Here is a 230,686-nt window from a genome sequence, read left to right as displayed (position 1 = left end):
CCAGCGCGCCGTCAGCAGGGTGTGGGCGCTCTTGCCGTTCGCGGCACTCCACAGGAAGAGGGTGATCAGGCCCAGGGCGCGGACGCCCGCGTACCCGAGAAGGGCTGGTGCGGCGCGGCGCAGCGCGCCCGTACGGGGCGGTGTCGCGGCGGGCGTCTCAAGATCGGTCACGGGCTCGATTATCGACGGCCCGCGGAACCGGCCGGCCTCCCGGGGTAGGGGCGGACAGGCCGGGCGTGGTGTACGCCACATGCCCGGCCGGCGGAACGTGAGAGGTCCGCCACGTGGAGGGAAGGGGAACTCGCGTACGCTGGCCGCTCACTCGCCTTGGTCGTGTGCGCCCGGGAAACCGTTCCTCCCGCCGCAGCCGCAGGGAGTCCCCACCCAGCGGATCGCCGAACGCGAGGGAACATCTGGGAGGTACGTACATGTCCGGGACGACCACGGCCGACACCTGTCGCCGTCGGGAGACCGGGGCCGGTGCCAACCGCTGGGTCGTCCTTGTGGTGCTGTGCGTCAGCCTGCTCCTCGTGGCCCTCGACGCCACCGTGCTGCACGTCGCGGTCCCCGCCGTCACCGAGGACCTCAAGCCCGGCGCGATAGAGCTGCTCTGGATCGTCGACGTCTACCCGCTCGTCTGTGCCTCGCTCCTCATTCTCTTCGGCACGCTGGGCGACCGGATCGGCCGCAGACGTGTCCTCCTGCTGGGATACGCGCTGTTCGGCGTCGCCTCGGGCGTCGCCGCCCTCGCCGACAGCGCGCAGCTCCTCATCGGGGCCCGTGCCCTGCTCGGCGTGGGCGGCGCGATGATCATGCCTGCCACCCTGTCGATCCTGCGCCAGGTCTTCCCCGACCGGCGCGAGCGGGCGCTCGCGATCGGCATCTGGAGCGCGGTCGCCGCGGTCGGCGCCGCCGTAGGGCCGCTGCTGGGCGGCTTCCTGCTCGAACACTTCTGGTGGGGATCCGTATTCCTCATCAACATCCCGCTGATGCTGGTCAGCCTGCCGGTCGGACGGCTGCTGCTGCCCGAGTCGCGCGGCGAACGCAACGGACCCTGGGACGTGACCGGCGCGCTGATGGCGGCCGCCGGACTTTTCGGGCTGGTCCTCGGGGTGAAACAGCTCGGGGGGGGCGAGGCGCCCTTCGGCCCGTTCACGCTGGCGCCACTGCTCCTCGGTGCCGCGCTGATGTTCGGATTCGTACGGCGACAGCGGCGGCGCGCGTATCCGCTGGTCGATCTGCGGATGTTCTCGCGGCCCGCGTTCAGCACCTCGGTGGGATGCATCGTGCTCGCCATGCTCGCGCTGGTCGGCCTGGAGCTGATCGCCGCCCAGTACCTGCAACTGGTGCTCGGGCTCTCCCCGCTGGAGACCGGGCTGCGACTGCTGCCGCTCACCTTCGCGGCGATGGCCGCGGGGCTCGTCGGGGCCCGGATGCTGCGTCGGTTCGGGCCGCGCGTGATGGTCTGCTCCGGGTTCTGCGCCACCGCGGCCGCGGTGGTCACGCTCACCGCGATGGGCGGGAACGACAACGCGGGGCTGCTGCTCGTCGGGTTCGTGCTGCTCGGGTTCGGGCTGGAGACGACGCTCTTCGGGGCGTACGAGTCGATGCTGAGCGAGGCGCCGCCCGCGCAGGCCGGCGGGGCCGCGGCGATAGGGGAGACCTCGTACCAGTTGGGTGCCGGGATCGGCATAGCCCTCCTGGGGAGTGTGATGAACGCGGCGTACGCCCCCGGGCTGTCGTCCGTGCGGGGGGTCCCGGCGGCCGACTCGGCCGCGGCGGGGCACTCGCTGGGCGAGGCGTACGACGTGGCCGCGCGGCTGGGCGGGGCCCGCGGGGCCGCCCTGCGGCACGCGGCCCGCGACTCCTTCGTGCACGGGCTGCATGTGACCCTGCTGGTCAGCGCGGGATTGCTGGTGCTGGGAGCGGTGATGGCGCTGCGGCTGCCCCGGGTGATGGACTGCGAGGTGCCCGCGGTGACGGGCGCGGCCGAGATTCCCGCGCCCCGGGAAGCGACCGGGGCCCGGGTCTCCGCGTAGTTTCACCAGTTTTCACCGGGTCTCGCCAGGTTCCCCCGCTCGCGTGCCGGTGGGCCCTGGACGTACGGGACACCGCGTCGTAGCGTCGGCCCCGAAGCTGTTGTGACTATCACTGCTAGTTTTAGTGTGCCGGAGGTTCTGCCATGTCCGCGTCCTCGAAGCTGCCGCCCTTCGACCCCGCCGATCCGCTGGGCGTCGACGACCTGCTGGACGCGGAGGACCTCGCGATCCGCGACACGGTCCGGACCTGGGCCGCGGACCGCGTGCTGCCGTACGTCGCCGAGTGGTACGAGAAGGGGGAGCTCCCCGGAATCCGCGAGCTGGCACGGGAGCTGGGCGGGATCGGGGCGCTCGGGATGTCGCTGGAGGGCTACGGGTGCGCCGGGGCGAGCGCGGTGCAGTACGGGCTCGCCTGTCTGGAGCTGGAAGCCGCCGACTCGGGGATCCGCTCCCTCGTCTCGGTACAGGGATCGCTCGCCATGTACGCCGTCCACCGCTTCGGTTCCGAGGAGCAGAAGCAGCGCTGGCTGCCCTCGATGGCCTCCGGCGACGTCATCGGGTGCTTCGGGCTCACCGAGCCCGACCACGGCTCGGACCCCGGTGCCATGCGGACCTTCGCCAAGCGCGACGCGGGCGGCGACTGGATTCTCAACGGGCGGAAGATGTGGATCACGAACGGGTCGGTCGCCGGGGTCGCCGTCGTCTGGGCGCAGACCGACGACGGGATCAGGGGATTCGTGGTCCCCACCGACGCACCCGGGTTCTCCGCACCCGAGATCAAGCACAAGTGGTCCTTGCGGGCCAGCGTCACCAGTGAGCTGATCCTCGACGACGTGCGGCTGCCCGCCGACGCCGTACTGCCCGGGGTGCGCGGGCTCAAGGGGCCGCTCAGCTGCCTCTCACACGCGCGCTACGGGATCGTATGGGGTGCGATGGGCGCCGCGCGGGCCAGTTTCGAGGCCGCCGTCTCCTACGCGAAGACCCGGGAGCAGTTCGGCCGGCCCATCGGCGGCTTCCAGCTCACCCAGGCCAAGCTCGCCGACATGGCCGTCGAACTGCACAAGGGAATTCTGCTCGCCCACCATCTCGGCCGGCGCATGGACGCGGGACGGCTCCGTCCCGAGCAGGTCAGTTTCGGCAAGCTCAACAACGTGCGCGAGGCGATCGAGATCTGCCGGACCGCCCGGACCATTCTCGGCGCCAACGGGATCTCGCTCGAATATCCCGTGATGCGGCACGCCACGAACCTCGAATCGGTGCTCACCTACGAGGGCACCGTGGAGATGCATCAGCTGGTACTGGGCAAGGCGCTCACCGGACTCGACGCCTTCCGGTGAACCGGGCACCGCAGGGCGGGGCCGGTGAGCGGCCCTGCCTCAGCTCTGGTTGAAGAAGCCGTCCGCGGGGCGGCCGGCGGCCTCGCCGCTGACGATCTCCGTGTGGGCGGGGGTCAGCAGGAAGACCCGGGTGGCGACCCGCTCGATGGTGCCGCGCAGGCCGAAGGTCAGACCGGCCGCGAAGTCCACCACGCGCTTGGCGTCGGAGGGCTCCATGGCCGTGAGGTTGATGATGACCGGGACACCGTCCCGGAAGAGTTCACCGATGCCGCGTGCGTCCCGGAAGCTGTCCGGGGTGACCGTGCCGATCCGGCGGCCCTTCTCCTCCGCCGTCTCGGACGCGACCTTCACGCGCGGGTCGGTGACCCAGGCATCGCCGGGCTCCTGCCCCTCGGCGTAGTTGTCGTCGTCGTAGTAACGCTCGTCATCGTTGTCGTCGACGAGGCCAAGCCAGGCACTCGCCTTGCGCACCGATCCCATGGACGCCTCCTCTCACAGCGGTCTTTCTTGCTTCCGCATCCCCATGGTCGTCCATGATGCGGATGTCGCGCCAAGTGGATAGACGCCGCGCGGGGGTTTCGTGACGGTACTGGTGCACAGCGAATTCGTCGAGAGCCCGCGCCTCCCAAGGGCCGTGCCGTATACGGCTGCTGACTAAGAGTGAAATATGATTCTCGACGGCGATCGGGTGACGCGTGGGGCGTACGGGTGAACGAGGTGGTCGATACGATGCCGCAGCTCAACGTCGGACGAGTCACGGGGGAGTGTCGTGTTCGGAATCGTGAGGCCCTGCAGCCACCGGCTCGGTGAAGGGCTCAAGGCGCAGTGGATGGCGCATCTGTGCGGGCTCTGCCTCGCGTTGCGCGGGGACCACGGGCAGTTCGCTCGGATCGTCACTAATTATGACGGTCTGCTGATATCGGTTTTGACGGAGGCTCAGGTCGAGCGCGCCGACGGAGGCCGGCGTACGGCGGGCCCCTGCCCCCTGCGCGGCATGCGGACCGCGTCCGTCGCGCAGGGCGACGGCGCCCGGCTCGCCGCCGCCGTCTCGCTGGTGCTGGCCTCCGCCAAGGTGCGCGACCACGTGGCCGACGGGGACGGGCTGTTGGCCCGCAGGCCGGTGGCGCTCGCCGCTCGCCGGGTCGCCGCGAGCTGGGGGCGCGCCGGGGCCCGCACCGGGTCCGAGGTCGGCTTCGACACCGCCGTCCTGGTCGACGCCGTGGACCGGCAGATCGGCATCGAGACGCTCGCCGGGCCCGGAACGCCGCTGCTGACCGTCACCGAGCCGACCGAGTCCGCGACCGCGGCCGCCTTCGCGCACACCGCCGCCCTCGCCGGCCGGCCGGGCAACGCCGCACCGCTCGCCGAGGCCGGCCGGCTCTTCGGACGGCTCGCGCATCTGCTGGACGCCGTGGAGGACAGGGAAACTGACGCCGCGTCGGGAGCCTGGAACCCGCTGACGGCCACCGGGACGCCGCTCGCCGAGGCACGACGGCTCGCCGACGACGCGCTGCACGGGATACGGCTGGCGCTGCGCGAGGTCGCGTTCACGGACGGCAGGCTGGCGCACGTCCTGCTCGCCCACGAGCTGGCGCGTTCCGTGGACCGGGCCTTCGGGACGTCGGGGTGCGGGCACGGGGAGCACGGTGGTCCGGACGCGGCCGCAGCCTTCGGGCCACCGCGGCAGGGCGGCCCGTACGACCCGCGGCAGCCGCCGCATCCGTACGACGGGCCCAATCCCTACGCCGGTGGGGGTGCCCCCTTCGGCGGCGGGCCCTCCTTCCAGCCGTCCGGGCCCGGCAGGCGCGGCTTCTGGGCCGGGTGCGCCGCCGCGATCGGACTGTGCTGCACCTGCAAGGTGTGCTGCGCCGACGAGTTCGAGGGGCCGTGGTCCCGGCAGCGGCGCGAGGGCTGGTGCGGCAACTGCGACTGCTCCTGCTGCGACTGCTGCGAGGCCTGCGAGTGCTGTGAATGCTGCAGTTGCTGCGACTGCGGGATCTAGTGGGTGTCGTTCGGACCGGGTCGGCCGCGGCGCCGCGTGTTCCGGTTCTTCTGTTCCGGTGGTGAGCGGCGGAGTCGCGGAGGTGAGCGGGGCGACGGGCGTAGAACGCCCGTCGCGGTACGCGCGAACGTACGCATGGCGGGAGGTCTCCTGAAAGCGGGAGCGAAGGGGTACGGCGAGGGGAGGGGTGCGTGTGTGTGAAGGCCTGAGGGGGAGCGGGGAAACGCGGAGGGCGCCCGTTTCGGGCGGTCGCGCAGGAGGTCAGCTCAACAGGAAGAGGACCACACTCGACCGAAGTCGATGTGGGAGCGCGTGACCAGCCACTGCTGCGAATGCATGGTCCAAGTGGAACAGGCATCCGTTTCCGCGTCAACTGACCTGAGACGTACGGCTCACAGTGTGGACAACCTTGACAGTGAGGGGAAACGTCGCCGTACCCTCGGTGCACGGCCCTGCTGAGGGGCTCGGCCGTGCGCGCCTCGCGGCGCCCAGTGTCACCCGCGTTGACCTGTGTGAAGGCACCCGTGCTCGACTCGATGCGTCACGGAGCCTCAGCATGTCCTCGGACACCCTCACCAAGATCACCGAAGCCGTACCGGACGACACGGCGTCCCCGCGCGTCGTCCCGCGGCGCCGTCCCGGCCGGTTCCACGTCGAGAGGCACTACGCGCGCGGTGCGGAGCGCACCCGATGAGCACGCGTCCGGCGACGACGCGTCCGGCGACCGCGCAGCCGTCCGCCACGCCCCCGTCCGCCGCGCACCCCGCGACCCCGCACCCCGCGACCGTGGACTCGGCCGGCGCGCGTCCGGCCGGCACGCACCCGGGGAACACGCACGCGGGCAACGCCGTGCGTCCCGCGCTGGTGATCGTGGGCGCGGGTCCCCGCGGGACCGGGCTGCTGGAACGGATAGCCGCCAACGCGCCCGAGCTGTACGCCGGTTCGGGCCTCGACATCCACCTCGTCGACCCGTATCCGCCGGGCGGCGGCCGCATCTGGCGCGAGGAGCAGTCACCGCTGCTGTGGATGAACTCCGAGGCCCAGGACGTCACGATGTTCACCGACGAGACGGTGGACATGGCGGGGCCGGTCCTGGCAGGCCCCACGCTGCACGAGTGGGCCGCCCTCGACGGACACCTCTTCGCCGACCGGCAGCGCCAGGGCGCGTACCTGCGCTGGGTGTACGAGCGGACGGTGGCCGCCCTGCCGCCGGGCATCACGGTCCACCACCATCCGTGCCGGGCCCTGCGGATCGACGGAGGACGCGACGGGCGTCAACTGGTGTGGCTGGAGGGCCACGCGCACCCGCTCGGCGCCGACCTCGTCGTCCTCACCCTCGGCCACCTCGACGCCGAACTCGACGCCGAACAGCGGGAACTGGCCGCGTACGCCCGCGCGCACGGCCTGGTCCACCTGCCGCCGGACTTCACCGCCGACAGCGACCTGGCGGCACTGAGACCGGGCGAACCGGTTCTCGTCCGCGGTTTCGGGCTCGCCTTCGTCGACCTGATGGTGCTGCTCACCGAGGGGCGCGGCGGACGGTACGAAGGGGAGACCTACCTGCCCTCCGGACGCGAGCCCGTGCTGTACGTCGGCTCCCGGCGCGGCGTCCCCTACCACTCCAAGATCGGCTACGCCTGGACGGGTGAACGGCCGCCGCTGCCACGGTTCTTCGGGCCGGACCAGGTCGGTGAACTGCTCGCCCGGCCCGGTGGGTTCGACTTCCGGCGGGATGTGTGGCCGCTGGTCGAGAAGGAGCTGGGGTTCGCGCACTACCACCGGCTGTTCACCGCCCACCCCGAGCGCACGCGGATCGCCTGGACCGACTTCGAGGAGAAGTACGGGACCGGGGACGGCCCCGAGATCCAGGCACTGGTGGCCTCCGCCGTACCCGACCCCGCCGACCGGCTCGACCTCGCCGCGCTGGACCGCCCGCTGGACGGGGTGCGTCACACCTCGTACGAGGAACTCCAGACCGGACTGCGCGCCTACATCGAGGACGACCTGACCAGGCGTCACGACGCGTCCCACAGCGCCGACTCGGCGGTCTTCCTCGGACTGCTCTCGGTCTACGGTCAGTTGGTCAGGCTCGGTGACATCGGTTCCTGGTGGCACGGCTTCTTCAGCTTTCTCGCGTCGGGGCCGCCCGGACCGCGGCTGCGCCAGATGCGGGCCCTCTCACGGGGCGGGATCCTGCGGTTCCTGGGCGCGGACATGACCGTCACCGCCGCCGAGGGGGTTTTCCGGGCGGGCAGTGCCACCGTGCCCGGCGCGACGGTCGAGGCCCGGACTCTCGTCGAGGCGCGACTGCCGCACCCCACGGTCGAGCGGACCCGCGACACCCTGCTGCGCGAGCTGTACGCCGGAGGGGCCGCCGCCACCCCGGAGGGACTGCTCGCCGTCGACCCCGCCGACGGCAGGGTTCTGGACCGCTCCGGCGTCCCGCACCCCCGGCGCTTCGCGCTCGGCCCGCACACCGACGCCCGGGGTTCGGGCGCGTTCACCCGGCCGCGTACCGGCGGGCCGGCCTTCCGGCAGAACGACGCGACGGCGCGGGCCGCGCTGGTGTTCCTGCGCGACCTCGCCTGTCGCGCCGTCTTCTGAACCCGCCCCGCCGCAAGGCCCCTCGATGTCTTTGAGGCCCTACGTCTGTCTTCAGGCCTCCTTGTCTCTTCATGGCTGTTCGTGGATTTCGGACAGGGGAAGGTGTCATTCATATGACCGCACCGCATGGCCGGGGGCTGCTGCACCTGGCCGCCGCCGTCGATCAGCGGGGGTCCTTCGAAGCCGCCGCGTACGTCGAGCCGGCGCAACTCGCGGAGCGTGGCGCGCTCGACTTCGTGACGCTCGGCGGCCCCTTCGCGAGCCCCGGCCCCGACGCGCTCGGAGTGCTCGCCCGGCTGGCGCCCGTCACCCGCCGGATCGGTCTGGTGCCGTCCGTGTCCGGCATCCGCACCGAGGCCTGCCGCGTCCAGGAGGCGGTGGCGACCCTCGACTGGATCAGCCGCGGCCGGGCCGGCTGGCAGTCCGATGGGCCGACGGCCGGGGGCGAGAAGGAGGACGAGGATGAGGACGAGGCCCGCTTCCGGGCCGACGGGGAAGGCGACACCGGCACGGGTGACGGGGTGACCGGCGGTTTCGCCGGCCGGGACGGGCCGCACCGCGTCGACTACCGGGGCAGCACGTTCTCCGTGACGGGTCCCTCGATCGAGCCGCGGCCCCCGCAGGGCCACCCGGTCCGGGTCGTGGACGCCACCGGGAGCTCCGCCCGCAGGACCGCGGCCCGGTACGCCGACGTGGCACTCCTGCGGGTCACCGGTCCGGCGCAGGCCCGCGCCCTCAGGGCCGAACTCCGCGATGCCGCGGCCGAGTCCGGCCGCGCTCCCGACACGCTGAGAGTCCTCGGCGCGCTCACCGTCGACCTCGGTGACGGCGAACGCGCGGCCGAGCCCGGCCACGGCGGCGGCGGTCCCCGGCACACCCCGCAGGGCCTCCTGTACCGGGGCGGTCCCGTCGGCCTCGCCCGACTCATCGCCGTCTGGCACGAGTCCGAGGCCGTCGACGGCTTCCACCTGACCCCGCTCGAGCCACGCCGTGACCTGGAACGGCTCGTGAACGGAACGGTGGCGCTGCTCCAGCACCGCGGTCTGTTCCGCACCTTCTATCCGGGAAGCACGCTCAGGGAGCACCTGCGACTGGCCCGGCCCGCGAGCCGGTACGCCGTGACCGGGGGAGCGTCATGACCGTACGGACGCGCGGGGGGATCCACCTGGCGGCGCATCTGCCGGGCGGCGGAGGCCTCATCGCGCGGACCGGCTCGTACGAGGGCCCGCGGACCGGCTCCTACGAGGGCCCGCGGACCCGCTCGTACGAGGGCCCGCCGAACGATCCGTACGAGGGTCCGCGGACCGACTTCGCCTCCTTCGAACACCTCGCGCGCACCGCCGAGCGTGGCCTGTTCGACTTCCTTCTCCTCACCGAGAGCCCGCGACCGCGCGAGCACCGGGGAACGACCCATGATCCGGGCGTCGTCGGGCACCCGGAGCCGCTGACCGTTCTCCACGGGCTCGCCGCCGTCACCGGGCGGCTCGGGCTCGCCGCGGCGGTCGGCGCGGGCTCCGACGAGTCGTACGGACTCGCCCGCAGACTGGCCACGCTGGATCACCTCAGCGGCGGCCGGGCCGCCTGGGCCACGGTCACCTCCCGCGACACAGTGCCCGGCGAGGACCTCCGGCGCGACGGCGCCCCGGACCCGGCCGACCGTCGCCGAGGAGGCTCCCGTCCCACTCGGACAACGGAGGCCGCTCTCGCACGTTCCGCCGAATTCATCGAGAGGGCACGGGAGTTGTGGGAATCCTGTCCCCCGGAGGGTGTCCCGCGCGCCTCGGCCCGCCGGGGCCGGCGTGTCGACGTCGCGGGCGAGTTCGGCGTGCCGCGCTCGCCACAGGGACACCCCGTGATCATCCACGCCGACGGCTCGGGCGGGGGACGGGAGTTCGCCGCGTCCACCGCGGAGGTCGTCATCACGCGGCACCGGACACCGCAGGCGGGCCGGGAGTTCCGCGCGGACATGGAGAGGCGGCTCGCGACGTACGGGCGCGCGCCCGGCGACCTGAAGATCATGCCCGCGGTGACCGTGGTGCTCGGCGACACCACCGCCGAGGCGAGGGAACGGGCCGCCGACATCCGCCGTCAAGGGATTTCAGAGGGAGACCTGACCGTCGCGCCGCAGGAGATCCGGGGCGCCGGCCTCTCCTCGTACGACCCCGACGGCCCTCTTCCCGAGGCGTACGGACCGCCCTCGTACGTCGGCACCCCGGAGGCGGTCGCCGCCGAGCTGGACGCGTTCGTGACCGCCGGCGCCGCCGACGGCTTCGTCCTCGTCCCCCGTCCGGCCCCCGGTGGACTCGACGAGTTCGTCGACCGGGTGGTCCCGCTGCTCCAGGAGCGGGGCGCCTTCCGCACGGAATACACGGGTACGACGCTGCGCTCACACCTCGGGTCGGCGCGGCCGCTGTGGAAAGGTTGATCACATGACGACGGACGCATCCGAGGACTGGAAGCAGTGGCACGAGCACCGCATCGAGACGGTGTCCGCGCCCTACGGCCCGCTCGCGCTCACCGGCACGTACTGGCTGGAGGATGATCCGGACGGGCGACTTCCGGACATCCCCGGGCGGTGGACCGCCGAGGAGGAGGGCGTCGTGCTGACGGCCGCGCCCGAGGACGGTCTCAGCGTGGACGGCGCGCCCTTCACCGGCGAGGTCCGGCTGGTGGCGGACGTGGGCCCGGCGGCCGGGGCCCGCGTCGGGACCGGTGAGCGCCGCCTCGCCGTCCTGGTGCGCGAAGAAGTCTGGGGCGTACGCGACTTCGACCCCGCCGCTTCGACGCGGACGGCGTTCAAGGGCATCGAGGCGACGCCGTACGATCCACGCTGGTCGGTGCCGGGGCACTTCACGCCGTACGGCGAGAGGCGCACCGTACGGGTGGAGAACGCGGACGGGCAGACCCGCGGACTCGAACTCGGCGGCATCCTCGCCTTCACCCTGGACGGCGCGGATCTCACGCTCCAGGTGTCGGTCGAGAGCGACGGCTCGCTGTGGGCCGTGTTCGCCGACGCCACCAGCGGGGACAGTAGTCATCGCTTCCGGTTCCTGCGCCCGGCGGCGCCCGACGCCGAGGGGCGCACGACCGTGGATTTCAACCGCGCCGTGCTTCCGCCGTGCGCATTCGCCGACCACTTCGTCTGCCCCTTCCCCCCTCCCGGGAATACGCTGGGCGCGGCCGTCGCGGCGGGGGAGCGCACGCTGAGCTGAGCGGGGGAGCGGGGGATGGGGGAGCGGGTGCGCGAGAGCGGGCAGCGCCCCGGTCCGCACGGATTCCGCACCGTCGTGCCGGGGAGATCAACACCCCCTGGTCGTACGCAAGTTGAACGCTGCACGGCCGAAAGGCGCCCTTGCGCCGGTCGGCCGTGCGGCCGAATACTCCCCCACAGCGCTTGTCAGGGGCACGGCTTGTCCGGAATCCGGACGAGCGACTCCCGGCTGCGCCTCACGGGCCCCGACCCCACGCGGGCCCCCTACTTCCCTCGGGAGGAACGAAAAGTGAGGATCAAGCGCACCACCCCCACTCCTCGCAGCGGCATAGCGAGACGCGTCAAACTGATCGCCGTGACCACCGGACTCGTGGCCGCGGCGGCGTTCGCCGCCCCCACCGCGAACGCGGCCGATGTCCACACGTTCAGCGCCACCCAGCTGAGCACGGTGAACAAGTCGGTTCTCAACTCCGATGTCGCGGGCACCGCCTGGGCGGTCGACGCCAAGACGAACCGTGTCGTCGTCACCGTCGACAGCACGGTCTCCCAGACCGAGATCGCGAAGATCAAGAAGGACGCGGGCGGCGACTCCGCCGCCCTCACGATCAAGCACACCCCGGGCAAGTTCAAGAAGCTGATCACCGGCGGCGACGCCATCTACGGCGGTTCCTACCGCTGTTCGCTCGGTTTCAACGTGCACAGCGGGAGCACCTACTACTTCCTGACCGCGGGCCACTGCGGTGAGGTCGCCTCCACCTGGTACTCCAACTCCGGTCACACCACCACGCTGGGCACGAACGTCGGCTACAGCTTCCCGACCAACGACTTCGCACTGGTCCGCTACACCAACTCCTCGGTCGCCCACCCGAGCGCGGTCGGCAGCCAGACCATCACCAGCGCGGCCACGCCCAGCGTGGGCACGACCGTCTACCGCCGTGGCTCGACCACCGGCACGCACAGCGGCCGCGTCACCGCGCTGAACGCGACGGTCAACTACGGCGGCGGCGACGTGGTGTACCAGATGATCCAGACCACCGTCTGCGCCGAGGGCGGCGACAGCGGCGGTCCGCTCTACGGGGGTTCCGTCGCCTACGGTCTGACCTCCGGCGGCAGTGGCAACTGCTCCTCCGGCGGTACGACCTTCTTCCAGCCGGTCACCGAGGCGCTGAGCTACTACGGCGTGAGCGTCGGCTGACCGACTGATTCCCCCCACAGCACCACTCCCCCCACGGCACATCCCCCACAGTGCCCCGCACGGCCAGACCTGCAGCCAGCAGAAGGCGAGCCCCCGTACGCAACCGGCGTGCGGGGGCTCGCCCTTGTTCAGGTGCCGGGGTTACCGTCGAAGTGAACCCGTGAGGCAGGCCCGACAAGGGTCTGGCACACGCCTGATGCGCCACGTCGGACCCTGGGGGGCCGTGATGGTCGAGGAACTGGTGGTGGCGGGAGTCTCCGTCGCGGCGGTGGGCCTGGTCTATGTGATGGCCGGGGCCCGCGTGGTCAAACAGTACGAACGCGGAGTGGTGTTGCGCCTGGGCCGGCTGCGCTCGGAGGCGCGTGGACCCGGGTTCACGATGGTCGTGCCCTTCGTGGACAAGCTGCGCAAGGTCAACATGCAGATCGTCACGATGCCGGTGCCCGCGCAGGACGGCATCACCCGGGACAACGTCACGGTGCGTGTGGACGCGGTCATCTACTTCAAGGTGGTGGACGCGGCCGACGCGGTCATCCAGGTCGAGGACTACCGCTTCGCGGTCTCGCAGATGGCGCAGACGTCACTGCGCTCGATCATCGGCAAGAGCGACCTCGACGATCTGCTGTCCAACCGCGAGAAGCTCAACCAGGGCCTGGAGCTGATGATCGACAGCCCGGCCATGGGCTGGGGCGTGCAGATCGACCGGGTGGAGATCAAGGACGTCTCGCTGCCGGAGACCATGAAGCGGTCGATGGCCCGGCAGGCGGAGGCGGACCGTGAGCGGCGGGCCCGGGTCATCAACGCGGACGCGGAACTGCAGGCGTCGAAGAAGCTGGCGGAGGCCGCCGGGGTGATGTCCGAGCAGCCGGCCGCGTTGCAGCTGAGGCTGCTGCAGACGGTGGTGGCGGTGGCGGCGGAGAAGAACTCCACGCTCGTCCTGCCCTTCCCCGTCGAACTGCTGCGGTTCCTGGAGCGGGCCCAGCAGCCGGCCGCGCCGGCGGCACCGGCATCGGTACCGGTCGTGCCGGCACCCGAACCGGCGGCCCCGGCACCCGAACCGGCGGCCCCGGCACCGGAACCCGCCCCGGTTCCGGTCGCACCGGCATCGGCGTCGCGACCGGAACCGATCGCGGGAGAGCCGGTCGCACCGGAGCCGAGCGCAGGCAAGCCGATCGCACCGGAACCGATCCCAGGCAAGCCGATCGCGCCGGAACCGGCACCTCCAGCCACCCCGCAATCGGTGCGGGAGCAACCGTCGCTTCCCGAAACCCCCTTGGGGCAGAGTCCCGATGGGGCGAAATCAAGACAGGACTAGACCTCACAGGCCGCATGTCGACCACTCGCACACAGTATTTGCAGTGGGAACTCGCGTGCTATGACCACGTACGGTCAAGGTGCGCGGGGCGCAGGCCCGTTGCCGTACGCGCGTCCTGAAGTCGACCTTGTGTGCTCCCTGTGCGTCTCGGAATAGTGGGCGGCGAACAACGGGCATGGACACGGCATTTTGCTGTGAGCCGGGTGTGTGTCCGTACGCCTTCCGGTCCCGGAGGTCCCCACAACCTCCCTGACCGACCCCCCACAGGAGGACGTGAGTTGAAGCACCGACGCATACCCGCGAGGCGTGCTGTCATGGCGGGTGCGGGCATCGCCGCACTCGTCGCCGCCGGAGCCACTTTCCAGACTGCGAACGCGAGCGAGACGCCGAAGGCCCCCACGCCGCACACGCTGTCGATCGCGGCGGCCGGAAAGCTCGCCTCGACCCTCGGCGAGGACCTCGGCGCCGACGCGGCGGGAACGTATTACGACGCGAAGTCCCGGCACCTCGTCGTCAACGTGCTGGACGAGACCGCGGCCAAGGCCGTGGCGTCGGCCGGCGCCAGGGCCAGAGTCGTCCAGAACTCCCTCGCCGAGCTGAGGAGCGCCCGTACGACGCTCAAGAGCGACGCGACCATCCCGGGCACGTCCTGGGCGACCGACCCGCAGACCAACAAGGTCGTCGTCACCGCGGACCGGACGGTCTCCAAGACCCAATGGGCCAAGCTGGCCAAGGTCGTCGACTCACTCGGCTCCAAGGCCGAACTCCAGCGGACGAAGGGGGAGTTCAAGCCCTTCATCGCGGGCGGTGACGCCATCAGCGGCTCCGGCGGCCGCTGCTCGCTCGGCTTCAACGTGGTGAAGGGCGGCCAGCCGTACTTCATCACCGCCGGACACTGCACCGAGGCGATCTCCACCTGGTCGGACTCCAGCGGCAACCAGATCGGCACGAACGAGCAGTCCAGCTTCCCGGACAACGACTTCGGACTGGTCAAGTACACCGGGAGCACCGAGCACCCGAGCGCGGTGGACCTCTACAACGGTTCCTCACAGCCCATCACCAAGGCGGCCGAGGCGACCGTCGGCGAGAAGGTCACGCGCAGCGGCTCGACGACCCAGGTGCACAGCGGCACGGTCACCGGCCTGGACGCCACCGTGAACTACGGCAACGGGGACGTCGTCAACGGGCTCATCCAGACCGATGTCTGCGCCGAGCCCGGTGACAGCGGCGGTTCGCTCTTCGACGGCGACAGCGCCATCGGCCTCACCTCCGGCGGCAGCGGCGACTGCACCTCGGGCGGTGAGACCTTCTTCCAGCCGGTCACCGAGGCACTCTCGGCGTTCGGCGCCCAGATCGGCTGACCGCTCGCCCGCTTCTCCGGCAGAGGTCCCGTCCCCGCACCCGCGGGGACGGGACCTCTGCCGTTTGTGCCCCCACGACGAGCAGGGCTGTCTCGTCGAGCCCGGGGGCGACCTCGGTATCGGCACCGCCCGCTTCCTCGAGCCGCGCCCCGCCCGCGCGGGACCGCCGCCGACGGGGACCGCGACCATCGCGGCCGCCGCGCTCACCGTGACCGGCCTGACCCGGCATGTCACGGAGAGTGACCTCCGTGCTGCGCGCCGTCGCCGTCCGCCGGTCTCGGGCCACTGGGTGGCGGCGGTGCGGAGTGTGCCGCGGGGTGTTTTTCCCCAACTGCGCTTCCCCGCTGGGGAGGTGGCGGGATGGCACCTGCTCCGGTCGCTGCTCCACTCGCCAAAGAATCGCTGATGTGTTCGAATCTAATCGCTGACCGGGGCTGATGGGGTTAGAGTAATCGAACGAGCGTGCGATGAACGTATCGGGCGTATGGCTGAAAAGGGGGTAGGAGTGAGGGAGGTGCGGCATGGCGGGCTTCGCCCATCTGCACGTCGCGTCCGGTTACTCCATCCGCTACGGCGCCGCCCATCCCGAGCAGCTCGTCCGGCGGGCGGCCGAGCGAGGCATGACGACGCTCGCGCTCACCGACCGGGACACGGTCACCGGGGCCGTCCGGTTCGCTCGGGCGTGCGCCGAAGTGGGGGTGCGGCCGGTCTTCGGTGTCGACCTCGCGGTGGAGGCCCTGGGGCCCCCGCCGCCGGCCCAGCGCCGTCGCACGCCGGCGCGCGGCGGCGTGCACGTCGTCGAGCCGCCCCTGCGGTTCACGCTGCTCGCGCGGAACCGGGCGGGATGGGCGCGGCTGTGCCGCATCACGTCGGCCGCCCATGCCGGTGCCGTGTCCGGTACGCCGCCGGTGGTGCCGTGGGAGGCGCTGCGCGAGTACGGCGGCCCCGGGCTGACGGTGTTGCTCGGGCCGCTCTCGGAGCCGGTCCGGGCGCTGTCGGTGGGCCGGGAGGACGTCGCGATGAAGCTGCTGGCGCCCTGGACGGAGATCTTCGGGAGGGAGGTCCGGTTGGAAGTCGTTGCGCAGAAACGTTTCGGCACAGGCCCGGGATCCCTGCGGCTGGCCGCCCGCACCCTCACCCTGGCCGACCGCACCCGCACCACCGCCGTGCTCTCCAACGCCGTCCGCTACGCCGACCCCGACCAGCACCGCCTCGCCGACGTCCTGGACGCGGCCCGGCTGTTGCGGCCGATCGACCGGCGCCGCCTGGACAGCGGGCAACGCTGGCTGAAGGACGAGCAGGCGATGGCGGTCGTCGCGCGCATGGTCGCCGAATGCGCCGGAGCGGACGTCAGGCGGGCCCGTCGGCTGATGGCGGACACCGCCGACACGGCGGCCGCGTGCACCGTCGATCCCCGAGCGGACCTCGGGCTGGGCGTCGCGCACTTCCCGGAACCCTCGGTCTTCGGCGCCGAGCCCGTCGCACGAGGAGCCGCGGAACTGCTGCGCAGGCAGTGCGAGGCCGGCTTGGCCCGGCGGGGCCTCGACCACGACCGTGCGGTGCTCGGCCGGCTGGACGAGGAGCTCGACGTGATCTCCGAGCTGAACTACGACTCGTACTTCCTCGCCGTCGGCCAGGTCGTGGCCGACATCCGGGCCAAGGGCATCCGGGTCGCGGCCCGCGGCTCGGGCGCCGGGTCGATGGTCTGTCACGCGCTGGATATCGCGACGGCCAATCCGCTCGACCACCGCCTGCTGTTCGAACGTTTCCTCAGCGTGCGCCGCGCCTCGCTGCCCGACATCGACATCGACGTGGAGTCCGCCCGTCGGCTGGAGTGCTACGACGTGATCTTCGACCGGTTCGGCAAGGAACGGGTGGCGGTCACCGCCATGCCCGAGACCTACCGGGCACGCCGTGCCCTGCGGGACACCGGCCTCGCCCTCGGCATCGCGCCCGCGGACGTCGACCGGATCGCCAAGAGCTTCCCGCACCTGCGGGCCGCGGACATCACCGGCGCGCTCGCCGAACTGCCCGAACTGCGTCGGCTGGCGGCCGAGGCGCACCGCTACGGGCCGCTGTGGGAGCTCGCGGAAGGCCTCGACTCCCTGGTCCACGGCATGGCCATGCACCCCTGCGGCGTGGTCATCAGCGACGCGACGCTCCTGGACCGCCTGCCCGTACAGCCCACCCCTCAGGGCGACTACCCGATGGCGATGGCGGCGAAGGAGGAGATCGAAGCGCTGGGCAACATCAAACTCGACGTCCTGGGCGTACGGATGCAGTCCGCGATGGCCCACGCCGTCACCGAGATCAAACGGGTGACCGGCAACCACATCGACCTGGACGACCCCGAGCAGGTGCCGCTCGACGACGTCTTCGCGTTCAAGCTCATCCAGGAGAGCCAGACGCTGGGGCTGTTCCAGCTCGAGTCACCCGGCCAGCAGGACCTTCTGTCCCGGCTGCAGCCCCGCGATCCGCAGGACGTCATCGCCGACATCAGTCTCTTCCGTCCCGGACCGGTCGCCGGCGGTATGCCCGAGCGGTACATCGCCGCCCGCCACGGCGGCTCGCCGGCCTACGCCCACCCGGACCTGGAGCCGGTGCTCGCCGACACCTACGGCGTGACCATCTGGCACGAGCAGATCATCGAGACGGTGCATGTGATGACCGGCTGCGATCGCGCGATGGCCGAGATCGCCCGGCGTGCGCTCGGCGACAAGGAGCGGCTGCCGAAGATCAAGGACTGGTTCCACGGTCTGGCACGCGCACGTGGGTACAGTGCGGCGGTCCGGGACGAGGTCTGGAAGACCGTCGAGGCCTTCGGCGCGTACGGCTTCTGCCGCGCCCACGCGGTCGCCTTCGCCGTACCGGCCCTGCAGAGTGCCTGGCTCAAGGCGCACTATCCGGCGTTCCTGCTGGCCGGCCTGCTCGAACACGACCCCGGCATGTGGCCCAAGCGTGTCCTGGTCTCCGACGCCCGCCGCCGCGGCGTGCCGCTGCTGCCCGTCGACGTCAACCGCTCCCAGGTGAAGCACACCGTGGAGAAGATCGACGGAGAGCAGTGGGGCGTGCGGCTCGCGCTGTCCGCGGTGCACGGCATCAGCGAGGACGAGTGCGCGCGGATCGAGGGGGGCCGGCCGTACGGATCCCTGTCGGACTTCTGGCAGCGGGGCCGTCCCGGCAGACCCGTCGCCGAACGCCTCGCCGAGATCGGCGCCCTGAACTCCCTGCACGACGGCCGCCTCACGCGCCGCGACCTGCTGCTGCAGATCGCCGAGTTGCACCGGCAGTCCCGCAACCGGACCGCGGCCTCGGGCCAACTGCCTCTCGACACGGGCGCGGTCGGGGGAGCCGAGCCGAGTGGTCTGCCGGAGATGACCGGCCGAGAGGCTCTGAGCGCCGAGTTGAGCACGCTCGGCATCGACGTGTCCAAGCACCTGATGGAGCATCATCACCGGCTGCTGCGGGAGATCGGCGCGACCGACGCGGCGCACCTGGCCGGACTGCGCGCCGGTCAGCAGGTGCTGGTCGCCGGTGTGCGGGCCTCGACCCAGACCCCGCCGATCGCCAGCGGCAAGCGCGTCATCTTCGTCACCCTGGAGGACGGCTCCGGCCTGGTCGACCTGGCGTTCTTCGAGGACTCCCACCCGGCCTGCGCGTACACCGTCTTCCACAGCGGGCTGCTGCTGGTGCGCGGCACGGTCCAGGTGCGCGGCACCCGCCGTACCGTCGTCGGCACCATGGCCTGGGACCTGGACGAGATCGCCGCCGCCCGCCGCGACAACGGCCCCGAGGCCGCCCTCGCCCTCCTCGGCGCCGACCACCCGCACCCGACCCCGGCCCAGCCGGCCGCGGGACGGTCGCACCCCGCGCCCGCCCAGCCGCGGCGCACCCTGGCCAACGGCACCACGGGCGCTCGGCTGCACCCGTACGCCGACCTGCAGCCCGCCGGCACCCGCTCGGCCGACCTGAAGAAGTTCGGCCACCGAAGCCCGGGGAGCGCGGGATGACCATCCGTCAGCGGCACATCGCCCACCTCCACCTGCACGCGGCACTGACCGAGGCTCAGTACGGCGACGTAATCGAACTGATGTCCGGTATCACGCCGCACGTCCAGGCCGTGCCGCCCGACGCCGTCCAGCTCGACCTGACATCGGCGCTGCGGTACTTCGATCTGTCTCCGTACGACATGGTCCAGACGGCGAAGATCAGACTGAAGGCCCTCTACGACATCGACAGCAGTGCCGGGCTCGCGAACAACCGCATGCTGGCGGCCATGGCGGCCGACGCGTCCGCGCCGGGCGAGACCACCTGGGTTCCCCTCGCTGACGTGGCCGACTGGCTGTATCCCCGGCCGGTCACCGCTCTTCCCGGAATCGGCCGCACCACCGCGGAGACGCTCCGCAGGTACGGGCTGCACACCATCGGCCAGATCGTCGACCTGCCGGCGGGGACCCTGCAGCGACTTCTCGGCGCGGGCCCCGCCCGGCTGCTGGCGGAGCGCGCCCGCGGCCGCGACCCCCGGCCGGTCACCCCCTCGGAACCGGCAGCGCATCTGCTGGCCGACCTCGTGCTGGAGCGGGACTCCCTCGATCCTGCCCAGCATCACCGCGCGGTGCTGGGGCTCGCCGACCGGATCGGCCAACGCCTGCGCGGTGAGAGTCAGGTCGCCGACCGGCTCACTCTCACGGTGCGGTACGCCGACCGCAGTGCCACCACGCGCACGCGTGCGCTGCCGGAACCCACCAACCATTCACCCGCCCTCGCCGCAACAGCCCTGGGGCTGTTGACCTCCCTCGGGCTGCAGCGCGCAAGGGTCCGCGCCTTCGCGATCCGTGCCGACGGGCTGCGGCCGTCCGACGGCGCCTGCCGGCAGCTCTCCCTGGACCCCGGCGATGCCCGCGCCCGCGCAGCCGAAGCCGCCGCGGACCGCGCCCGTCGACGCTTCGGGCCAGAGGCTGTACGGCCGGCGGCTCTGGCGAACTGACCGCTTGCGCCAAGAACCCGATGAACTCGGCGGTATGTCACTGAGCGTTTTTCAACTTCGGCCCGAGTGCCCAGGAGCGCTGGTCCTGAAAGGGTGGCCGTGGCTGGTTCGCCGGGCGTGGGAGCGCTGGGCAGCCCCCGTCCCGCTCCTTCCTCCCGGCCGCAGTCCTATATTGGTCCGGGTAACGTCGGTGCCTGCCGGGGGGATTGAGCACTCTTGCGACGATCGGGTGGAACGCGTCGAGCGGCCGTGTTGCTCTGCGCCGTTGCCGTGCTGTTCCTCGGCGCGTGCGGGACACAGGTGGCCGGTCAGGGGGACGGGAGGTCACCCTCGTCGACGGTGACCGGGCCGATCCCATGGACCACGATGCAGCCTTCCACGGTCACCGGGGTCCACCTCGGCGGGGACCGGCGCACGCTGTTCCTCGACACGCAGGTGCCCAGTGGCGCCCGTGCGTGCGTGCGCAAGCTCGAGGCAGTGCTCACCGACCCGATGACGGACCTCGTGCGGGTGCAGGTCACCTTCACCTCGCCGTCCGGGGACAGGGCTTCCGGATGCACCGAAGAGAGCACGGCCACGGCGGAGGTCACGCTGCCCGAGCCGCTGGGCGACCGGGACGTGATCGTCGACCACTACACCCGCTTCACCGCCGAGGGTGCCAAGCCGCCCGCGCTGCGGTTGTGCGGAAAGCTGGGCTGCACACCGCCGGCCACCGGCTGCACCGCCGCCTCCTACGATCAGGCGTTGATGGCGGTCGGCGCGCCCGAGCACACGTACCGGGACTCGGAGAAGTGCGACGGGAAGTGGCTGGTGCTGGACTTCTCCTGGCGCACGGGACCGGCCTGCGGCGACTCGACGGACCCCGCCTGCTCGTCCCGGCTGGGTGACCGCTGGTTCTTCCGGGCGAAGAAATCGGGCTGGGAGCCGATCATCCGGACCTCGGCCGGAGGCTGCCGGGACGTGCGGCGCGAGGAGCCCGCCTTCCCGTCCTCGCTGTGCGAGTCGCTGGCTCCGCTGTCCCCTTCGCTGCACCCGAATTATCGTCCGCCGTCCGCCTCTCCAACGACCGGCGTGGGTTCCACCGCGACGGCCAACCCATGACCACGGACCGCTGCGGCCTGTTCTGACCGTCTCATGGGCTGCGCGTTGATTTCGAGGGTCTCGCCCGCGCGGCCTTCTCCTCGGCCGAGAACCTGGAGACGCTCCGACGTCGTTCACCACGCGTGGCGAGGACCTGAACGGCTTCGGTCCCGCGTTCCGAGCGCTCGTCGGTCCACGCCCGCATCCTGTCCTCGCAGGATTCCTCCCACGGTTTCGACGACGGAACGGACACACTGCCATGAGTGAACTCGTGCTGGGTATCGACACGGGCACCGCCGGCACCAAGGGCGTACTCACCACCCTGGACGGATCCGTGGTCGCGACATCCGTCCGCCATCACACCATGTCGTTGCCCAGACCGTCCTGGGCCGAAGTGGACGCCGCCGCGGTCTGGTGGGGCGACTTCACCGCGGTGGCCCGTGAGCTGATGGACCGGATCGGCTCCCACACCCTCGCCGGACTCTGCGTCAGCGGTGTCGGCCCCTGCCTGCTGGTCTGCGACAGCGACGTGGAGCCCGTGCGGCCGGCCATCCTCTACGGCATCGACGGCCGGGCCGAGCGGGAGATCCGCGACCTCACCGAGCGGCTCGGCGCCGACACCGTCCTCGAACGCTGCGGCAAGGCGCTCAGCACCCAGGCCGTGGGCCCGAAGATGCTGTGGATGCAGCGCAACGAGCCACGGGAATGGGCTCGCGGAACGAGGTGGTACAACTCCCACTCCTATCTCTCCGCCAAGCTCACCGGTGCCTACGTACTCGACCATCACACGGCCAGCCAATGCGACCCGCTGTACGACATCCATGCCGGATCCTGGGCGCAGGACTGGCTCCCGGACATCGTGGGCCACCTGGAGATGCCGCGACTCGTCCACCCTCACGAGGTCGTGGGAACGGTGACCGCCGAGGCGTCGCAGGCCACGAAGATCCCGGTCGGCACCCCTGTCTCCGCCGGGACGATCGATGCCTGGGCCGAGGCCCATTCCGTCGGCGTACGGCATCCCGGCGACCTCATGCTCATGTACGGCTCCACGCTGTTCTTCGTCCAGGTCCTGGGTACGTACCGGGCACACCCCAAACTGTGGACGACGGCAGGGGTGGAGCCGGGCCGACGAACCATCGCCGCGGGGATGTCCACCTCGGGGTCCCTGACGCGGTGGCTCCAGGACGTCACCGGAGGAGAGTCCTTCGACACCCTGGTCACCGAGGCCGAAGCGGTGCCGGCCGGTTCGGACGGCCTGCTGATGCTCCCGTACTTCGCCGGTGAGCGGACCCCGATCTTCGACCCGCACGCCAGAGGCGTGGTGGCGGGCCTCACGCTGCGCCACACACGTGGGCACCTGTTCCGGGCCGCCTACGAGGGCATCGCGTTCGGCGCCCGCCAGATCCTCGACTTCCTGGAAGACCCCGACGACCCGGTCCGGCGCATCGTGGCGGTCGGGGGCGGCACCAAGGGCGGACTGTGGACCCAGATCGTCAGCGACGTCACCGGCCGGGAACAGCAGGTACCGGCACAGACCATCGGGGCCTGCTACGGCGACGCCCTGCTCTCCGCGGTCGGGCTCGGACTCGTACCGCGCGACACGGACTGGGCAGTGGTCGAGAAGACGGTGCGGCCCCAGGCCCACACGCGTGAGATCTACGACCGCCTGTACGCGTCGTACACGGCGCTCTACCCGGCCACGCTCCACATCGTGCACGATCTCGCCGACATGCAGTGAGGACCATCGCGGTACTCACCACGGTCGTCCGAAGTCCCGGCGTCCGGGGTCGCGGCGAGCGTGTTCGCGGTCGGCCGATGAACGACACGCCGAAGGCGTCCCCTGTCACAGGGTGCGCCCTCAGCGCCGTGCGAGCCCCCAGGGGGACGGCAGTTGTCACCGTCACCGTCCCAAGGCCGAGCGCGGACCGTCAGCGCAGTGCGGCCTCGCCCGTGTGGACGGCGCGCAGGGCGCGCTCGACGGTCTCCTCGTTCTCGCCGACCGGAGCCACGTAGTCGAGGACACCGCGCGCGGCGTCCTCCCCGAGGGTGCGGGTGATCACCCACGTGGCCAGGTACTGGGACGCCAGGCAGCCACCCGCCGTGGCGATGTTGCCCTCGGCGTGGAACGGGACGTCCAGCACGGTGACGTCGCACGCCTCGACGAAGGGCCGGCTCTTCATGTCCGTGCACACCGGCATGCCACCCACCAACCCGAGCCGGGCCAGCACCAGCGCGCCGGAGCACTGTGACCCGATCAGCTGTCGCGACGGGTCGAGCCGGAGTCTGGAGATCAGCTGGTCGTCGGCGACCACGTCTCGCGCCTTCACCCCGCTGCCGATCAGTACGACATCGGCCTCGGTCACGAACTCCATCGGGCGCTGCCCGGTCACCTCGACGCCGTTCATCGACGTGACCACCGGCGTCGGTGTCGTGATGAAGGCTTCCAAGCCGTCCTTGCGGCACCGGTTGATCAGCGCGGAAGCGATGAAGCTGTCGAGCTCGTTGAACCCGTCGAAAGTGACCACGGCTACCTGCATCACGACTCCTCCAAGGACGTCATCCGAGCGTCAGTGTCCCCGGCGCCGCGTTCCGGATGGAGGGCCAATCGGCGGCAGGTGGCCTGCCTGCCGTGGCCCCTTGGCCCCGGGGGCGACAGGATCCGCCGGGTCGAGGAGGCCGTGAACCGGGCGCGGCCCCGGGCGAGGGCGAGGGCGAGGGCGAGGAGGAGGGCGAGGAGGAGGGCGAGGAGGAGGGCGAGGAGGAGGGCGAGGTGCGGGCCGTATACGACCGTGCCGGGGACGCCCGCCGCGCGGATCCTCGCCCGTCCCGCGACCCGAACCGAACTTCCCGCAGGGTCAGTTGGCCCAGGGCGGAGTGATGACCGAGCCGTCGGCCAGCTCCGCGCGGAGGCCGATGGACGTGGTGACCCAGGAGGTCGCGGTCCGCCGGGTCGGGTTCTCGACGCCGAAGGCCGTGCCGGGGTTGATGATCACCGTGTCGCCCGCGGTGATGCGGTCGGCGCGGCCGTCGAGGGTGATCAGCAGTTCCCCGGTGAGGAGATGGAAGATCTCCTCACGGTTGACCGTGTGCACAGGGGCCTTCGTCCCGGCGGGGATCTCACCCCGCCAGGCACACAACTCCTTGCTGCCGCTGAGGGGAGTGGCGTACGAGACGAAACGGGCGCCGTGGATCTCGTGGACGACGGCGTCGGACGGGCGGACGACGGGCATGGCTGGCCTCCGTGGCGCATGGGCGAAAGTGGTCAAGTGGCTTGACCGCGTGAATATAGTCAAGCTGCTTGACTGAATAGTCAAGCCGCTTGACCGATGAGTGAGGGGTGTTTCAATGCTCCCGTGCAGAACTCCGAGGCCATGGCCCTGTCCGCCGCCCTGCTCGCCGTCGCCGGTGACCTGACGCAGCGCATCCATGAGGGGGTCGTCGCGCGCGGGTTCGAGGGGCTGCGGCCCGCGCACGGCTTCGCGTTCACGCGGCTCGCTCCGGACGGCGCGACGGTCACCGAACTCGCGGCGCACCTCGGGGTCACCAAGCAGGCCGCCAGCCAGCTCGTCGAGGAACTGGTGCGCAAGGGATACGTGGAACGGCACCCGCATCCAGGTGACGCGCGCGCCCGCCTGGTCGTGCTGACCGAGCGCGGCTGGGCCTGCACGCGCGCCGCGGAGGAGTCGGCGGCGGAGGCCGTCCGGCCATGGGTCGAGCTGCTCGGAGAGGGTGAGGTGGGCGTGTTGCGTGAGCGATTGCTGCGGATCGCGCCCTACGGTCCGATCAGGCCCGCCTGGTGACGGCGCGGCGGCGCTTATCACTACCACCGACTATCACTGGAAGTTTTTACTGACGCGTAACTTCACAGTTGGGCTACTCACTCGTAACTTGACGAGTGAACAGCATCCTCGTGATCCGGATCACAGGGCGTACGCCGCCGTCACTCCCTTGAGCCGCAAGGAGATCACCCGATGCTGCCCTGGAAGCGCCTGCTCAGACCCCTCGTCGCACTGCTGCTGGCCGCCGCCGTCGCGGTCGTCCCCGCCGCCACCGCCCACGCCGCCGCGCCGAGCAGCGGCTGGAACGACTACTCCTGCCGCCCCTCCGCCAGCCATCCCCGCCCCGTCGTCCTCGTCCACGGCACCTTCGCGAACTCCGTCGACAACTGGCTGTCCTTCGCCCCGTACCTGGTGGCCCGCGGGTACTGCGTCTACTCGCTCGACTACGGGCAACTGCCCGGCGTCCCGATCTTCAACGCCCTCGGCCCCATCGACAAGTCGGCCGGACAGCTCCAGGTCTTCGTCGACAAGGTGCTCGCCGCGACCGGCGCCGCCAAGGCCGACCTCGTCGGCCACTCCCAGGGCGGCATGATGCCCCGCTACTACCTCAAGTTCCTCGGCGGAGCCGCCAAGGTGAACACGTTCGTCGGCATCGCGCCCGACAACCACGGCACCACCCTCGACGGCCTCACCAAGCTGCTGCCGTACTTCCCCGGTGCCGAGGACCTGCTGTCCGCGGCCACGCCCGCGCTCGCGGACCAGATCGCCGGGTCCGCGTTCCTGACCAAACTCAACGCCGGCGGCGACACCGTCCCGGGCGTCCACTACACGGTGATCGCCACCAGGTACGACGAGGTGGTCACTCCCTACCGCTCGCAGTTCCTCACCGGATCCGACGTCCACAACGTGCTGCTTCAGGACCTGTGCCCGGTCGACATCTCCGAGCACGCGGCGATCGGCCTCCTCGACCGGATCGCCTTCCACGAGGCGGCGAACGCCCTCGATCCCGCGCACGCCACCACCACCAACTGCGCCTCGGTGTTCAGCTGATCCGTGGCCCGGTGCCGGGTCCTGTCCGGCCTGAGCCGCCGGACAGGACCCGGAATCCTTCCCGCCCGGCGGGAAGAGGCGGGCACTAGCGACCGTGCCGGCCACCGTTCACCGCGCGGCGGCGCACCGAGGCGAACAGCGCCGCCGCGCCCAGTGCCAGCGCGCTCGCGCCCCCGATCGCGAGGTAGGGGGTGTCGGAGTCGCCGCCGGTCTCGGCGAGGTTCTCCGGGGCACCGGCCGCCTCGGGCCGATCGGCCGAAGCGGTGGAGGCGCCGGACGCGTCCGAGTCGCCGGGCGTGCCGGAGGCGGGGGAACCCGCGGCCGGAGTGTCCGCGGCGTCGTGATGGCCGTGCCGCACCGTCGACTTGTCGGCACCGTCGGCGATCTGCTCCTCGGAGGGAGCGGAGGCGGCCGGCGCGGGCGCGCTCGACGCGGGGGAGGCGCCGCCTCCTGTGCCGCCGCTCCCCGAACCACCACCGGCGGAACCGCTGCTGCCGGAGCCACTGCCGCCTGAACCGCCGTTGCCCGAACCGCTGTTGCCCGAACCACCGCTTCCGCCGAAGGTGACGTCGGAGCAGGAGTAGAACGCCTCCGGGCTGTCCGAGCGCTGCCAGACCGCGTAGAGGAGCTGCTTGCCGGAGCGCTTCGGCAGGGTGCCGGAGAAGGTGTAGTAGCCGTTCGTCGCGACGGGGTCGGTCTTGGTCGCCACCGGGTGCGCCAGATCCAGATCCCCCCAGGCCAGCGGCTTCGACGGGTCGTAACCGTCCTTGCTGAGGTAGACGTTGAAGGTGCCCTTGTGCGGGGCGGTCACCCGGTACCTGAAGGTGTACGCGCCCGCGCTCACGGCCGTCGTCGGCCAGTCGGCGCGGGCCAGGTCCAGGCCCTTGAACTCGGCGTTGCCCGCGCTGCACAGCTTCCCGTCGGGAACGCGCTGCTGGTGCCGGCCGTTCGCGTCGCCGATCCGGATGCCGTTCCAGTCGTACAGCGCCTGGGTGCCGCCCGCCGCGACGGCCGCCTTGCAGGCGGCGGACCGGGGACTCTCGGGGCCCTCCGCGTAGCACTGGAAGACCCGGCTGACGGGGTCTCCCATCGAACCGTGCGCCGAGGCGGGCGCGGCGGCGAGCGCGGTCAGGGCGAGTGGCGCGACACCGACGGCGGCGAGGCTGGCGGCCCTGCGGCGACCGGACATGGGGGAGCTCCTCGATCGAAACGGTCCTGAGCGGGCGCGATCGGCCCGGACTGCGTGCGGTGATCAGCAAACTAGCCTCAAGAATCCGCGGAATCGCCTGCTGGAGACGGGTGCGGGAGATCCTTATGGCCGCGTTAAGGCGGGGCTAACGGGGGGCTCAGGATGGGGGGGTTGGGGAGGGCCCTCCCACCTGCGCCGGAGCCGCTGAACCGTCCGTGGTCGTCCATGACCGTCAGTCGTGAGACGCCTGGGCCGGCTCCCGGATTGGCTCCCGGGCAGGGTGCTCGACGGATCCTGGCCAAGCCGCGAGACCAGAGACTCGGTGAGCCTCAGGAGGACCAGGAGGACCAGGAGGACCAGGAGGACCAGGCGACCCCGGCGGCCTGTGGCACAGCTGACGCATCCGCCTCGGACTGGTGGGGCGCCCAAGTACGCGGGCGTGTTCGCCCCGGCACCTTCGACGCGTCTGGACGCGGGTAGCGTTCGGGTCGTGACAGACGGTTCGAACGAACAAGGGGTCCGTCGCGCCGTCGCTTCGGACGTGGGCGCGGTGAAGGCCGTGACCGACGCGGCGTACCACCCCTACATCGCGCGCATCGGCGTGGTGCCGCAGCCCATGGAGGCGGACCACGCGGCGAACGTGGCCGCGGGGCGGGTGTTCGTCACCGGTGGCCCAGGGGAGTCCGTGACCGGGCTCGTGGTGGTCGAGGCGTACGAGGACCATCTGTACCTCGACAGCATCGCCGTCCACCCCGACGCCCGGGGAAAGGGCGTCGGGCGACGGCTGCTGGCGTTCGTGGAGGCCCACGCGCGGGAGCTCGGGCTGCCCGAGGTCAGGCTCTTCACGAACGCGATGATGTGGGAGAACCGGAAGATCTATCCGAAGTACGGCTACGAGGTCGTCGAGCGTCGCGTGGACGGCCCGTACGACCGTGTCCACTACCGCAAGCGGCTCGTCTGACGGCCCGCGTTCCGGGGCGCGGTGCCGGGGCGGCTCATTCGTCCGGCCACCACGTGCGGTGGATGTCCTTCCGCACTTCGGGGCGCTCGGCCGGACGTTCGTCCGCCCTGTCCCGCGCACGGCGGGAGTCCGACCTGCTCAGGGGCTTCTGCACGGTCACACGGCGCATGGCTGCCTCCTTGCGTCTACCCGATTCCGTCGTTGTACGGAGGTAGACCCTTCCGGGGAGAGTTCCTCATCGGTCGCGATCTGTCTGTGGCGGGTGTCACGATTGACTGTCAGTGGCCGGTGTCACCCTGGGCCGCACCGCGGGTTACGGCGACATGAATCCAGGTCCGAGCGGTGTCGATCGCTGTTGAAAAGGGAACCACGCGCGGCGTGGGGTAATTCCCGTGGCGAACTCGCCGGACGTGACGTGTCGTGCTCCCGTGGTGACGTGGAGACACCATCCGTGCGGCGTCGGTGGTCGGGCATGGTCAGCCGAGCAGGGTCTCGAAGTCGTCCCGGCGGGCCAGGAGCTCGAGGGTGTCGAGGGCGGCGAGCGCGGCGGCCGCGGCCGCCGGATCGCTGGTCGCGAGGCCGCTCGCCGCGAACTCGTCCTCGTCCAGGCGCCGTACGTCCGCGCCGTCCGCGGAGCGCCACAGGTCCAGGTCGAGGTCCTCGACGATCAGCTCGCCGCCACGGACGGTGGCCGGACGGGTGATGTCGCAGTACCAGCCCTTGCGCACCCCCCGTGCGTCCCGGACCTCCTTCACCGCGTACCAGCGGTCCCGCCAGTAGTGCTCGGTGAGGACGTCACCCGGCTCGAACCGTACGAAGCCGAAGTCACGGACGCCGTCGGCCGCCCACGGCGCGCGGACGGTGACCCGGGTGCCGTCGTCGTGGAGCAGCTCGGCCGGATAACGGATCTTCGTACGGCCGGACTTGACGAGGACGACGTCCAGACGGCGGGGACCGTCAGCCGAGTTCGCGGACATGACGCACCTCCGTGCCGCAGATCTCGTACCCGAACCACTTGTTGATCGCGATCATCGGCCCGTTGCCGCTGTCGTTGCCGGTGAACGCCTCGGTGCAGCCGGCTGCGCGGGCGCGGTGCAGGGAGTCGTTCTTGGCGAGCTTGGCGAGGCCGCGACCGCGGAAGGCGGCGGCGGTGCCCGTCATCACGGTGCCGTAGCGGGTTCCGCCGTCCGTGCGGGCCGCGCTGAAGGCCGCCGGGCGGCCGTCGACGAGCGCGACCGTGGTCAGTTCCGCGCTGAACAGGGGGTGGTGCCAGGTCTCCCGCAGCCAGGCCTGGTAGTCCGTGAACTCATGCGGGATGTCTCCGGGTTCGTCGGCCGACGTCTCCGCGTCCAGGGCGAACAGCGGGCGCGGGTCGGCAGCGAAGTCCGATGCAGTGCGCAGTTCCACGCCCGGCGGCGGGTCCTGACGCGGCGGCAGGGCGGCGCCCGCCAGGTCCAGCCGGAGGAAGTGGGCGGAGCGGCCGGCGCGGTAGCCGTGCCGCTCGGCGAACGCCCGGTTGCCCGGCTCGTCCAGGACCCAGGCGAAGAGCCGGGTCGCACCCTGGGCCGCGAGGTGCCGCTCGGCGGCGCGCACCAGGAGCGAGCCCGCGCCCCGGCGCGTACGGTCCGGGTCGACATACACGTTGAGATAGCCCTGACCGGGCTCCGGGCTGTCGTACGCGATGCCGACCTGGGCCGTGCCGACCACCTCGCCGTCCAGTTCGGCGACCAGCGGACGGTAGTGGGCTTCGGGGTGTGCGTGGGAGACGTCGTACGCGAGGGAGCCGGGGGTGTACAGCATGTGGGGGAGCGCCCGGTTGCGGACCCGGGCGAAGCCCTCGGTCCGCCGCCGGTCGTCGGGGCGGAGGTCGTCGACGATCACGGTCATGGACTCGCACGCTACGCGCGGGGCGGGTGCGGTCACCTCTCATTTTTTCCGCTGCCTCTGCTCCGGTACCTCACATCACCCCGCGGGTACGGGACAATCGCCGCGTGACGCTGAAGATCCACATCGATGAGGGGACCGCGCCCTACGAGCAGGTGCGCGCCCAGATCTCCGGGCAGGTCCGTTCCGGGGTGCTCCCGGTCGGCTACAAGCTGCCCACGGTACGGGGGCTGGCCGAGGAGCTCGGCCTCGCCGCGAACACGGTCGCCAAGGCGTACCGGGCACTGGAGTCGGACGGGGTGATCGAGACGCGGGGCCGCAACGGTACGTTCGTGGCCGCCGCCGGTTCGGCGGCCGAGCGCGAGGCCGCGACGGCCGCTCAGGCCTACGCCGAGCGCGTGCGCCGCCTCGCGCTGACCGAGTCCGCCGCGCTCGACGCCGTACGGGATGCCCTGCGGGCGGCCTACGGAGGCGGGGTCTAGGGGGCGGCACGGCACCTCGCGGCGTTGCCGGACCGTCCGGGTAGGTCCGTATGTGGGGAACCCTCCGCCGTGCCGGACCTCGCAGGGCAGTGCGGGCAGGGCAGCCACAGCCAGGGGCTACGCCCCCGAGAGCCCCAGGTGCCGCGGGCGTCTCGACCTCGCGAGAGCCCTGGCGCTCAGGGCGCCCGGGGTCTTCCCGCGCCCTGAGCGTCCCGAAGCCCGAGGCCCGGGGTGCTGTCGACGCCCCGAGTCAGGGTGCCCGGGATGCGCCGAGTGCCCCCGGCGCCCCCACCACCCGGACGCGCGACGTCTGAAGGCCTACAGATACAACCCCGCGTCCGCGCCGTCCCGTGGGTCGGGGACCGATGTGGGGGTGGTGCCCCGGCGGAGCGCGTACAGCTCCGCCAGTGTGGCGCCCTCGCGTGAGACGCCCTCCTCCGTGCCGAGCCAGCCGACGGCCTCGGAGCGGGTCAGCGGGCCGACCTCGATCCGGGCGAGGCAGCGGCCGGGGCGGACCACGGCGGGGTGGAGGCGCTCCAGGTCCTCGTTCGTGGTCACCCCCACCAGGACGTTGCGGCCCTGGCCGAGGAGGCCGTCCGTGAGGTTGAGCAGGCGCGAGAGGGCCTGGCCCGCGGTGTGCTTCGCCTCGCCGCGGATCAGTTCGTCGCAGTCCTCCAGCAGGAGCAGCCGCCAGCGGCCCTTGCCCGTGCCGTCCTCCTCGCCGATCGCGATGTCCATCAGATAGCCGACGTCGGAGAAGAGCCGCTCGGGGTCCAGGACGCAGTCCACCTGGCACCAGTCCCGCCAGGAGCGGGCCAGGGTCCGCAGCGCGGACGTCTTGCCGGTGCCGGGCGGGCCGTGCAGCAGCAGGAGCCGGCCCGCGATGTCCTCGGGGGTCGTCTTCATCAGGCCGTCCATCGCGTCGGCGACCGGGCCGGTGTAGTTCGGCCGGACCTCCTCCCACGTGCCCGCGGAGATCTGCCGCGTGGTGCGGTGCGGGCCGCGGCGCGGGGACACGTACCAGAAGCCCATCGTCACGTTCTCGGGCTGGGGTTCGGGTTCGTCCGCCGCGCCGTCCGTGGCCTGGTCGAGGACCTTCTCGGCCAGTTCGGCGCTGGTCGCGGTGACCGTGATGTCCGCGCCCCGGTTCCAGCGCGACACCAGGAGGGTCCAGCCGTCCCCCTCCGCCAGCGTCGCGCTGCGGTCGTCGTCGCGGGCCGAGCGCAGCACACGGGCACCCGGTGGCAGCAGGGTCGCCCCGGACCGTACCCGGTCGATGTTCGCCGCGTGCGAGTGAGGTTGCTCGCCCGTCGCGAAGCGGCCGAGGAACAGCGCGTCGACGACATCCGACGGAGAGTCGCTGTCATCGACGTTGAGCCGGATCGGCAGTGCGTCGTGTGGGTTGCCAGACATGCCGCCATGATCCGTCACCAAGGGGACCCGCGCACGGGATTTCCGCAGCCTGTTGCCGGTGTTCCCCTGGACGCGCCCCAGTTCAGCCGCCTTCCGGCCGCACGGCCGGGTGCCCGCCGCGGGGCCACGGGAGCCGCCGCCCCCGGAAAATGTGGCAATCCTATGCTTACACAAGCTCTGTCCGGCGGCCGATCCGCGCCGTTACTGTTGCCCATGATGGGACGTCATGGGTGGAATTCGGGGGCACAGCGGTGGCGGCTGACCGCGCTGCTCGGCGTGGGAGTGGCCGCTCTGGCCTTGGTGGTGACCCTGCTCAACACCTTGCCCGGGGGCGGCGCGAGCACCGCGGGCACGACCCGTGACGGGGACAGGGTGCACGGCACACCGGTCACCCCGCCCGGGACGCCGCAGCCGGCGGTGGGCTGGGGCTTCACCCACACCCAGTTCAGCGCCGACGAGGGCAGCGACGCGGCGACCGAGCGCGCCGAGGGACTGCTGGAGAAGCGGTCGCTGCCGCAGAACCAGCACATCATGGGCTGGGGCGCCGGCAATCCCGAACCCTCCAAGGGCCGCTACGACTTCACCGAGATGGACCGCCGCATCGACTTCGTCCGCAAGTCCGGCGGCACCCCGGTCGTCACCCTGTGCTGCTCGCCGGACTGGATGAAGGGCGGCAGGCCCGGCGCGAACCACACGAACTGGAGCCAGGCGTCCCTGGAGACCGCGCCGGACCGCGCCCACTACGAGGACTTCGCCGAGCTCGCCGCGACCGTCGCCAAGCGCTACCCGGACGTACGTCACTTCATCGTCTGGAACGAGTTCAAGGGCTTCTGGAACAACGCCGAGGCCCGCTGGGACTACGAGGGCTACACGCAGCTCTACAACCTGGTGTACAAGGCGCTGAAGAAGGTCGACAAGGACATCATGGTCGGCGGGCCCTATCTCGTCATGGACAGCTTCGACCCGCGCCAGAAGGAGAACGCGTCCACGACCGTGAAGGGCGCCTGGGGCGCCATGGACCAGCGTGTCCTCGACGCGTTCGACTACTGGAACAAGCACAAGGCGGGCGCCGACTTCGTCGTCGTCGACGGCTCCAGTTACACCAAGGACGACGACCTGCTGCCCGACGAGTTCGGGGCCACCGACAAGCTCACGGCCGTCAGCGAGTGGGTGCGGGCGCGGACGCACGGCCTGCCGCTGTGGTGGGCCGAGTACTACGTCGAGCCGGCCGACGGCAACGACGACCGCAAGGGCTGGTCCGAGACCCACCGTGTCGCCGTGCAGGCCGCCGGGATGATCGCGATGGCCCGAGGCGGTGCCACCTCGGGTTTCTACTGGAACCCGGAGGAGGAGAAGGGCTCCGGCTGCGCGGGCTGCCTGTGGACGCCGACCGACGGCGCCGAGGGGGGCGCGGCCCTGCCCATGTTCGACCTGGTATCCCGCTTCAGCGCGGCGTTCGGACCGGGGGCCAGGTACGAGACGGTGTCCGTCGCCGCCGACGACGTGCCCAACGTGCGCGTCCTCGCCACGGACAAGGCCGTACTCGTGGTGAACACCCAGAACCGGCCGATCAGCGCACAGGTCGACGGCCGGAGGTTCGCCCTGGGGGCGTACGGGGTGAAGTGGCTCACCCGGTGAGCCGCTCCACCCCCCACGGCCCGGCTATTTCATGGTCAGGAACCGCTGCACCAGCGAGGCCAGCAGCACCGCCAGCAGCGGCAGCGAGAACCAGAAGCTGCTCTGCAGCCACCGCAGCTGTCGCACGCTCGGCCGCACCGCCACCCGGATGATCTCCCGCGCGGTCAGCATCACGACGAGCGCCACGGCCGCCAGGGCGCCGACGACCGACCACGGCGTCCAGGTGATCTGCGGGCCGATCGGCCCGGGTTCGGCCTTCGGGACGTCCCCCGCGGGCTGCTCGCGCAGCGCGTACACCGTCGCGTCGCCGTTGACGAGGACCTTCCTGAGGTCCTGCCGGTCGTCGAGGCTGTGGACGAGCCGTGCGGGCCAGGTCGCCGAGTAGCCGACGTCCATCTGGAGGTAGACCACCTGACTGCGGTTGATCATGAGGTACGAGTTCGGGCCCGCGTCCTTGAGTGACTTGACCAGACCCGACACCAGGACCGGGTCGGTCGGCGCCAGGGTGGGCACGTACTGCACCTTCTCCATGTCCTTCGTGCCCCACGGCATCGCGGGCGTCACGTTGTTCACGGTGTCATTGCTCAGCCACAGCAGCCGGACGGTCGGGTCGTCGTGCGCGTACACGTACTTCATGGCCGCGACCTCGCCCGGCCGGATCCGCTCGAACGACTCGTTGCCCCAGCGGGCGACCAGGAAGCCGCCCATCAGGAGCAGGCCCGTCATGAGGGCGGCGAGCGGGGCGAGGCTCGCCCGGTCCTTCTCCCGCTCCTTCGCGGTGACGCCGGTGCGCGGGAACAGGGCGAGCCCGGCGAGCAGCGCCGCGCCCGGAAGGGCGAACATGAAGACGCGCAGCGCCATTTCGCCGCCGTACGACTGCATGCCGAAGCCGAGGAACGGCACGAAGGTGAGGACGAGCAGTGACCGCTCGCGGTACTTGTGGTCGCGCCTCCGCCACCAGCCCCAGCAGGCGAAGGCCATCACGCCGCCGGCCAGCAGCACGCGCGCGTAGAGGACGAGTTTGTGGGTCGAACTGCCGCCCTGGATACGGCCGGAGACGGACGTCGACACGTTGCTGCCGACCCCGCCGACCCCGCCGAACAGTTCGTTGAAGTGCCCCGACCAGTACGGCTCGGCCATGAAGCCGATCCAGACGGAGACCAGCACCGCGAACAGGATGGGCAGGCCGCGCAGTTCGGAGCGGCCGACGAGGACGAGGACCGCGAGGACACCCAGCATCACGAACGGGGTGAGCTGGTGGGCCGGGACGCTCGCCGCGAACAGGCCGATCAGCACCATGAGCAGCACGGCCCGCTGACGCCGGTCGGTCGGCTCGACCTCCGCCTCGCCCGGCCGTGCCTTCGTCCACAGCACGCGCGGTGCCCGGAACCACACCAGGAGGATCGCCACGAAGGCGAGGTAGAGCAGATAGGTGAAGCCCTGGGGGGAGAAGTAGTCCTGGCCGACCCAGCCGCTCAGGACGAAGACCCAGATGCCGGTCCACTTGGCGCGCCAGCTCGCCCGCAGCGAGCGCACGAGCAGGAACATCGGTGCCAGGTACAGGACCTGCATGGTCAGCGGCCACCAGCGGATCACCTCGGTGAGGTCGCCGACACCGCAGGCCCTGGCGACGAACGCGGCCGCCGCGAAGAAGCCCGGCCAGCTCCAGCGCGCGTCGAGGTCCGGCACGGCCGACCCGGTCCGGCCGATGTAGTCGAGGAACCCGAGGTGCTGCCAGGCCGTCGCGAACCGCGGTTCGGTCTCGATCACCGCGGGCAGCGCGTGCAGCGAGACCACGGTGGCGAGCAGGGTGACGAGCAGGAGTCCCTTGTGCTCGCTGTTCATCCAGAGCAGCGAGGCGAAGACCGCGATCAGCAGGGCGGCGCCCACGAGGGTGGGCAGCGGCAGGACGGAGACGAGGCCGAGGCCGCCCATCGTGTCGAGGGAGGCGTCGTCGAGGCTCAGTGCCGGGACCCAGTAGAGGAGCAGTGCGGAGATCAGGAGGAGGCCGAGGAGCACGCCGGGTTTGGAGGGGTGCCGTAGGCGGTCGCGGAGGGGTGGTGCGGTGTCGTCCGGCGGCCGCGGGTCGTCCGGGGCCGTGCGCGCGGTTCCCCGCGGCCCCGAGATGGCGCTGTCCGTGCCGTCCGTTTCGAAGGAGGAGGCCGGCTCGCGGGCGGGCGTCTCGAAGGGAGCGTCCACCTCCGGGGCCTCCGCCGGGCCCAGGGACGCCTCCGAGCCCGGCTCGCGCGACTCGACCGGCAGTCCCAGGGCCGGCGTCGGCAGGTGCTGTGGACGCAGCGCCCAGGTCGGACGGTGGTCCGGGCGCGCGGTGGGTGTCCCGCTGGGCGGAGTGCCCGGCCCCGGCCGTACGTCCGGGCGGCGCTCCTGATGGTCGAAGTCGACGTGGATGCCGAGGGCGAGGGTGTCGGAGTCGAGGGCCCAGGCGGGCCGCTTCGGCTCGCTCGGCTCGGCCGCGGGCACGTCGCGCGCGCCGAGGTCGGCGAGGTCTCCGTCCGGCGCCGCGCCCTGCGGCAGTTCGGCGGGCGGCGCGTGCCGCACGATCTTGAAGAGCCGGGGCGCCGCGATCGACACGATGACCGCGAGGCTGGAGATCTCCGCGACGCCCGCCCCCGTCAGCCCCATCCGGGGCAGCAGGATCACGGTCAGGCCGAGCACGAGGACGCACAGCAGGCCCTGCAGATAGGCGAGTCCGGAGGTGCGGCTCTGTGCGCGCAGTACCGCGAAGTAGGTCTCCATGACGACCCGCAGCAGCGCGCCGACCGCGAACCAGCGCAGCAGCGGCGTCGCCGCGTGCGCGTAGCCCTCACCGAAGACGTGCAGGATGAACGGCGCGCCGAGGAACAGCAGTCCGCACACCGGCAGCATGATCCTGGCCATCCGCCTGACGGCGGCCCGGGTGTTCGCTGCGAGCCGCGCCGGGTCGTGCGAACCCTCGACGGTCAGCGAGGCACCCATGTTGATGGCGAGCAGGTTGACCGTGCCGCCTATCGTCGTGGTGATGTAGAAGTACGCGTTGTCGGCGGAGCTGACCTGCGAGGCGACGATCACCGGGACGAGGTAGACCACGGCGAGCGAGAACAGCGAGCCGGTGTAGTCGCCCGCGAGGAAGCGGCCGATCTCCCTGAGGGAGGGCGGCTTGGCACGGGCCTCGGTCGCCTTGATGTGCCGGGGCACCAGGCGCCGGAAGACCAGCAGTCCGAGCGGCACGACCGACAGGGCGATCGCGGCGACCCAGGAGACGAAGACACCGCTGGTGGGGATCGCGGCGGCGAGGCCGATGAGCAGGATCAGCTTGACCGCGGAGAACACGGTGTTGCCCACCGGCACCCACAGCGCGCTGCGCAGCCCGGTCAGTACCCCGTCCTGCAGCGTCAGGAGCGACCAGGCGACGACCGCGAGGATGAACCCGAGGCCGTTGAGCGGTCCGTGCAGGAAGCGGTACGAGGGACCCCACAGGTTCAGGGTGAGCAGGAAGACGACGGCGGCCACCGCCACGACCACCGAACTGCCCGCGTAGGTCCGGAAGATGAGGCGTCCGGTGGCGCGCCCGGCGACGGGGATGAAGCGGGCCAGGGCGCCCGTCAGCGTCACCGCGGTCACCCCCGCGAGGAGCTTCATCGCGGCGATGGCGGCGGATCCCTGGCCCACCGCCGAGTCGGAGTAGTAGTGGGCGGCGATCAGCCAGTAGCCGAGCCCGAGCACCGCGGAGATACCGGTGTTGAGCATCAGGGCGTAGGCGTTGCGGAACAGCTGGTTGCCTCCGCCGTCGCTCTTGCGGCCCCGGCCGGGCAGGCGGAACCGGCGCCCCGGCCGCTGTTCGGACGTTTCGGTCGTGGGCGAGGAAGCCTGTGCTGTGGTCGTCGTGTCAGACACGGGAACGGATGGCCTTCCGGCGGACCTGTCGTGCTCTTCGGACCATGGCGTACCCCTTGGTCAGGGCGCGGTCCCGGGCGAAATTGCGAGCGATCGCACGACCCTCGACGAGCCGCTCGAACTCCTCGACACCGGTGCTGCGGCGCACGGTGACGCGTTCCAGGGCGTACGGGCCCTGCCGTCGGCGCGCCAGGGCGTTGCCGACGGCGAGGGACTGGGCGAAGCCCGCCTCCCGAACCGCGCGGCGCACCCGGCGGCTCGAGTAGCCGTAGGGGTACGCGAACGAGCCGGGCCGGGTGCCCAGTTCGTCGGCGACGATCTCCCGGCAGCGCCGCACCTCGAACCGGAGCGCGTCGTCGTCGATCTGGTCCAGCTGCGGGTGCGTGTGGCTGTGCCCGCCGATCTCGACCTGCTCGGCGGCGAGTTCGCGCACCTGGTCCCAGCTGAGCATCGTGTCGAGGCCGCCCCCGGTGTCGTGCGCCCCGCGCAGCCAGCCCGTCGAGACGAACAGTGTGGAGGCGAAGCCGTGCTTGGCGAGCACGGGCAGGGCGTGCCGGTGCACGCCCTCGTATCCGTCGTCGAAGGTGATCAGGACGGGCCGGGCGGGCAGGGCGGAGCCGAAGCGCCACCCCGCCGCCAGCTCCGCCGTGCCGACCGGGGTGAATCCCCGGTCCCCGAGCAGCGCCATCTGCTCGGCGAACGCCTCGGGCGCGACGGAAAGGGCGCGCGTCGCGTCGTTGGGCGCGGCGGCGATCGAGTGGTACATGAGGATGGGTACGGGGGAGTCGCTCACGGGGCGCCGCCTTCCGCGCGGGCGCGCGCGTGCCTCGTCCCGCCGTGGCACCCCGTGCCGGACACGGGTCCTGTTCTCATGCCGCCGCCCCCTCACGCCCCGGACCGTCGCCGATCTCCACCACCGAGAACACCGCCCCGCCCCTGCGGGCCCGGAGACTGCCGAGTACGTACCCGCCGGCCGCGGTGAGCACCCCGGCGACGATGGCGCCCGCGCGGCCCGCGCCGCCCGGTCGGGCCAGTACCGCGTCGCGCACGCCGCGCACCACTCCGGCGGGCAGGACGCGGGTGGTGTACCGGCGCTCGGACTCCAGTCCCTTCGCGGCGCCGACGCTGCGGGCCACCAGGGCCTTCGACAGGCCCTCCGCGTAGGTGCGGGTGCGGAAGTACGCGAAGTGCTCACGCGCCCGTGGCACCCGGTGGTGGATCACCGCGCGGTCGTCGATGAGCAGGATCGCGTCCGGCCTGGCGCGGGTGAGACGGATGCACAGCTCCGTCTCCTCGCAGCCCAGCGGACGTTTGTCGCCGTCGCGTCCGATGCCGGTCGCGAAGCCGCCCGCCGCGTCGAACGCGGTACGGCGGAAGGAAGCGTTTCCGCCGAGGACGTTGCGGACCCGGACCCTGCCCTGCGGCAGGCCCTTGTACGTGCAGCCCACCACCCAGTCGAACTCCTCGGGGAACCAGGCCGGACGGCGGCCCGACGCCCAGATCGGCATCGTGCGGCCGCCGACGGCCATGACCCGCGGGTCCGCGTACCCCGCGGCGAAGTGCCGCAGCCAGTCCCGCTCGGCCACGGCGTCGTCGTCGAGGAACGCGATGATCCCGCCGCGCGCGGCGGCGATGCCGGTGTTGCGGCCCGCGGACAGACCGCGCGGGCCCGCGTTGGCGAGCACCCGCACCGCGTCGGTCTCCTTGTACTCCCTGCCGAGCCGCTCCAGCAGCGTGGGGTTGTGGTCCACGACGAGGAGCGTCTCCAGGGCGGGCAGTGACTGCGCCCGCACCGAGGAGACCGCCGCGAGGATGTCCTCCCAGCGGTCCTCGGTGTAGACGCAGACCACCACGGAGATGTCGGGACTGCTCAAGACACCTCTCCCTGACCCGAGTCGAGCTGGGACGCGTGCGGCCGGCGCCGCAGCGCACGCCGGTTGGAGCGCTCCTTGAGGATGACCTTGAGGACCCGCAACCCGTCCCGCACCGCGCGCAGGTTGCTCGCGCCGTGGATACGGAGGTACTCGTGGCTGGGGATCTCCTGCACCTTGAGACCCGCCTTGACCACCCGGATGTTCATCAGCGTCTCGACCTCGAAGCCGGTGCAGTCGAGGTCGATCTCGTCCAGGCAGTGCCGCCAGAACGCGTTGTAGCCGTAGCAGAGATCGGTGTAGCGGGCGCCGAACTTGGCGTTGACGACCGCGCACAGCACCCTGTTGCCGAGCTTGCGGACGGGCGTCATGTCGGACGTGCCGCCGCCGTTGGCGAACCGCGAGCCCTTGGCGAAGTCCGCCCCGGACACCAGCGCGGACACATAGGACACGATCTCGTGTCCGTCGGCCGAGCCGTCCGCGTCGACCATCACGATGATGTCGCCGGTGCACGCCTCGAACCCGGTGATCAGCGCGTCGCCCTTGCCCTTGCCGCGCTGCTCGACGACCTTGACGTCGGGCCACAGTTCGCGGGCCACCCGGACGGTGTCGTCGGTGGAATTGCCGTCCACAAGAACCACTTCGTGAATCCAGCCGGGAAGTGTCTTGAAGACGTAGGGGAGATTCTCCGCCTCATTCATGGCGGGAATCACCACACTCACCGGTGGCGCAATGGCCAGGTGAGAGGAGATCGGCCGGTATTTGCCGACCGCTAACGGATCATCGCCCGAAATGGCTGGGCGCAGGACTGAGCTCATGAGTCTGGTCCCTCTCGTCCGGTGGACCGCCCGCCCCTGGGCGGTCCGGCTCTTTTTCCGGTTCGAAAGGGGGGTTCTCACTTACGGCATGCCGAAATGGATCTCCGTGCGTGCCGGGTGAGCTGGCAAAGCTGGCCGGCTCTCGGGAAATCGGAAGCCGACCGCGCGGCACGGCTCGGTACAAGTGTGGTCACCGAGCACGGCACCCCCCTACCGCGCCCCGCGTCCGACCCTCTTCGCGATCTTGAGCCCTCCCCTAGATCGCATACGCATGACGGTCCGATGCGGGTGAGATGTATGACGATATTGACGATTGTGTCTCTATGGCAAGGCCTGGAACGTGCTCCCACGTTTTTGTTGGTTTGGCCGTTACCTAACGACTCGAACGGATTTTCCCCATCCGCTTGAGAATCCTGTCGGCGGGCTCGAAGAGCTCCGGCCGCGACAGCACCATGTTGCGCAGCGCCCGGACCGGAGCGCGCCGCGCCCTGTGTCCGACCGCGACCGGATGACGCCGGGTCACCCACCCCTCGGACACGGAGAGTTCCCGCGTCTTCAGGGAGTCCTTGTATTCCTTCTGGCCCCGCCCTAGATCCAGATAGGCAATTCCGTCGGCCGCCGCCGCCTCGGCCATCCGCAAATGCATGATCAGCCCCGGCGAATACTTCGCGAACGCCGGATCGTAGGCCGGGAACCAGCAGGCGAGGACCCGCTCGGTACGCAGGCCGAAGTGCGCGGCGACCGGTTTCCCGTCGGCGTACAGCACGGACAGGATGCCCGCGAACGACTCGGAGCGGGTGTGGAAGAGCTGCAGCACCAGATGGTTGATCCAGGCGTGCGCGAAGCGGTCGCTGCGCCCGGTCCTGCGGTACTGCGCGGACTTCCAGTCCATCAGGGTGCGCAGGGCCGCGGGGTCGCGCTCGTCGTGGACGTAGCGCACCTCGCCGGCGTCCCGGCCGAGCCTGCGCTCCTTGGCGAGTGTGGTGCGGGTGAACTTCGGCGACTGGGCGCGCAGTTGGCGCAGATACGTTTCATAGCCCTGGTCGACGTCCATGACCGGTGACGGGAAGGTGCCGGAGGCGCCCGCCTCGAACGGCGGCTGGCCCTCCACCAGATGGTCGAACTCCCATACGGCGAGCCCGCACTCCCGCAGCAGGTCCTGGGCGTCCCAGGCGAACCCCGGGCGGTGCACCAGTCCCTGGCAGTCGGAGACGCCGAGGCCGACGGCCCGTCCCACACCGGTGGTGGATCTCTGGAACGGGAAGAACGCCGTGGGCTCGCCGTCCTCGCGGACCACCGCGATCCGCACGCCTCGTCGGCAGCGTCCCACCGCGAGAGTGAACTCGGGGGACAGGAACGGATTCGCCAGCTCCGGCGAGCCGTTCAGATGGGCCTTCGACTGCAAAGCCGTCCAGGCCGCCCGGTCGGCGGTGCTCAGCTCGCCGGGGCGGTACACGCGTATGTCCACTTCAGGAGGTCCGTCTTCTCGTGGTACGGCCGCGCAGCCGCCGTACCAGTACCAGCAGGAGAACGAGCGAGCTGATCGCGGTCACGGCCACGATCCCGCCGGGGACCGACCAGCGGTGCACCGCCAGCATGCCCTGGGCGACGAGGAGATCGACGGCGATCGCTCCCGCGACGGACACCACCGTGCGGGCGAAGGGATCCAGCCCGCGCAGCGCGGCCGAGACGGCGGCTCCTGGCGCGGCGAGCAGGAAGAACAGCGTGAACGGGCCGCGCAGCGAGGAGTCCACGTCGGCGAGCGCGAGCACCGCGCCGACTCCCGCGACGGCCACCGCCACGCCCGCGAGCAAGGGGACCAGGTCCTTTCCCGGATCCTGTCCCGACCGCTCGTCACTGTCTGGTGAAGGTGACTTGATGCCTATGGTCTGCATTGGCGACTTTGCCCCCCGAAGCGCCGGATGCCGGGCTTCAATGTCGCGCAGGCGGCTGGCGGCCGTCAAGATGCGGTGGGCACTGACACGGGCTTCTTGGGCGACTTCAAACCTGCGACGGCCTTGTTCCGCGGGCGATTCGCGAAGCCGCCGCCCGGTCCGGACGGACTGCGCCCGGTGGCCCCCGAGTTGGTTGCGGACATGAACATGCAACCACGATGCCGCCGGTGAGCGCGGTGCGACGGTTCCGACTGTTGCGGAATTCTTTGGCATGGACACTTCCTGTCAACACGCGTAGCTGCTACCAAAGTTGTGGCAGAGATCCTGCTAAAGGGAGGTTCCATGAGACGTTCCCGAATTACGGCATACGTGGCCTCACTCCTCCTCGCCGTCGGCGGTGCCCTTACCGGGGCAGCGGCGGCGCAGGCGTCCCCCACCGCGGCCGCCACCGGTTATGTGGCCCTCGGTGACTCCTACTCCTCGGGGGTCGGCGCCGACAGCTACATCAGCTCCAGCGGCGACTGTCTGCGCAGCACGAAGTCGTACCCCTACCTCTGGGCCGCCGCTCATTCACCTTCGTCGTTCGCCTTCACGGCCTGTTCGGGCGCTCGTACGGGTGATGTCCTCGCAGGCCAGCTCGGCCCGCTCAACTCCTCCACCGGCCTCGTCTCGATCAGTATCGGCGGCAACGACGCCGGCTTCGCCGACGTCATGACCACCTGCGTACTCAATTCCGACAGCGGCTGTCTGTCCCGGATCGCCACCGCCAAGGCGTACGTCGACTCGACGCTCCCCGGTCAACTCGACTCCGTCTACTCCGCGATCAGCGCCAGAGCACCCGCCGCCCACGTGGTGGTGCTCGGGTACCCCCGGTTCTACAAGCTGGGCGCGACCTGCCTCGGCCTCTCCGACACCAAGCGCGCCGCGATCAACGGCGCCGCCGACTACCTGGACAGTGCCATCGCCAAGCGCGCCGCCGACCACGGCTTCACCTTCGGCGACGTCCGGACCACCTTCACCGGCCACGAGCTCTGCTCCGGCAGTGCCTGGCTGCACAGTCTCAACCTGCTGAACATCACCGAGTCGTACCACCCGACCGCGGCCGGCCACTCCGGCGGCTATCTGCCGGTCTTCACCGGCGTGGCCTGACGGTCCCTACGGCGAGGCGGAAGCGGAGGCCCCGTCCGACGGGGTCTCCGTCACGCACGTGACCGAGAACGGCACCGAGTCGGACGTGGTGTGCACCGGGCTGCGGACCTCCACCCCGATCGCGTTCCGGTACGTCCCGCTCGTGTCGTACGCCGTGACGACGACCGACCTCCGCGCGGTCCTGTCGTCACCCGCCGAGAACGACAGGGTCTTCCAGCCCGGGTCGGAAACCTGGCCGCTCTCCGTCACCCAGCGGTACTCGACCCGCGCCGGCACCCGGCCCACCGTGAACGTCGCGGTGAAGACGGGTGCCTGGGCCTGCGGCGGCGGACAGGCACCGGAGTAGTCGGTGTGCGCGCCCACCACCGTCACCCGCACCGACTGCGCGGGCGGCGTACTCGTCCGGTCCCCGCGGGGCGAGGTGGTGGCCGGGGAGGCGCCACCGGACGCCGGGTCACCGCTCGCGCTGCTTCCCGATGGTGAACTGCCGCCGCCCGCCCCCTTGTCGGTGCTGCCACCGGTGCCCTTGCCGCTGGAGCTGGTGGTGCCGTCCCCGCCGCCGTCGTGGTTCATCAGGGCGTACGTCAGTCCGCCCAGGGCGAGGGCGAGTGCGGCCACCCCCGCGATCACGGCGGCGGCCGCCCGGCGGTTGCGGACGGGCTCCGTCGAGGCCGGGGTGTCGCTCGCGGGCGGGAACGACGGATAGCCCTGTGTCGGACCCTGCGGATACGGCGTGTCGTGGTCCGAGCGCGGCGGACCCTGCGCGGGCTGCGGGAAGGCGGAGACCGTCGGCGTCCGCAGGCTCGCGGACGAGGGTCCCGCGGCCGGGGAGCCGCCCGCGCCGATGATCCGCAGATCGCTCTCCGCCCGCGCGGCGCTCGTCCGTTCGGCCGGGTCCTTCCTCAGCAGCCCCTCGATCACAGGGGTCAGCGGTCCCGCCCGGCGGGGCGGTGGCAGCGGCTCGTCGACGATGGCGCGCAGCGTGTTCAGGGGGGTGTTGTACCGGAAGGGCGAGTTGCCCTCGACCGCCGCGTACAGCAGCACCCCGAGCGACCACAGGTCCGACTCCGGCCCCGGCGTACGGCCGAGCGCCCGCTCCGGGGCGAGGAACTCGGGCGAGCCGATGACCTCGCCCGTCATGGTCAGCGCCGAACTGCCCTCGACCGTCGCGATACCGAAGTCCGTGAGGACCACCCGGTCGTCGTTCGACAACAGGACGTTCGCCGGCTTCACGTCGCGGTGCAGAACCCCCGCCTCGTGCGCGGCCCGCAGCGCGGAGAGCACTTCGGCCCCGATGTGCGCGGCGCGCTGCGGGGAGAGCGGCCCCTCGGCGTCCAGGAGGTCGGAGAGGGAGATCCCGCGGACGAGTTCCATGACGATCCAGGGGCGACCGTCCTGCGTCGCCACGTCGTACACCGTGACCACGTTGCGGTTCGGCACCCGGGCCGCGGCCCAGGCCTCACGCTCCAGGCGCGCGTACATCCGCTCGACCTCGGGGCCCATGAGCCCGGCGGGCGCGCGGACCTCCTTGACCGCGACCTCGCGGTGCAGCACCTCGTCCCGGGCGCGCCACACGGTCCCCATACCGCCCTGGCCCAGAGGAGAGAGGAGGCGATAGCGGTTCGCGATCAGACGTTCACCGACCGGCTCTTCGGACACGGGTGTCCCCCCATTCGTATCCGTCGCGCATCCGCGTGATTTCTCCACAAAAGTAGCTCAACCGAGTGCGGATGCCGCCCCCTTGAACAGCAATCCGGCTCCCAGGGCCACGACGACGAACGCCGAACCCAGCGGCGCGGTCCTGCGGATCAGAGCCGCGGCCGGTCCCGCGGCCCACCGCGGGCGCCTCGCCAGCGCCCGGTTGACGCCACTGCCGAGCTTGACGACGGCGAACCCGGCCGCGGTCAGTGTCAGGGCCAGCCCTACGCCGTACGCGAGCACGAGGAGCAGGCCGAACCACGCCTGCCCCAGGGCCGCGGCGCCGACCAGGACGACGACGGCGGACGGACTGGGCACGAGCCCGCCGGCGAAGCCGAGCAGGATCGTGCCCCGGATCGTCGGGGCCACGGCGTGGGTGTGGGTGAAGCCGCCGTGGGTGTGTTCGAGGGCCGGGGGGACGGCGCGGCCGTGCGGGTGGTCGTGACCGTGGTCGTGACTGTCGTGACCCTCGTGACTGTCGTGATGGTGCTGATCGGGGTGGTGCGGGTGCTCGCGCGGCGCACTGTGGGGGTGGTGCGCGCCGTCCTGGACCGTCGCGACGGCGGACGCGTGGGCGTGCGCGAGGACCAGCGGGCGCTCGTGCCGCTCGGCGTGCTCGTGGGGGTGGTCGGCGTGATCGTGCGTGGGGCTGTGGGGATGCTCGTGGGCGTGGCCGTGCTCGTGGGCGAGGCCGTGATCGTGCTCATGGCCGTGGTCGTGGTGGTGGTCGCCGCCATGGTCGTGGCCGTGTGCGCGGCCTCGGCGGAGCCCCGGCGGGAGGCCGTGTCCAGGTGCCCTGTTGCGCCATGCGCGCCGTACGAGCGTGACACCGGCACACGTCACCAGGACGCCGCTCGCGATACCCAGCCACGCGATCACGGAGGGCGCGGCGGCGGAGCCGGCCGTCACCAGGAGGCCGAGGGCGACGACACCCAGGGTGTGGGTGACCGTGACCGAGGCGGCCAGCGGCAGCACGTCGCGCAGGCCCGCCCGGCCGCCCCGGGCCGCGGCCGTCGCGGCCATCAAGGTCTTGCCGTGGCCCGGCGCGAGCGCGTGCATCGCGCCCAGACCGACCGAGACGAGCAGCGCCAGCGAGGCGAAGCCGAGGGTGAGGTCGTGCCGGGCGACCAGGTTGTCCAGGGCCCGGGTCCAGCGGTCGGCGCCGCGCGGGAGGACGGAGGCACCGGGCGCGGCCGGTCCCTCCTCGGCCAGAGCGGGGCCGCCGGGGCGGATCCGCAGGGAGGCGGTCGAGGTGTCGGCGGGGGAGGAGAGCAGCGCCTTGGGGTAGCTGGTCAGCTCCCGGGACACCGACTTCCTCGGTACGTCCGACGCGGTGAGCGTCATCCGGTCGCCGCGCGCGGTGATCTCGCGCCAGCCCGGTCCCCGGTCGGTCCCGGCGCCGCGGAAACCCAGCGACACCGTGGCCGCCTCGGGGAGCGCGGCCGTCAGCCGGCACTCGACACGCAGGGTGTCGAGTCCGGCCTGGCCCGGCCGCGGCCTCGCCCGGCTCGCGGCGACGGTGAGCGGGACCGTCCGCCCGTCGACACTGGCCCTGCTGCCGTGCGCCGCCGTCTCGCAGCGCTGCCGGGCCCAGTCCGCCATACCGAGCTTCTCGATGTCGGGCTTCGCCTGGGTGGCCGGGATCTCGGCGAGGTCCTCGACGTGGTCGACGCGCAGCTGCCCGGGGGCGGCGACGAGTCCGTCGTAGCGGTTCACGGTGAAGTTGCCCAGCGGATGCGCGCTCGCGGCCCCGCCGGGCACCAGAACGAGGGCGCAGGCGGCGGTGAGCACGGCCGCGCACGAGGCGAACAGTCGACGCGGCGTCACTTGTCGTCCTCCAGTGCCTTGCGGGCCGCGCGGGCGCCCAGGGGGGAGAAGCCCGCGTTCAGGCCGAGGGCCGCCTTCAGCGAGGCGCGGGCCTCCTTCCCATGACCGGTCGCGCGCTCGATCATGCCGCGGTGGTAGAGGAAGGACGCGTTGCGGTAGCCGGTGGCCGTGGCCCTGCGGGCGTACGGAAGGGCCTCCGCGTCACGGCCGTTGACATGCAGGGCCCAGGCGAGCGCGTCCGCCGTGTGCACGGTGTGGCGGCGGGCCCATTCGTCACGGGCCGCCTTCAGCGCCGCCCCGCGGTCGCCGTGGTCGGCGGCGGCGAGGGCGGTGTCGAGGTCGGCGTCGACGCCGTAGGAGTGGGCGAGCGCGATCCACGCGTCCACCAGCGCGTACTGGTCGTGGGCCTTCCTCACGTCGCCCGGATTGCCCCGTGCCTCGTACAACTCACCGAGTTCCACCAGGGGCTGGGGCAGCGGATAGCGCTCCACCACCTGTTCCATGCCCTTGATCGCCGCCGCTTCGTCGCCCCGGGCGGCCTGGGCGCGGGCGCGGCCCTCCAGCGCCGGGAGGTAGGTGTCGTCGGCGGCCAGTGCCCGCGCGTAGTACGTGAGGGCGTCCGTGTACTCGCCCTGGTTCCAGGCGAGTTGGCCGAGCGCACTGGCCACGTACGAGATGTCGCCCCGGCTGGTCGCTGTGCCGAGTGCCTGTTCGAGGACTCGGCGGGCGGTCCTCACGTCGCCGCGCAGCTCGTGCACATAGGCGTACCGCGTGAAGACGGGGACCCCCGGGCGGCGCGCGTCGGCCAGGTCGGCGGCCTTCGACGCCTCCGTGTAGCGGCCGAGCTCGACGAGCGCGTCGATACGGGAGGAGAGGGCGCGCTCGCTGTACGGGTTCTCCTTGAGCACCGTGTCCGCGTAGGTCAGGGCGCCGGTGAAGTCGTGGCGTGCCGCGGCGAGGGCGGCCCGTCCCGCGAGCGCCGGCTCATTGCCGGGGCGCAGCTTCAGGGAGCGGTCCAGCGCCTGCTGCGCCTGGGGGTAGCGGGAGGGGTCGCCCTTGGTGCGGGCCTGCTCCACGTACGCCAGTCCCAGCGTCGCCCAGCCGCCGAAGTCCTTGGGCTGGGCCCGGAGATGGGCCTGCAGCGCGGTGATGCTCGTGTCCAGGTCGCCACTGGCGAGGAGCTGCGGGGAGACGCCGCTCGGCGCGGCGGCGACCGTGGCGCCCGAGCCGCTCCTGACGGCCCCGACCACCACGGCCCCCGCGGTGAGCGCGACGGCCAACGACGCCGCGCAGGCGACGAGTTGCACGGTCCGCCAGCGGCGCGCCGAGGCGGACACCCGCCGGACGGCGTCGACGCGTTCATCGCCCGCGCCGCCCCGTTCGTCACCCACGACCGCCGGTTCGTCACTCACGCCGGTTTGTCCGCCACCAGCGTCCGCCCGTTCGTGACCCGCGCCGGCCTCGCCGCTCACCGTGCCCGGCCCGCCGCCGTCCGCGGCGTCCGTGCGCTCGTCGCCGGCTGCGTCCTTGTCGTTCTCCGTGCTGTTCTTCTCGTTCTCCCGGTCGACCACCGTCCCCTCGGCGGCGGCGACGGTCGTGTCCTCGGACGTGGAGGGAGCGTGCGCGGATGTCGTCCGGCCGGCGGCCGCGACCCGCGCCCGCGCCGCGGACCGACCGGGCGAGTCCGTCGCCGCGCGGATCGGCGGAGCCGGATCGGGCTCCGGCGTGGCGACCGACCGCTCGCCGTGGTCGCCGTCCGGCGCGCTCTCGTTCGTACGCGGGGACATGCCCACTCCTCAAAGTCCTGGGGGAACGATCGTTTTGTAGGTGGGGGGAGGGAGCGGCCCGCGCCGTGGGGGGGGTGGGGGTACGGGCCGCGCCAGTCGGTGGACCGGGCCGGTCAGTAGGCCCGGTACATGCGCCGGCGCCACCACATCACGCCGGCGCCGATCAGCAGGACGCCGGCCACGCCCGCCGCCGCGGAACCCGCGATCAGCATGGTGTCCGTGCCGCCCGAACCCGACTGGAGCGCGTCCCCCAGCTGGTTGCGGACGTTGTTGCCGGTGCCCTTCGCCAGCGCACCGCGCGAACCCGAGGTCGGCTCGGCCAGGTACGGGAAGGACTTCTCGAACTTCTTGTCATTCTTGTCGACCGCGTCGGTCAGGCCGGTCTTCTGGCCGAGGAGTTCGCCCTCGACGACCCGCAGCGACGCGTCGATCACGTCGTCGGAGAGCCGACGCCCGTTCGGGAAGCCCGCGTTGTCACCGTCGAGCACCCCGAGCCGCTTGGGATGCATGCTCGGCTTGATGGAGGTGTTGAGGCGCAGCTCCTCCGAAGGACGCACGTGAGGGGGCTGGTTGAGGCCCTTCACGCCCTTCAGGAACACGTCGACCAGGTCGTTGCGCGGCTCGGCCGGTGCCTTGATCTTGTAGATCCCCTCGATGAGCTTGGGCAGCTCGGGGTTGGTCACGTTCTTCAGGAACTGGGCGTCGCCCCACGGCGCGGACGCGTTGAACTTGTCCTTGTCCTTCTGGGGGTTGACGACCTCGTTGACCAGCGGGCTGCCCAGCCGCGAGACCTGCGTCCAGTCGCCGCGGGCGTCCGCGCGCTGGACCGTGGACCAGATGCCCACGATGGGCTGCCCGGCGGACTCCCGGATCATGTCGTTGGGCACCTGCAGGGCTATCGAGTTGACGTTGTAGCCCTTGAGGGTGTCCCGCCCGACCTCGGACAGGTTGCCGCCGTACAGCAGGTCGAAGACCCGCAGATCCAGGAAGAACGGGTCGTCCGCCTGGCCGGCGAACGTGGTCGAGTCGCCGGCGAGCTTGTACACCGCCTGGTTGCGCAGTTTGGTGTAGTCGGGCATCGACGCCTTGCCGACGTTCGACGGCGCGACCGGGATGTCGTCCGCGACCTTGGTCTTGGAGACCAGCTTCTGGTTGTGCAGCCGCAGCAGATCGATGTCGTACGTCTGCGTGATGTTCAGGTCGGGGTCGTCCAGGCTGCTGACCGGACCCGTGTTGTAGAGGAAGGTGTCGCCGTTCTTCCGGTGCGTCTTGAAGGTGTACCGGTAGATCAACTCGCCCTGTGCGTCACCGTTGTTGTCGATGTGGATGTCGTACTGGGCGTCGTCGGCGAACGTGTAGAAGTTCGGTCCGCCGGCCGGTTCCTCGAAGGGGATGAAGTTCGCGATGAGCGTCGTCGTGTCCGGCTTGTCCGGACTCACGAAGGCGTACACGTCGGTGTTGTCGTACTGGGGCGTCCCCGAGATCAGCGGGGCCTCCCGGTGGCTGGAGGCGGAGGCCGCCCCCGGTTCCAGCACGGTCACGCCGGCGGCCGCGAGCCCACCGGCGGCCAGCGCACCACAGATGAGAGTCACGAGACTCCTGCGTCCCACGCCACTCCTGGAGATAGGTGTCATGCCGTCCGTCCTCAGATCCCAATTGCCTGACGCACGCCATTCGGAGCGGTCGCCGCGGTGGATTGGTCGAATCCCAAACGTTCTTACGGCGGGTTTCGCCACTCGTCTCAGCGGAGGGCTCGCTTCTTTTCGCGGCCGACCCGCTTTTTCGGTCCGCTGATCCGTAACCCATCCGAAGGACCGCTCGCTGCGAACACGTAGGTGAAGGAACGGGCCGTGCGCGCCCGGAGAGGGGGGAACGAGTGGAGGCGGACGAACTTCTGGTGCTCGTGGCCGGAGGCGACCAGAAGGCATTCGAGGAGCTGTACGGCATCGTGTCCGGACCCGTGTTCGGACTCGTACGCAGGGTGGTGCGGGACGCCGCACAGTCGGAGGAGGTGTCGCAGGAGGTGCTGCTCGAACTCTGGCGCTCCGCCGCCCGGTTCGACCCCGGCCGGGGCAGCGCGCTGTCCTGGATCCTCACCCTCGCGCACCGGCGGGCCGTCGACCGGGTCCGCAGCGCCCGCGCGGCCACCGAACGCGAGCAGCGCGAGGGACAGCGGGCCCACCACCCCGCTTTCGACCAGGTCGCCGAGGAGGTGGAGGCCGGGCTCGAACGGGAATGGGTACGACGCTGTCTGGACCGGCTCACCGCCCTCCAGCGCCAGTCCGTCACCCTCGCCTACTACGACGGCTACACCTATCGTGAGGTCGCCGAACGACTCTCCCTGCCGCTCGGGACGGTCAAGACGCGCATGCGTGACGGTCTGACGCGGCTGCGCAACTGCCTGGGGGGTGCCGCGTGAGCGGGGCCCGGCTCGCCCGGAGCCACGACGACGCGACCCGGCACCGCATCGCCGGTGGCGCGCACCCCCGTGGCCGCGCCGGCCGCTCCCGACCGCTCTCCTCCCGTCCCCGCCACCCCTTCCGGCATCTCCCCACCGGTACTCACCTCCTCCGTACCCGCGTTCTGGACCTGCCCAGCAGCGCCCGGCATCTTCTGGGAGGCGTCGCATGAGCGTCCTCGACCGTCTGCTGCGTCGCGATCCGCACTCGCTCGCGGCGCCCTACGCCCTCGACGCGCTGGAGCCCGACGAGCGGCACCGCTTCGAGCGGCATCTGCGTGGCTGCGCACGGTGCGAGGCCGAGGTGCGGGCGCTGGGCGAGGACGCGGTGCGGCTCGCCTGGTCCACCGCGGCTCCGGCCCCGGCCGCGCTGCGCGAACGGGTTCTGACCGCTGTGCGTACGACCCCGCAGGAAGCGGCGTCGCCCGGTGGCGCACCGCGCCCGCGGGCGGCGCACGGACCCTCGCGTGCGCGGGCCCCGCGCTTCCGTCCACTGCTCGCCCCGTTCGCCACCGCGACCGCCGCCGCGGCTCTCGTCGTCGCTTCCCTGTTCGCCGTACAGGCGACGCAGACCCAGGACAAGCTGGACCAGGAGCGGGCCCAGGCGCGTGAGATCGCCCACGTTCTGGCCGCGCCCGACGCCCGGGCGTCCGGTCAACGGGACGCGCAGGGCCGGGGGATCGGTGTCGTCGCCTCCGCGTCGGAAGGGCGCGCCGTCGTGACACTGAGCGGACTCGGCACTCCGTCAGGGGCGCGCGTGCACCAACTGTGGCTGATGCGCCCCCATGCGCGACCGCGCTCCCTCGGGCTCTTCGAGGGCGACACGCCCTTGATGGCCACCGGACTGAACACGCGGGCGACGTCACTCGCTGTGACCGTCGAGCCGCACGGCGGCTCGGTGCAGCCCACAACCGCGCCGGTTGTCCAACTCACCCTGAAATCGGTCGGATTCGGAGAGTAGTCGTCAACACCCTTACGGGGAAGGTGAATCCTGTGACCGCGATACACGAGTGCCATGAGGGAGCGATAGGGTTAGCCTGCCCGGGCCGGGTGGACTCGTACGGGTGGGGAGAGACATGGAACAGATAACAGTGCGCAGCAGGGCACGCGTCCCTGCGATCACCTGCGGGAGCAGCGCGACCAGTTCGCGACTCGACCGCCATCTGGCGGTGCTGGGTGGCCCTGCCATACCGCAGCGCGAGACGATCGAGGCGACGTCGCTGATGCGTGAGCTCACCGCGCGTGACACCACGCAGGACAACAACAGCAGGGGCGCGCGCGTTCGGCGGGTCTCGCTCTTCGCACCTCTGAAGCGACTTCGTCGTTCCCTGTTCGGCGGCCACTAGTCCGGTCACGCGGTACCCGACCCGCGCTCAGGGGACCACACCACCCCGGCGCGCACGCTGCGCTCTCGCCGCCCGTCATCCCCACGGCGCGCAGCGTCGCCCCGGTGTGTCCCCGGGCGCGGGTACATCCTCGTTCTCGTACGCGCCCTGACTCCCGCCCGGCAGCGCGCAGATCCAGTGGACACTCTCCCGGCCCCTGGGTCCCGGCCGAGAACCGGACCAACCGGTCCCCGGCCCGGCACTGAAGCAGCGGCACTGGACCAGTGGCACTAGAGCAGGGCGAACTGGCCCTCCGGGCCCTCCTCGTGGTGATCGAGGACGGACGCGGGCCGTCGTGCCGCCTCCGGCACCGGCAGCACTCCCGCCGCGCGCAGCTCGCTCGCGCCGACCGGCGCCTCCCGCACCGTCAGCTCCGCCTGCCGCTGCCGCAGTTCCCCGAGCAGCGCCAGCACCGTGACGAGTTCGAGCAGCTCGGAGGTCCGGGTCTGCGGCCAGGTCGCCGGCCCGATCGCCTCCAGAACGCCCGGTCCGCCCGTCCCGGTGCGTTCCGCGAACCACTGTTCCAGGACGCGCACCCCGCCCACCTCGAAGTCCCAGGCATGCGGAGGTACGGGAGAGATCCGGCCCTCACCGAGACGCAGGGCCTCCTCGTCCCGGTCGTAGCGCAGTTCGAGGGGGGAGGCGGGAAGCGGTGCGCGGACGTACGGGCGGCGGCCTCCGGGCAGCTTGGGACGCTCGCCGTCGCGCCGCGTCAGCCGCAGCATCCCGCGGCCCAGTTCGACCCCGCGCTCCCAGACCTCCGGGTCGGCGGTGAGGGGGACGACGCGGCCACCCCGGCCCGGCCGTGCGACCGCCACCGTCCAGGCCAGGACGTCCAGGGCGTCGGGGGAGCGGCCGAGCCGGGCGCCCAGGTGTGCCGTCAGGCCGGGTGCCAGGTTCGGTTCGAGGCCGCCCGGACGCCGGTAGAGGGGACGGATCCGTCCGCCGCGTCCGGCACCGAGCGGGAGGAGGGACGTGGCGAGCAGGACCGGCCCCGGCGTGCCGGGCACCACCGTCTGCTCGACCACGAACGCCTGCCGCTCGTCGGCCACCCGCCACAGTTCGGGGCGCGCCGCGTCGATCAGCCGGTGGTCCGGGATCAGCCACTGCTCGTCGAAGGGGCCGTGCAGGACGCGCACCGGCTCCGGACAGGGACCCGACTCGCGCGCCAGCCGCCCCGTCCCGGTGGACTGCCCCGGAAGCTGCGGGACCGCCGACCGCGGAGTGCGCGAGCGGGTGGAGCCGAACAGCGCCTCGCGGTCCGGCCCTTCGGCCCTGAGCAGGGCGTCCCACCGCGCTCCGAGGGACGCGGCGTCGGGAGCGGCCGGCCACCCCCGCCCCAGCCTCGGCGGTGCGACCGACCACGGCATGAGGTCCGCGAGCAGCGGAGCGTCGTCGTCGTGCGTCACGCTGGGCATCGTACGACGAGGGCCGCGCACACCGTCCTCGTACGCCGTCGTCAGTGGGCGTCGAGGGTGACCGTGAAGGAGAAGCGGTCCCCGCGGTAGTGGATGCGGGCCACGTCCAGGGCGACACCGTCCTCGCCGTACACGATGCCCGTGTAGTGCAGGATCGGGCTGAGCAGCGGGACCTGGAGCAGCCGTGCCGTCTCCGGGTCCGCCAGCCGGGCCTCCACGGTGTCGGTGATCCGGCTGATGCGCAGGCCCACCACGTCCCGGAGCACCTTGGTCATGGGCCAGCGCACCAGGTCCTGCGGGTCGATCAGCGCCGCCAGTTCGGGACGCACGTAGTTGCGCGCGTGGTTCGTCGGCTCACCGGTCTTCTCGTCGCTGCGCAGCCGGTGGTAGGTGCCCACCTCGGCCACATCCGGGAAGTACTCGGCGAGTTCGGCGGGCAGCGGGGCCGGTCCATGGCCGAGCAGCTCGGTCGTCATGCCCGACTGCTGGGCCACGATGGTGTCCACCGAGCCGAGCAGCCGCACGGGCGCACCGCGCCGCGCACTCGGCTCGATGAACGTGCCCCGCCGGCGATGGCGGTTGATCAGCCCCTCGTCCTCCAGCTCCTTGAGCGCCTGCCGCATGGTGAGCACGCTCACCCCGTAGTGCCCGGCCAACTGCTCCTCGGTCGGGAGCCGTAGCGGGTCCTGGGGCGACCGCCCGAGTATCGAGGCGCGCAAGGACTGCGACACCTGATACCAGAGCGGCAACTTGCGGTTCAGGACGATCGAATCCGGGGCGAAGGAGGTCACGAAGGTATCCGTACCGGTCGCCGCAGCTCAGCGCAACGGGCGGAAGTGCCGCTGGAGGCCCTGCCACACGTCGTCGTACCCGCGCTGCAGGTGCTCCGCGCCCGCCGCCTGCGCCGTGGCGGTCACCGGCCAGCGCGTCTCGAACATGAACGCGAGCCCGTCGTCGACCTTCTGGGGCCGCAGTTCCGCGGCGCTCGCCCGGTCGAAGGTCTCCCGGTCCGGTCCGTGCGCCGACATCATGTTGTGCAGCGAGCCGCCTCCCGGCACGAAACCCTCGGCCTTCGCGTCGTACGCCCCTTCGATGAGTCCCATGTACTCGCTCATCACGTTCCGGTGGAAGTACGGCGGCCGGAAGGTGTCCTCGCCCACCAGCCAACGCGGCGCGAAGACGACGAAGTCGACGCCGGCGAGCCCCGGGGTGTTGCTCGGCGAGGTCAGCACCGTGAAGATCGACGGGTCCGGGTGGTCGTAGCTGATGGTGCCGATCACGTTGAAACGGCGCAGGTCGTAGACGTACGGCAGATGGTTGCCGTGCCAGGCGACGACATCCAGCGGAGAGTGGTCGTACGTCGCCGTCCAGAGGTTGCCGCAGAACTTGTTGACGACCTCGACCGGGCCCTCGGAGTCCTCGTACGCGGCCACGGGTGCGAGGAAGTCGCGGGCGTTGGCGAGTCCGTTGGCACCGATCGGGCCCAGATCGGGGAGTTGGAAGGGCGCCCCGTAGTTCTCGCACACATAGCCACGGGCGGACGCGCCGGGCCCGCCGTCGAACGCTTCGTCGAGCAGCTCCACCCGGAACCGGACCCCTCGGGGGATCAGCGCGACCCCGCCCGGCTCCACCCGCAGCAGTCCGAACTCGGTCCGCAGCAGCAGTCCGCCGCGCTCCGGCACGATCAGCAGCTCGCCGTCGGCGTCGCTGAACACCCGCTCCATCGAGGAGTTGGCGTGATAGAGGTGCACCGCCATACCCGTGCGCCGCGTCGCGTCGCCGTTGCCGCCGAGCGTCCACAGGCCGGCGAGGAAGTCCGTGCCCGCGGGGGGCTCCGGCAGCGGGTTCCAGCGCAGCCGGTTGGGATCGGGCTCGGTCTCGGTGAACGGAGCCGAGCGCAGCGTGCCGTTGTCCGTGCGCGCGAACGCGGGATGCGCGGCCGACGGGCGGATCCGGTACAGCCACGAACGCCGGTTGTGGGCTCTGGGTTCGGTGAACGCCGTACCGCTCAACTGTTCCGCGTAGAGCCCGAGCGGGGCGCGCTGCGGCGTGTTGCGGCCGTGCGGCAGCGCCCCCGGGACCGCCTCCGAGCTGTGTTCGTTGCCGAATCCGGAGAGGTAGGCCAGCCCCTCGGCCGTCTTCCTCGCGTCCCCGCTCATGATCGCTCCCTCGCGCCCGATTCCTATGCATCACCGTAGGATTCGACGTCACCGTGCGCAAGAGGGCGCTCGAAGCACCGCTCGGGACCGGCCACGGCCACGGCGCGCGGCCGGGGTCCGGGCGCGACGTACGCCCCAGGGCTTGCCGCACGGACCGAGAACCCGACTTCAGGGGGATCCGGCCGTCGGACCGTTGTTCTACTCTCCCGGGCATGTCGTGGAAGCGTGGACCGCTCGCCGCGCTCGCGGTCTGCGCCCTGCTCGGCGGACCGGCGGGCTGCGGCTCCGGTGACGGGCACGGGCGAGGGGAGCGGGTGTCGGCCTCGCCCGTGGGCAGACTCCTGGACGGGACGGACGAGAGGGGACGGCACTACCGTGAGGTCGGCAAGGAGAACGCGCCCGAGGTCGCGATCGAGGTCCAGCCGGACTTCGACCACGGCTGGGACGTGCGCCTGAGCGTCCACCACTTCCACTTCTCGCCCGCCGGGGCGAGGGCCCGGGCCGTGACCGGCCGCGGCGTCGCCCTGCTCTACCTCGACGGCCGCGCCATCGCCACGCTGCGCACCGCCGAACACCACCTCGCCGGCGGCCTGGTGCCGCGGGGCACCCACCATGTCACCGCACGCCTCTACGCGGACGACCGGACGGTGTGGGCCGTGCACGGCAAGCCGGTGCAGAGCACGGCCGACATCACGGCGTCCGTGGCCGGACCGACGCACGGCCCCGCCCCGACGCGGACTCCGACCCGCACGGTCACCCCCACGGGAGCGGCCACGGCGACCCTGCCCAGCACGGGGACGACCGCGACGAGCGGGAACGGCGGCACGGCCCGCACCGACACGGGAGGTTCACCGGACACCGGCGGAAAGGCATCATGAAGCCCGTGCCCCCCGCGACCCCGCTCCGCCGTGCGCCCGTCCAGCGGCGCAGCGCCGAAAGACTGACGAGGATCCTCGACGCCTGTGCCGGACTCCTCGACGAGGTCGGCTACGACGCCCTGAGCACCCGGGCCGTGGCCCAGCGCGCCGGTGTCCCGATCGGTTCCGTCTACCGCTTCTTCGGCAACAAGCGCGCCATGGCCGACGCGCTGGCCCAGCGCAACCTGGAGCACTACACCGAACGTGTCGCCGAACGCCTCGGGGAGTCGGACGGCGAGGGAGGCTGGCGGGCCGCCATGGACGCCGTGCTCGACGAGTACCTCGCCATGAAACGCACCGCGCCCGGCTTCACCCTGGTCGACTTCGGCAACCAGATCCCGGTCGGCTCCGGTTACGCCGAGCCCAACACCCGTGTCGCCGAACGGCTCACCGAGCTGCTCTCCGGCTATCTCGACCGCACCCCCGACGAGGACCTGCGGCGCACCTTCCTCGTCGCCGTGGAGGCCGCGGACACTCTGGTCCACCTCGCCTTCCGGGTCGCACCGGAGGGCGACGAGCGGATCATCGACGAGACCCGGCAACTGCTGCGCGCCTATCTGGGCCGGGTCCTCGACTGAACGGGGCGCGGGCGGGGGCGGGGGTACGGAGAGTTCCGAACCGGGCGCGAGCCGTGGCGGGGATACGGGGAATTCCGAACCGGGCGCCGGCCGGGGCGGCGATACGGAGATTTCCGATCTCGCCCCCGAGAGCCCCTCCCGGTCATCCGTACCGGTCGGTATGCTCGTCCGCGTCTGCGTCCGTGTGCCACCGCCGCCACCGTCCTCCGGGAGGATCCGTGTCCCGCACCTCCGGCACCACCCGAGACTCCCGCACCGCCCTGCGCGTCTGCCCCCTGTGCGAGGCCACCTGCGGGCTGACGCTCACCATCGAGGGCACCCGGGTGACCGGCGCCCGCGGCGACCGCGACGACGTGTTCAGCAAGGGGTTCCTCTGCCCCAAGGGCGCGTCCTTCGGGGCCGCCGACGGCGATCCCGACCGACTGCGCACCCCCCTCGTGCGCGAGGACGGCGTCCTGCGCGAGGCCACGTGGGAGGAGGCCTTCGACGCCGTCGCGGCGGGACTGCGCGCGGTCGTGGACCGGTACGGCCCGCACGCCGTCGGCGTCGTCCTGGGCAACCCCAACGTCCACACCATGGCCGGCGCCCTCTACCCGACCGTCCTGCTCAGCTCCCTCGGCACCCGCAGCGTCTTCACCGCCTCCACCGTCGACCAGATGCCCAAACACGTGTCGAGCGGCCTGCTCTACGGCGATGCCAACGCCATCCCGGTGCCGGACCTCGACCACACCGACCACCTCCTGCTGATCGGCGCCAACCCCCTGGAATCCAACGGGAGTCTGTGCACCGCACCCGACTTCCCCGGCAAGCTCAAGGCGCTGCGGGCCCGCGGCGGCACGCTCACGGTCATCGACCCGCGCCGGACCCGCACGGCCAAACTCGCCGACCGTCACGTGGCCGTCCGGCCCGGCACCGACGCCCTGCTGCTCGCGGCGATGGCCCACGTCCTCTTCGAGGAGAAGCTCGTCGACCCGGGCGAGCTCACGCCGCACCTCCAGGGCATCGAGGAACTCGCGGACGCCGTGGGGGACTTCACCCCCGAAGCCGCGAGCGAGGCCTGCGACGTACCCGCCGACACCATCCGGGCCCTCGCCCGCGAACTGGCCGCCGCCCCCACCGCGGCCGTCTACGGACGCATAGGCAGCTGCACGGTTCCGCACGGCACCCTCGCCAGCTGGCTCGTCGACGTCCTCAACATCCTCACCGGCAACCTGGACCGGCCCGGCGGCGCCCTCTTCCCGCTCGCCGCCACCGACCGGACACCCCGGCCCGCCGGCCCCGGTCACGGCTTCGCGCTCGGCCGCTGGCACAGCAGGGTGAGCCGGTACCCCGAGGCCAAGGGCGAACTGCCGCTGTCCGCCCTGACGGAGGAGATCGACACCGCCACGCCCGAAGGGGCCCCGGTCCGCGCCGTCATCGCCGTCGCCGCCAACCCCGTCCTGTCCGCCCCCGACGGCGACCGCCTCGACAAGGCCCTCGACTCGCTCGACTTCATGGTCAGCGTCGATCCCTACCTCAACGAGACCTCCCGCCACGCGCACGTCGTCCTGCCGCCGCCCCCGCCCTCGCAGAGCGCCCACCACGACTTCGCCTTCAACACCCTCGCCGTGCGCAACCAGGTCCGCTACAACCGTCCCGCCGTCCCCCTCGAACCCGGCCGGATGGCGGAGACCGAGATCCTCGCCCGGCTGGTGCTGGCCGCGACCGGTATGCACGGGACCGATCCGTCCGCCGTCGACGCCATGGTCGTCGACTCCACCCTCGCCAAGGCGGGCAAGGACGCGCACGGACCGGTGCACCGGCGCGACCCCCGCGAACTCGCCGCGGCGCTCACCGGCGAGACCGGACCCGAGCGGCGCCTCGACATGATGCTGCGCCTCGGCCCCTACGGCGACGGTTTCGGCGCGCGCCCGGACGGTCTGAACCTGGACCGGCTCCTCGCGCGTCCGCACGGCATCGACCTCGGGCCGCTGCGCCCCCGCCTGCCGCAGCCGCTGAAGACCCGCAGCGGCAGGATCGAACTGCTGCCGGCCCCCATCGCCGACGACCTGCCGCGGCTGCGGGACGCCCTGCGCGAACGCCCGGCCGCGATCGTGCTCGTCGGCCGCCGACATCTGCGCTCCAACAACAGCTGGATGCACAACGTGCCCGCGCTCACCGGCGGTTCCAACCGCTGCACCCTGCACGTCCACCCCGAGGACGCCGCGCGTCTCGGCCTCGCCGACGGGACGGCCGTACGCATCAAGGGGGCCGGGGGAGAGGTGACCGCCCCCGTGGAGGTCACCGACGCCGTGCGGCGCGGAGTGGTGAGTCTGCCGCACGGTTGGGGACACGACCGTCCCGGCACCCGGATGAGCCACGCCGCTCTCGACCCCGGCGTGAACGTCAACCAGCTCCTCGACGGCTCGCTCCTCGACCCGCTGTCGGGCACGGCGGTGCTCAATGGCGTCCCCGTCGAGCTCGCGCTCGCCGAGACGAGGCTGTGACCTGGAGTTTTGCGCCTATTGCTCACGCGTCAACATCTTGTGAACCGATTCCGGCCCGACCTGACGTCGTCGCACCGCCGGCCCCGGCGGGAGTTCAAGGGCGAACGTGAGGTATTCCTCCATGCCGACCATCCCTGCATCCCCGACGCGTCGGGGATGCACATGGCCCTCGTCACCGGTGTCCTCAGCATCCCGCTCACCTGTTCCATGTCCAACGACGGTTTCTGCTTCGGCGTCCGGGACCGTGTGCGGCATCGTCTGACGGCCATCGGCCGCTGTCCGCCGCTGTTCGGAAGTTCGCCCGAGCGGTAGGCGATCGTCCGTTTCCTCCCGGGGTGAACCGTGCCGACCGATCCCGCCGGGTGTCTTCCCCCGGGCGTGCGCGGTCCGTTAGCTTCCGTGACTCATACGTCCCCCGCGACCCGCCCGGGACGTCCGACCGCGGAGCACCAGCGCCCTGTGAGCCCCCGGGGGCACCCTTCATGACACGCGCCATCTCCCTGCACCAGGTCAGCAAGTCGTACGCGCGCGGCGTCCGCGTGGTGGAGCGGCTCTCGCTGGACATCAGGCCCGGAGAGTTCCTGGTCCTGCTCGGACCCTCCGGCTGCGGAAAGTCGACCGTGCTGAGGATGATCGCCGGGCTGGAGGACCCGACCGAGGGCGAGGTGCGCCTCGACGGCGAGTTCGCCAACGATCTGCCGCCGGCCGAACGGGACATGGCGATGGTCTTCCAGAACTTCGCCCTGTACCCGAGCATGACCAGCCGCGACAACATCGGCTTCCCGCTGCGCATCGAGACACCCGGCGAGGACCCCCGCCCGCGCGTCGACGCCACCGCCCGGATGCTCGGCATCGAGGACCTCCTCGAGCGCTTCCCCAATCAGCTGTCGGGAGGCGAACGCCAGCGCGTCGCGATGGGCCGCGCCATCGCCCGGCACCCCTCCGCCTTCCTGATGGACGAGCCGCTGTCCAACCTCGACGCCAAGCTCCGCAACCACCTGCGCGCCGAGATCGCCTCCCTCACCAGAAAACTGGGCGTCACCACGGTGTACGTCACCCACGACCAGGCCGAGGCGCTCTCGCTCGGTGACCGGGTCGCCGTCCTGCGCGGCGGCGTGCTCCAGCAACTGGGCACGCCCCGCACGGTCTACGCACTGCCCGCGAACGTCTTCGTCGCCGCCTTCATCGGCACGCCCCGTATCAATCTGCTGCGCGGCCTCGTCCGGGCACCGCTCGACGGCGCCATGACGATCAGCCTCGGCCGGCAGTACCTCCGGCTGCCCGAACCCCTCTGTCTCGACCACCAGTTGCTACGGGTGCAGCAGGGCCGGGAGGTCATCGTCGGCCTGCGCTCCGAGGGGGTCCGCATCGCCAGACCGTCCGAGGCGAGGCCCGGCGAGGTGGCGATCAGCGGCCTGGTCGAACACGTGGAGTTCCAGGGACACGAGGTGCTCGTCCACTTCAACACCGGCTCGCGGCCCGCCTTCGTACCGGAGTTGGAGGCGCCGCGTCCGGTCCGTCCGGTGCGCCGTCGGCGCCGTGAGGGCACCGTCCTGGGCCGCCTCCGGGAGCGGGCGGCAGGACGGCGGGTCGGGCCCGTGGTCGTCCTGGAGCACCCGGGCGACACGGAACCCGCCCGCGCCGACGAGGTCCCGCCGGAGGGGCGCCTGCCCGGCGACCTCGTCGTCCGCACCACCCCCGACTTCGAACTCCGGCACGGCCTCCAGGTCCCCCTCCTGGTCGACCTCGCCCACCTGTTCGTCTTCGACCAGCACGGCGAACGCATCTGCCCCGCTCCGGCGCGGCTGCCGGACCTGGACGAGTGAGTTCGCCGGCATGCGGGCATGTCCGTGCTCGGCATCCGCGCCCGGGTGGGCGCCGCCACCGCCACCGCCCTGCTCGCCGCCGGCGCCCCGGCCGCGTACGCCCTGTTCGACGACGCGGGCCCGAACGCCCCGGCCACGGCGAGGACTTACGAGGAGACCCGGCTGCTGTTCGGCACCGAGCGGCCCGATGGCGGACCGGCCGTGACCGACCCGCAGTTCATGGCCTTCGTCGACCGCGAGGTGACGCCCGCCTTCCCCGAGGGGCTCACCGTGCGGGACGGCCGCGGACAGTACCGTGACGCGCACGGCGTCATCGAGCGCGAGCGGTCGTACGAACTGGTCCTGCTGTATCCGGCGGCGCAGGCCGGCGCGCGGGCCGCGGGGATCGAACGGATCCGGACGGCGTACGAGAGGACGTTCGGGCAGGAGTCCGTGGCCCGTCTCGACGCGCGCACCCGGGCGGACTTCTGAGGCCGCGGGGACGTCCGGGCCGTACGCGCCTCCCGATCCCTCTGGCGCCACAAAACTATCATCGCTAGTTTAGGGTCCGGACCGACGCGGCCCCGCCCGGGAGGAACACGATGAAGGCACATGACGGCATGTACATCGACGGGGCCTGGCGCCCCGCCGCCGGCAGCGACACCATCGAGGTGGTGAACCCGGCCGACGAGCAGGTGGTGGGCCGGGTCCCGGCGGGCACCGCCGAGGACGTCGACGCCGCGGTACGAGCCGCCCGCGCCGCCTTCCCGGCCTGGGCCGCGACCCCGCCCGCCGAGCGCGCCGCGCGGCTGGCCGCCCTGCGTGACGTACTCGACGCCCGCAAGGACGAGATCGCCGAGACCGTCACGGCGGAGCTCGGCTCGCCGCTCCCGTTCTCGCAGGCGGTCCACGCGGGCGTACCGATCCTGGTCGCGGGCTCCTACGCCGAACTCGCGGCCACGTACGCCTTCGAGGAGAGGGTCGGCAACTCGGTCGTCCACCAGGAGCCCGTCGGGGTGGTCGGAGCGATCACACCCTGGAACTATCCGCTCCACCAGATCGTCGCCAAGGTCGCCCCGGCGCTCGCGGCCGGCTGCACGATCGTCCTGAAGCCCGCCGAGGACACCCCCCTGACCGCCCAGCTCTTCGCGGAGGCGGTCGCGGAGGCGGGCGTGCCGGCCGGTGTCTTCAACCTCGTCACCGGGCTCGGTCCGGTGGCGGGCCAGGCCCTCGCCGAGCACCCGGACGTGGACCTGGTCTCCTTCACCGGCTCCACGGCCGTCGGCCGGCGGATCGGCGCCGCGGCCGGCGCCGCCGTCAAGCGGGTCGCCCTGGAACTCGGCGGCAAGTCCGCCAACGTGATCCTGCCGAGCGCGGACCTCGCGAAGGCGGTCAACGTCGGCGTCGCGAACGTGATGTCCAACTCCGGCCAGACGTGCAGCGCCTGGACCCGCATGCTGGTGCACGACTCACGGTACGAGGAGGCCGTGGAGCTCGCCGCTGCGGCCGCCCTCAAGTACGGCGACCGCATCGGCCCGGTGGTCAACGCCAAGCAGCAGGCCAGGGTGCGGAGTTACATCGAGAAGGGCGTCTCCGAGGGCGCCCGGCTGGTCGTGGGCGGTGCCGAAGCCCCGCGCCCCCAAGGGTACTTCGTCAGCCCGACCGTCTTCGCCGATGTCGAGCCCGGCATGACGATCGCCCAGGAGGAGATCTTCGGGCCGGTGCTGTCGATCCTGCGCTACGAGGACGAGGAGGACGCCGTCCGGATCGCCAACGGCACGGTCTACGGGCTGGCCGGGGCCGTCTGGGCGGGCGACGAGGCGGAGGCGGTGGCGTTCGCGCGACGGCTCGACACCGGGCAGGTCGACATCAACGGCGGACGCTTCAACCCCCGCGCCCCGTTCGGCGGGTACAAGCAGTCCGGAGTCGGACGCGAGCTGGGCACACACGGCCTGTCCGAGTACCTCCAGACCAAGTCCCTGCAGTTCTAGACCCCAGGAGCACGCACATGGTTCGCGCTGCCGTCCTTCCCGCCGTGGGCGCTCCGCTGGAGATCGCCGAGATCGACCTCCCCGCGCCGGGCCCGGGCCAGGTCCGCGTCCGGCTGGCCGCCGCCGGAGTCTGCCACTCCGACCTCTCGCTGTCCGACGGCACCATGCGGGTGCCCGTCCCCGCCGTCCTCGGTCACGAGGGCGCCGGGACCGTCGTCGCCGTGGGCGAGGGCGTGACGGACATCGCCCCCGGTGCGGCGGTGGTCCTCAACTGGGCCCCCTCTTGCGGAAGTTGCCATGCCTGCACGTTGGGGGAGGTGTGGCTGTGCGCCAACGCGCTGACCGGCGCGGGGAACGTGTACGCACGGCGCGTGTCCGACGGGAGCGACCTCCACCCCGGCCTGAACGTGGCCGCGTTCGCCGAGGAGACGGTGGTGGCCGCCGGATGCGTGCTCCCCGCCCCGGACGGCGTCCCGCTCACCGACGCCGCCCTGCTCGGCTGCGCCGTCCTCACCGGATACGGCGCCGTCCACCACTCCGCCGGGGTCCAGCCCGGCGAGAGCGTCGCCGTGTTCGGGGTCGGCGGGGTGGGTCTCGCGGCGCTCCAGGCCGCCAGGATCGCGGGCGCCTCGAAGATCGTCGCCGTCGACGTCTCCGCCGAGAAGGAGTCGCTGGCCCGTGCCGCGGGCGCCACGGACTACGTCGTCGCCTCCGACACCACCGCCCGCGACATCCGCGCCCTCACCGGCAAGCAGGGCGTCGACGTGGCCGTCGAGTGCGTCGGCCGCGCGGTGACCATCCGCGCCGCCTGGGACTCCACCCGCCGCGGCGGCCGCACCACGGTCGTCGGCATCGGCGGCAAGGATCAGCAGGTCACCTTCAACGCGCTGGAGATCTTCCACTGGGGGCGGACCCTGGCCGGCTGTGTGTACGGCAACTGCGACCCGGCGCGCGACCTCCCGGTGCTCGCCGAACACGTCCGGGCGGGCCGACTGGACCTGGCGATGCTGGTCACCGAGCGGATCGGCCTGGAGGGGATCCCGGGGGCGTTCGAGAACATGGTGGCCGGGAAGGGCGGACGGGCGCTCGTGGTGTTCTAGCCGGTGGGATCGCGGGGGGAGCGGGCGGCTGCCACCGTGGCGTGCCCGCGAACCTGAGCGGGTCCCCGGCCGGGGCGTGCCCCCGAACCCGGGCGGGTCCCCGGCCGGGGCGTGCCCCCGAACCTCGCGTGCCCTCTACCCGGGCGTGCCCCTCCTTGTTGTCGCGCCCCCCTTCTGTCAGGCGCGCTCCGACGGCCGAGGTGAGGCCGTCGCGCGCGCCGGAACGGTGGCTCCCGGCCGGGACCGCGACACCGCGACCCCGGCCAGGCACAGGGCGCCGCCCGCCAGGGTCAGCAGCCCCGGTATCTCGTCGAGGAACAGCCAGGACATCGCGACGACCAGTGCGGGGACCGCGTACGTGGTCGCCCCCATCCGGCTCGCGGTGGTCCGGGCCAGGGCGTACGCCCAGGTCGTGAAGGCCAGTGCGGTCGGGAAGACGCCCAGGTAAAGGACGTTGAGGGTGGCGGAGGCGGGTGCGTCCGCCACCTCGTGGACCAGTTGCCCCGCGAACGGCAGGCAGGCGACGGCGCCGACGAGACACCCGAACGTGGTGACCTGGAGGGCGCTCGCCCGGCCGAGGGCAGGCTTCTGGGCGACGACGCCCGCCGCGTAGCCGATCGCCGCGAGCAGGCACAGGACCACCCCCAGGACCGAGGAACCGCCCCCGCCGGACATCGACAGCCCGACCGCGACCGCGCCCGCGAACGACACCGCCATCCCCGCGAGCAGCCGCGGCGGCATCGTGTCCCCCAGCAGCCGGGAGCCGAGCAGCGCGATCAGGATCGGGCCGGTGTTCACGACAAGTGCTGCCGTACCGGCGTCCACCTGCTGCTCGCCCCAGTTCAGCACGACCATGTAGAAGCCGAACCACAGCAGGCCGGACAGCGCGATCCCGCGCCAGGCCTCCCGCGGGGGCAGGCCCTCGCGCCGCAGCAGACAGATCGTGCCCAGCGCCACGGCCCCCGCCAGCAGCCGGCCGAGCGCCAGCGCCCCCGGGGAGTACACCGCGCCCGCGCTGCGGATCGACACGAAGGCGGAGGCCCACAGCACGACGGTGACCGTCGCCGCGCCCGCGGCGAGCAGCTCCGCGCGGCGGGCGGGGGCAGGGGAGGAGGCGTTCATCATGCTCCTGAGACTAGGTACGGGCGGGGTGCGGGTCTGGCGGATTCCGGACGCCGTGGTGAGGGGCGAGGGGCGAGGGGCGAGGAGCGGGTGTGGCGGGATCGCTCAGTGGAGTGCCGTCGCCTCGATGCCCAGGAGTTCCGTGAAGGCGCGCTCCCCCTCCGGCGTGACCTTGACCGCGCGCTCCGATCCGATGCGTACGCACCAGTGGGCGTCCAGGGCGTGGCGGCACAGGGCCGCGCCCGCCGTGCCGGCGAGGTGGGGGCGGCGCTCGGTCCAGTCGAGGCAGGCGCGGCTGAGAGGGCGCCGGCCGGTGCGGTCCAGGGTGATGCCCGCCGTGTCGAACCAGCGCAGGCCCGCGTCCGTGAGGGCGAAGCCGGTGTCCTGGCGCAGCAGCCCGCGCTGGGTGAGGGCGTCGGTGAGGGCGATACCGAGCCGTCCGGCGAGATGGTCGTAGCAGGTGCGTCCGCGGGCCATCGCGGAACCCGCGCCGGCCTCCCGCAGCGAGCGGGGACGCCCGGCGGCGCCGGGGGCGACCTGGGCGGCGAGGTCCTCCACCAGTTGTGCGACACGGCTGTCGGCCAGGCGTACGTACCGGTGGCGGCCCTGCCGCTCCTCGGTGAGCAGGCCGCCCGCGACCAGTCTGCCGAGGTGTTCGCTGGCCGTCGACGGCGCGACCTCGGCGTGCCGGGCCAGCTCACCGGCGGTCCAGGCGCGGCCGTCGAGCAGCGCGAGCAGGAAGACGGCGCGGGTCTCGTCGGCGATCATCCCGGCCAGCGCCGCCAGACCGGGCGCGACCGGATCCTTCCGTCTGCTCATACGACCAGGATGCGTCAGGAACATGTCGGCGCCGGCCGAACCATGGGGGGCGAGGCCCGCACGGGCCCGGGTCCGGTCACACTCCTTGCCGGGTCCGGCTACTCCGTCCCGGTCACCCGCTGGAACTGCTGCACCAGCCCGTCCAGCAGCGCCGTGAGACCCACCTCGAACGCCCGCTCGTCGATCTTCTCCTGCTGCTCGGCGAGCAGATGGGCCTGCCCCAGATGGGGGTAGTCGGCGGGGTCGTACGCGGTCTCGTCGTCGACGAAGCCGCCGGCGAACGAGCCGAGGGCGGAGCCCATGATGAAGTACCGCATCAGGGCGCCGATGGAGGTGGCCTGCGCGGGCGGCCAGCCGGCGCCGACCATCGCGCCGAAGACCGCGTCGGCCAGGCGCAGACCGGCGGGCCGGCGGCCGGGGCCGCGCGCGAGGACCGGGACGATGTTCGGGTGGTCGCGCAGGGCGGTCCGGTAGGAGACGGCCCAGTCGTGCAGCGCGGTGCGCCAGTCCCGTCCGTCCTCGAACATGGAGAGGTCGACCTGTGCGCTCACGGAGTCCGCGACCGCTTCCAGGATCTGGTCCTTGGTGCGGAAGTGGTTGTAGAGGGAGGGTCCGCTCACTCCCAGTTCGGCGGCGAGCCGGCGCGTGGAGAGGGTCGCCAGGCCCTCCGCGTCCACCAGGGCCCGTGCCGTCTCGACGATCCGGTCGGTGCTGAGGAGGGGCTTGCGCGGTCGGGCCATGGCGCACATAGTAGGGCTGCAGACTTAAACTAGCACTGCTAATTTACATTTTCGGATGTACGGCTTTCACGTGGGGTGTTCGTCATGAACCTGGAGCTCAGCGAGGAGCAGACCGCCGTCCGGCAGCTCGCCAAGGACTTCGTGGACCGTGAGATCGCCCCCCACGTGGTCGAGTGGGACCGGGCGGAGGAAGTCGACCGGTCCCTCGTCAAGAAACTCGGCGAGGTCGGTTTCCTCGGTCTCACGGTCGACGAGGAGTACGGCGGCAGCGGCGGCGACCATCTCGCGTACTGCCTGGTGACGGAGGAGCTGGGGCGCGGGGACTCGTCCGTGCGCGGCATCGTCTCCGTCTCGCTCGGCCTGGTCGCCAAGACGATCGCGCACTGGGGGAGCGAGGAGCAGAAGCGGCGGTGGCTGCCGGGGCTGACCGCCGGCACCCAGGTGGGCTGCTTCGGCCTCACCGAGCCCGGCACCGGCTCGGACGCCGGCCATCTGACGACCAGGGCCGTGCGTGACGGCGACGACTACGTCATCAACGGCACCAAGATGTTCATCACCAACGGGACGTGGGCCGATGTGGTGCTGCTGTTCGCCCGGTCGACCGACGCCCCCGGCCACCGGGGCGTCTCCGCCTTCCTGGTGCCGACGGACACGCCGGGGCTGACGCGCCACACCGTCCACGGCAAGCTCGGCCTGCGCGGCCAGGCCACCGCCGAAATCGTCCTCGAGGACGTCCGAGTCCCCGCGAGCGCCATGCTGGGGGCGGAGGGCAAGGGATTCTCCGTGGCCATGGCCGCCCTGGCCAAGGGGCGGATGTCGGTGGCCGCCGGCTGTGTCGGTATCGCCCAGGCCGCGCTGGACGCCGCGGTGACGTACGCGACCCAGCGGGAGCAGTTCGGCAAGACCATCGCCCACCATCAGCTCGTCCAGGAGCTGATCAGCGACATCGCCGTGGACGTGGACGCGGCGCGCCTGCTGACCTGGCGGGTCGCCGACCTCGTCGACCGCGGGCTGCCGTTCGCCACCGAGTCCTCCAAGGCCAAGCTCTTCGCCTCGGAGGCCGCCGTGCGCGCGGCGAACAACGCGCTCCAGGTCTTCGGCGGCTATGGCTACATCGACGAGTACCCGGCGGGCAAACTGCTGCGCGACGCCCGGGTGATGACCCTCTACGAGGGCACCAGTCAGATACAGAAGCTGGTCATCGGGCGCGCGCTGACCGGGGTTTCGGCCTTCTGAGTACGCGGGTGAGTACGGGAGCGGATGCGGCCCGGACCGAATCGGCCGAGTCTGGTCCGCATGAGTGACACATCCGTCAAGCAGCAGTCCACCGCCGCCTTCTACGGCCAGGCGGTCGCCTCCTTCGCCGTCGCCATGGTCGCGACCGCCATCGGCATCTACAAGCTGGAGGCCGACACCTGGGTGCGCGCCTTCCTGGGCGTCGCCGTCCTCTATCTGGTGACCTCGTGCTTCACCCTGGCCAAGGTGATCCGGGACCGGCAGGAGGCACATCTCACGCAGCGTTCGTACAGTCCGTTCGAGAAGCTCTGAGCGCGAGGCGGGCCGCCCTGAGCGGGCACGCTAAGCGCTCGCTCAGTATCAGAGGTATGGTGTTCGTCCTGCCAGTGGAAGGGGCGAACCAGCGATGAGTACGGCGCAGGAGACGGCCGACGGCGAGATGCAGCCGTGGGCCGAGGTCACCCCGGACGCGGCCCGGCGGCTGCTCATCGCCGCCGTGGAGGCCTTCGCCGAGCGCGGGTACCACGCGACGACGACCCGGGACATCGCCGGGCGGGCGGGCATGAGCCCGGCCGCGCTCTACATCCACTACAAGACCAAGGAAGAACTGCTCCACCGGATCAGCCGGATCGGGCACGACAAGGCCCTCGCCATCGTGCGCACCGCCGCGGACGGCGAGGGCGACGCCGCCGGGCGGCTCACCGACGCCGTGCGGTCCTTCGTACGGTGGCACGCCGGGCAGCACACCACCGCGCGGGTCGTGCAGTACGAGCTCGACGCGCTGGGCCCCGAGGCCCGTGCCGAGATCATCGCGCTGCGCAGGCAGACCGACGCCGCCGTGCGCGGGATCATCGAGGACGGTGTCGCGGCCGGCGACTTCGACGTGCCGGACGTCCCGGGCACCACGCTCGCGGTGCTCTCGCTCTGCATCGACGTGGCCCGCTGGTTCAACGTCGACGGTCCCCGCACGCCCGACGAGGTCGGCGGGCTCTACGCCGACCTCGTGCTGCGCATGGTGGGGTCCAAGGAGGAGTAGGACCGGGGAGCGGGTCCGAGGAGCGGTCCCGGCATGGGCCGTGCGGCCCGCGCCGTTCAGACGTAGTAGCGCGACACGGACTCCGCGACGCACACCGGCTTGTCGCCCCCCTCGCGCTCGACGACGAAGGCGACGGACACCTGGACGCCGCCGGGCACGTCGTCGACACCGGTGATCGTCGCGGTGGCGCGCAGCCGTGAGCCGACCGGTACGGGGGCGGGGAAACGGACCTTGTTCGTACCGTAGTTGACGCCCATCCGCACGCCCTCGACGCTGATCAGCTGCGGGCCGAAGAGCGGGAGCAGGGACAGGGTGAGGTAGCCGTGCGCGATCGTCGTGCCGAAGGGGCCCGACGCGGCCCGCTCGGGGTCGACGTGGATCCACTGGTGGTCACCGGTCGCCTCCGCGAAGAGGTCGATCCGCTTCTGCTCGATCTCGACCCAGTCGCTGTATCCCAGCTGCTCGCCCACGGCGGCACGCAGTTCGTCGACCGTCGCGAACGTCCTCGGCTCTGCCATCTCGCTGACCTCCCATAACTCCATGTCTAAGCGACTGCTTAGCATGGTCGTGTGCGGGGCGCATGTCAACGGACCGGGCGGGTGACGAAGTCGGTAGGGTTGGAGGGGTGCCCCAGATCCCTGAGAAGATCCACGAGCTGACCGTCGGGCAGCTGTCGGCCCGCAGTGGCGCCGCCGTCTCCGCCCTGCACTTCTACGAGTCCAAGGGCCTGATCAGCAGTCGGCGCACCACCGGGAACCAGCGCCGCTACCACCGTGACGCGCTGCGCCGTGTCGCCTTCGTCCGCGCCGCCCAGCGGGTCGGCATCCCGCTGGCCACCATCCGTGAGGCGCTCGCCGAGCTCCCCGAGGAGCGCACCCCGACGCGCGCGGACTGGGCCCGGCTCTCGGAGGCATGGCGTTCCGAACTCGACGAGCGCATCAAGCAGTTGAGCAGGCTGAGGGACCATCTGACCGACTGCATCGGATGCGGGTGTCTGTCCCTGGACAACTGCGTGCTCTCCAACCCGGACGACGTCTTCGGCGAGCGCCGGACCGGTTCCCGGCTCATGGTCGAGCAGGGTGCCGCGCCACGGCCGGCGCCGGAGCGGCGCAGGGAGTCCGAGGACTGTCGCTGACCCCGGCGCTCCCAGGCCGTGCCGGACGCCGTCCGGCTCACTCGTACTCCGTGCCGCCCTTGCGCGTCAGATACGCCGGGCTGACCGCCTTCGCGATGGCCCGGCCGCCCGTCACCGGGCTGTACCGCTCGGTCGCGGGCCTGATGACCACACCTTCGCGCAGATGCAGTCCGCGGCCGGAGACCGTCTCCCGGCCCGAGGCGGCGTCCAGCACGCGATCGACGGTGTACGGGCCCTCGTACACCCGTGGGACCAGGGGCAGTTCGCCCTCCAGCAGCGCCGCCGCGTCCAGCCAGCGGACCTCGCCGTCGATCTCCGCGGACACGTCGAACACGGCGTAGCCGAGGGACTCGCGGCGGCCGTCGGCGCCGTAGGAGAGGTCCTGTACGCCCGCCCCGTACACCTCGCCGAAGATGCCCACCCGGCGCGCGCCGAGCCGCTCGGCGAGCCGGGCCGCGGCCCGCGCGACCCCGTGGCCGTGCACGGCGCGCCAGTACAGATTGCGCGGATCCTCCTTGAGCGCCAGCGACTTGGCCCCGAAGCCCTTGGAGGAGACGTACGCGCGCCCCTCGTCCGCGAGGTGGGTCACCAGGCAGGCCGAGCCGTGCAGCTTCTCCGTCAGTACGACGGGCTCGCCCGGCGCGAAGATGTCCGGGTACCGCTGGATGTTCTCGATGTCGACCCAGGGCAGCAGTCCGGGCGCGGACTCGACCTCGCCGCTCATGGTGGGCGGGATCGGGGGCACCCATTTGACGATGCCGAGCGTCTCGGCGAAGTCGGTGCCGTCCGCGGCGGCGCGCGCCAGGTCGACGTCCGCCAGTGCCCTGGGGCGGCAGACGATCCCCTGCGACAGCTCTCCGCGCAGCCGTACGGCCCTGACCCGGTCCGACGAGCTGCCCGCGAGCCGTCCGGTCAGCCCCAGCTCCTCGATCAGCCCGGGCGGGAGCACGGACTGCTCCGGGATATAGAGCGCGGTCTCGCCGGTGCGGTAGGTGCCCTTGGCGACGACGGCCCGATAGAGGCCTACCTGGGCCAGTTCGAGCGCGTCGGCGTTCGGGTGCTCGTGGACGGTCAGGACTTCGGCGGTGACGCGCAGCGTCGACATCGGCCTCTCCTCGGGTTCCGCGGGTTTCTCAGCCCGGTTTCATCGCCTCCAACTGTCCGGACCGCAAAGGAGTGGAGCGAGCGGATTTACGGCTGTTATCGTCGGCTTCCGGGGCCCACGTCCGCGCACGTCCGCGCACGTCCGCGCACGTCGGCGCACGTCGGCGCACGTCGGCCCGCGGCGCCGCGCGGCCTGCCGTCCGCCCCGCCTTCCGGCCCGCGCTACGACGGACGCCGGGCGGCCCCGTACTGAACCAGTCCCTCGGCCACCAATCGCGCGTTGGACTCCGCACGCTCGCCGTCCGGCAGGACGAGGGTGTCCTCCAGCCCGATCCGGGTGGCCAGCCCCAGCCGGCCCGCGAGCCGCAGCACCGGCCAGGTGCCGCCCTCCTCGCCGTGCAGCAGGACGGGGACGCCGTGCGCGGTGCCGAGGCCGGCGAGGAGGTCCAGGGCCGACCGCTCGGCCGTCCGCGGGGAGGGGTCGGTCACCTCGGCCAGCACCCGCAGTACGCGCGGTCCGAGCGGTGACGCCGCGAAGCGGGCGGCGCCGTCGGTGCCGGACCAGATGCCCGCCTCCACACCGACGCCGCGGTCGAGAAGCGCCGCCGCCAGCTCCTCGGCGCCCGGCTCGTGCCAGTTGACCGAGGCGTGGTCGGGCAGCACCGTCCAGGACCGGACCCGCTCCACGCGGGCGACGGGACCGGGCGCGGCCCACGCGCCGGTCGTCACACCGACCGGGACGTCGACCCGGGCCCGGATCGCGTCGAGGACCGCCGCGACCGCCCTCTGCGACAAGGTGTCCTGCCCGCAGGGGGTCTTGGGGTGAACATGAACGTCCGTGGCCCCGGCCCCGACCGCCCCGGCCGCGGACTCGGCCAACGCCCCGGGCGACAACGGCACCCCGACCCCGTCACCGGCCCCGCGCGCCCCATTCAGACAAACCTGCACCACACCCCCGATCCTGCCACCCGGACTGACCCGCAGCCCTCGTACCTGGACCGTTCGGCGGACGGCGGGGCGGCATGCCTGTCTTGAGGGGCGCGGGGAACTGCGCGCCCAGCCACGAACGACCGGCGGTGGGCACCTGACCCGCAGTCCCTCGTACCTGGACCGTTCGGCGGACGGCGGGGCGGCATGCTTGTCTTGAGGGGCGCGGGGAACTGCGCGCCCAGCCACGAACGACCGGCGGTGGACACCTGACCGGCAGTCCCTCGTACCTGAAGCGCTCGGCGGACGGCGGGGCGGCATGCCTGTCTTGAGGGGCGCGGGGAACTGCGCGCCCAGCCACGAACGACCCGCGGCGGACAACTGACCCGCAGCCCCCACGCGCCGCCACTCACCCCAGCGCACCCAACCAGGACAACTCACCCCAACCCAACCGCGCCCAACCGCTCAACCCAGCGGAGCGACTACGCCGAGACGAGCAGCCGCCCGCGCCGCGCCTCCGCCACCGCCGCGGGGGTCAGGACGGGCCGCGGCACGACGATCCCGCAGCCCCTGCACACCGGACCCGACGACGGTTCGTGGGCCAGGTCGTACTTCCACGCGAGGCGCTCCCCGGTGCACACGGGGCAGACCGCCCCGGGCTCCCGCTCCAGCGCGGCGATCAGCCGGCGCAACACCTCGGCCATGGGCTCGCGGGGATGGATCCTGGGGTCGTCGCACCACGCGACACCGAAGCCGCCCCAGGTCAGCCGGTGCCAGTCGTCCACGCTGCCCGGCCGGCGCAGCCCGTCGTGCTTCTCCTTCTTGCGACGCTCGGCGAATCCGACCTCGTAGGCGAGCCAGACGGAGCGGGCCTCCTCCAGTTCCTCCAGTGCGGCCACGAGCCGCGCCGGGTCGGGAGACCGGTCCTCCGGGCCGAAACCGGCCCGGGAACACAGATGGTCCCAGGTCGCCCGATGCCCATAAGGGGCGAATCGCTCAAGGCACTTGCGCAGTGAATAGCGTCGCAGTGCCAGATCACTCCTCGGATCTCGCACCTGTCTCGCCAGACTCCGGAAACCGGCCATCGCCCTGCACCTCCGTCACACCTGCACCTGTACTTCGGTCACTTCGGCGTCGTCGTCGTAAGGACGTCGCCGAGTAGACGTATCGACACGCGATTCGGCTCCCTCCGATTTCCGACGAGGGCCACAAGTCACCGGCCGAACTCCCCCGGCCTACCCCTCTTCGCTGTTCTCACCTGTGGAAACGGCTGTGAGTCGGGACTCCGGGGCGCCGGAGGATTCCCGCGGCCCGGTGATCCCCGAGGGCTGCCGACCGGGGGTTCCCGCGCGGCCCCTCGTCCCTCAACCACCCTGTGATCGTTAAAAGTTGACGCATGTTCATCTTCCAACTCGGGGATACCGGCGGTAACGTCCGGCCCACCCCGTCGGGAGGAGCTGCCATGCCACGGTGCACCCCACGTACCACCCTCGACAGACTGAGAACTCCCCGCAGATTCCCCAAGTTCCTGAAGGCCGCATCCATCTGCGTCCTGGTCGCCGGTCTGCTGTCCCCGTTGACCCAGGCCGCCGCCGCGGGCGGCACGGCCGGGCTCGCCGCGAACGACTACTGCGGCGGTCAGTGTTCCGACATCCTCCCGCCCGGCGAGAACGGCAACGCCACCCTCGCCCAGATCCTCCTCAACCAGGTCTTCGGCACCCAGCCCGACCATGCCGAGGACCAGCTCGGCCCGTACAGCAACCTCGCCGCGGGCTACTCCACGCTCACCGACGACAAGATCAACACCTTCTTCAACGACGCGTCCTTCGGCGTCGCCTCCGACCAGGTCGCCTCGACCACCAAGCCGGGCGGCCGCACGGACGTGACGATCGTGCGCGACAAGAAGTCCGGTGTGCCCCACATCACTGGTACTACCCGCTATGGGACCGAGTACGGCGCCGGATATGCGGCGGCCCAGGACCGGCTCTGGCTGATGGACGTCTTCCGGCACGTCGGCCGCGGCCAACTGACCTCCTTCGCCGGCGGTGCCCCCTCCAACCAGGGCCTGGAGCAGGAGTTCTGGCGCAACGCGCCCTACACCGAGGCCGATCTGCAGGCGCAGATCGACAGCGCCACCGCCAACGCCGGCGCCCGCGGCGCCCAGGCCCTCGCGGACGCCAACGCCTACCTCGACGGCATCAACTCCTACATCGACGCCTCCGACAGCGGCCGCTACTTCCCCGGCGAGTACGTCCTGACCGGCCACAAGGACGCCATCACCAACGCCGGCACGATCGACCACTTCAAACTCACCGACCTGGTCGCCCTGGCCTCGGTGATCGGCGCGCTGTTCGGTTCCGGAGGCGGCGGCGAGGTCAACAACGCGCTCTCGCTGCTCGCCGCCCAGTCCCAGTACGGCGTGACCGAGGGCACCAAGGTCTGGGAGTCCTTCCGCGAACGCAACGACCCCGAGGCCGCGCTCACCGTCCACGACGGCGAGAGCTTCCCGTACGCCACCAAGCCCGACACCGCGCAGGGCGAGGCGCTGCCCGACGCGGGCTCGGTGGCCCAGGAGCCGCTCGTCTACGACCGCGCCGGCAGCGCCGGCACCGCCAAGGCCACCGGTGCCTCGGCCACGGCGGCCGCGACGACGCTCACCTCGGCCAAGCGCGGGATGTCCAACGCCCTCGTGGTGAGCGGCAAGGCCACCGCCAGCGGCCACCCGATCGCCGTCTTCGGCCCGCAGACCGGCTACTTCGCGCCACAGCTCCTCATGCTCCAGGAGATCCAGGGGCCGGGCCTCAGCGCACGCGGCGCCTCCTTCGCGGGACTGAGCATGTACGTGGAGCTCGGCCGCGGCCAGGACTACTCGTGGAGCGCGACGACGTCCGGCCAGGACATCATCGACACCTACGCCGTCGAGCTGTGCCAGGACGACTACCACTACCTCTACCACGGCACCTGCACCGCCATGGACAAGGTCGAGCGGACCAACTCCTGGAAGCCGACCACGGCGGACGGCACCGCGGCGGGTTCGTACCGCATGCAGGTCTACCGGACCAAGTACGGCCCGGTGGAGTACCGCGCGACGGTCGGCGGCAAGAAGGTCGCCTACACCACCCTGCGCTCCTCCTACATGCACGAGGCCGACTCGATCATCGGCTTCCAGATGCTCAACGACCCGGACTACGTGAAGAGCCCGGGGACCTTCCAGAGCGCGGTGCAGCACATCAACTACACCTTCAACTGGTTCTACGCCGACTCCGCGCACACCGCGTACTACAACAGTGGCGACAACCCGGTGCGGGCGAGTGGCGTGGACGCCGAGTTCCCGGTCTGGGCGCAGGCCGCCTACGAGTGGCAGAACTGGGATCCGGCCACGAACACCGCCGCCTACACCCCGGCGTCCGCCCACCCCAACTCGGTCGACCAGGACTACTACATCTCCTGGAACAACAAGCAGGCCAAGGACTACACCTCGGCTCCCTGGGGCGACGGCTCCGTGCACCGCGGCAACCTCCTGGAGGACCGGGTGAAGAAGCTGGCCGCCGCGGGCGGGGTGACCAGGTCCGCGCTGACCCGGGCGATGGCCGACGCGGCGCTGGCCGACCTGCGCGCCGAGGACGTGCTGCCGAAGCTGCTCCAGGTCGTCAAGAGCTCGCCGGTCACGGACACCGCGGCCGCGGCGGCGGTGACCAAGCTGTCCGACTGGGTGACGGCCGGAGCCAGGCGCAAGGAGACCTCGGCCGGCTCGAAGACCTACGCCAACGCCGACGCGATCCGCATCCTGGACGCCTGGTGGCCGCTGATGGTCAAGGCCGAGTTCGCGCCGGGCCTCGGCACCGACCTGTACACCGCCTTCACCGCCAACCTGCCCATCGACGAGTCGCCGTCCGCGGCGCACGGCCCGACCGGCGCGCACGCGGGCAGCTCCTTCCAGTACGGCTGGTGGAGCTATGTCGACAAGGACATCAGGGCGGTGCTGGGTCAGCCGGTGCAGGGCGGACTGGCGCAGAAGTACTGCGGCGGCGGCAGCCTGAGCGCCTGCCGGGACATCCTGATCAGCACGCTCAAGACGGCCGCGGGCCTGACCGCCGCCCAGGTCTACCCCGGCGACGACCAGTGCTCGGCGGGTGACCAGTGGTGCGCCGACTCGATCGTCCAGCGGGCGCTCGGCGGCATCAAGCACGGCCGGATCACCTGGCAGAACCGGCCGACGTACCAGCAGGTCGTGGAGTACACGTCGCACCGTTGACCCCGGTCGCGCCGTCGACTCCCGCCCGGCGGCGGATCGGAGCCCCCGACCCGCCGCCGGGCATCGGCCGTACGCCTAAGGGCTGTCCCGTAATCCCCGGCGGGCGCACGACGACAGCTACGGCACTCCCCCGAGCTCTTCGAGCAGGGGGGACCCCCACGCCGCGTTGTCGGATCGCCCTGATACGCCCAGTATGAGGACGACCCTCCGCCTTGCGATGCACCGCATCTGACGCCGCGCGCTGATCCACCGGGGATTACGGGACAGCCCTTAGTCAGCCGTAGAGGAGATGCTCCTTCCGGGTCCGCCGGAAGGCCGCCAGTTCGTCCCGCCAGGACGCCACCACCTCGTCGGTCGTCGCCCCCGCGTCGATCATCGTGCGCACGCCGGTGGAGCCGGTCAGCTTGTCGATCCAGTGGTCGGAGCGCCAGGCGAAGCCGCTCCAGACCTTCTTGGCGGTCACCAGGAGCGCGATGCCGGTCCGTACGGGGTCGAACGCGGCCCGGTCGTTCACATGGATCTGCACGCCGCCGATGGTCGTGCCCTCGAACTTGGAGAAGGTGGGGGCGAAATAGGCCTCCCTGAAGTGCACGCCGGGCAGCCCGAGGCCGCCGACCGCCCCGGCCCACCGGCCGTCCAGGCCCTCCGCGCCGAGCAGTTCGAACGGCCGTGTGGTGCCGCGTCCCTCCGACAGGTTCGTCCCCTCGAAGAGACAGGTGCCGGAGTACACCAGAGCCGTGTCGGCCGTCGGCATGTTCGGACTCGGCGGCACCCAGGGGAGCCCGGAGGCGTCGTAGAAGTCCGACCGCTTCCAGCCCGACATCAGGACGGTCTCCAGCGCCACCGGCTTCGTCAGGAACTCCTTGTTGAACAGCCGTGCCAGCTCCGCCACCGTCATCCCGTGCGCCTGCGCGATCGGCTGCCGGCCGACGAAGCTCGCGAACTCCTTGTGGAGCACCGGCCCCAGGGCGGCCCGCCCGGTCACCGGGTTCGGCCGGTCCAGCACCACGAAACGCTTGCCCGCGAGCCGGGCCGCCTCCATGCAGTCGTACAGCGTCCAGATGTACGTGTAGAAGCGCGCGCCCACGTCCTGGATGTCGAAGACCACGGTGTCCACGCCGGAGGCGGTGAAGACGTCGGCGAGCGGCTGCCCGCTCTTGAGATAGGTGTCGTAGACGGGCAGACCGGTCGCCGGGTCGTCGTAGCGGCCCTCCGAGCCGCCCGCCTGCGCGGTGCCGCGGAAGCCGTGTTCCGGGCCGAAGACGGCGACGAGGTTCACCCGGGCGTCGGCGTGCATGACATCGACGATGTGGCGCACGTCCGTCGTGACGCCGGTGGGGTTCGTCACGATCCCGACCCTGTGGCCGTGCAGGAGCGAGTAACCCGCGCTCCGAAGGCGGTCGAAGCCGGTGCGCGGACGGTCACCGGTGGCGGCCGCGGGGACCGGGGCCGGGGTGGGGGAGGCGGGGGCTGTCGCCAGACCGGCCGCCGCGGTGGCCGTGAGAAGGGCTCGCCGGGAGAGGCGCATGGGGGGACCTCCGTGATCGCGGAAGGTGAGCACCGGCACGCTATGCGCAACCGCCCGACGTGCGGAAGCCGCCGGTGCCCGTTGCCTGGTCGGGCCCGCGCGGCGGCGCCGCGCAATGTCACACTCCCGGGCGCCCACGCGGAGCCTGCGCCTCTTCCCTTGCAACATACCGACTGGTTAGTCTGGCGTCGCAGCAGAGCCGGCTGCGTGCAGAGCCGACTGCTTGCAGAGCCGACTGCTTGCAGAGCCGATTGGCGTCGCGTCGAAGGAGACCGATGGTGGAAGCCGTGCAGGATGCGGGAGTGGTCGTCACCGGTGCGGGAGGCGGCATCGGGGCCGCGCTGGCCCGCCGCTTCGCCGCCGAGGGAGCCAGAGTCGTCGTCAACGACCTCGACGCCGCCAAGGCTCGGGCCGTGGCCGAGGAGATCGGCGGCATCGCGGTCCCCGGCGACGCGTCCACGATCGTGACCGAGGCCCGGGACGCCCTCGGCGGCACGATCGACGTCTACTGCGCCAACGCGGGCGTCGCCTCGGGCGGCACCGAGGCGGCCGGCGAGCAGGTCTGGGAGCTGGCCTGGGACGTCAACGTGATGGCCCACGTCCGCGCCGCCCACGAGCTGCTCCCGGCCTGGCTGGAGCGTGGCAGCGGCCGTTTCGTCTCCACCGTCTCCGCCGCCGGACTGCTCACCATGATCGGCGCCGCGCCCTACAGCGTGACCAAGCACGGCGCGTACGCCTTCGCCGAGTGGCTGTCGCTGACCTACCGCCACCGGGGCCTGAAGGTGCACGCGATCTGTCCGCAGGGAGTGCGCACCGACATGCTCGACGCCACCGGCAGCGCGGGCGACCTGGTGCTCCAGCCGACCGCCATCGAGCCGGAGGACGTCGCGAACGCCCTCTTCACGGGGATCGAGGAGGACCGCTTCCTGATCCTGCCGCACCCCGAGGTGGCCGGTTACTACCAGGTGCGGGCCACCGAGCCGGACCGCTGGCTGACGAACATGAACCACATCCAGCAGAAGTGGGAGGCGGGCCGGTGACCACCTACGCGGACCGCCCCTGGGTGGCCCTCCTCAGCGACGCGCAGAGCGCCCCGGTGAGCCCCGCCGACTCCCTGGTGCACGCCCTGCGCGTGGCCGTGGAGGACGTTCCGGACCGCACCGCGCTCACCTACTTCGACGGCCGCCTGAGCTACCGCGAGGTGGACGAGCTGAGCGACTCGGTCGCCGGGCATCTCGCCGCCCGCGGCCTGGAGCGCGGCGACCGGGTCGCGATCCTGCTGCAGAACTCCCCGCACTTCGTGCTCGCGCTGCTCGGCGCCTGGAAGGCCGGCGCGACAGTCGTGCCGGTCAACCCCATGTACAAGTCGGGCGAGGTCCGCCACGTCCTGCACGACGCGGACGTGCGCGCCCTGGTCTGCTCCGACCGCGCGTGGGAGTCGTATCTGCGCGAGACGGCGGCCGACTCGGCCGTGCGCATCGTCCTCACCGCCTGCGAACTGGACTTCCAGACCCGCGACGACGCGCGCGTCCTGACCTTCGAGCGCCTTTCGTCGGCCGCGGACGCCGACGACCTCGGGACGGTCGCCGCTCAGCGGAACAAGGCCCCCGAAGGCCGCGACGCCGACCCCTCCGACATCGCGCTGATCAGCTACACCTCCGGCACCAGCGGCACCCCCAAGGGCGCCACCAACACGCACGGCAACATCATGTACAACGCCGAGCGGCAGCGGACCGGTCTCGCGCTGCCCGAGGCGCCGGTGTACTTCGCGATGGCGCCCCTGTTCCACATCACCGGCATGGTCTGCCAGCTCGCCGCCTGCCTCAACAGCGGGGGCACGCTGGTCCTCGCCTACCGCTTCGAGGCGGGGGTCGTGCTCGACGCGTTCGCCGAGCACCGGCCGCTCTACACCGTCGGCCCCTCGACCGCCTTCATGGCCCTGGCCGCCCATCCGTCCGTCACTCCGGACCACTTCTCGTCCTTCGTGAACATCTCCTCCGGCGGAGCGCCGCTGCCGCCCGCCCTGGTGGAGAAGTTCCGCGCCGGATTCGGGCCCTACATCCGCAACGGCTACGGGCTCACCGAGTGCACCGCGCCCTGCGCCTCCGTGCCGCCGGGCCGGGAGGCCCCCGTCGACCCGGTCTCGGGCACGCTGGCCGTCGGCCTGCCGGGACCCGACAGCGTCGTACGGATCGTCGACGAGCAGGGCCTGGAGGTCCCGTTCGGGGAACAGGGCGAGATCCTCGTGAGGGGACCGCAGGTGGTGCCGGGCTACTGGCAGCGCCCCGAGGCCACCGCAGAGACCTTCCCGGACGGTGAGCTGCGCACCGGCGACATCGGATTCATGGACCCGGAGGGCTGGCTCTACGTCGTCGACCGCAAGAAAGACATGATCAACGCGTCCGGCTTCAAGGTGTGGCCCCGCGAGGTCGAGGACGTGCTCTACACCCATCCGGCGGTCCGCGAGGCCGCCGTCGTGGGCATCCCCGACGGCTACCGCGGCGAGACCGTCAAGGCCTACATCAGCCTGCGACCGGGCGCCGAGGAGGACCCCGACGCGCTCGCCGCGTACTGCAAGGAGAGACTGGCCGCCTACAAGTATCCGCGGTACGTGGAGATCCTGCCCGACCTGCCGAAGACGGCGAGTGGGAAGATCCTCCGTCGGGAACTGCGTACGCGCTCGCAGGGCCCGGAGTAGACAACAATCTCCGTGGTGGACGCTCCTCGCCGAGCGGCGTCCGCCACCGGACGGCGCTTTCATCGAACCACGCACGGAAGGCAGGTGGCGGCAGTGCCCAGAACGACGGACGGCGACGGTACGCCCGTCCCGCAGCGGCTCCTGGCCGCCGCCACCCGGCTCTTCGCCGAGCAGGGCTACGACCGGACCTCCGTGCAGGAGATCGTGGAGGCGGCGGGCGTCACCAAGGGCGCGCTCTACCACTACTTCGGCTCGAAGGACGACCTCCTGCACGAGGTGTACGCACGCGTGCTGCGCATCCAGCAGGAGCGGCTGGACGCGTTCGCGGACTCCGGCGCGCCGGTGGAGGAGCGGGTCCGGGGCGCGGCGGCCGACGTGGTCGTCACGACCATCGACAACCTCGACGACGCCTCGATCTTCTTCCGGTCGATGCACCACCTCAGCCCGGAGAAGCTCAAGCAGGTGCGGTCCGAGCGGCGCCGCTACCACGAGCGCTTCCGCGCGCTGATCGAGGAGGGCCAGAAGAAGGGCGTCTTCTCCACGGCCACCCCGGCGGACCTGGTCGTCGACTACCACTTCGGCTCGGTCCACCACCTGTCGACGTGGTACCGCCCGGACGGCCCGCTCAACCCCCAGGAGGTCGCCGACCATCTGGCCGACCTGCTGCTGCGCGCGCTGCGACCGTAGTCCCCGTCCCCGGGGCCCGCCCTGGGCACCCGCTTGTCGCCCGAAGGGCTCGTCCTCGAACGCCGGACGGGCTGAAGTGCCCGGCCTGGGCGCCAGCCTTTCAGGGCGGGCCCGCATGTCCAGCCCGTCCGGCGTTCGAGGACAAGGCCCTTGAGGCCCGTACGGGGGTCTGGGGGCGGAGCCCCCAGGTACGGGGCGGCGGGGGCGAAGACCCCCACCGCCCCCGGCGTCACACGTACTTCTTGATCTCCCGCCGCGCCAGCGACCGCTGGTGCACCTCGTCCGGCCCGTCCGCCAGCTTCAGGGTGCGCGCGGCGGCCCAGAGTTCCGCCAGCGGGAAGTCCTGGCTCACACCCCCGGCACCGTGCAGCTGCACCGCCTTGTCGAGGATGTCGACGACCGTGCGCGGGGTGGCGATCTTGATGGCCTGGATCTCGGTGTGGGCGCCCCGGTTGCCGACCGTGTCCATCATCCACGCGGTCTTCAGCACCAGCAGCCGCAGCTGCTCGACGGCGACCCGCGCGTCGGCGATCCAGTTCTGGACCACGCCCTGCTGTGCCAGCGGCTTGCCGAACGCCGTCCGGGCCACCGCCCGCCGGCACATCAGCTCGATCGCCCGCTCCGCCATGCCGATCAGCCGCATGCAGTGGTGGATACGGCCGGGGCCGAGCCGCGCCTGGGCGATGGCGAAGCCGCCGCCCTCCTCGCCGACCAGGTTGGTGACGGGAACGCGGGCCCCGTGGAAGACGACCTCCGCGTGGCCGCCGTGGGAGTGGTCCTCGTAGCCGTACACCTGCATGGCGCGCCGGACTTCGACCCCCGGCGTGTCGCGCGGCACCAGGACCATGGACTGCTGGCGGCGGATGTCCGGCCCGTCCGGGTCCGTCTTGCCCATCACGATGAAGATCCGGCAGTCCGGGTTCATCGCCCCGGAGATGTACCACTTGCGGCCGGTGACGACGTACTCGTCGCCGTCCCGCTCGATGTGGGTGGTGATGTTGGTCGCGTCGGAGGAGGCCACCTCCGGCTCGGTCATCGCGAACGCCGAGCGGATCTCACCGGCGAGCAGCGGCTCCAGCCACTGCTTCTTCTGCCGCTCGTCGCCGAACTGCGCGAGCACCTCCATGTTGCCGGTGTCCGGCGCCGCGCAGTTCAGGGCGGTCGGCGCCAGGTGCGGGCTGCGGCCGGTGATCTCGGCGAGCGGCGCGTACTGGAGGTTGGTGAGCCCGGCACCGTGCTCGGCGTCGGGCAGGAAGAGGTTCCACAGCCCCTGCCTGCGTGCCTCGGCCTTCAACTCCCCGACCACGGCGGGCGTGTCCCACGGGGAGGCCAGCAGGGCGCGCTGCTCCTCCGCCACCGCCTCCGCCGGGTACACGTACTCGTCCATGAAGGCGAGCAGCCTGCCCCGCAGTTCCTCGGTGCGCGCGTCGAATGCGAAGTCCATGGCGGATCAGCCTTCCTGAAGAGTGGTCAGGCCGTGCTCGATGAAGAACGGCACCAGGTCACCGATGCGGTCGAAACCCGCGCCGACCGTCTGGCCGAGCGTGTAGCGGTAGTGGATGCCCTCCAGGATCACGGCGAGCTTGAACCAGGCGAACGCCGTGTACCAGGCGACGTCGGACGCGTCGCGCCCCGAGCGCGCGGCGTACCGTTCGACGATCTCGTCCGGGTCCGGGTGTCCGGCGGCCGAAGCGGTCGTACTGATGGGGGAGTCGGGCAGATCGAGGGGCGCGCTGTACATGACCAGCAGGCCCAGGTCGGTCAGCGGATCGCCGAGCGTGGACATCTCCCAGTCCAGGATCGCCTTGATCCGGTCGTCCTCGCCGATCAGCACGTTGTCGAGCCGGTAGTCGCCGTGCACGACGGTGGGCGCGGGAGAGTGCGGCAGCGCGCGCCCCAGGGCCGCCTGCAGCTCGTCGATCCCTACCAGCTCACGATTTCTGGAGGCGTCCAACTGCTTGCCCCAGCGCCGCAGTTGACGGTCCAGGAAGCCTTCGGGCCGGCCGAAGTCGGCGAGGCCCACCTCGGCGGGATCCACGGAGTGCAGTTCGACGAGCGTGTCGACCAGTCCGAGCACCGCGTCCCGCGTGCGCCGCGGGCCGAGCGGGGCGAGCTGATCGGCGGTGCGGTACGGCGTGCCGTCCACGAACTCCATGACGTAGAAGGGCGCGCCCAGCACCTCCACGTCCTCGCACAGCAGCACCGGGCGCGGCACCGGGACGGCCGTCTGGTGCAGTGCGCTGATCACCCGGTGTTCGCGCTTCATGTCGTGCGCGGTGGCCAGCACATGGCCGAGCGGAGGCCGCCGTACGACCCATCGCGTGGTGCCGTCCGTGACCGCGTACGTGAGGTTCGACCGTCCGCCCTCGATCAGCCGGCCGGTCAGCGGGCCGTGCGTCAGGCCGGGCCGCTCGCCGTCGAGCAGGCCGCGCAGCCGGTCGAGATCGAGACCTGGCGGGTGGTCGGGGCTCATCGTTTCTCCTACACGCGAGGGAGCGGGACGTGACCATGATGCCGACCAGTCGGTATGTCGTCCAGGGTGTACGCCAAACGTGATCGGCGTCTCCTCCGGGGGGTGGGGGAGACGCCGAACGGGCGTCATGGGGAGACGTCGGGCGGGCGTCGAGAAGAGACGCCGGAGGGGGTTCCGGGGTGTTCGGCGGGAGGGCCCGGGGTGTCCGCCGTGGCCGTCGTCCCTAGGGTCGTCCCAGTGTCCGCCGCCCCTAGTGGTCGTCCCAGTGACCGTCGTGCTCGGCGTGCCGGTGCCCGTCGTGCAGGTAGTCGAGATGGTCGCCGTGCTCGACCGCCGGGTGACCGCAGCCCTCGCCGTGCCGGTGGCCCCCGTGGTCGCCGTGCGCCGTGTGGCCGCCCGGCTCGCACTCGTCCCAGTGCCCGGAGTGCTCGCGGTGCAGGTGCCCATCGTGCGCGTAGTCGACGTGGTCCCCATGCGGTACCGCGGTGTGCCCGCAGGCCGGGCCGTGGGTGTGCTGATGGGCCGAGTGCTCCGGATGGAGGGTGGTCATGGTGCTCACCTTCGTGCGTGGCGGGAAGCGACGGCTCAGGCTAGCGCCAGAAAGCGTGACATTTCTGTCAATTCACCACCATTCGGGCATGCGTGCCGTCCGGGGGCACGAAGGGCTGGGCGAAGGGGGGAGGGGGCCGCGGCGCCGTCCGGTCCCCGGGTCGGTCGCGGCGCCGTCCGGTGCCCCGGTTGGGTCGCGGCCCCGCTCGGTCCTCGGGTTCTCAGAACACCAGTGCCGCCGCGCAGACGGCCAGCGCGAGCGTGCACAGGGTCGCGGCCGTCGCGTGGCGCGGTGCGAGGGCGGGCGGGCCGGCGGTGCGGGACGCGGCCAGCACCCGGATGCGGCGGTGCGCGAGCGCCAGGAACCCCAGCCACAGCGCGCCGCACAGGACACCGGCCACGACACCGGTCGCCGACGGACCGCCGTGCAGCGCCGCCTTCGCCGCCAGGACCGCGGTGACGGTGCTCGACAGGGTCGTACGTCGCCACGCGAGCCGGGTGCGCTCCGGCTGAAGCCCCGGGTCGCGTTCCGGGACGGGCGCGGTCATCCTTCCCAGCCGACGAGGACGACGACGACCATCGCGACCGCCACCACCGCGACGGCGATGCCCAGCAGCGCCGGGAAGCGCGACACGGGGAGGTCCTCCCCTCTCCGCATCGCCCGCTCGCACCGCACCCAGTGGTTGACGGCCCGCAGCGAGCAGAGCACGCCCGCCGCCAACAGGGCCAGCGCGAGACCGACCCGCCAGGCCCACCGCAGGTCCGGCAGGAACTGGTCCACGGCGAACCCGCCCCCGATCAGCGCCAGCGCGGTGCGCAGCCAGGCCAGGAAGGTGCGCTCGTTGGCCAGCGAGAACCGGTAGTCGGGAGTGCCGCCCTCCTTCCGGACCTCCTCGGGCGCGAACCACAGCCGGACGTTCCGTACGAATTCGATCACGACGGGGACCCTACTCGGCCGCTCCGCGGTGCCGGCCGCCACCGTCGGGCCGGGCGCGGGCGCGGGAAAGGCTCAGCCCGTCGCCCGGTGCTCCCGCAGGCGTTCGTACGCCGCCAGCCCGTCCGGCACCCACGTCCACTCCGTCAGGCGCCGCTCCACCTCCTCCTCGGTGAGGAAGGCGTGCCAGGCGACCTCCTCCGTCTGGGGGTTCACGGGGAGGTCGCAGCGGACCTCGTAGACGGCGGACCACCAGGTCTGCCCGGCGCCGTTGTCGTACAGGAACTTGAAGACGGGGACGGGGCTCGGGAGTCCGGAGACGCCCAGTTCCTCCTCGGCCTCGCGCAGGGCCGCCGCGTCGTACGACTCGCCCGCGCCCACGACCCCGCCGACGAACATGTCGTACAGGGAGGGGAAGACGAGCTTGGTGGCGGTGCGGCGGTGGACGAAGAGCCGGCCGTCCGCGTCCCGGGCCTGGACGAACACGCACCGGTGACGGAGTCCGCGCGCGTACGCCTCGCCGCGCGGGGACTCTCCGACGACCACGTCGTTCTCGTCCACGATGTCGAGGATCTCGTCAGCGGCGCTCATGCCTCCATCCAACCAGCCCCGTTCGGCTTACCGGCCGGGCCGCCCCGGAGGTCCCGGGGCATCGCGCCCCCGCCCCGGGCCGCTGTCCCGACCGGCCGCTGTCCCGACCGCGCCGGCTGCCGCGTCCTCGTGCTTCCGCCCCCCGGCCACCGCCCGCCGCCCGGCCCCCGGGGTGTTTCTCAGGCGCGGTGCGCACGTGCCGCTCCGCCGACCGGGTGTTTCCGGGGCGGCGCGTGCCGTTGGGCCGATCGGGTGTCCGTGCCCCGCGTGGGCGGTGCCGCTCGACCGGGCAGGCCGCGCGGCTCACCGGGCCGCCTGGGCCGTCGTGCTCGGCCGGGGCGGGAGCCTGCCCCGGCCCTCAGCGCCGTTGGAGGTCCAGCGCGGGTTCCGTCCCCTTCGCGCCGGCCGGCATCGCGGGGTGCATCCCGAGCAGCACGATGCCCGTCACGATCGCCGCGAGTCCCGCCGCCTCCCAGGTCAGTGCGCCCACGTCGGTCCGCAGCCGGTCCCCGAGGAACCCCACCCCGCAGAGGATCCCGGCGAGCGGCTGGGCGGCGGTGAGCGCGGGCAGCGACATCCGCAGCTCCGCCGTCTCGAAGGCGCTCTGCACCAGCACCAGCCCCGACACGCCGAGCACCAGCACCCCGTACGGCTGCCAGCTGACGAGCAGTTCGCCCCAGCCGCCCTCGCCGAACCGCTCCCCGCTCACCCGGGTGAGCGCGTCCTGCACCCCGTACAGCACCCCCGCGGCCAGGGCGAGCAGCACCGGAGCGGCGCCCAGCCGGGAGCGCTTGGCGTACGTGGTGAGGAGCAGCGCGAGCCCGATCATGATGCCGATGATCAGCCAGTGCCGCAGGGGATCGGACACCGCGTCACCGCCCTTGGGGCGGCCCGCCAGGATGAACGCGGTCACCCCGCCCGCGAGCAGGGCGAGCCCGGACCAGCCCTGACGGCCCAGCGGCTTCTTCGTCTGGTGGCGGGAGAGGCCGAGCGCGAACAGCAGGTTGGTCGCGAGGAGCGGTTCCACCTGGGAGACCTCGCCCTTGCCCAGCGCGATCGCGCCGAGGACCATGCCGCACACCATGAGCCCGATACCGCCCAGCCAGCGGGGCACCCGGATGAGGTCCAGCAGCAGACGGGGGGACAGGAAGTCGTTCAGCGGGGCGCGGGACGCGGCGTTCTGCTGGAGCACGAAGCCGAAACCCAGGCAACAGGCCGCGCTCACCGAGAGAATCAGAACGAGAAGCGACACGCTGGGTACCTCGATACATCCGGAGTCGGATCGGGTCACGGGTGCGTATCCCGCCGACTGTAGTGCCACCCGCCGGGCGCCGCCCACGGAGTACCGGCGACAGGGCGGTTGACTCGGTCACTCCTCTTGCCGAAGGATCTGACCGATCAGTAACAACGGCGGGTCACCGGCTGTCCCGGTCGGCCGCCGATGTCCTGACCGCCACTTTCCTGTCAACCAGCCGTGACGACGGCGACTTGTGACGAAGCCGACACGTGCCTCGTCATGCCGAGAGGACGGGCCCATGGCCTACGACGCAGATGTGATCGTGATCGGAGCGGGTCTCGCGGGACTCGCGGCGACCGCGGAGCTCGTCGACGCGGGCCGCAAGGTGATCCTCCTCGACCAGGAGCCGGAGCAGTCGATCGGCGGCCAGGCGCACTGGTCCTTCGGCGGTCTCTTCTTCGTGAACTCGCCCGAGCAGCGCCGGATGCGCATCAAGGACAGTCATGCCCTCGCCCTCCAGGACTGGATGGGCACGGCGGGCTTCGACCGCGCCGAGGACCACTGGCCGCGCCGCTGGGCCGAGGCGTACGTGGACTTCGCGGCCGGCGAGAAGCGGTCCTGGCTGCACCAGCAGGGGGTGCGCTTCTTCCCGGTGGTGGGCTGGGCGGAGCGCGGCGGCTACGACGCCAACGGCCACGGCAACTCCGTACCCCGCTTCCACATCACGTGGGGGACCGGGCCCGGACTGGTCGCCCCCTTCGAACGGCGGGTGCGCGCCGGGGTCGCGCGCGGCCTCGTCGAGCTCAGGTTCCGTCACCGGGTCACCGGCCTGTCCCGCAGCGCGGGCGCGGTCGACACCGTCACCGGCGAGATCCTGGAACCGTCCGGGATCGAGCGCGGCCAGGCCAGCGGGCGGACCGTGACCGGCGCGTTCGAACTGAAGGCGCAGGCGGTGATCGTCACCTCGGGCGGTATCGGCGGCGACCACGACCTGGTGCGCGCCAACTGGCCCGAGCGGCTGGGCACCCCGCCCGAGCGGATGATCTCCGGTGTGCCCGCCCACGTCGACGGCAGGATGCTCGGGATCGCCGAGGAGACCGGCGCGCGCCTCATCAACCGCGACCGCATGTGGCACTACACCGAGGGGATCCAGAACTGGAACCCCATCTGGGAGAACCACGGCATCCGTATCCTGCCCGGCCCCTCCTCCCTCTGGCTGGACGCGCGTGGCAACCGGCTGCCGGTGCCGCTCTTCCCCGGCTTCGACACGCTCGGCACGCTCGAACACATCATGAAGACCGGGTACGACTACACGTGGTTCGTGCTCGACCAGAAGATCATCGGCAAGGAGTTCGCGCTCTCGGGCTCGGAACAGAATCCCGATCTGACCGGCAAGTCGGTCAGGGGTGTCATCGGGCGGGCGCGCGCCGACGTCCCCGGACCGGTCAAGGCGTTCATGGACAACGGCGCCGACTTCGTCGTCGAGAAGGACCTCGGCGCGCTCGTGCGCGGCATGAACGCGCTCACCAAGGAGCCGCTGATCGACGAGGCCGCGCTGCGCCGCGAGATCGTCGCGCGCGACCGGGAGATCGCGAACCCGTTCACCAAGGACCTCCAGGTGACGGCGGTCCGCGGGGCCCGCGCCTACCTCGGCGACAAGCTGATCCGTACGGCCACGCCGCATCGCATCCTCGACCCGAAGGCGGGTCCGCTCATCGCCGTACGCCTCCACATCCTCACCCGCAAGTCGCTCGGCGGCCTGGAGACGGACCTCTCGTCGCGGGTCCTGACCGAGGGCGGGGATCCGCTGGAGGGCGTGTACGCGGCGGGGGAGGTCGCCGGCTTCGGCGGCGGCGGCGTGCACGGCTACCGGTCCCTCGAAGGTACGTTCCTGGGCGGCTGCCTCTTCTCCGGCCGCACGGCGGGGCGCGCGGCGGCCGAGGCGGTGGGCTGAGCCCCCTCCACGGTTGCCCGACGTGCGGACGCGAGTGAGCCGCCCGCACGTCTCTCCACCACCCGCTTCTCCCGGTTCCTGCCACCAACTCGTGCTCGAGTCTGAGGAGTTGACACGTGTAGGACATCGGGTGGGCCTTGACGTGAACCCTCAGCCAAGGGTTTGCTGTCCGCGATCGCCACCTGACCAGCCGCGTCTGTGAGGAAACCTCGCGGTGCCGCCACCCCCGCCACCCCCTCCTCCCCTCGGCCGCGGCCGCAAGGGCACGGCCCAGTCCTTCGACGCCGCACTCGACGACGCCGAACTCGTCGTCGCGCGCTCCGCGCTGGCACAGGGCCGCTGGACCGCGGTCCGCTCGCTGCTCGCCGTCACCGGCGACGAGTGGGACCGTCGCGGACACCGCGTCACCGCCCTCGCGCAGGAGCCCACCACCCTCGCCTGGGCGCGCGACTGGCGACTCGCCGAACCCGAGTCCGCCGACGCCTCGGTGCTCCTCGCCTGTGCCACCGTCCAGCGTGCCCTGGACGGCAAGGACCGTCCCGAACGGGCCCGCGAGGCCTGTCACGCCGCCGCCGCGCTCGCGCCCGCCGACCCCACGCCCTGGCTCGGCCTGCTGACACTGGAGCGCACGCTCGGCGCCGAGACCGACGTGGTCCGGCTCTTCGACGAGGTGCGCCACCGCCATCCCGAGCACCACCAGGCCCACCACCTGATGGTCGCCCGCCTCGCCGAGCGCCGCGCCCAGGCGGGCCAGGACCCGCTCCACGAGGTCTACGACTTCGCCAACTGGGCGGCCGAGCAGGCCCCCGCCGACTCGCCGCTCGCGATCCTGCCCGTCGTCGCGCACGCCGAGCGCTACCGCGTGCTCGCCACCGCGGGCAGCGAATCAGCCGACCCGGCCGCCTCCGGGCACTGGGTCGGGCGCCGGGCCCGCCAGGTGATGAAGGCCGCCTTCGACTGGTGGCTGGAGTGGGAGCACGACGACCACCCCCGCCGTCTCCTCGACCTCAACTTCCTCGCCCACGCGAAGTCCTGCGAGGGCCGGGGCGCCGAGGCCGCCGCCCTCTTCCACCGCATCGGCCCGCACGCCACCCCGGTGCCCTGGTCGTACCCGGACCGCGACCCGTACAAGGCCTTCCGTACCGCCCGCGCCAGCGCGCTCGGCACGGTGTGAACGACGACCGCTCCAGAGAACCGGACCACCGGACATCCGAAAGGACCACCCCGCGATGACGACGGGCAGTTCGAGCACATCGAGCAGTGCGAACACGGGAAGACCCGCCGCTGCCGACGGCGGCATCAGCACCTTCAAGGGGCAGGACCGGGCCCTGAAGGCCAACCGGCTGGGCACCGGAGGGCTGCTCCTGTCCGTCCTCGCCGCGACGGCCCCCCTCATGGTGGTCGCAGGTGTCATGCCCACCACATTCGCGGTGATGGGCATCGTCGGACAGCCGCTGCTCTTCGTCATCCTCGGCGTGGTGCTGGTGCTCTTCAGCGTCGGGTACGCCGAGATGAGCCGCCACGTCCACAACGCGGGCGCCTTCTACGCCTACGTCGCCCGCGGGCTCGGCGGCACCGCGGGCGCGGGCGCCGCCGCGGTCGCGCTGCTCGCGTACAGCACGCTCCAGGTCGGCATCTACGGCATCTTCGGCTTCGAGGTGTCCGGGCTGTTCTCCAAGTACCTCGACGTCGACCTGGCCTGGTGGATACCCGCCCTGGTGGCCGTGCTGGTCGTCGGCGCGCTCGCCTGGCTGAAGGTCGACGTCAACGCGCGGGTGCTCGGCGTCCTGCTGGTCGTCGAGGTGGCGCTCGTCGTCATCTTCGACGTCGCGGCCGTCGCCGATCCCGGCAAGGAAGGGCTCTCGCTGCACGCCTTCAACCCGGACACGCTCACCGGGGCCGGGGTCGGCACCGCGCTGTGCTTCTGCATCGCCGCCTTCACCGGCTTCGAACAGGCACCGGTGTACGCGGAGGAGACGAGCCGCCCGCACATCCTCGTACCCCGGGTGATGTTCCTGGCCATCGGCTTCGTCGCCGTCTTCTTCGCGATCAGCTCCTGGGCGCTGACCGTCGCCACGGGACCCGCCGGGATCGTCGGCGCCTCCCGGAAGCAGAGCGCGGGACTGCTGTTCTTCCTCACCGAGTCACGGCTCGGGGGGACCTTCACGGACGTCCTGCACGTCCTCTTCGTGACGGGTATGTTCGCGGCGCTGCTCAGCTTCCACAACGTCGTCGCGCGGTACGCCTTCGCCATGGGCCGCGAGGGGCTGCTGCCCAAGGCCTTCGGCCGGACCACCGGAGCCAGCGGCGCCCCCGGCACCGGCTCGCTCCTGCAGACCACCATCTCCCTGATCGTTCTGGTCGCCTTCGCCGTGACCGACGACAAGCCGAACGGTGACCCGACCGCGCCGGTGCTGCGCCTGTTCACCTGGGGCGGCAACGTCGGCGCGCTCGGCGTCATCCTGCTGATGGCGGCGGCCTCGCTCTCCGTCATCGTCTTCTTCGTCCGCCGAGGCGCCGCACGGGCCCAGGCCTGGCGCCTGGTCACCGCGGCGGTCTCGGGCGTCGCCCTGCTCGTGATCGCCGGCTACACCGTCAAGGACTTCGACGTCCTGGTCGGCACCGGCCCGGGCTCCGCACTGAGCCGGCTGCTGCCCGCCCTCGTCGCGGCCGCCCTGGTCGTCGGCCTGGTCCAGGGCCTGGTGCTGCGGTCCCGCGCCCCCGAGGCACACGCCCGGATCGGACTCGGCAACGAGGCCTTCCAGCTGGACAAGGCGGCGGATTCCAGGTCCGGGTCCGCGGTCGACTCCGACTCCGGGGCCGGCGCCGGGGCCTGAGGGGTCTCCCGGCGGTGCCGGGAGACGGGCAGGCGCCGTGGGCCGGGCAGGCCCGCGGCGCCCCCGGACGCCCGGCCGGTGTCTGAGAAAGCTGAGAAAATGGTGACGGAATTCTGACGGACACCCGCTGCCGCTGGCCTGAAAGGGGTCGCGAGTGCTCGTATAGGTGTGTGAACCCTGAACATTCCCGAGAGCCGGGACCGGAGCGGCAGCGGGGGCGTGCTCCGCAGGCCCCGCCGGCGCGCTCGCCCGAGCGGCCGGCGGAACGGGAACCTGAGCGCCCCGACGAGCCCGGCACACCCATCGGCCGCCGGCTCCTGCTCGGCACCCTCGGACTTGGCGCGCTCGGCGTGCTGGCCGCGCCCCCGCTCCAGCGTGGCCTGGAGTCGCTCTTCGCCGGCGACCCCACGGGACTGACCGGCCTGCTCCCCAACGGCGGCGGCTTCCGCTACTACTCCGTGACCTCCTCCGTCCCGCACAAGGGCCCCGCGGACTACCGCCTCACCATCGACGGCCTGGTCGACCACCCCCGCAGTTACACCCTGGCCGACCTCACGGCACTGCCCCAGACCCGGCTCGTGCACGACGTGCAGTGCGTCACAGGCTGGCGGGTGCCCGGCACGCCCTTCGAGGGGGTGCGCCTCTCGCACCTCCTCGACGCGGCGGGCGTACGCCCCATGGCCCGCGCGATCCGGTTCACCTGTTTCGACGGGGCGTACACGGAGAGCCTCACCCTGCGGCAGGCGCGGCGCCCCGATGTCCTGGTGGCCCACCGGATGCAGGACAAGGCCCTCGGCCACGACCACGGCGGCCCCGTCCGCCTCTACGTCGCCCCCATGTACTTCTACAAGTCCGCCAAGTGGCTCTCCGGCATCACCGTCACCGAGGACGTGCGTCCCGGGTACTGGGAGGACCGGGGCTACGACGCGGACGCATGGGTCGGCCGTTCGAACGGACGCGACGATGCACCCACGAGTTGACGACACCCCCGCCGTCTCGGCGCCCTCCGCGCACGTACGTCGCTTCAGCCGGGCGGAACGCTGGGTGCACCGCCTGACGGCCCTGCTGATGGGCGTGTGCGTGGCGACGGCGGCGTGCCTGTACCTCCCGTTCTTCGCCGAGCTGGTGGGCCGCCGTGAACTCGTCGTCAGGGTCCACGAGTTCGCGGGCCTGCTGCTCCCGGTGCCGGTCCTGGCGGGCCTGGCCTCCCGTGCCTTCCGCGCGGACCTGGGCCGCCTGAACCGCTGGGGCCCGCACGACCGCCGGTGGATGCGTGCGGCACTGCGGCGTGACCGGTTCTCCTCCCGGCCCGCGGCCAAGTTCAACGCGGGCCAGAAGACCTACGCGGCCTGGATCGCGGGCGCGAGTCTGGTCATGCTCGCCACGGGGCTCCTCATGTGGTTCACGCACCTCACCCCGTTGATGTGGCGGACCTCGGCGACGTTCGTCCACGACTGGCTGGCCCTGACGATCGGCATCGTCCTCGGGGGCCACATCGGGATGGCCCTCGGCGACCCGGAGGCCCGGCGGGGGATGCGCACCGGCACGGTGAGCCGGGACTGGGCGGAGCGCGAACACCCGCTGTGGCGGCCCGACGACAGGCTCTAGCCCCGACAGGGGACCTACCGGGCGGGCTCCCCGAAGTCCAGCAGCACCTTGCACGAGCGGCTGCGGTCCGCCGCCAGGGCGAACGCCGACGCGGCGTCCGCCACCGGCACGACCGCGCTGATCAGCGCGTCGAAGCGGGGCTCGGCGGCGAGCAGGGCCGGCGCCTCGTCGAACTCCGCGTCGAAACGGAACGCGCCCCGCAGCTCGATCTCGCGGCTCACCAGCAGGTTCGCCGCGAACGCGCTGCTTCCGGGCGGCAGCATGCCGAGCTGGACCACGACCCCGCCGCGCCGTACGAGGCGCAGGCAGGTGTCCAGCCCCGCGGCCACCCCGGACGCCTCGACGGCCACATCGATCTCCGAGGGCCACCCGGGATCGGCCGGGTCGTCGGCCCGTACGAGGGCGTCGGCCCCGGCCCGGGACGCGTACTCCAGAGCCCGCGGCAGCGGATCGGTGACGGTCACCCGCGCCGCGCCCGCGGCCTTCGCGGCGGCCACCACGAGGCAGCCGATCGGCCCGGCCCCCGTGACCAGCACATGCCGGCCCCGCACCTCCCCGGCCCGGCGCACGGCGTGCAGGGCGACCGACAGCGGTTCGGCGAGCGCGGCCCGCCGCGGGGAGAGCCCCGCGGGCAGCGCGCGCAGCTGCGCGGCGGGTACCGCCAGCAGGGCCGAGAACCCGCCCTGGACATGCGGCGTACGCGCCGCGCTGCCCAGGTAGCGGGTCTCCCGGCACACGTTCGCCCGCCCGCCGGCGCACTCGGGGCACGTTCCGCACGCCGTCGCCGGGTGCACGGCGACGGCCGTACCCGGTAGCGGGCCCGAGGCCCCGGCGCCGTACGACACCACCGTTGCGACGACCTCGTGGCCCAGCACCATCGGCTCCCGCAGCCGGAAGTCCCCGACGCCGCCGTGCCGCCAGTAGTGCAGATCGGACCCGCAGATCCCGCCGTACCGGACGGCGACCAGCGCCTGCCCGGGCCCGGCGGAGGGCACGGGCAGATCCTCGACCCGTAGATCGCCCTGCCCGTGGATCACACAACCGAGCATCGCCGTATCCCTCTCAGAATCCCTCGGATCCAGGGTCCCTCTCGGACCTCTCAGAGCACACTCGTCATGCCGCCGTCGACGTACAGCACCTGCCCGCCGACGAAGTCCGCCGCCGGCGAGGCGAGGAAGAGCAGCCCGCCGACCAGGTCCTCGGTTCGGCCCCACCGTCCGGCCGGGGTGCGGCGCCGCACCCAGTCGCTGAACTCCTCGTCCTCGACGAGGGGCCGGGTCAGTTCGGTCTCGATGTATCCGGGACCCAGTCCGTTCACCTGTACCCCGTGCGGCCCCCAGTCCGCGCACATGCCCTTGGTGAGCATCTTCAGCGCGCCCTTGGTGGCCGCGTACGGGGCGATGCCCGGACGCGCGACCTCGCTCTGCAGCGAGCAGATGTTGATGATCTTGCCGTGGCCGCGTCCGGTCATCCGGCGCGCGGCCTCCCGGCCGACCAGGAACGCGCTCGTGAGGTTGGTGTCCAGGATCCGGTGCCAGTCCGCGTCCGTGAACTCCAGCAGTGGGGCCCGCAGTTGCATGCCCGCGTTGTTGACCAGGATGTCGAGCGGGCCCACCCGCTGTTCGACGTCCGCGATGCCGGCGGCCACCGAGGGGCCGTCGGTGACGTCGAACACCGCCGTGCGCACGTCGCCGGGCAGTCCGGCGGCGGCCCGGCCGAGGCGGCCGGCGTCGCGCCCGTTGAGGACGACCGTGCAGCCCGCTTCCAGGAGCCCGCGGGCGAGCGCCAGTCCGATGCCCCGGCTGGAGCCGGTGACCAGGGCCGTACGGCCGCTGATGTCGAACAGAGGGTGGCCCATCCCCGTACCCCTAGATCACGAGTGACAGCAGGAGGACCAGTCCGCCGGCCACCACGGAGATGATCGTCTCCATCACCGACCAGGTCTTGACCGTCTGGCCGACACTCAGACCGAAGTACTCCTTGACCAGCCAGAAACCGGCGTCGTTGACATGGCTGAAGAAGAGCGAGCCCGCGCCGATCGCCAGCACCAGGAGTGAGGTGTGCGCGGTCGACATGTCGGCGGCGAGAGGGGCGACCAGGCCGGCCGCCGAGATGGTGGCGACGGTCGCCGAACCGGTCGCGAGGCGGATGGCCACCGCGATCAGCCAGGCGAGCAGCAGCGCGGGGATCGACCAGTCCTTGGAGATGTCCAGGATCATCTGGCCCACACCGGCGTCGATCAGGGTCTGCTTGAAGCCGCCGCCCGCGCCCACGATCAGCAGGATGCCCGCGATCGGCGCGAGGGACTTCTCCACCGTGGTGGACAGACGGTCCTTGGTGAAACCGGCCGCGCGGCCCAGCGTGAACATGCCCACGATCACGGCCGCCAGCAGCGCGATCAGCGGCGAGCCGATGACGTCGAAGACGCGCTGCACCTTGTGCGCCGGGTCGTCCACGACGATGTCGACCAGCGCCTTGGACAGCATCAGCACGACCGGCAGCAGCATGGTGGCGAGGGTGGCGCCGAAACCGGGACGCTTCTCCAGTTCCTCGGAGGCGCGGGCGGGGATCATGCGGTCGGGCGCCGGTACGTCCACCCAGCGGGCCGCGTACCGGGAGAAGACCGGGCCCGCGATGATCACCGTCGGGATGGCGACCAGAACGCCGAGCGCGAGCGTGACGCCGAGGTTGGCCTTGACCGCGTCGATCGCGACCAGCGGGCCGGGGTGCGGCGGGATCAGGCCGTGCATCACGGACAGGCCGGCCAGCGCCGGGATGCCGATGCGCATCAGGGAGTAGTTGCCGCGCTTGGCGACCATCAGGACGACCGGGATCAGCAGCACGATCCCGACCTCGAAGAACAGCGGCAGCCCGATCACGGACGCGATCAGCACCATCGCCCACGGCATGCCGCGACCGCCCGCCTTCGCGAGGATCGTGTCGACGATCTGATCGGCGCCGCCGGAGTCGGCGAGCAGCTTGCCGAGTATCGCGCCCAGCGCGATCAGGACGCCCACACCGGCGACGGTGGAGCCGAGGCCGGTGGTGAAGCTGACGATCACCTTGTCGAGCGGCGCCCCGGCGACCGCGCCGAGCGCGAGCGAGCCGATGGTCAGGGCCAGAAAGGCGTGCAGCTTGAACTGGGTGATCAGCAGGACGATGACGGCGATGCCCGCCAGCACGGCGACCCCCAGCTGGGCATGGCCCGCGGAGGTGATCGGCTCGACGGCGTCCGCTGCCAGCATCTCGACGCTGAGTCTGGTCACGGTTTTCCCTTGCTCTGAGAAAGGTCTTCGGACGGGTGCGCGGGGTTACCGCGAGGGCTGGGCGAGGGACCGGAGCGCGGCCACGGCCCGTTCGGTGATCTCTTCGGGGCCACCGGTGACGTCCACGCGGACGCCCGCCTCGTCGGCTTCCAGCGGCTGGAGGGTGGCGAACTGCGAGTCCAGCAGCGCCGTCGGCATGAAGTGCCCCTGACGGTGCGACATCCGGTCCTCGATGAGCGCGCGGTCACCGGTCAGATGCACGAAGACGATCCCGGGTGCCGCGGCCCGCAGCCGGTCGCGGTAGGCGCGCTTGAGCGCCGAACTGCTGACGACCCCGCCGAGCCCGTCGCGCTCGTGCGCCCAGCGGCCGATGGCGTCCAGCCACGGCCAACGGTCCTCGTCGCTCAGGGGTGTCCCGGCCGTCATCTTGGCGATGTTGGCCGGGGGGTGGAAGTCGTCGCCCTCGGCGTACGGAACGCCGAGCCGGGCCGCAAGCAGGGGACCGATGGTGGTCTTGCCGGTACCTGCGACGCCCATGACCACGACGACATGGGGGGTGCTCATCGCTGCCTCACCGTCTTCGTCGACATCTGATGTCGACGACACTGAAACCTATTAGGTACGACTAATTCAAGAGTGTGTGACATATAAGTCTGACTTTTTGTTCCTGAGCCGGGCCTCGTACCCTGACCCCATGAGCACACGGGGCCGGGGGCTGCACGGACAGGTACTGGACGCCCTCGGACCGGCCATCACGGCGGGCGAGTACCCCCCGGGGAGCGTGCTGCGCACGGACGAGCTGGCCCAGCGCTTCGAGGTGTCACGGTCCGTGATGCGCGAGGCGGTCAGGGTGCTGGAGTCCATGCACCTGGTGGAGTCCCGCCGCCGGGTCGGTGTGACCGTCCGTCCCAAGGCCGAGTGGAACGTCTACGATCCGCAGGTCATCCGGTGGCGGCTGGCCGGCGCCGACCGTCCCCACCAGCTGCGCTCGCTCACTGTGCTGCGCTCCGCCCTCGAACCCGTCGCGGCGGGACTGGCCGCCCGGCACGCCACCGCCGGGCAGTGCGCCGAACTCACCGAGTGCGCCCTCGGCATGGTCGCCACCTCACGCGGTCATCAGCTGGAGGCGTACCTCGTCCACGACGTCGCCTTCCACCGGGTGATCCTCAACGCGTCGGGCAACGAGATGTTCGCCCGCCTCGGCGACGTCGTCGCCGAGGTACTGGCGGGCCGCACCCACCACGAGATCATGTTCGAGGACCCCGACCCCGCCGCCGTCACCCTGCACGTCCAGGTCGCGGAGGCGGTCCGCGAGGGCGACGCGGTCCGCGCCGAGCAGCTCACCCGCGAGATCACGGTCGGCGCCCTCCAGGAACTCGACATCCTGGCGCCGTGACCGCCCCGCGGCCGTGCCCTGCCGGGACTACTCGGCGAAGTCGCCGTCCACGTACACCCAGGCACCGTCGACCCGCTCGAAACGGCTCCGCTCGTGCAGCGAGCCGCCCCGGTAGGACGCCCGGAACGTCACGGTCCCCGTGGAGTGGAAGGCCGACCCCTGACCCGTCCCGAGGATCTCCAGACCCGTCCACCGCGTCCCGGGGTCGAACTCCACCCGGGGCGGCCGCGTGCGCGGATGCCAGGTCCGCAGCAGATACCCCTCGTCCCGCTGGACGAACGCGCTGTACCGCGACCGCATCAACGCCTCGGCGGTCGGCGCGGCCGCCTCACCACGGTGGAAGCGCCCACAGCACTTCGCGTACGGCTCGGGCAGCCCGCACGGACAGGTACGACTGGTCATGACCGCCATTGTCCCCCAGCCCGCGTCCGCCCCCGCGCGTCGCACCGGCGGGGATCACCCGGCAGCCCTCAGGCCGAGTCGGCGTTCGTCGGCGGGTACGAGGGCCGCGCCGGGATCGGTGCCGTCAGGACGGGCAGCGCCGGCAGCTTCGACGTCTGCAGCCACGCCGTGAAGAGGTCGTCCAGCGGTTCCTCCGCGTACCGGGCGGCATGCGCGATGAACGCCGCCGTGCTGACGGCGCCACCCCGGTGCAGGGCGGCCCACCCGCGCAGCATGCGGAAGAAGGCCGTGTCGCCCATCGCGCAGCGCAGGGCGTGCAGCGTGAGCCCGCCGCGCTCGTACAGCCGGTCGTCGAACATCAGCTTGCGACCCGGGTCGGACAGCACCAGGTCCTGCGGCCGCACGGCCAGCTTCCGGTGCGCCACCGCGGCCAGCTGCTGTGCCGTACGGCCGCCCGACCGCTCCGACCACAGCCACTCCGCGTACTTCGCGAACCCCTCGTTCAGCCAGATGTGCCGCCAGTCCGCGATGGAGACACTGTTGCCGAACCACTGGTGCGCCAGTTCGTGCGCGATCAGCCGCTCCGAACCGCGCGCCCCGTCCACATGGTTCGCGCCGAACAGCGACAGCCCCTGCGCCTCCACCGGGACGTCGAGCTCCTCCTCGGTCACCACCACGGCGTACTCGCCGAACGGATACGGCCCGAAGAGCTCCTCGAACAGCTCCATCATCGCGGGCTGCCGCGCGAAGTCGCGGGAGAACTCGGCGAGCAGATCCGCGGGCAGATGCCCGGACTGCGGCACACCACCGAGCCCCGGGTCGCCCAGCAGCACCGTCTGGTACTTCCCGATCGACAGCCCGACCAGATAGCTGGACGTCGGCGCCGCCTGCTCGTACACCCAGGTGGTCGTCGACGCCTTCGTCGTACGGGTCAGCAGCCTGCCGCCCGCCACCACCACGTACGCCGACGGCGTCGTGACCGAGATCTGGTACGAGGCCTTGTCGGCCGGCCGGTCGTTGCACGGATACCAGGACGGCGCCCCCACCGGCTGGCTCGCCACCAGCGCCCCGTCCTCCAGCTCCTCCCAGCCGAGCCCGCCCCAGGGGCTGTTCACCGGCTTGGGGTTGCCCGCCCAGTGCACCTCCACGGTGAAGGCGGCCCCGGCCCGGATCGGCTTCGCCGGGCGGACCCGCAGCTTGCCGCCACGGTGCGAGTAGTGCGGTGCCTTGCCGTCGACCCGGATCCGGCCGATCCGGAAGTCGGCCAGGTTGAGCTGGAACTCCGCGAGCGCGGCCCGGCCCGCTATCGCGTTGATCCGCGCGGTGCCGGAGAGCCGGTTCGGGCCCGGGCGGTAGTCCAGCGCGAGTTCGTACCGATGCACCCGGTAGCGGGAATCGCCGTTGGCCGGGAAGTACGGGTCCGATCCCACTGTCTGCTGAACGGTCACTGCTGCGTCTGCTCCCTGCGCTGTGCTCGTACGACGTGCCGGTGCACCGTCCCCGGACGCCGTACGGGCCGCGCCTAGGAACGCCATGCCTCGATCGGGTTGCCCAGCCAGCGGGTGTCGTCGGGAACGGATTCCGCCGCCATGACGAGCGACGCGGGTCCCAGTGTGCTGCGCGCCCCGACTGTGCTGCCGGGAAGGACGATTCCGCCCGGGCCCAGGGTGGCGCCCTCACGGAGGACCACATTATCCGTCCGCAAGATCCGGTCGTGGAAGAGGTGGGTCTGCAGCACACAGCCACGGTTGACCGTGGAGGCGTCCCCCAGGGTCACGAGATCCGTTTCGGGCAGCCAGTAGCTCTCGATCCAGGCGCCCTTGCCGATCCGGGCGCCCAGGCCGCGCAGCCACGCCGTCATCAACGGCGTACCGGGCACGGATCCGGCCAGCCACGGCACGGCCACCACCTCGACGAACGTGTCCGCCAGCTCGTTGCGCCACACGAACCCGCTCCACAGCGGGTGCTCGCCGGCCCGGTGACGGCCCACCAGCAGCCACTTCGCGGCGATGGAGAGCACCGCGGCGGCGGCGCCCGCGACCAGCAGCACCACTCCGCTCAGCGCCCAGGCCCACACCCCCAGCGCGCTCAGCGCGGCGATGGTGAGCACGGCCAGCGCGGCCGAGCAGAACACCGGCACGATCCTGCACAGCTCCACCAGAGCGCGGGCCCACAGCAGCCGCGCGGGCGGCTCGTAGGTACGGCTCTGGTCGCCGTCCTGCGTCGCGCGCGGCAGTTTCACCGGCGGCAGCCCCAGGTAGGAGCTGCCCTTCTTGGCCTTCTTCGGGGTCGCGGAGAGCACGCCGACCAGACCGCCGTCCGGCACGCTGCGGCCCGGCGCGGTCATCCCGGAGTTGCCGAGGAACGCGCGGCGCCCGATCTCGGCCCGCCCGATGCGCATCCAGCCGCCGCCCAGCTCGTACGGAGCGGTCAGGGTGTCGTCCGCGAGGAAGGCTCCCTCACCGACCGTGGTCAGGCTCGGCAGCGCCAGCACGGTGGAGACCTCGGCACCCCGGCCGATCTTCATCCCGAGCAGCCGCAGCCACACCGGTGTGATCAGTCCGGCGTACAGCGGGAACAGCGTCTCCCGGGACCGGTCCATCAGCTGGGTGACCGTCCAGGTCTGCCAGCCGACCCGGCTGTGCGTCGGATACGTGCCCTCGCGCAGCCCGAGGCTGAACAGCCGTACGCCCACGAGGATCAGCAGCGCGTACGTGAGACCGAAGGCGAGCGTGGCCGGCACCAGCGCGACCGCGGCGCCCCGCAGGGCCTCGCCGAGACCGGCGTCCGGGGTGACGAACCGGCTCGCCACGAGGAGCGCGGCCAGCCCGCCGAGCAGCGGCAGCGCGGTCAGCGCGAAACCCGTCGCGCCGTACATCGCGCGCCAGTACGTGCCACGGCGCGGGCGCTCCTTGGGCCAGGCGTGCTTCGCCTTCCCGAGCTTCACGGCGGGCGCTCCGGCCCAGCGCTGCCCGGTGGGGACCTGTCCGACGACGGCCGAGCCGGGAGCCACCTCGGCCCGCTTGCCCACGCGTGCCCCGGGGAAGAGGATGCTGCGGGTGCCGACGACGGCGTGCGCGCCCACCTTCACCGGGCCGATCTCCAGGCGGTCACCGTCCAGCCAGTGCCCCGACAGGTCCACCTCGGACTCGACGGCGGCACCCCGGCCCAGCTTGAGCAGGCCGGTCACCGGCGGCAGGGAGTGCAGATCCACGTCCGTGCCGACCTTGGCGCCCAGGGCGCGTGCGTACCGCTCCAGCCAGGAACCCGTCAGTGAGGTCGCTCCGCTGAACTCGGCCAGCCGCTCGGCCGTCCACAGCCGCAGGTGCACGCTGCCGCCGCGCGGATGGCGGCCGGGCCTGACGCCGCGCATCAGCAGCCGGGCCCCGCCCGCCGCGATGGCGAGCCGCCCCGGCGGGCTGAACAGGACGAGGGCGCCGGCGCCGACGAGCCACCACGAGGTGCTCGGCGCCCAGGGATAGGGACCGAACCAGTGCAGCACGTTCCCGAGCGCGGCCAGCGCCACGGTCCAGCGCAGCCCGAGCAGGGTGAAGAGCGGGACGAGGACGAGCAGCTGGACGACCTTGGCCCGCAGCGGGACGGGCGCGATGACACGCTCGGCGCCGTCGTCCTGCGCGGACTTCTCCAGGTGCCGGGCCAGCTTGCGCAGCACCGGCTGCTGGTAGATGTCGAGCACGGCGGCGCTGGGGTGGCGGGCGCGCAGCCGGGTGGTGAGCTGGGCGGCGGCGAGACTGCTGCCGCCGATCGCGAAGAAGTCGTCGGAGGCGCTGCCCACGGGGATGCCGAGGACCTCGCTCCACTGCTCGGCGAGCCAGGCCTCGGTGCCGTAGAGCTGTTCCTTCGCCCCGCCGGTCCCCAGGCCCTCCAGCGGCCAGGGCAGCGCGGCGCGGTCGACCTTGCCGGACGTCCGGGTGGGCAGGTCCCCGACCGGGGCGAGCAGCGGGACGAGGGCGGCCGGCAGCGCGGCGCGCAGCTTCTCGACGGCGCTCGCGTGGTCCCAGCCGTCCTGGGTGACGACATAGCCGACGAGGAGCTGGTTGCCGCCGCGGGCGGTGCGGACGGCGGCCGCGGCGCCGGCGACGCCCGGCAGGGCCTGCAGGGCCGCGTCCACCTCGCCCAGCTCGATCCGGCGGCCGCCGAGCTTGATCTGCTCGTCGGCCCGCCCGAGGAAGACCAGCCCTTCGGGTTCGGCCTTCACCAGGTCACCGCTCCGGTAGGCGCGCTGCCAGCCGAGCGACGCAAGCGGCGCGTACTTCTCCGCGTCCTTCTCGGCGTCGAGATACCGGGCGAGACCGACCCCGCCGATCACCAGCTGGCCGCTGTCGCCCATGGCGACGGGCTCGCCGGCCTCGTCGACGACGGCGAGCTCCCAGCCGTTGAGGGGCAGGCCGATACGGATCGGCTCCTCGCCGGTCATGAGGGAGGCGCAGGCGACGACGGTGGCCTCGGTGGGTCCGTAGGTGTTCCACACCTCGCGGCCCTCGGTCACCAGACGCTGCACCAGCTCGGGCGGGCAGGCCTCACCACCGAAGATCAGCAGCCGGACCTCGTTGAGGGTCTCCGGCTCCCAGAGGGCGGCCAGCGTGGGCACGGTGGAGACGACGGTGATCTCCTGCTCGACCAGCCAGGGCCCCAGGTCGGCGCCGCTGCGGACCTGGGAGCGCGGCACCGGCACCAGGCACGCGCCGTACCGCCAGGCCAGCCACATCTCCTCGCAGGAGGCGTCGAAGGCGACGGAGAGGCCCGCCATGACCCGGTCGCCGGGTCCGATCGGGTCCTCGGTGAGGAAGAGGTCCGCCTCGGCGTCGACGAAGGCGGCGGCACCGCGGTGGCTGACGGCCACGCCCTTGGGGCGGCCGGTGGAGCCCGAGGTGAAGATGATCCACGCGTCGTGATCGACTCCGGGCCGCGCGGCGGGAACGTCGGAGACGCCGTTGACGGCCAGCCGGTGCCCGGCCCCCACGACCGCCCGTACCCCGGCTTCGCCGAAGACCAGCTCGGCGCGCTCGTCGGGGTCCTCGGCGTCCACCGGCACATAGGCCGCGCCGGCCGCCAGTACGGCGAGGACGGCGACGTACAGATCGTTGGTGCCCGAGGGGACGCGGACGCCGACGCGGTCGCCGAGGCCCACCCCGGCGTCGCTCAGCCGCGCGCGGAGGGTCTCGACCTCGACGGACAGGGCGCGGTAGGTGAGGCTGCGGTGTCCGTCGTCGAGGGCGGGCTCGTCGGGGTACGCCCGGACGGAGGCGTCGAGGATGTCGACCAGGGTGCGGGGAGAGGCGGCGGCGGAGGCGGAGAAGCGCGCCGGGTCGCCGAACTCCGCGCGCACCTCCTCGTCGAACAGTGCGAGAGCGGGGCCTTGCTCGAGGGCTGCCATCAGGTCCTCACGAGTTGTTCCCGGAGCGTCCGGGGCGCTGGTGGGCCCGCAGGTATGCCTGGGGATATTCCGGTCCAGCTCCAAACAAGCGTGGAATTTTAGTACGACGCTAGCCCCGTGCCTGGTCATCAGCCATGTGAGGCGGCCGCGCGAGCCATCGGAACCGATCATTCCGCTGTGCGGGCGAGGCTCTGACGTGGGGGTATGTCAGGCTGACGAGATCTGCCCCACATCCGTCCGTGACGCGGCGAACACAATGAGCGAGGGCCGCGACCTGATGGTCGCGGCCCTCGCTCGTCACTATGTGTCCGAGGGGGGACTTGAACCCCCACGCCCGATAAAGGGCACTAGCACCTCAAGCTAGCGCGTCTGCCATTCCGCCACCCGGACAAGGTGTCTGTCGCGCGGGGTTTCCCTCGCGGCGACAGAGGAAACATTACCAGGCTTTCGAGGGCCTCCGATCACACCCCGTCGCCGCGTGAACGGCGCGTGACGGGCCGGGACCGGCCTTGGGCCGGGCGGGGGGTGGGGGAGAGGATGAGGGGACCACCAGCAGTGACAGTGGGAGGAAGCAGCGTGAGCGAGTCCAACACGACCAGGAGCGTCTCCGGCGAGGACGAGGTCGTGGACCTCTGTCGCGACCTGATCCGGATCGACACCAGCAACTACGGCGACCACTCCGGGCCGGGTGAGCGCAAGGCCGCGGAGTACGTGGCCGAGAAGCTCGCCGAGGTCGGGCTCGAACCGCAGATCTTCGAGTCCCACCAGGGCCGCGCCTCCACGGTGGCCCGCATCGAGGGCGAGGACCCCTCGCGCCCCGCGCTGCTCATCCACGGGCACACGGACGTCGTGCCGGCCAACGCGGCGGACTGGACCCACCACCCGTTCTCCGGCGAGATCGCGGACGGGATGGTCTGGGGCCGCGGCGCGGTCGACATGAAGGACATGGACGCCATGACGCTGGCGGTCGTACGGGACCGGCTGCGCACCGGCCGCAAGCCGCCCCGTGACATCGTCCTCGCCTTCCTGGCGGACGAGGAGGCCGGCGGCACCTGGGGCGCCCGGCACCTGGTCGACAAGCACCCGGACCTCTTCGAGGGCGTCACGGAGGCGATCGGCGAGGTCGGCGGGTTCTCCTTCACGGTCAACGAGAAGCTGCGGCTGTATCTCGTCGAGACCGCGCAGAAGGGCATGCACTGGATGAAGCTGACCGTGGACGGCACCGCCGGGCACGGTTCGATGATCCACCGGGACAACGCCATCACCGAGCTGTCCGAGGCCGTCGGCCGGCTGGGCCGGCACAAGTTCCCGGTGCGGGTGACCAAGACCCTGCGGCACTTCCTCGACGAGCTCGGCGACGCCCTCGGCACCGAGCTCGACCCGGAGAACATGGACGAGACGCTGGCCAAGCTCGGCGGCATCGCCAAGCTCATCGGCGCCTCTCTGCAGAACACCGCCAACCCGACCCAGCTCGGCGCCGGCTACAAGGTGAACGTGATCCCCGGGCAGGCCACCGCCCACGTCGACGCCCGCTACCTGCCGGGATACGAGGAGGAGTTCCTCGCCGACCTCGACCGCATCCTCGGCCCGCGCGTGAAGCGTGAGGACGTGCACGCGGACAAGGCCCTGGAGACCAGCTTCGACGGCGCCCTCGTCGACGCGATGCAGACCGCTCTCTCCGCCGAGGACCCGATCGCCCGCGCGGTGCCCTACATGCTCTCGGCGGGCACTGACGCCAAGTCCTTCGCGGACCTCGGCATCCGCTGCTTCGGCTTCGCCCCGCTGAAGCTGCCGCCGGAGCTGGACTTCGCCGGCATGTTCCACGGCGTGGACGAGCGGGTGCCGGTCGACGGGCTGCGGTTCGGCGTGCGCGTGCTGGACCGCTTCATCGACGCGTCGTGACGTTGACGCCGACATTCGCCCGCCCGTACGAAGGTCGCCCGGCACGGGTGAATGTGCTCATCAGCTCGTAGCTCTACTACTCCTTCCTCGTTACAGGTGTTGCGATCAGCTACTTGGGATCGCATTTGCCTACAAGGAGGAATAATGATCAAGAAGGTCGTCGCCGCTGCGGCTGCCACTGGTGGTCTGGTTCTCGCGGGTGCGGGCCTGGCCGTCGCCGACTCCGGTGCTCAGGGTGCCGCCGTGCACTCCCCGGGCGTCGTCTCCGGCAACGTCATCCAGGTGCCCGTTCACATCCCCGTGAACGTCTGCGGCAACACGGTCTCCGTGATCGGGCTGCTGAACCCCGCCTTCGGCAACACCTGCATCAACCACTGACGTTGTGCCCCACCCCTGGGGTCCGGCTCCGCTGGGGCCCGACCCCACGAGGGGCTGAGCGGTCGGCCCCGGAGCGCGCGCCATGCGCTCCGGGGCCGACCGGCTTCCGCGCACGCGCCGGTAGGGGTGCGCGCGCTTTCCGGATGGTCCAAGCCGAGGGCTAAGGCAGGGAAAACAGCTATGCGACAGGTCACCCGCAAGGGCCTGATGACCGTGGCGGCCGCGACCGGCGTGATCGCCGCGACCGGGGGCTACGCGCACGCCGACTCGGGTGCGAGCGGCTTCAGTTCGAACTCACCCGGCGTGCTGTCGGGCAACACGGTGCAGGCGCCGGTGCACGTGCCGGTCAATGTCTGCGGAAACACCGTGAACGTCGTCGGGTTGCTGAACCCGGCGATGGGCAACACGTGCGTCAATCAGGGCGGCGGTTCGTCGTCCTCCGGAGGTCACGGAGGCGGCTACGGGGGTGGTCACGGTGGTGGTGCGCACGCCGGCGGGCACGCCGTCGGCTCCCCGGGGGTCGGCTCCGGCAACCACATCCAGGTACCGATCGACGTGCCGGTCAACGCCTGTGGCAACAGCGTGAACGTGATCGGAATCGGCAACGGGGCGCTGGGCAACGCGTGCGGGAACGGTACCGGCGGACACGGCGGCGGCCACCAGACACCTCCGGGACACCCGGGACACCCGGGACACCCGGGACACCCGGGTCAGCCTGGGCACCCCGGCCACCCTGGACATCCCGGTCACCCGGGGCACCCCGGACATCCGGGGCAGCCCGGTGAGCCCGGTCACCCTTGTCCTCCCGACCACCACCACCCGGGGTACCCGGGTGAGCCTGGTCACCCCGGACATCCGGGTCACCCTGGGCACCCCGGCCAGCCTGGGCACCCGGGACATCCGGGTCACCCTGGGCATCCCGGCCACCCTGGCCACCCCGGTCAGCCGGGGAATCCGGGCCAGCCCGGAACTCCTGGCACCCCGGGTCAGCCTGGAACTCCCGGCACTCCCGGCACCCCCGGTACCCCGGGTCAGCCCGGAACTCCCGGCACCCCGGGTCAGCCCGTGACGCCGGCGCACCCCGCTCACCCGGGGACGCAGTCCGTCTCCCAGCCGCACAGCGCCGCACAGCTCGCCCACACCGGCAGTGAGCTGCCGCTCGGCGCGGTGATCCCGGTGGGCGCGGGCGCGCTCCTGGCGGGTGCGGTGCTCTACCGCCGGGCGCGCGCGAGCGCGTAACCGGCACGACGGGCAGGCCGGGGGACAGGTACGCACGCGGCCGCAGGCATCGGCACATGTGCCATCGCGACACCACCCGTGTCCCCCGGTGGCGCCGCGAACCCGGCGGGCCCCGCACCAGCGGGGCCCGCTCCGTTTCAGCCGCTTCCGCTCACCACGTGGCACGCACCTGGCGGATGATCCGCCGGCGCAGCCGCACCCTGCGGCTGCCGTCGCGATGCAGGCTGAGGCGGTCCAACTCCCAGTGTCCGTACTCCGCATGGTCCGTCAGCAGACGTGTGGCGTCCTTGCGGGAGACCCCGCGCGGTACGTACACGTCGACAAATTCGTATTCCGGCATCGCATCTATTGTGCGGGCAGAGGCCGTGTACGGATAGCGTCTGCACTATGTCTGATGCTGTGCAGCCCACCGCTGCCGAGGTACGCGCCGCCGCCGAGGCTGTCAAGACCGCACTCGACCGCCACCTGGCCGCGGTCGAGCACAGGTCGGGCGACGACGACCCGGCCGTCTACGAGGCGTTCAACGAGCTGGCCGCCGCGGCCGAGGAGTACGACGAGCTGCTCTACGACCGCTACGACGAGGTCACCCCCTTCGAGATCCCCGCCGGCGACGACACACTGCCGCCGTACACGGGCCCCGAGGAGCCGAACGCCCTGAGCGTCCTGATCCGCCGGGACTACGCGGTGGTGGAGCCCCAGCGGCTTCTGGCACAGGCCCAGCGGGTGGAGGCGGTGGAGGAGGACGGCGCCACCGCGGCGGCGGGCTTCGACGCGGCGTCCGGCACGGTCCACGGGGCGCTCGGTGTCCTGTTCGGCGAGTTCGAACCGGACGAGATCGCCTCCCGGCACAAGGAGTTCGGTCTGGAGGAGGGCGACTCCACGCTCTGGGTCACGGCCGCGGACGAACCGGCCGACCCCGGTGAGTGGCTGGAGACCCCCTTCGAGGCGATCGACCCCCAGCGCGTCGTCTGCCGTTTCGACGTCAGCGCGGTCTTCGACGACGAGTCGGACGACGAGGAAGAGGACGACGACCTCGACACGGACTCCGAGCTGGACGAGGACGGAGACCTGGAGCCCCTGGACGCCGATCGCTGACCCCGGCGCGAGGAGGTGGCGGTCACCGGAGTCCGGTGACCGCCACCTCCTTTTTGCCTGCGAGGCCCTCCCCGTGAGGCCCGCGTGTGAGGCCCGCCCCGAGACCTGCCCGGAGGCTCAGCCCGCGGTCGGGACCTGTGCCCTGAGCAGGGCCGGCAGGCGCGTGGTGCGCGGCTTCTGCGGGACCTCGGCCACCGCCCGCTGCAGCGCCTGCTCCACCCCGTGGACCACGGACAGATGGCGCTCGGCGCGGCCGAAGGCGGTGTAGACCCACGGTCTGGTCAGGGCGGCCGCGGCGTCGCCCGGGAGCACCACGACCGCGGCGGGCCAGCGCAGGCCGACCGCCTGGTGCGCGGTGAGCGCCCACCCGAGCCGAACGGACTGTTCCACCCGCTCCTTCGGTACGACGACGGGGGCACCCGAGCAGTCCAGGTGCAGCCCGTCGGTGTCGGCGCTCACCACGTGCCCCGGCATCGTCCGGCCCGGCGCGGGGGAGTAGGCGATCCGGTCACCCGGGTCGAAGCCCCCGAAGCGGCCGGGGCCCGGGTTCAGCCGTTCCTTGAGCGCGGTGTTGAGCGCGCGGGTGCCCACCGCGCCGCCGTGCCCCGGAGTGATCACCTGCGTCTGCTCGGCCGGGATGCCGATCGCGCGCGGCACCGAGTCCGCGACCAGCTGCACGGCGCGGTGCACCGCCTCACCGGCGTCGCGCACCGGGACGATCACGACCTCCTTGCCGGGAGCCTCGACCTGGTTCAGCTCGCCGATCCCGACTCCGGAGACCAGCTCCCCGACGGGGCCCGGGTCCGGTGTCCGCGAGGCGACCTGCGGGCACACGCGGGCGGCGAGCAGGTCCGCGAAGACCCTGCCGGGGCCCGCGGACCACAGCACCCCCGGGTCCCCGCTCAGCACCAGCCGTGCGCCGTCCGGCAGGGACTCGGCGAGCACGGCCGCCGTCTCCACGTCGAGCTGGGGTGCGTCGAGGACGACGAGGAGGTCCAGGTCCAGGGCGCCGTCCGCGTCCCGGCCCGGGCCCTCGGCGCCGGACAGCAGATCCGCGACGGTGACGACGGTGGTGTCCTTGCCGCCCTCGGGCCCGTCCGCCAGGTCGTTCCCGGCCGGTCCGGAGGCGCGGAGGTCACGGCCGCCGGAGGTGTGCGTGGCGGCCCAGGCGCGCAGGCCGAGACCGCGCGCGGCGTGCAACAGGGCCGCCGCCTCGGCCCGGGAGGCGTCCCCGCCGGTGTGCAGGACCAGGCCGTGGCCGGCGACCGTGCGGATCAGTTCGGCGGCCGAGCGGCCGGCGGAGGCCGCGGCCTGTTCCCAGCCGGCCGCCGAACCCTCGTCCTTCGGCGCGGAGTTCATCACCCGGGCCAGCCCGTCGGCGAGGCTCTCCTCGGCCAGCGCGTACCGCTCCAGGCCCACGAGGACGCGCACCGGGCGCTCCTCGCCTTCTTCGGCGCTCTCCTCGGCGTCGTCGCGTGCGGGGGCCGCCACGGGGGCCGTCGTCTCCAGCGCGTCCTGGAAGACCAGGGCCTCGCCCTCGGCGAGGGTGCTCTGCACGGCCTCGTCCGGGTCCGGGACGGCGCGCTGGGAGAGCGCGGCGGTGAGCGCCGGAGCGTCGAGGGCGGTGTGCCCGGCGAGCGCCGCCTGTTCGAGGAGCCACACGGTGAGGGCGCGGCCGCGCCGCTCGTCGTCCGGACCGCACTCCGCGCCGAGCAGCGCCCGGGCGAACCCGTCGGCCTGCTCGGGCCGCACCCCGGTGACCCGCAGCAACTGCCAGGGGTCCTCGCGCAGCTGTCCGTCCGCGCCCTCGCCCAGGGCGGCGACGACCTGCGGTGCGAGACCGTCGGGAGCGCCGCCGCCGGTCAGGACGGCACGAACGGCCTCGACGGTCCGCGGGGCGGGAGCCGACGGGGACGCGGCCGGGGCGGACACCGGTCGCGGGCGTCGCGCGGGCTCGGGCGCGGTACCGCGCGGGGCCTGCTCGGGCTCGCGGAAGGCGGTGGCCACGGGCTTCTCGCCGCTCTCCACGGCCCGTACCGCCGCCAGCAGGTCGGCGGCCGTCCCGCTGAGCCCGGTACCGGCGGCGATCGGACCCCGCTTCTCGGCCTTCCGCCGCTCGATCCGCTCCCGCTCCAGCCGCTGGGCCGCCAACTCGGCCGCGGCCTCGGACAGCTGGGCGGCCCCCCCCTCGGTCCCGGCTCCGGCGTCCTCGGTCTTGTCCGTGGCTTCCTCGGTCAGGGCCTCGGCACTCCCCGGCTCGCCCTCGACGTCCCCGTCCGTGTCCACGCTTGTGGAGGACGCGTCACCCGCCCCGGTCACCTCACCGGGCCCGGGGGTGGTGTCGCCCTCCGCCGCGGCGCCCAGGGCCCCCGGCTCCGCTTCCTCCGTGGTCTCGGGCTCCGTGCTCACAGCGTGCTCCAGTCGTGATCGGGATAGTGGTGCACCGGTGCCGACACATCGTCGAGCGCCCGGCGGATCTCGTCAGGAAGACTAAGGGCCTCCACTGACAAAGCGCCCATGAGCTGCTGCGCGTTGCGCGCGCCGACGATCGGGGCCGCGACTCCGGGGCGGTCGCGGATCCAGGCGAGCGCGACCTGGAGCGGCGTGACCGCGAGGCCGTCCGCGGCGGTCGTCACCGCGTCCACGATGCTGCTCGCCGTGTCGTCCAGGTACGGCGCGACGAAGGGCGCGAGGTGCTCCGAGCCGCCCCGGGAGTCGGACGGCGTACCGCCCCGGTACTTCCCGGTGAGCACGCCCCGGCCGAGCGGGGAGGAGGGCAGCAGCCCGACGCCGAGGTCGAGGGCCGCGGGCAGCACCTCCCGTTCGACGCCGCGCTGGAGCAGGGAGTACTCCATCTGCGTACTGGCCAGCCGGGTCCGTGTCCCGGGCGCGGCGAGCTGCCAGGTCGCCGCCTTGGCGAGCTGCCAGCCGCAGAAGTTCGACACGCCCGCGTACCGGGCGCGTCCGCTGCTGACCGCGAGGTCGAGTGCCTGGAGGGTCTCGTCCAGCGGGGTGCCGGGGTCGAAGGCGTGCACGTGCCACAGGTCCACGTAGTCGGTGCCCAGACGCTGGAGCGAGGCGTCGAGTGCCGACAGGAGGTGTCCGCGCGAGCCGTCGAACCGCCGGTCCGGGTCGGGGACACTGCCCGCCTTGGTGGAGATGACCAGGTCGCGGCGCGGCACCAGCCCTTCTATGAGTTGTCCGAGCACGTACTCGGCCTCCCCGTCGCCGTACACGTCCGCGGTGTCGACGAGGTTCCCGCCCGCTTCCCAGAACACCTTCAACAGCTCCGCGGCGTCATGCTCGTCGGTGTCCCGCCCCCAGGTGAGGGTGCCGAGCCCGATCCGGGACACGCGAAGGCCGGTACGGCCGAGATGCCTCTGCTCCATGGACGCCGAGATTACTGGCCAGAACTCACCTCGTGGTGGCCCTGTGGACAACCCGGATGATCAGAGCCGGAACCCGTTCCTGCCAGGATGCCCGCCCGCGCGCTAGGGTCTCCGGCACAAGGGACGTTACTGATCGGTAAGGGGATCGGCCATGCAGCTCGGGATCAACCTCGGCTACTGGGGTGCCGGAATGGACGCGGACAATCTGGCCGTCGCCCAGGAGGCCGACCGGCTCGGATACGCCGTCTGCTGGGCCGCCGAGGCCTACGGCTCCGACGCGGCGACCGTGCTCAGCTGGGTCGCCGCACAGACCGAGCGCATCGACGTCGGCTCGGCCATCTTCCAGATCCCGGCCCGGCAGCCGGCGATGACCGCGATGACCGCCGCCACCCTCGACTCGCTCTCCGGCGGCCGCTTCCGCCTCGGTCTCGGCGTCTCCGGGCCGCAGGTCTCGGAGGGCTGGTACGGCGTCAAGTTCGACAAGCCGCTGGCACGGACCCGCGAGTACGTGGAGATCGTACGGAAGGCGATGACCCGGGAGCGGCTCTCGTACGAGGGCGAGCACTGGACGCTGCCGCTGCCGGGCGGGCCCGGCAAGCCGATCAAGCTGACGGTGCACCCCGAGCGCGAGCACATCCCGCTGTACGTCGCCGCGATCGGCCCGAAGAACCTGGAGCAGACCGGTGAGATCGCCGACGGCGCGCTGCTGATCTTCCCCTCGGCCGAGCACCTGGAGGACACCGCGATCACGTACCTGCGCGCGGGCCGGGAGAAGGCCGGCCTGACGATGGAGGGCTTCGACGTCTGCCCGACGCTGCCGCTCTCCGTCGGCGCCGACAAGGACGTGACGGCGCTCGCCGACATGTTCCGCCCCTACACCGCGCTGTACGTCGGCGGGATGGGCAGCCGCAAGCAGAACTTCTACAACCAGCTCGCCCAGCGCATGGGGTACGAGAAGGAGGCCGCGGAGATCCAGGACAAGTACCTGTCCGGCGACAAGGAGGGCGCCGCGGCCGCCGTCCCGCACGCGCTGATCGACCAGACCACGCTGCTCGGCTCCGTCGACCGCATCGCCGACCGCATGCGCGCGTACGCGGCGGCCGGCGTCACCACCCTCACCCTGGCGCCCGCGGGCTTCACGCTGGACGATCGCATCGCCTCGCTGCGCGCCGGCACCGACGCCCTGGAGCGGGCCGGTCTGGCGTAACGCGAAGGATTACGTCGGAATACCTTGACCTGGTCCGACAGAAGAGTTCTGCGGCCGTGGTGGGGGCTCGGGGGTCTTCCCCGCCACGGCCGTCACCGTGAACAACGCGCGGGAGCCCGCTCGGTTACGCGCCCTGGCCTCCCTGTCCCTCCTTCGTTCGGCGGATTTGTCCGACACATCGGTTGCCGGGTCTCCGGCATCCGATTTGACTCGTTTTCTGCGGAACCTGCGGAGAGGTGCGAGTCATGCTTTCGGCCAAGAGTCTGTTCCAGGAGATCCTCGACAATGACGAGTCGTTCCGGCTCTTCTGCTCCATCGCCGCCAGCGGGGAATCGCAGGGCGGCTGGGAGAACGGGCGCATCGCCGCGCTCGTCCCCCCGGACGAACGCGGGCTCGCGCCGAAGATCGCCCGGCACGGCGCCGACGAGGACAAGCACGGGCGGATCTTCAACGCCCTGATGAAGAAGCGGGGCCTCGCCCCGGTCGCCGTCCCGGCCGACGCGGACTACACGATGCTCCTCGAACGCCGGGGCATCGGCCTCGCCCACGAGAAGCTCAGGAGCGAGCAGCGGCTCAGCGTGCGGGACATCGTCACGTATCTCGCCCACAGCCGGGTCACCGAGCAGCGCGCGTCCGAGCAGATGGATCTGTTGCGCAGGCACTTCGCGGACCATCCCGATCTCGGCCGCGCCGTCCGGATGATCTCCGACGACGAGGACGGCCATCTCGCCTACTGCCACGAGGAGCTGCTGCGCTTCGCCTCGGCCGGGCACGACCACGCCATCCGGCGGACGCTGCGCGCCTGCGCGCTCGCCGAGATCCGCGTCTACCGGGATGTCAGTCTCGCGGTGACGGCCCACATGGGGCGCATCCTCGGCTGGCCCCGGGCCAAGGCGGTGACGCTCACCGCGGGCATCCACGCCGTCTACGCCTACGAGCGGGCGGGCGGCTGGCGCCGCATGGCCTCCCTGAGGATGCCCGAACGGCGTGACGCGCTGGGCGGTCCCCCGGCCGCGGCGCACGAGTTCGCGTGATCCGCGGCCGGACGCCCCGGCCGGTCCACGCGGCTGACGGCGGGCCGGCCTCGGGTGCCCCGGCCGCCGGTGCCCCGACTGCCGGCGCCCCGGGCGTGCGCGGACCCGCCGCTACAGCCAGCCCCGCCGCTTGAAGAGCCGGTACAGCAGGATCTCCAGCGTGACCATCCCCAGTACCACCGCCGGGTACGACCACAGCCAGTGCAGCTCGGGCATGTGGTCGAAGTTCATGCCGTAGATCCCGGCGATCAGCGTGGGGACCGCGGCCATCGCCGCCCACGCGGAGATCTTCCGCATGTCGTCGTTCTGCCGCACGCTCATCTGTGCGAGATGCGCCGAGAGGATGTCCGACACCAGCCGGTCCAGACCCTCCACCGACTCGTTCACCCGCGCCAGATGGTCGTTGACGTCCCGGAAGAAGGGCTGCGCCGCGGCGTTCACGAACGGCACCGCGGTACCGGTCGCGCCGGTTCCGGCGAGCCGGGTCAGCGGGACGGCCAGCGGGCCCGTCGCCCGGCGGAACTCCATGACCTGGCGCTTGAAGGCGTAGATCCTGGACGCGGTGTGCCGCGAGCCGCCGACGGACGGTGAGAAGACCTCCGCCTCCAGTTCCTCCAGGTCGGCCCCCAGCTCGGTCGCCACCTCCAGGTAGTGGTCCACCGTCGCGTCGGCGATCGAGTAGAGCACCGTCGTCGGCCCGCGCCGCAGCGACTCGGGGTCCGCCTCCAGACGGCGCCGTACGGCCGCGAGCGGTGAACTCTCGCCGTGCCGGACGGTCACCACGAACGAATCGCCGACGAAGACCATGACCTCGCCGGCGGTGACGACATCACTCTCCGGTTCGTAGCAGACCGGCTTGAGGACCATGAACAGCGAGTCGTCGTAGACCTCCAGCTTGGGCCGCTGGTGCGCCTTCAGCGCGTCCTCCACCGCCAGCGGATGCAGTCCGAACTCGCTGCTGACGAGGTCGAACTCCTGCTCCGTCGGTTCGTTCAGACCGATCCAGACGAACGCGTCGCCCTCGGCACGCGCCGTGTCCAGGGCGTCCGAGAGGTCCTCGGGGCCCTCGGTCCGGTGTCCGGCGCGGTAGATGGCCCAGTCGACGATCACGGAGCGTATTCTCCCGCTGCCCAGGCCGGCGCGCACGCCGGCCGCGGCCGTCCACAGGCCCGGACGGGTCCGGGCGTCACCCGTTTACGCTGGTTCGCATGCCCACCCTGATCCTCGTCCGGCACGGACGCTCGACCGCCAACACCGCGGGTCTGCTCGCCGGCTGGACCCCCGGCGTCGCCCTCGACGAGCGCGGGGCCCAGCAGGCCGCGGCGCTGCCCGGGCGGCTCGCCGCGCTGCCGCTCTCCGAAGTCGTCACCAGCCCCCTGCAGCGCTGCCAGGAGACCGTGCAGCCGCTGCTCGACGCCCGGCCCGAGCTGCGCGCGCACACCGACGAGCGCATCGGCGAGGCGCACTACGGCGACTGGTCCGGCCGCAAGCTCGCCGAGCTGAGGGACGAGCCGCTGATGGAGGTCGTCCAGGCGCATCCCTCCGCGGCGGCCTTCCCCGGCGGCGAGTCGATGCGGGCCATGCAGACCCGCGCCGCCGAGGCGGTACGCGAGTGGAACGCGCGCGTGGAGCGCGACCACGGCAGCGACGCCGTCTACCTCATGTGTTCGCACGGCGACATCATCAAGTCGCTCGTCGCCGACGCACTCGGACTTCACCTGGACCTCTTCCAGCGGATCTCTGTCGAACCGTGTTCCATCACCGCCATCCGCTACACACGACTGCGTCCGTTCCTCGTCCGCCTCGGGGACACCGGCGATCTCGCCTCCCTGGCGCCGCGCGAAGAGCCCCCGAGCGGCGACGCCCCGGTCGGGGGCGGTGCGGGCGCACCGTGATCGTCGGCCGCAGTAGGGTGAAGCGGTCGAAGCAGCGCATCAGTTGTCAGCAAGTCGTCAGCAACCGATGCGGGCCGACGCAGTCAGCCGGTCCGCATGCCGAATCCAATGGAGACAGGACGTGTCCCGTCAGGTGTTCCTCTACGACCCCCCGGACCGTTTCGTGGCCGGTACGGTCGGGTTGCCCGGGCGCCGTACCTTCTTCCTGCAGGCCTCCTCGGGCCCCCGGGTGACCAGCGTGGCGCTGGAGAAGACCCAGGTCGCCGCACTCGCCGAACGCATGGACGAGCTCCTCGACGAGGTCGTACGGCGCACCGGCGGTATCGCCCCGGTCCCGGCCGTCGCCTCGGCCGAGGTGTCCGACACCGCCCCCCTCGACACGCCCGTCGAGGAGGAGTTCCGGGTCGGCACCATGGCGCTGGCCTGGGACGGTGACGAGCAGCGCATGATCGTCGAGGCGCAGGCCCTCGTGGAGCTCGACGCCGACTCCGACGAGGACCTCGCCGAGGCCGAGGAACGGCTCCTCCAGGACGAGGAGAACGGTCCGCCGATGCTCCGCGTCCGGCTCACCGGCGCGCAGGCCCGTGCCTTCGCCAAGCGCGCCCTCGACGTCGTCAACGCGGGCCGGCCGCCCTGCCCGCTGTGCAGCCTCCCGCTCGACCCGGAAGGACACGTATGTCCGCGCCAGAACGGATACCGCCGCGGAGCGTGACCACGGCCGAGCTGCTCGCCCAGGGCGAGCTGAAGGTGCGCGGACAGATCCGTGAGGCCTCGAACGCGGTGCTGTACTGCACCGTCTCCTACGAGGGCCGCGACGCGTACTGCGTCTACAAACCGGTCGCAGGGGAGCGCCCCCTGTGGGACTTCCCGGACGGCACCCTGGCCCAGCGCGAGGTCGCCGCGTACGAGGTCTCCGAAGCGACCGGGTGGGGGCTGGTGCCCACCACCGTGCTGCGCGACGGCCCCTACGGCGAGGGCATGTGCCAGCTGTGGGTCGAGGCGTCCCCGGAGGACGACGGGGCCGGTCTGCTCGCCCTGGTGGACGACGAGGAGCCCGCGGAGGGCTGGAAGGCCATCGGCTTCGCCGAGGTGGGCGAGGGGCGCACGGCGCTGCTCGTGCACGCCGACGACACGCGGCTGCGCCGGCTCGCCGTCCTCGACGCCGTGATCAACAACGCCGACCGCAAGGGCGGCCATCTGCTGCCCACCGGTGAGGGGCGGCTGTACGGCATCGACCACGGGGTCACCTTCAACGCGGACAACAAGCTGCGCACGCTGCTGTGGGGCTGGGCCGGGGAGCCGCTGACCCCGGAGGCGGTCGACGTCCTCACCTCGCTGCGGGACGGCCTCGCGTCCGGCGCGCCGCTCGCCACCCGGCTGGCCGAACTCATCACCACCGCCGAGATCGACGCCACACGCGATCGTGTCGAGGCGATGCTCGCCTCGGGGAAACATCCGGAACCGGGCGGGGAGTGGCCGGCGATTCCCTGGCCACCGGTCTGAGGCGACCTCCGGCCCGGTGGCCGCCGATGTGAGGAACCCGACGCGGAGGATGCCACCGGGTGGGTGCGCCCGCCCGGTACGCGCCGGAGCGCCGCTCTTCTGGTGCCCGTGGCGCACACAGGTGCGACGCCATACCCGGCATTGCGTGCTTATGCCTATATATGTGCAGGCGTGTGGCCTGGTCGACTCCGCCGCGACCGACCCCCGTCGCTCCCGCGTCGGCCGGAAAGAGCGCCGATGCACAGTGAGATGTCCCGCACAAGAGGGCCTTCCGAGCCATCAGGCCTGGTCCGGTTCGTATACGGAAGTTCCGTCCGGTTAGGCTCATGACATGCATGCCTGGCCCGCTTCTGAGGTCCCCGCCCTGCCCGGCGAGGGCCGCGACCTCCGGATCCACGACACCGCGACCGGCGGTCTTGTCACCCTCGACCCCGGTCCCGTCGCCCGTATCTACGTCTGCGGCATCACGCCGTACGACGCGACCCACATGGGTCACGCGGCGACCTACAACGCGTTCGACCTCGTTCAGCGCGTGTGGCTCGACACCAAGCGGCAGGTTCACTACGTCCAGAACGTGACCGACGTCGACGACCCGCTCCTGGAGCGGGCGGAGCGCGACGGCGTCGACTGGGTGGGACTCGCCGAGCAGGAGACCGCCCTCTTCCGCGAGGACATGACCGCCCTGCGGATGCTTCCGCCGCGGCACTACATAGGCGCCGTCGAGGCCATACCCGGCATCGTGCCGCTCGTCGAGCGACTGCGGGACGCCGGGGCCGCGTACGAGCTCGAAGGGGACGTGTACTTCTCCGTCGAGTCCGACCCCCACTTCGGCAACGTGTCCGGCCTGGACGCCGCCGCGATGCGTCTGCTGTCCGCCGAGCGGGGCGGCGACCCGGACCGTCCGGGCAAGAAGAACCCGCTCGACCCGATGCTCTGGATGACCGCGAGGGAGGGTGAGCCCAGCTGGGACGGGGGCTCGCTCGGCCGCGGCAGGCCCGGCTGGCACATCGAGTGCGTGGCCATCGCCCTGGATCACCTGGGGATGGGCTTCGACGTCCAGGGCGGCGGCTCCGACCTCGCCTTCCCGCACCACGAGATGGGCGCCTCGCACGCCCAGGTGCTCACCGGCGAGTTCCCGATGGCCAAGGCGTACGTCCACGCCGGCATGGTCGGACTGCACGGCGAGAAGATGTCGAAGTCGAAGGGCAATCTCGTCTTCGTGTCCGGCCTCCGGCGCGACGGGGTCGACCCGGCCGCCATCCGGCTCGCGCTCCTCGCCCACCACTACCGCACCGACTGGGAGTGGACGGACACCGTCCTCGTGGACGCGGTCGCCCGCCTGCAGAACTGGCGCGCCGCCGTGTCCCGGCCCGACGGCCCGTCCGCCGAGGCGGTCGTCGAGGAGATCCGCGACGCCCTGGCGAACGACCTGGACGCGCCGGCCGCGCTCGCCGCGGTCGACCGCTGGGCGGCGCTCCAGCACGAGCGGGGCGGCACGGACGAGGGCGCCCCCGGTGTGGTCTCGCGCGCCGTGGACGCCCTGCTGGGTGTCGCCCTGTAGCCCGTCGGCTTCGTACGTGAGGGGCGCCGGGCGGTGGTGTCCGCCCGGCGCCCCGTGGTCCGCTCAGACCGTCACTGGTTCACGATGACGGCCTGCACCGTACCGCTGTCGCCGTCGTAGACGCCGATGACCTGCTGCCCGTGGGCGAAGGCCCGCTGGACCTCGTCGTGCGTCACCTGGCCGGGGTTCACCAGGGGACGCCAGGCGTTGTCGATGAACAGGTAGAGGACGGACGGCTGGCCCGGGAGCGGGGTGACCACGTCCCAGAAGTGCTGGGCGGTCCCGCTCACCAGCGACTGCGACGCGACGGCGCTCATCGGCACCGGCGACTGTCCCTGCCACGGCATCTGTCCCTGCCCGGGCATCTGCCCCGGCAGTTGTGCGGGCACCTGTCCCTGCTGCTGCCCGCCGAGTTGCTGAAGCAGCTGCTGGAAGGGCTGCTGCTGCCCCATCTGCTGGAGCTGCTGGCGCAGGTGCGGCGGGACCTGATGGGACATCTGCTGAGGCGACATCTGCGGAGGCGTCTGCTGCTGTCCGGGGGACTGCTGTCCGAAGGGCTGCTGCGGCTGCTGCCCGAAGGGCTGCGGCGGTGCCGTGCTCGGGCCCTGCAACGGGTGGTGCTGGTGTCCTTGCTGCTGACTCATCTGCGGGGTGGTGCTCATACGGGTGCCACCTTCCGTGAATCGTGGACTCTGCGGGTACGTCAGCCCGTGACCACCAGGCCGACGATCTCGTCGTCCGAGAACCAGACACGTACGTCGGGCCGTGCGCCCGCGAAGGCGGAGTGCACCGCCTGGCGGATCTCGGGGGACGGGTTGTTCAGGCTGCGCCAGTCACCGGCCACGAACAGCCGGAGCCGGGGCGGGAGTTCGCGCGGGTACGGCAGCAGCTCGTCCCAGTACCGTTCGGCCCGGCCCGAGCCGACCGCCTCCGGCAGCAGTCGGGTGACCGCCGCCCTGATGTCCGGCCGGTTGCCGATCCGCTGGGAGGAGGGCCGGCCCGGCGCGTCCTGCTGGGGGGAGCCGCCGGCCCGGAGCACCGCGCGGGCGAGCTCCGGTGACATCGGCTCCCGCCCGGCCGTCCTGAGCATGCCCTGCAGCGCGGCCAGCGCCCCGGCCACCACCGGGGAGGCGGAGGAGGTCCCCGAGAACGTGTCCGTGTACCAGCCGGTCTCCTCGGCGCCGCCCTGCAGATCGCCGGGCCGGTCCCAGAATCCGCCGGTGGTCGTGACCTCGAGCCCCCAGCCCTGCGCGTCCACCCGTGCGCCGTAGTTGGAGAACGCCAGACGCGAGCGGTCCGGGCCGTGGTCGCGGCCGTGCGTGCCCGGCGGCGGCGCCCCCGCGCCGACCAGCACCGCGCCGGAGGACGGGTGGGAGGGGTTGAAGGGGTTGCGCCACCACTCGGGGAACTCGGCGGGACGGCGCTCGTACACCGCGTCGTCGAGCGAGTCGGCGCCGTTGCCCGCCGCCGCGACCACGAGGACGCCCTTGGCGGTCGCGTACCGGATGGCCGCGAAGTTGTCGGGCCACCACTCGATCGCGATGTATCCCCGCTGGTCGTCGCGTTGTTCGAAGTCGAACCGCGGGCCGGGCGCGTGCAGTTCGACCAGTAGGAGATCACCGGGACTCAGCCGGTCGGCCGCCGCATGGATCGCGGCCGCCGTGCCGATGCCCTGGAAGGACGCGGCGGCGGTCACCGCGTCCGGCGCGATGCCGGTGATCCCGGACTCGTCGCGTTCGGCGCCGATGACCCCGATGACCGCGGTGCCGTGGTTGCGCCAGGCGAGGTCCGTGAGCGGGGTGCCGACGACGACACCGGTGAGCTTCGCCGCCAGGTCCTCATGGCCGAGCTGCCAGGCCCCCTCCACGTCGATCACCGTCACGCCCCGGCCCGTGCCGCCCGGCCGCTGCCAGGCCCAGTACGCGTCGATGCCCTCGGGCGCCGGCCGGAGATAGCCCTGGCGGCTGGTGAAGTCCGGCGTGACCGGCGCGCCCTCCTTCACCCGCCGGCCGCCGTCGGCGCCCTCCGCGGTGTGTCCGGCGGTCCCGGCCGAGGCGGGGACGGCGCCGGGCTTCACGTACGCCGTGTCGATCCCGGGCAGCGCGGCGATCCGTGAGCGCAGTTCCTGGGCGCGGTTCCCGCCGCCGCGCAGCCGGTGGAAGAGCGTGAGGTCGGGGCTGATGTCGCCGCCCGCCGCGGCGGCCTGCCGTAGTCGCTCCTCACTGCCGAACAGCGGCTCCAGCGTGAGGTGTTCGTCGCTGAGGAACATGTTGACGGCCGAGACGTCTGCACCCGCCGCCGAGTGGACGCCCTCGGGCCGGGCGCGCAGCCGTGCCTCGGGGCGGGCGACGACGATCAGCTCCTCTTCCGCCCCTCGATAGGTGAATCCCGCTCCGTCGGGCCCTGGCCCGGTCGTTCCCGGGCCCTGCGCCGGCTGTCCCTGGTCGGTCATCGCGTGCCGCTCCCTTCGGTCCCCGCGGGCGCGCTGTCGGGTGTCCGCGGTGGTGCCGCTCGGTCCGTGCGGGTGCTGTGTCGCGGGACGACGCGGTGTCACTTCCCGTCCTGGGGCCGCGCCTTCGGGGCACAACCTGGCACGCCCACGGCGGCTCGTCCACCCCGCCTTCGCGAACCGGGTTTGAGAACAAGTTGAATGGGGAAACCTGTGCAATCCGTCCTGAAAGAGATGTCACGCAGGAATCAGGCCAAAGGCTGCGGGGTGTGGGTCATGGGGCGTGCGGGCAGGGGCAGTCGGCGCCGAACGGCGTGACCACCACCGCGCAACCCGGGCCGGAACCGCATGCCATACGGCGCGTCGTACGCCCTCCTCGACACGGTGCCGGACGTGCGGCGGGGCGGCGCGCCGTGTGCGCACCGCCCCGCCCGCGTGAATCGCCCGTCTGAACCGCCCGCTCGACCCGGCCGTCCGCTCAGTCCTCCGACGAGTCCTCGTCCTCGGCGCCGCTACTGCTGCTGCTGCTGCCGGTGCCGCTGTCGGTCTCGGTCTCGGTGTCCGGCTTCGGGGGCTTGGGCGGCTTCGGGCGCGCGCCCGGGTTGTCCCGCAGATAGGACGCGCTGTCGCTGCCGTCGGCCGTGGCGTGACCGCCGGGAGCCGGGCCCGCCGGACCCCCGCCGTCCCGCCGCCGCAGATACCGCTCGAACTCGCGAGCGATGGCCTCGCCCGACGCCTCCGGCAGCTCGGCGGTGTCCCGCGCCTCCTCCAGTGTCTGCACGTACTCGGCGACCTCGCTGTCCTCGGCGGCCAGCTGGTCGACACCCAGCTGCCAGGCCCGCGCGTCCTCGGGCAGCTCGCCCAGCGGAATCCGCAGGTCGATGAGGTCCTCCAGGCGGTTGAGGAGGGCGAGCGTCGCCTTCGGGTTCGGCGGCTGCGAGACGTAGTGCGGTACGGCCGCCCACAGCGACACCGCCGGTACACCCGCGTGCGTGCACGCCTCCTGGAGGATGCCGACGATGCCGGTGGGGCCCTCGTACTTGGTCTCCTCCAGGTCCATCGTGCGGGCCAGGTCGGAATCGGAGGTGACCCCGCTGACCGGCACCGGACGGGTGTGCGGGGTGTCGCCGAGCAGCGCGCCCAGGATCACCACCAGCTCCACACCCAGCTCGTGCGCGAAGCCGAGCAGCTCGTTGCAGAACGAGCGCCACCGCATCGACGGTTCGATGCCCCTCACCAGCACGAGGTCGCGCGGCTTCTCGCCGCCGACCCGGACCACCGACAGACGCGTGGTCGGCCAGGTGATCTTGCGCACGCCGCCGTCCAGCCACACCGTGGGGCGGTTCACCTGGAAGTCGTAGTAGTCCTCGGCGTCGAGTGCCGCGAAGACCTCGCCCTTCCACTCCCTGTCCAGGTGCGCGACCGCGGTGGAGGCGGCGTCGCCGGCATCGTTCCAGCCTTCGAACGCGGCCACCATGACTGGGTCGATCAGCTCGGGAACCCCCTCCAGCTCGATCACCCAGCGCCTCCTTCCGACGTGCCCTCGCGTACGTCCCAACCTTACGGCGTGCCGAGGGTGCCTCCGCAGCCCCCTTGCACAGGGGAGTGAACGGATCACTGCCCCGTTCCTCCCCCTGAAACACCCTCCAGTCATCCGAGCTGTTCTTGGTCAACCTCACCGGCGACCTGGGGCGTCGCCCCGCGGGCGGGTGATACGTCCGATGACCGGGGGAGTGGCGGGTACGACACCCGGACGCCGCCCGCCGGCTGCCGGCCGCGAACGCCCCGGACCTGGGGAAAGGGGCGCCCGGGGGCCTGCGGGAAGTCGGCGCCCGGGGCCTGCGGGAAAGGACGGGCAGGGGTGCGCCACCGCCGGCCGGTCCGGCGGCGGCCTCCGTGCCGCGGCCTCCGTGCGGCGGCCGGTCAGAGCGTGCTGCGCAGCCACTGCTCCACGCTCGCGATGTGCACCGTCGCCCAGGAGCGGGCCGCCTCCGCATCACGGTCGCGCAGCGCGGTCAGGATGGCCCGGTGCTCGTGGAGGGTGCGGCTGACCGCGTCCTCCTGGGTCAGACCGCGCCAGACCCGCGCCCGGGTGGTGGGGCCGGAGAGGCCGTCCAGCAGGGAGCACAGGACCGAGTTCCCGGAGGTCTGCACGATTCCCCGGTGGAACTCCAGGTCGCAGGCGACGAGTTCCTCCACCGAGGGCGCGGTGCCGAGCGCGTCCAGTTGGGAGGTCAGCGCGTCCAGCTGCTGCTCGCTGATCCTGGAGGCGGCCATCGCGGTCGCCGCGGGCTCCAGGATGCGGCGCACCGCGAGGAATTCCAGCACCGTGTCGTCACGGTGGAAGTCGACGACGAAACTCAGCGCCTCCAGGAGGAGCTGGGGATCCAGGCTGGTCACGTACGTGCCGTCGCCCTGGCGCACGTCCAGGATGCGGATCAGGGAGAGTGCCCGCACCGCCTCCCGCAGGGAGTTGCGGGAGAGCCCGAGATCCGCGGCGAGCTCGCTCTCCTTGGGAAGCCGGTCGCCGGGGCGCAGTGTGCCGGAGACGATCATGCCCTTGATCTTCTCGATCGCCTCGTCGGTGACTGCCATGGCGGACCCCCCTGTCGCTCCGGATGTCTCTCAGACCTCCGATGTCTCAGGCCATTATGTGGGGTCAGCGGGTTGTCCGGACACGGAATCCCTGGCCGGATCGGGCGAGCGCCCCTGGATCGAGGGCCCCGAGGGCATCGGTGTGACTCCTCATACCGGTGATCGTGCGTGAGGCGACGGGGGGCTGACGGAGGTTCACCCGTGACCAGGCCCACAGAGGCACGGCACGCCGTGCCGTGCCGTGGCGTGCGGAGGGGGCGGCTCCCCCCGTGGGAGCCGCCCCCTCCGCACGGTTCGATCCATTTCTCGAACCGCTGGTTGCCTGGGACTGGTGTGCCCGGTCTACTTCTTGTCGAGCACGTCCTGCACCTTGGCGCGCACCTCGTCCGTGGCCAGACCGCGGATCGTCAGCGTCGTACGGCGGCGCAGCACGTCGTCCGTCGTCTCGGCCCACTCGTGGTCCCGGGCCCACACGACCTGCGCCCAGATCTCGGGGGCGTCCGGGTGGACGCGCTCGCCGAGTGCCGCGTCCTCGTTCGCCAGGCGCGCGATGTCGAAGGCCAGCGAGCCGTAGTGCGTCGCGAGGTGCCTGGCGGTGTCGGCGCCCATCCGCGGGCCGGGTGCCGGGCCGTCGACGAGCAGCCGGTGGGCGACCGCGCGCGGGTTGGCGACACCGGGCAGCGGCAGCTTCTTCGGCAGCGCGGAGATCGGCTCGAAGTCCTCGCCCAGCGGGTGGCCGGGCAGCGACTCCAGCTTCTTCATGACCGTACGGCCGATGTGCCGGAACGTGGTCCACTTGCCGCCCGCGACCGAGAGCATGCCGCCACGGCCTTCGGTGACGACCGTCTCGCGCTTCGCCTTCGAGGTGTCGCCGGGACCGCCGGGCAGCACCCGCAGACCGGCGAAGGAGTACGTGATCAGATCGCGGGAGAGCTGCTGGTCGCGGATGGAGAACGCGGCCTCGTCGAGGATCTGGGCTATGTCCTTCTCGTTGACCGCGACCTCGCCCGGGTCCCCCTCGTACTCCTCGTCGGTGGTGCCGAGCAGCAGCATGTCCTCCCAGGGGAGGGCGAAGGTGATGCGGTACTTGTCGATCGGGGTCGCGAGCGCGGCCTTCCAGGGGGAGGTGCGCTTGAGGACCAGGTGCGCGCCCTTGGACAGGCGGATGGACGGCGCGGCGTTCGCGTCCTCCATCCGGCGCAGGTGGTCGACCCAGGGGCCGGTGGCGTTGAGGACGAGGCGCGCGTCGACGCCGAACTCGGCACCGTCCGTGCGGTCCTTCAGCTCCGCTCCCGTGACCCGGCCCCGGGTGAAGCGCAGACCGGTCACCTCGGCGTGGTTGAGGACCACCGCACCCGACTCGACGGCCGCGCGGACGGTCATCAGGGCCATCCGGGAGTCGTTCATCTGGTCGTCGCCGTACACCGCGACGGCCTTCAGGTTGTCGGTGCGCAGTTCCGGCACGTCCTGCGCCGCCTTCGAGGGGCTGAGCAGGTGCCCCACGCCGTCACCGAACGCGGAGAGCGCCGAGTACGCGAACACACCGGCTCCGAGCTTCGCCGCGCCGTGCGGCCCGCCCTTGTACACGGGGAGGTAGAACGTGAGCGGGTTCGCCAGGTGGGGGGCCACCTGGCGGGAGACCGCACGGCGCTCGAAGTGGTTCTCCGCCACCAGCTTCACCGCGCCGGTCTGCAGGTAGCGCAGACCGCCGTGGAGAAGCTTGGAGGAGGCGGAGGAGGTGGCGCCGGCGAAGTCACCGGCGTCGACCAGGGCCACCCGCAGACCGGACTGCGCGGCGTGCCAGGCGGTGGAGATGCCCAGGATGCCGCCGCCGATCACGAGAAGGTCGTACGTCGCCTTGGAGAGTTGCTCCCGGGTCTCGGCGCGGCTCGGGTTCGAGCCGGAGGCCGGGTGCGTACCGAGGGCAGGCACGGACTGCAGGGTGGACTGGCTGGTCATTGCGGGTTCTTACTCCTCGTCAGTTCTCGTCTTCGATCCAGCCCATGGTCCGCTCGACGGCCTTGAGCCAGCTCTTGTACTCACGGTCGCGGATGTCCGCGTCCATGTTGGGGGTCCACTCCGCGGCCCGGCGCCAGTTGGCGCGCAGGTCCTCGGTGTTGGACCAGAAGCCGACGGCGAGGCCGGCGGCGTAGGCGGCGCCGAGGCAGGTGGTCTCGGCGACCATCGGGCGCACCACGGGGGCGTCCAGGAAGTCGGCGAGGGTCTGCATCAGCAGGTTGTTGGAGGTCATGCCGCCGTCGACCTTGAGGGCCGTGAGCTCGACGCCGGAGTCCTTCGTCATGGCGTCGGTGATCTCGCGGGTCTGCCAGGCGGTCGCCTCCAGGACGGCGCGCGCGATGTGCGCCTTGGTGACGTACCGGGTCAGGCCGGCGATCACACCGCGGGCGTCGGAGCGCCAGTACGGGGCGAACAGGCCGGAGAAGGCCGGTACGAAGTAGGCGCCGCCGTTGTCCTCGACCGACGACGCGAGCGTCTCGATCTCGGCGGCGGACTTGATCAGGCCCATCTGGTCGCGCATCCACTGCACCAGCGAACCGGTGACGGCGATGGAGCCCTCGAGGGCGTACACCGGAGCCTGGTCGCCGATGCGGTAGCCGACGGTGGTCAGCAGACCCGAGTACGAGTTGATGATCTTGTCGCCGGTGTTCATCAGCATGAACGTGCCGGTGCCGTAGGTGGACTTGGCCTCACCCTCGGAGAAGCAGGTCTGGCCGAACAGGGCCGCCTGCTGGTCGCCGAGCGCGGAGGCGACCGGGATGCCGCCGAGCAGCTCGCCGAGCGGGCCTCCGGTGACCTCGCCGTAGACCTCGGCGGAGGAGCGGATCTCGGGGAGCATCGCCAGCGGGACGCCGATGGACTCGGCGATCTTCTCGTCCCACTCCAGGGTGTGCAGGTTCATCAGCATGGTGCGGGAGGCGTTGGTGACGTCGGTCACGTGGCGGCCGCCGTCGACACCACCCGTCAGGTTCCAGATGACCCAGGTGTCCATCGTGCCGAAGAGGATGTCCCCGGCCTCGGCGCGCTCGCGCAGGCCCTCGACGTTGTCGAGCAGCCAGCGGGCCTTGGGGCCGGCGAAGTACGACGCGAGCGGCAGGCCGGTCTCGCGGCGGAAGCGGTCCTGGCCGACGTTGCGGCCGAGCTCCCTGCAGAGCGCGTCGGTGCGGGTGTCCTGCCAGACGATGGCGTTGTGGACGGGCTCGCCGGTGTTCTTGTCCCAGAGCAGCGTCGTCTCACGCTGGTTGGTGATGCCGATCGCCTTGATGTCGTCGCGGGTGATGCCGGCCTTCTCGATGGCCCCGGCCACGACTTCCTGGACGTTGGTCCAGATCTCGGTGGCGTCGTGCTCGACCCAGCCCGGCTTCGGGAAGATCTGCTCGTGCTCCTTCTGGTCGACGGAGACGATGCGGCCGTCGCGGTCGAAGACGATGCAGCGGGACGAGGTGGTGCCCTGGTCGATCGCGGCGATGAAGGGGCCGGCGGTGTGTGCGTCGGTCACGGTGTGCTCCTGAAGGTTCCGAATGGAAGGGCGGTGTCTACGTGTTTACGTCGCGCTGCTCTGGAGGTGCGGTAAGCGGTGCTCCGGGCGTGCCTCGAGGCGTTCGGCTCTTCGGCGGTGCTCCTGGGCGGTGTTCCCGAGCGGTGCTTCGGCGATGCTCCTAAGCGAAGGCGACGTTGTAGAGGCCTGCGGCGATCGCGCCGCCGATCAGCGGACCGACGACCGGGACCCAGGCGTAGCTCCAGTCGGAACCACCCTTGTTCGGCAGGGGGAGCAGGGCATGCACGATGCGCGGACCGAGGTCACGGGCCGGGTTGATCGCGTAGCCGGTGGGGCCACCGAGGGAGAGACCGATCGACACGACCACGAGGGCGGTGATCAGGGCGCCGAGGGGGCCGAGGCCGTTGCCCTTGTCGTTCAGACCCTGGGTGAGGACCGCGAGCACCAGAACCACGGTGCCGATGATCTCCGTGGCGAGGTTCTGCACCGCGTTGCGGATCTCGGGGCCGGTGGAGAAGATGCCGAGCACCGGGCCGGCGGCCGGCTCCTCGGCCTCGACGGCCTTGGCGGCCGGCTCCTCGGCCGCGCCGACGATCTCGGGGTCGGTCAGGTGCGCCCGGAACTGCCCGTAGTACACGACCCAGACCAGCGTGGCACCGATCATGGCGCCGAGCAACTGGCCGCCCCAGTACACCGGCAGGTTGTTCCAGCCGCCGTCCTTGATGGTGAGCGCCAGCGTCACGGCCGGGTTCAGGTGCGCGCCGGACAGCGGCGCGGAGGTGTAGACGGCCGTGAGGACCGCGAAACCCCACCCGAAGGCGATGGCGAGCCAGCCGGCGTTACGGGCCTTCGAGGCCTTCAGCGTGACGGCGGCGCAGACGCCACCACCGAGCAGGATGAGTATGGCGGTACCTATGGTCTCGCCGATGAAGATGTCGGAGCTGGACACCCGCGACTCCTTTGTCCTTCGTCCAGGAAGCCGAACCCCGGGTCCCTCCGGTGGTTCGCGCCCTCGGGGGTGAGGGCGATGACGGCCGCTGGCACTGCCACACCCTAACGCTTTTGCCGTCAGGTGTTCGACAATGTCGACCGATGGACGGGAGTCTTGCTCCGGTGTTACCAGCTCGTCAAGGGTTCCGTTATCGAAAACACGATCGTTATTGATTGCTGTGAGCTATCGATCTTCTGGCGGGAGCGCACCGCACGCGAACGGGTACGTCGTGTGTGCGCCGGGCGCGTCCCGCGGGGATGCGGGGTGTGATCCGCGGGGATGCCGGGCGCGTTCCGCGGGGGGTTGCGGGGCACGTTCCCCGTGCGGCTCCAGGCATGTCACGCGGAGACGCGCGACACGCGAAAGGCCGGCACGTCGGTGACGTACCGGCCTGTTGGCCGAGGGGATCGCGCGGGCATGCCGGGGGCGGGCGCACCCGGACACGCGAGCCGCCGCGCGCGGGCGTCCGCGCGCCGCCGGCGGGCGTCAGAACCGCCCGGCCCCCAGGTCCCGCGACACCGCGCGGGCGCAGTCCCGCACCGCCGCGATCAGCTCGGGGCGCAGCTCCCCGTCCTTGCAGACCCGCTCCACGGCCCCGGTGATGCCCACCGCGCCGACCGGCATGCGCCGCCGGTTGTGGATCGGGGCCGCGACCGAGGCGACGCCCGTCCAGGTCTCCTCGACGTCGTCCGCGTACCCGCGCGCCCGGGTCAGGTCGAGAACCCCTTCGAACTGCTCCAGCGCACTGACCGTCCGGGCCGTGAACTCGTTGCGCTCGGCCTCCAGGACCTCGCTGTGCGCCACCGGGTCGTACGCCGACAGGACCTTGCCCAGCGCCGTGGAGTGCAGCGGCTGCATGGCCCCGACCTCCAGCACCTGGCGGCTGTCGTCGGGCCGGAACACGTGGTGCACGATCAGCACCCCCTGTTGGTGCAGGACCCCCAGGTAGACGCTCTCCCCGCTGGAACGGGCCAGGTCGTCGGTCCACACCAGCGCCCGCGCCCGCAGTTCGTGCACGTCCAGATAGGTGGTCCCGAGGCGCAGCAGTTCGGCGCCGAGCTGGTAGCGCCCGGAGACGGTGTCCTGTTCGACGAAGCCCTCCTGCTGAAGGGTGCGCAGTATGCCGTGAGCCGTGCCTTTGGCCAGGCCCAGCGACGAGGCGATGTCGGACAGGCCGAGCTGTCGCTCGCCGCCCGCGAGCAGGCGCAGCATCGCCGCCGCCCGTTCGAGCGACTGGATGTTCCGTGCCATCGCCGTGCTGCCTCCGTTCCCCTTGGGCCGTTGGCGGGCCCCTGCGCTGCCGCCGTTCGGCAATGTCGAACACTACCGTTCGTCGACGAGCTCTCGCTAATAGGTGGTCGCAAGATGTCTCGTCTGTTCTTAACACCCCGGTCGCCTCCGCCACGCGCGTCCGTCCTCTGGACGCCGCCGACCCTCCGGTGGTGCTCCGGGCTACCCTGACGGCGTGCGCCTTCCATGGGAAGCGCAAAGCCGACAGCCGTCGCACTCCAGGGAGCACCTTCATGGCTTCGTTGCCGAACCCGTCCCCTTCGTCCGAGCTCGCCGAGAACCGGACCCGTATCGCCGCACTGCGCGAGGCCCTCGCCGGCCGTGTCGTGGTGGCCGACGGCGCGATGGGCACGATGCTGCAGGCGCAGGATCCGACGCTGGAGGACTTCGAGAACCTCGAAGGCTGCAACGAGATCCTGAACCTCACCCGGCCCGACATCGTCCGTTCGGTCCACGAGGCCTATTTCGATGTGGGCGTCGACTGCGTCGAGACGAACACCTTCGGTGCGAACCACTCGGCCATGGCCGAGTACGACATCGCCGACCGTGTCCTCGAACTGTCCGAGGCGGGAGCCCGGATCGCCCGCGAGGTCGCGGACGGCTTCGCCTCCCGCGACGGCCGCCGGCGCTGGGTCCTCGGCTCCATCGGCCCCGGCACCAAGCTGCCGACCCTCGGCCACGTCGCCTACGGCACACTGCGCGACGGCTTCCAGGCCAACGCCGAGGGACTGATCGCCGGCGGCGCCGACGCCCTGATCGTCGAGACCACCCAGGACCTGCTGCAGACCAAGGCCTCCCTGCTGGGCGCCCGCCGCGCCATGGAGGCACTCGGACTCGACCTCCCGCTGCTGTGCTCGATGGCGTTCGAGACGACCGGCACCATGCTGCTGGGCTCCGAGATCGGCGCCGCGCTCACCGCGCTGGAGCCGCTCGGCATCGACATGATCGGCCTGAACTGCTCGACCGGCCCCGCCGAGATGAGCGAACACCTGCGCTACCTCACCCGGCACTCCCGTATCCCGCTGCTCTGTATGCCGAACGCCGGCCTGCCGGTCCTGACCAAGGACGGCGCGCACTTCCCGCTCGACCCCGAGGGCCTCGCCGACGCGCAGGAGAACTTCGTCCGCGACTACGGCCTGTCCCTGGTCGGCGGCTGCTGCGGTACGACGCCCGAGCACCTGCGCCGGCTCGTCGAGCGGGTACGGGGGGTCGAACCCACCGAACGTCACCCGCAGCCCGAACCCGGCGCCGCGTCGCTCTACCAGACCGTGCCGTTCCGCCAGGACACCGCGTACATGGCGATCGGCGAGCGCACCAACGCCAACGGTTCGAAGAAGTTCCGTGATGCGATGCTGGCGGCCCGCTGGGACGACTGCGTGGAGATGGCCCGCGACCAGATCCGCGAGGGCGCCCACATGCTCGACCTCTGCGTCGACTACGTCGGCCGGGACGGCGTCGCGGACATGGAGGAGCTCGCCGGACGCTTCGCCACCGCCTCGACGCTGCCGATCGTCCTCGACTCGACCGAGGTCGAGGTCATCCGCGCGGGCCTGGAGAAGCTCGGCGGCCGGGCCGTCATCAACTCCGTCAACTACGAGGACGGCGACGGCCCCGAGTCGCGCTTCGCGAAGGTGACCGGGCTCGCCCGGGAGCACGGCGCCGCACTGATCGCGCTGACCATCGACGAGGAGGGCCAGGCCCGCACCGTCGAGACCAAGGTCGCCATCGCCGAACGGCTGATCGAGGACCTGACGGGCAACTGGGGCATCCACGAGTCGGACATCCTCATCGACACCCTGACCTTCACCATCTGCACCGGTCAGGAGGAGTCCCGGAAGGACGGCATCGCGACGATCGAGGCGATCCGCGAGCTGAAGCGGCGCCGCCCGGACGTCCAGACCACGCTGGGCCTGTCGAACATCTCCTTCGGCCTCAACCCGGCGGCCCGCGTCCTGCTCAACTCGGTCTTCCTCGACGAGTGCGTCAAGGCGGGCCTCGACTCCGCGATCGTGCACGCGAGCAAGATCCTGCCCATCGCGCGCTTCGACGAGGAGCAGGTCACCACCGCCCTCGACCTCATCCACGACCGGCGCGCCGAGGGATACGACCCGCTGCAGAAGCTGATGGCGCTGTTCGAGGGCGCCACCACCAAGTCGCTGAAGGCGGGCAGGGCCGAGGAACTCGCCGCGCTGCCCCTGGACGAACGGCTCAAGCGGCGCATCATCGACGGCGAGAAGAACGGCCTGGAGGACGACCTCGCCGAGGCCCTCCAGGACCGCCCCGCCCTCGACATCGTCAACGAGACGCTCCTCGACGGCATGAAGGTGGTCGGCGAACTGTTCGGCTCCGGCCAGATGCAGCTGCCGTTCGTGCTCCAGTCCGCCGAGGTCATGAAGTCCGCGGTGGCCTACCTCGAACCGCACATGGAGAAGTCGGACTCCGAGGGCAAGGGCACCATCGTCCTGGCCACCGTGCGCGGAGACGTCCACGACATCGGCAAGAACCTCGTCGACATCATCCTGTCCAACAACGGCTACAACGTCGTCAACCTCGGCATCAAGCAGCCGGTCTCCGCGATCCTGGACGCCGCCGAGGAGCACCGGGCCGACGTGATCGGCATGTCCGGGCTGCTGGTCAAGTCCACGGTGATCATGAAGGAGAACCTGGAGGAGCTCAACCAGCGCGGGCTGTCCGCCGACTATCCGGTCATCCTCGGCGGTGCGGCCCTGACCAGGGCGTACGTGGAACAGGACCTGTACGAGATCTACGAGGGCGAGGTCCGCTACGCCCGCGACGCGTTCGAGGGCCTGCGCCTGATGGACGCGCTGATCGGGGTCAAGCGGGGCGTGCCCGGGGCCGTGCTGCCCGAACTGAAGCAGCGCCGGGTGCGGGCGGCCGCCGCGCAGACCGTGGTCGAGGAGCGCCCGGAGGAGGGGCACATCCGCTCCGACGTCGCCGTCGACAACCCCGTGCCCACTCCGCCGTTCTGGGGCACCCGCGTCATCAAGGGCATCCAGCTCAAGGAGTACGCGTCCTGGCTGGACGAGGGCGCGCTGTTCAAGGGCCAGTGGGGTCTGAAGCAGGCCCGTACGGGCGAGGGACCGACGTACGAGGAGCTCGTCGAGACGGAGGGCCGGCCGCGGCTGCGCGGGCTGCTGGACAAGCTGCAGACCGACAACCTGCTCGAAGCGGCCGTCGTCTACGGCTACTTCCCGTGCGTGTCCAAGGACGACGACCTGATCCTGCTGGACGAGCAGGGCAACGAGCGCACCCGGTTCACCTTCCCGCGCCAGCGCCGCGGACGCCGGCTGTGCCTGGCCGACTTCTTCCGGCCCGAGGAGTCCGGTGAGACGGATGTCGTCGGCCTCCAGGTCGTCACCGTCGGCTCCCGGATCGGCGAGGAGACCGCCAAGCTCTTCGAGTCCAACTCCTACCGCGACTACCTCGAACTGCACGGCCTGTCCGTGCAGTTGGCGGAGGCGCTCGCCGAGTACTGGCACGCCCGCGTCCGTTCGGAGCTCGGCTTCGCGGGGGAGGACCCGGCGGTCGTCGAGGACATGTTCGCCCTCAAGTACCGGGGCGCCCGCTTCTCCCTCGGCTACGGCGCCTGCCCCGACCTGGAGGACCGCGCGAAGATCGCCGAACTCCTGGAGCCCGAGCGCATCGGCGTGCACCTCTCGGAGGAGTTCCAGCTGCACCCCGAGCAGTCCACGGACGCCATCGTGATCCACCACCCGGAGGCGAAGTACTTCAACGCGCGCTGAGGCGTGTGGCGCAATTCCCGCCCGCCTCGTGCCGCGACAGGCGGCGTCCGCCCCGTCGCTCGAACATCCCTGCCGCGGCACGAGGGGGGTCCCCTCGCGCCTCCGTCCGGCGCGAGCCGCCGGACGGCCCTGGGCCCTGTCACGCGTCGCGCGGGTGTCGAGAGGCACTCTGGCCACGGGAGACGTACACTGGTCGGTCCACCGCAGGCCGGTCGCCCCTTGCTCTCCGAAGGGTGACCGGCCTGATCGTCCCCCAAGGAGGTGCGCCAGGATGACCAGCACGGTCCCCGCGCTCGGTACCCGTACGGCCGAAGGCTCCGCACTGCAAGCCGTACTCCTCGACATGGACGGCACCCTGGTGGACACCGAGGGCTTCTGGTGGGACGTCGAGGTCGAGATCTTCAGGACCCTCGGGCACGCCCTCGACGACTCCTGGCGCCAGGTGGTCGTCGGCGGCCCCATGACCCGCAGCGCCAACTTCCTGATCGAGGCCACCGGAGCCGACATCACCTTCGACGAGCTCTCGGTGCTGCTGAACGACGGCTTCGAGCGCCGTATCGGCGTGGCCCTGCCGCTGATGCCGGGCGCGACCCGGCTCCTCGCGGAACTCGCGGCGCACGAGATTCCCACCGCACTGGTCTCCGCCTCGCACCGGCGCATCATCGACCGGATCCTGGCCTCGCTCGGACCCCAGTACTTCACGCTGACCGTCGCGGGCGACGAGGTGGAGCGGACGAAGCCGTTCCCCGACCCGTATCTGCTGGCCGCCGCCGGTCTCGGCGTGGATCCGGCCAGGTGCGCGGTCATCGAGGACACCGCCACCGGCGTCGCGGCCGCCGAGGCGGCGGGCTGCCAGGTGGTTGCCGTACCCTCGGTCGCGCCCATCGCCCCCGCGGCCCGGCGCACGGTCGTGACCTCGCTGGAAGAGGTCGACCTGGCTTTTCTGCGCGGCCTGATGACGGAAATGCGCTAGGCGTTCACCCAGCGTGCGTATCCGAAAGATCGGATTGTCGTGGCGTATCCGGGGGTAAGTGGAACGGAGCCGCCGCGGGTAATTCGATCTGTGGGCGGACGGCCGAATTCCGGTACGCCCGGGCCAAGTTGACCATGTGATGTTCGTCACGTGACAGAGGGTCGACAGGGGGCTCGCCGTGTGCCGTTATCCCCTTTTCGGGGGTGATCGGGACGTCCTTGTGTCCCGATTGGTGGAACGCTGCACGAATCCTTCCGCTGTCGGGTTATCGGTGCGTCCGCGCCCGGTTTCGCAGCGTGATGGGAACTCAACTCCGGTCTCTGTGAGCTGTCCTGGCGGTGCGGACTAATGTCATCGCGAGAACCTCGCCATAACCCCCGTGACTCGCCCGCACCACCCCTGTATGGCGTGTACATGGACACGACAGCTCTGGAGAAACTCGAGCATGAACCGCAAGACTTTGGTGCTGCCGGCCGTTGTGGGTCTGCTCGCCCCGGTGCTCGCCGCGTGTGGCGGTTCCGGCAGCGGGGGCAACAGCGGCGATGCGATCGTCGTCGGCACCACGGACGGGTTCACCGCATCGAAGGATGCCCCGGCTCCTTTTGACCCGGCGTACGCGTACGACGTCGGTACCTGGAACGTCCTGCGTCAGACGGTGCAGACGCTGATGGTCCAGCCCCGTGGTGACGGCGATCCCCAGCCCGAGGCCGCCGAGAGCTGCGGTTTCACCGACTCCGGCAACGAGCGCTACGCGTGCAAGCTGCGTGAGGGCCTGAAGTTCGCGAGCGGTGACCCGATCACCGCCAAGGACGTGAAGTTCTCGATCGACCGCGCGATGGCGATCAAGGCCGACAGTGGTGTGTTCGCGCTGCTGTCCACCGTCGACACCGTCGAGGCGCAGGGCGACCGCGAGGTGATCTTCCACCTCAAGAGCGCGGACGCGACCTTCCCGTTCAAGCTGTCGACCCCGGTCGCCGGCATCGTGAACCCCAAGGACTACGACAAGGGCAAGCTGCGCGACGGGTTCCAGGTCGACGGCTCCGGCCCGTACACCCTTGAGGCCGATGTCAAGAACGACGCGGCGGTCAAGATGGTCTTCACCAAGAACCCGAACTACAAGGGTCTGCTGAAGCCGAAGAACGACAAGGTCGAGATGCGGTCCTTCGCCAGCGCGGACGCCATGGGCGCCGCGCTCGACAAGGGCGACATCGACCTGATGACCCGTTCGATGACGCCGGAGCAGATCAAGAAGCTCGGCAACCTCGGCACGGACGGCAACATCGACCTCGTCGAGATGCCCGGTCTCGAGATCCGCTACCTCGGCTTCAACACCGACGACCCGTCGGTGAAGAGCAAGGCCGTCCGTCAGGCGATGGCCGAGGTCATCAACCGCGGCGATCTGGTCTCCAAGGTGTACGGCTCGCAGGCCGAGCCGCTGTACTCGCTCGTCCCGGCCACCATCACCGGCCACTCGAACTCGTTCTTCAACAAGTACGGCGACCCGAGCGTGGCCAGGGCCACCACGACGCTGTCCAAGGCCGGCATCACCACGCCGGTGAAGCTCACCCTGCACTACACGACCGACCACTACGGTACGGCCACCAAGCAGGAGTTCGAGGTGCTGAAGCAGCAGCTCAACGCCACCGGCCTGTTCCAGGTCGACGTCAAGGGCACGCCCTGGGAGACGTTCCGCCCGGCCGAGCAGAAGGGCAAGTACCAGGTCTACGGCATGGGCTGGTTCCCCGACTTCCCGGACGCCGACAACTACCTGGCGCCGTTCCTCGACAAGGACAACACCCTCGGCTCCCCGTACGTGAACACCAAGATCCGCGGCACGCTGATCCCGGACTCGCGTCGCGAGGCCGACCGCCTCACCGCGTCGAGGAGCCTTACGGAGATCCAGAACATAGTGGCCGATGACGTGCCGATCCTGCCGCTGTGGCAGGGTAAGCAGTACATCGCCGCGCGGGACGACATCACGGGTGCCGAATGGGCCCTCAACTCCTCCTCGACGCTCCAGCTGTGGGAGCTCGGTCGCGGCGTGGGCGGCTGACCGGTCCTCCAGGGGCGTCGGCCGCCCCGGACCGGCGTCCGCCGGACCGGCGCTCCAGAGAACCAATGACAAGGCACCTCCTCGTGAACATGCGCAACCAATGGCCGGTCCTGTCCGTCGCGACGGGGCTGGCCATCGGCCTGCTCGCAGGCTGCGGCTCGGAAACGGGCGGCACCGGGAGCACCGGCTCCTCCGTCGTGATCGGGATGTCCGACGACGTCCTGGCCACCGACCCGGCGTCCGGGTACGACTCGGGATCCTGGCTGTTGTTCAACAACGTCTTCCAGTCCCTGCTGAGCTTCTCCAACGGCGCCACGGAGCCGTCGCCCGAAGCCGCCAAGGAGTGCTCGTTCTCGGGCACCGGGACCACGGTCTACACCTGCACCCTCAAGGACGGCCTGAAGTTCAGCAACGGTGACCCGCTCACCTCGAAGGACGTCAAGTTCTCCTTCGACCGCATGCTGAACATCGCGGACCCCGCAGGCCCCGCGGTCATGTTCCCCATGCTCGACACCGTGCGGGCCCCGGACGCCAGGACGGTGGTCTTCAAGCTCAAGTACGCCGACGCCACCTTCCCGAGCAAGATAGCCTCCGGCGCCGGCTCGATCGTGGACCACCGGCAGTACGCCGGGAACGGGCTGCGCGCGGACCACCAGGCGGTCGGCTCGGGCCCGTACAAGCTGGACTCCTTCGACAAGGACCAGGCCGTCTTCTCGGTCAACGACAGCTACCGGGGCACCGCCAAGGTGAAGAACTCCGGTGTCACGCTGAGGTTCTTCCACGGCGCCCAGGACGCCCTGAGGACGGCGGTGCTGGACCACCGGGTCGACGTCGCCTACCGGGGTCTGGCCGCCGACGGCATCGCGGACATCACCAACGACACCTCCACCGGCAGGGGCGTCAGCATCGTCGAGGGCAGCAGCGCCGAGGTGCAGCACCTGGTCTTCAACATGGACGACCCGGTGGCCGGCAAGCTCGGCGTGCGCAAGGCCATCGCCTATCTGCTCGACCGCGCGGCCCTCGTCAACGAGGTCTACCAGGGCACGGCGACGCCGCTCTACTCGATCATCCCGGCCGGGATCACGGGCCACGACACGGCCTTCTCCGACACCTACGGTGACCGCCCGTCCAAGGAGAAGGCCGCCGCGGCGCTCAAGGACGAGGGCGTCACCGGCAAGGTCGCCCTGACGCTCTGGTCGACCCCGTCGCGCTACGGCCCCGCCACCGACCAGGAGTTCAGAGCGATCGCCCAGCAGCTCAACGCCAGCGGGCTGTTCCACGCGACCGTGAAGTCCGTCGCCTACGACCGGTACGAGAAGGACGTCGCCCGCGGCAAGTACGGCGTCTACGTGAAGGGCTGGGTGCCCGACTACCCGGACCCCGACAACTTCACGGCCCCCTTCTTCGGCAAGGGCAACGTGCTGCAGAACAACTACACCAACAGCACCGTCACCGGTCGTCTCATCCCGAAGACGGCCGCCCAGAGCAACCGCTCCTCCACCGAAGCCGAGTACGGCAAGATCCAGGACATCGTGGCCGAGCAGCTCCCGGTCATCCCCGTCTGGCAGGCCAAGCAGTACGCGGTCGTGCGGGACAACGTCTACGGCCTGGAGAACTGCCTCGACTCCTCGACCGTGTTCCGGTTCTGGGAGATCAGCAAGGACTGAGCGGGCCCGAACACACCCGCCCGTACACGACCGTGGGCGCCTTCCTCCAGGACGTACGGGAGGAAGGCGCCCACGGTCGCACCGCCGGTGGGGTCACTGCGCGCCGGGGCGCACCAACCCGCTCTCGTACGCGTACACCGCGGCCTGCACCCGGTCGCGCAGACCCAGCTTGGTGAGGACGTGGCCCACATGCGTCTTGACGGTGGTCTCGCTGACGAACAGGTCGGCGGCGACCTCCGCGTTCGACAGACCGCGCGCCACCAGCTTCAGCACCTCCACCTCGCGCTCGGTGAGGGTGTGCAGGGTGTCGGGCACGGGCTCGTCGCCGGACGGCAGGTGACTCGCGTACTTGTCCAGGAGCCGGCGTGTGATGCTCGGGGCGAGCATCGCCTCGCCCGCGGCGACCACCCGGATCGCCTGCACCAGCTCGTTGGCCGGAGCGTCCTTCAGGAGGAAACCGCTGGCGCCCGCCCGCAGCGCCTCCACCACGTACTCGTCGAGGTCGAAGGTCGTCAGGACGAGCACCTTGGCCGGGCCGTCGCGCCCCGGGCCGGTGATCTGCCGGGTCGCCTCCACCCCGTCCATCCGCGGCATGCGGATGTCCATCAGAACCACATCGGGCTGCAGGGCACGCACCTGATCCAGTGCCTGGAGACCGTCACCGGCCTCGCCGACGACCGCCAGATCCTGCTCGGCCTCCAGAATCATCCGGAAGCCGGTGCGCAGCAGCGGCTGGTCGTCGACCAGTAGGACGCGGATGGCCACGTAAGTCTCCTTCGCTAGTCCGGCCCCATTCTGCCCTGCTCGGTACCGCCCGACTCGGGCGCCCTGACCGGGAGTGGATACGGCGGGGGAGTACCGCCGAATTCCGGACACACCGCCTGGTGGTCGCACCAGCCGCAGAGTTTGGTGGGACGCGGCCGCCAGTCGCCCGTCTCGGTGGCCTCCCGGATCGCCTCCCACAGCGCGAGCAGCTTGCGCTCGACCCGCTCCAGGTCCGCGATCGCCGGGTCGTACGTCAGCACGTCGCCGCTGCCGAGATAGACGAGCTGGAGACGGCGCGGGACCACCTGCTTCAGCCGCCACACCACCAGGGCGTAGAACTTCATCTGGAACAGCGCGCCCTCGGCGTACTCGGGCCGGGGGGCCTTGCCCGTCTTGTAGTCGACGATCCTGACCTCGCCCGTCGGCGCCACGTCGACGCGGTCGATGATGCCGCGCAGCTTCAGCCCGGAGTCGAGCCGGGCCTCGATGAAAAGCTCGCGCTCGGCGGGCTCGAGCCGGGTCGGGTCCTCCAGGCTGAACCAGCGCTCCACCAGCCGCTCCGCCTCGCCGAGCCAACGCGCCAGCCGCTCACCCTCGGGGTCGTCGGCGAACAGCTCCACGACCTCGGGCCGTGTCTCGCGCAGCCGGTCCCACTGGCCGGGGATGAGGGACTTGGCACGCGGGGCCGTCCGCTCCGTCGCCGGGGAGTCGAAGAGCCGCTCCAGCACCGCGTGCACCAGCGTGCCGCGGGTGGCCGCCTCGCTCGGCTTCTCGGGGAGCTTGTCGATCACCCGGAACCGGTAGAGCAGCGGGCACTGCATGAAGTCGCTGGCGCGCGAGGGCGACAGGGACGCCGGCGGCGCGGCCGTGACAGCCGCGGTCGGCTCGGGCGGGACGGCGCCCTCGGTGCTGGTCTCCATGTCCCAAGACCTTACGGCCCGCCACTGACAGTGAGTGCACGCGAGGGACTGGTGCGACGGCACGGAAAACAGAGGGGGTGCCGGGGCGGAACGTGTCGCGACCGACGCATACCATCGACCACAGACCCTGCTTCGCATGATCGGGAGCGGGAGACGCTTCGAACGAGGGGACATCGTGGACGAGAGCGGCGGGAGCGGGCAGCCGCGATCCGGCACCGACGAAGCGACCGAGCGCCACGAGGGGCCCCAGGCCCCCGCCGGGCCGGCCGCGGACGCCACGCGACCCGGACCGGACCGGCACGAGCGCCCGCGGGCAGCCGCCGACCCGAACACCGCCGACCCGACCCGCGCGCACCCGGAGCCCCCGACCCGAGCCGCGCGACGACCCGGACGCCCCTCCACGGCGAGCCGCACGAGACCTCCGCGAACGGACCCGGGACGGACGGTGACCGCCGACGACCACGCCGCCCCCGCCCCGGACGCAGGACGCCCGTCCCCGGAGTCCCACGAACCCGACCGGCCCACCGGCACGGACACCACCGCGCACCACCGCACCCTCGCCCAGTCCGGTACCGGCACCGGTACGGACGGCGCCGGCGGTGGTCGCGGGCCGAGGCCCCCACGCCGCCGCCGGGAGCCCGGTGGCGGACTGCTGATGGGGCGTCCGTTCGGCGTACCGGTCTACGTGGCGCCCAGCTGGTTCCTCGTCGCCGCGCTGATCACCTGGGTGTTCGGCGGCCAGCTCGACCGCGTGCTGCCCGAACTCGGCGCCCTGCGCTACCTCGTCTCCCTCTTCTTCGCGGTCGCCTTCTACGCCTCCGTGCTGGTCCACGAGCTGGCCCACACGGTCGCCGCCCTGCGCTTCAAGCTGCCGGTGCGCCGGATCCAGCTGCAGTTCTTCGGCGGGGTGTCCGAGATCGAGAAGGAGGCCGAGACCCCGGGCCGGGAGTTCGTGCTGTCCTTCGTCGGACCGCTGCTCTCACTGGTCCTCTCCGGCCTCTTCTACCTCGCCATGCTCGCCGTCGAGCCCGGCACGGTCCCCGGTGTCCTGCTCGCCGGTCTGATGATCTCCAACCTGATCGTGGCCGCCTTCAACCTGCTCCCCGGTCTTCCCCTGGACGGCGGCCGGATGCTCCGCGCCGTCGTCTGGAAGATCACCGGCAGGCCGATGACCGGCACCGTCGCGGCGGCCTGGGTCGGCCGCGCGCTCGCCGTCTCCGTCCTGATCGGCCTGCCCCTGCTCACCCAGTCCGGAGCGCTCGGCGAGACCCAGGACAACATCGGCGGCATGGACACGGTCACCGACGCCCTGCTGGCCGCGATCCTCGCCGCCATCATCTGGACCGGCGCCGGCAACAGCCTGCGCATGGCCCGTCTGCGCGAACACCTGCCCGAACTGCGGGCCCGCTCGCTCACCCGGCGAGCGGTCCCGGTCGAGACCAGCACCCCTCTCTCCGAGGCGCTGCGCCGCGCCAACGACGCGGGCGCCCGCGCCCTGGTCGTCGTCGACGCCAACGGCGAGCCCCTCTCCCTGGTGCGCGAGGCCGCCATCGTCGGCGTACCGGAACACCGCCGCCCCTGGGTGGCCGTCAGCGGCCTCGCCCAGGACATCACCGACGGCATGCGGGTCTCCGCCGAGCTCGCGGGCGAGCCACTCCTCGACGTCCTGCGCGCGACCCCCGCGACCGAGTACCTGGTGGTGGAGGACTCGGGTGAGATCTACGGGGTCCTCTCGGCGGCGGACGTCGAGCGGGCCTTCGTCAAGGCGATGGCCAGGCCCTCCTGAACCGCGCATCGGCCATGGTCGGCGCCCCGCGCGGGGACCGGTAGGCTGTTCACATGTCCGAACCGACCGGTGCCGCCCGCAGGCGCGGGCCCTTCAAGGTCGGGGACCAGGTTCAGCTGACCGACCCCAAGGGCCGCCACTACACGTTCACGCTCGAGGCCGGGAAGAATTTCCACACCCACAAGGGTTCCTTCCCGCACGACGAGCTGATCGGTGCTCCCGAGGGCAGCGTTGTCCGCACCACGGGGAACGTCGCCTATCTCGCGCTGCGCCCCCTGCTCCCCGACTACGTCCTGTCCATGCCCCGCGGTGCCGCCGTGGTCTACCCCAAGGACGCGGGGCAGATCCTGGCCTTCGCGGACATCTTCCCCGGCGCACGCGTCGTGGAGGCGGGCGTCGGCTCCGGCTCGCTCAGCAGCTTCCTGCTGCGCGCCATCGGCGACCAGGGCATGCTGCACTCCTACGAGCGCCGCGAGGACTTCGCGGAGATCGCCCAGCAGAACGTGGAGCGCTACTTCGGCGGCCCGCACCCCGCCTGGCAGCTCACCGTGGGCGACCTCCAGGACAACCTGAGCGACACCGAGGTCGACCGCGTCATCCTCGACATGCTCGCCCCCTGGGAGTGCCTGGAGGCCGTCTCCAAGGCACTCGTCCCCGGCGGCATCCTGTGCTGCTACGTGGCGACGACCACCCAGCTCGCGCGGACCGTCGAGTCCATCCGCGAGATCGGCTCCTTCAACGAGCCGACCGCCTGGGAGTCGATGATCCGCAACTGGCACATCGAGGGCCTCGCCGTCCGCCCGGACCACCGGATGATCGGGCACACCGGCTTCCTGCTCACCGCCCGCCGCCTCGCGGACGGCGTCGAGCCGCCCATGCGCCGGCGCCGCCCCGCCAAGGGCGCCTACGGCGAGGACTACGCCGGTCCCAACGCCGACGGCGGCACCGCCCGCTGATCCGGCCGGCGTCCCCGCCGCGCGCGTACCCAACGCTCCACCCCTGTGGCCGAGTTCCCGGAGACACCCGGGGACCCGGCCACAGGCCTTTCCGCAACTGGGGCAGGGCGCGTTTCTGTTGACGCGCCGCCAGAAGTCCGGACCCCGCCGTTCCGCCCGACTGTGACGTGTGGCACCATGCTGGCCACTCCACCCCCACACCGGCACAGCCCTCCCAGGAGACGCTCCCAGTGCAGCAATCCGTCGTCCCGGAACTGGCACACACGCACACCCGTCCCATCCACTGGCTGGCGACGGCCACCGCCGTGGCCGGGGTCGTCGCCCTGTCCTCGGTCGTCCAGCCCGGATCGGCCACGGCGGCCCAGCCCGGCCCCGGGGCGAAGGCCGCTCCGGCCGCGATCGCGCCCCCGGACCCCGCGGCCGTCACCTTCCCCCTCGATTGCGGGCCCACCGAGGTCGTCGTGCAGAAGAAGGCTTCGGGAGACCTCGACGGCGACGGCAGCCCGGAGACGGTCGCCGTGGTCCGCTGCGACGCGGGCTCCGGCACCCCGCCCAACGGTGTCTACGTCCTCACCCAGGGCGGGGCGGCGAAGAAACCCCGGATCGTCGCCACCCTGGTCGATCCGAAGGACCGGCTGAGCGTCACGGGCTTCGCCGTACGTGACGGCGCCGTCACCGCGACCCTGCTCGGCTACTCGTCGGCCGACGTGCCGAGTTGCTGTCCGGACGTGAAGGACCGGGCCAAGTGGCAGTGGAAGAACGGAGCGTTCATCCGCTCGACGCCTTCCGACGCCCAGAGCGTATGAGAAGAATGTGAGAAAAGAGACAATCCGTCACGTGGAGTGGCTTCCGGATCACTCCACGTCGGGTCCGTAGACCTCGACCCTGTCCGAAACCCGACGTACGTGGATGCAGTCGCCCGGGCACTCCTTGGCCGAGTCGGTCACGTCACGCAGAAGCGTCAGCGGTACGGGCGTTGTGGCGCCCGGGGCCTGCAGCAGCTCGTCGTCGGCGCTCTTCACGTAGGCCAGGCCGTCGATGTCCAGCTCGAAGACCTCCGGCGCGTACTGGGCGCAGATCCCGTCTCCGGTACAGAGGTCCTGGTCGATCCATACCTCGAGCGCCTCGCCGCTTGCTCCGGCCTCCTGCTGCACGGTCATTTCTCCTGCCGTTTCCTGCGTCGAGCGATCCGAAGACTGGGGAATCGGGCCAGCTCTGACGGGTGTTGAACACTTTGAGCCTACCTCCGTCGGCTTCCCAATCATGTTGGGTGGGTATTCCCCTGGCGTGAGGGAGAGCGCAAGGGTGAAGATCGGACACGCCTCGACAGTCTTTGTGATCTAGGGGTTTCAATCGACACCCACCCAGGTAGGGTCTGGAAGCGTCCAGCTCCCCTTGGAGGAGGTGAGGACCGTGGCAGCCCACGACGACGACATGAACCGCGGCATCCGCCCGGGACGAGGGTCCGATGACCCTGCCGGGCAGGTTGCCTACCTTGAGCAGGAGATCGCCGTCCTGCGACGCAAGCTCGCCGACTCTCCGCGGCACACGAGGATTCTCGAGGAGCGGATCGTCGAGCTGCAGACCAACCTGGCCGGCGTGTCCGCGCAGAACGAGCGGCTCGCCAACACGCTCCGTGAGGCCCGCGACCAGATCGTGGCCCTCAAGGAAGAGGTCGACCGGCTCGCGCAGCCGCCGGCGGGCTTCGGTGTCTTCCTCGTGGCGAACGAGGACGGCACGGCGGACATCTTCACCGGGGGCCGCAAGCTCCGGGTGAACGTCAGCCCCAGCGTGGAGCTCGAAGAGCTCAGGCGCGGCCAGGAAGTGATGCTCAACGAAGCCCTCAACGTGGTCGAGGCCATGGAGTACGAGAGCGTCGGCGACATCGTCACCCTCAAGGAGATCCTGGAGGACGGCGAGCGCGCCCTCGTGGTGGGGCACACCGACGAGGAACGGGTGGTACGGCTCGCCGAGCCGCTGCTGGACGTCACCATCCGTCCCGGCGACGCCCTGCTTCTCGAACCCCGTTCCGGCTATGTCTACGAGGTCGTTCCCAAGAGCGAGGTCGAGGAACTCGTCCTCGAAGAGGTCCCGGACATCGGCTACGAGCAGATCGGCGGCCTGGGGAACCAGATCGAAATGATCCGCGACGCGGTCGAGCTCCCGTACCTCTACCCCGACCTCTTCAAGGAGCACGAACTGCGGCCGCCCAAGGGTGTGCTGCTCTACGGGCCCCCCGGATGCGGCAAGACGCTCATCGCCAAGGCGGTCGCCAACTCGCTGGCCAAGAAGGTCGCCGAGGTCACCGGCCAGGCCACCGGCAAGAGCTTCTTCCTCAACATCAAGGGCCCCGAGCTCCTGAACAAGTACGTCGGCGAGACCGAGCGGCAGATCCGCCTCGTCTTCCAGCGTGCTCGTGAGAAGGCCAGCGAGGGCACCCCCGTCATCGTCTTCTTCGACGAGATGGAGTCCCTCTTCCGCACCCGTGGATCGGGCGTCAGCTCGGACGTGGAGAACACCATCGTCCCCCAGCTGCTCGCCGAGATCGACGGCGTGGAGGGCCTGGAGAACGTGGTCGTGATCGGTGCCTCGAACCGTGAGGACATGATCGACCCCGCGATCCTGCGCCCCGGACGACTCGATGTGAAGATCAAGATCGAGCGCCCGGACGCCGAGGCCGCCAAGGACATCTTCGCGAAGTACCTCACCCAGCGCCTTCCGCTGCACTCCGACGACCTCGGAGAGCACGGCGGGGACCGGGCAGCCACCGTCCACGGCATGATCCAGACCGCCGTGGAGCAGATGTACGCCGAATCCGAGGAGAACCGCTTCCTCGAGGTCACCTACGCCAACGGCGACAAGGAAGTCCTGTACTTCAAGGACTTCAATTCCGGCGCCATGATCGAGAACATCGTGGGCCGCGCCAAGAAGGCGGCCATCAAGGCCTTCCTCGAACAGAACCAGAAGGGCCTCCGGGTCTCCCACCTCCTCCAGGCGTGCGTGGACGAGTTCAAGGAGAACGAGGACCTGCCGAACACCACCAACCCGGACGACTGGGCCCGGATCTCCGGAAAGAAGGGCGAACGGATCGTTTACATCCGTACGCTCGTCACCGGAAAGCAGGGCGCGGACACCGGACGCTCCATCGACACGGTGGCCAACACCGGTCAGTACCTGTAAAAGCCAGGGCGGCTGCGGGTGCCCTCCACGGGTACCCGCAGCCGACTGCTTTCCGGGGCACGGCTGGAGCACAGCAATGACGCAAATGATCTCCCCACCAGCGCAGAGGCGTTCTAGGCTCTTTCGTACCGCCGAGTCGCGCGTTGCGGGGACGGGCACCGCACACGCACCGGAGCACCAGCGGTACTTGAGCAGCGCCCCCGACCGAGGGCGCCGCCGGGCAAGGAGGGCCGCATGACCGTACGGCGAGTAATGGGCATCGAGACGGAGTACGGGATCTCCGTCGCCGGCCACCCCAACGCCAATGCCATGCTCACCTCGTCCCAGATCGTCAACGCGTACGCCGCGGCGATGCACCGGGCGCGCCGCGCCCGCTGGGACTTCGAGGAGGAGAACCCGCTGCGGGACGCGCGAGGCTTCGACCTCGCCCGCGAGGCCGCCGACTCCAGCCAGCTCACCGACGAGGACATCGGCCTGGCCAATGTCATCCTCACCAACGGCGCACGGCTGTACGTGGACCACGCGCACCCGGAGTACAGCTCGCCCGAGGTCACCAACCCGTGGGACGCGGTCCTGTGGGACAAGGCCGGCGAGCGCATCATGGCGGAGGCCGCGGAACGGGCGGCCCAGCTCCCCGGCGCCCAGCCGATCCACCTCTACAAGAACAACACCGACAACAAGGGCGCCTCGTACGGCACGCACGAGAACTACCTGATGAAGCGGGAGACCCCCTTCTCGGACATCGTGCGCCACCTCACGCCGTTCTTCGTGTCCCGTCAGGTCGTCACCGGAGCGGGCCGCGTCGGCATCGGCCAGGACGGCCACGAGCACGGCTTCCAGCTCAGTCAGCGGGCCGACTACTTCGAGGTCGAGGTGGGCCTCGAGACCACGCTGAAGCGCCCCATCATCAACACCCGTGACGAGCCGCACGCGGACGCCGAGAAGTACCGCAGGCTGCACGTGATCATCGGCGACGCGAACCTGTCGGAGATCTCGACCTATCTGAAGCTGGGCACGACCGCCCTGGTCCTGTCCATGATCGAGGACGGTTTCATCGCCGTCGACCTCGCGGTGGACCAGCCGGTGCGCACGCTGCACCAGGTGTCGCACGACCCGACCCTGAAGCGGCTCGTCACGCTGCGCAGCGGACGCACGCTGACCGCGGTGCAGCTCCAGATGGAGTACTTCGAGCTGTCGCGCAAATACGTGGAGGAGCGGTTGGGGGCGGACGCCGACGACCAGACCAAGGACGTACTGGTCCGCTGGGAGGACACCCTGAACCGTCTGGAGAACGATCCGATGAGCCTGGCCGGCGAGCTCGACTGGGTCGCCAAGCGGGAGCTCATGGAGGGCTACCGGCGCCGGGACGACCTCGACTGGGACGCCGCCCGGCTGCACCTGGTCGACCTCCAGTACGCCGACGTACGCGCCGAGAAGGGCCTGTACAACCGTCTGGCCGCCCGCGGCAAGATGAAGCGCCTGCTGGACGAGTCGGACGTCGAGCGGGCCCGGACGAAGCCGCCGGAGGACACCCGCGCGTACTTCCGCGGCCGGTGTCTCGAACAGTACGCGGACGACGTGGCGGCGGCCTCCTGGGACTCGGTGATCTTCGATCTGCCCGGCAGGGACTCGCTCCAGCGCGTTCCAACCCTGGAGCCGCTTCGCGGAACGCGTAATCACGTCAAGGAGCTCCTCGATCGCTGTCGCACGGCGGAAGACCTGGTCAAGGTCCTCTCGGGCGGCTGAGCCGGCCGTACGGGGTCCTGGGGCCCCGTACGGCGCATCGGGGTGGAAAAGGGCGACGCCCGGGAATCATGGAGGTGGCCCCCGGACGTTGTGGCAACTGCGGGGCCGATGTCGGACCCTGCTTGTAGGGTCTGATCAAGAACGTCGAACCGAGCGGGGTGAGGGTTATGGCGACCAAGGACACCGGCGGCGGACAGCAGAAGGCGACGCGTTCCACCGAGGAGGTCGAGGAGCAGGCGCAGGACGCGCAGGCGACGGACGACCTCAAGGAACGCCAGGAGAAGCTGTCGGACGACGTCGACTCCGTACTGGACGAGATCGACGATGTCCTCGAGGAGAACGCGGAGGACTTCGTGCGAAGTTTCGTTCAGAAGGGCGGCGAGTAACCTTCGGATCGAAGGTTACGGGGGCTTTCGGCTCGGTGAACGAAGAAGAAGTGAAGTGCTGCGTGCGGTGCGGCGAGCACAAGCCGTACGCAGCCTTCGTTCGCAGGCGGTCCGATCCGGATGGTCGAGCTGTGAACTGAGTGGCGCCTCAAGGCGACGGCCTCGCACGGGCCGTCCACGCGCTGCGAGACGTGCCGAGCCGTTGAGGGGCGCGCGCAGGCCTCCTGTGGTGCCGGTACGGCATGACCGAAGCCGAGCGTGACGAGCTGGTGGCCCCTCAAAAGGGGCCCTGCGTGATCTGTTCGAAAGCTCCCGCAGTTCACGTGGATCACTGCCACGAGACGGGTAGGGTCCGTGGCGTACTGTGCTTCAACTGCAATTCGGCCATCGGCAAGTTGGGAGATGATCCCGACGCTGTTCGTCGGGCTGCCGCCTACTTGGAAGGATCCCCGTGGAAGCCAACACTCGTAGCACCGGGCGTCTACCGGCTGCCTTCCTGACGCCCGGGTCGTCGTCCTTCATGGACTTCCTGGGCGAGCATCAGCCGGAGATGCTCCCGGGCAGGCGGCAGCTGCCGCCCGTACAGGGCGTGATCGAGGCCCCGCACGGCACGACCATCGTCGCCGTCACGTTCCCCGGCGGAGTCGTCCTCGCCGGCGACCGGCGGGCCACCATGGGCAACATGATCGCTCAGCGCGACATCGAGAAGGTCTTCCCCGCCGACGAGTACTCGGCGGTGGGCATCGCCGGTACGGCGGGCCTGGCCGTCGAGATGGTCAAGCTGTTCCAGCTGGAGCTGGAGCACTTCGAGAAGGTCGAGGGCGCCACGCTCTCCCTGGAGGGCAAGGCCAACCGTCTCTCCACCATGATCCGTTCCAACCTCGGCATGGCCATGCAGGGCCTCGCCGTGGTCCCCCTCTTCGCGGGCTACGACGTGGACCGCGAGAAGGGCCGCATCTTCTCCTACGACGTCACCGGCGGCCGCTCCGAGGAGCACGGTTACGCCGCCACCGGCTCCGGCTCGATCTTCGCGCGCGGTGCCATGAAGAAGCTCTACAGCAACGACCTGACCGAACAGCAGGCCACCACCCTGGTCATCCAGGCGCTGTACGACGCGGCCGACGACGACTCGGCGACGGGCGGTCCCGATGTCGCCCGCCGGATCTACCCGATCGTCACCGTGATCACCGAAGAGGGATTCCGCCGTCTCACCGAGGAGGAGTCCTCGGAGATCGCCCGCGCGATCCTGGAGCGGCGCCTGGAGCAGCCGGACGGCCCCCGGGCCGCGCTGCTCTGAGTCCGGCCTCTTTACCCAGGTGACCCTGTGACTTCGACAGAAAGGGACGGATAACCGGTGTCGACGCCGTTCTATGTCTCACCCCAGCAGGCCATGGCCGACCGTGCGGAGTACGCCCGCAAGGGCATCGCCCGCGGTCGCAGCCTCGTCGTGCTGCAGTACGCCGACGGCATCGTGTTCGTCGGCGAGAACCCGTCCCGCGCGCTGCACAAGTTCAGCGAGATCTACGACCGGATCGGCTTCGCGGCCGCCGGCAAGTACAACGAGTACGAGAACCTGCGGATCGGCGGTGTGCGCTACGCCGATCTGCGCGGTTACACGTACGACCGTGACGACGTGACCGCGCGCGGTCTGGCCAACGTGTACGCCCAGACGCTGGGCACGATCTTCTCCAGCGCGGCCGAGAAGCCGTACGAGGTGGAGCTCGTGGTCGCCGAGGTGGGGGAGACCCCCGACGGGGACCAGATCTACCGGCTGCCGCACGACGGATCGATCGTGGACGAGCACGGGTCGGTCGCGGTCGGCGGCAACGCGGAGCAGATCAGCAGCTATCTGGACCAGCGCCACCAGGACGGCATGTCGCTGGCCGAGGCGCTGAAGCTGGCCGTGCAGTCGCTGTCGCGGGAGCCGAACGGCGGCGAGCGGGAGATTCCCGCCGAGCGCCTGGAGGTGGCGATCCTGGACCGTACGCGCCCGCAGCAGCGCAAGTTCAAGCGCATCGTCGGGCGTCAGCTGGCCCGCTTGCTGGAGGAGGGCGGCGCGTCCACCGCCACCGAGGCCGAGGATCCCGAAGACGACGAGTGACCCCGCTCGCGCCCCGCGCACCGGTCGTCCGGTGGGCGGGGCGCAGCCATGTCCGGGCGGCTTCGGGCCTTCAAGGGGCGCTCCATGGCGCCGCGGAGCGCGTCGGACCGCCGGGCCGCGCCGCGGGCATGTACCCCTGCCCGTCGGGCGCCCGGCGCCCGGCACGGTGCCGCGCGGCGGCGTCGGATCACCCGGATCGTCCAGCACCCGGATACGCCCCCGTGAACGGGCGGTCCGCAGCCGGGCGGCGCACCCAGCCGGAGGCCACCCACAGGCCCTGCGCGAAGGGGCGGAGGCGACCTAGCGGGGCGGCGCCGTGGAGCCCCGTACGACCAGCTCGACCGGGATGTCCCCCTCCGGCGGTGTGCGGCCGTCCAGGACGGCGAGGAGGGCCTCCATGCCCCGTTCCCCGAACAGCTCGGCGTCCAGGCGGACCGTGGTCAGCTCGGGGTCGATGGCGCGGGCGAGGGCAAGGTCGTCGAGACCCGTGATCGAGAGGTCGTCGGGGACCCGCAGTCCAAGGCGGCGGGCCGCCTTGTAGGCGCCGGCCGCGAGGTTGTCGTCGTCGCAGACCAGGGCCGTGGGCCGGGGCCCTGGCGCGGACAGGGCCGTCTCCGCGGCGGCACGGGAGGGCTCGATGGAGATCGGGGCGCGGGCCGTGCGCAGCCGCGTACCCGGGACGCTCTCCAGCCGGGCGGCCAGTTCGCGGGCGCGCACCTCGAAGGTCCAGGACGCGATGTCCGCCCCCAGGTGCAGGAAATGACGGTGCCCGAGGGCCAGGAGATGGTCCGCCACCTGGCGCACGCCGTCCCTGATGTCGAGGTTGACGGTGGCCGCGCCCAGGCTGCCCGCCGGGTCGCTGTCCAGCATCACGAGGGGCAGTTGGTCGCCCCGGATCGCCGTGAGGGCGTCCGCGGCCATGGAGGAGGCGATGACGCCGTCCAGGGCCGCCCGTGCGGAGCCGAACGGGTCACGGGCGGGGCCGATGCCCTCGGGTGAGGGGTAGAGGACCACACCGAAGCCATGGGCGGAGGCCACCCGCGCCGCGCCGGTGTAGACGCCGGCGAAGAACTCCGTGGTGAGCGCCGGGACCACCAGAAGGACCGTGCGGGTGCGGCCGAGGCGGAGGTTGCGGGCGGCCAGGTTCGGGCGGTAGCCGAGCTCCCGGGCAGCCTCCCGGACGCGGTCCGCCGTCGCCTCGGAGACCCGGCCGCGCCACTTCTCGCCCAGCACGAGGGAGACCGCGGCCTGGGAGACCCCCGCGGCCTGGGCGACGTCCCGGCTCGTGGGGCGCGTGCTGGCTCGTGCCACCGGCGACCTGCTCCTTCGTCTGGACTCGCGGACTGGGCACATGGTACGTATGAAGAGGGACGTTATACGTAACACTGGCAGCTCCGGGTCGCCTCGGGCGCTCGGCGGAGAAGGCGGGAACATGGCCGCGGGATACCTGGAGATCCTCAGGGCGAGGCATGCCGCCCGGCTGCTCGCCGGCACGCTCACCGGGCGGCTGCCGAACGCGACCGCCGCCATCGCGGTCGTCCTGTTCATCCGGGCCGAGGGCGGCACGTACGGTCTGGCCGGGGCGCTCGCCGCCGTGTACGGGGTGGCCAACGCCGTGGGACAGCCGCTGCTCGGGCGGCTCGTGGACCTCTACGGGCAGCCGCGCGTCCAGTTGCCCGCCGCGCTGGTCTCGGCCCTCGGCATGGCCGTCTTCGCCCTCTCGGGCACCGACCCGCTGCCCGTCGCCTACGCCGCCATGGTGGTCGCCGGACTCTTCACGCCACCGCTGGAAGGCGGCCTGCGTGCCCTGTGGCCGTCCGTGCTGCGCCGCGAGGACCAGGTGCACACCGCGTACGCGATGGACGCCGTGGCCCAGGAAGTCATGTTCACCGTCGGACCCCTGCTGGTGACGCTGTTCGTGTCGCTCTGGTCCGCGCAGGCCGCGCTGCTGATCCTGAACGGCATCGGGGTGCTGGGCGCCCTCTGGGTGGTCGTCTCGCCGCCCTCGCGCGCGTGGCGCTCGGCGCCGCGCGAGGCGCACTGGCTCGGCGCGCTGCGCTCACCCGGGCTGCTGGCCCTGCTCGGCGCGTTCCTGTTCGTGGGGAACGCGCTCGGCTCGATCACGGTCGCCGCCGTGTCGTACGCCGACGACCACGGCGGGGACGCGGTGTACGGCTGGCTGATGGCGGCCCTCGGCCTCGGCGCGCTCGTCGGCGGCACGGTGTACGGGGCGCGGCAGTGGAGCGGCACGCCCGAGCGGCGACTGCGCGTGCTGGTGGCGTTTCTGGCGGTGTGTTACCTGCCGCTCCTCCTGATGCCGGGAGCGGTCGCCATGACGGCCCTCACGGCCCTCGCCGGTGTGTTCCTGGCACCCTGCATCGCCTGCGCGTTCATCATCGTGGACCGGCATGCCCCGAAGGGCACCGTCACCGAGGCGTTCTCCTGGCTTGTGACCACGTTCACCGTGGGCGCGTCGGTCGGAACGGGCCTCGCGGGCCCGGTCGTGGAGTGGGGCGGGGCCGTGTGGGGCTTCGCCGTTCCGGGCGCCGCGGGAGCCGCCGCGCTGGTGGTTCTGCTGGCCACGGGGCGGGTCCTCGCAGCTACCGGGGACGGTGCGGTAGTTGCGGTCTCATCGGAAAATGATCCAAACCGTGCCGTCGAACCCCGTTTCAGCTCGGGGGATCGGGCGTAATGTTCAGTCATGGACCGCCGCATTTTCGGGCTGGAGAACGAGTACGGCGTCACGTGTACGTTCAGGGGACAGCGGCGCCTGTCTCCCGACGAGGTGGCGCGGTACCTCTTCCGCCGTGTCGTGTCATGGGGCCGCAGCAGCAATGTCTTTCTGCGGAACGGTGCCCGCCTCTATCTCGACGTGGGATCACATCCGGAATACGCGACACCCGAATGTGACAACGTGACGGAACTCGTCACCCACGACAAAGCCGGCGAGCGCATTCTCGAAGGACTCCTGGTGGACGCAGAACGACGCCTGCACGAGGAAGGAATCGCGGGCGACGTCTACCTGTTCAAGAACAACACCGACTCGGCCGGCAACTCGTACGGGTGCCACGAGAACTACCTGGTGGCTCGCCACGGGGAGTTCTCCCGACTCGCGGACATCCTCATTCCGTTCCTGGTCACGCGGCAGCTGCTGTGCGGCGCCGGCAAGGTGCTGCAGACTCCGCGCGGCGCCGTGTACTGCGTCAGCCAGCGTGCCGAGCACATCTGGGAGGGCGTCAGCTCCGCGACGACCCGCTCCCGGCCCATCATCAACACCCGCGACGAACCACACGCCGACGCCGAGCGCTACCGCCGGCTGCACGTCATCGTCGGCGATTCGAACATGTCCGAGACGACCATGCTCCTGAAGGTCGGCGCCACCGACCTGGTACTGCGCATGATCGAGGCCGGCACGGTGATGCGCGACCTCACCCTGGAGAACCCGATCCGGGCGATCCGCGAGGTGAGCCACGACATCACGGGCCGCCGCAAGGTGCGGCTGGCCAGTGGCCGTGAGGCCTCCGCCCTCGAGGTGCAGCGCGAGTACTACGAGAAGGCCGTGGACTTCTGCGAGCGCCGCGGCATCCGCACCGGGACCGTCGAACAGGTCCTCGAACTGTGGGGCCGGGTGCTCGACTCGATCGAGGCGGAGGACCTCGACCGGATCGGTACCGAGATCGACTGGGTCATGAAGTACAAGCTCATCGAGCGGTACCGGGCCAAGCACAACATGACGATGTCGCACCCGAGGGTCGCTCAGATAGACCTCGCCTACCACGACATCCACCGTCGTCGTGGCCTGTACTACCTGCTGGAGAGGAAGGGACAAGCCGCTCGGATCTGCAATGACTTGAAGATCTTCGAGGGCAAGTCCGTGCCGCCCCAGACCACTCGGGCGCGGCTGCGCGGGGACTTCATCCGGCGAGCCCAGGAACAGCGCCGCGATTTCACCGTCGACTGGGTTCACCTCAAGCTCAACGACCAGGCACAGCGCACCGTGTTGTGCAAGGACCCGTTCCGTTCGGTCGACGACCGGGTGGAGAAGCTGATCGCCGGAATGTGAGCCGGGCGTTCCGCGAGTGACGCGGAACGCAACGCGGGGCGCCGTACGTTTTCCGTACGGCGCCCTTCTCACGTCGTAGAGTTGCGCGCACGCCATCAACCAAGATCGATCGATACGAGGCCCCCACCGTGCGCCGACGCTCACTTCTCCTCGCCGTACCCGCAGGACTGGTCACTCTCGCCGGATGCGGTGACGACAACAAGTCGGAGAAGGCCAAGTCCAGCAGCAGTCCGTCGCCTTCGGCGTCCGCCTCGTCGGCACCGCCGCCGAAGATCGTCGACGGTCCGCTGCCCGCCATCACGGCCGGGACGAAGTTCGGTGAGAAGCCGACCGTGGCCAAGGGAAGCGGCGCCCCGTCGAAGGACCTGGCGGTCAGGACGGTCATCGCGGGCAACGGCGGGACGGTCGCGGAGAACGACTACATCCAGGCGAGCTACCTCGGCCAGGTCTGGGACACCGCGAAGGTCTTCGACAACTCCTACGACCGCAAGACGTCGCTGGTCATCCAGCTCGCGCAGGGCGGCATCATCGACGGCTGGCGCTACGGCCTCGTGGGCAAGAAGGTCGGCAGCCGCGTCGAGATGGCCGTCCCGCCGACCTGGGGCTACGGCACGCGGGGCAACACGCAGGCGGGTATCAAGGGCACCGACACGCTGGTGTTCGTCGTCGACATCGAGAACACCTTCAACGCGAAGAGCTCCGCCAAGGGCAAGGACGTCGCGCAGAACGACAAGGCCCTCCCGAAGGTCGGCACGAACACCGACGGCAAGGCCCCCTCCATCGACGTGCCCAAGGCGGCGGCGCCCACGAAGCTCGTGGCGGACTACGTCATCGAGGGCGACGGCGAGGAGGTCAAGGCGGACAGCAGCGTCCTGGTGCAGTACAAGGGCGTCCTGTGGGACGGCGGCAAGGAGTTCGACTCCACGTACAGCCGCGGTCAGCTGACGTCGTTCTCGCTCCAGCAGGTCGTCAAGGGCTGGGGGCAGGGCCTGACGGGCAAGAAGGTCGGCAGCCGCGTCCTCATCGTCGTCCCGCCGGCCCTGGGCTACGGCGACAACCCGCCGAGCGGCAGCGGCATCAAGAAGGACTCCACGCTGGTCTTCACGGTCGACATCCTGGCGAAGATGTGAGCCCGTCAGGGATGTGAGACTGTCGGTGGTGCCTCAAGGGCACCACGCGAACCCACGCGAACAAGCAGGAGCGAGAGACGTGAGCATCGAGAAGCCCGAGATCGACTTCCCGGGCGGCGAGCCCCCGGCGGACCTCGAGATCAAGGAAATCTGGGAGGGCGACGGCCAGGTCGCCAAGGCCGGAGACTTCGTCAAGGTCCACTATGTGGGCGTGGCCTTCTCCACCGGCGAGGAGTTCGACGCCTCCTGGAACCGCGGCAACCCGCTGGAGTTCCAGCTCGGCGTCGGCCAGGTCATCAGCGGGTGGGACCAGGGCGTGCAGGGCATGAAGGTCGGCGGCCGCCGCCAGCTGACCATCCCGGCGCACCTCGCCTACGGGGACCGCGGCGCCGGCGGCCGGATCGCCCCCGGCGAGACGCTGATCTTCGTCTGCGACCTGGTCGCGGTCTGACCTCGGTCCGGGGAGCCCACGGTTCCCCGGCGCCCGGGACCGGTCGTCCGGGCCCGGGGAGCGCTGTTCCCGGTTCGGCGACCGGGAAATCGGTGACTCCGGTCCGATCATCGGGAAGGTCGCACTCTGGTCCGATCTTCGTACACCGTGTGATCGGGATTCGACCGGATTCGATCACCTGGGGCCCATGCCTGTCCGGGCATGGGCCCTCGGCTTTTGCCACGACACTCCGGAGCGGTACGGTCATCGGTCGGAAGCACCATAGGGAAGGGCGTCGATGGCCATTGCCAAGGCCGAGCGGCTGATGAACCTGGCGCTGTGTCTGCTCGGGACACGGCGGCCGCTCAGCAAGCGCGAACTGCGCGATTCCATCGAGGCCTATGTGGAGGCGTTCAGGCCGGGCAGGGGAGCGGCCTCGTCCGACGACTCCTTCAACCGGATGTTCGAACGCGACAAGGACGACCTGCGCGAGCTCGGCCTGGTCATCGAGACCGTGGAGAACCTCGACGGCGAGGTCGGCTACCTCGCCCGCCGCGACAGCAACCGCCTGCCGGCCATCACCCTGGACGCCGAGGAGGCCGCCGCCCTCGGCCTCGCCGCCAAGGTCTGGCAGCAGGCGCGGCTGGCCGGCGCGGCGAGCGGCGCCCTGCAGAAACTGCGTGCCGCCGGCCTGCCCGAGGACGTGGACCCGTACGAGGCCCACGGCGCCCTGGAGCCGCACATCCCCGTGCACGAGGCGGCCTTCGAGCCGCTGATGCTGGCCTGCCGCGACCGCCGCCCGGTCGTCTTCGACTACCGCAAGGCGACGGCCGCGCACCCCGAGACCCGGCAGGTCGAGCCCTGGGCCCTGGAGTGCTGGCGCGGCCACTGGTACCTGGCGGGCTGGGACCGCGACCGCGGGGCCGAGCGCGTCTTCCGGCTCTCACGGATCACCGGCAAGGTCCGCGCCCGGGCCGGCCGGTACACGGCCGAGGTGCCCGACGTCGTCACCGTGCGGGAGACGGTCGCGGGCTGGGCGGGCGAGATCGCCGACCGCTCCGCGCGGATCCGGCTGCGCAGCGGCTCCGGTTACCCGCTGCGGGCCAAGGCCGTCTCGATCCGGGAACGGGAAGACGGCTGGGACGAGTTGGAGATTCCGTACGGGCACGGCCTGGAGGCGTGGCTCGTCGAGTTCGGGCCCGATGTCGTGGTCCTGGAACCCGCCGAGCTGCGGGCCGACGTGGTGGACCGGCTGCGCGCCGTGGCCAAGGGCTGAGGGGGAACGTAGGAAAGTGGCAGGAAAACCGGCCAGGCCCACGAACGCGATCGACCAGACCCGGCGGATGCTCTCCCTGGTGACCTATCTGCGGGAGCGCCCCGGCGCGCGCGTCGGTGACGTCGCCCGGGCCTTCGGGATCACCGAGGACGAGTTGATCTCCGACCTCGACGTGCTGCCGCTGTGCGGGACGAGTTTCCGCGGCGGCGACCTGCTCGACATCGACACCGACGGCGACCGCATCTGGTGGCACAACCCGGACGACGTCGCGGCGCCGCTCCGTATCGCCGCCGACGAGGCGACCGCGCTGCTGGTGGCCGCCCGCGCGGTCTCCACGCTGCCCGGGTTGCGTGAGGGCGACCGGCAGGCGCTGCTGCGCGCCACCGCGAAGGTGGAGGCCGCCTCGGGAGAGGCGGCGGGGGCCAGCTCCCGGCTCTCGGTGACCTTCGAGTCCGAGGGCGGGGTCTTCGCGGACGTCGACCGGGCGATCTCCGAGCGCCGCCGGCTGTGGATCCGCTACTACTCGCCCTCGCGCGACGAGCTCACCGAGCGCGAGATCGACCCGATCCGCCTGGTCAGCGTCGGGCACACCTATGTGGAGGCCTGGTGCCGCCGCTCCGAGGCGCGCCGTACCTTCCGGCTCGACCGGGTCGCCGAGATCCGCATTCTCGACGAGCCGTCCGCGCCGCCGGAGGTCGAGCTGAGGGACCTGTCCGAGGGGCTCGTGCAGCCCGCCGCCGAGGATCCCGAGGTGGTGGTCGAGGTCGGACCGGGCGGGCGCTGGGTCGCGGAGTACTACCCGCACGACAGCGCGGATGAACTGCCGGACGGCGGGCTGCGTATCACTCTGCGGACCCCCGACCCCACGTCGCTGCGGCGGCTGGCTCTGCGCCTCGGCCGCGACGGCCGGATCGTGTCGCCGCCGGAGCTGGCGGACAGCGCGCGACAGGCGGCCCGTGAGGCGCTGGCGGCCTACGACGGGCTCGACGGCGACGGCGACGGCGACGGAGTCCAGGACCGACCGTTCGACAGGCAGGAGCAGGGGCTTTGACCACGTCGGCGATGTCTGGTGGGTCGGAGAAGGCCGGTGTCACGGAGCGGGCCGGGAGGCCCGAAATAGCCGGGGGAGCGGTGAAGGCCGGTGCGTCCCCCAGCGCCGCCGAGATGACGGTGATCAGCGCGTTCGCCGGGATGCGCAGAGTGGCCGACGTGCTGTTCAGGGCCGGCTGCCCCGACTGCCGGGCCCGGCTGGAGCTCCGGGCGAACGCCCTGATGCTGGCGATCGGCGCGTCGAGCCGGACCACCTTCTACTCCTTCACCTGCACCGAGTGCGGCGCCGCCGTCCGCAAGCCCGCGGGCGAGCGGATCGTCGAGCTCCTCACCGGAGGCGGGGTGCGGACGCTGCGCCTGCACTCGACGCTCTAGGCTCGCCCCATGTTCTGGCCGATGTGCGCGATCGCTGTGGGTTTTCTGGGAATGGCCGTTCTCGGCGTGCTCGCCGTCCGGGTCTTCCTGGAGGCGGAACGTCTGGGACGGCAGGTGACGGATTCCGCACGCCGTATCAACAGGGCGGCCGACGACCTGGAGCGGGCGACGGTCGGGGCCGCGCGCTCCGTGGACGGCCTGTGACCTCGCGGGAGTCCCGGTAAGAGTCGTCCCAGGGTTGCGCAATGCGTCACTCTGGCCTGTCAACTTGCCGGTGCGGGCAGGTACGCTTCTGATCGCGGCCCGAAGAACGAGGCGCGGGTCGCGACCGGGAGTACGCACAGGGATTGCCCCGCGTTCACCCCTGAGCGTTACGATCGCTGTCAACACGACGACCGGACACACGTCCGACCGATCGGGCAGTACCCCGCCCATGCAGCCTCGGTGAGAAGGTAAAGACTTATGTTCGGAAGGCTCGGAGCTCCCGAGATCATTCTCATCCTCGTCGTCATCATCCTGCTGTTCGGCGCGAAGAAGCTTCCGGACATGGCGCGCTCCCTCGGCAAGTCCGCCCGCATTCTGAAGAGCGAGGCCAAGGCCATGAAGGACGAGGGCAGCAACCCCGCCCCGGCTTAAGCCCGCCCAGCACCGACGAGCAGACCCCGGCCCAGCGCACCATCCAGGCCGCGCCCGGCGACGTGACCAGCGCCCGTCCGGTCAGCGAGCCCACGGACACGACCAAGCGCTGACGCAGGGCCGGACCTCTCCGGCCCGCCGCACGAGATGAGGACGTGGGTTGCTCAAGCCTGCCCGCAAGAAGGAGAAGGACCCCGAGGGGCGGATGCCCCTCGCGGAGCACCTTCGTGAGCTCCGCAACCGGCTCGCGAAGGCCGTTCTGGCCATCGTCGTCGTCACCGTCGTGGCCGCCTTCTACTACAAGAACATCATCGAGTTCTTCACGAACCCGATCCTGGACGCGGTGGGCTGCCAGTCCACCCTGTCGGAGCTCGCGCAGCAGCGGAGCGGCACCTGCGCCCGCATCGTGCTGAACGGCCTGCTGACGCCGTTCACGCTCGCGCTCAAGGTCTCGCTGATGGCCGGTGTGATCTTCGCGTCGCCGATCTGGCTCTACCAGCTGTGGGCCTTCATCGTTCCGGGCCTGCACCGGCACGAGAAGAAGTACGCGCTGGCGTTCGTGGGCACGGGCGTCCCGCTGTTCCTGGGCGGCGCCTTCTTCGCGTACAAGACGCTGCCGACGATGGCGACGGTCCTCCTCGGCTTCTCGCCCGCGGACCTCGACAACCAGCTGCCACTGGACGACCTGCTGGACCTCATCGTCCGGATGGTGCTCGTCTTCGGGCTCTCCTTCGAGCTGCCCCTGCTGCTGGTCATGCTGAACCTGACCGGAGTGCTCACCGGCCGGCGCATGCTCGGCTGGTGGCGCGGCATGATCATGGGCATCACGGTCTTCGCGGCCGTGGCCACGCCCAGCACCGACCCGCTGACCATGCTGGCGCTGGCCGGGCCGATCTGGGTGCTGTACTTCGTGGCGACCGCCTTCTCGCTGCTGAACGACCGGCGCAAGCGCCGCCGCGAGGCCGAGGGACCCGACGACGACGAGGCCTCCGAGCTGGACCTCACACCCGAGGACATCGGGGAGGTCGAGACGGTGTCGGCCGGCGGGGCGCTGCCCGGGCAGGCGGCCCCGGACCGGGTCAACGGTTATGACGACGTGACCTGACAAGGAGCGAAGATCTCGTAGGGTCAGGGCCGTGACCAGCGAGATCACCCTCTTCGTCAATCCCACCGCAGGGCGCGGCCGGGGCGCCCGTGCGGCGCAGCCGGCCGCTTCCGCTCTGCGGGCGGCGGGATTCTCCGTGCGGACGGTTCTCGGCGAGAACGCCGCCGACGCCCTGACCCGCGCGCGCGACGCGGTCGCGAGCGGAACGGGCGCCCTGATAGCCGTCGGCGGCGACGGCATGGCACATCTGGCCCTGCAAGCCGTCGCCGGGACCCGCACCCCGCTCGGCCTGGTCGCCGCCGGCACCGGGAACGACTTCGCGCGCGCCCTGGGCCTGCCCCTCGGTGATCCGGCCGCCGCGGGGCGGCAGATCGCCGAGTCCCTCAAGGGCGCCCGGCTCCGGGACGTCGACCTGGGCCACGTGAACGGCACCTGGTTCGGCACCGTCCTCGCCTCCGGCTTCGACTCCCGGGTCAACGACCGCGGCAACCGCATGCGCCGGCCCTCCGGACGCGTCAAGTACGACCTGGCGATGCTCGCCGAGCTGGCGGCCTTCCGGCCGGTCCGGTACCGGATGACCCTGGACGACGGCGAGACCCGCGAGATCGAGGCGACTCTCATCGCGGTCGGCAACGGCTCGTCGTACGGCGGCGGCATGAAGATCTGCGCGGGCGCGGACCTCGGCGACGGACTGTTCGACATCACGGTCGTCGGGCCGTGCACCCGCAGGACGCTGCTCAGGGTGTTCCCGAAGGTGTACCGGGGCACCCATCTCTCCCATCCCGTGGTGAGCGTGCACCGGGCGGCCGGCGTGGAGCTCGTCGCCGACGGCCTCACCGGGTACGCGGACGGTGAGCCGCTGGGGCCGCTGCCGCTCACGGCGCGGTGCGTGCCGGGTGCGGTGCGGGTGGCGATTCCCTGAGCTGCGGGGATCCGGGGCTTCACCGGTACGGATCCGGATATTGATCGTCCTGTTGTCAGTGGCTGCCGGTAGTCTCGAAGGCACGATGACAGAGGACCTCTCACCGGCCGAGCGGTACGCGGCAGCACGGAAGCGCGCTGTCGAGCAGGCCACCGCGCTCGCCTCCTTCCGCGAGATGTACGACTTCGGCCTCGACCCCTTCCAGATCGAGGCCTGCAAGGCGCTCGAGGCGGGCAAGGGTGTGCTCGTGGCCGCGCCCACCGGCTCGGGCAAGACGATCGTCGGCGAGTTCGCCGTCCACCTGGCCCTCGAGCAGGGCAAGAAGTGCTTCTACACCACGCCGATCAAGGCGCTGTCGAACCAGAAGTACGCCGACCTCTCCCGCCGTTACGGCGCGGACAAGGTCGGTCTCCTCACCGGGGACAACAGCGTCAACTCCGACGCCCCGGTGGTCGTCATGACCACCGAGGTGCTGCGCAACATGCTGTACGCGGGTTCGCAGACCCTTCTCGGCCTCGGCCACGTGGTCATGGACGAGGTGCACTACCTCTCCGACCGCTTCCGCGGCGCCGTGTGGGAGGAAGTGATCATCCATCTTCCCGAGTCGGTCACCCTCGTCTCGCTCTCGGCGACCGTGTCGAACGCGGAGGAGTTCGGGGACTGGCTGGACACCGTGCGCGGTGACACCGAGGTGATCGTCTCCGAGCACCGACCGGTGCCGCTGTTCCAGCACGTGCTCGCCGGACGCCGGATGTACGACCTCTTCGAGGAGGGCGAGGGCCACAAGAAGGCGGTCAACCCCGACCTCACGCGGCTGGCCCGCATGGAGGCGAGCCGTCCGTCGTACCAGGACCGCCGGCGTGGGCGCGCCATGCGCGAGGCCGACCGGGAGCGCGAGCGCCGGCAGCGCTCGCGGATCTGGACGCCGGGCCGCCCCGAGGTCATCGAACGGCTCGACGCCGAGGGCCTGCTGCCCGCCATCACCTTCATCTTCAGCCGCGCCGCCTGCGAGGCCGCCGTCCAGCAGTGCATGTACGCGGGACTCCGCCTCAACGACGAGGAGGCGCGGGTGAAGGTGCGCGAGATCGTCGAGCGGCGCACCGATTCCATCCCGCCGGAGGACCTGCACGTCCTCGGGTACTACGAGTGGCTGGAAGGCCTGGAGCGGGGCATCGCGGCCCACCACGCCGGCATGCTGCCGACGTTCAAGGAGGTCGTCGAGGAGCTCTTCGTACGCGGCCTGGTGAAGGCCGTGTTCGCCACCGAGACCCTCGCGCTCGGTATCAACATGCCCGCCCGCTCGGTGGTGCTGGAGAAGCTCGTCAAGTGGAACGGCGAACAGCACGCCGACATCACTCCCGGTGAGTACACCCAGCTGACCGGCCGGGCGGGGCGCCGCGGCATCGACGTCGAGGGCCATGCCGTCGTGCTGTGGCAGCGCGGCTTCAGCCCCGACCACCTGGCCGGACTCGCGGGCACCCGCACCTACCCGCTGCGTTCCAGCTTCAAGCCGTCGTACAACATGGCGGTGAACCTGGTCGAGCAGTTCGGGCGGCACCGCTCGCGCGAACTCCTGGAGACCTCCTTCGCGCAGTTCCAGGCCGACAAGTCGGTCGTCGGGATCTCCCGGCAGGTGCAGCGCAACGAGGAGGGACTCGAGGGTTACAAGGAGTCCATGACCTGCCACCTCGGGGACTTCGAGGAGTACGCGCGGCTGCGGCGCGAGCTCAAGGACCGCGAGACCGACCTCGCCAAGCAGGGCGTGGCGCAACGTCGCGCGGAGGCGGCCGTCGCACTGGAGAAGCTCAAGCCGGGTGACATCATCCATGTCCCGACCGGCAAGTTCGCCGGTCTGGCGCTGGTGCTGGACCCCGGTCTGCCCGCGGGCCGGTCCAACGGCCACCGCGGTTTCGAGCAGCACGACGGCCCGCGCCCGCTGGTGCTCACCGCCGAGCGCCAGGTCAAGCGGCTGGCCTCGATGGACTTCCCGGTGCCGGTGGAGGCGCTGGAGCGGATGCGCATCCCGAAGTCCTTCAACCCGCGTTCCCCGCAGTCCCGTCGCGACCTCGCGTCCGCCTTGCGCACCAAGGCCGGGCACATCGTCCCCGACCGGCTGCGCAAGAAGCGCTCCGAGGCCGCCGACGACCGCGAGATCGCCCGGCTGCGCACGGCGATCCGCGCCCACCCCTGCCACGGGTGCAACGACCGCGAGGACCACGCCCGTTGGGCCGAGCGCTACCACCGGCTGCTGCGCGACACCTCGCAGCTGGAGCGCCGCATCGAGGGCCGGACGAACACCATCGCCCGCACCTTCGACCGTATCGTCGCCCTGCTCACCGAGCTGGACTACCTGCGCGGCGACGAGGCCACCGAACACGGCAGGCGGCTGGCCCGGCTGTACGGCGAACTCGACCTGCTGGCCAGCGAATGCCTGCGGGCCGGCGTCTGGGAGGGACTGAACCCGGCCGAACTCGCCGCGTGCGTCTCGGCGTTGGTCTACGAGTCGCGGGTCGGCGACGACGCGATGGCGCCGAAGCTGCCCTCCGGCAAGGCCAAGGCCGCGCTGGGCGAGATGGTCCGCATCTGGGGCCGTCTGGACGCCCTGGAGGAGGACTTCAGGATCACCCAGTCCGAGGGCGTGGGCCAGCGCGAGCCGGATCTGGGCTTCGCCTGGGCGGCCTACGAGTGGGCTTCCGGCAAGGGCCTCGACGAGGTGCTGCGCGAGGCGGAGATGCCGGCCGGCGACTTCGTCCGCTGGTGCAAGCAGGTCATCGACGTGCTGGGCCAGATCTCGGCCGCCGCGCCCGTGTCCGGCGGAGAGGGCTCGACGGTCGCGAAGAACGCGCGCAAGGCGGTCGACGGGCTGCTGCGCGGGGTGGTCGCCTACTCGTCGGTGGGCTGAGCCGGGCCCGTTCGCTCGTGGTGCGCCGTCCCGATGCGGGGGCGGCGCACTTCCGTACTCCGGCCCTCCGGTGCGTCGCCGGTACTCCGGTACGTGGGTACGTCGGTAGGTGAATTCATCGATACGTCGCTACGTGAATAGGCCGGTACGTGGGTACTTCGGCACATGGGTACGTCCGGTACGCCGGTCACCCGGACCGCGGCGTCAGCGGCTCAGTCGCGCGCCCGCAGGTAGCCGCGCCAGCCGCCGTACTCCGTGATGTCCTCCGCGCCCTCGAGCGCGCGGGGCTCGCACAGGAAGCCGGGCACGTGGGTGCCGTCGGCCAGTTCGACCCGGCCGAGCGCCATCGGACGGGGCAGTTCGGCGAGCAGGCGGCCGAGGCCCTCGGCGGGCAGCCGCCACACCTCCGTCTCGACGGCGGCCCCGCCCGCGCCGGTGCGGACCAGACCCGGCTTGGGAGGTGTGGTGGCCAGGGCGTACAGCCGGTAGGAGGCCGCCGTCGCCGTCGTACGCTCCCACTCGGCGCCCAGGGCGAGGAGCTGCGGGTTCAGGGGCTGGCCCGACAGATGGGCGCCGAACACGGCGACCCGTGTCCGAGGCCGGAGCAGGGCGGCGATCCGGGCCAGGCGCTCGTCGGTGAACGCGCGGCCGATCAGCATGACGCCGAAGGACAGTCCGTCCACGGTGCCCGCCGGAACGGCGACCGCGGCGAGGTCGAAGAGGTTCGTTGAGTTGGTGAAACGCCCCAGGCGGGCGTTGGCGCCCAGCGGGTCGGCGGCGACCTCCGCGAGCGTGGGGTGACCCGGCGCGGTCGGCAGCAGCAGGGCGTCCGCGTCGCCGAGCCCGGCGAGGGCCCGCAGACGCAAGTCGGCCAGCCGGTCCTGGTCGGCGAAGAGACGGTGGGCCGGGATGTCCCGGGCGCGAGTGATGATCCCCGCGACGGTCGGGTCGAGACCCGCGCCCCCCTCGCTGAGCAACTTGTCGACAAAACTCCCCACCGCGGTGTAGCGCTCGGCGACGAACGCGCCCTCGTAGAGCATCGCCGCCGCCTCGGTGAACGGGGTGAGATCGAGTGGTCGCACCTCGGCCCCCGCCGCGACGAGCTGCGCCACGGCGGCCTCGTACGCCCGCGCCCAACCCGCGTCCAGCTCGCCGAGCTGTGCCGTCGGGGGACGGCGACGCGCCAGGGACCGGGGGCGCGCTGGGGGAGGGCTTAAGCAGCGCGCGTCCGGACGGGCGGGCCAGGTGCGCGAGGGCGTGTTCGGCCTCCGGGAGCGTACGGGCGAAGACGGTCACGCAGTCCAGTGAGGCGCAGGCCGGGACGACGCCGGTGGTCGGGACCAGGCCGCGGGTCGGCTTCAGGCCCACGATGCCGTTGAAGGCGGCGGGAACACGGCCGGAACCGGCCGTGTCGGTGCCGAGGGCGAGGTCGACCAGGCCCAGAGCCACCGCCACGGCCGATCCGGAGCTGGAGCCACCACTGACGCGGGCCGGGTCGAGGGCCCCGCGCACCGCGCCGTACGGGGAACGGGTACCGACCAGGCCGGTCGCGAACTGGTCCAGGTTCGTGGTGCCCAGGACGAGCGCGCCGGCCGCTCGCAGGCGGGCGACCGCGGGGGCGTCCTCCTTCGGGGTGTACGCGTACGCCGGGCAGCCCGCGGTGGTCGGCAGGCCCGCCACGTCGATGTTGCCCTTCGCGGCGAGGAGCCGGCCGGCGAGGGGGAGGTGTTCGCCCGCGGCGACGCGGGCGTCGAGAGCCTCGGCCTCCTTCTCGACCGCTGCCCGAGGGCGCAGGTCGATCCAGATCTCGGGGCGGTCGACCGCCTCGACGCGGGCGTAGGCCGACTGCACTCGGGCGAGGGCGGTCATGGGGTGCTCCTTGTTCGTCGGAGTCAGCCGGATTTCAGCGGAGTGGGGAGAAGTTCACCAGGTTTCGCAGGGCACGATCCGATGGGCGCGATCCGACGGGTGAGGGGTGAGGGGTGAGGGGTGAGGGGTGCCCACCGGCTAGTCCACGGACCACGGCCGTGCGGTCAGGTGGCGGGTGCCAGGACCACGAGTGCCGTGCCCGCTTCCACCTGGGCGCCGGGCCTGGTGAGGACCTGCCGCACGACTCCGTCCGCCGGGGCGGCCACCCGGGACTCCATCTTCATCGCCTCCAGCGCCAGCAGGGGCTGGCCGGCGGTGACATGGTCGCCCGGCTCGACGTTCACCTGCCACACGGACGCGGCGAACTCGGCCTCGACGAGCCGGCCGCCCGCCGGGACGGTCACCTCTGCTGCCGCGGGCGCGGGCGCGGTTGCGGCGTCCGCGCGGGCAAACTCGCCCGCCGCCTCCCAGGCATCCCGCTCCGCGCCGAACGCGGCGCCCTGCCGGGCCCGGAACCGCGCGATCGACTCGGCGTGGTCGGCGAGGAAGTCCTCGTAGCGCGCCAGCGAGAACTCGCCCTCCTCGATCCGTGGCACGAACCGCCCCGAGACGATGTCGGCGCGCAGACCGAGGAGTTCGTCGGGCTCCACGGCGTACCACTTGATGCGGTCGAAGAAGCGCAGCAGCCAGGGCGAGCCCGGCTCGAAGGCACCGCGTTGCTGCCACCCCGACCACACCTGGGTGGTCCGGCCCACGAACTGGTAGCCGCCGGGACCCTCCATGCCGTAGACGCAGAGATAGGCGCCGCCGATGCCGACGGAGTTCTCTGCGGTCCAGGTGCGGGCCGGGTTGTACTTGGTGGTGACCAGACGGTGCCGCGGGTCCAGCGGAGTCGCGACCGGCGCGCCCAGGTACACGTCGCCCAGGCCCAGTACGAGGTACTCGGCGTCGAAGACGGTGCGGTACACGTCGTCCACCGAGTCCAGGCCGTTCACCCGGCGGATGAACTCGATGTTCCACGGGCACCAGGGTGCGTCGTCGCGGACCCCCGCCATGTACCGGTCGATGGCCTCGCGGGTCGCCGGGTCGTCCCAGGACAGCGGGAGGTGCACGGTACGGGAGGGGACCACGAGCCGGTCGGTGGGAGGGAGCGCGCGGACCGTCTCCCGCACGGCGGCGAGCAGTGCGCGCTGCGGGAGTCTGCGCGGATCCGCCTGGATCTGCAGGGAGCGGATGCCGGGGGTCAGGTCCGTGACGCCGTCGAGGTCCGCCGCGGCCACCGCCTCCATCAGCGCGTGGACCCGCATGCGCAGCGCCAGGTCCAGCTGCATGGGCCCGAACTCGACCAGCAGGTTGTCGTCGCCGCTGCGGCGGAACGTCACGTCGCCGTCCCGGGCCAGTACCCCGCCGTCCACGACGGCGGCCCGCGCCGAGCCGTCGTCGGCGAGCGGCGTGAAGCGCACGGTGTCGCCGGGGCGGAGCTGGCCGAGTTTCCAGCGCTCCGTGCTGACGACCGTCGCGGGGCAGACGAAGCCGCCGAGCGAGGGGCCGTCCGGGCCGAGCAGCACCGGCATGTCACCGGTGTAGTCGACGGCACCGACGGAGTACGGCGTGTCGTGGATGTTGGAGGGGTGCAGGCCCGCCTCGCCGCCGTCCGTACGCGCCCAGCGGGGCTTGGGACCGACCAGTCGTACGCCGGTGCGCGCCGAGTTGAAGTGGACCTTCCAGTCGGCCGCGTAGAAGTCGTGGATGTCGTCCTCGGTGAAGAACTCCGGTGCGGCGTGCGGGCCTTCGAGCGCGCCGACCCGCCACCCGGACGTGAGCACGGGTCGGTCGGCGGGCGGTACGGGCGCCGACACGGAGGTGACCGATCCGCCGTGCAGCACGTCCCCGGTCCGCAGCGCCCGGCCGCCGTGCCCGCCGAACCGGCCCAGGGTGAAGGTGGCGGCGCTGCCGAGGAACGCCGGGACGTCCAGGCCTCCGCCGGCGAAGAGGACGTAGGTGCGCAGGCCGTGTCCGCCGGGTGCGCCGACGTCCAGCACCGCTCCCGCGGGCACCGTCACCGGCTCCCACTGGGCGATTGCCGTGCCGTCCACGGTCACCGGCGCCGGGGCGCCGGTGACGCAGACCGTGACGGCGTGCGTGAAGCGCAGGGCCGGCCCCCGCAGGGTGCACTCCAGACCGGGTGCCCCCTCGTCGTTGCCGAGGGCGCGGTTGCCCAGCCGGAAGGACAGGTCGTCCATCGGTCCGCACGGCGGCACGCCCACCTGCCAGTAGCCGGTGCGGCCCGGCCAGTCCTGGACCGTGGTGAGCGTGCCGCCGGAGACCACCTCGACGCGGGCCGTGGGATCGGTGACCCCGGCCAGCGTCGCCGTCGAGTGCGCGGCCCGCCGGAAGGACGGGTCGGCGAGCGCGGCCCGCACCAGCCCCAGGTTCGTCTCGACGCCGTCGACCCGAGTCCTGGCCAGCGCCTCGTCCAGCCGCTCCAGGGCGTGCGCGCGGTCCGGGCCGTACGCGACGATCTTCGCGAGCATGGGGTCGTACGCGGTGGTCACCTCGGTGCCCGTCTCCACCCAGCCGTCCACCCGGACGCCGCCGGGGAACTCGACCCGGGTCAGCAGCCCCGCGCTCGGCCGGTGCTCGCGCGAGGGGTCCTCGGCGTACAGCCGGGCCTCCACGGCGTGACCGCGCGGCGCCCCCGGGTCCCGCACGACCTCCGACTCACCGCGCGCGAGCCGCAGCATCCAGGCGACGAGGTCGACCCCGTAGATCTCCTCGGTGACCGGATGCTCCACCTGGAGACGGGTGTTGACCTCCAGGAAGTACGCCTCCTCGTGCGCGGCGTCGTACACGAACTCGACCGTGCCGGCCGAGCGGTATCCGACACTCGCGCACAGGTCACGTGCGCAGGAGGCGAGTCGGGCCCGCACGTGAGGCGGGAGCCCGGGGGCCGGGGCCTCCTCCACGACCTTCTGGTTGCGGCGCTGGAGCGAGCAGTCGCGGTCGCCGAAGGTGACGACGCGGCCCCGGCCGTCGCCGAAGACCTGCACCTCGACATGGCGGGCGTGCTCCACCAGGCGCTCCAGGAAGACCCCGGCGGAGGCGAAGGACGCGGCGGCGACGCGCTGTACGCGCTCCCAGGCCTCGGCCAGTTCACCCGCGGAGCCGCAGGCCGCCATACCGATGCCGCCCCCGCCGCCGGTGGCCTTGAGCATCACGGGGTAGCCGATGTCCTCGGCCGCCTCCAGGGCATCCGGGAGGCCGGGCAGCAGCCCCGTGCCCGGGGCCAGCGGCACACCGGCCGACCGGGCCGCCGCCCGCGCGGTGTGCTTCGCCCCGAACAGCTCCAGCTGCCGGGGCGTCGGTCCCACGAAGACGATCCCGGCGTCCTCGCAGCGCCGCGCGAAGGCCGCGTCCTCGGACAGGAAGCCGTAGCCGGGGTGGATCGCCCCGGCGCCGGTGTCCTTGGCCGCCTTCAGGACCAGGTCGGCGTCGAGGTACGAGTCCTTCGCGGGGGCCGGGCCCAGCCGGACGGCCTCGTCGGCGAGCCGGACGTGCGGTGCCGAGCGGTCGGGGTCGGAGTACACCGCGACCGTGCGGAGGCCGAGTTCGCGCGCGGTGCGGATGATCCGGACCGCGATCTCGCCCCGGTTGGCGACCAGCAGCGTGTCGAAGCTCATTCCGCCGTCCCTACGCTCATCCGCACGGCGGTCGGTTCGAAGCCGTTGCAGGGGTTGTTGATCTGGGGGCAGTTGGAGACCAGGACGAGGACATCGCGTGCGGCGCGCAGGGTCAGGGCGAGGCCCGGGGCCGAGAGGCCGTCGACGATGCCGAGGGTGCCGTCCTTCTCGACCGGCACGTTCATGTACCAGTTGATGTTCGAGACGAGGTCGCGCTTGCCGAGGCCGTGCCGGGCGCCGCGCGCGAGGAAGTTGTCCACGCAGGCGTGCTGCGACCAGGTGTGGTGGCCGTACCGCAGCGTGTTCGACTCCTTGGAGCAGGCGCCGCCGACCGTGTCGTGCCGGCCGACGTCGTCGGACACCACGGTCATCAGGGGGGTGTGCTCGTTGGACATCAGCACGCTGCCGGCCGTCAGGAAGATGTTGCCCTGCGCCTGGATCGTGTCGGGCGCGCTGTAGCGGACGGACGGGTCGTGGGCGTCGTACGCGAGGAAGTCGACGGCCTGGTTGCCGTGCAGGTCGGTGATGGTGAGTGTGCCGCCCGCGCGGATGACCGACGACCAGGCGGCGCGTGCGGGAACCACCGTCGTGGCGGCGCTCGTGCCCGTGGTCATGCGAGCCCCCTCGCGGCCAGGAACTCGACGGTGTTCTGGAAGGCACGGCGGCCCTCGGGCGTCGCCTCCCACAACGGGTCGCCCGGCTTCGTCGCCGCCGACCGCCAGGCGAGCACCTCGAGGGCGGTGCTGGTGTAGGCGGGGCGCGGGTCGACCGGGTGCGGCACGTTCACGATCAGCACGGTGACGTCCTGCTCGGCGCGCAACGTCACACTGCCGCCAGGACCCGCCGAACCGGTGAAGTCCAGGGAGCCGTCGTCGCCTATCGCCACGCCCTGGAAGAAGGAGAGCGAGGGCGGCAGATCACGTGGTCCGAGGCCGTTCTTGGCGGCGGCCAGCTTGAACAGCTCGCGTCCCGCGGGGGAGGCGGACTGCGGCACGCCGTCCCCGTAGCGCTGTGTGTTGCGTACGAGCGTGGAGGTGCCGCACAGGGCGTCGTGGCGCCCGGAGGTGTCGGCGGTGAGCGAGGCGAGCACGCGGCCCTGGTCGGAGAGGAGCAACTGCCCCTCGCCCAGGTACGCGTTCCACTGGACCTTGACCGTGTCCGCCACGTTCAGGCGCTCCCAGGGACGGTCGGCGGCGTACAGGAGGAGGTGGGCGCAGGCGTCGCCGCTCAGGTCGGTCAGCCTGAGTTCCGTGCCGCGGGCCAGCACCCGGTGCGTGTAGTTGCCGCCCGCCACCGTCTCCGCCCACACCAGGTGGCCCGCCTCGCAGGGGGGCGCGGGCCAGGAGCTCGCCGGAACGACGGGCATGGCCTCGGCGCGGGTGCCCTCCTGGGCGCGGGCGTGATCGCGTGCTCCGTGCGTGGTCGCTGTCGCCATCGCGGTTCCTCCGGCTCCGGGTGATTTCTGTCGCCCGACAGAAATTAGGAGCGCCGGGGTTCGACGCCGTGTCTCGCGCGTTGCCGTCCGGTTACCGATCCCTCACCCGTGCCCGCGGTGCGGCGAAGGCCGGTGGTGACACGGCTGGTCACGCGGCTTCGAGACTCCTCCGGGGTGCGATCGGCCACCGGCGTCATGTGCGAGGATCGAACGCATGGGAGCCGGGGGCGGACGACGGGTGGGCCGGCCGCGCGCGACGCAGCGGCCGGACAGCGGCCTGTCGCCGCGCGACGAACTGCTCGACGCGGCGGCCGAGTTGTTCACGACACGCGGGTACGCGGCGACGACCACCCGGGCCGTCGCCGAGCGGGCGGGCATGCGCCAGGCGTCCATGTACCACTACGTCTCCGGCAAGGAGGAGCTGCTCGCCGAGCTCCTGGAGTCCACGGTCACGCCCTCGCTGGCCTTCGCCCGCCGGCTCCTGGCGGACGACGCGGCCGCGCCCGAGGGCCGGTTGTGGGAGCTGTGCCGGACCGACGTGGAACTGCTCTGCGGCGGCCCGCACAACCTCGGCGGGCTGTACCTGCTGCCCGAGGTGCGCGCCGAGCGCTTCGCGGGCTTCCACGCCGTACGGGCCGAACTCAAGGGCACCTACCGGCAGTTGCTGGCAGCGACGGCCGCGGGCGGCGCTCTCGCCAAGAGTGAACTCGACCTGCGGACGGATCTGTTGTTCGGCCTCATCGAAGGGGTGATTCTCGTGCACCGCTCCGACCCGGACCGGCCCGTGTCCGCGTTCGCCGAGGCCACCGCCGACGCGGCGCTGCGGATCGCCGGAATCTGACATACCGCCCGGTGGAGCAGGGGATTTCGGCTACTCGTACGCCGTTACTGAGGGTGTGCGAGTGAAGCCTGAGCGTATAAATGGGCCGAGGGTACTCCTGTCCCCTGGGCGATTTCAGGCGCTTGCCGAATATGACACGGCGATGATCCGGTCGGACTAAGCTCGCCCGCAGCGCACCGAGTTGAGATGTAATCGTGCGCTTGTTCCCAAAAGTTCCGAAGATTCTGTTTGACCATGCAGTTTCCCCACGAACTCCCCCCCCGACCCCCCGCCGATCTGTCTCAGAGGGCATACATGGTGAGTGTTCAATCGCCTCCCGGTGGCCGTGAACTTCCCTACGCGCGCGTCCTGTTGCTGCCGGCCATACTGATGGCCGCGGTGACCGGGGCCGCCGTCGCCGTGGTGACGAGCCCGGCCAGGACCGCCGTCGGCTGGTGCGGCGCCATCGCGACGCTGCTGGTCGTCACCGTCGCGGCGGAAGCCGTACGCCGCGGCCGCCACGCCCGTGACCTGCGCGCCGAACTCGCCCGCAGCACCACGTACTTCGAACAGCGCATCGCCGCCCACGACCAGGAGTTCGTGCGCCTGCGCACAGAGGTCCTGCCGATCGGGCTCCGCCGCATGCGGGGCGGCGTCAACCCCGAGAACGTGGCCCGTACCTTCGGCCAAGGCGCGAGCGACCCGTGCGAACTCACCGCCGTGCAGCGGGATCTGCTCGGCACCGTACTCAAGGTCGTGGACGACGAGGACCTGCTGCGCGACTCCTCCCAGCGCTCCTTCGTCAACATCGCCCGGCGCGTCCAGGCGATCGTCCACCAGCAGAACAAGGAACTCCGCGAGATGGAGGAGGACCACGGGCGCAACCCCGAGGTCTTCGACGACCTGCTGCGCATCGACCACGGCACCGCGCTGATCGGCCGCCTCGCCGACTCCATCGCCGTGCTCGGCGGCGGCCGTCCGGGGCGCAACTGGCCCGAGCCCGTCCCGCTGTTCAGCGTGATGCGCGGCGCCATGTCCCGGATCCTGGAGTACCGCCGCATCGAGCTGCACTCGATCGCCGACGTCAACGTCAACGGCATCCACGTCGAACCGGTCATCCACGCCGTCGCCGAACTGCTCGACAACGCGACGCGCTACTCGCCGCCGACCACCAAGGTGCACCTCACCGCCCTCGTCGTGCAGACCGGTGTCGCCATCGAGATCGAGGACTCCGGCGTCAGCTTCAGCGACGAGGCCCGCGGAAAGATCGAGGAACTGCTCCGGCAGGCCGCGGCTGGCGTCGACCTCAACATCCTCGGCGAGGCCCCCCGGCTCGGCATGGCCGTCGTCGGGCGGCTCTCGAAGATGTACGACATGAAGATCTCGCTCCGCCAGTCCGCTTACGGCGGCGTCCGCGCCGTCATCGTCGTGCCGAGCAACATGCTCACCAAGGACCCCGCCCCCGGTCTCGCGCACGGCATCGGCGTGAACGCGGTGCCGACGATGGACACCGACGGAGTCGAGGGCCCCAAGCGCAAGCCGAAGAAGCGCCGTCCGACCACCGGACCCCGTGTCCCGTCGCCGCACGACGGCTCCCAGGACGACGACGCGCCGCTGGTCACCGAGTGGACGGCCAACGGTCTGCCGCAGCGGCGCAGCAGGGTCAAGGTCCCGCTCAGTCAGCGGATCGCGGAAGCCCGGGCCGCCGAGGTGGCCGCCGAGGCCGCGGCCGCCGCGGCGCCCTGGGAGGCCACGCCCGCCACCAAGGAGGAGGAGCCCCCGCCGGGGCTGTGGGTCGAGGCGTTCATGGAAGGCCTCAAGGGCGACCCGGACCCGACCGCATTCACCCGTAGCCATCAGCCGGCCCCTGCCGAGGCCGACGACGAGGGGGACCTCAAGTGATCCAGCAGCGAGGCAACTTCGACTGGATGCTCAAAGACCTCGCCGACGGCGTCCCGGGCATCCAGCAGATCGTGGTGCTCTCCGCCGACGGGCTGCGCATCGCCCGCTACGGCGGCGACCCCGACGCCGCCGACCGCGTCGCCGCCGCCTGCGCGGGACTCCAGAGCCTGGCCGGAGCCGTCGCGGGCGAGATCCCCCGCAGCGACGGCACGATGCGGATGGTCATCATCGAGATCAACGGCGGCTACTTCTACCTCATGTCCGCCGGGGCCAACGCCTATCTCGCGGTCCTCGCCAACCAGACCGCGGAGCCCGGCCTGATGAGCAACCGCATGCGCGACCTCGTCGCACGGATCGGCGCGCACCTCACCAGCCCGCCGCGCCGCAACGGGCAGACCGTATGACTCCTCCGCAACGCCGCCGGCGCCACCCCACCGCGGAGCCCCGGGAAGTCCCCCAGGGAGGCCCGCCGCACGAGGGAGCCTCCCCGGAGGGGACCCCCCAGGAGGGCCAGGAACAGGACCCCAAGATCCCTGGGCGCCTGTATGTGCTCACCGGCGGGGGCGAGGGCGGCGACCGGGCCGACCTCGACCTGGTCACCCTGATCGTGGCGCGTGCCGACCCTCCGGCGCCCACCACGCAGCCCGAGCAGTCGGTGCTGTTGCGGCTGTGCAAGGCCCCTCTGTCCGTGGCCGAGCTCTCGGCCTATCTCAATCTGCCGTTCAGCGTGGTGACCGTCCTGCTCACCGAGCTGCTGACGGCCGAACTGGTACAGGCGCGCGCCCCGATCGTCCGCTCGGCGCTCCCCGACCGTTCCCTCCTCGAAGCGGTGATGCATGGACTTCAAAAGCTCTGACACGATCACCGGCCCGCGCGCCGAGGACCACCTGCCGCACACGGCGACCGCCGCGGTGAAGATCGTGATCGTGGGCGGTTTCGGGGTCGGCAAGACGACCATGGTGGGTGCCGTCAGCGAGATCAAGCCGCTGACCACCGAGGAGACCATGACGCAGGCCGGCATCGGCATCGACGACAACTACGGCTCCGAGACCAAGACGGCCACCACCGTGGCCATGGACTTCGGCCGGATCAGCATCACCGAACAACTGGTGCTGTACCTCTTCGGCACCCCCGGCCAGGAACGCTTCTGGTTCCTGTGGAACGGCCTCTTCGAGGGCGCGCTCGGCGCGGTCGTGCTGATCGACACCCGCCGTCTGGAAGTCAGCTTCGACGTGATCGGCCGCCTGGAGGAACGCGGCGTGCCGTTCGTCGTCGCCCTGAACGACTTCCCGGACGCGCCCAGCTATCCGATCGAGGACCTGCGCACCGCGCTCGACCTCGCGGAGGAGATCCCGATCGTGAAGTGCGACGCGCGCCGCCGGGCCTCCAGCCGTGACGTCCTGATGACGCTGATGCGCTTCCTGCACTCGCTGGCGATGTCCTCCTCGCGGGCCTGACGCCCGCCGGTGGCCGCGAGACCCACACCCCCACTCCCACCCCCCAAGACACCGGACCCACTTCAGTTTCGGAGCGATCATCGTGACGCCTGAACCCCACTCACCGGCCGGTACGGACGACCTCGCCCTCGACCCGCCGCCGGGTTGCCCCGCCCACGGCCGAGGTCCCGGCGGGCTCCACCGGCTCCACGGCCCCGAGGCGGAGGACCTGGGAGCCCTGTACGAGGAACTCCGCGACGAGCACGGTGCGGTCGCCCCCGTGCTGCTCCACCACGACGTGCCGATCTGGGTGGTGCTCGGCCACGCGGAGAACCTGCACATGGTGAGCACGCCCACCCACTTCTCCCGGGACAGCCGGCTGTGGACCGCCGTCAAGGACGGCACGGCCGGGCCCGAACACCCGCTCGCGCCGCACATCGCCTGGCAGCCCATCTGCTCCCACGCCGAGGGCGACGAGCACCTGCGGCTGCGCGGCGCGGTCATGGGCGCCATGTCGACCATCAACCACCGCACCATCCGCCGGCACATCAACCGGGCGACCCAGATCCTGGTCAACCGCTTCTGCGAGAAGGGCCGGGCGGATCTCGTCAGTCAGTTCGCCGAGCACCTCCCGATGGCCGTGCTGTGCCAGATCCTCGGTATGCCCGACGAGTACGACGACCGACTGGTGCAGGCCACCCGCGACCTGCTCAAGGGCACCGAGACCGCGATCGCCAGCAACGAGTACGTCATGAACATCCTGATCCGGCACACCGCCCGCCGCCGTGACCAGCCGGGCGACGACTTCACCGGCCATCTCATCAACCACCCGGCCGGACTCACCGACGACGAGGTCGCCCAGCATCTGCGCCTGGTGCTGCTGGCCGCCTACGAGGCCACGGCCAACCTGCTCGCCAACGTGTTGCGCGTGGTGCTCATCGACCCGCGTTTCCGCGCCCGGCTGAACGGCGGACAGATGACGGTCCCCGAGGCGGTAGAGCAGTCGCTGTGGGACGAGCCGCCGTTCAGCGCGGTCCTCGGCTACTTCGCCAAGCAGGACACGGAGTTGGGCGGCCGGACCATCCGCCGGGGCGACGGTCTGATCCTCGGCATCGCGCCGGGCAACATCGACCCCCGGGTGCGGCCCGATCTCAAGGCCGACATGATGGGCAACCGGTCCCACCTGGCCTTCGGCGGCGGACCCCACGAGTGTCCGGGGCAGGACATCGGCCGTGCCATCGCCGACGTCGGTGTCGAGGCGCTGCTGATGCGACTGCCCGACGTCGAACTCGAGGGCGACGAGGACGAGTTGCGCTGGCGCTCGTCGATGTCGTCGCGGCACCTGGTGGAGCTCCCTGTCTACTTCGAGCCGCAGCCGCCGGAGGAGGTCGAGGACGTGCCGCCCGCTTGGCCGGTCCCACCGCAGCGGCAGCCCTGGCAGATCGGCACCGACCAGTCGGCGGCGTCCGCGCCGCGGCGCGAGCCGTCCCTGCCGATGTCGACGCCCGCGCCGATGGTGACGCCACCAGCGCCGGCACAGGCCCCCGTACCCGCGCCCGTCCGCCCGGCCGGGGCCTGGCAGCGCTTCCTGGCCTGGTGGCGCGGATACTGAACGGCCAGGCGTGCCGGGGCTCCCGGCTACCGCGCCCAGTCGTCGTGCGCGGACCAGGCCTGGAGCTCCCGCCCGCTGACGAACCGGTGTGCCCGCCCCGTGACCGGATCGGTGAACTCCAGTTTCCGCGCGAGCAGTTGGAGTGGACGCCGGAAGTCGCCGGCCGGCACGGGGCCGGTCACCACCGGGTAGAGCGGGTCGCCGAGGATGGGGACGCCCAGCGCGTTCATGTGCACCCGTAGCTGATGGGTCTGCCCGGTGCTCGGCATCAGCCGGTAGCGTCCCAACCCGTCACGGTGGTCGCGGAGTTCGACCCGGCTCACGGCGTTCGGTTCACCCGCCACCTCCTGCGCGGCCATCACCCCCCGCTCCTTCACGATCCGGCTGCGGACCGTGCGCGGCAGCGCGAGCCCCGCGTCGTACGGGGCCACCGCCTCGTACTCCTTGGCGACGAGACGGTCCCGGAACAACGACTGGTAGGCGCCGCGCTCCTCGGGCCGCACGGTGAACAGCACGAGCCCGGCGGTGAGCCGGTCGAGGCGGTGTGCGGCGCCCAGCGCCGGGATGTCCAGCTCCCGCCGCAGCCGCGCCAGCACGGTCTCCGCGACATGGCTGCCACGCGGTGTGGTGGCCAGGAAGTGGGGTTTGTCGGCCACCACGACATGGGCGTCGCGGTACACGACGTCGACGGCGAACGGCACCCGCTCCTCGTCGGGCAGCTCCCGGTGGAACCACACGAACATCCCCGGCTCGTACGCCGTGGCGGGATCCACCGGCCGCCCGTCCGCGCGCACGATCAGCCCGTCCGCGAGCATCGTGTCGATCACCCCGGTCCCCGCCGCGAGCCGCTCCACCAGATGCTCCCGTACCGTGGCCCACCCCCCGGCCTGCGGCAGTCTGACGCGCACGGGGTCGACGCCGTCGCGCTGCGGCAGGGGGGAGGGCGGGATCCTGGGCTTGCGTCTCACCCGCTCAAGCCTACGGGCGGCGGAGCGGGGCAGGGTGCTCCCCGCCCGGATGTGAGAGGCGGCTGCCGGGTCGGTTGCTCCGGGCTCAGGTGTACGAGGCCGGGGCCGCCTCCAGAGCCTCGGCCTCCGCCACCGTCGTCCGGGCCCGGTACGCCCGGTAGGCCGCACCCGCGAGCAGCGTCGACCCCAGGAACAGCACGGTGAACCACTGGAAGTACCAGTGTCCGCCCGCCGGGTCGTACACCGCGGCGCGCGGCCAGGCGAGGTCGACGCTCATGAGCAGACCGTAGACGAGGGCGATCGCGTTGACCGGGACGCCCCAGCGGCCCAGCGAGAAGAGCGGGGCGCCCGTCTCGTCGGTCCCGCCGGCGGTGAACTCGCCGCGCAGCCGGCGCACCAGCATCGGTCCGGTCACCATCGCGTACGCCAGGTACAGCATCACGATGCAGGTGGTACCGATCGCCAGAAAGGCCTCCGGGGAGGCGAAGTCGAGCAGCAGCAGGGCGGCGGCGAGGACACCGACGGTGAGCGCGGGCACGCTCGGCATGCCGGTGCGCGGGTTGACCCTCGCGAGCCGGCGGGAGAAGGGGAGCCGGCCGTCCCGGGCCATCGAGAAGAGCATGCGGCAGGCGGCCGTCTGGATCGCCAGCGTCGCCACCGCGACGGCCACCACCACGTCGGCGAGCAGCGCCCGGCCCACCCCGTCCCCGAGGCTGCTGGTCAGCACGTAGCTCAGGCCGTCCACGCCCAGGTGCCCGTCGGTGAGGCTGGGCGCGGCCAGCAGGCCGCCCAGCACGATCAGTCCGCCGAGCAGACCCGCCGCGCCGAGCGCGGTGAGGATCGTGCGGGGCGCGGTGCGCCGTGGGTTGTGCGTCTCCTCGCTCATCTCGCCCGCGCTGTCGAAGCCGATCATCACGTAGGCCGCCGTGAAGGAGCCCACCATCAGCGCCCCGAACAGGCCCGATCCGCCCCCACCGGTGTGGAAGGTGATGCCGGGGGAGCGCTCGGAGTGGGTGAACAGCAGGACGATGATCAGGACGGCGCCGATGATCTCGGCGGTGACGCCGACGCGGTTGATCACCGACATCACCCGGTTGTCGACGACGTTCACCAGCGTGGTCAGGACGAGCAGGACGACACCGAGGACCGCCGCGTTCGCCGCGCCGTCGGGGCTGGTGGGCGCCGGATCGTCGCCCACCAGCTGGAAGCCCGACCAGATCGCGGGCAGCACCATCTGCAGAGCGAGGGCGGCCGCCGCGACCACCACGATCTGCCCGATCACCATGATCCAGCCGGCGAACCAGCCGAAGGAGAGGTTCGAAAGGCGCGAGGACCACTGGTAGATCGCGCCCGAGAGCGGGTAGCGCGCGGCCAGTTCGGCGAAGCAGGCGGCGACCGTCAGCTGGCCCACCAGGACGGCCGGCCAGGTCCAGAAGAAGACCGGGCCGCCGAACGCGTACCCGAAGGCGAAGAATTGGAAGACGGTCGTCAGCACCGAGATGAATGAGAAACCGGCGGCGAACGAGGCGTATCGGCCGAGGCTGCGCCGCAGTTCCTGGCGGTAGCCGAACGGGGTGAGCGAGCCGTCGTCGGGGGACCGGGGCGGATCGGGGCGTACGTCGGAGGGGGCGGTGGTGGTCACGGTGGCACCTGCCTTCGGCGCGGAATTCTGTCGGGTGACAGAAATTAGGGAGACCCTGTTTCGCTCGCGTGTCGCGGCCGTGTCCGCGTCGCGCCGAAGTGCTCACGCCCCTGTCCCGGGCCCGGGACGCGCACCGGCGACGGGGGGCGGGAGCGCCCGCCTCGCCGGTGACGGGGGTCCGTTCACCCGCTCACCACGCACTGCCCGGAGGAAGCCGCGCTCGCGCCGTGCGGGTCGCGAGCGACGGTACGGACCGTGTGTACGGTGCCGGCGCGGGGGTCCTCGAGGGCGAACTCCGGGGCCAGGTCGCACGCCTGACGCCGTGGGAGGCGTTCGGGGAGGCCGGCCGTACGCTGCTGGACGGCGCCCCCGCCGGGCTGGCGGGACGTACGTGCGTCGCGGTCCGAGGGCCGCCGTCACCCGGAGACCGGGGAGGGGGTGGGAGGCGCCGGTGGCATCGCCCTCACCGGGGCCGCGCGATGGGCGTGACCGCTTCCCCGGCCTCGCGCATGACGTGCCGTCAACTCGCGCCGCTCGTGCGGGGATCCGTGTCCCCGCCGATCACCCTGATCCAGCCGCAGGTCCGACTGTGCCTGCTCGGCGGCCTCTTCGGAAAGGTGGCGCCCTCCGACTGGCCCGGCTGGACGCGAAGGGCGTGGCGCCGTCCGGACGGCCCGGCTGGACGCGAGGAGCGTGGCGTCGTCCGGGCAGGCCCGTCCGGGCAGGCCCGTCCGGACGTGGCGCGGCGCCGGTTTCGACCCGCTCGGCCGGGCGAGGACGGCGGGGGCGTCCGGCGATGTCCGGGCACCCCGACAGGGGTGCCGTAGTGCCGTGCACGGCCGTTCGGGCGGGCCGCCCGCGCGGACCGTGGCGGCGGTGCGGCCGCCGATCCGTGTGTTCAGGTCCTACCAGCAGCGCTCCGAGGAACCCGGCCCGGGGAGGTTCAGGAAGCGGCCGCCGAGCTCGCCTCCTGCTCCGCCTCCACCTGCGCGTTCCACTCCCGCTTGGCCGCCTGCCAGCCGTCCTCGTTGTGCCCCAGCCGCCAGTAGCCGGAGATCGACAGATCCTCGCGCGGGACCTCCCGCTCCACCCGCAGCAGCCGGCGCAGCTCCTTCACGAAGGCCGCCTCGCCGTGCACGAACGCCTGCATCCGGCCCTCCGGGAAGTCGAGCGCGCGCACGGCCTCCACCAGGGCCTCGCCGACGGGCCGGTCCCCGCGGTGCAGCCACACCACGTTCACGTCGGAGTCGATCTTCTGCTCCTCGTCGCGGCCCGAGACCTCCAGGAAGGCGTGGGCCACGGCGCCGTCCGGCAGCGCCTCCAGGGCGGCGGCGATCGCGGGCAGCGCGCTCTCGTCACCGGCGAGCAGATGCCAGTCGGCGCTCGCGTCGGGCGCGTACGCGCCGCCGGGGCCCATGAACCGTACGGTCTCGCCCGGTTGGACGCGGGCCGCCCAGGGGCCGGCCAGGCCCTCGTCGCCGTGGACCACGAAGTCGAGCGAGAGCTCGCGCAGTTCGGGGTCCCAGGCCCGCACGGTGTACGTCCGGGTCACGGGCCACTGCTCGCGCGGGAACTCCTCGCGGATCCGCTCCAGGTCGAACGGCTCGGGATAGGTGACGCCCTCCGCGGCGAAGAGCAACTTCACGTAATGGTCGGTACAGGTGCCCGCGGTGAACTCGGCGAGGCCCTCGCCGCCCAGGACGACGCGCTGCATATGGGGAGTGAGCCGTTCGGTCCGCACGACGCGCGCGGAGTGGGGCTTCCTGGGCCTGCGTGCCGGACGCTCTGCCATGACGGCCTCCTCGTTCAATGACTTAGGCTCCCCTAAGTTAGCATCTCCGTCCCGGTTGACACCCTTCGCAGGGACGGACTTCGTGCTCCTGCCACCGGGATTCGAGTACCCCCGTGGTAAGGCTCGAGCCACCCTCCAAACAGTGACGATGCCCTCACCCGGAGATCCCGTTCCCGCCGGCGAGAATGATGCTCTCAGGCGGAGAACGATGCTTCTCAGGTGCCGAGCGTCGTGAGCAGGCGCTGCAGCGATCCGCCCAGGCCCCAGCGGGCCGCGAGCGCGTCCAGGGCGGCCGGGTCGCGCGGGGTGTGCGGCAGCGCCGTGTCGACGTCGGGCAGCGGGACGTCACCGGCGACCCGTACGACCTCGGGTGCCAGGGCGACGTAGGGGCGGGACTCGTCGAGCCGCTTGCGCTGAGAGGGCGTCAGCGCGGACTTCGGGTCGTCCACGGCGGTCATGATCCCGGCCAGGTCGCCGAAGGCGTCGAGCAGCTTGGCCGCCGTCTTCTCGCCGATCCCGGGCACCCCCGGAAGGCCGTCGCTCGGGTCGCCGCGCAGCAGCGCCAGGTCCGCGTATCCCGAGCCGTCGACACCGTACTTCTCGCGCAGCCACGTCTCGTCGGTGAGCTGGAGGGTGCCGACGCCCTTGAGGGGGTACAGGACGCGCACTCCCCGCTCGTCGTCGACGAGTTGGTAGAGGTCGCGGTCGCCGGTGACGATGTCGACCGGGCCGGTGGCGCGCCCGGTGAAGGTGCCGATCACGTCGTCCGCCTCGTACCCCTCGACCCCCACGCGCGCGATGCCCAGCGCGTCCAGGACGTCCTCGATGACGGGCACCTGCGGGGAGAGCGTGTCCGGCACCTCCTCCTCGTCCGGGCCCGTCTCGGTCTCCACGGCCACTCGGTGCGCCTTGTACGAGGGGATCAGGTCGACCCGCCACTGCGGGCGCCAGTCCGCGTCCATACAGGCCACCAGGTCGTCCGGGTGGTGGTCCTTGACCAGGCGGTCGATGAAGTCGAGCAGCCCGCGCACGGCGTTCACGGGCGTGCCGTCCGGGGCCCTCACCGAGTCGGGGACCCCGAAGTAGGCCCGGAAGTACAGGGAGGCGGTGTCGAGCAGCATCAGGCGTCTGGTCACGCCTCGCATCATGCCGTACGCCACTGACAGTGACCTGGACCACTCTCGTGTTTGCTCCGTGTAAGCGAGGGCAGGCGCGGCATCGGGAAGCGCCCGGTTGCTTTTTCAACCGATCACGGCGATCACAGCGATCGCACCGATCTGACCCGTCGCACCGATCCGACCGATCGAGGCGTCCGAACGAGAGGCACACGTGTCATCCAGGCTTGAGGCCGAGCACCTGTACAAGGTGTTCGGGAGACGACCGGAAGAGGCGGTGGAACGACTCCGCCAGGGAACCGACCGGGAGGAACTGCGCGCCGACGGCACCACCGCCGCGGTGATCGACGCGTCCTTCACGGTCGACCCGGGCCAGATCTTCGTCGTCATGGGCCTGTCCGGATCCGGCAAGTCCACCCTGCTGCGCATGCTCAACGGGCTTCTGGAACCGACCGCGGGACAGGTGCGCTTCGACGGTGAGGACCTCACCGCGCTCAGCGCCCGCGACCTGCGCGAGGTCCGCTCGAAGAAGATCAGCATGGTCTTCCAGCACTTCGCGCTCTTCCCGCACCGCAGTGTCCTGGAGAACGCGGCGTACGGCCTGGAGGTCCAGGGCGTACCGGCCGCCGAGCGCAGGAAGCGCGCCACCGAGGCCCTGGAGCTGGCCGGGCTCGCGGGCTGGGAGAAGTCCTGGCCCGACGAGCTGTCCGGCGGGATGCAGCAGCGCGTCGGTCTCGCCCGCGCGCTCGCCACCGACGCCGATCTGCTGCTGATGGACGAGTCGTTCAGCGCGCTCGACCCGCTGATCCGCCGTGACATGCAGGACCAGCTCATCGAGCTCCAGAAGAAGCTCAAGAAGACCATCGTGTTCATCACCCACGACCTCAACGAGGCCATGCGGCTCGGCGACCGGATCGCCGTCATGCGCGACGGCCGCATCGTCCAGATCGGCAGCGCCGAGGACATCCTCGTGCGCCCCGCCGACGACTACGTCGCCTCCTTCACCCAGGACGTCGACCGCTCCCGGGTGCTGACGGCGGGCGCCGTCATGGACACCGACGTACGCGGCGACGAGGCCGACTGCGACTGCGAGACCGCGTTGCCCGACACCTCGTTCGTGGATCTGTGCGCGATCAGCGCGCGCCTCACGCACCCGGTCGCGGTGCTCGACCCCCAGGGCGAACTGGTCGGCGTCGTGCCGCGTCGCCGGCTCGTCGCCTTCCTCGGCGACGAACAGGACGAACCCGGCCGCTGTGCGCAGCCCCGGACCGAGGCGGTGACGGCCGATGCCTAGGATTCCCTTCGGTGACTGGGTCAACGACGTCGTCGACTGGCTGCTGAACCACATGGCGTGGCTCTTCGACTTCCTCAAGACCGTCTTCTCGGGCACCTACGACGGCATCAACGCCGTCCTCCAGGCCCCGCAGCCGCTCCTGCTCGCGGGCATCTTCGCGGTGATCGCGTTCTGGCTGCGCGGCACCTCCGCGGGTGTTCTCACCTTCGTGGGATTCGCCTTCATCGACTCCCTCGAACTGTGGGAGGACGCGATGGTGACCCTCTCGCTCGTCCTCGTGGCGACACTGATCGCGCTCGTCGTCTCCGTCCCCGTGGGCATCTGGGCGGCGCGCTCCGACCGGGTCAGCGGCATCGTCCGCCCGGTCCTCGACTTCATGCAGACCCTGCCCGCGATGATCTACCTCATCCCGGCGATCCTGTTCTTCGGCACCGGCGCCCCCGCCGGCATCGTGGCCACCCTGATCTTCGCGCTGGCGCCCGGCGTCCGCATGACCGAACTGGGCATCCGGCAGGTCGACAAGGAACTCGTCGAAGCCGCCGACGCGTTCGGCACCACCCCCCGCGACACCCTGCTGCGCATCCAGCTGCCGCTGGCCCTGCCCACCGTCATGGCGGGCGTCAACCAGGTCATCATGCTGGGTCTGTCCATGGCCGCCATCGCGGGCATGGTCGGCACCGGAGGCCTCGGCGGCGACGTGAACGAGGCCATCGGCCAGCTGAACGTCGGCCTGGGCTCCGAGGCGGGCGTGGCCATCGTCATCCTGGCGATCTACCTCGACCGGATGACCGGCGCCCTCGGCACCCAGGTCTCCCCGCTCGGCCGCCGCGCCGCCGCCAAGCTGCGTGCCGCGCAGGGCCTGCGGATCTGGTCCTACCGGCCCCGTCCCGCCGTCGCGGTGGTGGGCGTCGTCGTCCTCGCGCTGGTCGCGGGCGGCATGGGCGTCTTCGGCGGTACGAACGCGACGTCCACCGCGGCCGACGGCGAGAACGTCGGCCAGGGCAAGAAGATCAGCATCGGCTACATCCCGTGGGACGAGGGCGTCGCCTCCACCTTCCTGTGGAAGGAGATCCTGGAGGAGCGCGGCTACCAGGTCGACGTCAAGCAGTTCGACGCCGGCCCGCTCTACACCTCGCTCGCCCAGGGCGACGTCGACTTCGAGACCGACTCCTGGCTGCCGACCACGCACGCGCAGTACTGGAAGAAGTACGGCAAGCAGCTCGACGACCTGGGCTCCTGGTACGGCCGGACGTCCCTGGAGCTGTCGGTGCCCGCCTACATGAAGGGCATCGACTCCCTGGAGGACCTCAAGGGCAAGGCCGGCACCTTCGGCGGCAAGATCACCGGCATCGAGTCCAGCGCCGGGATGATGGGCCTGCTCAAGAGCAAGGTGCTCAAGGCGTACGGGCTCGACAAGGAGTACAAGGTCGTCGACAGCTCCACGCCGGCGATGCTGGCCGAGCTGAAGCGCGCGTACGCCGCGAAGAAGCCGATCGTCGCCACGCTCTGGTCGCCGCACTGGGCCTACAGCGACTACGAGCTGAAGAAGCTCAAGGACCCGAAGGGCGCCTGGGGCAAGGGCGACGGCGTGCACACGCTGTCCCGCAAGGGCTTCGCGCAGGACAACCCGGTCGTCGGCAAGTGGCTGAAGAACTTCAAGATGACCGAGAAGCAGCTGACCGACCTCGAGGCCGAGATCAACAAGGTCGGCAAGGGCAAGCAGCAGGACGCCGTGCGCGCCTGGCTGAAGAAGAACCCCGGCGTCGTCGACAAGCTGGCCCCGGCGGGGAAGGCGTCCGCCGCCCCGGCCGAGGCGAAGCGCCCGGTGGACGTCGCCTGGTTCCCCTGGGACGAGGACGTCGCCGTCACCTACCTCTGGAAGAACGTGCTGGCACGGCGCGGCTACCAGCTGAACCTCAAGCAGATGGACGTCGGCCCCGTCTACACGGGACTGGCCTCCGGCGACCTCGACCTCAACTTCGACGCCTGGCTGCCCTACGCCCAGTCGAACTACTGGGACCAGCACAAGAACGACCTGAAGGACCTGGGCACCTGGTATGCGCCGACCTCGCTGGAGATCGCCGTGCCCTCCTACGTGAAGGGCGTCAAGTCACTCGCGGACCTGAAGGGCAAGGCGGGCACCTTCGACGGGAAGATCATCGGTATCGAGCCCGGCACCGGTGAGATGAACCTGCTCAAGAAGAAGGTGCTCCCGGGCTACGGCCTGGACAAGGAGTACAAGGTCGTCGACGGCTCCACGCCCGCCATGCTGGCCGAGCTGAAGCGCGCGTACGCCAAGAAGCAGCCCGTCGCCGTCGCCCTGTGGTCGCCGCACTGGGCCTACAGCGAGTACAAGCTCACCAAGCTCGCGGACGACAAGAAGGCCTTCGGTGAGGGCAACACGATCCGGACCATCTCCAGCGAGAAGTTCCCGGAGCAGTACCCGCAACTCACCCGGTGGATCAAGAACTTCAAGATGAGCGAGGGTGAACTCGGTTCCCTGGAGAGCGAGATCAAGCAGCGCGGCCAGGGTCACGAGGAGGACGCCGTCGCGGCCTGGCTGAAGGGACGCCCGGACGTGGCGGACCGGATGGCGCCGCGGTAGCCCGACCGGACCCGGCCGACCGAGGGGTGGGCCCCGCCGCCCGGCATCCGTGAGATGCCGGGCGGCGGGGCCCACCCCTTGCTCCGTCCGTCGCCCGTCGCACGGCCCTCGGTGACGGTCGATTCCGCGCCGCGGCCGCCACCCCACGGGTCCGCGCGTCCGGACCCGCCGCGACCCGCCGCGGGTGCCGCCGCCGGTGGACGGCCAGGACGGGTATGTCGACGCGTACGCACCGGATCCGGACAACCACGGCGCCGTCCGCGGCCGGCCCGGCCCCGGACCCCGGCCGGCCCGGAGGCGCCGCACGGCCGCGACGCGTCCCGCGGCCCCTCGCGCGGTGCCGAGGGCACACCGCACCTCACCGCCCCGCACGACGGCACGGCCGAGCTGACCGGCCACGACCGTGTACGGTGCGACACCGGACGCCAACTCCACGTAGTGCGCGCTGACTTCACATCCCGGTGTGGTCCGCCGCCGGGGGCCGGACCGGGTCCTGGAGTCCTGGGGGGCGCGTGGTGGCGGAGATGACCGCTACCGTCCTCGGAACACCGCCGCGGGCAGTTGACCCTGACGTGGGGTCAGCAGCGACCCGGGGCAACTCGGCAGGACGTCCGGCCCTCCTGGTCAGCCCTTTCGTCCGGAGGGCGGCCGCGGTGCCCGGAGAGACGGGGCAACTCGGCTGTTGGCGCGAATTGTGACCCTCGCCCTCCCCTGACATGACAGCGATATGACGGCCGCGTGAAACGGTTTGCCGAACATGCGTAGGGTGCAAACAACTCTTCAGGGGCAAGGGACCCGAGGCGTGGACCGAAGCAGTGGACCGACGACGCGTGGGAGGGAGCCGGAGCGATGGGCGACCACAAAGAACAACCCCTTCGGGTGGGCGCGGCCGTCCGGCGGCGGCGCCGGGCGCTGGAGCTCACCCTCGCCGTCGTGGCCGCGCGCAGCGGCCTGTCGGTCCCGTTCCTCAGCCAGGTGGAGAACGAGCGGGCCAGACCGAGCCGTAGCTCCCTGGAGAGGGTCGCCGACGCGCTGGGCACCACGGCCGTCGAGTTGCTCGCCGCGGCCGACCCGGCGTGCAGCGTCGATGTCGTGCGCGCCGACGACGGTGCCGGCTGCGCTTCCGAAGCCCGCACGCGCCCCCTGGTGCGCGGTCACCACCAGTTGCACGCCACGGAGTTCGTCGGTGACCACGAGGAGGGCCGCGAACTCCAGCACCGCAACGACAAGTTGATGTACGTCGCCGACGGCGCCGTCGAGGTCGAGGCCGAGGGCCGCGCGCACCGTCTGGGGCGCGGCGACACGCTGTACCTCACGGGCGGAGTGCGCCATCGGTGGCGCGCCACCGTGCCGGACACCCGGGTGATCGTGGTCGAGGTCGCCGACCACATCGAGGCGGTGGAGGAGCGCCACGGCTTCGGCAGGCGCTGACCCTTCCGCGCGGATCCGGGCCGGGTGGCACTGCGATACTGGCGCCATGTCCGGAACCTCCCGTCACGTCTTCGAAAGCGCCGCGGTCACCTCGTCCCCGCTGATCACGACAGCGGGGACGCGCCCATGAGCGGGAGGACGAGCACCGGCGGACCACGGGTCGTGTCGCTCGTGCCCTCGCTCACCGAGGCCGTCGCGGTCACCGTCCCCGGCGCCCTGGCCGGCGCGACGGACTGGTGCAGCCATCCGCCGGACCTCGACGTCGTCCGGGTCGGCGGCACCAAGAACCCCCGGGTCGAGCGGATCGTAGGGATCGGCCCCGACCTGGTGGTGGCCAACGAGGAGGAGAACCGCGGCCCCGATCTGGACGCCCTGCGCGCGGCGGGGATCGAGGTGCTGGTCACGGAGGTCAGGGACGTGCCGGGAGCCCTCCGGGAACTCGACCGGGTGCTGACGGCGTGCGGGGCGCGGACCCGGCCCCGCTGGCTCGACGAGGCGGAGTCGGCGTGGGCCGGACTGCCCGACCCGGAGCACCGGACGGCCGCGATCGTGCCGATCTGGCGGCGCCCCTGGATGGTCCTCGGCCGCGACACCTTCGCCGGGGACGTCCTGGCGCGCCTGGGCGTCGACAACGTGTACGCGGGGCACGAGGACCGCTATCCCCGTATCCCTCTCGCCGAGCTCCGCGCGGCGGCCCCGGAGCTGGTGGTGCTGCCCGACGAGCCGTACCGCTTCACCGCCGACGACGGACCCGAAGCCTTCGGGGACGTGCCCTGCGCACTCGTCGACGGACGACACCTGACCTGGTACGGACCGTCGCTGGCGCGGGCGCCGGAGGTGCTCGGCCGGGCGCTGCGAGCAGGGTAGATGCCGAGGCAGCGGCAGGACGGCCACCTTCGGCCGAGGTGGGCGGGCGGGCGAACGCGGCGGCCCGTGTTCAGAGCCGGACGATGACCAGGGCGGTGTCGTCGGTGGCGTCACCGGGCGGGATCAGGTCGGTGAGCACGGCGTCGGCGAGGGTTTCGGGGTCGTCCGCCTGGTGGCGGGCCAGGGAGTCGGCGAGCCGGGCGAGGCCCTTGTCGATGTCTTCGCCGCGGCGTTCGATCAGACCGTCGGTGTACAGCACGAGGACGGCGCCCTCGCGGAAGGCCGTGACGGCCTGGGTCCGGGGGCCGTGTTCAGGACGGGCGGCCAGTGGCGGGTCGGTGGCCTGGTCCAGGAACTCGACGGTTCCGTCCGTGCGCAGGAGCGCTGGTGGGGGATGGCCGGCACTGCTGTAGGTGATGGAGTGGTTCTCCCAGTCGACGAATGCCGTGGCCACGGTGGTGTTCTCGGCGCCGTCGACGGTGCGGGCGTACAGCCCGAGAACTTCCAGGGCGCGGGCGGGGCCTTCGGGGACGAGAGAGGCCGCGGTGAGGGCGCTGCGCAGTTGTCCCATGACACCGGCCGCGTAGAGACCGTGGCCGACGACGTCGCCGACGGCGACGGCGATGCGATCGCCGGGCAGGTCGACCAGGTCGTACCAGTCACCGGCCACGTTCAGCGCTTCGGCGGCGGGCCGGTAGCGAACGGCCGCCGGGTGCCTGCCGACCGGGCGAGGAGCGGGCAACATGGCTTCTTGCAAGGTCAGAGCGACTTCACGGGCGCGGATGAGCTCGGTGACGTCCTCCAGCCGCTGGAGCAGCAGCGTCATCCGCCCATCAGGTCCGAACACGGGAACGTTGGTCACGTTGAAATACCGCTCGTGCCATACCCCGGGCTGCTCGTGGTCCTCCATGTCGTAGCGCTGCAGTGCCACGACACTGCGCTCGCCTGTCTCCACGGCCCGGCGCAGTGAGGCCAGAACTCTGAGCAGGAGAGGCTCGGCGGCGTCGTTGTCGGGCGGCTCCTCGGGAAGGAAGCGACCGACCACTTGCTCGCGCGGGAGGCCCCGGAGGCGCAGGAACTCCGCGTTGGCGTCCGCGAAGATCAGCTGCGGAGTCACCAGCGCCACCGCTCCGGGAAGCGCCTGGAACACCGCCGCGTAGTCGACCGCCGGTTCTGCCATGATTTTCCTGCTCACCAAGCCGCTGTCTGCCTCTTCACGATACGAGCAGGGAGTCACAGCTCGCACCATGAGGTCGCGGCGTTCCCACACCGTCGGTGCGCCTCGTCCGGGGATCACGCCGGGTGGAAGGTGCCGGTCCGGGTGGTACTGGAACCCGGTATCTCCCGGTTCAGTCCTTGACCGGTTCCACGTGAGTGGGCTCAGCTCCGCCCAGGTGGAGCACGTACCCGACAGGCCCAGGGCGTCGGGGCACGCGCGGGTGTTCGGCCGGGTCAGTACCAGCGGACTTGGCCGGCTGCCGCGCTGCGAGCAGCGCCCCGCTGATCACGCCCTGCAGGGTGCGGACGGTGGCCACGGCCCAGGCGGCGATCAGGAGCGCGTACAGGGCGACGGCCAGCCAGTCGAAGATGAGGAGACCGGTGTGCCGGGCCAGCGACTCGGCGCCGGTGACGCAGGTCCCCACCGGGAAGGTGAACGCCCACCACGTCATCGAGAACCCCATGCCCCGGCGGCGGGCCCGTGCCACCATCGCGGCCGCCAGTCCGAGCCACAGCAGCGCGAAGCCCATCACGGGGACCCCGTAGAGCACCGCCAGGAGGGCGAAGCCCTGGTCGTACGGGGCCGGCACGACCCCCGGCGCGAAGTCGCCGAACTTGCCGGTGGCGGTCGTGGACTGGCCGAGCGGACCGAGGACGAGGAACAGCGTGGGGGTGAGGGCGAGCGGCAGCGGCCCCCCGGTGAGCAGCCGGGCGAAGATCACCGGCAGCATCACGAAGGTGGCCAGCAGGCTCAGCCCGAAGAGCGCGAAGCAGCCGAGGAGCAGGGCCTCGCGGGCCTGCCCCGGCGGGAGGTGCGGGACCAGCAGCGGTCCGACGGCGGCGGAGACCATGGGCGCGACGAGGGGGAGCAGCCAGACGGGAGTGGCCTGGTCGGGCCGGATGCGGTGGTGCACGATCATCAGGTACGGGACGGCCAGGGCGGCGGCGAGGGCGGTCACCGTCCCCACTGCGAACAGCACGGCGTCCACGGCGACCGCGGCGGGGGTGCCGATCCAGTCCCGGCCGACGACGAGGGTGGCGCCGCCCACCGCCAGCAGAGCCATCGCGAGGCAGCCGTAGAAGGGGGCCATGGCCGGGTCGAGGAGGTGGGCGCGGGCCTGGTCGCGATGGTGCGTCCAGTGCAGGGCGCGGGCGCCGAGCAGGGTGATGAGCAGGACGGCCGAGAGCGCCCAGACGGCGAGGCAGAAGGTCCGCAGGCCCGGGACGGTGCCGGGGAGGCCGGCTCCCGCGGTGGCCACGATCGCCGTGCCCATGACCGAGGCGTACCAGTTCGGGCCGAGATGGCGGACGGCGGCGGCGCGCGGACGCCGGGTTCCGGCGGCGGTGAGCGGGAGGACGGGATGGGCTGCGGTGACCATGGCTCCACGGTCCCGCCGGTACGGGTTCCCCGCCAGGGAGTACGGGTCTATGGGGGCATAAGCTGGCTTTATGGGTGCGAGCGCGGAGGAACCGACGGGCGACAGGGCGGCGCAGGCCGGTGAGCCGGTCAGGGGCCGGGGCGCCGGTGAGCCTGCCGCGGTCGGGATCGCGCACCGGGTGCCCGATCTCGGGGCGCTGGAGCTGCTGCTCGCGGTGGCCCGGCTCGGGAGCCTCGGACGGGCCGCGCGGGAGCTGGGGATCACGCAGCCCGCGGCCAGCAGCCGGATCCGTTCCATGGAACGGCAGCTGGGCGTGGCGCTCGTCGACCGCTCACCCCGGGGTTCGCGTCTCACGGACGCCGGCGCGCTGGTCACGGACTGGGCGCGGCGGGTCGTGGAGGCGGCCGAGGCGTTCGACGCGGGGGCGCAGGCGCTGCGGGACCGGCGCGACTCGCGGCTGCGGGTGGCGGCGAGCATGACGATCGCCGAGTACCTGCTGCCGGGCTGGCTGATCGCGCTGCGCGGGCAGCGCCCGGACACGGCGGTCTCCCTGCTCGCGGGCAATTCCACCGCCGTCGCCGAACGCCTCCTCACGGGCGAGGCGGACCTGGGTTTCGTGGAGGGGCTCTCGGTTCCCGCCGGGCTGGACTCCGCGGTCATCGCGCACGACCGGCTGATCGTGGTGACGGCGCCGGGACACCCGTGGGCACGGCGCCGGAAGCCGCTGGAGGGGCCGGAGCTCGCGGCGACCCCGTTGATCCTGCGGGAGGAGGGCTCGGGCACGCGCCAGGTGCTCGACGCGGCGCTGGGGGGTCTGGCCCGGCCCCTGATCGAGCTGTCCTCGACGACGGCGGTCAAGGCCGCCGCGGTGAGCGGCGCGGGCCCCGCCGTCCTGAGCGAACTGGCCCTCGGCGAGGAACTATCCACCCACCGTCTGGTGAGCATCCCGCTCTCCGGTGTCGAGCTCCGGCGGGACCTGCGGGCGGTCTGGCCCACGGGTCACCGCCCCACGGGCCCGGCACGCGACCTGCTGTCGCTGACGCGCGGGGTGTAGCCCCCGGCTACCGCGCGGGGCCGCCGGCAGGGTGCGGGGTGGGGGCGGAAGCGCGCGTTGGACGGTGGCGGTACGAGGACGCCACCGGCCCCGGGCGGCTCGGGGAGGCGGGTTCGGGGGAGCGCCCGTGCGGGGTCGGTTCGGGGAGGCGGCTCGCACCGGCGCGCCGCCCGTGCAGGGTCAGTCGGGTAGGCGGTGCGCACCAACGCCCGTACGGCGGCGGCTCAGGGAGGCGGCTCGCACCACCGCGCCCGCACGGCGTCGGCTCGGGGACATGGTGCGCATCAGCGCCCGTGCGGCGTCGGTTCGGGTAGGCGGTGCGCACCAACGCCCGAACGACCTCGGTTCAGGAGGCGGCTCGCGCCAGCGCGCCCGTACGACGGCGGCTCAGGACGCGGCTCGCGCCCCCGCGCCCGTACGACCGCGGTTCAGGACGCGGCTCGCACCAGTGCTCGTACGACCCGGAGGTCCTCACCCATCTCCGGGTGCCACTGCACGCCCAGCACCCAGTCGGGGCGGGGGAGTTCGACCGCCTCGACCGTGCCGTCCGCGGCGTGCGCCGACGCTGTCAGGCCCTGGCCCAGACGCTCCACCGCCTGGTGGTGGTAGGTCGGCACGGCGCAGGACTCCGGCGCGATCTCCGCGTACAGCGTGCCCGGCACGGGTCTCACGTCGTGCCGGCCGAAGACCCCGACGTCCTTCACATGGCCCTCGATGTGCTGGACGAGTGTGCCGCCGAGGGCGACGTTCAGGAGCTGCATGCCCCGGCAGATGCCCAGGAGCGGAGTTCCGGCGTCCAGCGCGGCCCGGATCAGGGCGAGTTCCCAGGCGTCGCGCCGGTGAGCCGGCGGACCCGTCCGCGGGGAGCGCTCGGCGTCGTAGTGGACCGGGTCGACGTCCGGGCCGCCCGCGACCACGAGCGCGTCGAGACGCGCGACCGCCGAGGCCGCCAGCGAGGGCTCGTCCGGCGGCAGCAGCGCGGCGAGCCCCCCGGACCGCTGGACCAGCCGCGGATAGCCGGCCGGCAGCAGCACGGCCTCCAGCTCCCACACGCCCCAGCGCGCCCCGGACTCCAGATACGTGCTCACGCCGATCAGCGGTCTGCTGCCCACTCTGCGCTCCCTGTCGGATCCAATGGAACGGAATCATGCCTTTGGAGGATGCTCTCACCTCGCGGGGCGGGCGGCGGGGCATCACGCCACCAGCGCTCACGCCAGGAAGCCCCGCAGCAGCGCGGCCGTCCCCGCACAGTGCTCGCGCATCATCTCCCGCGCCCCGTCCGCGTCCCCGTCGAGCACCGCCTCGACCAGCGCGGTGTGCTGACGCTGGGAATGCTCCAGGTTCCGTACCAGGAGCGGGATGCAGTCGAGCAGGTCGTTGACGGACGCGCGGACGGCCGCGTACTGGGCCGTCAGCGACGGGGAGCCGGCCAGCTCCGCGAGGGTGAGATGGAGCATCGTGTCCAGGCGGCGGTAGTCGGCGAGCGGCGCGTCATGCGTGCGGGCGAGCGCCTCGCGCAGCCGGCCGGCCCGCTCGTCGTCGAGCCCGTGCGCGGCGCACAGTCCGGCCGCCCCCACCTCCAGCACCTCCCGGAAGCGCAGTACGTCCTCGATGTCGACCCCGGCGATCCGGCGCCGCAGTTCGTCCTGGCCGGGTGCCGTGTCCTTCGGCCGGACGAACGTGCCGCCGTACCGGCCGCGCCGCGACTCGACGAGACCCTGGTCCTGCAGCACCTTCAGCACCTCGCGCAGGGTCACCCGGCTGATCCCGAGCCGCTCCGCCAACTCCCGTTCGGAGGGCAGCCGTTCGCCGCCCGGCACCAGGCCGAGCCGGACCACCTGGAGGATCTGCTCCAGCGCCTCCTCGAAACCGTTGCCCGCCCGCACCGGGCGCAGCACCGGCGCCAGCCCGTCCCCCGCGCTTCCCGGACCACGGTCAGGACCCGCCTGCGTCATCTGGTCGTGCCCCCTTCCCAAGCAATGGTATGCGGCAATACCTTATGGCTCTCGGCTGACCCAAGGAGGCTTTTCCGGTGGCAGACCGCACACCCCCGCTCGCTGTCGAGGAACTGCGCGCCCTCGTCGCGGGCGGCGAGATCGACACCGTCGTCCTGGCCTTCCCCGACATGCAGGGACGCCTCCAGGGCAAGCGGTTCGCCGCGCGCTTCTTCCTGGAGGAGGTCCTCGAACACGGCACCGAGGGCTGCAACTACCTCCTCGCCGTCGACACCGAGATGAACACCGTCGACGGCTACGCCATGTCCTCGTGGGAGCGGGGCTACGGTGACTTCGCCATGCACCCCGACCCCGGCACCCTGCGGCGCGTCCCCTGGAACGCGGGCACCGCCCTGCTCATCGCCGACCTCGCCTGGAACGACGGTTCGCCGGTGGTGGCGGCCCCCCGGCAGATCCTGCGCCGCCAGCTCGACCGGCTCGCCGAACGGGGCCTGACCGCCCAGGTCGGCACCGAACTCGAGTTCATCGTCTTCAAGGACACCTACGAGCAGGCCTGGGACGCGCGCTACCGGGGCCTCACCCCGGCGAACCAGTACAACATCGACTACTCGGTGCTGGGGACCGGACGCATCGAGCCGCTGCTGCGCCGCATCCGCAACGAGATGCAGGCCGCGGGCCTCACCGTCGAGTCCGCCAAGGGCGAGTGCAACCCGGGCCAGCACGAGATCGCCTTCAAGTACGACGAGGCCCTCGTCACCTGCGACCAGCACGCCGTCTACAAGACGGGCGCCAAGGAGATCGCCTCGCAGGAGGGCGTCTCGCTCACCTTCATGGCGAAGTACGACGAGCGCGAGGGCAACTCCTGCCACATCCACCTCTCGCTCGCGGACGCCGACGGGACGAACGTGATGGCGGGCTCGGCCCAGGACCCCGGCGGCATGTCCGAGACCATGCGCCGGTTCCTCGCCGGACAGCTCGCCGCGCTCAGGGACTTCTCCCTCCTCTACGCGCCCAACATCAACTCGTACAAGCGCTTCCAGCCCGGCTCCTTCGCGCCGACCGCCGTCGCCTGGGGGTACGACAACCGCACCTGCTCCCTGCGCGTCGTCGGGCACGGCCGTTCGATGCGCTTCGAGAACCGGCTGCCCGGCGGTGACGTCAACCCGCACCTGGCCGTCGCCGGACTCGTCGCGGCCGGCCTGTACGGCATCGAGCACAAACTCGAACTGCCCGAGCCGTGCACGGGGAACGCGTACACCTCGGCGTACGAGCACGTGCCGACCACCCTGCGCGAGGCCGCCGAGCTCTGGGAGAACAGTCCCATCGCGCGGGCCGCCTTCGGTGACGAGGTGGTCGCGCACTATCGCAACATGGCACGCGTCGAGCTGGAGGCCTTCGACGCCGCGGTGACCGACTGGGAGCTGCGCCGCTCCTTCGAACGCATGTGAGGTCCTTCTTGTCGCACGAGTCGCACGAGTCGCAACTCCCCGCCGTCCACGAGCTCCACGTGCTCGACCCGGCCACCGAGGAGGTCGTCGCCACCGTCCCGGCCGCCACCGCGGCCGATGTGGACGCCGCCGTCCTGCGGGCGGGCCGGGCGCAGCTCCGGTGGGCCGCGCTGGCGCCCGGCGACCGGGCCCGGCTTCTGCGCCGGTTCGCCGTCGTCGTCGACGAACACCGTGAGGAACTCGCCCGGCTGGAGGTCCGCGAGGCCGGGCACACCGTCGGCAACGCCCGCTGGGAAGCGGGCAACGTCCGCGATCTGCTCGACTACGCGGCCGGCGGGGTGGAGCGGCTGACCGGCCGTCAGATCCCGGTCCCGGGCGGTCTCGACATCACCCTCCTCGAACCCCTCGGGGTCGTGGGTGTCATCGCGCCCTGGAACTTCCCGATGCCGATCGCGGCCTGGGGCACCGCCCCCGCGCTCGCGGCCGGCAACGCGGTCGTTCTCAAGCCCGCCGAGACGACCCCTCTGACCGCGCTGCGGCTGGCCGAACTCGCCCTGGAAGCAGGTCTTCCGGAGCACCTCCTGCAGGTGCTCCCCGGAGCGGGTCCCGTCGCGGGCAACGCGCTGGTCGAACACCCCGGCGTCGCGAAGATCGTCTTCACGGGGTCCACGAGCGTGGGCAAACAGGTGTTGGCGAAGGGCGCGGCCCTCCTCAAACGCGTCACCCTGGAGCTCGGCGGCAAGAGCCCCAACATCGTCTTCGCCGACGCCGACATCGAGGCCGCCGCGGCCGCCGCCCCCATGTCCTTCCTCGACAACTCCGGTCAGGACTGCTGCGCCCGCACCCGCATCCTCGTCCAGCGCTCCGTGTACGAGCGCTTCCTCGGGCTCCTCGCCCCGGCGATCGAGTCCGTCGTCGTGGGCGACCCGTCCGACGAGGCGACGCAGATGGGCCCGCTGATCTCGCGGGCGCAGCTGGAGCGCGTCCGGTCGTACGTTCCCGCCGGCCTCCCCGGCATCCGCGGCAAGGCCCCCGAAGGCCCCGGCTTCTGGTTCCCGCCCACCGTCCTCACCGATGTCGAACCGCACGCGCGGGTGGCCGTCGAGGAGGTCTTCGGTCCGGTCGCCGTGGTCCTGCCCTTCGAGGACGAGGCGGACGCTGTCCGGCTCGCCAACGCCACCGACTACGGCCTCGCCGGCTCCGTCTGGACCCGTGACGTCGGGCGGGCGCTGCGCGTCTCGGGAGCCGTCCGGGCCGGCAACCTCTCCGTCAACTCCCACTCCAGCGTCCGCTACTGGACCCCCTTCGGCGGCTTCAAACAGTCGGGGATCGGCCGCGAGCTCGGCCCGGACGCGCTCACCGCCTTCACCGAAACCAAGAACGTCTTCATCAGCACGGAGGGCCCCGCACAGTGACCGAAGCCACCGCAGGTACCGAAGCCACCACAGGTACCCGAGCGACCGAAGCCACCGCAGGGAACATCTGCCGCCGCCTGGTCGGCCGCACCGCCGTCATCACCGGCGCCGGCAGCGGCATCGGACTCGCCACCGCCCGCCGGCTCGCCTCCGAGGGCGCCCACGTCGTCTGCGCAGACGTCGACGAGGTCCGCGGCAAGGCCGCCGCCGACGAGGTCGGCGGGATCTTCGTCAAGGTCGACGTCACCGACCCCGAGCAGGTCGAGGCGCTCTTCAAGACGGCGCACGACACGTACGGCTCGGTCGACATCGCCTTCAACAACGCGGGCATCTCGCCGCCCGACGACGACTCCATCCTGGACACCGGCCTGGAGGCCTGGAAGCGCGTCCAGGAGGTCAACCTCACCTCCGTCTACCTGTGCTGCAAGGCCGCGATCCCCTACATGCGCCGCCAGGGCAGGGGCTCCATCATCAACACGGCGTCCTTCGTGGCCCGGATGGGAGCGGCGACCTCCCAGATCTCGTACACGGCCTCCAAGGGCGGCGTACTGGCCATGTCCCGCGAGCTGGGTGTGCAGTTCGCCCGCGAAGGCATCAGGGTCAACGCCCTGTGCCCCGGACCGGTCAACACCCCGCTCCTCCAGGAGCTGTTCGCCAAGGACCCCGAGCGCGCCGCACGCCGTCTCGTCCACATCCCCGTCGGCCGGTTCGCCGAGGCCGAGGAGATCGCCGCGGCGGTCGCCTTCCTCGCCAGCGACGACTCCTCCTTCGTGAACGCCTCCGACTTCCTGGTGGACGGAGGGATCTCGGGCGCGTACGTCACGCCCCTGTAGACCACGCCGGTGTATGCACGACCCATGCGATTCCGATCCGTCCGTGCCGCTCTCGTATGGGCCCTGGTCGCGGCCGCCACCCCGGCGGCCGCGACCCCGTCCCCGCCCGGCCCCGCTCCGACTGCCCGCGGCTCTCGGGGAGCTGGTACGGCGACAACCGCGCCCGCCTGCAACGTCTGATCGACACGCGGGGCACCTGCTCCGGGAGCGGGAACACCCCCGTCGCCGCGTTCGACTGGGACAACACGGTCACCAAGAACGACGTCACCGACGCCACCCTCGTCTGGATCCTGCGGCACGAGCGGATCCTGCGCCCGGCGAGCTGGAGGGACACCAGCGAGTGGCTCACCGACGCGGCCGACCGGGCCCTGACCACGGCCTGCGGCACCGCCACCCCGTGGGCGCCCCCCTCCCCACCTCGGCCGCCCCCCGCTGCGCCGACGAGATCCTGGAGATCCGTGAGAGCGGGCGGACCATGAGCGGCGCCGCCGCCTTCGCCGGGGACTGGAACCGGCTTACGCACCGTCCCCCAGTACACCTGGGTGCCCCAGCTCCTCGCCGGCCACACCGTCGCCGAACTGACCTCCTACGCCCGCCGTGCCCGTACCGAGGCACTGGCCGCGCCCGTCGGTTCGACCCGCGCCGTGGGCACGCACACCCTGCCGGCGTACGTCCGGTACTACACCCGGCAGCGTGACCTGATCCGTACCCTCCAACGGGCCGGATTCGAGGTCTACATCGTCTCGGCGGGCTCCGAACCGGTCACCGAGGTCTGGTCGCGCGGCGTCGGCGTCGACGCACGGCACACGATCGCCATCCGGTCGGTCCTCGACCGGCACGGGCGGACCACCCCCTGGAACCAGGGCTGCGGCGGCGTACCGGCGACCCGGGGCGAGGCCATCCCCTACATCGACGGCAAGCGCTGCTGGATCAACCAGGAGATTTACGGTGTCCACGGTGCCGCCGCGTGGCAGCGGCAGGACCCGCGCCACCGCGTCGCGCTCGCGGCCGGCGACGCCGACACCGACGTCACCTTCGTCGGGGACGCGACCGGCGCGCACCTCGTGCTCAACCGCAACAAGAGCGAACTCATGTGCCGGGCCTACGACGATGCCGACGGCCGCTGGCTGATCAACCCCATGTTCATCGAGCCGCTGCCGCGCAGGCCGGAGCCCTACCCCTGCTCGACGAGCGCCTACAACGCGACCGACGGCGGCGGGGAACCCGTCCGGAGGGGCGACGGTTCGGTCGTACCCGACCAGAAGGACACCGTCCATTGAGCACCATGTACTGACGTTCGGAGTGCGTCCTAGAGTGCCGGGATGAGCATGACGCCCCCGCCCGGCTGGTACCGCGACCCGTCGTACCCGCTCGTCGAGCGCTGGTGGGACGGCACCGCGTGGACCGATCACCGGCGACAGCCGGGGTCCGTCCCGGTGCCCCTCGCCCCACCGGAACCAGCCGGCCACGGCCCCGACCGCGCCAGGGCCGTGGCGCTCGTCGCCGCCGGAGCCGTACTCGTCACCTCGATCGTCACGGGCGTCTTGGTCCTCGGCCGCAACGACGACGGAGGGGACGCGGCGGCGGTACGGACCACACCGCCCGCCACCCCCTCCGCACCTTCGGGGGCGGCCGCCCCGACCGGCTCCTCCACCGCCGCACCGCACTCCGGCGCCGCGTCCGTCGTCGTGGACGAGCTCAACGGCATCACCCTCTCGCTGCCCAAGGGCTGGGTCGCACCCGGCGACGTCGCCGAGGACGACCTCGTGATGACCACCCCCGGAACGTACGACTGCCCCGGCGACCCCGGCCTGTGCCGCCACGGCAGGGTCGCCTCGCGCACCGTCACGGCGAACGCCGAACGCTCCCCGAAGGCCCTCGCCGAGCAGGACATCGACGACGCCGCGAACACCGCCTACGACCGTGACGTCCTCGGCGGCCGCCCCTACCGGGGCATCACGTCCCACCGGCTGCTGAAGGCCGGCTCCGTCGCCGTCGCGGGCCGCGCCGGGTACCTGGTGCGCTGGCGGGTCAGGACCGGGGCGGGACCGGGCGGATACGTCGAGTCGCTGGCGTTCGCCTCCAGCGTGGGCTCGGAGTCTCCCGTCATCGTCCGCTTCGCCTTCGACGCCGGCGCCGAGGGACCGCCGCTCACCGACATGGACCGCATCACCGAGGGGATCCGGCCGACGGGCGACACGGACACCGGCGGAGGAGTGGGCAGCAGCATCGGCCCCTCCCGGTAGCGGACCGCGCCGCGCGCCTCAGAGGAAGGTCCGGCCCTCTCCGCGGTACGTCGGGACGGTCGCCGTCACCTCGTCGCCCTCCACCAGGTGCAGCGCGTCGAACCGCTCGCACAGCTCCCCGGCCTTGGCGTGCCGGAACCACACCTTGTCACCCAGGAGCAGGTCGTCCGCGGGGGAGCCGAGCAGCGGGGTCTGCACCTCGCCCGGCCCCTCCTGGGGGTCGTACCGCAGCCCTTCCGGAAGGTAGGGGACCGGGAGCCGGTCGGCGCCCGGTGCCCCCGAGGCCGGATAGCCGCCGCCCAGCACCGTGACGACCCCGACGCCCGGACGGCGTACGACGGGCTGCGCGAAGAGCGCGGCCGGACGTCCGCTGAAGGACGTGTAGTTGTCGAACAGGCGAGGCACGTAGAGCCCGGAGCCCGCCGCGATCTCGGTCACCGCGTCCTCGGCGGCCGTCTGCTGCACACTGCCGGTGCCCCCGCCGTTGACGAACTCCAGGTCGGGCGCCACCGCCCGCACCGCGCGGACGACCTCGGCGCGCCGCCGCGTGAGCTCCTTGCGGGCGGTGGCCTGCATGAGCCTGACGGCGCGTGAGCGGAAGGGCCGCCCCGCGACGGCGTCGCCGACGCCCGCGATGTGGCCCTCGTACGCCATGATCCCCACCAGTTCGAAGCCGGGCCGGCCGACGACCGCCCGCGCCATCCCGGCGACCTGCTCGGCGGAGTGCAGCGGCGAGCGCAGCGCCCCGACCCGGACCCGGCCGCCGAGCAGCTTGAGCGAGGTGTCCAACTCCAGGCAGACCCGCACGGTCTCGGTGCCGCCCCGGCGGGCCTCGTCGATGAGACGGAGCTGCGCGGGGTCGTCGACCATGACGGTGACGGCGGCGGCGAGCTTGGGGTCGCCGGTCAGCTCCGCGTACCCCGCCGTGTCCACCGACGGATAGGCGAGCAGGACGTCTTCGAAACCGGAGCGGGCCAGCCAGATCGACTCGGCGAGGGTGAAGGACATGATTCCCGCGAAGCCGTCCCGGGCGAGGACGCGTTCGAGCAGGGCGCGGCAGCGAACGGACTTGCTGGCGACCCGGATCGGCTTTCCGCCGGCCCTGCGGACGAGGTCGTCCGCGTTCGCGTCGAAGGCCTCCAGGTCCACGATCGCGAGGGGGGCGTCGAGGTGAGCGGTGGCCCGGTCGTAGCGGGCCCGGTCTGCGGCGCGGGCAGTCATGACCGAAGCCTGCCAGACTCGATTACCGCAGGGTAGGGGGACGTTCCGGGCAGATGCCCCGGGGTCTCGGACTGGTTCCCTCCAGGCCCACGTCAACCCGTAGAGTGACGCGAACGAGGGGCGAACGACCTTGTCCGGGCGGCGCCTGCCCGGGATGACGGTCCGTCGGTGCGGGTATGCGTGTCCCGTGACGGATGAGTCGCCGGGGTGGTCCCTTACGTACAGGTGGACGGCCCGGCGGACTCCGGGCCGGATCGGTCGCCCGGGCACGAGGAAACGGGGGGTGCATGAGCACGGAAGCGCGTCGTGCCTCCATCCCGCCGCGCCCGGCCGTCCCACCCCGCCCGGAACAGCCGCCCGCCACGGGCCGGTCCTCCGAGGGGGACCGGACTCCCGAGGGGACGGGGTCTTCCGAGGGGACAGCGACGGACGAAGGCACAGTGCCTCACCGAGAGGCGGGGTCCCGCGCGGCCGACGGCACCGCGGCCCACCGCCCGCCGGGCGCTCCGGCCTCCCGCCCGGAGAGGTCGTCCGGGCCGGGTGACGCGGGGTTCTTCCGACGCACGCCCCGGGACCGCCGCCCCGAGCACGACCCCGAGAGCTCCGCGCGCCCCGAGAGCACCGGGAGCGGGGACGCCGGGCCGTCCCGTCCGCAGTGGTCGCCCGAACAGGGTGACGCGGGGTCCGTCCCGCCGGGGACTCCGGCACGTCCGGGAACCCCGCCCGAGAACCGCGGTACCGTCCCGCCCGGCTCGCAGCGGTCGCCGGAGCGAGGTGACGCGGGGTTCTTCCGGCCCGCGCGACCGGGACGCTCCGAGCGTGCCTCCGAGAGCCAGGACGACGCCCCGTTCCGGACCGAGCGGTTCCCGGCGCGGGCGGACACGGCGCCGCCCCGGCCGGCGACGCCCCCTCGTCCCGTGGCGCCCGACGCGCGGGGGGACGCGGGGCCCGGCCGTCCGGTGGCCCCGCACGGGTCCGTGACCTCTCCCACCGGAGGGGAAACGATGCCGCGGCCTCCGGCGACCCCGCCGTGGCCCGAGCGGTCTCCCGAGACGGGGCCCGCGGTGCCGCCCCGCCCCGATCACCCTCCCACGGGCGCCACTTGGCGACCCCGTCCGGTGGAACCCGTCGGCGGTGAGCCCTGGTCGCTGCCCAGCCCCGGGGAACCGCCTCCGGCGACCGTCCCGCGCCCCGGCGGGGACCCCCGGGGGCAGACGCCGGGCGGCTCCGCCGTCGACAAGGCGCCCGACGTCTCCCAGGACACCGCTCCGCACGCGGACGGCGGATCCCGTGTGCCGTCACGCCCCTTCCGGCGCTTCCAGGAGACGAAACCCTCCTCGGCGACCTCCGCGACCTCCGCGACCTCCGCGACCTCGGCGACCTCGGCGACCCCGGGGTCCGCTGGGTCCTCCGGGTCTGCGGGGTTCTCAGGGTCCTTGGCCTCCGACGGGACCACGGGAGTCGCGAGGCCCACCGAGTCCTTCCCGGCGGAGACCCCGCCCGCGTCCGCGCCGAGCGTCCCCCGTACCCCCGAACCGCCGCGCGCCCCGGCCCCGCACCACGAGACGGCCCACCCGCGCGTCCCCGGCCGCCGTACCGCTCCCACGAGCCCGCCCCCGCCCCCGGCCTCCGCCCGTTTCCCCGACGCGCCACCCGCCGCCCGGCGGTCCGCCGTGCCCGACGACGGGATCTCGGAGACGACCGTGCGGCCGCGCCCCAACCCGGGGGGTGTGCCCACCGAACCCCCCACCCCCGCGGGCCCCGCACCGGGCACCGGACGCCCGTACGTGTCGTTCGCGGAACCCGATACCGACAACGGCTTCGACACCTTCGACTCCTTCGACACCTATGACCCCCTCGACCAGGCCACCACGCGCTTGCGCACCGTCCCCGCCCGCGCTCGTACCCGGCCCCGGCTCGTCGCGGCCGCGGCCTGCCTCGTGCTGGGCCTCGGGCTCATCGGCGGTGCGGTGACCGGGAGTTGGCTCACCGGGGACAGCGCGGGCGCGGACGGCGCGCTCAGTTCGTTCGAAGCGGCGGGCGGCCTGTGGCACAGCGTGCCCGTGGACCAGCTCTTCCCGCCCACCGTCGACGGCCAGGGCGCCGGGCCCGGCGGCGCCGACCGCACCTGGACCCGTATCGCCGTCGCCCCGGACAGCGGCTGCGCCAACGCCTTCGACCCGCTCCTGCGCCAGGTCCTGGCTCCGGTCGGCTGCCTGCGGCTGCTGCGCGCCACCTACACCGATGTGACGCGCAGTCAGGTCACCACCGTGGGACTGCTGTTCACCAACGCGGACGCGGCGGCCATGACCTCCCTGAAGGCCCGCTTCCAGCAGCGGGGACTCGACCGGCGCACCGACCTGATGCCCCGTCCGTACGCCGTCAAGGGCACCGTCGCCGCCGGGTTCGGCGACGCCCAGCGCGCGTCCTGGACGGTGTCCGTCCTCACCGATGCCCCCGTCGTCGTCTACGCCGTCTCCGGCTTCGCCGACGGACGTGTCGTCACCGCCCCGCAGCCCGCCGCGGACGCCGTGAAGCCCGGTGTGACGACGGCTCCGGCCCAGGCCGGTCTCGGCAACGACGCGCAGGGCCTCGCCGACCGCGTCGAGCGAAGCCTGCGCAGAACCGTCGGCTCGGCCTCGGAGAAGCCGTCATGACCCGCACCCCCACCCGCAGGACCGCACTCCTCGGTGTCCTGCTGGCCGGCTCCCTCACGCTGTCCCCGTCCACCACCGCGTACGCCGACGGCATACGGGCCCAGCAGTGGGCCCTCGACGCCATGCACACCCAGCAGGCCTGGCGCACGACGAAGGGCAGCGGCATCACCGTCGCGGTCCTCGACACGGGCGTCGACGACCAGCACCCGGACCTGGTCGGCAACATCCTCCCCGGCAAGGACATGGTCGGCTTCGGAGCGCACCGCGGGGAGCGCGCGTGGGCCCGGCACGGCACCGCCATGGCGGGGATCATCGCGGGCCACGGACACGGCGCGGGCAGGGACGACGGCGTCCTCGGCATCGCCCCCGAGGCGAAGATCCTCCCCGTCCGCGTCATCCTCGAGGACGGCGACTCCTCCCGTACGAGAGCACGCAGCACCCGCGGCAACGCCCTCGCCGAGGGCATCCGCTGGGCCGCCGACCACGGCGCCGACGTCATCAACCTCTCCCTCGGCGACGACTCCAAGTCCGCCCACCCCGAGCCCGCCGAGGACGCGGCCGTCCAGTACGCCCTGAAGAAGGGCGCCGTCGTGGTCGCCTCGGCGGGCAACGGCGGCGAGAAGGGCGACCACATCTCCTACCCGGCGGCCTACCCGGGCGTGATCGCCGCCGCGGCCGTCGACCGGTACGGCACCCACGCCTCGTTCTCCACCCGCCGCTGGTACGCCACCGTCAGCGCTCCCGGTGTCGACGTCGTCATCGCCGACCCGGACGACAGGTACTACGAGGGCTGGGGCACCAGCGCCGCCTCCGCCTTCGTCTCCGGCGCGGTCGCGCTCGTCAAGGCGGCCCACCCGGGCCTGTCCCCGGCGCAGATCAAGAAGCTCCTGGAGGACACCGCCCGCAACGCTCCCAGCGGCGGCCGTGACGACTCCCGCGGCTTCGGCTTCATCGACCCCGCGGCCGCCATCCGGGCGGCCGGGCGGCTCAAGGGGGAGGACCTGCACGCCGCGGCGTACGGCGGGAAGTACTTCGGCGCGGGCCCCGACGCACCCCGGGAGGACCACGATGCCTCCGGCTGGGTGGGCCCGGTCGCGGGCGGCGCCGGCGTGGTCCTGCTGGCCGCGGCGGTGCTGTTGTGGAGAGGCCGCGGGACCGAGGCACCGCTCCGGGGACTGAGGCGCCGCTCCATGGGCCGGGGCTGAGGCGCCCCTGCGGGGAGAGCGCCGCTCCGCGGACTCAGGTGGCGGAGAACACGGAGACCGCCGCCCGCGCCGCCGCCTCCACCAGCGAGATCCCCCGCGCCTTGGTCGAGTTGCCGTCGGACAGGGCTGCCACCAGATAGTCGTGGCCGTCGGCGGTGATCCGCCCGATGCTGTTGACGTCCCACAGCCCGGTCGTGCTGCGCGGCAGCCACCCGTTCTTCAGGGCCCACCCGGAGCCGTCGGCCGCGGCCGAGACCCCCCACCGCTGGTCGGCGGCGATCTCGCCCATGAGCCCCTGGAGATACGTCCGTGAAGCCTTGGTGAGCTGCGAGTCGTCCTCGAACACCTGCTGGAGCAGGGCCAGTTGATCGGCGGCCGTGGTCCGGGTCAGCCCCCACAGCGCGCCGTCCCCGCCCGTGGTGCCGTGCAGGCCGAAGCGGTCGTTCGCCGCGTCGAGACCGTCCGCCCTCCCGATGGCGTCCCACAGGGCGGACGCGGACGCGTTGTCACTGTTCGCGATCATCGCGGTGGCGTACGTCTTCTCCTGAGCCGTCAGACGCCGGTCCGCGTCCTGCGCCTGGAGCAACAGCGTCGCCAGGATGTCGACCTTGACGATGCTCGCGGTGTCGAAGCTTCCGCCGCCGTACGCGGTGCTCTCGCCGGAGTCCAGGTCGAGCACAGCGACCGACACCTTGGCGCCGGGCGCCACGGTTACGGCCCGCATCCCCTTGGCGAGCAGCGCGGCCCGGTCCACCGAGGGCTCCGTGACGGGTTCCACCGATGTCTCCCCGCTGGTCGGTTGCGATGCGGCCGGCGACGCGCCGGACGCCGCCGAGGAGGAGGATACGAGGCCACCGCCGTCGTGCGCCTGTGCCTTCACGTAGACGGTCCCGGCCGCCGTACCGCCCACCAGCACGGCGGAGGCGACCGCCGTGCAGAGGAGGGTCCTGTGTCCGGAGGGGCGGGTGCGCCGCCGACGAGCTCGGTGAGGGGCCATCCCGCGATGCTCGGGGCCTCGACTGTGTCCGGCGTTAGGTGCACGTGAAAGCTGTGTCAGCGCGAGCTGAGAATCCGGTGAGACCTGTCACCACCGGGTTTCCGGGGCCGCACAAGCGCAGCAGCATCCCCCCGATAGGGTCGGGGACCGTGGCGAACAAGAACATTCCCGACTCCGGCTTCCCCGACGACGACGGCTCCGCCGATCCCCGGCTGAGCGCGGCGCTCGCGGCCTGGGCCGAGGACCGCACCGCCGTGGGTCCTGTCCTGGAGGCGCTCGAGGGCGCGCGGCTGCTGGTGCCCGTCGTGGCCGTCCTCGGCGAGGTGGAGGAGGACGAGAACGGACTGCGTCACGAGAAGACCAGCGACATGGCGGTGCCGACCCTGAGGGCCGGAGGCCGTACGGCCCTGCCCGCCTTCACGTCCACCGAGACGCTGGCCCGCTGGGACCCCGCGGCGCGCCCGGTCGCCGTACCCCTGCACCAGGCCCTGCAGGCCGCCGCGCACGAGAAGGCCGACACGGTCGTCCTCGACCTGGCCGGCCCCGTCACCTTCGAGCTGACCGGCTCCGCGCTGCTGGCCCTCGCCGAGGGGCGCACGACGGCGGACCCGCTCGCCGATCCCGCCGTGGTCGAGGCGGTACGCGCCGCGGTGGCCGCCGAGCCCGCCGTCGTGCGCGCCCACCTCGGCCCCGGCCGCGCGGACGGCACCCTCGCGCTCGTCCTGGCCGCGTCCGCGACACCGGCCGAGGCCGCCCACGCGGTCGCGGGGCGGCTCGCCGCCGACGAGACACTGAGGGCCCGCCTGGTGCGCGGCCTCGACCTGGCACTGCTGCCGGCCGGGACGACGCCACCGGGCGAGCCCTTGTACGTACGTGCGTAGGGACGGACTAGCCGTAGACGGGCCCCGTGTACTTCTCGCCCGGGCCCTGGCCGGGCTCGTCCGGCACCAGGGACGCCTCACGGAACGCCAGCTGGAGCGACTTCAGGCCGTCGCGCAGCGGGGACGCGTGGAAGGAGCTGATCTCGGTGGCGCTCGCGTCGAGCAGCCCGGCCAGCGCGTGGATCAGCTTGCGGGCCTCGTCGAGGTCCTTGTACTTGTCGCCCTCCTCGGTCAGACCGAGCTTCACGGCGGCGGCGCTCATCAGGTTGACCGCGACCGTCACGAGGACCTCGACCGCGGGGACCTCGGCGATGTCGCGGGTCATGCTGTCGAAGTCGGGGTTCTGGGGAGGGGTGTCACTCATGCCCCACACGATAGGTCCCGCGCGGTTCCCGGCCCCAGTTGGCCTCGGTTAGCCGATATCGGCCCAAGCTGCTAACCTTGTGTAACGACCGGCCGGACATGTATGTGCTCGGCCCACAAGTGGAGGCTCCGATCTCCCACCTGACTGTCCTCCGGGACGGCAGGTCACCCGGTCAGACGGCCACCACCGTTCCGTACGGACGGTGGAGTCGTCCGAAAGTGCGCCCCGCGGTTGACCGCGGCGGTGCTCCGGTAACTCATGGAGCCCCGCCTGTGTCCCGTCCGGGGCATTTTTCATGTGCCGCGGTGGTTGGTCCATTGTCATCAGAGACATACGCGGCTGTCCGCCAGACCGCCGTGTGGTGCTACCGAGGAGGATCCATCAGCACCGAGCCCCGCATCAACGACCGGATTCGCGTTCCCGAAGTGCGACTTGTCGGTCCCAGCGGCGAGCAGGTCGGGATTGTTCCGCTTGCCAAGGCCCTGGAGCTTGCGCAGGAGTACGACCTCGACCTGGTCGAGGTGGCGGCGAGCGCACGCCCGCCGGTCTGCAAGCTCATGGACTACGGGAAGTTCAAGTACGAGTCGGCCATGAAGGCCCGTGAGGCGCGCAAGAACCAGGCGCACACGGTCATCAAGGAAATGAAGCTCCGGCCGAAGATCGACCCGCACGACTACGACACCAAAAAGGGTCACGTCGTCCGGTTCCTCAAGCAGGGCGACAAGGTCAAGATCACGATCATGTTCCGCGGTCGCGAGCAGTCCCGGCCGGAACTCGGCTACCGACTGCTGCAGCGTCTGGCTTCGGACGTCGAGGACCTCGGGTTCGTCGAGTCGAACCCGAAGCAGGACGGCCGAAACATGATCATGGTTCTCGGTCCGCACAAGAAGAAGACCGAGGCGATGGCCGAGGCCCGTGAGGCCCAGGCGGCTCGCAAGGCCGAAGCGAAGGCCAACCCCGGTCGCTCGCAGAACGCCGCCGACGGTGAGATCGACGACCTCGAGGGCGAGACCACCGAGGGCGAGATCGCCGAGGGCGAGATCGCCGAAGGTGAGATCACCGAGGCCGAGACCGCCGAGGCCCCGGCCGAGGCTTCCGCCGAGGCCTGATCCCAGGGCGAAGGCTCCGGGGAGTCCGGGACGAGAGTCCAGGACCTCCTGGGAGACGAGTCAGGGGATGCCAACCGATACACACATGACGTTCCACCGTGCCCGGTTTCGCGACCGGGCACCGGAACGCCACTGACGAGGAGAGAACGGCGCTATGCCGAAGAACAAGTCGCACAGCGGTGCCAGCAAGCGCTTCAAGATCACCGGCTCCGGCAAGGTGCTCCGTGAGCGCGCCGGCAAGCGCCACCTGCTCGAGCACAAGTCGTCCCGTCTGACGCGGCGCCTGACCGGCAACGCCGAGATGGCCCCGGGCGACGCCAAGAAGATCAAGAAGCTTCTCGGCAAGTGACGTACCGGCGCCTCGCCGCCGTACGTCAGGACCGGGACCCAATCGAATTCGGGCCGTGTGACCACCACCGCGGCCCCGCTACAAGGAGTTAACAAGTGGCACGCGTCAAGCGGGCAGTCAACGCCCACAAGAAGCGCCGGGCGATCCTCGAGGCCGCCAGCGGCTACCGCGGTCAGCGTTCGCGTCTGTACCGCAAGGCCAAGGAGCAGGTCACCCACTCCCTGGTCTACAACTACAACGACCGCAAGAAGCGCAAGGGCGACTTCCGTCAGCTGTGGATCCAGCGCATCAACGCCGCTGCCCGCGCCAACGGCATCACCTACAACCGCTTCATCCAGGGTCTGAAGGCCGCGAACATCGAGGTCGACCGCAAGATCCTGGCGGAGCTGGCCGTGAACGACGCCGGCGCGTTCGCCGCGCTCGTCGAGGTCGCGCAGAAGGCGCTGCCGTCGGACGTCAACGCGCCGAAGGCCGCGTGACGCTCGTACTGGCCTGAGCCGGACGTACCTGTGGACCCGCTTGCCTCATGGCTTGCGGGTCCCTGTGCGTTCGCGCTCCGCGGGTTCGGCGGGGGAGACGTGCCGTCCGCCCCACGGAGTGCCCCGGTTCTTCGGTGGCCGTGGTTCGGTGTGCGTTTCTTCCGTGCGTGGATCTTCGATACGCGGCTCCTGCGCACGCGGTCCCCTGGATGCACGAGGCCCCTGGGCACGCGGCCCCTGGGCACACGGCTCTTGGGCACGCGAACCTGCCACAGGGGCCGGTCACAGGTACCGGTCACAGGTACCGACCCGTGCGGCCGGGACCGAAGGCCGCAGGGGTGACGCCGGGTCGCCGGTCGTCCGGTCACCCCGCCGTCGGGCCACCCGGCCGCCCGCCCTCCCGCATCGGTGCTTACCGCAGCTCGTCCACCCCGCGGCCCGCGAGCCCGCAGCACGGACCGTCGTTCCACCCTTCGCAGACCCCCTGAGGTGACCCCATGCCCGCCGCCCCCGTCGAGCTGATCTCCCGCGGTCGCCCCGCGTCTCCGCCGCGCGGCGGCTGGCCCGGCGGAACTTCCGGGGCAAGGAGCGGCTGTTCCTCGCCGAGGGCCCGCAGGCGGTGCGCGAGGCGGCGGCGCACCGTGCCGACGCGGCCCCCACGCTCGTCGAACTGTTCGCCACCCCCGAAGCCGCGGAGCGCTACGCCGACATCGTCGGGGACGCCCGTGAGGTCGGCGCGCGTGTGCACCTCGCCGACGAGGACGTGATCGCCGACATCTCGACGACCGTCACCCCGCAGGGCCTCGTCGGCATCTGCCGGTTCCTCGACACCCCGTTCGAGGAGATCCTCGCGGCGCGGCCCAGGCTCGTCGCCGTCCTCGCCCACGTCCGCGACCCCGGGAACGCCGGCACCGTGCTGCGGTGCGCGGACGCCGCGGGTGCCGAGGCCGTCGTCCTCACCGACGCCTCCGTCGACCTGTACAACCCCAAGGCCGTACGGGCCTCCGTGGGGTCCCTGTTCCACCTGCCCGTCGCCGTCGGCGTCCCGGTCGAGGACGCCGTACGGGGTCTGAAGGCGGCCGGTGTGCGGATCCTCGCCGCGGACGGCGCGGGGCAGGACGACCTCGACGACGAGCTGGACCAGGGGACCATGGGCGGCCCCACCGCCTGGGTGTTCGGCAACGAGGCGTGGGGGCTCCCGGAGGAGACGCGCGCGCTGGCCGACGCCGTCGTGCGCGTTCCCATCCACGGAAAGGCCGAGAGTCTGAACCTGGCGACCGCCGCCGCCGTATGTCTCTACGCGTCCGCCCGTGCACAGCGTGCCTCCGGAGGGTGCCGCTCCGTCACTGACGGCTAGTAGGGTGACGGGCTCGGGGGACCTCCCCCAAAGCTCTCGGCTTCGCTCGAGCAGGGAGGTGCCCCACCGCCAGACGAGAGGTGGGATACGGGGATGGGTGTCGGCACGAGCGGTGCGAACAGCGCACTGCGCGCACGGGACGTGCGCGACACGCCCGCGCCCCGGGGCGAGGAGCAACTCGGAGCCGACCTCGGTGTCGATCCGGACGACCTGCCCGACGGACTCGTCGTCGCCGACGAGCACGGCCGGGTGATCTCCTTCAACGCCGCCGCCGCCCGCATCACCGCGGTCCCCGCCGCCGAGGCCCTCGGACAACAGCTGGACGCCGCCCTCCCGCTCGAGGACCTCGAAGGCCGCCGGTGGTGGCAGCTGACCGACCCCTACGGCGGGCTCGCGATCCGCGTCGGCCAGCCCGAACGCAACCTGCTGCTGCCCGGCGGACGCGAGGTCCTGGTCTCCGCGCGGTACGTCCGGGGCCGGCCCACCGGGCCCGTCCGCCGGGTCGTCGTGTCGCTGCGCGACACCGAGGCCCGCCGCCGCACCGAGCGCAGCCACGCCGAACTGATCGCCACGGTCGCCCACGAACTCCGCTCCCCGCTCACCTCGGTCAAGGGCTTCACGGCCACGCTGCTAGCCAAGTGGGAACGCTTCACCGACGACCAGAAGAAGCTGATGCTGGAGACGGTGGACGCGGACGCCGACCGGGTCACCCGCCTCATCGCCGAACTGCTCGACATCTCCCGCATCGATTCCGGGCGTCTCGAAGTGCGCCGCCAGCCCGTCGACATCGGCGCAGCCGTCGGCCGCCACATCCAGGCCTACGTCACCTCGGGCCAGCCCGCCGACCGTTTCCTGCTGCGGCTCGAACAGCCGCTGCCCCCGCTGTGGGCCGACCCGGACAAGATCGACCAGGTGCTCAGCAACCTGCTGGAAAATGCGGTGCGCCACGGCGAGGGAACCGTCACCATCGACATCACGCCCTCGGCGTCCCCGCGGGAGCGGGGAGACGACGCAACCGCCTCAACCGCCGCGGGCGCCGCACACGCCGCCACCTCGGTGACCGTGAGCGACGAGGGCACCGGCATCCCGGAGGAATCCATGAACCGCGTCTTCACCCGCTTCTGGCGGGGCAGCAAGCGCGGCGGCACGGGCCTCGGGCTGTACATCGTCAAGGGAATCGTCGAAGCCCACGGCGGGACGATCACGGTCGGCCGCGCCCCCGGCGGCGGCGCCGAGTTCCGATTTACGTTGCCCGTGAGCACCCCGGCGTATCTGCTGTAACGCCGACGAGGGCCCACGGGCGCACACGCAGGGGAGCCCCGGCCGGGACACGCAGTCCGGCGCGGCCTCCCACCCCCGTTAGACTCGGCCTTTGGCACCTTTGCGTCCCCGTTTCATGTTTCAGGGACGATGCGCGTCCTCCGAGTCGAGACGAGTCGAGACCAGACGAGTCGGGACGAGTCGGGACGGGGACCATCCGCCAGCCAACCGGAAGCACGGGAAGAGATGTCGGCACCGAATAAGTCGTACGACCCTGTAGAGGTCGAGGCCTTGAAACCGGAAGAGATCGAGCGCATGCGGGACGAGGCGCTCGCCGCCTTCGCCGCCGCCGGTGACCTCGACGCGCTCCAGGAGGCCAAGGTCGCCCACACCGGCGGCACCTCACCGCTGGCCCTCGCCAACCGCGAGATCGGCGCCCTGCCCCCGCACGCCAAGGCCGCCGCCGGCAAGCTCGTCGGCCAGGCCCGCGGCGCCGTGAACAAGGCCCTCGCCGGCCGCCAGACCGAGCTGGAGGCCGAGCGCGACGCCCGGGTACTGGTCGAGGAGGCGGTGGACGTCACACTGCCGTACGACCGGGTACCGGCCGGAGCGCGCCACCCCCTGACCACCCTGTCGGAGCGCATCGAGGACGTCTTCGTGGCCATGGGCTACGAGGTCGCCGAGGGCCCCGAGGTCGAGGCGGAGTGGTTCAACTTCGACGCCCTGAACATCGGCCCGGACCACCCGGCGCGCGGTATGCAGGACACCTTCTTCGTGAAGGGCCCCAAGGGCCACGAAGAGGAGTCGAACATCGTGCTGCGCACCCACACCTCGCCGGTGCAGATCCGCTCGATGCTCGACCGCGAGCCGCCGGTCTACGTGATCTGTCCGGGCCGTGTGTACCGCTCGGACGAGCTGGACGCCACGCACACCCCCGTCTTCACCCAGGTCGAGCTGCTGGCCATCGACGAGGGCCTGACGATGGCCGATCTCAAGGGCACCCTCGACCACATGGTCCAGTCGCTCTTCGGCCCGGACATGAAGACCCGGCTGCGCCCGAACTTCTTCCCGTTCACCGAGCCGTCCGCCGAGATGGACATGGTGTGCTACGTCTGCCGCGGGGACTCCGTCGGCAACCCCGACCGGCCCTGCCGCACCTGCTCCTCCGAGGGCTGGATCGAACTCGGCGGCTGCGGCATGGTCAACCCCCGCGTGCTGGTCGCCGCGGGCGTCGACCCCGAGAAGTACAGCGGATTCGCCTTCGGGTTCGGCATCGAACGGATGCTGATGTTCCGCCACAACGTCGAAGACATGCGAGACATGGTCGAGGGTGACGTCCGGTTCACCCGGCCGTTCGGGATGGAGATCTGATGCGGGTCCCGCTTTCTTGGCTGCGGGAGTACGTCGACCTGCCGGCGACGGAGACCGGGCGCGACGTCCAGGCCAAGCTCATCTCTTCGGGCCTCGAGGTCGAGACCGTCGAGCAGCTCGGCGCGGGCCTCAAGGGCCCCCTCGTCGTCGGCGAGGTGCTGACCATCGAGGAGCTCGAGGGCTTCAAGAAGCCCATCCGGTTCTGCACCGTCGACGTCGGCACCGCCAACGGCACCGGTGAGCCCCAGGAGATCGTCTGCGGCGCCCGCAACTTCGCCGTCGGCGACAAGGTCGTCGTGGTCCTGCCGGGCGCCGTCCTGCCCGGCGACTTCGCGATCGCCGCGCGCCAGACGTACGGCCGGACCTCGCACGGCATGATCTGCTCCGGTGACGAGCTGGGCATGGGCGACGACGGCAGCGGCGGCATCATCGTCCTGCCGCCCGAGCACGAGGTCGGCAGCGACGCCATCGAGCTCCTGGAACTCGTCGACGAGGTCCTGGACATCGCCGTCACCGCCAACCGCGGCGACTGCCTGTCGATGCGCGGCGTCGCCCGCGAGACCGCCATCGCGTACGGGCTGCCGCTGCGCGACCCGGCGCTGCTCGACGTACCGGCCCCGAACGCGTTCGGCTACCCGGTGCGGGTCTCCGAGCCGCTCGGCTGCGACCGCTTCACGGCGCGCACCGTGACCGGACTGTCCTCCGAGGCACGCTCCCCGATCTGGCTGCGGCGCCGGCTGCAGAAGGCCGGGATGCGTCCCGTCTCGCTCGCCGTCGACGTCACCAACTATGTGATGCTGGAGCTCGGCCAGCCCCTGCACGCGTACGACCGCTCCCTCATCCAGGGGACGATCGGCGTGCGCAGGGCGGAGCGGGGCGAGCGCCTCACCACGCTGGACGGCACCAAGCGGGTCCTCGACGCCGAGGACCTGGTGATCACCGACGACCGCGGGCCCATCGGCCTGGCGGGCGTCATGGGCGGTGCCGACACGGAGATCGCCGACCACGAAGACACCACGCGTGCCACCAGCGACGTCGTGATCGAGGCCGCGCACTTCGACCCGGTCTCCATCGCCCGCACCGCACGCCGTCACAAGCTGGCCTCCGAGGCGTCCAAGCGCTTCGAGCGGGGCGTCGACCCGCAGGCCTCCTCCGCCGCCGCGCAGCGCACCGTCGACCTGCTGGTCCTCCTCGCGGGCGGCAGCGCCGAGGCCGGGGTCACCGAGGTCATCACGCCGTCCGCGCCGCACACCATCACCGCCCCGGCGAACCACCCGGACAAGGTGGCCGGTGTCGCCTACGGCCGCGAGACCGTCGTACGCCGTCTCCAGCAGGTCGGCTGCGACGTCTACGGGCAGGACGAACTGATCGTCACCGTGCCGTCCTGGCGGCCCGACCTGGTGGCGCCGAACGACCTGGCCGAAGAGGTCATCCGCCTGGAGGGCTACGAGAACCTGCCCTCCACGCTGCCGCGGCCCCCCGCCGGCCGCGGTCTGACCGAGCGCCAGCGGCTGCACCGCAGGGTCGGCCGCGCGCTGGCCGGGGCCGGACTCGTCGAGACGCTGAACTACCCGTTCCTCAGCGAGGACGTCTTCGACCAGCTCGGTCTGGCCGCGGACGACCCGAACCGGCGGGTGGTCACCCTCGTCAACCCGCTGTCCGACGAGGAGCCCGCACTCCGTACGACGCTGCTGCCGGGCCTGCTCGGCGCGCTGCGCCGCAACGACGGCCGCGGTTCGCACGACCTGGCGCTGTTCGAGACCGGACTGGTCTTCCACCCCCGTGGGGAGCAGCGCATCGCGTCCCGGCTCCCGGTGGACCGCCGTCCCACGGACGAGGAGATCGCGGCGCTCACCGCCACCCTCCCCGCCCAGCCCCGGCACGTCGCGGTCGTCCTCACGGGCGCCCGTGAGCAGGCCGGCTGGTGGGGCAAGGGCCGCCCGGCCGACTGGGCCGACGCGGTGGAGGCGGCACGGACCGTCGCCCGTGAGGCGGGCGCCGAGCTCGTCGTCCGCGCGGGCCGTCACGGGCCGTGGCACCCGGGCCGCTGCGCCGAGCTGGCCGTCGTGCTCGACGGCGCGGAGCAGGTCATCGGTCACGCGGGTGAGCTGCACCCGCGCGTGCTGAAGGCGCTGAACCTGCCCGGACGCACCTGTGCGATGGAGCTCGACCTCGACCGTCTGGAGGAGGCGGGCGCCGGAGCACTGCGGGCGCCGCGGATCTCCGGGTTCCCGGTCGCCACGCAGGACGTCGCCCTGGTCGTCGACCAAGGCGTTCCGCACGCGGAGGTGGAGGCGGCGCTGCGTGAGGGCGCCGGTGGCCTCCTGGAGTCCATCCGGCTGTTCGACGTCTACGAGAGCGAGCAGCTCGGCGAGGGCAAGAAGTCCCTGGCCTACGCGCTGCGCTTCCGTGCGGCCGACCGGACCCTGACCGTCGACGAGGCGTCGGCCGCCCGTGACGCGGCGGTGGCCCTCGCGGGCGAGCGGGCCGGGGCGGTGCTGCGCGGGTAGCTCCGCCGGTGGAGCAGGGGGACTGCGGGTCCTTGGCCGGCCGCGGCTCGTCCGTGGCCGGCCGCGCTGTTCCCTGTCGGGGGTCGGGTGCGGGTGATCGGTGGTTGGTCGCGCAGTTCCCCGCGCCCGCGAAGAGCGCGTCCAGCGCCCGGGGCGTCATCGCTGGGGCGTACCCCCTGCCGGCCGCTTCGCGCGGGCTGTCCCCGTCAGGGAACCGCGCCCCGAAAGAGGCGCGGGAAACTGCGCGATCAGCCACGAACCACCCGCACCCGACCCCGAAATGCCGCTCCCTTCACTCACCTCACCTGCATAAATGCATGCGGCTGGGGATGTCTCACTCGTTCGGGTGGGAAGTTCGGGTGATGTGGCCCGATGGGGCCGTGCGGTCGACAGAATCGGACCGGTCTCGCGGAGGCCGTCTGCGCTGTCGGGCCTATTGGGGGGCCATCGGCATGATCCGTATCAAGGCTGGGGCCCCCGGCAGGGCGCGGCTCCGGACGCATGCGCGAGGGCAGGCCCGGACGGGCGTCGGCCTGCACGGTGACCTCGAGCGGTCGGTCCGGCGGGCCGACCGGCCGCCCCTGCGGCGGGCGCTGAGTCTGGGGCTGCCCACCGTGTGGGGCGCGATCGCGATCACATACAGGATCACCTGTCCGCTGGGCCAGCAGGACGGACTGGGGCCCCGGCTGGTCTCCAGCGCCGTCTTCCTGGTGGTGGGAACGGGGCTGATACTCCACGTCAGGGGGACGCTCCTGCGAGAGCTCAGACAGGTCCGCGAGGTCGCGGGCGCCGCCCAGAACGTGCTGCTGCGCCCGCTGCCCCCGCGCATCGACGGGCTGAACGTCGCCGCGGCCCAGCTCTCCGCGGACCGCGGCGCGAACATCGGCGGTGATCTCTACGAGGTGATCGCCACCGAGCACGGTGTGCGGATCGTCATGGGTGACGTCCGCGGGCACGGCCTCGGCGCGCTCGGGACCGTCGCCGCCGTCCTCGGCAGCTTCCGCGAGGCGGTCCACGACGAGCCCTCACTCGAGCGCGTGCTCGGACGGCTGGAGCGTGCCCTGGCCCGGCATCTGCGCGAGCGGGCGAAGGCCGAGCACCCCGCGGCGGGCCCGGACCCCGAGAGCCCGGTCGCCGAGGAGTTCGTCACCGTACTGCTGCTGGAGATCCGCCGGGACGGCGAGGTGTACGCGCTGAACTGCGGCCACCCCTGGCCGTATCGGCTGCCCGGCCACGCCGCACCGGCGGCCGGCCACGGCCGTGTCGAGCGGCTGTCGGCCGGCGAACCCCTGCCGCCGCTCGGGCCGTTCCCGCTCCCGGCCGAGCTGCCCCTCGTCCACTGCGGTCAACTGCGGCCGGGCGAGGCGCTGTTCCTGCACACCGATGGCGTGGAGGACGCGCGCGACGGCCACGGCCGGTTCTTCCCGCTGCCGAGCGCGCTGACCGAAGCCGTCCGGATCAGGCCCGCGGCACCCCAGTTCGTCCTGCACACCGTCCTGAAGGGGCTGCTGCGCCACACGCGCGGAAGACCCGCCGACGACGTGGCCGTCCTGGTCCTGCGCAACGACCGGCCGCGCACCTCCGTGCAACAGGACCGTCCCGTGGCCCAACACGTGCCCCGCTGACGGGGTTTGCGGGGACCGGGACCGGGACCGGGACGCGCCACGCGGTGCTCGCGGCCGACGGACCGTCACCCTGACGCGGTACAGCCGGCGGAGCCGTCCGCCCCGCCGCGGAGTGTCGGGCAGGCGGCTGGGCGGACGGCGCGGTGGCGGGCCGCCGCACTGTACGAGGGGGAGCCGGCGGCCCGGCCGGCCTCTTGCGAGGCATTTCAGTCAACCGGCCCGGAACGCTCCGCGACAGCGCGCGCACGGCACGGATACGGGCATTCCGTTCACACCCCGTGTGAAGGGGGACGTACTACTGTGTCGGCACCGTCGGCACTGTCGGAGCCGACGGCACCGAGCCACCCGGGGGGCCCTCATGCAGCCCAACACTCTCCTCGACGCCATTCTCGACGAGGCCGGCATCTCGCACGCGGGGCTGGCGGCCCATGTCAACCAGGCGGGGAGGGCGCGCGGTCTCGCCCTCAGGTACGAACACACGGCCGTGGCACGGTGGTTGAAGGGCCAGCGCCCGCGCGGCCAGGTGCCCGACCTGATCTGTGAAGTGCTCGCGGCACGCCTGCACCGGCCCGTGACGCTCGACGACATCGGACTCGGCATGCCGGGCGAGCCGTCCGCTCCGCACGGCACGTCCCTCTCCGGTTTCGTCGAAAGGGCCACCGCCCTGTGGCGCTCCGACGAACAGCAGCGCCCGCACGTCCTCGGCGCACCGGCCGTCACCGGCACGCCCGCCGTGATGCCCGTGTGGGAGTGGGAGAACCCGCCCGAGGACGTGGACGTCTCGCGGGGCGGACGCCATCACGTGAGCATGGCCGACATCGAGATGCTGCGCTCGGCCCGCGCGCACTACGAGCAGATGTACCGCAAGGCCGGCGGCGTCGCGACCCGCACCCGGATCGTCGGCTTCCTCAACGCCGAGACCGCGCCCCTGCTGCGCGGCAGCTACACCGACGCCACCGGCCGCCAACTGCACCGTGCTACGGGCGGTCTGGTCGCCGTCGCCGGTATCTGCGCCTACGACTCCGACGCGCACGGGCTCGCCCAGCGCTACTTCCACCAGGCGCTGCGGCTGGCCAAGGCCAGCGGGGACCGGGGGCTCGGCGCCTACGTCATAGCGCTGCTGGTCAACCAGTCGCTGTTCATGCGGGAGTACCGGCAGTCCGTCGCCTTCGCGGAGGCCGCGCTGCGCGCCGCCGGACGCCACATCACCCCCGCGCTCGCCTCCGACCTCTACGCGATGCAGGCCAAGGCGTACGCCCACCTCGGCGACGGCAGCAGCGCGTTGTCCTGCATCCGGCGTGCCGAGCAGGCCGCCGAGCGCATCCGGCGGGGTTACGAGCCGGACGAGACCGGCTATGTCCAGCCCGGCCTGGTCAACGTACAAGTGGCGGAGGCGCTGCTCAGCCTCGGCGACCTGGTGGCCGCGGCCGCGCACGCCGCCGCGGCCGTGGACACCCCGGCGCACGACCGGGGGAGGGTGCACCGGCTCGCCATGCTCAGCCAGATCGAACTGCGCCAGGGCAATGCCGACAAAGCGGTGGCCACCGCCGTCCAGATGGCCGAGCAGGCGCGCGGAATGGAGTCCCAGCGGCTGCGGGACAGACTGCGCGCGGTACGGGAACACCTGGTGCGCAGCGGCTGCGCGGGCACGGCCGAGGCGGCCGAACTCATCGACGGAGCACTGCGCGTACCGCTCTAGACCACCGGGCCCGCCCCCGCACCGTGCGCCGCTGTGCGCCTGCTGTCAGACCGCTTCTGCTGCGATATTGCCATCTACTCAGCGGAAGGTGGCAGAACCGTGCAGTGGACGAAACTGAACGAACAAACTGTGTACGCAAATCGCTGGTTCAGCGTCAATCTCGCAGATGTCGCGTTGCCGGACGGCCGGCATCTCGATCACTTCCTGATACGGCTGCGGCCCGTGGCCGTGGCCACCGTGGTGAACGACGCCAACGAGGTGCTCCTCCTGTGGCGGCACCGGTTCATCACCGACAGCTGGGGGTGGGAACTCGCGGCGGGCGTCGTCGAGGACGGCGAGGACATCGCCGTCGCGGCGGCCCGCGAACTGGAGGAGGAGACCGGCTGGCGACCGGGGCCTCTGCGCCATCTGATGAGCGTCGAGCCCTCCAACGGGCTCACCGACGCCCGGCACCACATCTTCTGGGCCGACGAAGGCGCGTACATCGGACACCCCGTGGACGACTTCGAGTCCGACCGTCGGGAATGGGTTCCCCTCAAGCTCGTCCCCGACATGGTCGCCCGCGGCGAGGTCCCGGCCGCCAACATGGCTGCCGCGCTACTCCTCCTGCACCACCTCAGGCTCGGGCAGGACGCCTTGCCCTGATCGATCCCCCCACGGCGTCCGGGGACCTAGTGGCCCAGGGCCTGCCAGACCGCCACGGCGAGTGCGCCCACGGCCGTGATGGCCGCGACCGCGGGCAGTGGCCAGCGGGTGTGTTCCATCGCGACGACGCGTGTGCTCAGGTCGTCCACGTCCTTGGCGGTCTGTTCGGCGCGGTGACTGAGCAGGGTCAGTCCTCCCTCGACGCGGGCCTGTGCCACGTCGAGTCTGCGGCGTAACTCTGCGAGTTCTCCATGGACCACGGGATGCTCCGGGTCGGCGGTCACGTGTCCGCTCCTTTCCGTAGTCGTCACATCCCTTACATGTGCACGGAAAGTCAACTCGCCTGGTGGGTACGTGGGGAGCGTGTGCGAGCGGCATATGCGGGCCCGGCGCGCACACGGCGTGTGAATGGCGTGGGCCCGGCACCACGAAGGGTGCCGGGCCCACGCGCGCACCGGAAACGAGAACGTCCGGGTGAGCGATGTGTACCTTGACGCGGACGGCTGGGGTATCGACAAGCCGGCGTCGCAATCCTGCTGAGCATCAGGCGCACCACCCCGGGGGCCGACGGCCTGCCGCGCGGAGGAACGGCTACTCGCACGGATCCTCGTCCGCGTGCCGCGCCGCCTTCTTCAGGGCCTGTTCCACGTCGTGCTGACTCTCCCCGGACGTGGCCGCGTGCTCGGCGATCGCGGCCTGTACCCGCTCGGACGCGTGTCGCCACATCCGCCATTGGTCCTCGTACTCCGCTCCGGAGAGACCGGCGAGCTTGGCGCGCTCTTCCTCGGCGGTGCGCTCCAGCGGGATCAGGCGTTCGATGTCTGTCACGGGGACGGAGCTTAGGACGGACGGCCGTGAGCCCCCGCCGCGGCGCGCGGGAGGTGATCCCGGTTCCGCACACGGCGGCCGCGCTCCGTTCGGCGAGGCCCGCGGTCGGGTCCGGGGGAGGCGAGTCCGAGGGAGTTGCGTGGGTTCCGGTCGGAACCTCCTCACAACTCCCTTGCCCCTGTGACGAGTTGCCGAAGGCCGCTCCCCGGACGGTGAGGGAGCGGCCTTCGGTGTGTCACGAGGGGGCTCGCGGCGAGGGTGTTCGCGCAGGTCAGGAGTAGGTGTAGAAGCCCGAGCCGGACTTCCGGCCCAGCCGGCCCGCGTCGACCATGCGCTGGAGCAGCGGGGGCGCGGCGTACAGCGGCTCCTTGTACTCCTCGTACATCGAGTACGCGACCGAGGCCACCGTGTCCAGGCCGATCAGGTCGGAGAGCTTGAGCGGCCCCATCGGGTGGGCACAGCCCATCTCCATGCCGTTGTCGATGTCCTCACGGCTGGCGATGCCCGACTCGAACATCCGGATCGCGGAGAGCAGATACGGGATCAGCAGCGCGTTGACCACGAAGCCCGAGCGGTCCTGGGCGCGGATCGCGTGCTTGCCGAGGGCCTTCTCGGCGAACAGCTGCGCCCGGCCGAGGGTGCCCTCGGAGGTGGTCAGTGCCGGAATCAGCTCGACGAGCTGCTGCACCGGCGCGGGGTTGAAGAAGTGGATCCCGACGACCTGGTCGGGGCGCGAGGTGGCGACGGCGAGCCGGACCAACGGAATCGAGGAGGTGTTCGAAGCGAGGATCGCGTCCTGCCGGGTCACCACCTGGTCGAGCACCTGGAAGATCTCGGTCTTCACCTGCTCGTTCTCGACGACGGCCTCGATCACGAGGTCCCGGTCGGCGAACTCGCCGAGGTCGGTGGTGAAGCTCAGCCGGTCCTGGGTGGCCGCGAGCTCGTCGGCGGAGATCTTCCCGCGCTCGGCCGCCTTGGAGAGGGAGTTGAACAGCCGGGTACGGCCGATCTCCAGGGCCTCGCCCGTGGTCTCGGCGACCTTGACGTCAAGACCCGCACGGGCGCACACCTCGGCGATGCCCGCTCCCATCTGGCCGCAGCCCACCACTCCGACGCGTTCGATGTCGGTCACATCGTCCCCTTCGCTGATCTACGGGCCTCGCAGGTCCCCCGTTGTTCGGTGCCTGCTCCGATCGTGCACGTTACTCCGAAGTATCGATGATCGATCGCCCGGGGCGGGCATGCTGGGCGACGACGGAACGATCCGTGAGCGGGCGGGTCCACAGGGTAAGAGGAGTGCGCGGATGGGGCTGCTGTCACGGCGGACGTTCACGGTGGCCACGGCGGCGGCGCTCACGGGACCGGTCGCCACGGGCGACTCGGTGGCGAGACCCGTCATCGTGGCCACCCCCGGCCCGCCCGGCCGGCGCAGCGCCCCCGCGGAGCTGCGCGGCATGTGGCTGACGACCGTCCTGAACCGCGACTGGCCCTCGCGGGCCGGGCTCTCCCCGGACCGGCAGCGCGCCGAACTCGTCGGCCACCTCGACACCGCGGTCCGCCGCCGTCTCAACGCCGTGATCTTCCAGGTGCGCCCCGCGGCCGACGCCCTGTGGCCCTCGGCGTACGAGCCGTGGTCGCAGTACCTCACCGGCGTCCAGGGCCGGGACCCGGGCTGGGACCCGCTCGGCACCGCGGTCACCGAGGCCCACGCGCGGGGTCTGGAACTGCACGCCTGGTTCAACCCGTACCGGATCGCCACGCACACCGACCCGGGCAGGCTGGCGGCGAACCATCCGGCGCGTACGCACCCCGGCTGGGTCGTCCGGTACGGCGGGAAGATGTACTACAACCCCGGACTGCCGGCCGTGCGGACGTTCGTGCAGGACGCGATGCTCGACGCGGTGCGCAAGTACCCGGTCGACGCGGTGCACTGGGACGACTACTTCTATCCGTACCCGGTCGCCGGACAGGCCTTCGACGACGGCGCGGCGTACGCGGCGCACGGCGCGGGCTTCCCGGACCGGGCCGCGTGGCGGCGCGACAACATCGACCGACTGGTGCGGGAGATGGGCACCCGCGTCCGGCAGATCCGCCCCGGCACTCGCTTCGGCATCAGCCCGTTCGGCGTGTGGCGCAACGCCGCGAGCGACCCGCAGGGCTCGGACACCCGGGCCGGCGTGCAGACGTACGACGATCTGCACGCCGACACCAGGAAGTGGGTCCGTGAACACTGGATCGACTACATCTGCCCGCAGGTCTACTGGAATCTCGGCTTCGCCGCCGCCGACTACGCGAAGCTCGTGCCCTGGTGGGCGGCCGTCGCCAAGGACACCGGCGTGCGGCTGTACGTGGGTGAGGCGCTCTACAAGGCCGGGGACGCGGCGCAGCCCGCGGCCTGGCAGGACCCGGCCGAACTCTCCCGGCATCTCACCTTCGCGCGGGCCTACCCCCAGGTGGGCGGCCACGTCTTCTTCTCCGCCAAGGGGGTCGGCTCCGATCCCCTCGGCGCGATGACGCGGGTCGTCGCCGACCACTACCGGCAGCCGGCGACACCCGTGCGGTGAACCACCGCACGGGTGTCGCCGGCCGTCGCGGCGGGACTACCGCATGGGGTCCTTGTGCCGGATCTCGGAGTCGGGGCCGGGCGAGCAGACGGCCTCGTGCCCGTCCGGGAACCGGACGCGATACGGGGGAGTCCCCTCCTTGCCCATGACCTGGGTGATCTCCGCGACCTTGTCGTGCTGTCCGACAACCCTGCCGTGCTGCACGAGCTGGTCGCCCTCGGTTGCGCGCATCTGAGGTCTCCCTCGCCAGTTGCGGGAGTGGTGGACCGTGGCCGTGAGCCCACGGTGGTGGTGCCGGTCGATCCCGGCACCGTTGTGCTGCTCAGCCCCGCGCTCGCTGGGTGAGGGCGATACAGATCAGCACGGCCGCCGCCGTCAGGGGCGCGGCCGGTGTGAGCCGCTCGCCGAGGAGCAGTACCGACCACACCAGTGTGAGCAGCGGTTGGGCGAGCTGCAACTGGCTGGCCTTCGGAATCCCGATCGCCGCCATGCCGCGGTACCAGACGACCAGCCCCAGGAACTGCGACCCGACCGCCACCCACAGCAGCCCCGCCACACTGTGCGCCGACAGCCGCGCGGGCTCGTACGACAGGGCCACGAGCGCGCCCGGCAGCGAGAGCGGCAGACACAGGACCAGCGCCCAGCCGATCACCTGCCACCCCGGCATCGACCGGGCCAGTCTGCCGCCCTCGGTGTAGCCCGCCGCGCAGATCAGCAGCGCGCCGAAGAGATAGGCGTCCGCCCTGGTCAGCGCTCCGCCGCTCTGCTGCACGGTGAACGCGATCACGGCGGCCGCGCCCGCCAGCGCGGCGCCCCAGAACAGCCGGGACGGCCGCGCGCCCGTGCGCAGCGCCGAGAACAGCGCCGTCGTCAGCGGCAGCAGGCCGACGACCACGGCCGCGTGCGCGGTGGTGGACGTCCGCAGCGCGAGCGTCGTCAGCAACGGGAAGCCCAGCACGACGCCCGCGGCGACCACGGCGAGCCCCGCCCGGTACTCCCGCGCCGGTACGGGCACACGCAGCGCCAGCAGACAGCCGCCCGCGACGACGGCCGCGAGGGCGCTGCGCACGGCGACCAGGGACCAGGGGCCGAAGCCCTCCAGGCCCCAGGCGGTGGCGGGGAAGGTGAGGGAGAAGGCGGTGACGCCGAGGGCTGCCTGGAGGGTTCCGGAGCGTCGGGCGGCCCGGGTGTCCACCTCGGGGGTGGCGACCGCTATCTCCGACCTCGCGATAGCGCTACTCTGTGCTCTCATGCAGGAGAGTAGCAGTGTGGCGGAACTGGTGAAGAAGCTGCGGCAGGAAGTCAACCGCTACTCACCTGGTGGAAAGCTGCCGTCGAGCAGAGCACTCGTGGAGCGGTTCAGGGTGAGCCCGGTGACCGTGTCGCGAGCACTGGCACAGCTCGCCGCCGAGGGACTGGTGGTCACCAGACCAGGCGCCGGCGCCTTCCGGGCACGACCCCGGACCCCCGCCGCACCGGCCGGGGACACCTCCTGGCAGGAGGTCGCGCTGAGCGCGGACGCCGCGGCCGAACTCGTTCCGCGCACGGTGGACGCCTCCGGAGTCCTGGCCACGCTGGCCGCCCCGCCCGCCGGCGTCGTCGAGTTCAACGGTGGCTATCTGCACCCCTCGCTCCAGCCCGAGCGGGCCATGGGCGCGGCCCTGTCCCGGGCGGGCCGCCGCCCCGGCGCCTGGTCCCGGCCCCCGGTGGAGGGGCTCGCGGAGCTGCGCGAGTGGTTCGCGCGCGGGATCGGCGGCGCGATCACCGCCGCGGAGGTGCTCGTCACGGCGGGCGGCCAGTCGGCACTCACCACCACCCTGCGCGCGCTCGCCCCGCCCGGCGCACCGGTCCTCGTCGAGTCACCCACCTACCCGGGCATGCTGGCCATCGCCCGCGCGGCCGGACTGCGTCCGGTGCCGGTGCCGGTGGACCCCGACGGGGTGAAGCCGGACCTGCTCGCCGACGCCTTCAGAGCCACCGGCGCGCGGGTCTTCGTCTGCCAGCCGCTGTTCCAGAACCCCACCGGCGCCGTGCTCGCCCCCGAGCGCCGGGGCGCGGTGCTGCGGATCGCGCGCGAGGCCGGCGCGTTCGTGGTCGAGGACGACTTCGTACGCCGTCTCGTGCACGAGGACGCGGGCCCACTGCCGCGCCCGCTGGCCGCCGAGGACCCCGACGGTGTGGTGGTGCACGTCGGGTCCCTGACCAAGGCGACCTCGCCGAGCTTCCGGGTCGGCGTGCTGGCCGCGCGCGGACCGGTCCTGGAACGGCTGCGCGCCATCCAGGTCGTCGAGACCTTCTTCGTGCCGCGTCCGCTTCAGGAGGCCGCGCTCGAACTCGTCGGATCACCGGCCTGGCCCCGTCATCTGCGGTCCGTCTCCGCCGAGTTGAGGAACCGGCGGGACACCATGACCGCCGCGTTGCGGCTGCGGCTCCCCGAACTGGCCCTGCCGCACATCCCGTACGGCGGATACCACCTGTGGCTCCGGCTGCCCGACGGCACCGACGAGTCCGCCCTGGCCGCCGCGGCCCTGCGGGCGGGCGTGGCCGTCACCCCCGGCCGCCCCTACTTCAGCGCCGAACCCCCGGCCGCCCACCTCCGCCTGAGTTTCGCGGCGGTCGCCGGCACGGAGGAGATCACGGAGGGCGTACGACGGCTGCGCACCGCCCGGGACGAGACGCCGGCCTGACCTGTGCCGCCGGGGGTGAGACGCCGCGCCGCCTTGTGTCGCCGGGTACGAGACGCTGCGCTGAGCCTTCGGCCCGCGGGGGGCGAGACGCCGCGCCGACTTCTGTTGCCGGAGGTGAGACCCCGCGCTGGGCCTGGGGCCGTCCCCGACGACGTACCGCGCATCCTGCCCCCTGCTTCTCGCGCGGAACGAAAACCGCTCGACCCGGCCGCCCCGACCTGCGAGCCTCCCCGCATGACCGACCCACAGCAGCTCCCCGGCGGCTACGAGATCTCCGCCGACCCGGCCCGCATCGACGTCGCCCGCGTGCACCACTGGCTCTCCACGGACGCGTACTGGGCCCTGGGCCTTCCCCGCGAGAAGCAGGAACGCGCGATCGCCGGCTCGCTCAATTTCGGGGTGTACGACGGCCCGTCGGGAGAGCAGGTGGCGTACGCCCGAGTGGTCACCGACGAGGCGACCTTCGCCTGGCTCTGCGACGTCTACGTCGCCCCGTCCGTGCGCGGCAAGGGGCTGGGCTCCGCCCTGGTGGCAGCCGTCCGCGACCACCTCGAACCCTTCGGTCTGCGCCGGGTCCTGCTCGCCACGCACGACGCGCACGGCGTCTACGAGAAGCTCGGCTTCAGACCGCTGGACCGCCCCGGCCAGTGGATGGCACTCGTACCGCGGTAAGCCCGCGAACACCCTGCGTAGCCCCCCTTGACCTGCGGAGTCCCGCGCTCCACGATCTGCCCATGCATCTTCGGGTCACGTTCGTCGCTGCCGCGCGCAGTTCGTCGCTGCTCGCCGAGCGCTTCGAGGACGACCGGCCGCTGGACCAGGCCGGCTGGGAGGAGGTGCAGCGCGCCGCCCCCGAACTGGTGCCGCTGGCGGCGGCCGAGCTGCGCTACTGCTCACCGACCCCGCGCAGCCGCGCCACCGGTGACGCGCTCGGCTACGCGCCGCTGGTCCAACCCGCGCTGCGCGACTGCGACATGGGCCGCTGGCGCGGGTTCACCCTGGGCGAGGCGATGGCCCGCGAGCCCTCGGCCGTGGACGCCTGGCTCGCCGACCCGCGCTCCGCCCCGCACGGCGGCGAGTCCCTGATGTCCTTCATCTCCCGTGTCGGCGGCTGGCTCGACACCCGCCCGGCGGACGACGGCGGCCGGATCATCGCGGTCGCGGAACCCTCCGTGGTGCGGGCCGCGCTCGTCTACGCGCTGCGGGCCCAGCCGACGACGTACTGGAACATCGACGTGCGCCCCTTGTCGACGATGACCCTCACCGGGCACAACGGCCGCTGGAACCTGCGCCTCGAGGCGTCGGCACAGCGTGGCTAGCGCCACGGCCGCGGCACCAGCAGGTCTGTCCGTCTTCTCGGCGGCGTTCTCAGCGTGTCCGCGTGTACGCGGTGGTGAGAGCAGGTCCTTGGCGGGCCCGCCCACCCGCCACTGCGTGCGCCAGCGGTCCGCGTCGGACACCGTGAACTCGCCCCGGTAGAGGTCCGCCGCGCACGGGTGGTCGGCGACGTCTTGAAGCCGGTGGTCAGGTCCAGGTCGTGGAAGGGGCGGCCGTCGGAGAACCGGACGGCCGCGGTGCCCGCGCGCTGTCCTGGCAGGAACCACAGCGTGCGCTCCGCGGGCCTGGACGTGCCCTGCCAGGTGAAGAGGCCGGACTCGTGATGCAGCAGCCCGTCGCCGCCGTCGTCGAGCGGTGAGAACGCGGTCGTCCCGGTGAAACGGCCCTCCGCGCCGCTCGCGCGATCCCGTACCGAACGCTCCACCCGCCAGTTCCCGGTCAGGTACGCCAGGACGTCGGCCACCGGCCAGAACTCACCCATGGGCTGCTCAGGACTGCCGGCGGGGCTTGCCGCGCCGACCGCTCTTGGCGCCGCCGCCGGATCCGCCGCGGGTGCCCTTGCCGCCCGCCCGGCCGCCCGCCGTGCCGCTTGCCCTGCCACCCACGGGCTTCTTCCGCCCGCCACCCGCCTCGGGACGCTTGCTCCTGCCCGAACCCGAATCCGCACCTGATGCCGCGCCCGAAGGGGACGCCGACGTCTGCGAGCGTCCTCGTGAGCTGTTGACGGTCCGGCCCCGGACGATCCCGATGAAGTCCTCCACCAGATCGGTGGTCGCCTCCTCGGGCCAGGACAGCGCGACGCGCGACTCGGGGGCGTCCGTGAGCGGCCGGTAGGTGAGATCCTTGCGGTGGTGCAGGCGCGCGAGCGACTGGGGCACGACGAGCAGCCCGACGCCCGCCGCCACGAGCTCGATGGCGTCCTCCGTGGTGGCGGGACGCTCGAACGCGGGCCGGCCCGGCGGCCGCTCCCAGCCGAGGGTGTCGTCGAGCGGGTGCAGCACGATGTCGTCGGCCAGGTCCTCGGCGCTCACCTCGTCGACTGCCGCCACGACGTGATCCCTGGGGACCACGACGACCGTCGTCTCGGTGTAGAGCGGGATCGCGCTGAGATCCTCCCGGTCGACCGGCAACCGTACGAATCCGGCGTCGGCGCCACGGTCCCGCAGCACGTCGAACGCCTCGGTGGCGGACACCGCGACGAGGGTCAGGGGGACGTCCGGCAGCCGCTCGTTCCAGATCCGCACCCACTTCGTGGGCGTCACTCCCGGGACATAGGCGAGCCGGAACGAAGGAGGTACTTCCGAGCCTGTCACCTCGCCAGGTTATCGGTCGTGGTCGGAGGTCGCGCACACGCTCGATACCCTTGACACCATGACGTCGCACCAGACCACCCAGACCATGAAGCCCGCCACCGCGGCGAAGAAGCTGGGTGTGTACCTCGAAGCCACCCCCGCCGAGTTCCAGGAGGGCGTCGTCTCGCGCGCCGAGCTGAACGCGCTGCAGACCGACCCGCCCGCGTGGCTGCAGGAACTGCGACGCAACGGCCCGCACCCCCGGCCCGTGGTCGCCGCGCGCCTGGGGATCTCCATCGCCGGGCTCGCGCGCGGCGGGGTCACCGAGCCCCTCACCACGGAGCAGATCGACGCGCTGAAGCAGGACGACCCCGGGTGGCTGCGCCGGGAGCGCGCCACCCAGGCCGAGGTCCGCAAGGAAGAGGAGCGCATCAAGGAGCGGGACGCGCAGCGCGCGGCCCAGCCCCGCGACTCACGCTCCTGACCTCCGCCACCTCCCGAGCTCCGCTTCCCGCCTCCCGCTTTTCCTTCCCCGGGCAGGGAACCACCGGGCCACCCGTGCCACGGCCTACGCTGTGCGCATGGGTGGGACCACGTGGTGGGTGACGGTACCGAGCCCCGCGCGTCCGATGACCGCCGATCCGGGCTCCCCCGACGCTGCCGAACTCCGCGCGCCCCTCGCGCGCCGCGCACCTCGCGCACGCGCCGCCGACCTGTGACCCGCGTCGTGGTCTCCCCATGACCTCATTGCATAAACGTGCATCGATACGTATAGTCATGCCATCTAGGAGGAGGGTTCCATGGCGGTACGCGCAGCGGTGGCGGGAGCGAGTGGGTACGCGGGCGGCGAGGCGCTGCGTCTGCTCCTGGCGCACCCCGAGGTCGAGATCGGCGCCCTGACCGGCAACTCCAACGCGGGCCAGCGACTGGGCGCGCTGCAGCCGCATCTGCTGCCGCTCGCCGACCGCGTCCTGGAGCCGACGACCGCCGAGGTGCTCGCCGGGCACGACGTCGTGTTCCTCGCGCTGCCCCACGGGCAGTCCGCGGCCGTCGCCGAGCAGCTCGGACCGGACGTCCTCGTCGTCGACATGGGCGCCGACTTCCGGCTCGTGAACCCGGCCGACTGGGAGCGGTTCTACGGCTCGCCGCACGCCGGCACCTGGCCCTACGGCCTTCCCGAACTGCCGGGTGGCCGCGCCGCGCTGGAGGGGTCCAAGCGCATCGCGGTACCCGGCTGCTACCCGACGGCCGTCTCCCTCGCGCTCTTCCCGGCGTACACGGCCGGACTCGCCGAGCCCGAGGCCGT

At 71.7% G+C, this 230,686-nt stretch carries 196 protein-coding genes, 1 tRNA gene and 4 pseudogenes (2 of these 201 cut by a window edge); 117 read left to right on the top strand and 84 right to left on the bottom strand.

What is annotated here, in order from left to right:
* A protein-coding gene (locus HEP85_RS09470; protein ID WP_248001880.1) for a glycosyltransferase family 39 protein crosses the window boundary here: on the bottom strand, window positions 1-171 show its 5' portion. It extends 999 nt beyond the left edge of the window; only the first 171 of its 1,170 coding nucleotides appear in the window; it begins with the start codon at window positions 169-171; its stop codon lies beyond the left edge, outside the window.
* Window positions 172-428: 257 nt separating this feature from the next.
* On the opposite strand from HEP85_RS09470, the gene HEP85_RS09465 reads away from it, so the two are divergent.
* Together HEP85_RS09465 and HEP85_RS09460 are read left to right on the top strand one after the other, a co-directional pair.
* Entirely contained in the window at window positions 429-2,039 is a 1,611-nt protein-coding gene (locus HEP85_RS09465; protein ID WP_168527386.1) for an MFS transporter, read from the top strand.
* 143 nt (window positions 2,040-2,182) lie between these two features.
* Window positions 2,183-3,376, top strand: a complete 1,194-nt coding sequence (locus HEP85_RS09460) for an acyl-CoA dehydrogenase family protein (protein WP_168527385.1) — start codon at window positions 2,183-2,185, stop codon at window positions 3,374-3,376.
* A gap of 39 nt (window positions 3,377-3,415) precedes the next feature.
* Here HEP85_RS09460 and HEP85_RS09455 read toward each other — a convergent pair whose 3' ends face one another.
* Window positions 3,416-3,856 (bottom strand): cell division protein SepF, encoded by a 441-nt coding sequence (locus HEP85_RS09455; protein WP_168527384.1) that lies wholly within the window; start codon window positions 3,854-3,856, stop codon window positions 3,416-3,418.
* Window positions 3,857-4,145: 289 nt separating this feature from the next.
* On the opposite strand from HEP85_RS09455, the gene HEP85_RS09450 reads away from it, so the two are divergent.
* The 13 genes from HEP85_RS09450 to HEP85_RS09390 all read left to right on the top strand — a co-directional run bounded on the left by HEP85_RS09450 (window position 4,146) and on the right by HEP85_RS09390 (window position 22,869).
* Window positions 4,146-5,378 carry a DUF5685 family protein gene (locus tag HEP85_RS09450; RefSeq protein ID WP_356015640.1) on the top strand — a complete coding sequence of 411 codons (1,233 nt, stop codon included), beginning with the start codon at window positions 4,146-4,148 and terminating at the stop codon, window positions 5,376-5,378.
* Window positions 5,379-5,934: 556 nt separating this feature from the next.
* A complete protein-coding gene (locus tag HEP85_RS09445; protein ID WP_168527383.1) occupies window positions 5,935-6,072 on the top strand; it encodes a hypothetical protein in 138 nt (45 codons plus the stop codon).
* 155 nt (window positions 6,073-6,227) lie between these two features.
* A complete protein-coding gene (locus HEP85_RS09440; RefSeq protein WP_329294763.1) occupies window positions 6,228-7,982 on the top strand; it encodes an FAD/NAD(P)-binding protein in 1,755 nt (584 codons plus the stop codon).
* A gap of 113 nt (window positions 7,983-8,095) precedes the next feature.
* A complete protein-coding gene (locus tag HEP85_RS09435) occupies window positions 8,096-9,121 on the top strand; it encodes an LLM class flavin-dependent oxidoreductase (protein WP_168527382.1) in 1,026 nt (341 codons plus the stop codon).
* Window positions 9,118-10,407 (top strand): LLM class flavin-dependent oxidoreductase, encoded by a 1,290-nt coding sequence (locus tag HEP85_RS09430; RefSeq protein ID WP_369657662.1) that lies wholly within the window; start codon window positions 9,118-9,120, stop codon window positions 10,405-10,407. Before HEP85_RS09435 ends, HEP85_RS09430 begins: the two co-directional genes overlap by 4 nt.
* 4 nt (window positions 10,408-10,411) lie before the next feature.
* The gene (locus tag HEP85_RS09425; protein ID WP_168527380.1) at window positions 10,412-11,194 is read left to right on the top strand and encodes a DUF1684 domain-containing protein; all 783 of its coding nucleotides are present in this window, start codon (window positions 10,412-10,414) and stop codon (window positions 11,192-11,194) included.
* A gap of 288 nt (window positions 11,195-11,482) precedes the next feature.
* Window positions 11,483-12,388, top strand: a complete 906-nt coding sequence (locus HEP85_RS09420) for a S1 family peptidase (RefSeq protein ID WP_168527379.1) — start codon at window positions 11,483-11,485, stop codon at window positions 12,386-12,388.
* A 226-nt stretch (window positions 12,389-12,614) separates the two neighbouring features.
* Window positions 12,615-13,703, top strand: a complete 1,089-nt coding sequence (locus HEP85_RS09415) for a slipin family protein (protein WP_369658114.1) — start codon at window positions 12,615-12,617, stop codon at window positions 13,701-13,703.
* Between the two features lie 278 nt (window positions 13,704-13,981).
* Entirely contained in the window at window positions 13,982-15,064 is a 1,083-nt protein-coding gene (locus HEP85_RS09410) for a S1 family peptidase (protein ID WP_168527378.1), read from the top strand.
* A 521-nt stretch (window positions 15,065-15,585) separates the two neighbouring features.
* Window positions 15,586-19,074 carry a DNA polymerase III subunit alpha gene (locus tag HEP85_RS09405; RefSeq protein WP_369657661.1) on the top strand — a complete coding sequence of 1,163 codons (3,489 nt, stop codon included), beginning with the start codon at window positions 15,586-15,588 and terminating at the stop codon, window positions 19,072-19,074.
* A complete protein-coding gene (locus tag HEP85_RS09400) occupies window positions 19,071-20,051 on the top strand; it encodes an ImpB/MucB/SamB family protein (protein WP_168527377.1) in 981 nt (326 codons plus the stop codon). Before HEP85_RS09405 ends, HEP85_RS09400 begins: the two co-directional genes overlap by 4 nt.
* 366 nt (window positions 20,052-20,417) lie before the next feature.
* A complete protein-coding gene (locus HEP85_RS09395; protein ID WP_248001878.1) occupies window positions 20,418-21,152 on the top strand; it encodes a hypothetical protein in 735 nt (244 codons plus the stop codon).
* Window positions 21,153-21,390: 238 nt separating this feature from the next.
* Window positions 21,391-22,869 (top strand): FGGY-family carbohydrate kinase, encoded by a 1,479-nt coding sequence (locus HEP85_RS09390; RefSeq protein ID WP_168527376.1) that lies wholly within the window; start codon window positions 21,391-21,393, stop codon window positions 22,867-22,869.
* Window positions 22,870-23,059: 190 nt separating this feature from the next.
* Here HEP85_RS09390 and HEP85_RS09385 read toward each other — a convergent pair whose 3' ends face one another.
* Together HEP85_RS09385 and HEP85_RS09380 are read right to left on the bottom strand one after the other, a co-directional pair.
* Window positions 23,060-23,668: a DJ-1/PfpI family protein gene (locus HEP85_RS09385; RefSeq protein ID WP_168527375.1), complete on the bottom strand. Its 609-nt coding sequence runs from the start codon at window positions 23,666-23,668 to the stop codon at window positions 23,060-23,062.
* Window positions 23,669-23,986: 318 nt separating this feature from the next.
* Entirely contained in the window at window positions 23,987-24,361 is a 375-nt protein-coding gene (locus HEP85_RS09380) for a cupin domain-containing protein (RefSeq protein WP_168527374.1), read from the bottom strand.
* Between the two features lie 123 nt (window positions 24,362-24,484).
* On the opposite strand from HEP85_RS09380, the gene HEP85_RS09375 reads away from it, so the two are divergent.
* Together HEP85_RS09375 and HEP85_RS09370 are read left to right on the top strand one after the other, a co-directional pair.
* Window positions 24,485-24,931, top strand: coding sequence for a MarR family winged helix-turn-helix transcriptional regulator (locus HEP85_RS09375; RefSeq protein ID WP_168527373.1), 447 nt, complete (start codon window positions 24,485-24,487; stop codon window positions 24,929-24,931).
* Window positions 24,932-25,102: 171 nt separating this feature from the next.
* Window positions 25,103-25,960, top strand: coding sequence for a triacylglycerol lipase (locus HEP85_RS09370; RefSeq protein ID WP_168527372.1), 858 nt, complete (start codon window positions 25,103-25,105; stop codon window positions 25,958-25,960).
* A gap of 85 nt (window positions 25,961-26,045) precedes the next feature.
* On the opposite strand, the gene HEP85_RS09365 is transcribed toward HEP85_RS09370, so the two are convergent.
* Window positions 26,046-27,149, bottom strand: coding sequence for a lytic polysaccharide monooxygenase (locus HEP85_RS09365; RefSeq protein WP_168527371.1), 1,104 nt, complete (start codon window positions 27,147-27,149; stop codon window positions 26,046-26,048).
* A gap of 490 nt (window positions 27,150-27,639) precedes the next feature.
* Here HEP85_RS09365 and HEP85_RS09360 point away from each other — a divergent pair, with 490 nt between their 5' ends.
* Window positions 27,640-28,110: a GNAT family N-acetyltransferase gene (locus tag HEP85_RS09360; protein WP_168527370.1), complete on the top strand. Its 471-nt coding sequence runs from the start codon at window positions 27,640-27,642 to the stop codon at window positions 28,108-28,110.
* A gap of 34 nt (window positions 28,111-28,144) precedes the next feature.
* Here the strand turns inward: HEP85_RS09360 and HEP85_RS09355 are convergent, their stop codons facing one another.
* From HEP85_RS09355 to HEP85_RS09345, 3 genes are all read right to left on the bottom strand, one after another.
* The gene (locus HEP85_RS09355; protein WP_282189840.1) at window positions 28,145-28,279 is read right to left on the bottom strand and encodes a hypothetical protein; all 135 of its coding nucleotides are present in this window, start codon (window positions 28,277-28,279) and stop codon (window positions 28,145-28,147) included.
* Between the two features lie 307 nt (window positions 28,280-28,586).
* Window positions 28,587-29,087, bottom strand: a complete 501-nt coding sequence (locus tag HEP85_RS09350; protein ID WP_168527369.1) for a DUF402 domain-containing protein — start codon at window positions 29,085-29,087, stop codon at window positions 28,587-28,589.
* Entirely contained in the window at window positions 29,068-29,997 is a 930-nt protein-coding gene (locus tag HEP85_RS09345) for a GNAT family N-acetyltransferase (RefSeq protein WP_168527368.1), read from the bottom strand. Before HEP85_RS09345 ends, HEP85_RS09350 begins: the two co-directional genes overlap by 20 nt.
* A 104-nt stretch (window positions 29,998-30,101) precedes the next feature.
* Here HEP85_RS09345 and HEP85_RS09340 point away from each other — a divergent pair, with 104 nt between their 5' ends.
* On the top strand, window positions 30,102-30,476 hold the full coding sequence (locus HEP85_RS09340; RefSeq protein WP_168527367.1) for a GntR family transcriptional regulator: 375 nt from the start codon (window positions 30,102-30,104) through the stop codon (window positions 30,474-30,476).
* A 318-nt stretch (window positions 30,477-30,794) separates the two neighbouring features.
* Here HEP85_RS09340 and HEP85_RS09335 read toward each other — a convergent pair whose 3' ends face one another.
* Window positions 30,795-31,889 carry a DUF5925 domain-containing protein gene (locus tag HEP85_RS09335; protein WP_168527366.1) on the bottom strand — a complete coding sequence of 365 codons (1,095 nt, stop codon included), beginning with the start codon at window positions 31,887-31,889 and terminating at the stop codon, window positions 30,795-30,797.
* Between the two features lie 216 nt (window positions 31,890-32,105).
* Here HEP85_RS09335 and HEP85_RS09330 point away from each other — a divergent pair, with 216 nt between their 5' ends.
* Window positions 32,106-33,527, top strand: coding sequence for a xylan 1,4-beta-xylosidase (locus tag HEP85_RS09330; RefSeq protein ID WP_168533472.1), 1,422 nt, complete (start codon window positions 32,106-32,108; stop codon window positions 33,525-33,527).
* Between the two features lie 24 nt (window positions 33,528-33,551).
* Here HEP85_RS09330 and HEP85_RS09325 read toward each other — a convergent pair whose 3' ends face one another.
* The 6 genes from HEP85_RS09325 to HEP85_RS09300 form a co-directional block, all read right to left on the bottom strand.
* Window positions 33,552-37,421, bottom strand: a complete 3,870-nt coding sequence (locus HEP85_RS09325; RefSeq protein WP_168527365.1) for a lipopolysaccharide biosynthesis protein — start codon at window positions 37,419-37,421, stop codon at window positions 33,552-33,554.
* Window positions 37,414-38,214, bottom strand: a complete 801-nt coding sequence (locus HEP85_RS09320; RefSeq protein WP_248001877.1) for a polysaccharide deacetylase family protein — start codon at window positions 38,212-38,214, stop codon at window positions 37,414-37,416. Before HEP85_RS09320 ends, HEP85_RS09325 begins: the two co-directional genes overlap by 8 nt.
* Window positions 38,215-38,290: 76 nt before the next feature.
* Entirely contained in the window at window positions 38,291-39,295 is a 1,005-nt protein-coding gene (locus HEP85_RS09315; protein WP_168527364.1) for a glycosyltransferase family 2 protein, read from the bottom strand.
* Window positions 39,292-40,110 carry a glycosyltransferase family 2 protein gene (locus HEP85_RS09310; protein WP_168527363.1) on the bottom strand — a complete coding sequence of 273 codons (819 nt, stop codon included), beginning with the start codon at window positions 40,108-40,110 and terminating at the stop codon, window positions 39,292-39,294. The genes HEP85_RS09315 and HEP85_RS09310 overlap by 4 nt, the downstream gene beginning before the upstream one ends.
* A 373-nt stretch (window positions 40,111-40,483) precedes the next feature.
* Window positions 40,484-41,578, bottom strand: coding sequence for a GNAT family N-acetyltransferase (locus HEP85_RS09305; RefSeq protein WP_168527362.1), 1,095 nt, complete (start codon window positions 41,576-41,578; stop codon window positions 40,484-40,486).
* A gap of 1 nt (window position 41,579) precedes the next feature.
* A complete protein-coding gene (locus HEP85_RS09300; protein ID WP_248001876.1) occupies window positions 41,580-41,924 on the bottom strand; it encodes a hypothetical protein in 345 nt (114 codons plus the stop codon).
* 423 nt (window positions 41,925-42,347) lie between these two features.
* Here HEP85_RS09300 and HEP85_RS09295 point away from each other — a divergent pair, with 423 nt between their 5' ends.
* Window positions 42,348-43,154 carry an SGNH/GDSL hydrolase family protein gene (locus tag HEP85_RS09295; RefSeq protein ID WP_211117881.1) on the top strand — a complete coding sequence of 269 codons (807 nt, stop codon included), beginning with the start codon at window positions 42,348-42,350 and terminating at the stop codon, window positions 43,152-43,154.
* Between the two features lie 6 nt (window positions 43,155-43,160).
* On the opposite strand, the gene HEP85_RS09290 is transcribed toward HEP85_RS09295, so the two are convergent.
* The 4 genes from HEP85_RS09290 to HEP85_RS09275 form a co-directional block, all read right to left on the bottom strand.
* Complete coding sequence (locus HEP85_RS09290; RefSeq protein WP_168527360.1) at window positions 43,161-44,813, bottom strand: serine/threonine-protein kinase; 1,653 nt, start codon at window positions 44,811-44,813, stop codon at window positions 43,161-43,163.
* Between the two features lie 57 nt (window positions 44,814-44,870).
* A complete protein-coding gene (locus HEP85_RS09285) occupies window positions 44,871-46,679 on the bottom strand; it encodes a sulfite exporter TauE/SafE family protein (RefSeq protein ID WP_369657660.1) in 1,809 nt (602 codons plus the stop codon).
* The gene (locus tag HEP85_RS09280) at window positions 46,676-48,466 is read right to left on the bottom strand and encodes a tetratricopeptide repeat protein (RefSeq protein WP_329525974.1); all 1,791 of its coding nucleotides are present in this window, start codon (window positions 48,464-48,466) and stop codon (window positions 46,676-46,678) included. Before HEP85_RS09280 ends, HEP85_RS09285 begins: the two co-directional genes overlap by 4 nt.
* 113 nt (window positions 48,467-48,579) lie before the next feature.
* On the bottom strand, window positions 48,580-50,100 hold the full coding sequence (locus tag HEP85_RS09275) for a DUF4331 domain-containing protein (RefSeq protein WP_168527357.1): 1,521 nt from the start codon (window positions 50,098-50,100) through the stop codon (window positions 48,580-48,582).
* A gap of 242 nt (window positions 50,101-50,342) precedes the next feature.
* Here HEP85_RS09275 and HEP85_RS09270 point away from each other — a divergent pair, with 242 nt between their 5' ends.
* The 3 genes from HEP85_RS09270 to HEP85_RS09260 all read left to right on the top strand — a co-directional run bounded on the left by HEP85_RS09270 (window position 50,343) and on the right by HEP85_RS09260 (window position 52,270).
* Window positions 50,343-50,885 (top strand): sigma-70 family RNA polymerase sigma factor, encoded by a 543-nt coding sequence (locus tag HEP85_RS09270; RefSeq protein WP_168527356.1) that lies wholly within the window; start codon window positions 50,343-50,345, stop codon window positions 50,883-50,885.
* 208 nt (window positions 50,886-51,093) lie between these two features.
* On the top strand, window positions 51,094-51,885 hold the full coding sequence (locus tag HEP85_RS09265; protein WP_168527355.1) for an anti-sigma factor: 792 nt from the start codon (window positions 51,094-51,096) through the stop codon (window positions 51,883-51,885).
* A gap of 115 nt (window positions 51,886-52,000) precedes the next feature.
* Entirely contained in the window at window positions 52,001-52,270 is a 270-nt protein-coding gene (locus HEP85_RS09260) for a hypothetical protein (RefSeq protein WP_168527354.1), read from the top strand.
* A gap of 269 nt (window positions 52,271-52,539) precedes the next feature.
* Here the strand turns inward: HEP85_RS09260 and HEP85_RS09255 are convergent, their stop codons facing one another.
* Genes HEP85_RS09255 through hmgA form a run of 3 tightly spaced genes read right to left on the bottom strand, consistent with a single transcriptional unit; the run spans window position 52,540 to window position 55,886 of the window.
* The gene (locus HEP85_RS09255; protein WP_168527353.1) at window positions 52,540-53,727 is read right to left on the bottom strand and encodes a type ISP restriction/modification enzyme; all 1,188 of its coding nucleotides are present in this window, start codon (window positions 53,725-53,727) and stop codon (window positions 52,540-52,542) included.
* Between the two features lie 41 nt (window positions 53,728-53,768).
* Window positions 53,769-54,518 (bottom strand): GntR family transcriptional regulator, encoded by a 750-nt coding sequence (locus HEP85_RS09250; RefSeq protein WP_168527352.1) that lies wholly within the window; start codon window positions 54,516-54,518, stop codon window positions 53,769-53,771.
* A 27-nt stretch (window positions 54,519-54,545) separates the two neighbouring features.
* The gene (gene hmgA / locus HEP85_RS09245; protein ID WP_168527351.1) at window positions 54,546-55,886 is read right to left on the bottom strand and encodes a homogentisate 1,2-dioxygenase; all 1,341 of its coding nucleotides are present in this window, start codon (window positions 55,884-55,886) and stop codon (window positions 54,546-54,548) included.
* Between the two features lie 212 nt (window positions 55,887-56,098).
* Between hmgA and HEP85_RS09240 the strand changes: the two genes are divergently transcribed.
* The 8 genes from HEP85_RS09240 to HEP85_RS09205 all read left to right on the top strand — a co-directional run bounded on the left by HEP85_RS09240 (window position 56,099) and on the right by HEP85_RS09205 (window position 64,763).
* The gene (locus HEP85_RS09240) at window positions 56,099-56,764 is read left to right on the top strand and encodes a nuclear transport factor 2 family protein (protein ID WP_168527350.1); all 666 of its coding nucleotides are present in this window, start codon (window positions 56,099-56,101) and stop codon (window positions 56,762-56,764) included.
* Complete coding sequence (locus HEP85_RS09235; RefSeq protein ID WP_168527349.1) at window positions 56,761-57,381, top strand: TetR/AcrR family transcriptional regulator; 621 nt, start codon at window positions 56,761-56,763, stop codon at window positions 57,379-57,381. Before HEP85_RS09240 ends, HEP85_RS09235 begins: the two co-directional genes overlap by 4 nt.
* Before the next feature lie 218 nt (window positions 57,382-57,599).
* Window positions 57,600-59,867, top strand: a complete 2,268-nt coding sequence (locus tag HEP85_RS09230) for a molybdopterin oxidoreductase family protein (protein WP_168527348.1) — start codon at window positions 57,600-57,602, stop codon at window positions 59,865-59,867.
* 162 nt (window positions 59,868-60,029) lie between these two features.
* Window positions 60,030-60,179 (top strand): hypothetical protein, encoded by a 150-nt coding sequence (locus HEP85_RS09225; protein WP_168524943.1) that lies wholly within the window; start codon window positions 60,030-60,032, stop codon window positions 60,177-60,179.
* Window positions 60,180-60,349: 170 nt separating this feature from the next.
* Entirely contained in the window at window positions 60,350-61,693 is a 1,344-nt protein-coding gene (locus HEP85_RS09220; RefSeq protein WP_168527347.1) for an ABC transporter ATP-binding protein, read from the top strand.
* Between the two features lie 18 nt (window positions 61,694-61,711).
* The gene (locus tag HEP85_RS09215) at window positions 61,712-62,164 is read left to right on the top strand and encodes a DUF3574 domain-containing protein (protein ID WP_168527346.1); all 453 of its coding nucleotides are present in this window, start codon (window positions 61,712-61,714) and stop codon (window positions 62,162-62,164) included.
* 110 nt (window positions 62,165-62,274) lie between these two features.
* Window positions 62,275-63,663 carry an aldehyde dehydrogenase family protein gene (locus tag HEP85_RS09210; RefSeq protein ID WP_369657659.1) on the top strand — a complete coding sequence of 463 codons (1,389 nt, stop codon included), beginning with the start codon at window positions 62,275-62,277 and terminating at the stop codon, window positions 63,661-63,663.
* Between the two features lie 17 nt (window positions 63,664-63,680).
* Window positions 63,681-64,763 carry a zinc-binding dehydrogenase gene (locus HEP85_RS09205; protein WP_168527345.1) on the top strand — a complete coding sequence of 361 codons (1,083 nt, stop codon included), beginning with the start codon at window positions 63,681-63,683 and terminating at the stop codon, window positions 64,761-64,763.
* Between the two features lie 177 nt (window positions 64,764-64,940).
* Here the strand turns inward: HEP85_RS09205 and HEP85_RS09200 are convergent, their stop codons facing one another.
* The 3 genes from HEP85_RS09200 to HEP85_RS09190 all read right to left on the bottom strand — a co-directional run bounded on the left by HEP85_RS09200 (window position 64,941) and on the right by HEP85_RS09190 (window position 67,444).
* Entirely contained in the window at window positions 64,941-65,888 is a 948-nt protein-coding gene (locus tag HEP85_RS09200) for a DMT family transporter (RefSeq protein ID WP_329286636.1), read from the bottom strand.
* A gap of 102 nt (window positions 65,889-65,990) precedes the next feature.
* Window positions 65,991-66,704, bottom strand: a complete 714-nt coding sequence (locus tag HEP85_RS09195; RefSeq protein ID WP_329286634.1) for a winged helix-turn-helix domain-containing protein — start codon at window positions 66,702-66,704, stop codon at window positions 65,991-65,993.
* Window positions 66,705-66,802: 98 nt separating this feature from the next.
* Window positions 66,803-67,444, bottom strand: coding sequence for a TetR/AcrR family transcriptional regulator (locus HEP85_RS09190; RefSeq protein ID WP_329286632.1), 642 nt, complete (start codon window positions 67,442-67,444; stop codon window positions 66,803-66,805).
* Between the two features lie 84 nt (window positions 67,445-67,528).
* Between HEP85_RS09190 and HEP85_RS09185 the strand changes: the two genes are divergently transcribed.
* From HEP85_RS09185 to HEP85_RS09175, 3 genes are all read left to right on the top strand, one after another.
* The gene (locus HEP85_RS09185; protein WP_168527343.1) at window positions 67,529-68,680 is read left to right on the top strand and encodes an acyl-CoA dehydrogenase family protein; all 1,152 of its coding nucleotides are present in this window, start codon (window positions 67,529-67,531) and stop codon (window positions 68,678-68,680) included.
* 60 nt (window positions 68,681-68,740) lie between these two features.
* On the top strand, window positions 68,741-68,992 hold the full coding sequence (locus tag HEP85_RS09180; protein WP_168527342.1) for a YiaA/YiaB family inner membrane protein: 252 nt from the start codon (window positions 68,741-68,743) through the stop codon (window positions 68,990-68,992).
* A 94-nt stretch (window positions 68,993-69,086) separates the two neighbouring features.
* Window positions 69,087-69,716 carry a TetR/AcrR family transcriptional regulator gene (locus HEP85_RS09175; RefSeq protein ID WP_168527341.1) on the top strand — a complete coding sequence of 210 codons (630 nt, stop codon included), beginning with the start codon at window positions 69,087-69,089 and terminating at the stop codon, window positions 69,714-69,716.
* A gap of 56 nt (window positions 69,717-69,772) precedes the next feature.
* Here the strand turns inward: HEP85_RS09175 and HEP85_RS09170 are convergent, their stop codons facing one another.
* Window positions 69,773-70,234, bottom strand: a complete 462-nt coding sequence (locus tag HEP85_RS09170) for a MaoC family dehydratase (protein ID WP_168527340.1) — start codon at window positions 70,232-70,234, stop codon at window positions 69,773-69,775.
* A gap of 107 nt (window positions 70,235-70,341) precedes the next feature.
* Here HEP85_RS09170 and soxR point away from each other — a divergent pair, with 107 nt between their 5' ends.
* Window positions 70,342-70,851, top strand: coding sequence for a redox-sensitive transcriptional activator SoxR (gene soxR / locus HEP85_RS09165; RefSeq protein WP_168527339.1), 510 nt, complete (start codon window positions 70,342-70,344; stop codon window positions 70,849-70,851).
* A gap of 37 nt (window positions 70,852-70,888) precedes the next feature.
* On the opposite strand, the gene HEP85_RS09160 is transcribed toward soxR, so the two are convergent.
* The 3 genes from HEP85_RS09160 to HEP85_RS09150 form a co-directional block, all read right to left on the bottom strand.
* On the bottom strand, window positions 70,889-71,956 hold the full coding sequence (locus HEP85_RS09160) for an RNA ligase (ATP) (protein ID WP_168527338.1): 1,068 nt from the start codon (window positions 71,954-71,956) through the stop codon (window positions 70,889-70,891).
* 221 nt (window positions 71,957-72,177) lie between these two features.
* On the bottom strand, window positions 72,178-72,906 hold the full coding sequence (locus HEP85_RS09155) for a 3-keto-5-aminohexanoate cleavage protein (protein ID WP_369657658.1): 729 nt from the start codon (window positions 72,904-72,906) through the stop codon (window positions 72,178-72,180).
* 458 nt (window positions 72,907-73,364) lie between these two features.
* Entirely contained in the window at window positions 73,365-73,967 is a 603-nt protein-coding gene (locus tag HEP85_RS09150; RefSeq protein ID WP_168527336.1) for a hypothetical protein, read from the bottom strand.
* A gap of 377 nt (window positions 73,968-74,344) precedes the next feature.
* Here HEP85_RS09150 and HEP85_RS09145 point away from each other — a divergent pair, with 377 nt between their 5' ends.
* Window positions 74,345-77,137, top strand: coding sequence for a penicillin acylase family protein (locus HEP85_RS09145; protein ID WP_168527335.1), 2,793 nt, complete (start codon window positions 74,345-74,347; stop codon window positions 77,135-77,137).
* Between the two features lie 274 nt (window positions 77,138-77,411).
* Here HEP85_RS09145 and HEP85_RS09140 read toward each other — a convergent pair whose 3' ends face one another.
* On the bottom strand, window positions 77,412-78,665 hold the full coding sequence (locus HEP85_RS09140) for an exo-beta-N-acetylmuramidase NamZ domain-containing protein (protein ID WP_168527334.1): 1,254 nt from the start codon (window positions 78,663-78,665) through the stop codon (window positions 77,412-77,414).
* 275 nt (window positions 78,666-78,940) lie between these two features.
* Here HEP85_RS09140 and HEP85_RS09135 point away from each other — a divergent pair, with 275 nt between their 5' ends.
* The 3 genes from HEP85_RS09135 (at window position 78,941) to HEP85_RS09125 (ending at window position 82,050) form a co-directional block, all read left to right on the top strand.
* Complete coding sequence (locus HEP85_RS09135) at window positions 78,941-79,705, top strand: SDR family oxidoreductase (RefSeq protein WP_168527333.1); 765 nt, start codon at window positions 78,941-78,943, stop codon at window positions 79,703-79,705.
* Window positions 79,702-81,363: a class I adenylate-forming enzyme family protein gene (locus HEP85_RS09130; RefSeq protein ID WP_168527332.1), complete on the top strand. Its 1,662-nt coding sequence runs from the start codon at window positions 79,702-79,704 to the stop codon at window positions 81,361-81,363. Before HEP85_RS09135 ends, HEP85_RS09130 begins: the two co-directional genes overlap by 4 nt.
* 93 nt (window positions 81,364-81,456) lie before the next feature.
* The gene (locus HEP85_RS09125) at window positions 81,457-82,050 is read left to right on the top strand and encodes a TetR/AcrR family transcriptional regulator (RefSeq protein WP_168527331.1); all 594 of its coding nucleotides are present in this window, start codon (window positions 81,457-81,459) and stop codon (window positions 82,048-82,050) included.
* Between the two features lie 229 nt (window positions 82,051-82,279).
* On the opposite strand, the gene HEP85_RS09120 is transcribed toward HEP85_RS09125, so the two are convergent.
* From HEP85_RS09120 to HEP85_RS09090, 7 genes are all read right to left on the bottom strand, one after another.
* Complete coding sequence (locus HEP85_RS09120) at window positions 82,280-83,494, bottom strand: acyl-CoA dehydrogenase family protein (RefSeq protein WP_168527330.1); 1,215 nt, start codon at window positions 83,492-83,494, stop codon at window positions 82,280-82,282.
* A gap of 6 nt (window positions 83,495-83,500) precedes the next feature.
* Window positions 83,501-84,523: a phosphotransferase family protein gene (locus tag HEP85_RS09115; protein ID WP_168527329.1), complete on the bottom strand. Its 1,023-nt coding sequence runs from the start codon at window positions 84,521-84,523 to the stop codon at window positions 83,501-83,503.
* Between the two features lie 250 nt (window positions 84,524-84,773).
* The gene (locus tag HEP85_RS09110) at window positions 84,774-85,073 is read right to left on the bottom strand and encodes a hypothetical protein (protein WP_168527328.1); all 300 of its coding nucleotides are present in this window, start codon (window positions 85,071-85,073) and stop codon (window positions 84,774-84,776) included.
* A gap of 220 nt (window positions 85,074-85,293) precedes the next feature.
* Window positions 85,294-85,620 carry a DUF202 domain-containing protein gene (locus HEP85_RS09105; RefSeq protein WP_329286608.1) on the bottom strand — a complete coding sequence of 109 codons (327 nt, stop codon included), beginning with the start codon at window positions 85,618-85,620 and terminating at the stop codon, window positions 85,294-85,296.
* Window positions 85,617-86,009 carry a YidH family protein gene (locus tag HEP85_RS09100; protein ID WP_168527327.1) on the bottom strand — a complete coding sequence of 131 codons (393 nt, stop codon included), beginning with the start codon at window positions 86,007-86,009 and terminating at the stop codon, window positions 85,617-85,619. The genes HEP85_RS09105 and HEP85_RS09100 overlap by 4 nt, the downstream gene beginning before the upstream one ends.
* 72 nt (window positions 86,010-86,081) lie before the next feature.
* Window positions 86,082-86,597: an NUDIX domain-containing protein gene (locus tag HEP85_RS09095; RefSeq protein WP_168527326.1), complete on the bottom strand. Its 516-nt coding sequence runs from the start codon at window positions 86,595-86,597 to the stop codon at window positions 86,082-86,084.
* Between the two features lie 358 nt (window positions 86,598-86,955).
* Window positions 86,956-87,849: a DMT family transporter gene (locus HEP85_RS09090; protein ID WP_329286603.1), complete on the bottom strand. Its 894-nt coding sequence runs from the start codon at window positions 87,847-87,849 to the stop codon at window positions 86,956-86,958.
* Window positions 87,850-88,132: 283 nt separating this feature from the next.
* On the opposite strand from HEP85_RS09090, the gene HEP85_RS09085 reads away from it, so the two are divergent.
* The 5 genes from HEP85_RS09085 (at window position 88,133) to HEP85_RS09065 (ending at window position 94,233) form a co-directional block, all read left to right on the top strand.
* On the top strand, window positions 88,133-89,788 hold the full coding sequence (locus HEP85_RS09085) for an FAD-binding dehydrogenase (RefSeq protein WP_168527324.1): 1,656 nt from the start codon (window positions 88,133-88,135) through the stop codon (window positions 89,786-89,788).
* A gap of 214 nt (window positions 89,789-90,002) precedes the next feature.
* Complete coding sequence (locus HEP85_RS09080) at window positions 90,003-90,962, top strand: hypothetical protein (RefSeq protein WP_168527323.1); 960 nt, start codon at window positions 90,003-90,005, stop codon at window positions 90,960-90,962.
* 55 nt (window positions 90,963-91,017) lie between these two features.
* The gene (locus HEP85_RS09075) at window positions 91,018-92,625 is read left to right on the top strand and encodes an APC family permease (RefSeq protein WP_369657657.1); all 1,608 of its coding nucleotides are present in this window, start codon (window positions 91,018-91,020) and stop codon (window positions 92,623-92,625) included.
* 302 nt (window positions 92,626-92,927) lie between these two features.
* Window positions 92,928-93,605 carry a molybdopterin-dependent oxidoreductase gene (locus HEP85_RS09070; protein WP_369658113.1) on the top strand — a complete coding sequence of 226 codons (678 nt, stop codon included), beginning with the start codon at window positions 92,928-92,930 and terminating at the stop codon, window positions 93,603-93,605.
* Window positions 93,589-94,233 (top strand): cytochrome b/b6 domain-containing protein, encoded by a 645-nt coding sequence (locus HEP85_RS09065; protein ID WP_168527321.1) that lies wholly within the window; start codon window positions 93,589-93,591, stop codon window positions 94,231-94,233. The genes HEP85_RS09070 and HEP85_RS09065 overlap by 17 nt, the downstream gene beginning before the upstream one ends.
* Window positions 94,234-94,247: 14 nt before the next feature.
* Here HEP85_RS09065 and HEP85_RS09060 read toward each other — a convergent pair whose 3' ends face one another.
* Genes HEP85_RS09060 through HEP85_RS09045 form a run of 4 tightly spaced genes read right to left on the bottom strand, consistent with a single transcriptional unit; the run spans window position 94,248 to window position 98,063 of the window.
* Window positions 94,248-95,282 (bottom strand): L-idonate 5-dehydrogenase, encoded by a 1,035-nt coding sequence (locus HEP85_RS09060; RefSeq protein WP_369657656.1) that lies wholly within the window; start codon window positions 95,280-95,282, stop codon window positions 94,248-94,250.
* A 50-nt stretch (window positions 95,283-95,332) separates the two neighbouring features.
* Window positions 95,333-96,091 (bottom strand): SDR family oxidoreductase, encoded by a 759-nt coding sequence (locus HEP85_RS09055; protein ID WP_168527320.1) that lies wholly within the window; start codon window positions 96,089-96,091, stop codon window positions 95,333-95,335.
* A 10-nt stretch (window positions 96,092-96,101) separates the two neighbouring features.
* The gene (locus tag HEP85_RS09050) at window positions 96,102-97,499 is read right to left on the bottom strand and encodes a gluconate:H+ symporter (RefSeq protein WP_168527319.1); all 1,398 of its coding nucleotides are present in this window, start codon (window positions 97,497-97,499) and stop codon (window positions 96,102-96,104) included.
* A gap of 45 nt (window positions 97,500-97,544) precedes the next feature.
* Entirely contained in the window at window positions 97,545-98,063 is a 519-nt protein-coding gene (locus tag HEP85_RS09045; RefSeq protein WP_168527318.1) for a gluconokinase, read from the bottom strand.
* Window positions 98,064-98,193: 130 nt separating this feature from the next.
* On the opposite strand from HEP85_RS09045, the gene HEP85_RS09040 reads away from it, so the two are divergent.
* Entirely contained in the window at window positions 98,194-98,895 is a 702-nt protein-coding gene (locus HEP85_RS09040; protein ID WP_168527317.1) for a FadR/GntR family transcriptional regulator, read from the top strand.
* A gap of 27 nt (window positions 98,896-98,922) precedes the next feature.
* On the opposite strand, the gene HEP85_RS09035 is transcribed toward HEP85_RS09040, so the two are convergent.
* The 4 genes from HEP85_RS09035 to HEP85_RS09020 all read right to left on the bottom strand — a co-directional run bounded on the left by HEP85_RS09035 (window position 98,923) and on the right by HEP85_RS09020 (window position 105,085).
* Window positions 98,923-99,297, bottom strand: coding sequence for a YchJ family protein (locus tag HEP85_RS09035; protein ID WP_168527316.1), 375 nt, complete (start codon window positions 99,295-99,297; stop codon window positions 98,923-98,925).
* Window positions 99,298-99,365: 68 nt separating this feature from the next.
* Window positions 99,366-100,745: a M1 family metallopeptidase gene (locus tag HEP85_RS09030; RefSeq protein WP_248001875.1), complete on the bottom strand. Its 1,380-nt coding sequence runs from the start codon at window positions 100,743-100,745 to the stop codon at window positions 99,366-99,368.
* 74 nt (window positions 100,746-100,819) lie between these two features.
* On the bottom strand, window positions 100,820-104,695 hold the full coding sequence (locus HEP85_RS09025) for a Pls/PosA family non-ribosomal peptide synthetase (RefSeq protein WP_369657655.1): 3,876 nt from the start codon (window positions 104,693-104,695) through the stop codon (window positions 100,820-100,822).
* Between the two features lie 305 nt (window positions 104,696-105,000).
* Window positions 105,001-105,085: transfer RNA gene (locus tag HEP85_RS09020), tRNA-Leu, on the bottom strand.
* A gap of 186 nt (window positions 105,086-105,271) precedes the next feature.
* Between HEP85_RS09020 and HEP85_RS09015 the strand changes: the two genes are divergently transcribed.
* From HEP85_RS09015 to HEP85_RS09005, 3 genes are all read left to right on the top strand, one after another.
* A complete protein-coding gene (locus HEP85_RS09015) occupies window positions 105,272-106,597 on the top strand; it encodes a M20/M25/M40 family metallo-hydrolase (protein WP_369657654.1) in 1,326 nt (441 codons plus the stop codon).
* A 144-nt stretch (window positions 106,598-106,741) separates the two neighbouring features.
* Window positions 106,742-106,975 (top strand): chaplin ChpH, encoded by a 234-nt coding sequence (chpH, locus tag HEP85_RS09010; RefSeq protein ID WP_153291494.1) that lies wholly within the window; start codon window positions 106,742-106,744, stop codon window positions 106,973-106,975.
* 180 nt (window positions 106,976-107,155) lie between these two features.
* The gene (locus HEP85_RS09005) at window positions 107,156-108,214 is read left to right on the top strand and encodes a chaplin (RefSeq protein ID WP_168527314.1); all 1,059 of its coding nucleotides are present in this window, start codon (window positions 107,156-107,158) and stop codon (window positions 108,212-108,214) included.
* Window positions 108,215-108,365: 151 nt separating this feature from the next.
* Here HEP85_RS09005 and HEP85_RS09000 read toward each other — a convergent pair whose 3' ends face one another.
* Entirely contained in the window at window positions 108,366-108,554 is a 189-nt protein-coding gene (locus HEP85_RS09000; RefSeq protein ID WP_030907692.1) for a DUF5703 family protein, read from the bottom strand.
* Between the two features lie 47 nt (window positions 108,555-108,601).
* Here HEP85_RS09000 and HEP85_RS08995 point away from each other — a divergent pair, with 47 nt between their 5' ends.
* Window positions 108,602-109,309: a hypothetical protein gene (locus HEP85_RS08995; RefSeq protein WP_168527313.1), complete on the top strand. Its 708-nt coding sequence runs from the start codon at window positions 108,602-108,604 to the stop codon at window positions 109,307-109,309.
* A 117-nt stretch (window positions 109,310-109,426) separates the two neighbouring features.
* Here the strand turns inward: HEP85_RS08995 and HEP85_RS08990 are convergent, their stop codons facing one another.
* Together HEP85_RS08990 and HEP85_RS08985 are read right to left on the bottom strand one after the other, a co-directional pair.
* A complete protein-coding gene (locus HEP85_RS08990; protein ID WP_369657653.1) occupies window positions 109,427-111,718 on the bottom strand; it encodes a helix-hairpin-helix domain-containing protein in 2,292 nt (763 codons plus the stop codon).
* Window positions 111,715-112,698, bottom strand: coding sequence for an aldo/keto reductase (locus HEP85_RS08985; RefSeq protein WP_168527311.1), 984 nt, complete (start codon window positions 112,696-112,698; stop codon window positions 111,715-111,717). Before HEP85_RS08985 ends, HEP85_RS08990 begins: the two co-directional genes overlap by 4 nt.
* 151 nt (window positions 112,699-112,849) lie before the next feature.
* Here HEP85_RS08985 and HEP85_RS08980 point away from each other — a divergent pair, with 151 nt between their 5' ends.
* On the top strand, window positions 112,850-113,905 hold the full coding sequence (locus HEP85_RS08980) for an LLM class F420-dependent oxidoreductase (RefSeq protein WP_168527310.1): 1,056 nt from the start codon (window positions 112,850-112,852) through the stop codon (window positions 113,903-113,905).
* 245 nt (window positions 113,906-114,150) lie between these two features.
* Window positions 114,151-114,939 (top strand): ferritin-like domain-containing protein, encoded by a 789-nt coding sequence (locus HEP85_RS08975; protein WP_168527309.1) that lies wholly within the window; start codon window positions 114,151-114,153, stop codon window positions 114,937-114,939.
* Between the two features lie 111 nt (window positions 114,940-115,050).
* On the opposite strand, the gene corA is transcribed toward HEP85_RS08975, so the two are convergent.
* Window positions 115,051-116,049, bottom strand: coding sequence for a magnesium/cobalt transporter CorA (gene corA, locus HEP85_RS08970; protein WP_168527308.1), 999 nt, complete (start codon window positions 116,047-116,049; stop codon window positions 115,051-115,053).
* Window positions 116,050-116,147: 98 nt separating this feature from the next.
* Between corA and HEP85_RS08965 the strand changes: the two genes are divergently transcribed.
* From HEP85_RS08965 to mshC, 4 genes are all read left to right on the top strand, one after another.
* The gene (locus HEP85_RS08965) at window positions 116,148-116,834 is read left to right on the top strand and encodes a histidine phosphatase family protein (RefSeq protein WP_153291501.1); all 687 of its coding nucleotides are present in this window, start codon (window positions 116,148-116,150) and stop codon (window positions 116,832-116,834) included.
* Window positions 116,835-116,955: 121 nt separating this feature from the next.
* Window positions 116,956-117,546 (top strand): DUF3090 domain-containing protein, encoded by a 591-nt coding sequence (locus HEP85_RS08960; RefSeq protein ID WP_148007673.1) that lies wholly within the window; start codon window positions 116,956-116,958, stop codon window positions 117,544-117,546.
* Entirely contained in the window at window positions 117,510-118,337 is an 828-nt protein-coding gene (locus tag HEP85_RS08955; RefSeq protein ID WP_168527307.1) for an SCO1664 family protein, read from the top strand. The genes HEP85_RS08960 and HEP85_RS08955 overlap by 37 nt, the downstream gene beginning before the upstream one ends.
* A 331-nt stretch (window positions 118,338-118,668) precedes the next feature.
* A complete protein-coding gene (mshC, locus tag HEP85_RS08950) occupies window positions 118,669-119,898 on the top strand; it encodes a cysteine--1-D-myo-inosityl 2-amino-2-deoxy-alpha-D-glucopyranoside ligase (RefSeq protein ID WP_168527306.1) in 1,230 nt (409 codons plus the stop codon).
* Between the two features lie 71 nt (window positions 119,899-119,969).
* Here the strand turns inward: mshC and HEP85_RS08945 are convergent, their stop codons facing one another.
* The 8 genes from HEP85_RS08945 to HEP85_RS08910 all read right to left on the bottom strand — a co-directional run bounded on the left by HEP85_RS08945 (window position 119,970) and on the right by HEP85_RS08910 (window position 130,701).
* On the bottom strand, window positions 119,970-120,560 hold the full coding sequence (locus tag HEP85_RS08945; RefSeq protein WP_168527305.1) for a hypothetical protein: 591 nt from the start codon (window positions 120,558-120,560) through the stop codon (window positions 119,970-119,972).
* A 41-nt stretch (window positions 120,561-120,601) separates the two neighbouring features.
* A complete protein-coding gene (locus tag HEP85_RS08940; RefSeq protein WP_168527304.1) occupies window positions 120,602-122,350 on the bottom strand; it encodes a S8 family peptidase in 1,749 nt (582 codons plus the stop codon).
* Window positions 122,351-122,825: 475 nt separating this feature from the next.
* Window positions 122,826-123,866, bottom strand: a complete 1,041-nt coding sequence (locus HEP85_RS08935) for a PAC2 family protein (RefSeq protein WP_168527303.1) — start codon at window positions 123,864-123,866, stop codon at window positions 122,826-122,828.
* A 404-nt stretch (window positions 123,867-124,270) separates the two neighbouring features.
* Window positions 124,271-124,942, bottom strand: coding sequence for a FadR/GntR family transcriptional regulator (locus HEP85_RS08930; protein WP_168527302.1), 672 nt, complete (start codon window positions 124,940-124,942; stop codon window positions 124,271-124,273).
* A gap of 342 nt (window positions 124,943-125,284) precedes the next feature.
* On the bottom strand, window positions 125,285-126,901 hold the full coding sequence (locus tag HEP85_RS08925) for a glycerol-3-phosphate dehydrogenase/oxidase (RefSeq protein WP_168527301.1): 1,617 nt from the start codon (window positions 126,899-126,901) through the stop codon (window positions 125,285-125,287).
* 19 nt (window positions 126,902-126,920) lie between these two features.
* A complete protein-coding gene (glpK, locus tag HEP85_RS08920; protein WP_153291511.1) occupies window positions 126,921-128,459 on the bottom strand; it encodes a glycerol kinase GlpK in 1,539 nt (512 codons plus the stop codon).
* Window positions 128,460-128,619: 160 nt separating this feature from the next.
* Window positions 128,620-129,408 carry an MIP/aquaporin family protein gene (locus tag HEP85_RS08915; protein ID WP_329286553.1) on the bottom strand — a complete coding sequence of 263 codons (789 nt, stop codon included), beginning with the start codon at window positions 129,406-129,408 and terminating at the stop codon, window positions 128,620-128,622.
* Window positions 129,409-129,936: 528 nt separating this feature from the next.
* Entirely contained in the window at window positions 129,937-130,701 is a 765-nt protein-coding gene (locus HEP85_RS08910) for an IclR family transcriptional regulator (protein ID WP_168527299.1), read from the bottom strand.
* 272 nt (window positions 130,702-130,973) lie between these two features.
* Between HEP85_RS08910 and metH the strand changes: the two genes are divergently transcribed.
* The 4 genes from metH (at window position 130,974) to HEP85_RS08890 (ending at window position 139,197) form a co-directional block, all read left to right on the top strand.
* Window positions 130,974-134,504: a methionine synthase gene (gene metH / locus HEP85_RS08905; RefSeq protein WP_168527298.1), complete on the top strand. Its 3,531-nt coding sequence runs from the start codon at window positions 130,974-130,976 to the stop codon at window positions 134,502-134,504.
* 271 nt (window positions 134,505-134,775) lie between these two features.
* Complete coding sequence (locus HEP85_RS08900; RefSeq protein ID WP_168527297.1) at window positions 134,776-135,477, top strand: HAD family phosphatase; 702 nt, start codon at window positions 134,776-134,778, stop codon at window positions 135,475-135,477.
* Window positions 135,478-135,922: 445 nt separating this feature from the next.
* On the top strand, window positions 135,923-137,530 hold the full coding sequence (locus HEP85_RS08895) for an ABC transporter substrate-binding protein (RefSeq protein ID WP_168527296.1): 1,608 nt from the start codon (window positions 135,923-135,925) through the stop codon (window positions 137,528-137,530).
* 83 nt (window positions 137,531-137,613) lie between these two features.
* Window positions 137,614-139,197, top strand: coding sequence for an ABC transporter substrate-binding protein (locus HEP85_RS08890; RefSeq protein WP_168533465.1), 1,584 nt, complete (start codon window positions 137,614-137,616; stop codon window positions 139,195-139,197).
* A gap of 93 nt (window positions 139,198-139,290) precedes the next feature.
* Here HEP85_RS08890 and HEP85_RS08885 read toward each other — a convergent pair whose 3' ends face one another.
* Both HEP85_RS08885 and HEP85_RS08880 read right to left on the bottom strand, forming a co-directional pair.
* A complete protein-coding gene (locus tag HEP85_RS08885) occupies window positions 139,291-139,962 on the bottom strand; it encodes a response regulator transcription factor (RefSeq protein WP_168527295.1) in 672 nt (223 codons plus the stop codon).
* A gap of 14 nt (window positions 139,963-139,976) precedes the next feature.
* A complete protein-coding gene (locus HEP85_RS08880) occupies window positions 139,977-140,882 on the bottom strand; it encodes a PD-(D/E)XK nuclease family protein (RefSeq protein ID WP_168527294.1) in 906 nt (301 codons plus the stop codon).
* Between the two features lie 175 nt (window positions 140,883-141,057).
* On the opposite strand from HEP85_RS08880, the gene HEP85_RS08875 reads away from it, so the two are divergent.
* The 3 genes from HEP85_RS08875 (at window position 141,058) to HEP85_RS08865 (ending at window position 144,430) form a co-directional block, all read left to right on the top strand.
* Window positions 141,058-142,668 (top strand): site-2 protease family protein, encoded by a 1,611-nt coding sequence (locus HEP85_RS08875; protein WP_168533463.1) that lies wholly within the window; start codon window positions 141,058-141,060, stop codon window positions 142,666-142,668.
* A gap of 53 nt (window positions 142,669-142,721) precedes the next feature.
* A complete protein-coding gene (locus HEP85_RS08870; protein ID WP_148007688.1) occupies window positions 142,722-143,624 on the top strand; it encodes a tRNA (adenine-N1)-methyltransferase in 903 nt (300 codons plus the stop codon).
* A gap of 230 nt (window positions 143,625-143,854) precedes the next feature.
* Window positions 143,855-144,430 (top strand): hypothetical protein, encoded by a 576-nt coding sequence (locus HEP85_RS08865; protein WP_168527293.1) that lies wholly within the window; start codon window positions 143,855-143,857, stop codon window positions 144,428-144,430.
* A 48-nt stretch (window positions 144,431-144,478) separates the two neighbouring features.
* Here the strand turns inward: HEP85_RS08865 and HEP85_RS08860 are convergent, their stop codons facing one another.
* Window positions 144,479-144,784, bottom strand: a complete 306-nt coding sequence (locus HEP85_RS08860; RefSeq protein WP_168527292.1) for a ferredoxin — start codon at window positions 144,782-144,784, stop codon at window positions 144,479-144,481.
* A 253-nt stretch (window positions 144,785-145,037) separates the two neighbouring features.
* Here HEP85_RS08860 and arc point away from each other — a divergent pair, with 253 nt between their 5' ends.
* The 6 genes from arc to prcA all read left to right on the top strand — a co-directional run bounded on the left by arc (window position 145,038) and on the right by prcA (window position 151,037).
* Entirely contained in the window at window positions 145,038-146,804 is a 1,767-nt protein-coding gene (arc, locus tag HEP85_RS08855; RefSeq protein ID WP_168527291.1) for a proteasome ATPase, read from the top strand.
* Between the two features lie 234 nt (window positions 146,805-147,038).
* Window positions 147,039-148,550, top strand: coding sequence for a depupylase/deamidase Dop (dop, locus tag HEP85_RS08850; protein ID WP_348772389.1), 1,512 nt, complete (start codon window positions 147,039-147,041; stop codon window positions 148,548-148,550).
* Between the two features lie 167 nt (window positions 148,551-148,717).
* On the top strand, window positions 148,718-148,936 hold the full coding sequence (locus tag HEP85_RS08845) for a ubiquitin-like protein Pup (RefSeq protein ID WP_127181041.1): 219 nt from the start codon (window positions 148,718-148,720) through the stop codon (window positions 148,934-148,936).
* A 242-nt stretch (window positions 148,937-149,178) separates the two neighbouring features.
* Entirely contained in the window at window positions 149,179-149,436 is a 258-nt protein-coding gene (locus tag HEP85_RS08840) for an endonuclease VII domain-containing protein (protein ID WP_248001874.1), read from the top strand.
* Window positions 149,388-150,233 carry a proteasome subunit beta gene (gene prcB, locus HEP85_RS08835; protein ID WP_168527290.1) on the top strand — a complete coding sequence of 282 codons (846 nt, stop codon included), beginning with the start codon at window positions 149,388-149,390 and terminating at the stop codon, window positions 150,231-150,233. The genes HEP85_RS08840 and prcB overlap by 49 nt, the downstream gene beginning before the upstream one ends.
* Before the next feature lie 57 nt (window positions 150,234-150,290).
* Window positions 150,291-151,037: a proteasome subunit alpha gene (gene prcA / locus HEP85_RS08830; RefSeq protein ID WP_148007692.1), complete on the top strand. Its 747-nt coding sequence runs from the start codon at window positions 150,291-150,293 to the stop codon at window positions 151,035-151,037.
* Between the two features lie 300 nt (window positions 151,038-151,337).
* On the opposite strand, the gene HEP85_RS08825 is transcribed toward prcA, so the two are convergent.
* A complete protein-coding gene (locus HEP85_RS08825) occupies window positions 151,338-152,348 on the bottom strand; it encodes a LacI family DNA-binding transcriptional regulator (protein ID WP_168527289.1) in 1,011 nt (336 codons plus the stop codon).
* Between the two features lie 121 nt (window positions 152,349-152,469).
* Here HEP85_RS08825 and HEP85_RS08820 point away from each other — a divergent pair, with 121 nt between their 5' ends.
* The 12 genes and pseudogenes from HEP85_RS08820 to HEP85_RS08765 all read left to right on the top strand — a co-directional run bounded on the left by HEP85_RS08820 (window position 152,470) and on the right by HEP85_RS08765 (window position 164,926).
* A complete protein-coding gene (locus tag HEP85_RS08820; protein WP_168527288.1) occupies window positions 152,470-153,729 on the top strand; it encodes an MFS transporter in 1,260 nt (419 codons plus the stop codon).
* Window positions 153,730-153,738: 9 nt separating this feature from the next.
* Window positions 153,739-155,100: a Pup--protein ligase gene (gene pafA / locus HEP85_RS08815; protein WP_030606492.1), complete on the top strand. Its 1,362-nt coding sequence runs from the start codon at window positions 153,739-153,741 to the stop codon at window positions 155,098-155,100.
* A 128-nt stretch (window positions 155,101-155,228) separates the two neighbouring features.
* The gene (locus HEP85_RS08810; RefSeq protein ID WP_168527287.1) at window positions 155,229-156,230 is read left to right on the top strand and encodes an FKBP-type peptidyl-prolyl cis-trans isomerase; all 1,002 of its coding nucleotides are present in this window, start codon (window positions 155,229-155,231) and stop codon (window positions 156,228-156,230) included.
* A gap of 79 nt (window positions 156,231-156,309) precedes the next feature.
* Window positions 156,310-156,681, top strand: coding sequence for an FKBP-type peptidyl-prolyl cis-trans isomerase (locus HEP85_RS08805; RefSeq protein WP_168527286.1), 372 nt, complete (start codon window positions 156,310-156,312; stop codon window positions 156,679-156,681).
* 277 nt (window positions 156,682-156,958) lie between these two features.
* Window positions 156,959-157,936: a helix-turn-helix transcriptional regulator gene (locus HEP85_RS08800; protein ID WP_369657652.1), complete on the top strand. Its 978-nt coding sequence runs from the start codon at window positions 156,959-156,961 to the stop codon at window positions 157,934-157,936.
* Between the two features lie 16 nt (window positions 157,937-157,952).
* Window positions 157,953-158,987: a YafY family protein gene (locus HEP85_RS08795; protein WP_168527284.1), complete on the top strand. Its 1,035-nt coding sequence runs from the start codon at window positions 157,953-157,955 to the stop codon at window positions 158,985-158,987.
* Window positions 158,988-159,100: 113 nt separating this feature from the next.
* Window positions 159,101-159,361, top strand: a complete 261-nt coding sequence (locus HEP85_RS08790) for a hypothetical protein (RefSeq protein WP_168533459.1) — start codon at window positions 159,101-159,103, stop codon at window positions 159,359-159,361.
* 9 nt (window positions 159,362-159,370) lie between these two features.
* Window positions 159,371-159,565 (top strand): hypothetical protein, encoded by a 195-nt coding sequence (locus HEP85_RS08785; RefSeq protein WP_168527283.1) that lies wholly within the window; start codon window positions 159,371-159,373, stop codon window positions 159,563-159,565.
* A 258-nt stretch (window positions 159,566-159,823) separates the two neighbouring features.
* Window positions 159,824-160,110, top strand: a pseudogene (tatA, locus tag HEP85_RS08780) (Sec-independent protein translocase subunit TatA).
* A 47-nt stretch (window positions 160,111-160,157) separates the two neighbouring features.
* Window positions 160,158-161,102, top strand: a complete 945-nt coding sequence (gene tatC, locus HEP85_RS08775; protein ID WP_168527281.1) for a twin-arginine translocase subunit TatC — start codon at window positions 160,158-160,160, stop codon at window positions 161,100-161,102.
* Window positions 161,103-161,133: 31 nt separating this feature from the next.
* Window positions 161,134-162,024, top strand: a complete 891-nt coding sequence (locus HEP85_RS08770) for a diacylglycerol kinase (RefSeq protein ID WP_329286527.1) — start codon at window positions 161,134-161,136, stop codon at window positions 162,022-162,024.
* Window positions 162,025-162,064: 40 nt separating this feature from the next.
* A complete protein-coding gene (locus HEP85_RS08765; protein ID WP_168527279.1) occupies window positions 162,065-164,926 on the top strand; it encodes an RNA helicase in 2,862 nt (953 codons plus the stop codon).
* A 212-nt stretch (window positions 164,927-165,138) separates the two neighbouring features.
* Here HEP85_RS08765 and atzF read toward each other — a convergent pair.
* The 4 genes and pseudogenes from atzF to HEP85_RS08745 all read right to left on the bottom strand — a co-directional run bounded on the left by atzF (window position 165,139) and on the right by HEP85_RS08745 (window position 171,910).
* A pseudogene (gene atzF, locus HEP85_RS08760) lies at window positions 165,139-166,795 on the bottom strand (allophanate hydrolase).
* Window positions 166,796-166,959: 164 nt separating this feature from the next.
* Window positions 166,960-170,475, bottom strand: coding sequence for a 5-oxoprolinase/urea amidolyase family protein (locus tag HEP85_RS08755; protein ID WP_168527277.1), 3,516 nt, complete (start codon window positions 170,473-170,475; stop codon window positions 166,960-166,962).
* On the bottom strand, window positions 170,472-171,089 hold the full coding sequence (locus tag HEP85_RS08750) for an urea amidolyase associated protein UAAP2 (RefSeq protein ID WP_168527276.1): 618 nt from the start codon (window positions 171,087-171,089) through the stop codon (window positions 170,472-170,474). Before HEP85_RS08750 ends, HEP85_RS08755 begins: the two co-directional genes overlap by 4 nt.
* Entirely contained in the window at window positions 171,086-171,910 is an 825-nt protein-coding gene (locus HEP85_RS08745; protein ID WP_168527275.1) for an urea amidolyase associated protein UAAP1, read from the bottom strand. Before HEP85_RS08745 ends, HEP85_RS08750 begins: the two co-directional genes overlap by 4 nt.
* Window positions 171,911-172,124: 214 nt before the next feature.
* Here HEP85_RS08745 and HEP85_RS08740 point away from each other — a divergent pair, with 214 nt between their 5' ends.
* The 6 genes from HEP85_RS08740 to HEP85_RS08715 all read left to right on the top strand — a co-directional run bounded on the left by HEP85_RS08740 (window position 172,125) and on the right by HEP85_RS08715 (window position 177,680).
* Complete coding sequence (locus tag HEP85_RS08740) at window positions 172,125-172,751, top strand: TetR/AcrR family transcriptional regulator (RefSeq protein ID WP_211117876.1); 627 nt, start codon at window positions 172,125-172,127, stop codon at window positions 172,749-172,751.
* Between the two features lie 294 nt (window positions 172,752-173,045).
* Window positions 173,046-174,632: a sensor histidine kinase KdpD gene (locus HEP85_RS08735; protein ID WP_168527274.1), complete on the top strand. Its 1,587-nt coding sequence runs from the start codon at window positions 173,046-173,048 to the stop codon at window positions 174,630-174,632.
* Complete coding sequence (locus tag HEP85_RS08730; protein ID WP_148007708.1) at window positions 174,629-175,036, top strand: roadblock/LC7 domain-containing protein; 408 nt, start codon at window positions 174,629-174,631, stop codon at window positions 175,034-175,036. The genes HEP85_RS08735 and HEP85_RS08730 overlap by 4 nt, the downstream gene beginning before the upstream one ends.
* Window positions 175,033-175,488, top strand: a complete 456-nt coding sequence (locus HEP85_RS08725) for a DUF742 domain-containing protein (protein ID WP_168527273.1) — start codon at window positions 175,033-175,035, stop codon at window positions 175,486-175,488. Before HEP85_RS08730 ends, HEP85_RS08725 begins: the two co-directional genes overlap by 4 nt.
* Window positions 175,469-176,089, top strand: a complete 621-nt coding sequence (locus HEP85_RS08720) for an ATP/GTP-binding protein (protein WP_168527272.1) — start codon at window positions 175,469-175,471, stop codon at window positions 176,087-176,089. Before HEP85_RS08725 ends, HEP85_RS08720 begins: the two co-directional genes overlap by 20 nt.
* Window positions 176,090-176,171: 82 nt before the next feature.
* Window positions 176,172-177,680: a cytochrome P450 gene (locus tag HEP85_RS08715; protein ID WP_168527271.1), complete on the top strand. Its 1,509-nt coding sequence runs from the start codon at window positions 176,172-176,174 to the stop codon at window positions 177,678-177,680.
* A 26-nt stretch (window positions 177,681-177,706) separates the two neighbouring features.
* Here the strand turns inward: HEP85_RS08715 and HEP85_RS08710 are convergent, their stop codons facing one another.
* From HEP85_RS08710 to HEP85_RS08695, 4 genes are all read right to left on the bottom strand, one after another.
* Window positions 177,707-178,648: an RluA family pseudouridine synthase gene (locus HEP85_RS08710; protein WP_168527270.1), complete on the bottom strand. Its 942-nt coding sequence runs from the start codon at window positions 178,646-178,648 to the stop codon at window positions 177,707-177,709.
* Window positions 178,649-178,733: 85 nt separating this feature from the next.
* The gene (locus HEP85_RS08705; protein WP_168527269.1) at window positions 178,734-180,290 is read right to left on the bottom strand and encodes an amino acid permease; all 1,557 of its coding nucleotides are present in this window, start codon (window positions 180,288-180,290) and stop codon (window positions 178,734-178,736) included.
* 943 nt (window positions 180,291-181,233) lie between these two features.
* The gene (locus HEP85_RS08700; protein WP_211118205.1) at window positions 181,234-182,082 is read right to left on the bottom strand and encodes a siderophore-interacting protein; all 849 of its coding nucleotides are present in this window, start codon (window positions 182,080-182,082) and stop codon (window positions 181,234-181,236) included.
* 215 nt (window positions 182,083-182,297) lie between these two features.
* Window positions 182,298-183,227, bottom strand: coding sequence for a 5'-3' exonuclease (locus tag HEP85_RS08695; protein ID WP_329294746.1), 930 nt, complete (start codon window positions 183,225-183,227; stop codon window positions 182,298-182,300).
* Window positions 183,228-183,411: 184 nt separating this feature from the next.
* Here HEP85_RS08695 and HEP85_RS08690 point away from each other — a divergent pair, with 184 nt between their 5' ends.
* The 4 genes from HEP85_RS08690 to HEP85_RS08675 all read left to right on the top strand — a co-directional run bounded on the left by HEP85_RS08690 (window position 183,412) and on the right by HEP85_RS08675 (window position 189,394).
* A complete protein-coding gene (locus HEP85_RS08690) occupies window positions 183,412-184,491 on the top strand; it encodes a glycine betaine/L-proline ABC transporter ATP-binding protein (protein WP_168527267.1) in 1,080 nt (359 codons plus the stop codon).
* Window positions 184,484-187,096 carry an ABC transporter permease/substrate binding protein gene (locus HEP85_RS08685; protein WP_168527266.1) on the top strand — a complete coding sequence of 871 codons (2,613 nt, stop codon included), beginning with the start codon at window positions 184,484-184,486 and terminating at the stop codon, window positions 187,094-187,096. Before HEP85_RS08690 ends, HEP85_RS08685 begins: the two co-directional genes overlap by 8 nt.
* An 849-nt stretch (window positions 187,097-187,945) precedes the next feature.
* The gene (locus tag HEP85_RS08680; RefSeq protein WP_168527265.1) at window positions 187,946-188,527 is read left to right on the top strand and encodes a helix-turn-helix domain-containing protein; all 582 of its coding nucleotides are present in this window, start codon (window positions 187,946-187,948) and stop codon (window positions 188,525-188,527) included.
* A gap of 126 nt (window positions 188,528-188,653) precedes the next feature.
* Complete coding sequence (locus HEP85_RS08675) at window positions 188,654-189,394, top strand: helical backbone metal receptor (RefSeq protein ID WP_168527264.1); 741 nt, start codon at window positions 188,654-188,656, stop codon at window positions 189,392-189,394.
* Window positions 189,395-189,464: 70 nt separating this feature from the next.
* Here HEP85_RS08675 and HEP85_RS08670 read toward each other — a convergent pair whose 3' ends face one another.
* Both HEP85_RS08670 and HEP85_RS08665 read right to left on the bottom strand, forming a co-directional pair.
* The gene (locus HEP85_RS08670) at window positions 189,465-190,574 is read right to left on the bottom strand and encodes a PP2C family protein-serine/threonine phosphatase (protein ID WP_168527263.1); all 1,110 of its coding nucleotides are present in this window, start codon (window positions 190,572-190,574) and stop codon (window positions 189,465-189,467) included.
* A 169-nt stretch (window positions 190,575-190,743) separates the two neighbouring features.
* A complete protein-coding gene (locus HEP85_RS08665) occupies window positions 190,744-191,991 on the bottom strand; it encodes a TDT family transporter (RefSeq protein ID WP_168527262.1) in 1,248 nt (415 codons plus the stop codon).
* Between the two features lie 70 nt (window positions 191,992-192,061).
* Here HEP85_RS08665 and HEP85_RS08660 point away from each other — a divergent pair, with 70 nt between their 5' ends.
* Window positions 192,062-193,045 (top strand): LysR family transcriptional regulator, encoded by a 984-nt coding sequence (locus HEP85_RS08660; protein ID WP_329286498.1) that lies wholly within the window; start codon window positions 192,062-192,064, stop codon window positions 193,043-193,045.
* A gap of 428 nt (window positions 193,046-193,473) precedes the next feature.
* Here HEP85_RS08660 and HEP85_RS08655 read toward each other — a convergent pair whose 3' ends face one another.
* Together HEP85_RS08655 and HEP85_RS08650 are read right to left on the bottom strand one after the other, a co-directional pair.
* Window positions 193,474-194,157, bottom strand: a complete 684-nt coding sequence (locus HEP85_RS08655; protein ID WP_369657651.1) for a gamma-glutamyl-gamma-aminobutyrate hydrolase family protein — start codon at window positions 194,155-194,157, stop codon at window positions 193,474-193,476.
* Window positions 194,158-194,253: 96 nt separating this feature from the next.
* The gene (locus tag HEP85_RS08650; RefSeq protein WP_329286492.1) at window positions 194,254-195,000 is read right to left on the bottom strand and encodes an FCD domain-containing protein; all 747 of its coding nucleotides are present in this window, start codon (window positions 194,998-195,000) and stop codon (window positions 194,254-194,256) included.
* A 77-nt stretch (window positions 195,001-195,077) separates the two neighbouring features.
* Between HEP85_RS08650 and HEP85_RS08645 the strand changes: the two genes are divergently transcribed.
* The 5 genes and pseudogenes from HEP85_RS08645 to HEP85_RS08625 all read left to right on the top strand — a co-directional run bounded on the left by HEP85_RS08645 (window position 195,078) and on the right by HEP85_RS08625 (window position 200,942).
* Window positions 195,078-196,448 carry a glutamine synthetase family protein gene (locus tag HEP85_RS08645; protein WP_168527261.1) on the top strand — a complete coding sequence of 457 codons (1,371 nt, stop codon included), beginning with the start codon at window positions 195,078-195,080 and terminating at the stop codon, window positions 196,446-196,448.
* 8 nt (window positions 196,449-196,456) lie between these two features.
* Window positions 196,457-197,863: an aldehyde dehydrogenase gene (locus tag HEP85_RS08640; RefSeq protein ID WP_168527260.1), complete on the top strand. Its 1,407-nt coding sequence runs from the start codon at window positions 196,457-196,459 to the stop codon at window positions 197,861-197,863.
* Between the two features lie 65 nt (window positions 197,864-197,928).
* On the top strand, window positions 197,929-198,696 hold the full coding sequence (locus HEP85_RS08635) for a 3-oxoacyl-ACP reductase (protein WP_168533453.1): 768 nt from the start codon (window positions 197,929-197,931) through the stop codon (window positions 198,694-198,696).
* A 24-nt stretch (window positions 198,697-198,720) separates the two neighbouring features.
* A pseudogene (locus tag HEP85_RS08630) lies at window positions 198,721-199,976 on the top strand (haloacid dehalogenase-like hydrolase).
* A 42-nt stretch (window positions 199,977-200,018) separates the two neighbouring features.
* Window positions 200,019-200,942 carry a DUF2510 domain-containing protein gene (locus HEP85_RS08625; protein ID WP_211117874.1) on the top strand — a complete coding sequence of 308 codons (924 nt, stop codon included), beginning with the start codon at window positions 200,019-200,021 and terminating at the stop codon, window positions 200,940-200,942.
* A gap of 18 nt (window positions 200,943-200,960) precedes the next feature.
* Here the strand turns inward: HEP85_RS08625 and HEP85_RS08620 are convergent, their stop codons facing one another.
* On the bottom strand, window positions 200,961-202,163 hold the full coding sequence (locus HEP85_RS08620) for an amino acid deaminase/aldolase (protein WP_369657650.1): 1,203 nt from the start codon (window positions 202,161-202,163) through the stop codon (window positions 200,961-200,963).
* A gap of 1,081 nt (window positions 202,164-203,244) precedes the next feature.
* Window positions 203,245-203,901, bottom strand: coding sequence for a hypothetical protein (locus tag HEP85_RS08615; RefSeq protein ID WP_168527257.1), 657 nt, complete (start codon window positions 203,899-203,901; stop codon window positions 203,245-203,247).
* Between HEP85_RS08615 and HEP85_RS08610 the strand changes: the two genes are divergently transcribed.
* Window positions 203,894-204,820, top strand: a complete 927-nt coding sequence (locus HEP85_RS08610; protein WP_248001872.1) for a hypothetical protein — start codon at window positions 203,894-203,896, stop codon at window positions 204,818-204,820. The two genes, HEP85_RS08615 and HEP85_RS08610, sit on opposite strands and share 8 nt — an antisense overlap.
* Complete coding sequence (gene mycP, locus HEP85_RS08605) at window positions 204,817-206,025, top strand: type VII secretion-associated serine protease mycosin (RefSeq protein WP_168527256.1); 1,209 nt, start codon at window positions 204,817-204,819, stop codon at window positions 206,023-206,025. The genes HEP85_RS08610 and mycP overlap by 4 nt, the downstream gene beginning before the upstream one ends.
* 34 nt (window positions 206,026-206,059) lie before the next feature.
* Here the strand turns inward: mycP and HEP85_RS08600 are convergent, their stop codons facing one another.
* A complete protein-coding gene (locus HEP85_RS08600) occupies window positions 206,060-207,022 on the bottom strand; it encodes a serine hydrolase (RefSeq protein WP_168527255.1) in 963 nt (320 codons plus the stop codon).
* A gap of 149 nt (window positions 207,023-207,171) precedes the next feature.
* Here HEP85_RS08600 and HEP85_RS08595 point away from each other — a divergent pair, with 149 nt between their 5' ends.
* Window positions 207,172-207,903, top strand: a complete 732-nt coding sequence (locus tag HEP85_RS08595; RefSeq protein ID WP_168527254.1) for an SseB family protein — start codon at window positions 207,172-207,174, stop codon at window positions 207,901-207,903.
* Between the two features lie 7 nt (window positions 207,904-207,910).
* On the opposite strand, the gene HEP85_RS08590 is transcribed toward HEP85_RS08595, so the two are convergent.
* Window positions 207,911-208,267 (bottom strand): DUF1844 domain-containing protein, encoded by a 357-nt coding sequence (locus HEP85_RS08590; protein ID WP_168527253.1) that lies wholly within the window; start codon window positions 208,265-208,267, stop codon window positions 207,911-207,913.
* Between the two features lie 356 nt (window positions 208,268-208,623).
* Between HEP85_RS08590 and infC the strand changes: the two genes are divergently transcribed.
* The 10 genes from infC (at window position 208,624) to HEP85_RS08540 (ending at window position 220,671) form a co-directional block, all read left to right on the top strand.
* Window positions 208,624-209,376, top strand: a complete 753-nt coding sequence (gene infC / locus HEP85_RS08585) for a translation initiation factor IF-3 (protein WP_168533447.1) — start codon at window positions 208,624-208,626, stop codon at window positions 209,374-209,376.
* A 154-nt stretch (window positions 209,377-209,530) separates the two neighbouring features.
* Entirely contained in the window at window positions 209,531-209,725 is a 195-nt protein-coding gene (gene rpmI, locus HEP85_RS08580; RefSeq protein WP_003947156.1) for a 50S ribosomal protein L35, read from the top strand.
* A gap of 95 nt (window positions 209,726-209,820) precedes the next feature.
* Window positions 209,821-210,204 carry a 50S ribosomal protein L20 gene (gene rplT / locus HEP85_RS08575; protein ID WP_054236131.1) on the top strand — a complete coding sequence of 128 codons (384 nt, stop codon included), beginning with the start codon at window positions 209,821-209,823 and terminating at the stop codon, window positions 210,202-210,204.
* A 559-nt stretch (window positions 210,205-210,763) separates the two neighbouring features.
* Window positions 210,764-211,561, top strand: a complete 798-nt coding sequence (locus tag HEP85_RS08570; protein ID WP_168533445.1) for an RNA methyltransferase — start codon at window positions 210,764-210,766, stop codon at window positions 211,559-211,561.
* A gap of 93 nt (window positions 211,562-211,654) precedes the next feature.
* Window positions 211,655-212,842 carry an ATP-binding protein gene (locus tag HEP85_RS08565; protein ID WP_168527252.1) on the top strand — a complete coding sequence of 396 codons (1,188 nt, stop codon included), beginning with the start codon at window positions 211,655-211,657 and terminating at the stop codon, window positions 212,840-212,842.
* A 225-nt stretch (window positions 212,843-213,067) separates the two neighbouring features.
* Window positions 213,068-214,192 (top strand): phenylalanine--tRNA ligase subunit alpha, encoded by a 1,125-nt coding sequence (gene pheS / locus HEP85_RS08560; protein WP_168527251.1) that lies wholly within the window; start codon window positions 213,068-213,070, stop codon window positions 214,190-214,192.
* Window positions 214,192-216,702, top strand: a complete 2,511-nt coding sequence (pheT, locus tag HEP85_RS08555; RefSeq protein WP_329286464.1) for a phenylalanine--tRNA ligase subunit beta — start codon at window positions 214,192-214,194, stop codon at window positions 216,700-216,702. Before pheS ends, pheT begins: the two co-directional genes overlap by 1 nt.
* Window positions 216,703-217,154: 452 nt before the next feature.
* Window positions 217,155-218,327: a PP2C family protein-serine/threonine phosphatase gene (locus HEP85_RS08550; RefSeq protein ID WP_369657649.1), complete on the top strand. Its 1,173-nt coding sequence runs from the start codon at window positions 217,155-217,157 to the stop codon at window positions 218,325-218,327.
* Between the two features lie 358 nt (window positions 218,328-218,685).
* Window positions 218,686-220,026, top strand: a complete 1,341-nt coding sequence (locus tag HEP85_RS08545; protein ID WP_168527250.1) for a transcriptional regulator — start codon at window positions 218,686-218,688, stop codon at window positions 220,024-220,026.
* Window positions 220,027-220,125: 99 nt separating this feature from the next.
* A complete protein-coding gene (locus HEP85_RS08540) occupies window positions 220,126-220,671 on the top strand; it encodes an NUDIX hydrolase (RefSeq protein ID WP_168527249.1) in 546 nt (181 codons plus the stop codon).
* Window positions 220,672-220,697: 26 nt separating this feature from the next.
* Here the strand turns inward: HEP85_RS08540 and HEP85_RS08535 are convergent, their stop codons facing one another.
* The 3 genes from HEP85_RS08535 to HEP85_RS08525 all read right to left on the bottom strand — a co-directional run bounded on the left by HEP85_RS08535 (window position 220,698) and on the right by HEP85_RS08525 (window position 222,631).
* Window positions 220,698-220,955 (bottom strand): hypothetical protein, encoded by a 258-nt coding sequence (locus HEP85_RS08535; RefSeq protein ID WP_153291574.1) that lies wholly within the window; start codon window positions 220,953-220,955, stop codon window positions 220,698-220,700.
* Window positions 220,956-221,262: 307 nt separating this feature from the next.
* Window positions 221,263-221,499, bottom strand: coding sequence for a hypothetical protein (locus HEP85_RS08530; protein ID WP_248001870.1), 237 nt, complete (start codon window positions 221,497-221,499; stop codon window positions 221,263-221,265).
* A gap of 271 nt (window positions 221,500-221,770) precedes the next feature.
* Entirely contained in the window at window positions 221,771-222,631 is an 861-nt protein-coding gene (locus HEP85_RS08525; protein WP_168527248.1) for a 3-hydroxybutyryl-CoA dehydrogenase, read from the bottom strand.
* Window positions 222,632-222,803: 172 nt separating this feature from the next.
* On the opposite strand from HEP85_RS08525, the gene HEP85_RS08520 reads away from it, so the two are divergent.
* Window positions 222,804-224,063, top strand: a complete 1,260-nt coding sequence (locus HEP85_RS08520; protein ID WP_168527247.1) for a glycoside hydrolase family 10 protein — start codon at window positions 222,804-222,806, stop codon at window positions 224,061-224,063.
* Between the two features lie 36 nt (window positions 224,064-224,099).
* On the opposite strand, the gene HEP85_RS08515 is transcribed toward HEP85_RS08520, so the two are convergent.
* Together HEP85_RS08515 and HEP85_RS08510 are read right to left on the bottom strand one after the other, a co-directional pair.
* Window positions 224,100-224,294 (bottom strand): DUF1918 domain-containing protein, encoded by a 195-nt coding sequence (locus tag HEP85_RS08515; protein WP_168527246.1) that lies wholly within the window; start codon window positions 224,292-224,294, stop codon window positions 224,100-224,102.
* A gap of 91 nt (window positions 224,295-224,385) precedes the next feature.
* Window positions 224,386-225,315 carry a DMT family transporter gene (locus HEP85_RS08510; protein WP_168527245.1) on the bottom strand — a complete coding sequence of 310 codons (930 nt, stop codon included), beginning with the start codon at window positions 225,313-225,315 and terminating at the stop codon, window positions 224,386-224,388.
* Between HEP85_RS08510 and HEP85_RS08505 the strand changes: the two genes are divergently transcribed.
* From HEP85_RS08505 to HEP85_RS08495, 3 genes are all read left to right on the top strand, one after another.
* Window positions 225,314-226,750 (top strand): PLP-dependent aminotransferase family protein, encoded by a 1,437-nt coding sequence (locus HEP85_RS08505; protein WP_329286455.1) that lies wholly within the window; start codon window positions 225,314-225,316, stop codon window positions 226,748-226,750. The two genes, HEP85_RS08510 and HEP85_RS08505, sit on opposite strands and share 2 nt — an antisense overlap.
* A gap of 234 nt (window positions 226,751-226,984) precedes the next feature.
* Window positions 226,985-227,422: a GNAT family N-acetyltransferase gene (locus HEP85_RS08500; protein ID WP_168527244.1), complete on the top strand. Its 438-nt coding sequence runs from the start codon at window positions 226,985-226,987 to the stop codon at window positions 227,420-227,422.
* Between the two features lie 62 nt (window positions 227,423-227,484).
* Entirely contained in the window at window positions 227,485-228,069 is a 585-nt protein-coding gene (locus tag HEP85_RS08495; protein WP_168527243.1) for a histidine phosphatase family protein, read from the top strand.
* Between the two features lie 78 nt (window positions 228,070-228,147).
* Here the strand turns inward: HEP85_RS08495 and HEP85_RS08490 are convergent.
* Window positions 228,148-228,569, bottom strand: a pseudogene (locus tag HEP85_RS08490) (DUF6314 family protein); the annotation flags it as partial.
* Between the two features lie 7 nt (window positions 228,570-228,576).
* Window positions 228,577-229,401, bottom strand: coding sequence for a LysR substrate-binding domain-containing protein (locus HEP85_RS08485; protein WP_329286450.1), 825 nt, complete (start codon window positions 229,399-229,401; stop codon window positions 228,577-228,579).
* Window positions 229,402-229,459: 58 nt separating this feature from the next.
* Between HEP85_RS08485 and HEP85_RS08480 the strand changes: the two genes are divergently transcribed.
* From HEP85_RS08480 to argC, 3 genes are all read left to right on the top strand, one after another.
* Complete coding sequence (locus HEP85_RS08480) at window positions 229,460-229,864, top strand: DUF5997 family protein (RefSeq protein WP_168527241.1); 405 nt, start codon at window positions 229,460-229,462, stop codon at window positions 229,862-229,864.
* 97 nt (window positions 229,865-229,961) lie between these two features.
* Window positions 229,962-230,099 (top strand): hypothetical protein, encoded by a 138-nt coding sequence (locus tag HEP85_RS08475; protein WP_168527240.1) that lies wholly within the window; start codon window positions 229,962-229,964, stop codon window positions 230,097-230,099.
* Window positions 230,100-230,180: 81 nt separating this feature from the next.
* Window positions 230,181-230,686 carry the 5' portion of an N-acetyl-gamma-glutamyl-phosphate reductase gene (gene argC, locus HEP85_RS08470; protein ID WP_168527239.1) on the top strand. The gene runs 523 nt beyond the window's last position, so only the first 506 of its 1,029 coding nucleotides appear in the window; the start codon lies at window positions 230,181-230,183; the stop codon falls past the right edge of the window.

It is taken from the genome of Streptomyces sp. RPA4-2 (genome assembly GCF_012273515.2).
Lineage (GTDB): Bacteria > Actinomycetota > Actinomycetes > Streptomycetales > Streptomycetaceae > Streptomyces > Streptomyces kaempferi.
Note: the sequence above shows the minus strand (reverse complement) of the source record. Positions and strands in the feature narration are given on the sequence as shown.

Excerpts from the sequence above, each read along its gene's own strand:
- HEP85_RS08740 (WP_211117876.1), top strand. The coding sequence starts at position 172,125 with ATGGGAGCCGGGGGCGGACGACGGGTGGGCCGGCCGCGCGCGACGCAG.
- HEP85_RS09400 (WP_168527377.1), top strand. The coding sequence starts at position 19,071 with ATGACCATCCGTCAGCGGCACATCGCCCACCTCCACCTGCACGCGGCA.
- HEP85_RS09160 (WP_168527338.1), bottom strand. The coding sequence starts at position 71,956 with ATGTCGACGCTGCGCGTCACCGCCGAAGTCCTGACCGTCCACGAGCAC.
- HEP85_RS09195 (WP_329286634.1), bottom strand. The coding sequence starts at position 66,704 with ATGAGCAGACGGAAGGATCCGGTCGCGCCCGGTCTGGCGGCGCTGGCC.
- mshC (WP_168527306.1), top strand. The coding sequence starts at position 118,669 with ATGCATGCCTGGCCCGCTTCTGAGGTCCCCGCCCTGCCCGGCGAGGGC.
- HEP85_RS09185 (WP_168527343.1), top strand. The coding sequence starts at position 67,529 with ATGAACCTGGAGCTCAGCGAGGAGCAGACCGCCGTCCGGCAGCTCGCC.
- HEP85_RS09405 (WP_369657661.1), top strand. The coding sequence starts at position 15,586 with ATGGCGGGCTTCGCCCATCTGCACGTCGCGTCCGGTTACTCCATCCGC.
- HEP85_RS09350 (WP_168527369.1), bottom strand. The coding sequence starts at position 29,087 with ATGTCCGCGAACTCGGCTGACGGTCCCCGCCGTCTGGACGTCGTCCTC.
- pheT (WP_329286464.1), top strand. The coding sequence starts at position 214,192 with ATGCGGGTCCCGCTTTCTTGGCTGCGGGAGTACGTCGACCTGCCGGCG.
- mycP (WP_168527256.1), top strand. The coding sequence starts at position 204,817 with ATGACCCGCACCCCCACCCGCAGGACCGCACTCCTCGGTGTCCTGCTG.
- HEP85_RS08870 (WP_148007688.1), top strand. The coding sequence starts at position 142,722 with ATGTCCGAACCGACCGGTGCCGCCCGCAGGCGCGGGCCCTTCAAGGTC.
- HEP85_RS09430 (WP_369657662.1), top strand. The coding sequence starts at position 9,118 with ATGACCGTACGGACGCGCGGGGGGATCCACCTGGCGGCGCATCTGCCG.
- HEP85_RS09415 (WP_369658114.1), top strand. The coding sequence starts at position 12,615 with ATGGTCGAGGAACTGGTGGTGGCGGGAGTCTCCGTCGCGGCGGTGGGC.
- HEP85_RS08475 (WP_168527240.1), top strand. The coding sequence starts at position 229,962 with ATGGGTGGGACCACGTGGTGGGTGACGGTACCGAGCCCCGCGCGTCCG.
- HEP85_RS08880 (WP_168527294.1), bottom strand. The coding sequence starts at position 140,882 with ATGGAGACCAGCACCGAGGGCGCCGTCCCGCCCGAGCCGACCGCGGCT.
- HEP85_RS09075 (WP_369657657.1), top strand. The coding sequence starts at position 91,018 with ATGACGACGGGCAGTTCGAGCACATCGAGCAGTGCGAACACGGGAAGA.
- HEP85_RS09205 (WP_168527345.1), top strand. The coding sequence starts at position 63,681 with ATGGTTCGCGCTGCCGTCCTTCCCGCCGTGGGCGCTCCGCTGGAGATC.
- HEP85_RS09175 (WP_168527341.1), top strand. The coding sequence starts at position 69,087 with ATGAGTACGGCGCAGGAGACGGCCGACGGCGAGATGCAGCCGTGGGCC.
- HEP85_RS08515 (WP_168527246.1), bottom strand. The coding sequence starts at position 224,294 with ATGCGCGCAACCGAGGGCGACCAGCTCGTGCAGCACGGCAGGGTTGTC.
- HEP85_RS09255 (WP_168527353.1), bottom strand. The coding sequence starts at position 53,727 with ATGCCCAGCGTGACGCACGACGACGACGCTCCGCTGCTCGCGGACCTC.
- dop (WP_348772389.1), top strand. The coding sequence starts at position 147,039 with ATGACCGTACGGCGAGTAATGGGCATCGAGACGGAGTACGGGATCTCC.
- HEP85_RS08500 (WP_168527244.1), top strand. The coding sequence starts at position 226,985 with ATGACCGACCCACAGCAGCTCCCCGGCGGCTACGAGATCTCCGCCGAC.
- HEP85_RS09370 (WP_168527372.1), top strand. The coding sequence starts at position 25,103 with ATGCTGCCCTGGAAGCGCCTGCTCAGACCCCTCGTCGCACTGCTGCTG.
- HEP85_RS09260 (WP_168527354.1), top strand. The coding sequence starts at position 52,001 with ATGGAACAGATAACAGTGCGCAGCAGGGCACGCGTCCCTGCGATCACC.
- HEP85_RS09395 (WP_248001878.1), top strand. The coding sequence starts at position 20,418 with ATGCAGCCTTCCACGGTCACCGGGGTCCACCTCGGCGGGGACCGGCGC.
- HEP85_RS09150 (WP_168527336.1), bottom strand. The coding sequence starts at position 73,967 with ATGGCCGGTTTCCGGAGTCTGGCGAGACAGGTGCGAGATCCGAGGAGT.
- HEP85_RS08670 (WP_168527263.1), bottom strand. The coding sequence starts at position 190,574 with ATGGCAGAACCGGCGGTCGACTACGCGGCGGTGTTCCAGGCGCTTCCC.
- HEP85_RS08745 (WP_168527275.1), bottom strand. The coding sequence starts at position 171,910 with ATGGCGACAGCGACCACGCACGGAGCACGCGATCACGCCCGCGCCCAG.
- HEP85_RS08910 (WP_168527299.1), bottom strand. The coding sequence starts at position 130,701 with ATGGCACGGAACATCCAGTCGCTCGAACGGGCGGCGGCGATGCTGCGC.
- HEP85_RS08945 (WP_168527305.1), bottom strand. The coding sequence starts at position 120,560 with ATGAGCACCACCCCGCAGATGAGTCAGCAGCAAGGACACCAGCACCAC.
- HEP85_RS09465 (WP_168527386.1), top strand. The coding sequence starts at position 429 with ATGTCCGGGACGACCACGGCCGACACCTGTCGCCGTCGGGAGACCGGG.
- HEP85_RS08790 (WP_168533459.1), top strand. The coding sequence starts at position 159,101 with ATGACGGTGATCAGCGCGTTCGCCGGGATGCGCAGAGTGGCCGACGTG.
- rpmI (WP_003947156.1), top strand. The coding sequence starts at position 209,531 with ATGCCGAAGAACAAGTCGCACAGCGGTGCCAGCAAGCGCTTCAAGATC.
- HEP85_RS09380 (WP_168527374.1), bottom strand. The coding sequence starts at position 24,361 with ATGCCCGTCGTCCGCCCGTCCGACGCCGTCGTCCACGAGATCCACGGC.
- HEP85_RS09180 (WP_168527342.1), top strand. The coding sequence starts at position 68,741 with ATGAGTGACACATCCGTCAAGCAGCAGTCCACCGCCGCCTTCTACGGC.
- HEP85_RS08755 (WP_168527277.1), bottom strand. The coding sequence starts at position 170,475 with ATGAGCTTCGACACGCTGCTGGTCGCCAACCGGGGCGAGATCGCGGTC.
- metH (WP_168527298.1), top strand. The coding sequence starts at position 130,974 with ATGGCTTCGTTGCCGAACCCGTCCCCTTCGTCCGAGCTCGCCGAGAAC.
- HEP85_RS08700 (WP_211118205.1), bottom strand. The coding sequence starts at position 182,082 with ATGGCAGAGCGTCCGGCACGCAGGCCCAGGAAGCCCCACTCCGCGCGC.
- HEP85_RS08510 (WP_168527245.1), bottom strand. The coding sequence starts at position 225,315 with ATGAGAGCACAGAGTAGCGCTATCGCGAGGTCGGAGATAGCGGTCGCC.
- HEP85_RS08480 (WP_168527241.1), top strand. The coding sequence starts at position 229,460 with ATGACGTCGCACCAGACCACCCAGACCATGAAGCCCGCCACCGCGGCG.
- HEP85_RS09055 (WP_168527320.1), bottom strand. The coding sequence starts at position 96,091 with ATGGGCCACCCTCTGTTCGACATCAGCGGCCGTACGGCCCTGGTCACC.
- HEP85_RS09445 (WP_168527383.1), top strand. The coding sequence starts at position 5,935 with ATGTCCTCGGACACCCTCACCAAGATCACCGAAGCCGTACCGGACGAC.
- HEP85_RS08520 (WP_168527247.1), top strand. The coding sequence starts at position 222,804 with ATGGGGCTGCTGTCACGGCGGACGTTCACGGTGGCCACGGCGGCGGCG.
- HEP85_RS09460 (WP_168527385.1), top strand. The coding sequence starts at position 2,183 with ATGTCCGCGTCCTCGAAGCTGCCGCCCTTCGACCCCGCCGATCCGCTG.
- HEP85_RS09215 (WP_168527346.1), top strand. The coding sequence starts at position 61,712 with ATGTCCGTGCTCGGCATCCGCGCCCGGGTGGGCGCCGCCACCGCCACC.
- HEP85_RS08695 (WP_329294746.1), bottom strand. The coding sequence starts at position 183,227 with ATGCGAGGCGTGACCAGACGCCTGATGCTGCTCGACACCGCCTCCCTG.
- HEP85_RS08720 (WP_168527272.1), top strand. The coding sequence starts at position 175,469 with ATGGACTTCAAAAGCTCTGACACGATCACCGGCCCGCGCGCCGAGGAC.
- HEP85_RS09345 (WP_168527368.1), bottom strand. The coding sequence starts at position 29,997 with ATGACCGTGATCGTCGACGACCTCCGCCCCGACGACCGGCGGCGGACC.
- HEP85_RS09045 (WP_168527318.1), bottom strand. The coding sequence starts at position 98,063 with ATGAGCACCCCCCATGTCGTCGTGGTCATGGGCGTCGCAGGTACCGGC.
- HEP85_RS08925 (WP_168527301.1), bottom strand. The coding sequence starts at position 126,901 with ATGACCAGCCAGTCCACCCTGCAGTCCGTGCCTGCCCTCGGTACGCAC.
- HEP85_RS09355 (WP_282189840.1), bottom strand. The coding sequence starts at position 28,279 with ATGCGCCGTGTGACCGTGCAGAAGCCCCTGAGCAGGTCGGACTCCCGC.
- HEP85_RS09135 (WP_168527333.1), top strand. The coding sequence starts at position 78,941 with ATGGTGGAAGCCGTGCAGGATGCGGGAGTGGTCGTCACCGGTGCGGGA.
- HEP85_RS09220 (WP_168527347.1), top strand. The coding sequence starts at position 60,350 with ATGACACGCGCCATCTCCCTGCACCAGGTCAGCAAGTCGTACGCGCGC.
- HEP85_RS08600 (WP_168527255.1), bottom strand. The coding sequence starts at position 207,022 with ATGGCCCCTCACCGAGCTCGTCGGCGGCGCACCCGCCCCTCCGGACAC.
- HEP85_RS09000 (WP_030907692.1), bottom strand. The coding sequence starts at position 108,554 with ATGCCGGAATACGAATTTGTCGACGTGTACGTACCGCGCGGGGTCTCC.
- HEP85_RS08955 (WP_168527307.1), top strand. The coding sequence starts at position 117,510 with ATGTCCGCGCCAGAACGGATACCGCCGCGGAGCGTGACCACGGCCGAG.
- HEP85_RS09265 (WP_168527355.1), top strand. The coding sequence starts at position 51,094 with ATGAGCGTCCTCGACCGTCTGCTGCGTCGCGATCCGCACTCGCTCGCG.
- HEP85_RS09310 (WP_168527363.1), bottom strand. The coding sequence starts at position 40,110 with ATGAGCTCAGTCCTGCGCCCAGCCATTTCGGGCGATGATCCGTTAGCG.
- HEP85_RS08785 (WP_168527283.1), top strand. The coding sequence starts at position 159,371 with ATGTTCTGGCCGATGTGCGCGATCGCTGTGGGTTTTCTGGGAATGGCC.
- HEP85_RS08750 (WP_168527276.1), bottom strand. The coding sequence starts at position 171,089 with ATGACCACGGGCACGAGCGCCGCCACGACGGTGGTTCCCGCACGCGCC.
- HEP85_RS09170 (WP_168527340.1), bottom strand. The coding sequence starts at position 70,234 with ATGGCAGAGCCGAGGACGTTCGCGACGGTCGACGAACTGCGTGCCGCC.
- HEP85_RS08735 (WP_168527274.1), top strand. The coding sequence starts at position 173,046 with ATGGTGAGTGTTCAATCGCCTCCCGGTGGCCGTGAACTTCCCTACGCG.
- HEP85_RS09085 (WP_168527324.1), top strand. The coding sequence starts at position 88,133 with ATGGCCTACGACGCAGATGTGATCGTGATCGGAGCGGGTCTCGCGGGA.
- HEP85_RS08665 (WP_168527262.1), bottom strand. The coding sequence starts at position 191,991 with ATGGTCACCGCAGCCCATCCCGTCCTCCCGCTCACCGCCGCCGGAACC.
- HEP85_RS08820 (WP_168527288.1), top strand. The coding sequence starts at position 152,470 with ATGGCCGCGGGATACCTGGAGATCCTCAGGGCGAGGCATGCCGCCCGG.
- HEP85_RS09140 (WP_168527334.1), bottom strand. The coding sequence starts at position 78,665 with ATGCGCCTCTCCCGGCGAGCCCTTCTCACGGCCACCGCGGCGGCCGGT.
- HEP85_RS08930 (WP_168527302.1), bottom strand. The coding sequence starts at position 124,942 with ATGGCAGTCACCGACGAGGCGATCGAGAAGATCAAGGGCATGATCGTC.
- HEP85_RS08895 (WP_168527296.1), top strand. The coding sequence starts at position 135,923 with ATGAACCGCAAGACTTTGGTGCTGCCGGCCGTTGTGGGTCTGCTCGCC.
- HEP85_RS08550 (WP_369657649.1), top strand. The coding sequence starts at position 217,155 with ATGATCCGTATCAAGGCTGGGGCCCCCGGCAGGGCGCGGCTCCGGACG.
- HEP85_RS08980 (WP_168527310.1), top strand. The coding sequence starts at position 112,850 with ATGCAGCTCGGGATCAACCTCGGCTACTGGGGTGCCGGAATGGACGCG.
- HEP85_RS08625 (WP_211117874.1), top strand. The coding sequence starts at position 200,019 with ATGAGCATGACGCCCCCGCCCGGCTGGTACCGCGACCCGTCGTACCCG.
- HEP85_RS09105 (WP_329286608.1), bottom strand. The coding sequence starts at position 85,620 with ATGACCGCGCCCGTCCCGGAACGCGACCCGGGGCTTCAGCCGGAGCGC.
- chpH (WP_153291494.1), top strand. The coding sequence starts at position 106,742 with ATGATCAAGAAGGTCGTCGCCGCTGCGGCTGCCACTGGTGGTCTGGTT.
- HEP85_RS08840 (WP_248001874.1), top strand. The coding sequence starts at position 149,179 with ATGACCGAAGCCGAGCGTGACGAGCTGGTGGCCCCTCAAAAGGGGCCC.
- HEP85_RS09240 (WP_168527350.1), top strand. The coding sequence starts at position 56,099 with ATGTCGTGGAAGCGTGGACCGCTCGCCGCGCTCGCGGTCTGCGCCCTG.
- HEP85_RS09225 (WP_168524943.1), top strand. The coding sequence starts at position 60,030 with ATGGCCCTCGTCACCGGTGTCCTCAGCATCCCGCTCACCTGTTCCATG.
- HEP85_RS09025 (WP_369657655.1), bottom strand. The coding sequence starts at position 104,695 with ATGGCAGCCCTCGAGCAAGGCCCCGCTCTCGCACTGTTCGACGAGGAG.
- HEP85_RS09455 (WP_168527384.1), bottom strand. The coding sequence starts at position 3,856 with ATGGGATCGGTGCGCAAGGCGAGTGCCTGGCTTGGCCTCGTCGACGAC.
- HEP85_RS09335 (WP_168527366.1), bottom strand. The coding sequence starts at position 31,889 with ATGTCTGGCAACCCACACGACGCACTGCCGATCCGGCTCAACGTCGAT.
- HEP85_RS09065 (WP_168527321.1), top strand. The coding sequence starts at position 93,589 with ATGCACCCACGAGTTGACGACACCCCCGCCGTCTCGGCGCCCTCCGCG.
- HEP85_RS08985 (WP_168527311.1), bottom strand. The coding sequence starts at position 112,698 with ATGGAGCAGAGGCATCTCGGCCGTACCGGCCTTCGCGTGTCCCGGATC.
- HEP85_RS09210 (WP_369657659.1), top strand. The coding sequence starts at position 62,275 with ATGAAGGCACATGACGGCATGTACATCGACGGGGCCTGGCGCCCCGCC.
- HEP85_RS09190 (WP_329286632.1), bottom strand. The coding sequence starts at position 67,444 with ATGGCCCGACCGCGCAAGCCCCTCCTCAGCACCGACCGGATCGTCGAG.
- HEP85_RS09365 (WP_168527371.1), bottom strand. The coding sequence starts at position 27,149 with ATGTCCGGTCGCCGCAGGGCCGCCAGCCTCGCCGCCGTCGGTGTCGCG.
- HEP85_RS08800 (WP_369657652.1), top strand. The coding sequence starts at position 156,959 with ATGGCCATTGCCAAGGCCGAGCGGCTGATGAACCTGGCGCTGTGTCTG.
- HEP85_RS08845 (WP_127181041.1), top strand. The coding sequence starts at position 148,718 with ATGGCGACCAAGGACACCGGCGGCGGACAGCAGAAGGCGACGCGTTCC.
- HEP85_RS08860 (WP_168527292.1), bottom strand. The coding sequence starts at position 144,784 with ATGACCGTGCAGCAGGAGGCCGGAGCAAGCGGCGAGGCGCTCGAGGTA.
- HEP85_RS09110 (WP_168527328.1), bottom strand. The coding sequence starts at position 85,073 with ATGACCACCCTCCATCCGGAGCACTCGGCCCATCAGCACACCCACGGC.
- HEP85_RS09235 (WP_168527349.1), top strand. The coding sequence starts at position 56,761 with ATGAAGCCCGTGCCCCCCGCGACCCCGCTCCGCCGTGCGCCCGTCCAG.
- HEP85_RS08680 (WP_168527265.1), top strand. The coding sequence starts at position 187,946 with ATGGGCGACCACAAAGAACAACCCCTTCGGGTGGGCGCGGCCGTCCGG.
- HEP85_RS09435 (WP_168527382.1), top strand. The coding sequence starts at position 8,096 with ATGACCGCACCGCATGGCCGGGGGCTGCTGCACCTGGCCGCCGCCGTC.
- HEP85_RS08940 (WP_168527304.1), bottom strand. The coding sequence starts at position 122,350 with ATGACCGACCAGGGACAGCCGGCGCAGGGCCCGGGAACGACCGGGCCA.
- HEP85_RS09425 (WP_168527380.1), top strand. The coding sequence starts at position 10,412 with ATGACGACGGACGCATCCGAGGACTGGAAGCAGTGGCACGAGCACCGC.
- HEP85_RS08545 (WP_168527250.1), top strand. The coding sequence starts at position 218,686 with ATGCAGCCCAACACTCTCCTCGACGCCATTCTCGACGAGGCCGGCATC.
- HEP85_RS09040 (WP_168527317.1), top strand. The coding sequence starts at position 98,194 with ATGAGCACACGGGGCCGGGGGCTGCACGGACAGGTACTGGACGCCCTC.
- HEP85_RS08505 (WP_329286455.1), top strand. The coding sequence starts at position 225,314 with ATGCAGGAGAGTAGCAGTGTGGCGGAACTGGTGAAGAAGCTGCGGCAG.
- HEP85_RS08660 (WP_329286498.1), top strand. The coding sequence starts at position 192,062 with ATGGGTGCGAGCGCGGAGGAACCGACGGGCGACAGGGCGGCGCAGGCC.
- HEP85_RS09200 (WP_329286636.1), bottom strand. The coding sequence starts at position 65,888 with ATGATGAACGCCTCCTCCCCTGCCCCCGCCCGCCGCGCGGAGCTGCTC.
- HEP85_RS08675 (WP_168527264.1), top strand. The coding sequence starts at position 188,654 with ATGAGCGGGAGGACGAGCACCGGCGGACCACGGGTCGTGTCGCTCGTG.
- HEP85_RS09295 (WP_211117881.1), top strand. The coding sequence starts at position 42,348 with ATGAGACGTTCCCGAATTACGGCATACGTGGCCTCACTCCTCCTCGCC.
- HEP85_RS08900 (WP_168527297.1), top strand. The coding sequence starts at position 134,776 with ATGACCAGCACGGTCCCCGCGCTCGGTACCCGTACGGCCGAAGGCTCC.
- HEP85_RS08685 (WP_168527266.1), top strand. The coding sequence starts at position 184,484 with ATGCCTAGGATTCCCTTCGGTGACTGGGTCAACGACGTCGTCGACTGG.
- HEP85_RS09330 (WP_168533472.1), top strand. The coding sequence starts at position 32,106 with ATGGGACGTCATGGGTGGAATTCGGGGGCACAGCGGTGGCGGCTGACC.
- HEP85_RS09060 (WP_369657656.1), bottom strand. The coding sequence starts at position 95,282 with ATGCTCGGTTGTGTGATCCACGGGCAGGGCGATCTACGGGTCGAGGAT.
- HEP85_RS08620 (WP_369657650.1), bottom strand. The coding sequence starts at position 202,163 with ATGACTGCCCGCGCCGCAGACCGGGCCCGCTACGACCGGGCCACCGCT.
- pafA (WP_030606492.1), top strand. The coding sequence starts at position 153,739 with ATGGACCGCCGCATTTTCGGGCTGGAGAACGAGTACGGCGTCACGTGT.
- HEP85_RS08495 (WP_168527243.1), top strand. The coding sequence starts at position 227,485 with ATGCATCTTCGGGTCACGTTCGTCGCTGCCGCGCGCAGTTCGTCGCTG.
- HEP85_RS08725 (WP_168527273.1), top strand. The coding sequence starts at position 175,033 with ATGACTCCTCCGCAACGCCGCCGGCGCCACCCCACCGCGGAGCCCCGG.
- hmgA (WP_168527351.1), bottom strand. The coding sequence starts at position 55,886 with ATGAGCGGGGACGCGAGGAAGACGGCCGAGGGGCTGGCCTACCTCTCC.
- HEP85_RS09275 (WP_168527357.1), bottom strand. The coding sequence starts at position 50,100 with ATGACACCTATCTCCAGGAGTGGCGTGGGACGCAGGAGTCTCGTGACT.
- HEP85_RS09145 (WP_168527335.1), top strand. The coding sequence starts at position 74,345 with ATGCCACGGTGCACCCCACGTACCACCCTCGACAGACTGAGAACTCCC.
- HEP85_RS09280 (WP_329525974.1), bottom strand. The coding sequence starts at position 48,466 with ATGTCCCCGCGTACGAACGAGAGCGCGCCGGACGGCGACCACGGCGAG.
- HEP85_RS09120 (WP_168527330.1), bottom strand. The coding sequence starts at position 83,494 with ATGGACTTCGCATTCGACGCGCGCACCGAGGAACTGCGGGGCAGGCTG.
- HEP85_RS09115 (WP_168527329.1), bottom strand. The coding sequence starts at position 84,523 with ATGAGCCCCGACCACCCGCCAGGTCTCGATCTCGACCGGCTGCGCGGC.
- HEP85_RS08965 (WP_153291501.1), top strand. The coding sequence starts at position 116,148 with ATGCCCACCCTGATCCTCGTCCGGCACGGACGCTCGACCGCCAACACC.
- HEP85_RS08650 (WP_329286492.1), bottom strand. The coding sequence starts at position 195,000 with ATGACGCAGGCGGGTCCTGACCGTGGTCCGGGAAGCGCGGGGGACGGG.
- HEP85_RS09390 (WP_168527376.1), top strand. The coding sequence starts at position 21,391 with ATGAGTGAACTCGTGCTGGGTATCGACACGGGCACCGCCGGCACCAAG.
- HEP85_RS08590 (WP_168527253.1), bottom strand. The coding sequence starts at position 208,267 with ATGAGTGACACCCCTCCCCAGAACCCCGACTTCGACAGCATGACCCGC.
- HEP85_RS08975 (WP_168527309.1), top strand. The coding sequence starts at position 114,151 with ATGCTTTCGGCCAAGAGTCTGTTCCAGGAGATCCTCGACAATGACGAG.
- HEP85_RS09005 (WP_168527314.1), top strand. The coding sequence starts at position 107,156 with ATGCGACAGGTCACCCGCAAGGGCCTGATGACCGTGGCGGCCGCGACC.
- HEP85_RS09385 (WP_168527375.1), bottom strand. The coding sequence starts at position 23,668 with ATGCAGGTAGCCGTGGTCACTTTCGACGGGTTCAACGAGCTCGACAGC.
- HEP85_RS09095 (WP_168527326.1), bottom strand. The coding sequence starts at position 86,597 with ATGAGCGCCGCTGACGAGATCCTCGACATCGTGGACGAGAACGACGTG.
- HEP85_RS08995 (WP_168527313.1), top strand. The coding sequence starts at position 108,602 with ATGTCTGATGCTGTGCAGCCCACCGCTGCCGAGGTACGCGCCGCCGCC.
- pheS (WP_168527251.1), top strand. The coding sequence starts at position 213,068 with ATGTCGGCACCGAATAAGTCGTACGACCCTGTAGAGGTCGAGGCCTTG.
- HEP85_RS09035 (WP_168527316.1), bottom strand. The coding sequence starts at position 99,297 with ATGACCAGTCGTACCTGTCCGTGCGGGCTGCCCGAGCCGTACGCGAAG.
- HEP85_RS08565 (WP_168527252.1), top strand. The coding sequence starts at position 211,655 with ATGGGTGTCGGCACGAGCGGTGCGAACAGCGCACTGCGCGCACGGGAC.